Genomic DNA, 220,847 nt, shown 5'->3' with positions numbered 1-220,847 from the left:
TTACGCTTCTTGGTCTGGTACTCGGCTTCGGAGAAGGTGATCTGATCCATGGTGGCAACGAATCCTGTGCAGTTGACGATGACCGTATTATCGCTGATTTTGAGACTTATTCAGAGCCTCCTTAATTCTTTTGTTATGAAAAAACCTCGGGTACAAGCGTCACTCCACGGATAAAAAGCCCTTTAACGACATCTGCCACTGCGGCTTTTGAACCACTTGCCAGCGCGCCTTTGGCCTCTTCTAAAACAGTTTGGTAAGGCGAATCCTGCACGGTTGGGGGTGCATACCCCAGCAAGGTTAGGCCTTTGAGGGTTAGACGCATTGAAAGCTTGCTGCTTTTTTCGGCTTTATTGCTGACTTCGATGAAGCCCTCTGTTTGTAGCCAGCTCACTGAGTTCTTGCTCAACTCCAATAGCTCCCACGCTTCATCAAAGGACTCGTCATCTTTCATGCTGATAGCTTCAAAACCCAATGCTCGGGCGTCTACTTGCTCATAGTTGGGAAAACACTCGAATAGCCTCACAAGCAGATGAAGGGTGATCTGATTGAAAATCTCGAAATTCGTTTTATCCATGAATGCATCCCTTCATTTCATAACGACAGCGCCCAACGGCGCTCTTGTAATTAATGCACCTTATTTGTGATTTCGCCTGACCTTACTGATTATGTTTCTCACGATCTCGACGCTGGTGCTCACCGTGCTCAATATCGAACTCTAAATCATCGACTTTTCTATCAACCGCCGCCGCCAATTTATAGACCAAAGCCTCTATCCTTTTGCGTTGCACCACGGAGTTGATTTCAACAACAATCAATACAGCCGCTAGCACAACTGTGAGAGTCCATGAGATGTCAACGACTCCGACAAGCTTCAAAAGAACAAGCGCGACTATGCTAATTTCGATAATCATAGGTATCTCGAGTAAAAGTCATAACGCTGAGCTTAGCGGCGCCCTTGTAATGGAGGCGAAGCCGCAATGTAAAGGGCGTCCGGCGGCCATCGGCCGCGTACTACAGCGACTGGTTAAATGCCGGTTACCCGGTGTTTTATCTTGGCACCCAATGCTGAATGCCGACTCCACGACAGCTTGTACCAGCCTGACCCATTGCGCCAGGAACCAGAACACCGAGTGGGCGGAAACCATCAGATGGTTACGCCGGATTGCCCCGCGACCTGAACTCCAAATTACCCGCCGAAACCGTTGCCAGACGGAGGGCTGTTTTCTGCCTACTGGCAACCACCAAATTTGCGGCCACACACCCAACCAAAGAACACCGGAGCAAGGCCTTTAACGCCAAGCGAAGCGGCGGCTGAAAGCCGTCCGCCTTACGCGCCTTGTTACGAGAGCGGCTTCCACTCGTGCTCACGCAGCCGTACTTTGCTCTCGGAAAGTTCTTGCTCAAGAGCCTCCGCTTTACTCACCAGTTGCTCCAGTTCCTCGAATTCAATCACTTCATCTTCTTTCTTTTCTGAGGCAATCGCCTCAATGAACTCTTCCTGTTCGTCAAAGAGGCAAAGGACAAGCGGGTTATGAGCTACAGCATTACGCCTCTTTGCAAGCGCTTTGGCTTTCTTCAGGTTTTTTACGAATGCTTCGATCTTATCCTCGGGTGAATCTTGCTCTCTTGCCAGATCAATGACCAAATCAACCCTTTGAGCAAACCCCATGTTCATGACGTGCTTGTATACGGGAGACTTGAGCCATTCTTTGAGGCAGTGCAACGTTAGCCCCTCCATAGCCGCAAAAGCTATCAATAGTCGACCGACCAACGTAGCCCACTTATGGTCGAGATCTACGATCCGTGCCATGGTGCTCCCTTACTCGTAACAGTGAATTCTACGAACGAATTCGTATATCTCGCGTTCGTATAACTCCAATCCAAACGCTCCCAAAAAATCTAGTTTATACATTCAAAAACAAATAGATAACTGCGACTCACCACGGCTACCGCCGGAGTTATACGCCCTGTTTCAAGCCACCCCCTGCTCACGCCGAGGGGCGTATAACTCCGCCCCACCCTTGCCCTCTTTCCAACCTTATCAGAAGGTTACCAATATTCCTCATGCATTTTTCGGACTTTTGCGAACGCGTTCGTATAACTCCGGTCCGCCGGGTAGCCGGGCAAGGTCGTGGGCGATGGCCGCTAAACTGCCTTGGTTTATGGGTTGCCTTTAGGGCTGATCACATTTCACCCCGGCAACCCGATATTGTACCCGGGACGGCTGGCTGCAATAATCCACAGTCTGTTTGCGCCAAATCACTGGCAATGTTCGCTGTAAACATGTTTTGTGAACAACACCGCCCGCATGGCGAAGAACTCCACTGCTAGAACACACGGTCACGATCGCTATGCTGCTGATGATTGATAACTACGATTCCTTTACCTACAACATCGTTCAGTACCTCGCGGAGCTGGGTACCGATGTGCAGGTGTACCGGAACGATGAAATCACCCTTGAGGAAATTGAGGCTCTGAAGCCGGAGCGGCTGGTGGTCTCCCCTGGCCCATGCACGCCCAATGAGGCGGGCATTTCCGTAGAGGCCATCCGGTATTTCGCTGGCAAGCTGCCCATTCTCGGCATTTGCCTTGGCCACCAGGCTATCGGGCAAGTCTTCGGTGGCGACATCATTCGTGCCGGCCGGGTGATGCATGGCAAGGTTTCCCCGGTTTATCACAAAGACACAGGTGTGTTCCGGGGGTTGAACAATCCGCTGCAGGCCACCCGTTACCACAGCCTGGTGATCGATCAGAAAACGCTGCCTGACTGCTTGGAAGTCACCGCCTGGACCCGAAATGAAGACGGCTCCATTGAAGAAATCATGGGCGTTCGGCACAAAACCCTGCCTATCGAAGGCGTTCAGTTCCACCCCGAGTCCATCATGACCGAGCAGGGTCACGAGCTGCTGCGCAACTTCCTGAGATCATAACAAGAGGCCATTCCGCCATGGACATGAAACAAGCACTCAGCCGCATTGCGGGCAACCTGGATTTGTCCCGCGAGGAAATGAAGGATGTGATGCGCATCGTCATGAATGGCGAGGCCACCGATGCGCAGATTGGCGCGTTTCTGATGGGGCTTCGCCTGAAAAGTGAAACCATTGACGAAATCACCGGTGCCACGGAAGTCATGCGGGAGCTGGCTACCAAAGTCAGCATCAATGCGGAGCCGCTGGTCGACATCGTGGGCACCGGTGGCGACGGCGCCAACCTCTTTAATGTGTCGTCTGCGGCCTCGTTTGTGGTGGCGGCTGCGGGCGGTTTTGTGGCCAAGCATGGTAACCGCGGTGTGTCGTCCAAAAGTGGCAGCGCAGACCTGATCGAGAAAGCCGGTGTGAACCTCAACATGTCACCGGAACAGGTTGCCCGCTGCGTAGAGCAGATTGGCGTCGGTTTCATGTTCGCCCCGGCCCACCACGGTGCCATGAAGCACGCCATCGGCCCGCGCAGGGAGCTGGGCTGCCGCACCATTTTCAATATCCTGGGGCCCATGACCAACCCGGCAGGCGTTAAACGCCAGTTGATCGGCGTGTTCACCAAAACGCTGTGCCGGCCCATGGCCGAAGTGATGCAGCGACTGGGAGCCGAACACATCATGGTGGTGTGTTCCAAAGACGGGCTGGATGAAATCAGCCTGGCCACGGTGACGCACGTCGCCGAGCTGAAGGACGGCGAGATTACCGAATACGATATTACGCCGGAAGATCTGGGGGTAAAAAGCGAATCTCTGGTCGGCCTGACGGTCGACTCTTCCGAGGAATCTCTGAAGCTGATCCGGGCCGCGTTCGGCCGTCAGCACGATGAGACTACGGAAAAGGCCCGAGACATGATTGCCCTGAACGCCGGCGCTGCCATTTACATTGCGGGCCTTGCTGCGAACCCTAAAGCCGGGGTGGAAATGGCGCTGGATGCCATGGGCTCCGGCCTGGCGGCCGGAAAAATGTCCGAACTCGCTGATTTCTCCCACTGTTTCTGAGGCCGCAGATGACTGACAGGCATAACGACCGCACGCCCACCATTCTGCGCAAGATTGTCGCCCGCAAGTGGCAGGAAATCGAAGAACGTCAACCGGTAAGATCGCTTGCCGATCTCAAAGCCATGGCCGGTGACCAGCCCCCTGCCCGGGGCTTCGCCGATGCACTCAGGGCGCGCATTGAAAAGCGCACCCCTGCGGTGATTGCCGAGATCAAAAAGGCATCGCCCAGCAAGGGCATCCTGCGGGACCCGTTCGAGCCTGAAGTGATCGCGGAAAGCTACGAGAAAGGTGGCGCGGCGTGCCTGTCGGTACTCACCGACAAGGACTTCTTCCACGGCCACGAAGATTACCTGAAAGCCGCCAGAGCGGCCTGCAGCCTGCCGGTAATCCGCAAGGACTTCATGGTCGCGCCTTACCAGGTGTATGAAAGCCGGGCTATCGGGGCCGACTGTATCTTGCTGATTGCCGCCTGCCTGACCAAAGACCAGATGCAGGAACTCGAGGGCATTGCCCATGAGGTCGGGCTGGATGTCCTGGTGGAAGTGCACGACGGTGAGGAGATGGACGACGCCCTGACCCTGAGCACCCCGCTGGTGGGCATCAACAACCGTAACCTGCACAACTTTGAGGTCTCCCTGGAGACCACATTTAACCTGCATCAACGCATCGGCGCCGACCGGCTCACCATCACCGAAAGCGGGATCATGACCCGCGCCGATGTGGAGGCCATGACCAGCCGTGGCATTTACGGTTTCCTGGTGGGCGAGTCGTTCATGCGGGCGCCGGAGCCTGGAGAAAAGCTACAGGAGCTGTTCTTCTAGTCGGCCAACGCCTCCTGCAACAGCGCCAGCAAATGCGGAGGCAGGTCCCCGGCCAGTTTCAGCGCCGCCTCGTGCCCACGGGGCGTCATCTTGCCCCAGGTGCGGCGTACAATGTGCAACCATTTCTCTTTGTCGTAATCGGGGTTGTCGTCAAAGAACTGCGCAAGGTAACGCTCGAGGAACACCATGCAGGCCACGTCTTCCAACAGCTGGGTGTCGGGGTCCTGTCTCAGCTCCCGCTTGGTCAGAATGGTCTCCACCCGGTCACATTCATCCTGTGGGTAACCGCTCTCGGCCATGATCTCCGCAGCCCGGCGACCATGCATGCGGCCACAAGCCTGGCGCCACTGGTAATAGTTCTGTTTGCCTTCACCAAACTCACTGCGAGGCATGGTCCAGCGCTCAATGTGCTGGGCCCTGCAGGCAATCTGCATACGCTCGGAAGGTTCTGGCTCCAGCTCAAACAACCAGCGTGTCATGTGCAAACTATAGGCATACTCCCGAGGTAGCGCCTCGCCGTTCACATCCTCCCTGTTCGGGTCGGCCTGGTTGGCCTGATCCACAGCCTCAAGGGCCTGCGCCAGTCTTGCCTTTTCCGTCATACCTGAATCCATTTTAACCCCTGTACCCTTCCGACCCTACAAAGAGGTAATCCAATTACCCTATAGAAGCCCGATGGACAATTGTTGATAATTGCAATAAATCAAAAGCACACCCTTGCTGGGAGCCCACCCATGACTGCAGCCCGGAGCCGTATTCCGGAGAAGTGGCAGCTCGCCTTCGAAGCCTATCAGGAGCGAATGGAATCCGGCCTGGTCTTCGGGGGTGCCTGGCTGTTGTTGGTCACCGTCTCCCTGTACCACGTCTCACACACCCACTTTCATATTCACAGAAGCGATCTCAGCCAGGCCGAGCTGATACTACGACTACCCCTTATCGCCTCAATTCTATTGGCCCTGCTCTTCCACTGGACCGGCTTACCCCGCTGGCCTGCCCGATATTTTCTCAGGCTGATGGGGCTGAGCCTCAGCGGCCTGGCACTTTCATTACTGTTCCTTTTCACCAAGCACGAACCCATTATGGTGAACCAGGTGTCAGACGCCATGACCATCGCCTTTTTCGGTTCGACGGTACTCTCCCTCCGCAGCTTCAGGGAATGGCTGTTGATCGTGGCGCTGCCCGTGGCCGTTTTTGGCATCGCGGCCGGTATTGCCGGCCTGCCAAAGCTGACGCTGTTCGCCGTTTTTATCGGGCCGGCATTGATCATGTTTGTCACCTGCATTCTGATGGCCTTTGCTCGCACAGTGGCCCGTGAAGGCTTCATCGCCCGCGAAAGCCTGAGCGAAATGGCCACAACAGACCCGCTGACAACTCTGCTTAACCGCAGAGCCTTCATGCCCTTGGTGCAGCAAGAGCGGGCGCGTGCTCAACGCTCCCAGGTGCCTTTCAGCGTTATACTGGCCGACCTGGATAAATTCAAGCGAGTCAACGACACCTGGGGCCACGAAGCTGGCGACACCGTACTTCAGAAAACGGCCGAATTACTCAATGACTGCCTTCGTCGGCAGGATGCTCTGTGCCGATGGGGCGGCGAGGAATTTTTAATCCTGCTTCCGGAAACCGATGCCGAGGGGGCGATGAAGGTAGCGGAGAAGTGTCGGTTTCACATGCAGGAGCTTCCAATACCACTGAGCAACACCTCCATTACCCAGACCATCAGTCTGGGTGTGGCCACGTCTGATGGTTCGGAAGATATTGATCGTCTGGTCAGCCGGGCCGACTCAGCCCTGTATCTTGCCAAGGAGTATGGCCGGAACCGGGCCGAGCTGGCCGGTCCCGGCCAATAGATCAGGCCTGGGCCGAGGGCCGGGCCTTGATACGGTCATACCAGGCCTGCAGATTGGCGTGCTCCGGCTTGATACGAATGTTCACCACCCGGGCAAACGCCACTGTGGTGAAGGCATTGATATCCGCTGCGGTGAACTTGTCGCAGCAGATGTAGTCCCTATCTTCCAGCTGCTTATTCAGGAAGTGCATGAACTTCTCAACGCCCTGCCCACACTCCTCGCCCCATTCCTTGATCGGGTTCATGCGGTCTTTGAAATAACCCGTAGTGTGCTGGAAACACATGCCGGTCGGCATGAAGAAGTAAAATTCGATCCAGCGCAGCCACTGCTCAACCTGGGCTTTTTCAAGGGCATTGTCACCCAGCAACTTCGGGGTATCCGGATAGCTTTCTTCGAAGAACCGGCAAATCGCCATGGTTTCAGCGATACAAGTGCCGTCATCCAACTCCATCACCGGCACTTTTTTCATCGGGTTAAGGGCGACAAATTCCGGAGTCAGGTTTTCACCCTTTTCAATATCAACCTGCACAAATTCGGCTTTGTCGGTCAGGCCCTTCTCGGCCAGAAACATGCGCACACGACGCGGATTGGGGGCACTTTTCGTTTCGAAGATTTTCATATTGTTGTTGGCTCCGCAGGAAATGGGTTTAAGCAGGCCTGAGAGTGACCGCAAAAAACGGTTGCGTCAAGCAACTGTTAACGGCCAGGCAACCAGTCTTTAAGCTGGCGAATCAACCACTCCGGATCATCCAACGGCAGGTCATGGCCGGCATCCGGGTGCAGCTTGAGGGTCCAGCACCAACGCCGTTCAAACTCTGCGCTGCAGCGCCAGTTCACAATTCGGTCAGCCTTGCTCGCCAGTATCAGAGCATCCGGCATGGGCCGCTTTGGCTTTGGTTTGTAACGGGCGGCAGCCAACAGCTGGGCCGCGGCATTGCTCGGTGAAACGGGCCGCTGGCGCTGAATGCTGTACCAGGCTTTACACACACTCAGGGGTACTTCGCGGTTGGAGGTGAGCGCCAGGATGTCCCGCTCGCGGTGAAACAGCTCGCGGCGGGCCAGCAGGCGAAGAATGCGGGGCCAGGCGCCAGGCTTCATTCGGTGCCAGGACGGGCTGAAACCAGAGCTGCTGTTAATCAGCACCAGGCTCTGCAATTCGCCCGGAGCGGCGTGCTGTGCCCAGTCGAGAGCCACCATTCCACCCATGGAGAGCGCCAGGATGCTGAACGGTCGGGGAATATGGCGCACCTGTTCACACACTTTCTGGCGGATGTCGGCAACAGTCCGGGGACTGGGTTCCAGAAAATGCACACCGGTTCCGGGCAGGTCGACAGTATGGAATTGGTGATCCGGAAACTCGGCGCGCAACCGTTCGGGAAAATCACCCCAGTGGGCGTGTTCCCGGGTCAGACCCCTGAGCAGAATCCAGTGCATGTCATCGGGTATCCCTGTACCAGTGCATGATGGCGGCTTCTCTGAGCATGGACTCCTCATCCTGCGAAGGCAACCAGTTCCGGTGGCTGGCCGCCGCGTTGAGCAGGAAGTCCATCCAGGTCAGATGGCTGCGTAGTACCCGCTGATGCCGGTGAGGCACCAGAGGGTTAAAAAAACCATCCAGCCGAAGCAGCTGACGGGGGCGTTTGCGTATCCAGCGCCAGGAACCCATTTCCAGGGTCAGTGGCAGGAACACGCCCTGGTTTTCCCGGTTAACCTGTTTGTAGAAGTAGTCCCACAGATCGCCGTGGGTCAGGTAATGCGCGGATTGCGGTTCAAAATGGTAACTGTGGTTCGGGTAGGCTTTCTCCCAGATCAGTTTCAGTGCCATCACGGAACCGATGCGACGCATCGGGCGGCGGCGATAGGCGTAGGGAAACCAGATCTGGTCCTGCCAGCCAAAACCGGAATGGCAATCCAGCGCTACGCTGAAAGGACGCCCTGGCAACAGCTCCTGGATAACGGACTCCAGAACGAGGTTTTCCGCCTCCATGCCCTGCTCTGGATCACCGGTGTACCAGGGCAAGCGAGCCGAAAAGCGCTGCCCCCCAAGCAGAAATGCACTGCGGTCCTGGGCGGTGATGGGGGCGTTACGCATCAAGTCCACGCCGTTGGGGTTGCTGCGCTGATTCAGGTACATGCCGCCCGGGTTCAGGATGGGCAACACGGTGATGTGCACTTTTTGCAGTAACGCCGCCAGGTGGCCATCCCAACCCAGCCTTGCCAGCAAAGACTCCAGCCAGGCGGTCACCACCTGACTGCCAATACGTTCCAGGCCATGAACACCGCCAACCATCAACAGCACCGGAACATCCGGACGAGCGGAGCCAAGATCCACCCGGTAGATAGGCAGATCCATGTCCTGCACCGAGGCGCGGCCGGCCACGGTGGTCTGAACAAATTCCGGCGCTTCAGCCAGTTGCCTCTCAAGCTGGACCAGTTCGGGCAAAAAAGTGCGAAGCAGGCGCTTCTGGCGGCGATCCCGGCCAGACTGCTCAGCCGGGATCGAACTGTGCGGAGTGAGTGCCCGTAGCTCTGTCATGGAGAGTTCCCTGAAAACACCAAAGGCGAACTCTAGCAGCCGAATGCTGCAGAAAATTGACAGTGCGCAGGGCCCTCAGAAAACCCTTGGTATCGCCTGAGGGCCATTTCGCGTCAGGGGTTTTCGGTATCGGATTTGAAGGCCTTGATGGTGTCGCCGGATGGCGTTTGCAGCAACAACTCGCCATGGCGACCAATCCGGCCGGAGACCACTTCAGACATCAGCTTCAGGAACCTCTGCTCCTGATTCATCAGCGATTCGTGGCAGGCCATCATGGTCGTTCCCAGCGCATCGAAGGAAAGCCCTTCGCCGGTCAATTTATAACCACCCATAAAACGGTTGCAGGAGGCACGGCCAGCCACCCGGTTATCGCCGAAAAAGCGAATGGTCATCAGCGAGCGATCAATAATGCCCTTGCCGGCCAGGTCCTCGACCACCCACTGTGCGCCCTGAAGCAGGCGCTGACGGTCGCCACCGCAGCCGTCAAAGGTGTTGCCATCAATCGTCAGGCGAACCTGCGCCGGGTACTGGGCTCCGGCCATGGCATCCTCACACAGCTGGTGGGCAACCGTTACTTCGAACACCTGCTCGTCTACTTTAGCCTCATAGGCGCGGCCATGACGGTTAGCAACGGTTTCCCGCAGCCAGATGCCTTCCGTAACCGATTGATCATACGGGCGGGTCACGGTCATGCGGTTATTATCAATGTGAGCAGACCAGTCGGGCTCTGTACCAAGCGCCCGGAAAGACGACTCAATCGCACCGGGCTCCAGGCATTCCGGCAGGATGTCGCCTTTAAGGGTCAGCGTGGCTCGCTCCCCTTTGGCCCAGAACCGGGTGCTGGTATCGCCCGGCGCCACATACAACTCACCGGAATCGGTAGCGGAGGGTTTTAACAAAGCACGACGGTTCAGATACTCGATGCCCAGCAAGCCACTATCCTGCAGCCCGGTTACCGTGAGATCGAGCTGCCCACAGCGGTAAACGCCGTATTCCGACAAGCTGTTACTCTTTGGATTGGAAGCACAGGCGGACACCATCAGGCCGGCAACCACCACGACGGAAAACGAAAGCACTCGTCGCAAATACATGAACACGTCCTCTGTTGTTCGAGACTACAGAACGCTAGTTTAGTGATTCCCGCTCCGATTAACCATGATTCCCGCCACAGGAATAGAACTGCGTCTACGATCTTCGAGCAAGGACGAACTCAGTCGTCGACCCGGGAGCGCGAACTTGGGAATTGACTGATTTACAGGTTAATCTTGTGCGAAACCCTGTCCGGAAGGCTGTTCATGACCGTCAAACTCTATCAGTTCTGCATTTCTCATTATGCCGAGAAAGTCCGCTGGGCCCTGGATTACAAGGGCATCAACTACCAACCCGTCAACCTGCTGCCGGGCCAGCACGTCAAGTCCATTCGAGCGCTGACCAAAGCAGAATCCTCGGTGCCGGTCCTGGACCACGACGGCCAGATCATCCAGGGCTCGGCGCAGATTCTGGATTACCTGGATCAGGCCTTTCCCGAGCGGCCACTGGCGCCGGAGTCACCGGACGCCCGCGAACAGGTCCTGGCCTGGGAGAAGAAACTGGATGACCTGGCCGGCCCGGCGATCCGAACCTGGATCTATCACTATTTTTTGCAGCGCCCAAAAGTGGTGATCCCGCTGCTGGCCGCCGGCACTCCATTTTACAACCGGATCATTCTCAGCCTGGCCTTCAGCCGGGTGGATGAAATCATGCGCAAGTGGATGAAGATCAACCAGGCGACGGCCGATACGGCTCAGCAAGCCCTGGAAACATTGCTTGCGGAACTGGCTGAAGCCTACCGCCAGCAACCCTACCTGGTGGGCGACCAGTTTTCCCGTGCGGATCTCACTGCTGGCGCTCTAATGGCTCCGCTGTTTCAGCCCCCCCAGTATCCGGTGCCCTGGCCCAAACCGGTAAAGATACCCAAACCGGTACAAGCCATGCTGGCACAGTGGCAGGACGATATCGCTCCAATCGCCGAGATCTACCGCAACAACCGCTAACCGGAACGTTTGTCGTAAAGCGCCAGTCCCGTTGGCGGAATAGGACATCGACGAATACGCGTGTTGTGCCATGATAAAACCCGAACAATAACCACAACGGGTTTTATTATGGCGCTGATCGACATGATGCAGGCTGTGCTCGAGAACAGCGGCCTGCTGGCTCTCTGGGAGTCGCTTGCCCCCTGGCTGGCGCTGGACGAAAGACAGTTGATTTTCATGGTGGCCACTCCGATATTCGTCGCCGTGACGGTGTGGGAATATCTGAAGATTCGCCACAATCCAAAGCTGATGGATACCCGGGAAGCCATCCGCAACTTCGCCCTGGGTGCGGGCTACCAGGTCACCGAGCTGTTGTTTGCCGGCCTGATCGCGTTTCCGGTTTATGCCCTGTGTTACCACTACCGCTTGTTCGATATCGAGTTGAACGCGCTCACCGCGGCCCTCACCTTCCTCGGGGTCGATTTCTGTTTCTACTGGATGCACCGGGCCAGCCATCGCATGCGCTGGTTCTGGGCGGCCCACGTAGTTCACCATTCGTCCGAACGCATGAATTTCTCCACCGCCATGCGTCAGAATGCCACCAACATATTCAACGGCATGTGGATTTTTTATCTGCCCATGGCATTGCTGGGGTTCAATCCGGTATGGATTGGCGTGGCCTACGCCTTTTCACTGGTGTACCAGTTTTTCATCCACACCACGCTGATTGGCCGGCTGCCGGGCTGGATCGAGCAGGTGTTCAACACGCCAAGCCACCATCGGGCTCACCACGGGCGCAACCCACAATACATCGACCGCAACTATGGCGGCACGCTGATCATCTGGGATCGCCTGTTCGGCACCTTCGTACCGGAAAGTGATGAGAATCCGCCGGAGTACGGCATTACCCGCCAGGTCTACTCCACCAATCTGATTGTGCTCTGGACACACGAATATGTGGACATGTTCCGTGACATGAGCCGGCCGGGCAGACTAATCTCCCGACTCAAGCATTTATGGAAACCGCCGGAGTGGCAACGCCCGGTCACCAAGGAGCCGGCCAGACACCGTGAACCAGCACACCCTGAACCTGACCACCGATGACGGCCACCGCATTACCGGCACCCTGTTTCGGCCCGCCATTCCGGTAGCCTGCCTGGTCATCAGCCATGGCATGGCCGAGCACGGCGACCGCTACGCCGCCCTGGCGCGCTGGTTGACCGATCGCAACGTAGCCGTGATCACCTACCACCACAGGGGCCACGGCCCCGATTGCGCCCGAGGAGATCTCGGCCATTACGCGGATAACGGTGGCTGGGCAAAGGTGGTGGCGGATCTGGGCCTGGTGGTGGCTCACGCCCGCCAAACGTTCCCCGGCATGCCGGTCAGTCTGCTGGGCCACAGCATGGGCTCGTTCATTGCCCAGTGTTACGCACAACAGCATGGCAACACCCTGGACACCTTGATCCTGAGCGCCACCAACCGTGTTCACCGCCCGGAGCTCACAGCCTCCCGGCTGCTCATCGGCTTGATACGCCTGATTCGCGGCAAGCGCCACCGGAGCAAACTGATTGCCAACCTCACCTTCCGCAAATTCAACCGGCAGTTTCAACCCAATCGAACCGACTGCGACTGGCTGAGCCGGGACGAGCAACAAGTGGATCGCTATATTGCCGATCCAGCCTGCGGATTCGAATGCTCGGCCGGGCTGTGGCATGATTTCGTCAAGGGCATGCTTTCAATCAATCCCGCTGTTTGGCGCAAAGAACTACCGGTGCATCTGTTTGCGGGTACCGAAGACGCCGTCGGAGAGATGGGCAAAGGCATACGCCAGCATTTCCAGACCATTCGTGAATCGGGCATCCACAAAGTCACTCTCCGGCTTTTTGAGCGTGGGCGACACGAAATGCTGAACGAACTGAACGCCGAGGATGTATGGCAACACCTGCTGCAGTGTATTCCCGTGCACGAACCCGCCTGCGCCGAGCCGTTACCGGCCTGATCACCGCCGGTCTGGTACTGGGCATCAGCCCGGTACGGGCCGAAATCACCACCCTGGCGGTCGCGGCCAATTTCACTGGCACCATGGCCAGGCTCGTGCCGGCCTTCGAGCAACAAACCGGGCATCAGGTTCGCGTCAGTTACGGCTCTACCGGAAAGCTCTATGCGCAGATTCACCAGGGCGCACCCTTTGATGCCTTCATGGCCGCCGACGATGAACGCCCTCAGCTTCTTGAACAGCATGGGCTGGCTGTGACCGGCACACGGCTCCCCTACGCCGAAGGCCGGCTGGTGCTCTGGAGCCGCAACAGCCATCTGTTTATCGACGGCATAAGCTACCTGCAGAGCACACCTCAGCGCCTGGCCATCGGCAACCCGAAAACAGCACCCTACGGCATTGCCGCCATGGAGGTGTTGGAAAACCTCGGGCTGGCTGAAACGCTCAAGCCGATACTGGTCAGTGGCGACTCCATCGCCCAGACCTTCCAGTTTATTGCAACCGGCAATGCCGAGGCGGGCTTTGTCGCGTTGGCACAAGTACACGCCTGGAAGGGTGCGAAGGGTTCACTCTGGCAGGTGCCCGCAACGCTGCACCAACCGATCAGTCAGCACGCCATTCTGCTCAAGCGGGGCGAGGAAAACCCGGCCACCCGGGCATGGCTCAATTTCCTGATAACAAGCAAAGCACAGGCGATCATTCGAGAAGACGGGTACGATATCCCGCATCAGCCCAACCACTGAACTGGCGGAGACCCCATGAGCCCGGAATGGCAGACCATCTGGCTGACGCTGAAACTGGCAGGCGCCACCACAGTGCTGCTGTTGCTTGTCGGTACGCCCATTGCCTGGTGGCTGGCCCGCACCCAACACTGGTTACGCCAGCCTATTGCCGCGATTGTTGCCTTGCCGCTGGTTCTTCCGCCCACGGTATTGGGCTTTTACCTGCTGATCTTGATGGGGCCGGATGGCATGGTGGGCCAACTGACCCAAAACCTCGGCCTGGGCCTGCTGCCTTTTACCTTTGAAGGGCTGGTGGTGGCCTCGGTTATCTATTCCCTGCCATTTACCGTGCAGCCGTTGCAGAACGCCTTCCTGACCATCAACGAAAACCTGCTGGAAGCCGCCGCTACACTGCGGGCCTCGCCCCGGGATCGATTCTTTTCGATCGTCATCCCCCTGGCACGTCCGGGCTTTCTGACCGCCTCGGTGCTGAGCTTTGCTCACACCGTGGGCGAGTTTGGTGTGGTGCTGATGATTGGCGGCAATATTCCCGGCGAAACCAAGGTGCTGTCGGTGGCGATTTTCGATCATGTGGAAGCGCTGGAGTACAGCCAGGCGCACTGGCTATCTGCCGCGATGCTCGCCTTTTCCTTTGTGGTACTGGTCAGCCTGTACACACTGAACGGCCGATTTCAGCCGGGGGTGGTCAAATGAGCACACCCGCCGGTATTCAGGCAAGCTTCGTTTGCCGTTTCGAGGCATTCACGCTGGACGTGGATCTGGACCTGCCCGCGTCGGGCATTACCGGAATTTTCGGCCACTCCGGCTGTGGCAAAACCACCCTGTTGCGCTGCATTGCCGGGCTTCAGGCCGCGCATGGCCAGCTGACAGTGCTGGGCGAGCACTGGCAAACCGACGGCGATAGCCGTCCCGTGCATCAGCGGTCACTGGCCTATGTGTTTCAGGATACCTGCCTGTTCCCCCACCTCTCGGTACGCAAGAACCTGCTGTACGGCTACCGGCGGGTACCTGCGAATCAGCGACGAATACACCCGGATCAGGTTCATGACTGGCTCGGGCTATGGCCGCTACTGGACCGGATGCCAGCTCGGCTATCCGGGGGTGAGCGCCAGCGTGTCGCCATTGGCCGGGCACTGCTGACCAGCCCCAGCCTGCTTCTGATGGATGAACCGCTCTCAGCCCTGGACCAGCAAAGCAAACAGGAGATTCTGCCCTACCTGGAGCGTTTGCGAGACAACCTGGCGATGCCCGTACTCTATGTGTCCCACTCCACCAGCGAAATCGGCCGGCTGGCCGATCATATCGTGATGATGGCACACGGCCGGGTAGTGGCTCAGGGCCCCTTGCAGGAAACCCTCGCCCGCACCGACCACCCTTTCGGTCTCGAAGAACACGCCGGCGTGATCCTGAAAGGCACCGTTGCCGAGCTGGATACCCAGTGGCGCCTGTGTCGAATCGAATTTGATGGCGGCGAACTCTGGTTACGCCAGCATGATCACCTGACCGTTGGCATGGCGGTTCGGGTGCAGGTGCTCGCCCGGGACATCAGCATTGCACTCGATGAAAACCGTGACCAGAGTATTCAGAACCTACTGCCTGCGACTGTTGATCAAATCGCAAGCGAAGTTACCCCCGGCACCAGCCTGGTCCGATTGCTGGCCGGAGCCACACCTTTTTTGGCCCGATTGACCGCTCGTTCGGTTGAGCAGCTCCGGCTCAGCCCCGGACAGCGGGTGTGGCTGCAGATCAAATCCGTGGCCCTGGCAGATTGACCCTGGCGGCGGCACCGGCGCCTCTTTTTGGCCACAGGCCCCATCCCCCGCACTGGTTAACCTTGGCGGACTCAACACCCAAAGGTTGCGATGAACGTGAGTACAAAACAGGAATACCGGGTCACCAGTGGCGGCCTGACACTGCACGCTATTGCCCAGGGCAATCCGGAGGCTACCCCTCTGGTTCTGGTGCACGGCTATCCGGATAACCACACCGTATGGGACAAGGTGGCCGAAAAGCTGGAGCAGGACTATCGGATAATCCGCTACGACGTTCGCGGTGCCGGCCGGTCCGACAAGCCGGCCAGAACCCGCGACTACCGAATGGCCCTGCTGGCGCAGGATCTCGAGGCAGTGGTGAATGCCCTGATTCCCGGCCGCCCGTTTCACCTGGTTGCCCACGATTGGGGCGCCATTCAGAGCTGGGAAACCGTCACCACCGGAGCACTTGATGGCCGCATCCGCTCCTACACGTCCATATCCGGGCCCTGCCTGGATCATGTGGGCTATTGGCTTCGGGAGCGAATTGCCCAACCTCGCTCTGGTGGCACCACCAAGGTTCTGCGACAGGTTGCCAGTTCCTGGTACGTTATGATGTTTCAGATCCCTTTACTCCCGGAAGCCCTCTGGAGCGCGGGGCTCGACCGGCTGTGGCCGGGCTTTCTCAGAAAGTATGAACAAATTGATGATGCAGCCTTCAGCCCACTTCAGAAGGCGGATGGCCGTCATGGGGTAAAGCTGTACCGAGCCAATTTTCTTCCCAAACTGTTGCGCCCGGAGCCCCGCAAGGCCGCTTGCCCGGTGCAGGTTATTCTGCCCACCCGGGACAGCTATGTTGGCCCTCAACTGGCTGAAAACCTGTCGCGCTGGACCGGCAAGCTGACTCTGCAAGAAGTCGATGCACCCCACTGGGCGCCCTTGAGCAACCCCGGCGTCATCAGCCAGTCCGTGCGGGAGTTTGTGCAAGCTCACGCCTGAGTTTGCCAGGCTTATAACGAGAAAAGCCGCTGGCAGTCAGCGGCTTTTCTCTTCAAGGGTATCGCTTAGCACTATGGCTGAAAACCGCCGGAGTCAGCGGGTACCATAAACCACCATTGTTTTGCCTTTGACCCGCACCAGACCCTGATCTTCAAGGGTTTTCAGCACCCGGCCCACCATTTCCCGGGAGCAGCCGACGATACGGCCGATTTCCTGACGGGTAATCTTGATCTGCATGCCATCCGGGTGCGTCATGGCATCCGGTTCTTTGCACAGATCCAGCAGCGTGCGCGCCACCCGGCCGGTGACGTCGAGGAACGCCAGGTCACCCACTTTACGGGTCGTTTGACGCAAGCGCGACGCCATTTGTTCGCCAATAAAATACAACACCCGTGGGTCCTGCTGGGCAATTTCCCGGAACTTGGTGTAGCTGATCTCGGCCACTTCGCACTCGGTTTTGGCTTTTACCCAGGCGCTGCGCGAATCCATGTTGTCGAACAGCCCCATCTCGCCGAAGAAATCGCCGGCATTCAGGTAGGCCATGATCATCTCGCGGCCGTCATCGTCTTCAATAATGACGGTTACCGATCCCTTTACGATGTAGAACAGGGAGTCGCTTTTATCACCCGCATAGATAATGGTGCTCTTGGCCGGATACCGCCGGCGGTGGCATTGGGAAAGAAAGTAATCCAGATGTTTGGTCTTCTGCTCAACCGGCTTGACGATGGTAGCCATAATGCGAGACATGCCTCCTCAGAGTATTGCGAATCCTGATCTTTTTATATCCCCGCTTTTCCCTGCAGGTTAGGGATTTTACTGATATGCCACGCAACTTATAACAAGAAGGCCACATTTGGGCAACTCGAATGCAGAGGCAGGCCTTTCGGACAGTCTGTGCTAGCATCCGCTTTCACGACTGATTGACAGAGGAATAACCCGATGAAAGCAACCGTAGACTGGACCGGCAACGCCAGCTTTAAAGCCACCAGCGGCAGCGGCCACAGCGTTCAGCTGGACGGCCCACCGGACCACGGTGGTGAAAACCTGGGCCCCCGCCCCATGGAACTGTTGCTGATGGGTGTAGGCGGCTGTTCCTCTTTTGATGTGATGAGCATTCTGAAAAAAAGCCGGCAAGATGTCACCGCCTGCCATGCCGAACTGGAAGCCGAGCGTGCGGATGAAGTCCCGGCCGTATTCACCCGCATTCACCTGCACTTTGTGGTCACCGGCCGCAACCTGAAAGAAAAACAGGTGGAGCGGGCCGTAAGCCTGTCGGCGGATAAATATTGTTCCGCCTCAATCATGCTGGGCAAAGCGGGCGTCGCGATCACCCACAGCTTTGAGATCCGGGAATCCGAGTAATCGCCAGACCTTACAGCCACTGGTTGCCAGCCTGAAGATAGCCATGCCCAAAAATGTGGTTATTGACACTATTCAATGCCACATGCGGTATGCATAATACGCAACTTTCTCTGCTGGTCTGCGCAAAAGGTGAACAATTATTATGGAAACCAAACTTCAGCTGCACGGTTTCAACAACCTGACCAAATCTCTGAGCTTCAATATCTACGACATCTGTTACGCGCAGACTGAAGAACAACGTGAAGCCTATATCGACTACATCGACGAGATGTACAACGCCGAACGTCTGACACAAATTCTGACAGACGTTGTGAAGATCATCGGCGCCAACATTCTCAACATCGCCCGCCAGGACTACGAGCCCCATGGTGCATCGGTCACCATGCTGATTGCCGAGCACGACGTCACCGACGGCGAAGCCGATAACGAAGAGTCTCCGGGCCCGCTGCCAGACACCATCGTAGCGCATCTGGACAAGAGCCACGTGACGGTTCACACCTACCCGGAAAGCCACCCCCACGACGGCGTGAGCACCTTCCGTGCCGATATCGACGTGTCCACCTGCGGCCTGATCTCGCCATTGAAGGTACTGAACTACCTGATCCACAGCTTTGATTCCGATGTCGTGACCGTCGACTACCGTGTGCGCGGTTTCACCCGCGACGTTGATGGCACCAAGCACTACATTGATCACGACATCAACTCGATTCAGAACTACCTGACCGAAGACACCCAGAACGCCTATCAGATGATCGACGTCAACGTGTATCAGGAGAACCTGTTCCACACCAAGATGATGCTGAAGGATTTCAATCTGGACAATTATGTATTCGGCGTGAACGCTAACGAGCTGGATCCGGTCGAAGCCCAGTCCATTGAAGATCGGCTGCGCCGGGAGATGCTGGAAATCTTCTATTCCCGCAACGTGGAATAAGCCTTTCGGGCGGCTGCCAGCAAAGGTTGCCGCCCGTTCTTCAGTTTTTTTGATCCCTCCCCCCAGAATTCTGCGTTTTCATCCTCAGGGCCACCCCGGTTTAATAGAGTCAATTGAAACCGAGAGGACGACCCATGACACTTCGCACCCTGAAACAGACCATTCCCGCGCTGGCCACCTCTGACGGTGCCGGTGTCAAAATCAAACGCTCACTGGGCCAGCGCCAATCCATTCGCATGGACCCATTCCTGATGCTCGACGAGTTCGGCTCTGACCAGGCGCAGGATTACATTGCCGGCTTCCCCAGCCATCCGCACCGGGGCTTCGAGACGGTCACCTACATGATCGAAGGCCACATGCTGCACGAAGACCACCTGGGCAATCGTGGCAACCTGCGCAACGGCGGCGTGCAGTGGATGACCGCAGGCCGCGGCATTGTGCACTCCGAAATGCCCCAGCAGGAATCCGGGCTGATGCGCGGGTTTCAGTTGTGGCTGAACCTGCCGGCAGCCGAAAAGATGAAGCCGGCCGGTTATCAGGACATCCAGCCAGAAGACATTCCGGTGCTCAGCCAGGCGGGTGCGATGATCAAACTGATTGCCGGGGAAATGACCGTTAACGGTGCCGGGGTGACGGGAGCCATCAACGGCGGCACCACGCAGCCCCTGTATGCCGATGTTCACCTGGAGGCCGGAGCACAAGTTGCCCTGCCGGTACCGGAACAGCTCAACGCCATGCTGTATCTATATGAGGGTACCGCCAGCCTGCTCACCGGCGATGACCAAACAGCGCTGCAGCCTTCGGCCGCCAGCGTGCTGAATCAGGGCGATGAAGTCATGCTGAGCGCTGGCGATCAGGGTGCCCGGCTGCTGTTGATCGCGGGCAAACCAATTGGCGAGCCCATCGTCCAGTACGGCCCGTTTGTGATGAACACCCGGGAAGAGATCGAGCAGACCCTGCGGGACTACCAGACCGGCCAACTCACCGCCTGAGGCTCAGGCGAAGGCCTTACCTGCCATCAGCCTCTGCACCATGGGCCGCACGATCAGGTCCATGGCCAGGGGCATTTTGGTGCCGGGGATCACCAGCGTGTCGTGGCGTGACAGACTGCTCTGGGGGATCACCTGCAGCAGCCAGGCAAAATCCACCTCGGCCGCTTCACGAAAGTGAATCACCACCAGGCTTTCATCTTCGCTCGGCACATCCCTCGCGATAAACGGGTTGGAGGTATCCACCAGAGGAATGCGCTGAAAGTTGATGTGGGTGTGGGAGAACTGGGGCACGATATCGTGCACATAGTCGTCCATCCGATTGATGATGGTCTGCACGACCGCATCAGGGCTGTACCCGCGCTGATTGGTGTCCCGGTGGATTTTCTGAATCCATTCCAGATTGACGATGGGCACCACGCCGATCAACAAGTCTACGTAGTGCGCGATGTTGTAGTTGTCGCTGACCACCCCGCCATGCAGTCCTTCGTAAAACAGCAGGTCGGTATCCGGTGGCAGGGAGCTCCAGGGTGTGAAGGTGCCGGGTTTGTGGCCTGCAGCCACCAGCTCCCGGTCTTCATCGTGAACATACTGCCGGTACCGGCCATTGCCGGTGTGGCTGTAGTCGTAAAGCAGCGCTTCCAGGCGGTCAATGTGATTGGCCGCCAGCGCAAAATGGTTGCGTTCGCCGAACTGGCCTTTCGCCGCCAGCCTGGCCATTTGCTCACGGGTATAGCGGTGAAAACTGTCACCGCTGATCATGGCGGCGGTGATGCCCTCGCTGGCAAACAGGCGGCCGAAAATCTGGCCAGTGGTGCTGGTACCGGCTCCCGATGACCCGGTAACGGCAATAATTGGATGGCGCTTGGACATAAAACCAGAATCCCCGGGGTCAGATCAAACTGTTCAGCAGCTTGGGTTTTTCAACCACAAAGCCCTGGGCATAATCCACACCCAGCTGCCTCAGCATATCCAGAACCTCGCGGGATTCAACCTGAGAAGCAATCACTTCCCGGCTCATGTAGTGCGCCATGTCGACCATCGACTTCACCATCGCCTGATCGGTCGGGCTGGACACCAACTGGCTGGTGAAAGCACTGTCGATCTTGATCAGGTCAACCGGTAACGAACGCATGAACTGGTAGGAGTTCGGACCACTGCCGAAATTGCCCAGGCAGAACCGGCAGCCAAGCTCTTTCATCTCCCGCATAAAATCTGCCACGGCCTGAACATCGTGAATGGCCGACGCCTCTGTCAGCTCAAACCACAGCCGCTCTATGGGAGCGTCTTTTTCGCTGAGTTTCTCATAGATAAACTCCAGCAGTGATTGGTCATTCAGCGAATAACCAGACAGATTGATGCACACGCCCCCCACATGCCTCGGGTCTGGCGCTTTATCACGCAACCAGTCCAGCATGTGCCCGACAACCCAACGGTCGACGGCCTGCATGCGGTCATAACGCTCTGCCATGCGGACAAAATCACGCCCGGTGATCAGGGTGCCGTTGTCATCGTACATGCTGATCAGCACTTCGTACTGGGTCGCCATCCGGGCTTCACCATGCAGCGGAATCATTTTCTGGCACCGCAGCAACATGCGCTCTTCTGCCGGATCACTCAAGCTGGCCACCCGGGAGGCGATCTGCTCCTGCCTGGCCTGATCATCGGCATCCAGGCTGTACTCGGCGATTTTTCCGGGGCCTTTACGCCGGGCCGCAGAAAGCGCCTGTTCAGACCCTCGCAGCCAACGTTCCGCGTTCGCCAGTGCCGGCAACTCCGGTGCAATACCGACATTAGCGGACAACTCATAGGCTTTCCCGCCGAAGGCATAGCCCCCGCTTTCAACGGCGCCCACCAAGGCCCCGGCGACTTCCTCAGCCTTCTCGGCCGCCACCAGCATGGCAAACTCCGTACCTTCAAGCCGGGACACCGGCATGCCTTCACCAACATGCCGGCACAGCATATCAGCCACCTGCTTCAACACCTCATCCGCGGCCTGCTGGCCTGCGGTGTCGCTCAGTAACCGGAAGCCCCGCAAGTCCAGTTGCAGCAGGGCTCGGCGATCCTCCTGCCTGGCCAGTTGTTGCTCCAGCATGCGCTCAAATTCCCGGCGGTTGAGCAGGTGCGTCAGGTCGTCGTGGGTCGACACCCACGACAGCTGGTCGTAAACGTTTCGAACCATGCGGTCGATACTTTCATCCACCAGAGGCTTTTCATATTGGCTGTCGGGGATGATCACACCTTCACGCATCTTTCGGGCCAGGGCTTCGAGTTCAAGCTCGACCACCCGCATGCCCTGATGGTTCACAAACACAAACCGGGAAAAACCACGGGCAATCCACACCAACCGGATATATTGGGGTTCAGACGGCCGGCTTTGATCTTTCAGCCAGTCTCCGGTACGCAATTGCTGAGCTCGATTAATCCAGCGCTGCAAGCTCCGTTGCTCGCGCTCGTCAGCGACCTGCTGGCTCGGCTTTGCCGGGGTGCGCTTCGGCATTTCTACCATCTCGGAAGCCGCCTCCGGGCGGCGAACCAGGAACTGCTTCAGTTCGTCTCGTATCTGGGATGATGGCATGTGATTGCTGGAGATGGAGGCCAGCCCGTCCTGAATCAGCCGTAACAGTTCAGGCAGGTTAATACTGCTGTCCGGGTCATCTGAAAAGGCCAGCAGTGAATCAAGCACCGCCAGATAATCCTGCCAGAGCTGACTGTCTGACCCCTGCCGGATCCAGGTGAGTGATAACAGATCTCGCCAACCGCCATCCAGCAAGCTCACCAAGGCTTTTGGCACTTTTCGCCCGGCCAGCTTGCTGTCCAGAGCCTCCGCAACCGCAGCCTTGGACTCAGACACCTTCTGAGCGCCCTCCGCAGCCGCCGTTACCCGCTCCACATTGCGCCGATACACCAGGTTCTGACGCTCGATCAACGTATCCAGTTCGCCCACCGTCTGTTCGAACACCCCGGTATCCTGCTCAAACTCGGTGGCAATGCGCTGTACCAGTTCATCAACCCGACGCTGAACCACCGGGTTCAGCCGACCGCCTTTGACCCCAAGCTGAGCGAGCCGGTTCATCACGCCGCGAACCGGGCTTGCCTGGTCTTCAAAAAATGCCGGATCACGCATCACCACTTTCAGCACTGGCACTTCCAGCTGGCGCATGCGCTCCTGGGCGTAGCCACTGAGCTTCGGGCTTTCAATAACGCTTCGGAAGAACCGGTCAACAACATCCAGAGCACCCTGCTGTTCATCGTTCAAGCGGGTTTGGCCGGAGCTTTCTTTTACTTTCGCGACCACCCGCTCCTTGAGCGGTACGGCGGGTTCATCCGGGCCTGCGGCACGCAGCTGAAGTTCCTGAAGCTCCCGCTGCAGTTCACCGGCGGACAACGGCCGCGCGTCAGCTGCAAAGGGTTCGGGTTCCGCTGCACCACCTTCTCTTGCGCGCCGGTTCACCTGTAAGGTAGCCAGCAGGTTGCGTACGGTCGTAAAAGCCGTTTGGGCATCTCTGGCATAGCCCCGGAACTCACCGGAGATTCTCGATCGCAGTGAGCGCTCGGCCGACTCCGCCGGCTTGCCCTCCGTCGAAGTGGCGGAGGGTTCAGCTGCAGAAGCAACCGGCTTGGGCCCCACAGGAGGCTTGCGAGTGTCGGTAACCGGCACTCTGGGCTTTTCCGCCGGTTGCTCGCTCAAGTACTTCGACAAATCCAGATCCGGCAACACACCATGACGAACCAGGATATTGTTCAGCTCCCGGTACAGTGGCGCCAACTGACGGATGACGGTCTGCTCGAACGTTTTGAGGCAAACCTTCTCTACGTCACGACTGGCTTTCAGCTGAGCCAGGGCATGGTGAAAAGCCTCACAAACCAATGAGGGTCCCAGTGGATTGTGATGGCCGGTTCGATTGGAAATACCCAGCTTATCGAGGCGCAGCTTCAGCTGCAGCAGTTCACCGCGGTACATAGTGTCGGCTCGTGTCACCATCACCCTGACCGCCAGCCAGTCTTCAAACTCGTTTTTATCGACCACCGACAGCATGGAGCCCGGCGCGCCTTTGGGTTCCGGCTTTAGCGGTGACTCCAGGCTTCGCGCCATATGGTGCCAAAGCACCCGCTGGCGTCCCTGAATCTGGCCGGAGGTATCCATATATTCATTCGCCAGTTGATCGCTGGAGGCCTTCTGAGCCGCCTTGCGAAGCTCCTCAGCGGTCTGTACGAAACAGGCATCCATCAGGGGCTCGATGAACCGGGTGACGGTTTTTGCGCACTGGTGCAGCACAAACTGCACTCGTTCGCTGGGCGCACGCAGAGTTGAGCGCTCCTGGTCACCACCGCCACACATGTGCAAGAGTGCGCTGACGGCCTCTGGATTGGGACGGGTAAAACTGACCCCCATAGCACGCTCAATACGTCGGGATGGGCTGACATAAAGCTCGTAGCGCAAGCTGTTTTCAAGCCCACGAAAGCGCACGATCAGTTCTTTGGGCGTGGCGTTCTTGAAGGCCCGGTCAAGCTTGGCGGAGGTTTCACCGGAATAGCGGATATAAAGACCCTCGGCACAGAAATCGGCAATCTGGCAAGGCCACGACTCACCGTTGCCGGCATCAATCTGTGCAGCGAGTTTAATGGGCTGTCTGGGGCTGCTGCGACGCTCTCTCGGATCCATGAAATATTTTGACCAGTTACAAAGCCGGCTCTGTTGCCGGGTGACAAATGCCCGGCGAACGTCCCTGATTAGGTGGGGCGCACCACCTGCTATGATATGAGTTCCGGTGGCCGACGGGAAACCCCCCCGGCATCCACCCGGTCTGTATATTTTTCAGTGACCGGGCTCACACTTCATCATAACTTTCTGATTCATGAAACAGCTTAGTCAGATCTATCTTGTTTTGCTACTGTTTACGGGCCTTCAGGGCTGTTCGACATTTGGCTACTATAGCCAGGCGATTGGCGGTCATGCCTCATTGATGATGCGCAGCCAGCCCGTTGAAGAGGTTATCCGCCAGCCCGGCACTCCGCCCGAGTTACAGCATAAGCTCACGACAGCCCTGGCGGCGGCCGCCTTTGCCCGCAATACGCTTCAGCTTCCGGTAGGGGGTGCCTTTTCTGACTTTGTAGCGCTTGAACACCCCTGGGTTGTCGTTAACCTGGTGGCCGTGCCCGAGTTTTCATTGCAACCGCACCAGTGGTGTTACCCGGTGATAGGGTGCCAGGCCTACCGGGGTTATTTTGATCTGAAACCGGCCCAAACAGAGCAGGCTCGGTTCCAGGCAGCAGGCTTTGATACCTTTATTGGTGGGGTAACGGCTTACTCCACTCTGGGCTGGTTTGATGACCCGTTGCATTCCGGGTTCACCGCCCTGCCGGAAGCCCGGATGGTGGCGCTGATATTTCACGAACTCGCGCACCGAGTGGTGTATCTGAACGGCGATACCGCCTTCAATGAAAGTTTTGCGACGGCCGTAGAGTTGGAAGGCCTGAGATTATGGCTGGAGCAGCAACAATCGCCTGAACAGTTCGACCTGGCACTGAAACGGTTGGAACACCGGAACCGCACGTTTGAGTTGGTTCAGGCCACCAGCGAAAAGCTCCGTGGCCTCTACCAGCGACACGACCAGATAGGCCCTGGGCCGCTGCGCCAGCGCAAACGCGACCTGCTGACCGAACTGGCCGGGCAATACGAACGACTGTCGCAAAACTATCCGGAGCCTGGCCCTTTCGGCACACCGCCCGTCCAACTGAACAACGCCAACCTGGCGCTGTTTCAGCAATACAACCAGTATGTGCCCGGGTTCCGGCAACTGCTGAGGGAATCCGGCGACGATTTCAGCCGGTTCTACAACGCGGTTACCGATCTGGCCGCCGAGCCGGCTGGTGAGCGCCAACAAACCCTGGAAAGCCTGTCACAGCGGTTTAACGAACACCTTTGAGTTTCGCTGAGGGTTGTAGGAGGCCAGTTTCGGCCCCGGTAAATCCTGCACGGCGGTGGGCTGGAAGCCCCGCTCCCGGAACCAGTGCTCGGTCTGGGTCGTCAGCACAAACAGTTTACGAATGCCCTGGGCCCGAGCCTGTTTTTCAACCATCACAAGAATATCGTCGCCGCGCCCGGCTCGGCGATAGGAAGGATCTACCGCAAAGCAGGACAGTTCGCCTGCCCCCTCTTCCGGATAGTGGTAAAGAGCAGCACACCCAACGATGGTGCCATCGCGCTCTGCGACCACAAAGCGGTCGATTTCGGTTTCCAGCATTTCCCGGGAGCGACGCACCAGTACGCCCTGCTCCTCCAGGGGTTGGATCAGCTCCAGAATGCCGCCGATGTCTTCCACCCGGGCCTGGCGAATCTGTTCATAATGATCGCCGCTTACCAGGGTACCCGAACCGTCCCGGGTGAACAGCTCTTCCAGCAGGGCGCCATCTTCAACATAGCTGATGATATGGGCACGCCTCACGCCTTTCACACAGGCATCACAGGCGGCCTTGAGCAACGAGGCATCGTGGCCGGTCACCGTGTTGTCATTCAGCCGTTCAGACGCCTGACGGGCCGAGAGTTCCCGTATCAGGGAGCCGTCTTCATCCAGCAAGCCTTCGTCATCAATGAACACAATCAGTTTTTCGGCCTGCAATGCCGCGGCCACCTGACTGCCGACGTCTTCGTAGGAAAGATTAAAGGCGTCGCCGGTGGGTGAGTAGCCCATGGGCGGAAGCAGCACAATATGGCCCAGTTCGAGCAACTGCTCGACCCCCTTGGTATCAACCCGGCGCACTCGCCCCGTGTAGCCAAAATCCGTGCCATCAAGCACCCCGACCGGTTTGGCAGTCACGTAGTTACCGCTGCTCACTCGAATGCGGGCGTTGTGCATCGGCGAATTGACCAGGCCCATGGACAGCTGGCTTTCCAGGTAAGCCCTTAAGCCACCAATGGCTTCCATGACCAGCGGCAGATGGTTATCCGGGGTGATGCGCAAACCGCGGGCAAAGGACGACTCCAGGCCCGCATCGTCCAGGCGCGACTGGATTTGAGGCCGGCCACCGAAGGCCACAACGAGCCGCACACCCAAGCTGCTGAGCAGGGCAATGTCGTGGATGATGTTGATGAAGTTCCGGTGTTCAATGGCATCCCCCGGCATGGTCAACACCACCGTGCGCCCACGGTGAGCGTTGATGTAGGGCGATGAGTGGCGGAACCCATGCAGCCATTCGTTCGATTTCAATCCGGTCTCCCTTTAGATTCTGTAGCGATTGCCTTAATCCGCAATCGATTCATCAAAGACAAAACTGTTTGATCAATCCCCTCAGAATGTCCACGGTCGGCTGTAACTGGGACAACTCCAGGAATTCGTCGGGTTGGTGTGCCTGGTCGATAGACCCTGGGCCCATGACAAGGGTTTCCAGGCCCAGCTTCTGCAACCAGGGGGCTTCCGTCGCGAACGCCACGGCATGGGCGGTGTGGCCAGTGAGCTGTTCGCAGGCTTTGACCAGTGCCGCGTCGGCCTGGGTTTCAAACGGCGGTACGCCATCGAACAGGGGTTCAAAGGTCAGCTTCAGCTGCCGCCGTTCAGCCAGCGGCTGCACCCGGCTGAGGATGGCCTGGCGCAACGTGTCCATGTTCATACCGGGCAACGGGCGCAGGTCGAAATGCAGCTCGCATTGAGCACAGATACGGTTCGGGTTATCGCCACCATGGATGCAGCCCAGGTTCAGGGTCGGCACCTGCACCTTGAAATTGGGGTTGCGGTATTTGCCCTGCCACTCCGCGCGCAAGGCCAGCAATTCGGTCATCGCCTCGTGCATGCCCTCAAGGGCGTTGCGGCCAAGATCCGGGTTAGAGGAGTGGCCAGACTGACCATCAAACCGGAGCCGCTCCATCATGATGCCTTTGTGCATTCGCACCGGCTTCAGATTGGTGGGTTCGCCGATAACAGCGTAACGCGCCTTGGGCTTTCCGGCTTCGGCCAGCGCGCGGGCGCCGTTCATCGAACTCTCTTCGTCAGCAGTGGCCAGAATGATCAACGGTTGCTGCAATGGCTGACCCACGAACGCTTTCGCGGCCTCGATGGCCAGTGGAAAAAAGCCCTTCATGTCGCAGGTACCCAGCCCGTACCAGCGGTTGTCCTTTTCGGTCAGGGTAAAGGGGTCCGTCTGCCAGCGCTGGTCATCAAAGGGTACCGTATCCGTATGGCCAGACAACACCAGCCCGCCGGGGCCACTGCCCAGGGTTGCAATCAGGTTGAACTTCCCGGGCATGCCCGGTACATCCAGAATTTCTATCGAAAATCCGAGCGCTTCCAGCCACTCCGCCAGTGTTCTCACTACGGCTTCATTGCTGTGATCCCAATCCGGCGACGCGCTGCTGATGGACGGCAGGGAAATCAGCCGCGCCAACATCTCCCGAACGTCAGGAACCCGGGCGTTCGTACCTGTACCTTGCTCCATGGGGCCTCCTCGCCGCTGGATCAGTCTGCCCGGCCTCGCCGCCAGATTTCGAGCCGGGTGATTGCACGAATCAGTATCGGGTAGGCAACCTCACCACCCGCCACCGTCCGGGAGACTTCGAGCTCCCGTTCACCAACGCTGACCAGCTTACCCTCTACCTGATTGTCGTTAGAGAGTGTTACCCGTACCTTTTGGCCCAGCCATAGATTGGCATTCTCAACAGGCTCAACGTACCACTGTACGACCTCCGGATCTTCCGGGGCAACCACGGGCTCAAGGGCCTCCGGGGCCACGTCGGGCGGTATCGGCACGGCCTTGAGCAGGTAGACATCGGGCACCTGATCACCGTTGTAATTCACCTGCCAGGAGGCATTATCCTGAGCACCGGACCTCAGCGGAATGCCCAGAGTGCCTGAGCCGAGGTCTCCGGTAAACGTAAGCTCACCACCCTCGGTCAACCACTGTCGGTACAGTGCCAGTAGCTGGTCGCTGCCCTGGTAGCCTCGGGCCTCAAGGCCGTTCTGCAGAGCACCGGCTGCGGCCACAGCCCACTCATTCAGGGTGAGACCGGTTTCCCGGGCACAGTAGGCTGACAGACGGCGCATCAACCCGGCATCGCGAAGTGTCATGCTCGCGTTTGCCGAGCCGTGATCCAGGCTCAGGCCTGAACTGTCAAGACGGATGCGGGCACCCGGCCAATGGATTTCCAGGCTGCCGGTCTCGGCCGTGTTCAGTTCGGCCCGCAGACCCTCCCGGGTTTGCCTGAGCAACACATCGCCGCCAATGGCGTCGATACCTATCCGCTTCAGATCACCACTGCCCAATTGCTGCCGAGGGTCTGGCGCGCAGGCAAGCGCCACCAGCGGCGCACTGGTGGTTTGGTCATCCGCACCTTCTGTTACCCAATTGCGAAACATGGTGGGCTCCAGCGCCATGCGGGCCTGTTCAATGGTCAGGCTCCAGGTCGCCGGCAAGGGCTGCGGGTTGGCCAACGCCGTCAGTAGCGTCAGAGGAGAGCCGGCATCCAGCTCCGCCAGGCCCAGCTCCAGGGGCTGTGTCAGCCTGAAATCCTGCCAACTGGACTGCTTCAACAGTACTCGCCCGTCCAGCGACGAACCAATCGTACCCCGCTCCAGCACACCAAACTCGGAAAGGCCGGTGCGGGCCTCCGCCAGACGCTGATCGGCCAGCCACCAGACACCGGCCTTGTAGCTGGCAAAGCCCATCAGGGTCAACAGGATCAGAAAGGACAGCAGGCGTTTCATCCGGTTGCTCCCGGTCAGGCGTATCAGTTGCGGGAAATCAGGGTACCGACACCTTCATCGGTGAAAATTTCCAGCAAACAGGCGTGGGCCACTCGGCCATCGATAATGTGTGACGTACGAACACCATTCTCCACCGCGCTCAAGGCGCAACGGATTTTCGGGAGCATCCCGCCGTAAATGGTGCCGTCTTCAATCAGATCGTTGACCTGCTGGGCGGTCAGGCCCGTTAGGACCTTGTCTTCCTTGCTCTTGAGGCCCGACACGTTGGTCAGCAGCATCAGCTTTTCAGCTTTCATCGCTTCCGCGACCTTGCCGGCCACCAAATCTGCGTTGATGTTGTAGGACGCGCCATCCGGGCCCACACCAATAGGCGCAATCACCGGAATCACGTTACTGCGGGTAAGCATGTCGATGACATCCACATTCACGCTGGCGACCTCACCGACATGGCCGATATCAATGATTTCCGGCCGCTCCAGCTCCGGAGAACGGTCAACCACTTCGAGTTTCCGGGCACGGATCAGATTGGCGTCTTTGCCGGTCAGGCCAATGGCTGTGCCGCCCTGAGCGTTGATCAGTGAGACAATTTCCTTGTTCACCTGGCCGCCAAGAACCATTTCCACCACATCCATGGTTTCGGAATCGGTCACACGCATGCCGTTCACAAAACGGGACTGGATGTTGAGTCGCTCAAGCAACTCACCGATCTGCGGGCCGCCGCCGTGAACCACGATCGGATTGATGCCGACCAGTTTCATCAGCACCACATCGCGGGCGAAGCTGCTCTTCAGCTCCTCGTTCTCCATGGCGTTGCCGCCGTATTTGATCACGACGGTCTTGCCAGTAAACCGTTGAATATAAGGCAGGCCCCGGCTCAGTACCGAAGCCACCTGCATTGCTGTTTCACGATCCAGCGCCATGGCGATGTATTAATCCTTACTGTCAGAAAATGGGTGTTGTCAGAAATCGGCGACCAGATCCGGCGCCGCTTTCTGTAATTGTTCCCGGAACACAGATTTGATCCGCTCCAGGGCGTCTTCGGTTTCGGCCTCAAACCTCAATACCAGCATAGGCGTGGTATTGGAGGCCCGGCAAAGGCCCCAACCATCGGAATAATCTACCCGGATTCCGTCAATATTGCTGATATTGCCGTCACCGAATTCTCCCTGCTGGCCAAGGCGCTCTATAATTGCGAACTTGTCGCTTTCCGTCACCTCGACATTCAGCTCAGGGGTACTGATATCCTCCGGGAAATCCTCAAACACATCATCGCTGTGCCGATCTTCAATGCCCAGAATCTCCAGCAACCGCGCTGCCGAATAGAGGCCATCGTCAAAACCGTACCAGCGTTCACCAAAGAATACATGGCCACTCAGCTCACCCGCCAACAGGGCGCCGGTTTCTTTCATTTTCGCCTTCATCAGTGAATGGCCGCTCTTCCACATTACCGGCCGGCCACCAGCTTCGGATATAACCCCGGCCAGTCGGCGGCTGCATTTGACGTCATACAGCACATCCGCGCCAGGATTCCGGGAAACCACATCACGGGCAAACAGCATCAACAGGCGATCGGGCCAGATAATCTTGCCGCTGTTGGTGACAACGCCCAGGCGATCACCGTCGCCATCAAAAGCCAGGCCGATATCGGCGCCGGTTTCCTGAACCTTCGCGATAAGATCCTGCAGGTTTTCAGGTTTGCCCGGGTCCGGATGATGGTTCGGGAAATCACCGTCCACATCGCAGTAGAGCGGCGTGACTTCGCAGCCAAGCTCCTCAACCAGCAAGGGCGCCAGTTCACCGGCAATGCCATTGCCGGCATCCACCACCACCTTGAGTGGAGCAGCTACAGCGATATCACCAACAATGCGATCCAGGTATGGTCTGCGGACATCTTCACTGGACTGGGAGCCCTGGCCGGAGCTGAAATCACCGGTCTGGATACGCTGGTACAACTTCTGAATAGCCTCACCCGACAGGGTTTCACCATCCAGCATGATTTTCAGGCCGTTGTAGTTGGCCGGGTTGTGACTTCCGGTCACCATCACCCCGGAACCGGTTTCCAGGTGATGGGTCGCGAAGTAAAGCACCGGAGTAGGCACCGCGCCCACATGGATGACGTTGCAGCCTGCAGACATAACGCCCCGGGCCAGGGCATCGGCCAACTCCGGGCTGGAATGCCGGCCGTCATAGCCGATGCAAAGCGATGCTACCCCGCGGTGACCCGCTTCAGAACCTATGGCACGGCCAATCACCTCGACGACACTGGCCGACAGGGTTTCGCCCACAATGCCCCGGATATCGTAAGCACGGAAAATTTCTGCAGCGACATCCACTTCCGGCAGCAGGCTTTCCTCAACGTCGGGAATGTCTTCATCAAACAAGGGGGTATCGGAACTGCCAAAGCCCAACACATCTTCATCACCGTCCAACATGTCGATGTCTGGCATGTCTTTGTCTTTGAACAGCGGCTCATCTTCAGAAGCAGGCTTTTTGCTGCCCGCGGGAGGCGCTTTCGGCTTGGCGGACTCCCCCGCCTTGGCGACCCGTTTCTCGACCACCTGGGACAGCCGGTACAGCACTTCTCCCGTGGCTGAGACCATATCCCACTGGAAAGCTGGCAATTTGATGCGCTCGCCGCCAAAGACCTTGTGGGCCCACTGAATCATCGCGGTGACGTCCTGACGGATGCCTCGCTGGGCACCACCGAGCAGACTCCAGACTACAATGGCCGCCAGCAGCGCAGGAATCGCCACCAGGGCCACCAACATGGCTGTACTCACCGCAGCCGCAGGGGCTGGCTCGGCCTGATATACGACGGCCCAGTCCGGATTCAACAGCGTACGGGACACCTCAGGGCCGCTGCCGCTGCCACTGCTGATCACCGTGCGGGTGCTGCCTGAAACGGTTTGAACCAATGACAGGCGACCGCCCAGTTGGGCATTACTGACACTCAGCAGCGGTGCCACATGGTCTGCCTCAAATACTGCGAGCACGCTGCCAATTACAGCGCTGCTGGCCGGGCTGCGAACCGCTGCCGCCAGTTGCAGGTACCACTGATTGTCTCGGGGGAAGGCATCCGGCAACAGCGGCTGGCCGTTTTCGGCACGCCGCGCCAGTTCCAGCCCGGCAAACCCGAGCAGGCTGTCACCGTTGCCTGTCCTGGGAATTTCCCGGTGCGGGAAAACAAAAACTGCACTGGCACCGCTTACCGCAGACTGGAGTTGTTCGGAAAGAGCTCTGAGATCAGGCTGGCTGGTGAGTGCGTCGGCCAGAAACTTCTGATTAGCCACCGCCTGAAGCTGCTTCTGCATGGCCGACAAATAATGGTTAAGGCGCTGTTGCGCGCTGTTTGCCTCTACCGTTATCGCCCGGTCATAAGCACTTTGAGTGGCCGGCACGGCAACCAGAAAATGCAACAGCACAGCCGTGACAACGCCAGCCAGAACCACAACCACGGCCTGTTTTACCGCGACAGAACTGAGCTTTTTCAGGCCTGCACTGCCGGAACTATGCGAACCCTCAGGCTTTTTCTCTTTCTTAACGGATTTTTTTTCCGGCTTGTCTTCCACGGTAGGATCTTTGGCCTTGTTCTTACCGAATTTCATAGCGCATCCCGCAGTTATTTTTTGTTCCGGACAAACACTTATCCGCAAAGTATAGACGCCAGCTATTCAAAGTGCCGCCAGCCCGGCAGCACTTTCTTCAGTGGCTTCCCGTGGAACCAAAACCGCCCTCGCCGCGGCTGCTGGCATCAAACTCGGACACCACCTCAAAGTCCGCCTGAACCACAGGCACCAGCACCATCTGCGCAATCCGCTCGCCAATTTCCACGGTGAAGTCAGCCTGGCCCCGGTTCCAGCAGGAGACCATCAGTTCGCCCTGGTAATCCGAGTCAATCAAGCCAACCAGATTGCCCAGCACAATTCCGTGTTTATGGCCAAGGCCACTGCGGGGCAGAATCATCGCCGCCAGCGACGGGTCTGCAATGTGGACCGACAGGCCGGTGGGAATCAGATGCGTTTCACCCGGGGCCACCGTAAGCGGCTGCTTCAGACAAGCCCGAAGATCCAGGCCCGCAGACCCCAGCGTGGCGTATTCGGGAAAAGCAATCTCCGTTCCGATTCGATCATCCAGAATTCTGACCTGCAATTTTGTTCGACTCATTATGTTCTGGCCTTGTTGCTATGTTCTGCGATTAACGTCACCAGCCGATCGGCGATGGCCTGCTTGCTGTCAGGCCCGATGGACTCCTGCCCTTCAGGCCAGAAAACGGTGACGGCATTCTGGTCACTGTTAAATCCCAGCCCGGGAGCAGACACATCATTGGCGACAATCATGTTGAGCTTTTTACGTTGCATTTTATCCATGGCATAACGGGCGACATCTGTCGTTTCCGCCGCAAAACCCACGGTGAACGGCGCATCAGACCTGGCAGCGATGCTCGCCAGGGTGTCCGGATTACGCACCAGCGCAAGGCTCATGGCCTCACTGTTTTTCTTGATCTTGTCTCCGGCACAGGTTTCAGGCCGGTAATCGGCGACGGCCGCTGTCGCGACAAAAATATCACAGCCCTCACTCACTGCGCCTTCGGATTGCCGCAGCATATCGGCTGCGGTGACAGCGTGTCGCACCTCAACACCTTCCGGCGCTGCCAGGCTCACCGGCCCGCTGATCAAAACCACCGAGGCACCCGCAGCCGCAGCCGCACGGGCGATGGCGTAGCCCATCTTGCCCGAGCTGTGGTTGGAGATATAACGCACCGGGTCGATGGGCTCCCGGGTTGGCCCGGCGGTAATCACCAAACGCTTACCGGCCAGGGGCCCAGCCGCAACCGGCGACTGTTCGGTCTGAATCAACGTCGCCAGGGCGCCAGGCTCCAGCATTCTGCCTGGCCCGGTATCACCACAAGCCTGCTCGCCCTGATCCGGGCCCCAGACGATTATTTGAGGGTCTTCCGACAGCAGCCTCAGATTCCTTTGTGTCCGATGATTCTTCCACATGGCCTGATTCATTGCCGGCGCAACCGCAATCGGCGCTTCCGTGGCGCAGCACACGGTGGTCAGCAGATCGTCGGCCATGCCCTGGGCAAGTCGGGCCAGAAAGTCCGCGGATGCCGGTGCCACCACTACCTGATCAGCCCATTTGGCAAGTTCGATATGCCCCATTCCGGCCTCGGCCTCTGGATCCAGCAGCGACGTGCGCACCGGTTCACCGCTGAGAGCCTGAAACGTCAGGGGCGTCACAAAAGCTTCGGCACCGCGGGTCATCACCACACGCACTTCAAGCCCGGCTTTTTTCAGCAACCGCACCAACTCAGCACTTTTATAGGCGGCAATGCCACCGGTGATTCCCAGCAGTATTCGTCTGGCGGCCATGAGGGCTCCGTAATCCCGTAAAAAGAAAGGCTTATAAGATAGCACGCCCGACGGCGTGCAGGCAGCCTGCCCGCACATCCGTTCGTTTACCAAATGTTACTTTTTCGAGTACCCTTTGTAATTCTGAGAACTCGATGCAGGACGCATTCGACCCACAATAATCTCGCAAGGAAGCCCCCCATGAATGATGCCCGTTGGCCCACTGACGAACGGCCCCGCGAGCGACTGCTTGCCCATGGCGCAGAGTCCCTGTCTGACGCCGAACTTCTGGCCATTTTTTTACGGACCGGAACCACCGGCATGCCGGTCATGGACATGGCCCGACACCTGGTGGACGAGTTCTCCGGACTGCGGGGGCTGATGACGGCCTCCCGGCGCCAGTTCTGCCAGGTTAAAGGTCTTGGCACCGCAAAATACGCCCAGGTACAGGCCGCCATGGAAATGGCCAGGCGAGTTATGGATGAGCCGCTCCGCCAGGGCGACCCGCTGCGGTCCCCCGAGGACACCCGGCGATTTCTCACGAGCCGACTCGCAACTTACCCGCATGAAGTCTTCGCAGGCCTGTTCCTCGACAATCGGCACAGGGTCATTCAGTACCGCGAGTTATTTCGGGGCACCATTGACGGTGCCGCCGTCTACCCTCGCGAAGTGGTTCGACAGGCTTTGGAAGACAATGCAGCAGCCGTCATTTTCGCCCACAATCACCCGTCCGGGGTGGCGGAGCCCAGTCAGGCCGACATCTCATTGACCCGACGGTTGAAAGAAGCATTGGGGCTGGTGGATATCAGGGTTCTTGACCATATGGTTATCGGCCACGGTGAGGTAATATCGCTGGCTGAAAGAGGCTTGATGTAGTCGCCACTGAGATGCCACCGGAAAACTGGCCAAATTCCCAACAATTTTTTGCGTTGGCAGGCCAGTTCTGGTATAAAAGCGTCCCTTTCTGGCGGCATCTGGCGTGCTGCGCCCAGTTTAAAGGCGCAAACCGGTGGCAGAGTTAGCTCCGGAGCAACCAGAGACGCATTAAATAACGAATTCGCATTGATAGACCAGTGCTCAGGTCGGAGGCATGTATGTCCAGAGTTTGTCAGGTTACCGGAAAGCGTCCGGTTACCGGTAACAACGTATCCCACGCGATGAATCACACTCGTCGTCGTTTTCTGCCGAATCTGCAGAACCACCGTTTCTGGGTTGAAACCGAGAAGCGTTTCGTGAAGCTGCGCGTATCCACCAAGGGCATGCGCATCATCGACAAAAAAGGTATTGACGCTGTACTGGCCGATCTTCGTGCCCGCGGCGAGAAATTTTAAGGAGCTGCATCATGCGCGAAAAAATCAAGCTGGTTTCATCAGCAGGCACTGGTCACTTCTACACGACCAACAAGAACAAGCGTAACACCCCGGAAAAAATCGAGATCAAAAAGTACGATCCGGTTGTCCGCAAGCACGTTGCGTACAAGGAAGCCAAGATCAAGTAATTGATCCTGCCTCCACAAAAAACCCGGCCATTGCGCCGGGTTTTTTATTGCCTGAAACAGCACAGAAATTCAGAAAGTCTCCAGATACCCCTTCGGAAGCGCAATATCCATCGCAATCGGCAGGTGATCGGAAACCGGATAGCTGACCACCTCGGAACGGCGAATTTCCAGGCTCGGGCTCACCATAATATGGTCCAGCGCTTTCTCCGGGCGCCAACTGGGGAAGCTGTGCGCGGTGTCCGGCAAGGGGATCAGGTTGGTTTCTTTCAGCGGAGTCTGGGTCAGCAACTGTTCCGCATGGGCATTCATATCGCCCATCAACACCACGTGCTGGTAGTCGGCGATCAGGTCCCTGATATAGCCCAACTGCCGCTGCTGGGCTGACTTGCTGAGCGACAGATGCATCTGCACCAGCACCAGGGGGTCGTCTTCTGCACCGTAGCGCGCAATGATCGCGCCCCGGCCCGGAATCAGGCCCGGCAATCGGTGTTCGGTGACGTCCAGCGGCCGATAGCGACTCAACAGCCCGTTACTGTGCTGGGCGATCGGCCCCATATTACGGTTCAGCTGTTGATGCCAATAGGGTATCCCGGCCGCTTCCGCCAGATACTGCACCTGGTTGATATAACCACTGCGCAGACTGCCACCGTCACACTCCTGCAACGCCACCACGTCGTACTGGCTCAGCAGTGTGGCAATGCGATCCAGGTTTTCAATGCGATGACGATGCGGGAGAAAGTGTTGCCAACTACGGGTTACATAGTGGCGATACGAAGAGGTGTTAATACCCACCTGAATATTGAACGTCAGCAGTCGGATATGGCGATGGGGCTCGAAGTCGGGCACGTGCTCGCTGCCCGAGCACGTGCCTCGCGGAGCACCCTGATTTTTCAGAATGCCATTAATCTGACTACGAATCCGTTTATACATATTCCAGGATTCCAAGGCTAACCCTTAAAGCCATCAGCACTCGAGCAGTAGCACCTCACTCAGACGCTGCGCGCTCCTTTTCCACCAGATGCTCGACAACCTTCAGCACATTTTCGTGGCCATTTGCCATGCTGGCACTCACCACATACTTACCATTTACCAGCATAGTTGGCGTACCGGTAATTTGCGCACCCATAATCCGGGCCTGGGCCTGCCTGACACGGGACTGAACGGTAAAGCTGTTATAAGCATCGATAAACGCTTCGGAATCCACACCATGGTCAGCCACGAAATCCGCCAGAGCCTCGCCTGAATTCAAAGGGCGACGTTCACCCGCCAGCGCATCGAACAGAGCATCGTGTGCTTTATCCAGGTCACCGAGCGCCTCAAGAGCATAATAGGCAATCGCATGGGGTGCCCAGCTTTCACCAAGAACCGCCGGCAGCCTGACATAGTTAACATACTCAGGAGCGCTTTCTTCCCAAGCCTCCGCCAGCGGTTTGAAGTTGTAACAGTGAGGGCACCCGTACCAGAACACTTCCGCCACTTCGACACCCTCCTGTGACGAGGTGCTTACCGGGTTACTGAGGGTGCGGTAGTGCACGCCGTTTTCCCAGGGCTGCGCATTCGCCATTCCACTGAGCACCAGCGAAGCAACCATCGTCGCTACCAGGCTAAAAGTTCTGAACATGGGATTTCTCCGAACATTGATTGATTGTTGGCGTTCTGCAAAAGAGCGTTGATTATGACCCGGCACAGCTTGAAAGTTCCACTGCCCGCACAGGGAAATCATTACCGAAGGTTAAGAAGATTTTGATTTAAAAACAAAAACCCCGCCGAAGCGGGGTTTTTGTATCGGCATCTACGAGACCGGATCAGTTCAAACCGGAGACGTAATTGGCAACCGCTTCGATTTCAGCGTCTGTCAACTTGGAGGCTACGTCAGCCATAATGCCAGCGTTGGCCGTAGTGGCGCGCTCGCCCGCACGGTAAGCCTGAAGCTGCTTGGTAATGTACTCAGCATTCTGACCGCCCAATGCAGGGTAACCCGCAGGCTCATTACCGATACCTTTCGGGTTATGACAGCCGGCACAAGCAGGCACACCCGTCGCCATGTTACCACCGCGATACAGGGCTGCGCCCTGTTCGACCAGATCCGGGTTAGCCTGGCCAACGACCATATCCTGGCTGTTGTAGTAAGCGGCCAGATCACGCATATCCTGCTCGGACATGGCGCTCAGCAGGCCGGTCATTTCCGGCACTGAACGATCTCCGGATTTGATGTCGACCAACTGGTTAAACAGGTATTTTTCACCCAGACCCGTCAGTTTAGGATAAACCGCCATAACCGGCTTACCACCACCCTGCCCATGACAACCGGCACATACTGCCGCGTTCTGTTCACCCGCTGCTGGATCTCCTGCCCCGTGAGCCATTGCTGTAAGGCCAACTCCGAGAACAACTCCTGCGATCAGTCTTTTCATGCTCGCTCCGCTTCTCTCATCTTAGAATCTTGAAAGTATTCTGGTTGTACAGCCGGACGGCCCTGAAGGTTCAGGCTCTAAACCGGGACTGACAGCGGAACGCGCAGCGCCCCGCCGGAAATTGGTGTAGCATTATACATTAATCGTCGATAACTGAAATCCAAAGGAACAGCAACCGTCGTGGACCCTGATCTGACTCAAAAAAGCCTCTCTTTCAACAGCGCCCGATTTCTGATCAGCGCCTCACGTCTGGACGAGTGCCCCCCCGATTTCGGTGCCGAGGTTGCCTTCGCAGGCCGCTCTAACGCCGGCAAATCCAGTGCTCTCAACGCCATTACCGTCAACGGCAAACTGGCCCGCACCAGTAAAACGCCCGGGCGCACCCGGCTGATCAATTTTTTCAGCCTGAACAAAGAAAACCGGCGGCTGGTGGATCTTCCCGGGTACGGTTATGCCAAAGTTTCCCGGGACATGAAAGATGACTGGCAAAAACACCTGGGCCACTACCTGAACGACCGCCGCTGCCTGCGCGGCCTGGTTCTGGTGATGGACATTCGCCACCCGCTCACAGACTTTGACCAGATGATGGTTGATTGGTGCGAACATAACAAGTTGCCACTGATGATCCTTGCCACGAAAGCCGACAAACTCAAATTCGGCCAGGCCAAAACCGCCATGCTCGGCATTGCCGGCAAGCTGAAGAAATACGAGTGCGTGGAACACCTGATCATGTTTTCAGCCACATCAAAGCTGGGCCTGGACGAGTGCCGGAATACACTGACCGACTGGTTGGAAGACTCGGAGTTTGCTGAAGACTGAGCGCAAAAAAACCGGCCTGCCAGAGACAGGCCGGTGAAACGTCAGGGTTTGCGACGTGCTATGGCCTCCGAAATAAAGAGGCCAACCTGAGAACTCACTCAGGAGACGCGGGATGTCCGGTTTCCAGCGTCATTAACTTTGACCGCACATTTCCAGAAAGTTCATTTTTTGTTCAAAACCAGATCGAGCACCCACTAAACGGCCTCTCCCTGAGCATCCGGCAAGGTTGGTCGGTACTTTTCCCTCAGCACCAGCACCCGTTCGCGATACTCCGCCGTCAGATAGGGAAGCTCAAGCGTCAGCACCTGATAGATTCCCTGCTTGAGTTCGGTCAGGCTCAGGCTCCCAGGCCCTTCACTGGCGTGAGCCGTTTTCAGAAATGCCATCCAGTTGGTGATCACCAACCAGACGTTCAGCGACATTGCCGAGCGCAGCTCTTCCAGTTGCGACTGAATAATCCCTGCCTCGGCGAGCTTGCCAAAGATCCGGCTGATGGCCGCCAGACACCGGTTGGTAAAGTCCCGGTAGTCACGCCGCAACCGCGGATCGCTGTCCAGCAAGTACTCGAGATCCCGATGAAAAAACCGGTAGCTCCACAACCCGTCGAACACGGATTCCAGATAGAAGGTCATGTCCTCCAGTGTGATTGGGCGGTCTTCCGGAATGTCCAGGTAATAGTCCACCAGCTTTTCATATTCCTGGAAGATTTCATAAATGATGTCCGACTTGTTCCGGAAGTGGTAATACAGATTGCCCGGCGATATGGCCAGGTGCGCGGCAATATGATTGGTTGTGATATTGCGCTCACCCCGCTCATTAAAAAGCTCAAGGCTCGATAACAGAATTTTGTCTCTGGTTTTCATGCTCACGCCGCGGTTTGTTGTTATCAGCTTGATGGATGGCCTGATGGGCCATCCGGCATTCCTTGACTGCCTAGAGTATATACTCTAATAATACCCCCAAGCGCAAATCGTCCAGAATTTCGCCACTAACAATGACCGACTGCCGACGACCCACCCGAGCAGCCGAGGGAGAACGAAACATGGTAGCAACTGTCGTCCAGCTCACCGAGAGCAAAAAGCAGATTCAACACACTCATCGGGTGTTTGAGGATCAGAAAAAGGCCTTCCGAAACAACCCGATGCCTTCACTGACTGAGCGTAAAGAGAATCTGAAACGCCTGAAGCGCGCCCTGCTGACGCACCAGGACCGACTGCTGGAAGCCATCGACCGGGACTTCAGCTGCCGCTCAAAAGACGAATCACTGATCGCCGAAGTGATGCCTTCTATCCAGGGCATCAATTACACAATGAAAAGCCTGAGTGACTGGATGAAGCCATCCAGGCGCCATGTATCGGTGCTGTTCCAGCCCGCCAGCAACAAGGTGCACTATCAGCCCAAGGGTGTGGTGGGTGTGATCGTGCCCTGGAACTATCCGCTGTACCTTGCGGTAGGCCCATTGGTCGCATCGCTGGCGGCCGGCAACCGCACCATGATCAAAATGTCGGAGTTCACGCCCCACACATCGGCTCTGTTCAAGGAAATCATCGAATCGATGTTCCCGGAGGATCTGGTTTCGGTGATCACCGGTGAAGCCGATGTTGCAGCTGATTTTTCTCAGCGGCCCTTCGATCACCTGCTGTTCACCGGCTCGACATCCGTGGGCAAACTGGTGATGCGGGCAGCGGCCGAGAACCTGACGCCGGTTACCCTGGAGCTGGGCGGAAAATCCCCGGCCATCGTGTCACCGGATGTCCCGATGGAAGACGCAGCCCAGCGCATTGCCTTCGGCAAGGCCTTTAACGCAGGGCAGACCTGCGTGGCGCCCGACTACGTGCTCTGCCCCGCTGACAGGGTTCAGGCTTTTGTCGACGAATTCCGGGCCCGATTTGCCGAGATGTACCCTAGCCTGCGGGACAATGATGATTACACTGCCATCATCAATGAGCGCCAGTATGACCGGCTGCAAAGTTACCTTGAAGACGCCCGGGCCAAAGGTGCGGAAGTGGTTGAGATCAATCCTGCCAATGAAAACATGAAAGACGGCACCCGCAAGATTCCGCTCACTCTGGTGCTGAAGACCACGCCGGACATGAAGGTGATGCAGGACGAAATTTTCGGTCCGATCCTTCCGATTGTCAGCTACGCCAGCCTCGACGATGCCATTCACTACATCAATGAGCGGCCACGCCCGCTGGCCCTCTACTTCTTCGGCTATGACAAGGGCCAGCAACAACATGTTGTGGATCAGACCCACTCCGGCGGCATGTGCATTAATGACGCGTTGATGCACGTGGCGCAGGATGACTTGCCATTCGGCGGCATCGGCGATTCGGGTATGGGCCATTACCATGGCAAGGAAGGTTTCCTGACCTTCTCCCATCACCGGGCGATCTTTACCAAGCAGAAGTTCAACAGCGGCAAGTTCGTGTATGCGCCTCACGGTACAGCGGCTCACCGTATGGTCTATAAGTTGTTTATTCGCTAAGGCCTGCAGATTGGGTGCAAGGCCAGGGTACGGCACGTCTTTCCAGGACACGCCGTGAACACGTCCATGTGGGCTTGAGCAAAACATCCCTGTTTTGCACAGTCCTGGAAAGACGTGCCGCACCCTGGCCCCATGCATTGCGCTATTCGCCATTAAAACTACAAGAAACTGCCATGAAAACACCTCAGTCTCACGAACACCCCAAAGGCCAGCTCGCTGACACCAGCCGGCGCAGCTTCCTGAAAACCAGCCTCGGCGGCGCCCTGTTTCTGAGCACCGTGAGCGTGACCGCCGGTCTGTCCGGTTGTGCCACCGCCCCGGCCGGCCGTATCAGCGCGGTTGGTTCCCGGATGAACGCCAGCTACCAGTTCCAGTTCCTGAGCAAGGACGACATTGCACTGTTCGAGGCCCTGCTGCCAGCGATGTTTGCCGGCGCCTTGCCGGAAGAACCGAATCAGCGCCAGTTTGCCATTGCCGCCACCATTGAGCGGATTGATCAGGGCATTGCAAAGTTTGGCCCGCCAAATCAAAAAGAATTGCGCAAGCTGTTCGATCTGCTGAACTTTGCACCTACCCGCGTGACGCTGGCCCGGGTGTGGTCAGACTGGCCATCCGTCAGTACCCGGGAGGCCGATGCCTTTCTGAATCGCTGGCGCAGCAGTCGCATTGGCTTGCTGAACAACGGCTACATTGCGCTGAGCAAGATCAGTAACGTGGCCTTCTATGGTTACGAAAACCACTGGCACCTGTCCGGTTACCCCGGGCCACCCGCCTGGATGGTTGATTCCCTGCCGCAATTCCACAACGTTTGACGACACCCGGATAACGGAGAGCAGTATGTCCATGAATGATCCTATCGCCCGGGGCCTGGCTTCCGGCTGGAATGTCACCGATGCCAGCAAACTGGTCGCAAACAAGACCGTAGAAGCCGATGTGGTGGTGATTGGCACCGGTGCCGGTGGTGGAACTACCGCAGAGATTCTGGCCAGGCAGGGCCTGTCAGTTATTCTGGTAGAAGAAGGCCGGCTGTATTATCAGAAAGATTTCAAGATGGACGAGCTGACGTCTTACGCCAATCTCTATCAGGAAGGCATGAGCCGAACCACAGCGGACGGCGCGATTGCCATTCTGCAAGGCCGCTGCGTAGGCGGTTCCACGACAGTCAACTGGACCAGCAGCTTCCGCACACCCGACGAAACCCTGACTTACTGGAGTCAGACATTCGGGTTAGACGGCCTGCAACCCGACGCCATGGCCCCCTGGTTTCAGGGCCGGGAGGAACGCCACACCATGGCGCCCTGGCAAACCGATCCGAACCTGAATAACGACATCCTGCGCCAAGGCTGCGATGCCCTGGGTTACTCCTGGCAGGTGATCCCGAGAAACGTCAAAGGCTGCTGGAACTCCGGCTACTGCGGCGTCAGTTGCCCCACCAACGCCAAACAGGGAGCCCTGCTGACCACCATCCCCGGCGCGCTGGACCACAAGGCACAAATGTTCCACGGCCTGCGGGCCGACCGGCTGGTGATGAACCAGGACCGCATTGACCACCTGCTAGCCAGTGCCATGGGCCCGGATGGCGTTACGCCCTCCGGTGTTACCGTCACCCTGAAAGCCAGCCACTTCGTGGTCGCCGCCAGTGCCATCGGCTCACCCGGCCTGTTGCTGCGCTCAGACCTGCCAGACCCTTATCAGCGAGTGGGCAAGCGCTCCTTCATTCACCCGGTCAACGCCACCGTGGCCCGCATGCCCGCGAAAGTCGATCCATTCTACGGTGCACCGCAATCCATCTATTCCGACGAATTCAACTTCAAATACGGCACCGACGGCCAGGTTGGCTACAAACTCGAAGTGCCACCGTTGCACCCAGCCATGGCGGCCGGGGTGGTACCCGGCCACGGCCAGCAACAAAGAGACAACCTGGGCCAGCTGCCCTGGATGCAGTCCGTCATCGCCCTGCTCCGGGACGGTTTCCACCCTGAAAGCCCCGGCGGCACAGTCAGCCTGAGGGATGACGGCAGCCCGGTGCTCGATTACCCGATGACCGACTATCTCTGGAACGGCATTCGCGAAGCCTACCTCAACATGGCCGAAATCCAGTTCGCCGCCGGCGCCGAAGCGGTCCAGGCCGTGCACCTGGACTCCGACTGGTACACCAGCTGGAACCAGGCCAAAGCCGCCATCAATGAGCTCCCCATGAAACCCCACCGCGCCCGCCTGTTCACCGCCCACCAGATGGGTGGCTGCAGCATGGGCAGCAACCCGGAAGACTCCGTGGTCAATGGCTTCGGTGAACACCACCACATCGCCAACCTGAGCATCCACGACGCCTCTATCTTCCCCACCAGCATCGGCGCGAATCCGCAGTTGTCGGTGTACGCATTGGCGGCGAGGAACAGCACCAGACTGGCGCAGAAATTAACGCAGCTGGGCTGAGCTTTGTCGTGACACTCGCAGGATGTGACCGAGAGAGGGCCAGAGAGATACAGTCGGGGAGGTATGCAGATAACACGAGAGCGCGGGCCGGGGGTTGGCTTTCGGGAGTCTTGAGGGCCATGGACGGCCCGAACGAAGCGCACAGGGAAGTGCTCGTAGCGTCTCCCGAAAGCCAACCCCCGGCCCGTGCGACTAACTCCTGATAAAAGTAGCCGTTACCAAAGTCCCCGGACTACAGCACAAAAAACAATACTGCTATGCTACCGGCCACTAACAAAAGGAGCTGCGCATGCCAAAAGTCATCTACCCGGGCACCTTCGATCCCATCACCAACGGCCACACCGATCTGATCGAACGGGCCTGCCGGATGTTTGATGAGGTTGTGGTTGCTGTCGCCTACAACTCGAAAAAGCAGCCCCTGCTCAATCTGGAAGAACGCTGCGAACTGGTTCGCCAGGCAACCGCGCACATCCCCAACGTCAGTGTCACCGGCTTCAGCAACCTGCTGGCAGACTTCGTTCGGGAACAAAATGCCTCCGTCATCCTCCGGGGCCTGCGCGCGGTGTCCGATTTTGAATACGAATTCCAGCTCGCCGACATGAACCGCCGCCTGGCACCGGAAATAGAAAGCGTTTTCCTGACACCGGCCAACCACCTCTCCTACATCTCATCGACCCTGATCCGCGAAATCGCATCCCTGGGTGGAGACGTCAGCGAGTTTGTCGACCCGGCCGTCGCCGAAGCCCTGCAAAAGAAATTCAGCCAGGCCTGACGAAAAGGCCAGAAGGGAAAAAGCACCACCAGGCCTCTGGTGGTGCTCTGTGAAGACTACAACAGAGGCGGCAAAGGAATCTGGACGCCATTAACATCCAGAACCAGATCTTCCATCCGGCCATTCATCACCAACTGGTCACCCTCGCGCACCAACAGCCCCTGCTTGATCAACGGTGACACCTGCATCTGCACCACCGGATAGGTTTCCGCCAGTGCCAGCGGCATGCTGAAATCCAGCGTGCCGGTCAGCTGCTGCATGACCATCAGCATATTCTCCCGCTCCTCCTCAGAGAGTTCAGGATGGGAAATATCCAGACTGCCCCGAACCTTACCTTCCGTTGTTTCAAGGCTCAGCTCACGAATACCAACCGAAAAACCCGCCGCCGCCAGGCCACGGATGGAGTCGTTGAAACGCTGCATTACTGCCATCTGCTGCTCGAACGCAGCCCGGGGATCTGCGCCGCCAGTCACTGCCATCATCTGCATGTCGGTCATTGCCGAGCTAAAGTCGTTCCAGCCCGCCACATCAACACCCTCTATTGCCACTTCAAGTCGATGCGGTCCGTAGGCCTTGTCCCCGAACTGCACTGACTCAAGCTCAAGCACAACGTTCGAGTCGAGCTTCTCTTCACCGTCCGTCGCTTCGCTACCACTGTTCAGAGCAACGCCCTCAACCAGAACCGCCGGCACCGCTGCGCCTTCAAGTGCAATGGAGTCCAGAGTCATGGCACCCGAGCCGGTCCATATACCCCCCACCAGCCAGGACATGCTCTGCTCAAGGTGAAAACCTTCGACTTTTACATTCATTCGGGGGCCGGACAGCACCAGTTCAGGCCACACCATCAAAATGTCTGCCTGTTCCCCCATGCTACCAATATCGATTCTCGCAAGCCCGCCGCTGGTTCTCACTGACTCCGCGCCGTCCGGATGCTCAAGTGCCATCGGTGGTGCCTGAAACTCGACGGTAGCCGAGCCCCAAAGACGGGTTTCAAGTGTCAGGCTCGGCTCGGCGTCCTGAAACCAGTCAGCCCCCTCCGGTTGCCAGCCCTGGCTGGGACGAAAATCCAGCAAACTGCCGGTCACGCCGTGCGACACGGTAAACTGAAAATCAATACGGTGACTGTCCCCCGTTTTGGGATCCACAATTGTGAGGCTTCCCGAAGCCTCGGACCCCATAACACCACGCTGGTACTGATCGGTTTCCATCCGCACGAAAGGCTGCGTACTGTTTACCTCTTCCGTGGCCTGCAGCCATTGTTGCTCGGTAACGTAGCCCACACCCCATGGCGCCACCCCGGCAAACACCAGAATCGCCGCACCCGCAATCATCCATTTGTTCAGTTTCAAGGTTCCAGTCCTGTCAGCAAATTTCGTGTACTTTGTTGTGTAGGCACCCGGCCCATCAACTTGATTTAACCGTTAGCCGTTCCAGTAAAACCAGCTGAGACGCCAGGCGCTCCTCGCCTTCCGCGGGCTGATTCTGGATGTAACTGCCATCAGGCTGCAACACCCAGGATTGGCAGTTGTCTGCCAGGTAGGTATCCAGATCTTCTCTGAGGCGGGCAATCAGTGCCGGCTCTTCGATTGGAAACGCTGTCTCTATCCGGTTGAGCAGATTCCGTTCCATGCCATCGGCACTGGAACAATACACCTCGGGGCGCCCATCGTTGCCAAAATAGTAAACCCGGGTGTGCTCCAGAAAACGGCCGATAATCGAACGCACCCGAATGTTATCAGACAGGCCCGGTACTTCCGGGCGCAGGCAGCAGATACCGCGGATGATCAGGTCAATCTTCACCCCGGCCTGAGACGCCCGGTACAGCGCTTTGATCATTTGCGCCTCGGTCAGCGCGTTGAACTTGAAGATGATGCGGCCCTTGTCACCGAAGCTGGCCTCCCGCTCAATCAGGCTGATCAGGCGGTTGTGCAGGGTGAAAGGCGCATGGAACAGCTTCTTGATTTTCAGAGCCTTGCCCATGCCCGTCAGCTGCTGGAACAGTTTGTTGACATCATCGCCAATGGATTCGTCGCAGGTCAGGAAGCTGTAATCGGTGTAGAGCCGGGCGTTGCCGGCGTGGTAGTTACCGGTGCCCAGATGCACATAACGGCGTAACTTACCTTCTTCCCGACGGACAATAAGGATCATCTTGGCGTGGGTTTTGTACCCCACCACGCCATAAACCACGATGACACCGGCTTCCTGAAGCCGACTTGCCAGCTCAAGGTTTTCCGCCTCGCTGAACCTCGCCCGCAGTTCAATAACCACCGTCACTTCCTTGCCACGACGGGCGGCATCGGCCAGGGCTTCGACGATTTCGGAGTCCGCTCCGGCACGATACAAGGTCTGCCGGATGGCCAGCACGTGAGGGTCTTTCGCGGCCTGGCGCAGCAAATCCACCACCGGGCTGAAGTTCTCGAACGGATGCAGCAACAGAATCGGGCGCTTGCGTATGGCATCAAACATCGATTCCTTGCTGCGAATCTGGCGCGGAATGGTCGGTGAAAAGCTGGTGTAGGTCAGGTCCGGGCGGTCCACCAGACCACCGACAGCCAACAGTCGGGTCAGGTTAACCGGGCCATGCACCTGGTACAGGTCCCGTTCCGTCAGACCGAATTCTCTCAGCAGGAACTGCACCAGTTCTTCGGGGCAGTTGTCCGCCACTTCCAGGCGTACGCCATCGCCAAAGCGACGGCTCAGCAACTCCCCCCGCAGCGCCGACGCCAGATCTTCCAGATCATCTTCAAGCTCAAGGTCAGCGTTTCGCGTCAGGCGGAACTGGTAACACCCTTTTACTTCCATGCCCGGGAACAACTCATCGGCATGGGCGTGAATCATTGAAGACAGGAACACCAGGTTTTCGCCGCCACTGCAGACTTCGTCCGGCAAACGTACCAGACGCGGCAGGGAACGCGGCGCAGGCACAATCGCCATACCGGTTTCCCGGCCGAACGCATCTTTGCCATCAAGCTCGACGATGAAGTTCAAGCTCTTGTTGACCAATCGGGGAAACGGATGTGATGGGTCCAGCCCAATCGGGCTGACCACCGGCAGAATTTCTTCCTCGAAGTAATTTCTCACCCACTCCGCCTGAGCCGGTGTCCACTCCCGGCGCCGGATAAAGTGAATATTCTCCTGTTCCAGTTCCGGAATCAGCACGTTGTTCAGTATGTCGTACTGCTCATGAATATATTCATGGGCAACCCGGCTGATCTCCGCCAGCACCTGCTCCGCCTGCATGCCGTCCACGCCAACCGTGTCCCGACCATATTTCATCTGCTGGCGCAGACCGGCCACCCGAATCTCAAAGAACTCATCCAGGTTGCTGCTGAAAATACAGCAGAAGATCAGCCGGTTGATCAACGGGTGCGTGGTGTCGAGGGCCTGCTTCAGAACCCGGTAGTTGAACTGGAGCTGGCTCAATTCCCGGTTAAACCAGTTTTCACTGGCATCCAGATTGATTTCCTCTCCCACCGGCGGCAACTCTACCGGTGCGGGCACACTCTGATCACTGCTTACGATCTTCTTTGCTGTTTCAGTTGTCATCACTATCCGTATCCATTTCAGGCACAGGCTATCGCCCGTTTCAGCCCCGCTGGCGATCCCTCATCAGTCTCGCTGCGCGCACTGCAAAATAAGTAAGAATGCCATCAGCGCCTGCTCTGCGCATGGCCATCAGGCTTTCCATCATGACGGCATCGCCATCGAGCCAGCCGTTCTGGGCGGCCGCCATATGCATGGCGTACTCACCGCTGACCTGGTACACGAATGTCGGCACCTGCAATTCAGTTTTCACCCGGTGCACGATATCGAGATACGGCATACCCGGCTTGATCATCACCATATCCGCGCCTTCGGCCAGATCCATCGCCACTTCGTGGAGGGCTTCGTCGCTGTTCGCCGGATCCATCTGATAGGTCGACTTGTTGCTTTTGCCAAGGTTGCCAGCCGAACCAACCGCATCCCGGAACGGGCCGTAATAACTGGATGCGTATTTTGCAGAATAGGCCAGAATCCGGGTGTTCACGTAACCGGCGGATTCCAACGCTTCGCGAATTGCCCCGACACGGCCATCCATCATATCGGAGGGCGCAACGACATCCGCACCCGCATCGGCATGGGACAGAGCTTGGTTGACCAAGGCCTCTACCGTCACATCGTTCAGTACATAGCCATCGTTGTCGATAATGCCGTCCTGACCATGGGTGGTAAACGGGTCCAGCGCCACATCGGTAATCACACCCAGCTCAGGATAGGCTTTCTTGAGCGCACGAACCGCTCGCTGCGCCAGACCATCGGAGTCCCAGGCGCCCGAGCCAGACAAGTTTTTATGCTCTGCAGGTACCACCGGAAACAACGCCACCGCAGGAATGCCCAGCTCCACCAACTCTGCGGCCTGCTCCACGAGAAGATCGATGCTCAGCCGCTCTACACCCGGCATGGAGGGAACCGCCTCCCGCTGGTTATTGCCTTCCAGCACAAAGACCGGATAGATCAAATTGTCCGGTGTGAGCTGATTCTCCCGAACCAGACGGCGGGAAAAATCACTGGCCCGATTGCGACGCAGACGGGTAAAGGGATAGCTTCGGCTGGAAAGCGGCAGGCGCGGCTTCGACACAGGTAACCTCCTGAACATGGATGGCCTTGGAAAGTGTTAACATCATACACTCCAGAGGCCGCCTGTTGCAGGCCTGAGCCGAGTCTGCCATTGATCGGTGACAACAAGATGACAAAATGCAGGCGGCCTGGCAGCAACCGCCCGCACTCGAAAGGAATCACATGGAACGGTTATTGAAACCTACTTCCACCTTACGCGGCGTATCGGAACGGAATGTGGTGTCCACTTCCTCGATTTTGCCACCGCATTGCAGGAAAGCTTCCATATCCGCCTGCAACTGGGCCCGAACCCGTGCACGGCTGGCGATGGAATGGTTATCGTCGCCATCACTGGCCCAACTACCGGTTTGCTCCAGATTGCCTTCGTCGAATTCACTCATGCCTTTTTCTCCATCAACGAAAACAGTACACCAGGTGCCTCGCAAGCCTTTGGCAGCTACACCTTGCCTCGAGCGATGGCCGCCTTTGGCCACGTCTTGGCGTCTTTATAATCCGGTTTTGTTGAGAGCGCTATTTCCTGACAACCTGTTTTTTGTAATTTTTTGTATCCAACTTTAAGTCTTTGATTTTATAAGCACATAATCAAAGCCACGACACCACCTGATGATTGACACAAAGAATGAATAGTGATTCACTACTTGCAAGGAGCCAGCATGGCCTATCGCGAAACTGAAAAGATGCGCCAGCGCAAAGCCGAAGCGCGCAAAAACATCATCGAGTGCACCTGGCAATGCGTGGCCGAGGGCGGCTTCCGAAGTGCCAGAATCAGCCGAATCGCCGGCCTGGCAGGCGTGGCAACCGGCACTATTTATCGCCATTTTGAATCCCGTGAAGATCTTTTTGCCGAAATCTTCCGGCTGGCGACCCAACGCGAAGTCGACAAGGTAGCAGAGGCACTGTCTGTGCCAGGAACCGCCGTCACCCGGCTCGAAAGCGCCCTGAGGACATTTGCCCAGCGAGCACTGAAAGGCCCGATGAAAGCCTGGGCACTGATTGCCGAGCCCGTTGACCCACAAGTTGAAGAAGAGCGGCTGATCTACCGGAAAGCCTACGCCAACCTGTTTGAACAGGCGATTCAGGACGGCATCGCCGAAGGATGCATACCCGAACAGAACGCCAGGCTAAGCAGCACCTGCCTGGTGGGCGCAATTTCAGAATCTTTAGTAGGACCGCTGTCACCAACACAAAATGCGTCGTCACCGGTTACTAATAACGACCAGGACGCACTGATCAACGCCATCGTCAGCTTTTGCATGAGGGGGTTGACCGGCACAAGGAGCTAGACATGAACAACCCACAGCGCAACACCACCGATCACACCGGAGCACCACTCCAACGAGACCGGTATCTGTCCGCCACCCACGAGGTCATCAACCAGCCCAAAGCGCTGGAGAATTACAACCTCTACGAACAGGACACTGCGCTGCGGGAAGCCGTAATCCGGGAAGGCGCCAGCCATGCCCACCACGACCTGAGCCAGTTCGGCGCCTGGGCCGGGAAAGCCGAAACCATCGAACTCGGCAACCTGGCTAACGCCAACAAACCCAGCTTCCGCACCCACGACCGCTACGGCCACCGGATCGATGAAGTCAGCTTCCATCCCGCCTACCATGAACTCATGGGCGTCGCTCTGGAAAACGGCCTGCACAGCTCCCCCTGGACCAACCCCGGCCCGGGCGCCCATGTGGCCCGGGCGGCCAAATACTACCTGCACTCCCAGGTAGAGGCTGCCCACTGCTGCCCGATCACCATGACCTTCGCCGCCGTCCCATCCATTCGCAACCAGCCGGAGTTGGCGACGATCTGGGAACAGAAAATTCTGACCAACGAATACGATGCCCGTAACGTCCCGGACAGCGAAAAACGCGCCGTCACCATCGGCATGGCCATGACCGAAAAACAGGGTGGCAGCGACGTACGCGCCAACACCACCCGCGCCTACGCGGTCGGACAGGAAGGCCCGGGCCAGGCTTACGAACTGGTCGGCCACAAATGGTTCGTCTCCGCCCCCATGTGCGACGCCTTCCTGGTACTGGCCCAGACCGCCAACGGGCTGTCGTGCTTTCTGATGCCCCGCTGGCGCCCGGACGGCACCAAGAACCCCTGGCAGGTGCAGCAGCTCAAAAACAAAATGGGCAACGTCGCCAACGCCTCCAGCGAAGTCGAAATCCGCGGCGCCCTGGCCTGGATGGTGGGCGAAGAAGGCCGCGGCGTACCCACTATCATCGAAATGGTCGCCATGACCCGCTTCGACTGCATGATCGGCAGCGCCGCCGGCATGCGCCAGGCCGTCGCCCAGGCTACGCACCACTGCCACAACCGCAGCGCCTTCGGCGCAACCCTCAGCGATCAGCCACTGATGCAAAACGTCCTGGCCGACCTGATCATCGAAAACGAAGCCGCCCTCGCCTACACCCTGCGCGTAGCCCGGGCCATGGACAACCAGGACAACAAACACGAACGCCTGCTGGCCCGCCTGGCCACACCGGTGGGCAAATACTGGATCTGCAAACGCACCCCCAACCACGCCTACGAAGCCATGGAATGCATCGGCGGCAGCGGCGTGATGGAAGACTGCATCATGCCCCGCCTGTTCCGGGAATCCCCCGTCAACGCCATCTGGGAAGGCAGCGGCAACGTCCAGTGCCTCGACACCCTCCGCGCCATCCAGAAAGAACCCGAAACCCTCGACGCCTTCTTCAAAGAAGCCGCCGAAGCCAAAGGCACCGACCGCCGCTTCGACCAGTTCCTGGCCCAACTCCAGCACGACTTCGCCGACATCAGCGACTTCCAGTACCGCGCCCGCAACCTGGTCGACCGCATGGCCCTGACCATGCAGGGTTCACTGCTGCTGCGCTTTGGCGACAAAGACGTCGCCGACGCCTTCTGCGCCTCCCGCCTGCAAAACAACGGCGGCATGAACTACGGCAACCTGCCCTCCGGCACCAACCCGACAGCGATTATCAAACGGGCAACGCCTGTAGTAGGCTAGGGAAAACCCAGACAGCCCGTCCCGATAGCCAGGGCAACCGGCTGAAGCGACTCCCCGTATACCGTTCGGGAAGCGGTGAGGGTGGGCTGTTCAAAACCTTGCGGAGCCATGGATGGCGGAGCAGAGCGTACAAGGACGTATCCACAGCGTGTTTTGAACAGCCCACCCTCACCGCTTCCTGCACCAAACGAGCCAGACCAAACATGTCAGAAGCCCTGAGAAAACTGCTGAAAGAAGGTAAAGCCCCACAACAGCACCAGGATATCACCCCCCACGTAGGCATCCTCACCCTGCACTTCCAGCTCTACGCCTGCGAAGACCTCAAGGCCAAACGCAAAGCCTTCACCGCCATGAAAGCCATCTGGGGCAAAGAACCCGACCTCGCCGTCAGCGAAACCGCCGACCACGACGCCCTCGACTGCGCCACCTGGACCATCGCCGCCCTCGGAGCCAGCGCCCAGCAAATCACCCAGCGCCTCGACCAGGTCGAAAAAGACATCCAGGACCGCATCGACGCCGCCATCCTCGACGTTCACCGCGAAATCCTTTGACCTCCACAGAAGCCAAAAACCCGGTAGCCTTCGAGGCATAGCGTCAATCCGCCTCAAGCCTTATACTACCGCCCCTCAGGGAATACATGACCTGCCAACAGGCAGGACAGCACGACAAATGCCCGGCTCCGCCTGGCCCCGTCCGCAGGGTTTCCGGAACCAACCCCTCGGATAACCACTGAATTGTGTGTGGCTCTATGACCGGAAAGAAAAAATCCGCCCAGGCCTCGATTGAGGCAATGTATCGCGTCTTCACGGTGCCCGAAGCACCGGAATCGACCCTGAGCCGCATCGACCAGAACATCTCCCGCAACCTGGCTGGATTTCTCCAGGAACACATCGTAGCCGTTGAGCGAGACCTGTCTGACGTCGAGAAGAATTTTGCCGATTCCGTCATCCCCGAAAAACCGGTGTTCGTCTCGGAACAGGCCCAGTTCCTGCTCGACAAACTGGTCGCCAATTCCGTACACACCGCCTCGCCGGCGTTTATCGGCCACATGACCTCAGCGCTGCCCTACTTCATGCTGCCGCTGTCCAAAATCATGATTGCCCTGAACCAGAACCTGGTCAAAACCGAAACCTCCAAGGCCTTCACACCCATGGAGCGCCAGGTTCTGGGCATGATTCACCGCCTGGTCTACCAGCAGGACGGCTCCTTCTACCGCAAATGGATGCACGACCCCCGGCACGCCCTGGGCGCCATGTGCTCCGGCGGCACCGTTGCCAATCTGACCGCCCTCTGGGTCGCCCGCAACCGTGCCTTCCCGGCCGAAGGCAGCTTCCGGGGCCTGCATGAGGAAGGCCTGTTCCGGGCGCTGAAATATTACGGCTACGAAGGCGCTGCCATCGTTGTCTCCAAACGCGGCCACTACTCCCTGCGCAAAGCCGCCGATGTCCTCGGCCTGGGCCGGGATGCCCTGGTGCCAGTCGATACCGACGACGACAACCGCATCCAGACCGATGCCCTGCGTGATAAATGCCTGGAACTGCAGAAACAGAAAATCAAAGTCATGGCCATCTGCGGCGTGGCTGGCACCACCGAAACCGGCAACGTTGACCCACTGGAAGCCATGGCCGATATCGCCAAAGAATTCGGCGCCCACTTCCACGTAGATGCCGCCTGGGGAGGCCCAACCCTGTTCTCCCGTACCTACCGGCACTTGTTGCGAGGCATCGAAAACGCAGACTCCGTGACCTTCGACGCCCACAAACAACTGTACGTGCCCATGGGGGTCGGCCTGGTCGTCTTCAAAGACCCCAGCCTGGCCAGCGCGGTCGAACACCACGCCCAGTACATCATCCGTAAGGGCTCCAGAGACCTCGGCAGCACCACCCTCGAGGGCTCCCGCCCGGGCATGTCCATGCTGATCCATTCCGGCCTGAAAATCCTCGCCCGGGAAGGCTACGAAATCCTGATTGATCAAGGCATCGAAAAGGCCAAAACCTTCGCTCAGATGATCGACGAACAGCCAGACTTCGAACTGGTCACCCGACCAGAACTGAACATACTGACCTACCGGTATTGCCCGGAAGTCGCCCGGCAAGCTCTTGCCGTGGCCGACGAACTCCAGGCAGAAAAAATGAACACCTGCCTGAACCGCATCACCAAGTTCATCCAGAAAACCCAGCGGGAGCACGGCAAAGCGTTTGTCTCCCGAACCCGCCTTGAGCCAGCGAAGTATTACCACTTCCCCTGCATCGTATTCCGCGTGGTGTTGGCCAACCCGTTAACAACGCCGGCTATTCTGGAAGATATTCTCAAGGAGCAGAGGGAACTGTCGAAGGAAGATGGGATTGCCGATGAGATCGCCATCCTGCACCAGATGGCGGAAGCGGTGTTAAAACAGAATAGAAAACAAGTCAGACAGGCTTAAGTCAGCTTGAGAGGCTCTGTCGCCACAAGAACCTAGAGCATTTGCGGGCCCAGCAAGAAGCCGAAGGCGGGGCTTGCGGGGCCCCTTTCCGAAACCTTGCGGAGCCATGGATGGCGGAGCAGAGCGTACAAGGACGTATTCACAGCGTGTTTCGGAAAGGGGCCCCGCAAGCCCCAACCTACTCCTGAATACTCCAAAGCCAGACTCAGTAAAGCGCCTCTTCGTCATCCAGCACCTCGTGCAGGATCTCCAGAAACATCTTGTCCGCGTCACTCCAGTTTTCCGGAATACGAATCGTGGTGTTGGCACTGATCTCGCGCGCGATCAAGGCATCCGCTTTTGGTTCGCTCTTGTACTTGCGGGCAATATCCATGGACTTGACGGCGATGGTCGGGTCGCTCAGAACTTTCTTGATGAAAACCCGCAGCTCTCCGATCATCTTGGCCTGATGACTCTCAACAGATGAACTCATTCCCTACTCCCGAAATTGGATAGCTTCAGGGCCAAAGCGCCCCGCGCAACATCATGCCTATAGTATGGCCAAACTGCGGGGCACTAACCAGCCCCGCCCGCGACTAAACCATCAAACCCCGAAGCGCAAAGAACAAGAACGCAGCCATCAAGGCCGAAGCAGGAACTGTAATAATCCAGGCTGCGGCGATGCGGAACAGGTGGGAACGCTTGACCATCTCTTCCTTGTAGATCTTCTTCAGACGCTTACGCTCGGATTTGGACAACGGCACCTGCTGCTTCTTCTTTTTCGCCTGCTTCAGCAGGTACTCCATCTCTTCCACAGAAGCATTGCGGAAATCATCCAGGAACGGCTTCAGACGCTCCTGTTCAGCCGGATCATGGTGTTCAATGATCTTGTGCAGCTGAGTCGCATAGTTAGATTTCAGGTACTCCCGCAAGAAGCCAACACCAAACACACCACCGATTGCGATGTGCGTAGAGCTGACCGGCAGGCCCAACTGAGAGGCGACAATGACAGTTAACGCGGCAGACAAAGCGATACAGAAAGCCCGGGTCTTGTCGAGCTCGGTGATTTCACTGCCGACGGTTTTGATCAGGCGCGGTCCGAACAGCATCAAGCCAACAGCCAGCCCGATGGCACCGACCAGCATCACCCACAAAGGAATCCTGGCTGAGGTCACCACCCCACCACCGGCCTGAATGGCGTCATTAATTGCAGCCAGGGGGCCAATGGCGTTTGCTACATCGTTGGCGCCGTGGGCAAAGCTCAACAGCGCCGCAGCAAAGATCAGTGGCCAGGTGAACAGGGAGTTCACCCCTGCAGCACTGTTTTCCATGGTCGCGGCGCGACGACTTACCACTGTGCGCATGACGAAAAACACCACTGCAGCAACGGCGAAACCAATCCCGGTGGCCTCAATCATGTCCACTTTGACAATCTTTTTTACGCCCTTGACCATCAGGTAGGTGGCGAATGCCCAGGCCATAATGGCCACCAGCCAGGGCACAAACGTGCGGGCAGAGGAAACCAGATCCTGGCGGTAGAGAACGGTTCTCTTGATGGCATACAGAAACAAAGCCGCCAGAACGCCGCCAAGCACCGGTGAAATCACCCAGCTTGCCACAATCTTACCCATGACGTTCCAGTCTGCGATGGCCCAGCCACCGGCTGCGATACCGGCGCCCAGCACGCCGCCAACGATGGAGTGCGTGGTCGAAACCGGCGCGCCCATCCAGGTGGCCAGATTAAGCCACAGCGCACCCGCCAGCAGTGCGGCTGTCATCAACCACACGAACGCCCTGGGATCTTCAAGGGTGGTCGGATCAATAATGCCTCCCTTGATCGTGGAAACGACATCGCCGCCCGCAATGAGCGCGCCTGACGCCTCAAAAATAGCAGCCAGTACCACCGCAGCACCGAGGGAAAGCGCACCGGAACCTACCGCCGGGCCCACGTTATTGGCGACATCATTAGCACCAATGTTGATGGCCATATAACCACCAATGACAGCCGCGGCCATCAGAAGCATGCTGTTGGGCAACCCCTGGCTGAAGGATCCGACGGTCAGCCAGACACCCAGCAGGAATAACACACTTAAACCAACCCTGTACCTTTCCGTGGAGGGGCTGCTGAGAAGAGTATCCAGGAAGCTGGTGGAACGGGCCATAAGCGCTATGTTCTCTTGTAAACAGAATGGGGTCGACAGGTCGTTGGGCGCAAACTATAAATTTTTTGCCATCAAATTGAAACAAACTGCAGTATAGGCCGTGCTTCACATTGTCGTCAGTTTAGGCTCCAATCCTGAGTATTTTTGGCGCATACTTAGAGGAAATATGTCAAAAAGTGCAACACTAAATGACCGAACACGCCCAGCCAACTCCAGCCATGTCCAGCGAGCACGAAGCGCGGCAGGTCTCCCGTCTGCTCACGGGCCTGTCGGCTATGGCGCTGGTGTGCCTGACCGGCATTGGCATCAAAGCCTGGTATTCCGAGCATTACTTTCATGCGTGGATACTGTGGCTGTTCAATGTGCCGGTTCTGGCAAACATGGCCTGGTTTGCGTGGACCAGGAACCGGGAGATTCAAAAAACGGGACTGCTCACCGTGGTCGCTTTGCTGTTCACCTATCTGATCGCTTCGGGAGGAGAAAGCAGCACCGGGCCACTCTGGTTTTACGTGCTACCACCCCTGCTGTTCTTCCTGACCAGCCTCAAAGGCGGCGTGGCCATTCTGCTTTTCTGTTACCTGCTGGCGATCGTTGTTTTCCAGTTTCCAGATCTGCCTGGCGTTTCCGCTCAGTACAGCACCGACTTCAAAATACGCTTTTTCGTCACCCTCACGTTTGAAGCCATTTTCTGCTTCGTACTGGAGGCAGGCAGACTGAAAGCCCGCACCAAACTGGAAGCCTTTGCGCGGGCCCACGAGCATGCGGCCCGAACCGACGAGTTAACCGGGCTCGCCAACCGCAGGGAAATGCAGAATCGCCTGAATGCGGAGTACTTGCGTTTCCAGAGATCGGGGCATCATTTCTCAGTCGCTCTGATTGACCTGGACCTGTTCAAACAAATTAACGACAACTATGGCCATGACGCTGGCGATATCGTGCTTCAACGCTTCGCCGACCTGACCCGGGGCATCATCCGCCAGACCGATGTCGCCGCCCGCTGGGGCGGAGAGGAATTTCTGCTCCTGCTGCCCGACACCACATTACTGCAGGCACTCGCGCTGGCAGAGCGTCTTAGATCAGAAGTCGCCCGCACGGAGTTCCGTCACCAGGACGCGCTCATGCCGGTCACCATCAGTGCCGGTGTCTGCTCGATCTCGAAGGCGGGCTCCGTTGACGAACTGCTGAAACTCGCCGACATCCAGCTTTACAGCGCCAAACAAGATGGCCGGAACCGGATCGCCCCCCGGGTTCGCAGCCAGGACGCCGACACAACACCCTCCGCTTGAGCCCGGCATGGCCCGCCGCTATCATCACTCGCCTTGAAACACGCTCATCACCTCTGGCACAGGCAGTAACATGGCATCTATTCGCATATTGACCGGAAGCGTCTACGGCGGCGCCCTGCTGACCGCACGCAAAATCAAACAGGAAATGGAGCAGGAGGGGCACCAGGTAACGGTGCTGGAGAATCCTGTCCTTGAAGACATCACCGGCAACAACGATGCACTCCTGATATGCACCTCCACGACGGGTCAGGGAGAAGTGCCGCCCAACCTGCTGCCTTTCTACATGGCGCTCAGAGATCAGTTGCCCCAGCAACCAGGGCGCCCTTTTGGCGTGATCGTTCTGGGCGACAGCTCTTACGGTGATACCTTTTGCGGCGCTGGTGATCTGATGGAAGAAGCACTCTACGAAACCTCTGCCCGAAAGGTAGGAGACACCCTCCGGATCGATGCGCTGGAAACCCTGGAGCCCGAAATCGAAGCACTGCAATGGGCAAGACAATGGATTAACGGGATTTGACCAATACTTACACAAGTTACCAAAACTCTTTGCATTGCCGCTTGAGCCGCCTCCGGCGACAGGCCATACTCAAGTCAGAATGATAATAACGGTAACGCGTGACTCTAATGAAACCAGCCCGACTCCTGGCAGTTTTGTTACTGCTGCTGGCAATATCAACTTCGGCACTTGCCGCGAGATCCTCCTATATTCCGCCCATGGAGTATCTCCGGGTCGCTTCGGATTCAGCGCTGACACCCGATCAGGCCCTGGCATCGACGCAATGGCAGAGGCTCCCCGAACAAACCCCTAACTTTGGCTACATTCGTGACCACATCTGGTTGCGCTTTGAAGTGACCGATCCCGGGCTGGTCAATCTTCTGGAAATCCGTTATCCAGCCTTGGATTACATCGATATCTATCTGCTTGAGAGTGGCCAGATCGTGCAGCACGAGAGCGCCGGTGACCGCTTGTTTTTCCGTGAACGCCCCGTGCAACACCCTCACTTTCTGTTTCCACTCAACCTGACGCCTGACGGGCAGTTCCAAGTACTGATACGAGTGCAGACCGAAGGTGCCATGCAGGTTCCGTTGAAGCTTTGGAGCAACCTGAGTTTTTTTGAAAAGGCCTCCATCGAAACGCACCTTCACGCCGGTTACTACGGCATTCTGCTGACCGTCATCTGTTTCAATCTGTTTGTGTTTCTGGCGCTGCGCGAATCGGTCTATCTGCTTTATGTGCTTTCAACCTTTGGCTATCTATTGCTGGTTGGTAGCCTTAATGGCAGCACCTATCAGTTCCTGTGGCCGGGCCTTCCAGCCATTCAGAATATGGCCATGTTACTTATCGTGCCCCTGGCCGTGACCTTCTCGCTGCTGTTTTCACGGGCCTTCTTGCGGTTAAAAGAAACCAGCCCGGTAATGAACCGATTACTGCTTGTCACCATCGCACTGAATGTACTGCTGGTGCTGGCCTCCTTCTTTACTGACTACAGCACGGCGAGTCGCCTTACCGTCGCCATGGCCATTCCCAGCTGCCTGTTACTGACCTTTGTCGGCCCTTTGCAGTGGCTCAAAGGCAACCCTCAGGCGGCCTATTACACACTGGCCTGGGGCGCGCTGACGCTCGGCAGCGCGGTGACCGCAGCCAACAAATACGGGCTGGTTCCCAACAGTTTTGTGACCGCCTACGGCATGCAGATCGGCTCGGTGCTGGAAGCCATTCTGCTCAGCCTGGCCCTCGCCATCCGGATCTATCACGAACGCCAGGACAAACTGATGTCTCGCGAGGCCGAACTCAAAGCCCTGGAAGCCCGCCGCGCGGCAGAACTTCGGTTAATGGACCAGGCTCTGCACCACCCGCTGACCGGCCTTCCCAATCGCAGCAGCTTTGAGATGCGCCTGAAAGAACTGATACACAGCAGCACTGCCGGGCGCTATGGCGTGGTGATTATCCACCTCAACAACCTTTACCCGGTCACCAAAACCCTCGGGCACCGCAACACCGACCGAATTCTTGAGTTAGCCTCCAAACACTACAACGCGGTGATTCGAGATGTGCCTGGCGCGTTGCCGCTGGAGCAGACCGATCAGCATGATTTCTATGTTGCGAGCCTGGACCCCCAGACCTTTGCTTTCGTGGTCGATGCCGACCTGGCCGAGGCCGTTCCCCGGCGAGTGCTCAGAAGCATTGAGGAAGTCAGGTACCCGATCGACTTTCTTGGCATGCAGGTGCCCTTGCAACCACAACTCGGGGTTGCCATCTACCCGGACCATGGCACAGACGCCAACATACTGATTCGTCGGGCCGTCATTGCGGAAGGCTCCGATCGCGCGCGGGAGCGGGGCATTTCTTACTACAAACCGTCCAGAGACTCTTTCAGTGCCGACCGGCTCACCCTGGTTTCAGAACTGCGCCGGGCCATCGACAACAAAGGGCTGACGCTGTTCCTGCAACCGAAACTGAACCTTAAAACCTGGGAAATAGCGGGGTTTGAAGCTCTTATCCGCTGGCCAGGCCGTGAACAGCCGATCCGGGCGGATGAAATAATTGCGCTTGCAGAACAAACCGGGCTGATCAAACCTCTCACCCGCTGGGTACTGCAAGAAGCCCTGGAGCTGAGAAGCCGGCTTATGGAGCTCGGCCATTTTGCGGGCATTGCGGTGAACATCTCCCCCAACAATCTGCGAGAGCCGGATTTTGCGGTATTCGTTCAACGCCTGATGAAGAGCTACCACTCCCACATCGGCGCCATCACCTTCGAAGTAACGGAAACCTCCATGATGCAGGATCCGGTCAACTCACTGAAAGCACTGAATTCGCTGAACGATGCGGGCATCCCTCTGTCGATTGACGATTTTGGCTCAGGCTACTCGTCGCTGTCCTACATCAAGCAGTTGCCCGCCAGCGAGATCAAGATCGATCGATCCCTGGTCACCGAACTTCCTGAGCGTGAGCAGGACAGAGTGATTGTGCAAACCACCATCGATATGTGCCACAGCCTGGGTTATACCGTTGTTGCCGAAGGGGTAGAGAACGAGGAAACCCTCAACCTGCTCGCCAAAATGGGCTGCGACCAGATCCAGGGATACTTTCTGGCCCGGCCGATGCCATTTGACGAAATGATTGAATGGCTGGCCGGTCAGCCTTGCCGCTCGCGAATCAACGCTTCCTGAGTGGTTGAAGCCACCAGCACACCATCCCGCGTGAAGAAGTTGCCCCGATTGAAGCCTCGCCCACTGGAGGCACTCGGGCTGTCCTTGTCATACAGAAGCCAGTCATCCATACGAAAATCCCGATGGAACCAGATGGCATGATCCAGACTGGCCACCTGCATATTCTTGCTCATGAACGTACGGCCATGGGGGTTCAGCGAGGTACCCAGAAAACTGAAGTCTGAAGCGTAGGTGAGAAGGCACCGGTGCAGAACGGGATCATCCGGCAACGGCCCTGCCGCCCGGAACCAGTTCTGGCGATGCGGCGGACGCTTTTCCGGCTTGAAGGGGTTCACCGGGTCAACCGGCCGGATCTCGATAGGACGATCCCGCGTGAGCATGTCGCGCATCTTTTCCGGCACTTTGTCAGCAATCAGGTTGCCCCAGTCCTGCTCAGATCGCAGGGTATCCGGATCTGGCGCAGCAGGCATGTCCAGCTGGTGGCTCATGCCTTCTTCGGCAATCTGAAACGACATGGAGCCGGTCAGAATCTCCTTGCCATCCTGGCGCGCAATTACCCTGCGAACCGAAAACGTGCCACCATCCCGAACCCGCTGCACCTCATAATCAATGGGCATACTGTGATTGCCCGGGCGCAGGAAATAGGCGTGCAAAGAGTGACACAACCGGTCTTCAACGGTTCGGCTGGCCGCCATTAAGGCCTGGCCAAGCACCTGGCCACCAAAGACGTGGGGGAAACCCAGATCTTCACTGTCACCCTGGAAGTGGTCATCTCCAATCGGTGACAAATCCAGTAATTCCACCAGTTTTCGGGTTACCTCTAGCATGCCAGCTCCTGTTGCGTTATCCGGGAGCCTGTGAACAGCTCCTTAGCTTACGAATGGTTTTACCCCAGGCGAGAAAATTTCGCAACGCTGAACAGAAAAGAAAGGAGCCGCCAGAACAGCAGGCCTGGCGGCGCTTACTCAATCCTGGTGGATAGGCGGGACTTCTTTCGCTAGAGCCTGTTTTTCAACAGCAAACCGGCCAGTTACGGCAAAACCGAGCACTTCACCGGAGGGCGAGTTGAACAACGCCTTCACGTCAGAGCCTTCCTGCTCAACCACCCATTCACCTTCTACTCCGGCAGGCGGTGGGCAAACGGCCGTAGGGCAACAAGGGGTTTTAATCATCACCGGCATAGTGCCGTATCGGACGTCGGTTCGTTCTCCGGTCAGGGTTTTCGCCAGAGCCCGGGCACACGCCATCAGCGGCAGCACATACAGCAACACCTGACCATCCACTTCGGCACAGTCACCGAGTGCAAACACATCCGGCGCCGACGTTTCCAGTGCCCGATTCACCTGAATGCCCCGGCCAACCTCGATACCGGCGGCCCTGGCAAGCTCAACACGCGGACGCAAGCCCACCGCTGAAACCACCAGGTCAGCATCAAGCGTTTCACCATTACCAAGGGTAAGCCTGACACCACGCTCGCAACGATCGACTCGTTCAACCACGGTACCCAGGTGAAATCTTACTCCCAGCTCCGCCAGCTCATGCTGCACGGCATTGGCCGCCGCCCCGGGAAGCAGGCTCGGCATAACCGCGGTGTCCGGAGCAATCACATCCACCTCATAACCGCCGATACGCAAGTCATTGGCAAATTCACAGCCGATGAGACCGGCACCCATGATAGCGACCCGCTGACCACCCTCAAGCGCTGTGCGGAACGCCCGATAATCCATCAGGTCGTTGATCGAGTGAACATGATCCTGACCATCACCCGCCAACCCCAGCCGAATAACATCCGCACCCCAGGCAAGCACCAGCTTGCTATAGCCGAGCCGTTGATCGCCTAGCACCAGCTCATGAGCCTCGGTATCAATACCGGTCACCGTGCTGAACGTGCGAACCTCTACACCAAGCTGCGCGGCCATCGCCTCGGTCTCGGCCTGAGCCAGCCCTTGTGCATCTTTTCCCTTGGTAAAACCCGTCGACAACATCGGCTTGGAGTAACTCACGCCATCGTCGGCCGTTACCATAACCACCGGTGTTTCTTTATCGAGCTTGCGCAGCTCTCGCACCAGCGAGTAGCCGGACAATCCGGTGCCAACAATCACAATGGGTGCCTGGTTCGCCATGGTCCTGCTCCGCCTGTCAGCTGATCTCGATCATTTCGAAGTCTTCTTTGCCCACGCCGCAGTCAGGGCAAACCCAGTCATCCGGCACATCGTCCCAAACGGTGCCAGGCTCAATGCCATCTTCCGGCCAGCCCTCGGCTTCATCGTAGATCAAACCACACACTACACACTGCCACTTCTTCATAGTACTTCCTCGCTAACAATCGACAGGCCGCATAATATTGTCGGACAATATGACAATCAAGTGAAAATTGCCAGAACTATGCAACACCGGCCCATATAAATTTCAGACAGCCGCCATAATACCCGCCATACCCGGGTTGACCAATGCCAGAACGGACACCGCAAGCACGGGTTTTGTGCCAATAGACGTAATTACAGATGCCACTACCGGCAACTGCCCCTCCCTTCAAGCCTCCCGGTTCGGTATAATCGCCGGCTTTTACGACAGGACCGACCGTTATGACCGATACCGTCGCCGAAATGAACCAGGTCATGGCTGAAGCCGACTGCCTGGTCAATGAACAGCAGGTAGATATCGCCATCGACACTATGGCGAAAGAGATTACCGACAGCCTGAAAGACAGCAACCCACTGCTGTTCTGCGTCATGAACGGCGGTCTCATCCTGACTGGCCAGCTGCTGACACGGCTGAAATTCCCGGTACAGGCCGAGTACCTGCACGCCACTCGCTACCGGCAGGAAACCACCGGCGGCATTCTGGAGTGGAAACTGCGACCAGAAGCCGACATGAAAGGCCGCACCGTGCTGATTGTTGACGACATCCTGGATGAAGGCACAACCCTGTGCGCCATCGGGGACTACTGCCTCGCGCACGGTGCCAGCAAAGTGCTGACGGCGGTGCTCGTCGACAAAGCCCACGATCGCAAATCAAAACCGGGCCTGAAAGCCGATTTTACCGGCCTCTATGTTGAAGACCGCTTTTTGTTCGGCTACGGCATGGACTACAAAGGTTACTGGCGCAACGCCCCCGGTATTTATGCTCTCAAAGGACTTTGACACGCAATCAGGGCTAACCGTTCCCCCCACCGATTGGTATCGCTCACTGGCGGCTGCCGGGCTCCGTAACCCTGCCGTTCACGGCCCGGCCCGGCCATGGCTACAAGTCGAAGGCTCGTTCACCAAAGCCTTGCAGCGACAATGCCACGCCGGCTTTCACGTAGAGGTGGTCAAGGAAACGTTCACTACCCCTTCCAACGAAGAAGCCCGCCGCTTGTCCCTTCCGCCCAGGCAACTGGCCTGGATAAGGGAGGTTCGATTGTGTGGCGATGGTCGCCCCTGGGTCCTGGCACGCACCGTCATACCCCTGAGCTGCCTCGAAGGCCGAGGCCGACGGCTTCTCAATCTGGGCAACAAACCCCTTGGCGCCTACCTGTTCAGCAACCCGGAGTGGGCCCGCGGCCCACTCGAAACGGGCCTTTGCCAGCCTCGGGGGGCGACTCAACCACAACTTGCCCGCCGCTCATTGTTTCACCGCGGCCAGAGTGCCCTCATGGTGTGCGAATTTCTGTTACCTGCACTGTACCGGCCTGACACCCGGGTTTAATCACCTGCGACCGGTGGCTATAATCTGGCCTTCACCCCGGCCCCAGACCAACGGATGATAACCACCATGTTGCAGAACGCTCTGCCCGAGCATGTTCAGACTCGCCTGATCAACTACGCAAAGCTACTGCGCATAGATCGGCCAATCGGTACTTTGTTGCTACTCTGGCCGACCTACTGGGCACTGTGGCTGGCCGGCAATGGCAGTCCGTCGATAGCCAACATCATCATCTTCACCCTCGGCGTTTTCTTTATGCGAGCAGCCGGCTGCGCCATTAACGATTTTGCAGACCGGGACTGGGATCGCCACGTAGAACGCACCCAGCATCGCCCTCTCACCGCCGGACACATTCAGGCCTGGGAAGCCGTCGCGTTGTTTGCGGGGCTGTGCCTGGTTTCTTTCCTGATGGTCGTGCTGTTTACCAACACCCTGACCTTGTATCTGTCTTTTGGCGGTGCCCTGCTGGCGTTCATTTACCCGTTCATGAAGCGCTACACCCACCTGCCCCAGTTGTTCCTGGGTGCGGCTTTTTCCTGGGCTATCCCCATGGCCTGGGCGGCCGAAGCCGACGAGCTCAGCCAGCTGACCTGGCTGCTGTTCACCGCAAACGTGCTGTGGACCGTGGCCTACGACACGTTCTACGCAATGGTCGACCGGGACGACGATGTCAAAGTAGGCATCAAATCAACCGCCGTCCTGTTTGGCGAAGCAGACCGGGCCATCATTGCCATACTGCAGGCTCTGGTTATCCTGATCCTGGCACTTGCTGGCCGCCAGGCCGAACTTGGCAGCGTCTATTACCTGGGCCTTGTGGCCATGGCCACCCTGTTTGTTTACCAGCAATTCCTGGCCAGAGAACGCTCCAGAGCTGGCTGTTTCAAGGCATTCCTGAACAACAACTGGGCCGGACTCGCAGTATTTTCCGGCCTGATCCTCGACCTTATGCTGTAACCGGCAATCCATGTCATATACTTGTAACAAAGACACGTTGTAATGGGTCAGCAACAATATCAGGGAGCCACCAATGAGCTCCCGGGGTCTGACACAGGTTAAAGCTCATGACTGGAAAAACTGTCCTGATCGTCGATGACGAAGCACCCATCCGCGAAATGATTGCGGTAGCGCTCGAAATGGCTGATTACGACTATATGGAGGCAGCGGATGCCCGCGAAGCCCATGCCCTGATTGTCGACAAACAGCCAGACCTGATTCTGCTGGACTGGATGCTGCCAGGCACCAGCGGTGTGGAACTGGCCCGGCGCCTCAAGAAGGAAGAGTCTACTGCAGACATTCCGATTATTATGCTGACCGCCAAGGTTGAAGAAGACAACAAGATCCAGGGCCTTGAAGTCGGCGCGGATGACTACATCACCAAACCGTTCAGCCCCAGGGAACTGGTCGCGCGGCTCAAAGCCGTGCTGCGCCGTGCAACACCCGCGGGTGTAGACACCCCTATTGAGATCGACGGCCTGACGCTGGACCCGATCGGCCACCGGGTGACAACCTCCGACGGTGCCATTAGCATGGGACCTACCGAGTACCGGCTGCTGCAATTCTTCATGACACACCAGGAGCGGGTCTACACCCGCTCACAACTGCTCGACCAGGTGTGGGGCGGTAATGTGTATGTGGAGGAGCGCACCGTGGATGTTCATATCCGGCGCCTGCGCAAAGCCCTGGGTGAAAGCTACGACCATTTGATTCAGACCGTGAGGGGAACAGGCTACAGGTTCTCCACAAAAGTCGCCTGAGACCTCCGGTTCATAACAAGGCCGTCATTGATGCACCATAACTGGTCCAGATACCTGCGCCTGATTCTCACTGCCATCGGCGGCACAACCCTGGCCGGGCTCTACTTTGGTCAGCCGTTATACGGCCTGCTTGTCGGTCTTGTTGCCTACCTTTGGTGGACCCTGATCCAGGCGCGCAGGCTCTACCAGTGGCTCGGCAACCCCAGCGCGACGGACGAGCCCCCCCAGAGCATCGGGCTTTGGGGTGACATCTTCGACAACCTGCACAAACTGCATCAGAACCACCTGCTGACACAGGATCGGCTGCGAGCCCGCATCAATCGCGTGCAGGAGTCTACCAACGCCATGCGCGACGGCGTGATCATGACCGACGCCAAGGGCGCCATGGAGTGGTGGAACGGGTCAGCCGAACATTTGCTGGGTTTCCGGCGCAGCACCGATCAGGGCCAGTACATCCACAACCTGATCCGCTCGCCCGTCTTCAAGGCCTATTTTGATGCCCGGGATTACCGGGAACCACTGGAGCTGAATTCCCCGGCCAAACCTCACATACACCTGCAGATTCAGATCAGCTTGTTCGGTGACGATGACCGGTTAATTGTGGCTAAAGACGTCACCCGCCTGTTTCAACTGGAACAGATGCGCCGTGACTTCGTCGGTAACGTATCCCACGAAATGAGAACACCGCTGACGGTGATCAGCGGCTACCTTGAAACCCTGATGGATCACGGTGACGAGCTACCGCCCAAGTGGCGAAGAGCGATCAACACAATGGCAGCCCAGTCTTCCCGCATGGAGGCACTGATTACCGACCTGATCCTGCTGTCAAAAATTGAAACCGGCGAACACACCGCAGACGAAACCCTGACCGATGTTGAAGCACTGCTGGGACAGATCTGCCATGATGCCAAGGCGTTAAGTGGCGACAAAAACCATCAGATCGATGTCAGCATCAATGACCACCGGCTGCTCAGGGGTGACGACAGCCAATTAAGAAGCGCGTTTTCCAACCTTGTCTTCAACGCTGTGAAATACACGCCAGCAGGTGGTCGTGTGACCGTCTCATGGACCACCAACCGCGACGGCGCTCATCTATCGGTGAAAGATACGGGCATCGGCATAGACCCTGTCCATATCCCGAGGCTGACCGAGCGCTTTTACCGCGCAGACCCGAGCCGGCATAAAGACACCGGGGGCACAGGTCTGGGCCTTGCCATTGTCAAACACGTGCTGATTAACCACGATGGCAACCTGGAAATCCGCAGCAAAATCGGAGAAGGCAGCGAGTTCATTTGCCACTTCCCGAGGCAACGTCTGGTAGAGCGCGTACCTGAAAGCACGGCCGTTTAACGGCCACCTGCACGGAAGCGAGCGATAAACCGGGAGAGGTCCTCGAGTTTTTTCGGATCCTCATCTACAAAGCGGATGGTCACGCTGACAAAGTCGGTATCCTGCCGTTTATCCACCGCCTGCAACTGATGAACATAGCCGTTCAGGCGTGCCACCTGACCCTCCGCCACCTCCATATCCACCACAGCCTGATCCAGAATGCCCGGAAACGCCTGATCACGCTTGGCGATCACCCGGACTTCCGTGAGATTGATATCCTTGACCACCGACTTGAGCGTACTGTCGGAAAACCTTACAGAAGCAACACTCATCGCACCCCTTGGCCCGGCCCTGCCTGAGTCGGGCGCAGCGTTTCCGCCCGTGAGAAGCGGATTGTTCTTGCCAGCTGTAGCAGCCACCGGCTCTTTTTTGGTCTCCGGCAGCTCCCGCTTCTGCGTGAGCAACGCAGCAGACTCCTTGAACGCATCCGCAGGGCCATCGAGGGACTTGCCACTGCTGTCCATCGCCTCTTTCAGTCGGCGCCCCATCACCTTGATGATTTTTTTGCTGAGCCCCTCCGGGCTGAACGGCTTGCCGAGATACTCCGACACCCCCTCCTTGACCGCCTCAACAACGTGATCCTTATCACCACGACTGGTGATCATTATGAACGGCACATCCTGATATTGGGGCTGCTGACGCATCCACTGCAATAGCTCCAGGCCAGACATCTCCGGCATCTCCCAATCGCACAGCACCAGATCAAAATTCGCTCTCGACATCAGCGACTGTGCCCGGCGCCCGTTCTGGGCATCGGTTGTTTCGATCACCGGGAAGCGCTGGCGCACCGTGCGCTTGATCAGATCCCTTACAAAGCTGGCGTCATCCACCACCAGTGCTTTCAGTGTTGCCATAACTACATCCACTCCGGACTTACCTGCATCCGACAACTATAGAACATCCCTGCCCTATCGTGACCCACCCACAACAAAAAGACGACAAACACGACACATGCCACCAGGTATTAAAGAATTGTCACTCTGCGGGCATAAATGCAGTGTTTTCCCATGGTTGAAACAGGCTACCATGGCGTCAAACGAAGCTATTCAATGTCTCGCGAGGTTTTCTGTGGCTCATCTGACGACACGGTTCATTATCCGACGCATCCTGGCGGCGGTATCACTGACAACCCTGGCACTGAGTGCCCAGGCCCAGAGTGTGCCGACCATGACGGACGCCGAATTCAATGAGTGCAAACAAACCCTTGAAGCCAAGGCCATTGCCGCTGGCGTGAGTGAAAGCACCGCACAATCCGTGATGGCAGACGTCAGTTATCTGGAACGGGTAATAGAACTGGATCGCCGGCAACCGGAATTCACCACGACCTTTGCCGATTATTTCAACCGTCGAGTGAATGAGGCCCGCATCAGCAAAGGCCGTGAATTGCTCGCAACCCACCGCGAATTGTTGAGCCGGGTCACCCGGGAAACCGGCATTCCGGCCGCTTACCTGGTCTCTTTCTGGGGGCTGGAAACCAATTTCGGCAGTTACTTCGGCAAAATGTCCGTACCCAGCTCTCTCGCGACGCTGGCCTGCGATCGGCGCCGCAGCACGTTCTTTACGGAACAATTCATTGCGGCACTGCAGATTATCGACGAAGGCGCTATCCCCGCCGAGCAGATGGAGGGCTCCTGGGCCGGTGCCATGGGCCACGTCCAGTTCATGCCGACCGTGTTCCTGAAGCACGCGGTTGATGCCGACGGCGATGGCCGGAGAGATCTATGGAACAGCCTGCCAGATGCCATGATGTCTGCTGGCAAGTTCCTGGCATCCATGGGCTGGAATGGTGACTATCGCTGGGGGCGCGAAGTTCTGATCCCCCGAAACTTCGATTTCAACCTGGCCGATGGCCGGCGCCTGCCGCTGAAAGCATGGCGCGACATGGGCATTACCGACGCCTTCGGCAATGCCCTTGCTGACGAGCCCATTGACGCAGCTCTGGTCGTACCCAGCGGCCATCAGGGGCCAGCATTCCTGGCCTATGATAACTTCCGGGTCATCATGGGTTGGAACCGCTCAGAGTTCTACGCCATCGCCGTGGGTCATCTTGCCGATCGTATTGCCGGTGCCGGCGGCTTAAAAAACCCACCTCCGGAAGATCAACCGGCGCTGTCACGGGACCAGGTTCTGAAACTACAGGAAACCCTGAACAATAAGGGCTTTTCCAGCGGCGAGCCAGACGGCATTCTGGGCTCCAACACCCGTAAAGCCATCCGGGCTTTTCAGAAAGCTGAAGGCATGATCCCGGACGGTTTTCCCTCTGCGCAACTTTTGCAGAAGTTAGGCATCATTCTTGAAGGCTGACGGAGCAATCTGTCAGCTTTGTTTACACAAAAGAATAGCAAGTTCCATAACCAACTGATAAAAAAGATTTAAAATTTCTGGCACACAATTCGCTTTACCTTGCAAAACAAACCGAACCCCGGCTCGGACGCACCAATAATTCTGTACACAGCAAGGTGAATCACATGATGAAATGGACGAAAGGCATACTTGCCAGTGTGGCAATGGGATTTGCGACGACCGCAGCAGCATTCCCTGTTGACCTGGTTTCAGTCGACGGTCAGTGGGGCACACCTACAAATGGCGATAACATTCAGGGTGTAGGCAGCGACACGCTGCGCTGGGGCGTTGGCGAGGAGAGCTGCACAGGAATCTTGTGGTGGAAGACCTGCACCAATGGGCCTCAAAGCGGATATGGGTTCCAAGGCCCAGCCAGTCTTCCAGAGACCATTGTATCCGACTCCCCCTTCGTACTCGGCACTTTCACCCACTTTAATAACCGCATAACGGGCGACAGCATCACCGGTGTTGACCTGGATGTCTACGCAACCTTTGCGACCAACCCAGGTGATGCCAATGTTACCGGCCCTTACACGTTCGAGTTTTCTCATAACGAAACTCCTAACGTCTACTGCGGCCCACTATCATTCTTCTTTGGCTGTTCCAGCAAAGACGTCGACGACATCGTTCGCCTGGACAACATGATTGAAAGCTCCGAGTTCCAGTTCGGGTCCAATATCTATTCCCTGTCTCTGCTGGGATTCCAAGGTGGTGCTGACGAAGTTTACACAGAAGAAGGCAAAGCCACTTCTGTCGACCTTCTCGCGAAGCTGAATGTTCGCTCAGTGCCAGAACCCGGCACCCTGGCCCTGCTCGGCCTGGGCCTTGCAGGCCTTGGCATGGCTCGTCGCAGAAAAGCCTGATCCTTCTGCCCGACTCACTGGCGGCACACACCGCCGCCAGTGTTTCTTTTCCCTCCTCGTGATCTGATGGCCGATTCCGCGCATAATATCTCTGACACCCTTTAACGATATTATCCGGGACTCCATGGACTCAATCACTCAAGCTGCACTCGGCGCATCCATTGCTGGCGCTGTTGCTGGCAAAGCACTGGGCCGATCGGTTCTGATTACCGGCGCTCTTATTGGCACCCTGCCCGACCTGGACGTCATCATCGACTACGGCACTGCCGTCGCCAATTTCACCCAACATCGTGGATTCAGTCACTCCCTGTTCGTTCTGGTACCACTGTCGCTTCTCCTGGCGTGGGGGCTTTGGCGCTGGAAACCCGTGATTTCCTATCAACGCTGGCTGGCATTGGTCGGGCTAATACTGGTCACCCACCCTTTGCTGGATGCCTTTACCACCTATGGAACCCAGCTGTTCTGGCCACTGGGAAGACCCGTTGCGCTGACCAGCATATTCATCATTGACCCGTTGTACACCTTGCCCTTGCTGGCCGGTTGTCTGGCGTTTTTGATTCGCCCGCCAGCCGTGAAAGCCATCGCGGCAGGGCTTATGCTCTCGAGCCTGTATCTGGGCTGGACCCTGGCGGCCCAGCAAATGATAACGGAAAAAGTGCGCCCGGCATTGGCCGATGCGGGCATGGCGGGCGCTTCGCTCATGGTTCAGCCCATGCCCTTTAACACCGTATTATGGCGGGCCACTGCAATCACAGAGGAATCCCGAGTCGAAATCGTCACCGGCTTTCTGGATGGCAAGAACCCACTGAGCCTGGAACGCTTCCCCCGCCATCCCGATCTTGCTCAGTCAGTCGCCACACTGCCGGAGGTTCGCCGCCTTGAGTGGTTCACCCGGGGGTTCCTGCAATATGAGCAGGTTGGCGGTCAGATCACGGCTACCGACATCCGCCTGGGCATTCCCGGGGCGCACCCGTTCACTTTCATCATCGCCGAAACCAACGATACCGGCATATCCGAACTGGCCAGCCGCCAGAGACCCAGGCCCGCCATTAACCGTGATGCCCTACCCCTGCTATGGTCACGGCTCACCGGAGAAGCGCCGGTACTTTGCCTGGCCACCCTCTCGATTCCTGAACACGGGAAAACCTGCTGATGCGACTGGATCAATACATTGCCAACAGCTCGGAGCTTTCCCGCAAGGATGCAAGGCGAGTCATCATGGGTGGCCGGGTATCGGTGAATGGTGCGCGCTGTAAAAGCGCCAGAGCCCACGTCGGCGAGCGCGACGAGATCATGCTGGACGATCGCTTGCTGACTTTGCCCGGCGACCTTTATTTGATGATGAACAAACCCGTTGGCGTCATCAGCGCAACCACGGACAGCAGTCAGCCCACCGCGCTGGACTTACTCCCGGCCGACCTGTCCAGGCACGTTCATATCGCGGGTCGACTGGACAAAGACACTACCGGCCTGCTGTTGCTGACCAGCGATGGCCAATGGTCTCATCTGGTCACGTCACCCCGGCGGGATTGCCCGAAAACCTATCGGGTACAGCTCGCCGAGCCATTGGCGCCCGAGGCTCGCGGTCAACTGGAACATGGGATTCTCCTGAAAGACGCCAGCAAGCCTACACTGCCGGCCAAAGTGACGATGCGCTCGCAAAAGGAGATCGATCTAACGATTTCGGAAGGCCGCTATCACCAGGTAAAACGCATGCTGGCAGCGGTTGGCAATCACGTAGAGGGCCTGCACCGACTGCAAATAGGGGCGATAGCGCTGGACCCGGCACTGGCACCGGGCCAGTACCGTAGGCTCACTGAAGAGGAAATCAACTCGGTGACCGACCCGGCTTAACTGGCTTCGGCTGTGCGCTCAAATTTCTGTGCTTCCAGGTTCTTCCGCACAGCACCGGCCTCAAACACTTCACCATTCATTGCAATATAAACTCCGGCTGGCAATAGCTGCACGGCGGCCCAGGCAAACCCGATATTGAAGATGGCATCGGTACGCCGCATCCGGGCTGGCTGCATGGCACCGGTCAGCACAATGGTCTTCCCCGGCACCCGTTTCAGGGCCTGAGCCGTCAACGCCATGGTATCGGTTCCATGAGTGATCAGAATCCGCGGGCTGTCGGTTTTGGTGACGGCGTCCAGAATCGCACCGCGGTCTTCGTCCGTCAGCTCCAGGCTGTCTTTATGCATCAGCTCACGGAGGCTGTAACCGTCGTGAATATTGGACTCTGCGAGTAGCTCGGGGAGCAAACTGGCGCCAATTTCAAACTTGCTGTTGGCATCGAAATAGACTTTGTCGATGGTACCGCCAGTGGTCAGTATCTGGATCATGAATGCGAAACCTGTTTATTGTTGAGTGCGGGCTGTCTGGCTCTGCTCCGGGCGGGCCAGTTCAGCGTTCCTTTCCTGTTCGTAGCGCTTTGCAGCAGCAGCGACAGTGCCGGGCTGGCCCGTTGCCAGCCACCGCTTGATGCGACCGGCATCCCCCATCGGGGAACGAGTGCCCAGGGAGTCCAGTAGAACCGTAATCACCGGCTGCCCCTCCATCTTTGACACCATCACCAGGCAGCGCCCGGCCTCCGAAAGATAGCCGGTCTTGCTCAGGCCAACTCCCCAGCTTTCCCGATGCACCAAAGCATTGGTGTTACCGAAAGACAGACTGTACCTGGGGCTTTTGAACTGTGCCCGATAATACCCGGTTGTGGAAAACTCTCCGATCACCGGATGACCCATGGCGGCATTGGCCAGGCGAACGAGATCCGAGGCACTGGATACGTTTTCACTGGACAGCCCGGTGGGATCAACAAACCGGGTATTCTCCATTCCCAACGACCTCGCCTTGGCATTCATGGCTTCAATAAAGCCGTCAAAGCCTCCGGGGAAATTCCTTGCCAGCGTGTAGGCGGCAAAATTTTCGGACGACATCAGGGCAATTCGAAGAACGTCGCCACGCTTGAGCTGGGAACCCACCCGGATTCGGGTCCAGGCGTTAGCCGCAGCGGGCAAGTGGCGCTCTTCAAAGGTCAGCCACTCCGCCAGGTCCAGGCCAGATTCAACCACCACCAAGGCAGTCATCAGCTTGGTGATCGACGCTATGGGTACCGGCCTGTCAGCGTTCTTACCGAACAACAACTCGTCTTCCCCGGCAATCGCCGCCGCTGCATTCACCGAGGCCAGCGCTGGTCGTTCTGCCACTGCGCCATGGGCGCCGGTCGCCAAAAGGAATAACACGGCAACTGCCGTCAACAACCGTAGTGAGGTAAACAATCGCTTGATCAACAACATACTGCTTTTGCTCTCCCGAACCGAACGCGAAACACCGTCTGCGGTCGCTACTATACCAGCGTGCACAAACAGGTGGGCAGGTCTCATTTTAAGCACCCGTTTAAAACAGGAAATGCAAAATAATTAAAAATAGATTAAAATCTTTTAAATTTCATAATGTTACATTTAGAAACCAAATGTAAATTATCGTAAATTCTCGCCTTGATTAATGTCAGGATGTTCACCGAATGGATTCCGAGCCCGCAAACCAAACCGGCACCATCTCGCCAATTAAGCCACCCTCCATTTGCGGGCTGAATCGCTGGATTCCCTTTATCGTTCTGCTCATTGCCAGCTCTTATGGCCTGACGGCTGCCCTGCTGACGTCAGCACCGGCCAACAACCCAGGGCAAATCACAACAACCGTTGTCGCCGAATTGCCTGAGCTAACGCTGCATGACGAAACCCGCTATTTGCTGGCGCCACTCAGCGATATCCTCGCGCCACAGCCCCCTCAGGCAGAAGCCTGGCGGCCGCTGTCGAACGGCAACTCCGGCATTGGATATCCGCACCAACCGGCCACCTTTCACTTTCAGTTGACCAACTCAGGCAACGATCCCGTGGCCAGCCGGATCGTTGTTGCTGCCCCCTACCTGGATCACCTCGAACCCGCCCTGATTCATCCGGACGGGACGGTCCAGCGATTACCGGTGATGGGGGATCTTTACCCGTTTGATCACCGTCAGATCGCCCTGCCCCAATGGGTCTGGCCGATCACTCTGCAGCCGGGACAATCGACCCTGCTGATGGAAGTGCGTAACAACGGGCCGGTGATGTTACCTCTGTCGTTGGCCGGTGGAAACGAGGTGGTCAGCGAGGGCACCTTTACCATTGCCTGGAAGTCGTTTCTGACCGGTTTATTGGTGTTTGCACTGCTGCTTAATCTGAGCATAGTCGCGAAATTGAAACGCCCGGGACTGGCCTGGCTTAGCGTTTTGATGATCGGTGTTATCTATAGCCAGTTGGTGATGGACGGCCTGGGGCACTGGCTGCTTTGGCCCAATACGCCAGAGTTCAACGCACTGCTATCGGTAAGCCTGCCGTTGTGCCTGATCGCCTTATGCGAGTTCACCCCCCACTTTATGGTCGTCAGCAAACCGGTCGCCCTTATTTTGCGAGCATTCAGCTTAGCTGCCGGCTTGCACCTGCTGGCGGCACCGCTGGCTGTACCCGTACTTGGCCAGGACGTATTTCTGGTGGTCAGTGCCGCGGGTGGTCTCTTTATTTTTACTCTGGTCTCCAGCCAGCTCCGGAGCCAGCCCTATGCCCGGTATTTCGCACTGTCCGTTCTGGCCATGGTGATCGGCGCTATCACCACTTCCCTCAGAACCATCGGCTGGCTGCCGATCAACCCGCTTACCGACTCCGCCTTCTTTCTGGGCGCAGCCGTCGGCTCGCTGGTCCTGACCAGTGGTGTGGGTCGTTTGTTACTGGAAGAGCGTAAACGCCGCCTAAGCTCAGACATACGGGTTGAAGAAGAGCAAAGGCTGCGAGCCCGCATCGAACTGGACTACGACCGGGTACTGAAAACCCACCGGGTAACCGGCAAACCCAACCGCCCCATGCTTGAGGAAACTCTGGCCACCATCGACAGTCAGCAGACACCTTACCTGCTTTGCCTGGTCAGGCTGGCCCGCTTTAACGAACTGGAGCAGGCTTTGGGTTACCGGGCAGCGGAGGATCTGCTGAAACAATATCTACGGCAACTCAATCGCTATCTGAAGCGCACCCTGGATGACCGGCTAATCATGATCAACGGCTACGGCATCGCAACCCTGGACACGGTCAACCATGCCTTCGCCATAATGCGCAGCGATAAAGCCAGGGATTGCGAACTGCTGGAGACCGTCAGCCAGTGGCTGTCAGAAAACTTCCGGGAAGGTCGGTTCTCGTTCTCCTGGGCGGCATCCGTAGGGGTGGCTTACGCGCCGGAGCATGGTAGCGACGCCGCCAGTGTTATCTCAGCTGCCGGGTTTGCCTCACTGGATGAAACCCGTACCCTGGCGATCTATGACCCGTCGATTGCCGACTGGCAATATCAACAACAGATTCTGATGCTGGACGTTGAAGGCGCCTTGCGTTCCGGGGAGATGTGGCTGGAGTACCAGCCCAAAGTCAACATCCGGGATGGCGCAGTTCGCTCAGTCGAGGCACTGATTCGCTGGCAACACCCCCAGTTCGGCAGAATCCCTCCCGATCACTGGATTCCGCTGGCGGAGCAGGTTGGCATCATTCACTCGGTCACTCTTTGGCTACTGGATCGGGCCTGTCAGGATTTCGCCGCACTTAAGGCTCAGCACGGAGACAGCATCGGAGTGGCCGTCAACATATCCGCCAAGGACATAGCCCACCCGGTGTTCCACGAAGAAGCCGCCGCCATCATCCGGCGGCATGGTATCCGCCCGGATTGCGTCATTCTGGAGATCACCGAAACCGCCGCCATGGCCGATCCGGACGTCGCCAGAAACACCATTCGGACACTGAGCGACACTGGCTTCAGAATTGCGCTGGATGATTTCGGCTCAGGCCATTCGTCGCTTGGCAATCTGGCCAGTTTTCCGCTGGACGAGCTGAAGATCGACCGCAGCTTTCTGACGGATGTACTGCTCCATCCGGTCCGGCAGAAAATCCTGAGGGCCGCTCTGGAGCTGGGCGAAGCACTGGATCTTGATGTGGTGGTAGAGGGCGTTGAAGATGAGGCTATCGCGTTCTGGCTACAGCAGTTCCCTGGCCTGCATGGCCAGGGTTATTACTGGGGACGGCCGGAAAGAGCAACCGCCACTCCAATCATCCGCCAATAATGACCGATCCACTGCCAATGGTGACACCACCACAGGACACCGCGCTGCCGGTAATCGCAGCGGGCTTGCCATTAATCATGACCGTGGCCGAGCCTGCAGCTATAGAGCGGGGATGAGGCGGATGCTTAGGTTTGGCGTGGGGTGCGAGCGGATCGCCAAGACGGGCCACCGGTTTGCCGTCAACAAGAACATCGGGTGAGCCAGCAAGAACCGGGGTAGGCGGAAAACCCTCGTGATCCATACCAAGATCGCCCAGAAGCACTATGGCTTTACTCATTGTCTGATTCCTTTCAAAACTGAGTTTAACCGCGCCATCCTATAACGAATTTCGTTTTAACCCAAGCCTGACCTGCATCAAGGGCCCTGGCGTCGTCCGACATTAAAATCCTTCGACAATCACTGGCGCCATGGAGGCCGATTATGTCTTCGCCGATTAACCAAGCCGATGCACTGAATACGGCAGCCAACGACTCTGTGTTCGAATGCTGGCGGCAGGGCTATGGCGTAATCCGGCATTCCGATGACACCGCAGCCAACGTGCAGGCTCTGGCAGCCAATCTGGTCGCTGGTGGTTTCCAACCCGATGCCGACACCGCCTACCGCAAGCTGATTGCGCTGGATCGACTGACCAGCGCAGGACTGTGGCTGGTGGTACACATGACCTACTGCAACCGGGTGGACCCTTCCGGGGCCAGCCTTAAGCCGCAGGACTTCAAGCCCTCACCCGAAGGTCATACCGGGGGGGCGCTCAATATGGTGCCGGCCTATGGGGCCTACCTCGCCCTCAACAACCTGACCGGCACCACCCGAAGCTGGTTGATGGGCCAGGGGCACTGCGTTGCCGCGATTGACGCGTTGAACGTGCTGACGGGCAACCTGTACCCGGAGCAACGCACCCGCTATCAGGCACCCGATGGCCTGTCCCTGCTGGCATCTGACTTTTACAGTTACCGACAGAAGCAAGATGGCACCATGGCCTCGCCTCTGGGCAGCCACGTCAATCCCCACACCGCCGGCGGCATTCTTGAGGGCGGCTATCTGGGCTTTGCCGAATTGCAATACGCCCATATGCCGCTGCCAGGGGAATCCCTGGTGGCCTTTCTTTCGGATGGCGCAGCCGAAGAGCAGCGCGGCAGTGACTGGATTCCACGCTGGTGGCGGGCTGAGGATTGCGGGCTGGCACTACCGGTGATGATTGCCAATGGCCGGCGAATTGAACAACGCACAGAGCTGGGCACCCGCGAAGGCATCGAGCGCTTTGAAGAGCACCTTAAGGCTCAGGGCTTTGAGCCTGTTCGCTTTGACGGCAAAGACCCTGCTGCCTTCGTCTGCGCCCTGTTCAACATGGAGCAGGCCCTGAAAGCCCGAAGCGATGCGGCGCTGGAAGGCCGTTGTCACTACCCGGCCAAGATCCCCTACGGGATTGCCCAGACGGTTAAAGGTTTCGGGTTCTACGGCGCGGGTGTCAATGCCGCCCACAACTTGCCATTGCCCGGCAATCCCCGCCTGGACACGCGGGCCCGGGAGCTGTTTAACGACCACATCACACCACTATGGGTTGAGCCATCCCAACTCCAGCAAGCGGTTATCGAACTCAACCAGCACGACCTGCAAAGGCGGGTGCCTGAGAGAGATCATCCGCTGGCCACCAGAAACCCTGCCGATCCCAGGCTGCCTGTTTTGCCCTGGGCACAACACAGCGCATCGCCCATGACGGCGGTGGACGAATTCTTCCGGGCACTGGTGGCGGCCAACCCGAACCTCCGGCCTCGGGTTGGCAATCCGGACGAACTGGCCAGCAACCGGCTTACCGGCGTGCTGAAAGACCTGAAACACCGGGTGAACGATCCGGAAAGTGCCGAAGAGTCGGTACACGGCAAAATCATAACCGCCCTGAACGAGGAGGCCGTGGTGTCTGCCTGCCTGGCCAACAAGGCCGGGCTGAATCTGGTCGCAAGCTATGAAGCCTTCTGCGTCAAAATGCTGGGAGCCATTCGCCAGGAACTGATTTTCGCCCGGCATCAAAAGGAAGTTGGCCGACCCGCGCGCTGGCTCGGGCTGCCGATCATAGGCACATCCCATACCTGGGAGAACGGAAAAAACGAACAATCACACCAGGACACCACCTTCTGTGAGGCCATGCTGGCCGAAATGAGTGATGGCTCGCGGGTATTGTTCCCGGCGGATTACAACAGCACCCTGGCCGTGCTGCCCTCAGTGTTCAACAAACGGGGCACCATCAGCTGCATGGTCATTCCAAAACGGGAGCGGCCCTGCGTATTCAACGCCATCGAAGCGCAAAGCCTGGCCAGCCACGGCGCACTGGTGGTCGACGAAGACACCTCAGCCGGCGAAGAACCGCTGCTTCTGATTGCCTGTGGCGCTTATCAGCTATCCGAGGCCATTCGCGCCTGTGAGCGACTCAGAGAAACCGGCACCCCTTTCCGGCTGGTGTACCTGCAGGAGCCCGGTCGGTTCCGGGAGCCCCGAGACCCGATGGAAGCCGAGGCCTGCCTGACCGAATTCGAGCGCGAGCGCCTGTTCCCTCATCGCATGCACCGACGGGTAGCCCTGACGCACATGCGTCCGGAAATTTTCCGGGGACACTTGCACACACTGTTTCCTCATCCCGGTCACTCCCGCGTGCTGGGCTACATCAACCGGGGCGGCACCCTGAATGAAAGTGGTATGTTGTTCGCCAACCGGTGTTCCTGGGGCCACGCTCTGGCCGCCTGCGCTGCCGTTCTGGACAGGCCACCCGGCGAGTGGCTGTCCAGTGCCGAGCTGGCTGCGGTGGAAGGCCGGGGCGACCCGTCGGTGATTACCCGCGGGCTGCCCTGAGCAGCCGCCGGATAACCGTTTCCAACTCCAGAATTACCAGCACCGCGACACCCGCCAATACGGCAAATGCCAACGCCTCCCAGGACAGTGGAGCGCTGATAAAGGTTGCCTGAAACCAGGGGAGGTAGGTAAACAGGGATTGCAGAGCAATCACCGCCACCACCGCAATCAACACCACCGGCGTGCCCAGAACGCCCCGCAAGGTGATCGACGCTGTGTCCAGATAACGCACCGCAAACAGATAGAATACTTCCATAGCCACCAGGGTATTAACCGCCAGCGTGCTGGCAATCACGGTGTCGTCATACCGATGCATGGCCCAGAACCAGGCGCCAAAAATACCTGCCAGGAACAACAGCGACACAAACGCCACCCGCCAGACCACAAACCCCTGCAACAGAGACTCATCCCGGGGCCGTGGAGGCTGATTCATCACGCCTGGTTCTGTCGGCTCAAACGCCAGGGTCATGGCCAACACTACCGAACTGACCATGTTCACCCAGAGAATCTGCAGCGCCGAAATGGGCAGCGCCAACCCCAGCAACAGCGCAGTGATCAGGCTGATGGATTCGCCACCGTTGATCGGCAGCATAAAGGCGATGCCTTTGCGCAGGTTGCTGTAGACCGTTCGCCCCTCCCGGACCGCCGCGACAATGCTGGCAAAGTTGTCGTCGAGCAGCACCACGGAAGACGCCTCCCGGGCCGCTTCAGAGCCCTTTACGCCCATGGCAATACCCACATCCGCCCGCTTCAGGGCCGGCGCATCGTTGACACCGTCGCCTGTCATGGCCACCACCCCGTGCAACGCCTGCAGGGCCTCGACCAGGCGCAACTTGTGCTCTGGACTGGTTCGGGCGAAAACATCTACTTCGCCGGCCGCCTGTTGCAGCTGCTTGTCATCCAGGTGATCGAGCTCTTTACCCGTGAGCACTTTGTCGGTATTACGCAGCCCCAATTTGCGGGCGATAGCACCGGCAGTCAGCGCATGATCGCCCGTGATCATCTTCACTCGAATGCCGGCACTGTGGCATTCCTCGATGGCCCGGATGGCCTCTTGCCGGGGCGGGTCCAGCAAACCCACCAGCCCTAGCAGTTCTGCGCCTTGCTCCAGCTCTTCAACCATCAACTGTTGCTGGCGACTACCGGGCGTGGGTTTGCGGGCAAGGGCAAGAACCCGGAGGCCCTCCGAGGCCATCTCGGAAATTCGGGACTCCCAGGTTTTGTGTTCCAGAGGCATCCGCTCGCCGGTTGCTGCCACCTCGTGTGTGCACATGCCCAGAATGCGCTCAGGGGCACCCTTGAGGTAGGCCACCTGGTGGCCGTGGTGATCGTGATGCAACGTTGCCATGTAGCGGGTAGTGGTATCAAAAGGCACCTCGTCCACCCGGGGCCAGTCCCGGGCGCTGGCCTCCACATCAAACTCCGCCTTGCGGGCAAATACCTTCAGGGCGGCTTCCATTGGGTCGCCATGTATCGCCGGCTGACCGTTACGATGGCTGATGCTGGCGTCGTTGCACAAGGCCGCCGCCCGGGCAAGCTCTTCCAGTACCGGGTTGCCGGTGGCTGGCTGCCCATTCTGTCGGATAACCCCGTCAAATCCGTAGCCCTCGCCCGACACCTCATAGCGTTGGCCAGCGGTCATCGCCGTCGTTACCATCATTTCGTTGCGGGTGAGCGTCCCTGTTTTGTCGGAACAGATCACCGAGACCGCGCCGATGGTTTCAATCACCGGCATCCGTCGCACCACCGCTTTACGCCGCGCCATCTGACGTACCCCGATGGCCAGGGTAATCGTCAGAATGGCCGGCAGACCTTCCGGTATGGCCGCAACCGTCAGCCCCACCACGGCCATGAACAGTTCCCGGAACTCAAGCCCACTGAACGCCAGGCCGCCGAAGAAGATAGCAATGCCAGTAACAATCACGATGACCGACAGCACCTTGGCAAACCGGTCCATCTGCTCCAGCAGAGGGGTTTTCAGTGAAGTCGTACTGGCCAGCAGGCCCGAGATACGGCCAATTTCGGTGTCGGCACCGGTACGAACGACCACCCCACGGCCGGTGCCGGTGGCCACCATGGTGCCGGAGAAGGCCATGCCGGCCTGATCACCCAAGGCTGCACCCGCATCCACCGGCTCCGGGGACTTATCCACGGCCTCGGATTCGCCGGTGAGGATAGCCTCCTCAATTTTCAGATTATGGCATTTCTCCAGGCGGACATCCGCCGGCACCCGATCACCCGGCTCCAGCAGCACCGTATCCCCGGGCACCAGTTCGGCAGCATCCAGTTGATGCTGACCATCTTCCCGCACTACACGGGCCTTGGGGGCCAGCATGTGCCGAATAGCCGACAATGCCTGCTCAGCCTTTCCTTCCTGCAGAAACCCAACCAGCGTCTGGATGACGACCACCGCCAGAATGACACCGGCATCTACCCAGTGGCCGAGCGCACCGGTGATCACTACGGCTGTCAGCAACACATAAATCAGGAAATTTTTGAGCTGGCGTCCCAGGCGCGCCAGAGGCCCCGCCCGACTGGTTTCGGGTAACTGATTCGGGCCATAGCTGGCGAGGCGTGCTGTCACCTCGGCGGAGTTCAGGGGGCCGGGTGCCCCGAGTTGCTCGCGGGTACCCGAAGCTTCAACCGAGTGCCATGTCGCCACAGCCGGAACGGGGGGCTTAGCAGCTCCATGGGAAATCGCGGATGATGGTCTGGGCATGGCCTGCTCCCTGCAAACAAGTGATGTCCTACTACAAAGCAGTGTAAGCGAAATGCCAATGCGCCAGATCAATCGACCAACAAACAATCTGACAGCCACACCCGGCACAATGCACCGGGCAGCACTCTTAACGGCATCCAGGAAGTGCCAGTCTGCGCGAGCCTCATCCGGGGTGAACGTTAAGAAAGCGTTGCCGGATTACGACAGGGCTGTGGCAAATTCCGACAACCGGGCACAAACAGAAGATTGAGGCAAAAAAAAGCGGAGGCTGATGATGCCTCCGCTTTTTTCCTGAACTGTCATCAGCGACTATCCGCTGATAAAAACCGGTCCGACGCCGAGGTTCCAGATAATCACCGAGCCCACCCGGGTGGAAACGAGAATCACCAGCGCAACTGTCAGCAACGCACCGCTGTACATGACCGCCCGCTCCTTCTCGATGCCCATGACGATCGGCAGACCATCGTACATCAGCCAGGCGCCGTAACAAGCAGCTACCAGAAATACGATGGCATTAAACCAGGGCACGGGATAGAGCAATGCGAAGCCCGCGAGAAACAAAGGTGTGCAGGAATAGGCTGCAAGGGCAATACCGTTGGACGGTGTGTGTTCTTCCTGAGCCCCGTAGGTTTTTGCCATCCAGTTAATGGCGTATCCCAGCGCAAAAACGCCCACCAGCATCGCTATGTAGGTCAGTACACTGAGCTGTATGGCGCTGATCTCGGTCAGCTTGATCAATCGTTCGTTGCCAACCGACCAGCCAAAATGGGCTGTCGAAATGTACGCACATATCGGCGCTATCGCGGCCAGCAAAACCACATACGCCACGTAAAGCGTGGTGGGGTTTTCGTGTTCTTTCCGTATCGACGCCCACTCCTGATCGGGGTGGGTAAAGAGACCAAACGCATGAGACAGGAGCATAGACTACCCCGCATTATTACTGTTGTTGGTATGGGTAGATACGGCGCCTGAACCAATTCAGACTTACAACCGTTCTTAGACTTAACTATAGTCAAGAATGCGCGGTGTAAAAGGACACTTTGATTCCATTTTGTTCATAGCCCGGCGTTGTCATACTCTTTAGTTCTTGAGCAGTGGTTCATCGGCCAACGCTGAATCGTCGTATTGCAAGGAACACCTGTACTTAACAAGGAGCGAGATTACCCATGATGAACCTTCTGAAAAGGCGCACGGCTGCGGCCCTTACGCTCGCAGCTGCCAGCATCACAGCACAAGCAGAACTGCGAACAGAAACCATCGAATACACACTGGACGGCCAGACCTTCAGCGGATACATGGCCTGGGACGACGAAGCGGATGGCAAACGGCCCGGGGTGCTCGTTGTGCATGAGTGGTGGGGCCACAATGACTTTGCCCGGGAGCAGGCCGAAAAGCTGGCGGCGGCCGGCTACACCGCGTTTGCATTGGACATGTACGGTGAGGGTAAGCTTGCCGAACACCCAGACACCGCTCAGGCATTCATGAAAGAAGCCACCAAAAACCCCGAGCAGGTTAAAGCCCGGTTCATGAAAGCGAAAGAGCTTCTACAGAACCATGACTCCGTGGATGCCAGCAAGATTGCCGCCCAAGGCTACTGTTTTGGTGGAGCGGTCGTGCTGAACATGGCTCGGATGGGCGTTGATCTTGACGGTGTGGTGAGCTATCACGGCGCACTGGCCAGCCCGGTCCAGGCCGAAGCCGGTAAGGTACGCGCGCAGGTTCAGGTTTACACTGGCGGTGCAGACCCCATGGTGCCGGCAGAGCAGGTGGCGGGCCTGGTGCAGGAGATGCAGAACGCTGAAGTGGATCTGACTCTGGTGAGCTTTCCCGGCGTGAAGCACTCGTTCACCAATCCCGGCGCAGATGCGTTTGCCGAGAAGTTTGGCATGCCAGTGGGCTATGACGAAGATGCCGCCAGCCGCTCGTGGAGTGGCACTCTGCAGTTTTATGAGCGGATTTTTGCCGACTGATCAAACGCGGGAACCCGATACGAAAAAAGGCAGCCGTAGCTGCCTTTTTTGATGTTCCTGAATCTTTACAGATTACAGCGGAACAACGTTCTCCGCCTGAGGACCTTTCTGGCCCTGAGTTACGGTGAACTCAACTTGCTGGCCTTCGGCCAGGGTCTTGAAACCAGAGCCCTGAATGGCGCTGTAGTGAACAAATACGTCCGGGCCGCCTTCACGAGTGATAAAACCAAAGCCTTTCGCTTCGTTGAAGAACTTAACAGTACCGGTAACAGTAGACATACGTAAACTTCCTGAAATCAATCATTTTTCTGCTGCCACACACCGTTTGGCGCTGGTCAGCGTGTTACGGAAAAACTGGACTCGCGGGATCAAAAACATGACGGCACTACTAACTGCGGAGGTACGTCTTATTCATGAACTGCTGCACTAATCTTTCCTTCAAGAAACACTCTACTCTGGAATTTCCGGCTTGCCAAGGGTATTTAAAATAAATTCAGCCCCTGATCAGGGAGAAGGTCCAGAACCCCAAAGCGGTCATCACAATCGAGCCGACCACATGGGCCAGAATCCCGGTGAGGGCCATCGCCCACTTCCCTTCCTGAAGTGCACCGAACATTTCCAGAGAGAAGGTGGAAAACGTAGTAAGCGCGCCGCAAAGGCCAGTAATGGCAAACAGCCGCCACTCCGGTGCCAGCGTACTGCCGTGGGTAAAGAATCCAATCAGCAACCCCACCAGCCAGCCACCACTCAGATTGGCAGCCAGGGTGCCCCAGGGAATCGCATGATAGGAAGAGTTCAACCACAGCCCCAGCGCCCAACGAAGGTTGGCGCCGATAACGGCGCCAACACTTACGGCAAGGGCGGACAACCACATAACGGCGGCTGCCTCAGGCCGGATTGTGATCGATAAGCGTCGCTTTGTTGCGAGCAAACTCATCAAACGGGAAGTCGTCCACCGTCAGCATTTCCAGCACAAGAGCTTCATACTGGCGCATGAATTCTGCTTCCTCCTGAGTGAAAACATCTGCCTCAAGAGCCGCTTCAAAACGCTCCTCCGGGTGCAGCGCGGTCATCGGCAGCTCGCCTTTGGCATAAGCCTTGTTGGCCTTTCTGTACAGTTGCTCAGCCTTGTCGTAATCCTTGAGAAGGCTGTTGTACTGCGCTACCGGATTGGCCACGTCGCCTTCGCCGTCGGTGGTCCAGGCACTGGCCATCAGCTTGCTGCGCACTGGCGTATCGGTCGAAATTGCCCGAGCCAGTTTACGGGTGAGTTCATCACCAGGCTCAGCCCAACACCGGCCAATCGGCAGGGTGATCGCCCGCAAGGCGAAAGCGACCGGACGGTTTGGCAGGTTCTTCAGGAACTCGTCCAGCGCTTTTTCAGTGCGGTTCAGCAACAGAACCATGCTGTACTGCATCAGCTCTTTCTCGCCTTCAACCGGTTGGGTTTCGTGCCAGTTCTTCAACACCATGGAACCCAGGTACAGATTGGCCAGCATGTCCCCCAGCCGAGCCGAGATCAGCTCTCGCATCTTCAGCTCACCACCTAATGTGGTCATAGCCGCATCGGCGCACAGACCAAAGGCCGAGCTGAAACGGGCCAACGCCTGAGCGTACTTGCGGGAGGCACTGTCGAACGGCACGTCAGCCTTGCCAACACCCAGAGCCTGGGTAAAGGCCCGGGCAGCGTTACCGAAAATCAGCCCGGCGTGGCCGAAGAAGGCTTCATCGAATGCCTCGATATCGTCGTTATCCTTGGCTGCCAGCTCTTTCAGTACGTAAGGGTGGCAACGGATGGCACCCTGACCGAAGATCATCAGGCTGCGGGTCATGATGTTGGCACCTTCCACGGTGATCGACACCGCCGCGCCGCTAAAACCGATACCCAGATAGTTACGGGGGCCCAACGTCACCGTCTTGCCACCGTGCACATCCATCGCATCGGTGAGAATGTCACGCTGAAACTCAGTCAGATGGTATTTGAGAATGGCGGACGGTACCGCGGGCTTTTCACCCTTGTCGATCATGTTTGCTGTGTGATTGACCGCCGCCTGGGCAATGTAGGTTTTACCGGCAATTCTCGCCAGCGGCGCCTGCACACCTTCCATTTCTGCCACCGGTGTATTGAACTGGCGACGAACCCGGGTAAAGCCACCCGCCGTGCCTACCGAGTATGCAGCAGCCCCTGCTGCTCCGGAGGGCAACGTGATGCAGCGACCTACCGACAGACACTCAACCAGCATCCGCCACCCCTGGCCGGCCATTTCCTGGCCACCGATGATGTAGTCCAGGGGAATAAACACGTCCTTGCCCTTGATCGGGCCGTTCATAAACGGCGTGCCGATCGGGCAGTGACGACGGCCGATTTCCATGCCGTCGGTATTCCGGGGAATCAGGGCACACGTGATGCCGTGATCTTTGGTCTCGCCCAACAAGCCATCAGGGTCAAACATGCGAAAGGCCAGGCCCACCACAGTGGCCACCGGCGCCAGGGTAATCCAGCGCTTCTCAAAGTTAAGGCGAATACCCAGAACTTCCTTACCGTCCACTTGCTGCTTGCAGACAATACCGGTGTCCGGCAACGAGGTAGCATCAGAACCAGCACGCGGGCCAGTCAGGCCAAAACAGGGAATTTCACGACCATCTGCCAGGCGCGGCAGATAATGCTTTTTCTGTTCTTCTGTGCCGTATTTAACCAGCAGCTCACCTGGCCCCAGGGAGTTGGGAACACCCACGGTCACCATCAGCATTTCATTAGCGGCAAGTTTCTGCAGTACCGCTGTCTGGGCTTTGGCGGAGAAACCCAGGCCGCCATATTCCTTGGGAATGATCATGCCGAAAAACTTTTCTTTCTTCAGCAGTTCCCAGAGTTCTGCCGGCAGATCGGCCCGTTCAACCGCCAGATCCCAGGCGTTACACATGGCAATCGCCTGGGTGCACTGATTATCCACAAAGGACTGTTCTTCTTCACTCAGACCGGTGTGGCGATTGATCAGCAGGTTGTGCCAATCCGGACGGCCGGTGAACAACTCACCATCCCAGCCAACCGTGCCCGCTTCGAGCGCGACTTTTTCGGTGTCTGATACCTTCGGAGCCACTTTTTTGAACATGGCGAAGACCCGCGGAGTCAGCCAGTTCCTGCGGAACTGGGGCAAACCGGCAGCGGCTGTGGCTGCGGCGCCTACAAATAACAGCAGAGTCAGCCAGCCAGACCCATTAAACAGGGACAGCACGCCCACCACCAGCATCACACCGATCGCGGGCTTGGCGCCGGACTCACGGCGCAGTACATACAGCAGGCCCGCAAGTGCTACCAGAAACAGAATCAAAGTCATCGCAAGTTCTCTCTGTCTTCCATGGATTAGAGTCTTTGGTGCATGACCAAAGGCATTTCACTAACAATTCGTTACGTTAAACTTACCCTAACAGATGCTTGCGCACCAGATAACGCCTCGCTTGTTGCCCCCCTGGCGCCATCACGGGCGTTAGTCAGGACGTCACGATCACCCGAATACCCTCAAGCGCCAGGCTGGCATGACGAACCGCCTCCCGGGCAGCATCCAGCTGGTGGCGCAGAAAATCGATTTCTTCATCGCGAATGGCAGGGTTCACTTTTTGCAAAGCCTCAAGCCGGCGAATTTCGGGTTCGAACCCGGCTTCAACCTGCTCCAGCGCTTGCGCTTTCAAGGGTGCGAGGCTGGGCTCTGCGAGCCGCTCAACATGATCGACCATAGTTTCCACCTCGGCCCGGATCTTCGGCACGATGGCCTGGGCCGTGCGCCGGCGGATGTTGGAACACAACTCGTTCAAGCGATCATGAGGCAGCGCCTTGGACAGGTTTCGACCGTTCACATCCACGACCAGCCGCAGGGGTGATACCGGCAGGTAGCGGGTCAGTTGCAGCGTTTCCGGCGCCGGGCAATGCACCGCGAACACCGCTTCGAGCAACAGGGTGCCGGCCGGCAGGGCCTTCACCGACAGGCTGGCCAACGCCGCCTTACCCAGCCCGGAGCTGGTGACCGAATCCATCACACCGGTCACCATCGGGTGCTCCCAGCTCATGAAGGCCATGTCTTCCCGTTGCAGGGCCTGCTCCCGTTCCCAGGTCACGGTCAGGCCGTCTTCCGGCAATTCAGCCACATGACCAGCCTGGTACTGCTCGCCTGGCTTGAGGATATCGGCATGCTCGCTGTGATCTTCGATGTCGACACCCAGAATGTCGAAAGCCTGCACCATGTAATCCCGGACCTGCGCCGAGCCTTCTTCCTGCTCGATCTCTCCGATCAGGGCGTTCGCCTCGTCCCGGCGGCAGGAATTCAGCTCGATCAACGCATCCCTGCCATTATGCAGCAGGGTTTTCAGGCGTTTGGTTTCCGCGGCACTGGCCGCCAGCAAAGGCTCCAGCAGTGTGTCGTCGCCATCAAGCGCCTTTTGCCAGTCGTCGCTCACCTGTTCATGGACGGCCACGCCGACGGCGCAGCTTTCCGCAAAAGCATTCAGGCCTTCCTGGAACCAGCGGTACTGGACTTCCTGGCTGGTGCCCTGCAGATAAGGAATGTGAATGCGGATGGCTTGATTCTGGCCGATTCGGTCAAGCCGGCCGATGCGCTGTTCCAGCAAGTCAGCATTAGCGGGTAGATCAAACAGCACCAGATGATGGGCAAACTGGAAGTTACGGCCTTCGCTGCCGATTTCCGAGCAGATCAGGGCCTGGGCACCCTGCTCGCTGTCCGCAAAATAAGCCGCGGCACGGTCCCGCTCGATCAGGCTCAGGTGCTCGTGAAAGGCCGCGCTACGGATGCCCGCCCGCAACTGCAGGTAATGTTCAAGGGCCATGGCTGTATCGGCACGGGCACAGATCACCACTGCTTTCGCCGGGCGCAGGCTGGCCAGCTTCTTCTCCAACCAGGCCACCCGGGGATCTTCCGCCAGCCACTGCTCTTCTGGTACCGACTGCTCCGGCGCCAGGCCGGCTTCACCGTGGCGAAACTCGTCATAAAGCGCGGGGCAGGCCAACGGCTCCGGTAACGGCTGCCGCTCGGGAAAACCCTGAATGGCGGCCCGGGTATTGCGGAACAACACACGGCCGGTGCCATGGCGGTCGAGCAGCGCATCGATCACTGCCTGATGGGCGTTGTCTTCTGCCAGCAGCTCATCCAGTTCTTCGCCGAGCCAGCTGGCAAGTGCCGCATGGTCGTCCGGGCTAATGCTGTCCGGTGTTTCAAGCAACCGACGCACCACTTTATTGATGGCCTCGTACTGCTGTTCTTCCTGCCGGAACGCCTCCAGATCGTGAAACCGGGCCGGGTCGAGCAGGCGCAGACGGGCAAAGTGACTGGCCACGCCGACCTGTTCTGGCGTGGCGGTCAACAGCAGCAAACCTTTGCTGGCAGCAGACAGACTTTCAACCACTTCGTATTCCGGACTCGCCTGTTCCGGCGACCAGGCCAGATGGTGCGCTTCGTCAACCACCATCAGGTCCCAGCCGGCAGCCAACGCATGATCCCGCGCCTTCTGACTGCGCACCAGAAAATCGAGGCTGCACAACACCAGCTGATCGGCTTCGAACGGGTTGACGCTGTCCTCATCACCGAAGATATGGCTCATCAGGGCGTCGACATCGCTTTCCTGGGCCTTGAGGTCGTCGTAGCGACTCTGGTCGACGATGGAGAAGCGCAGATTGAATCGGCGCAGCATTTCCACCAGCCATTGATGAATCAGCGAATCCGGCACCACAATCAGGGCACGGCGGGCGCGGCCGGTGTGCAGCTGGTAATGCAGAATCAAGCCGGCCTCAATGGTTTTACCCAGGCCGACTTCGTCGGCCAACAGCACCCGGGGCGCATGACGGCGGGCGACTTCGTGGGCAATGTACAACTGGTGCGGCAAGTGTTGGGTACGGGCACCAATCAGGCCCTGAGCAGGAGACGCCCGCAGGCGGTCCTGATGCTCCAGGGTCGACACCCGCAAGCGGAACGCACCGTTACGGTCAAACTGCCCCGCAAACAGGCGCTGATGAGGCGCCGAAAAATTCACAGAGCCGGCCAGCTTGACTTCGGAGATCGGGTGAATGTTTTCACCATCATCACCGTGGTACACCAGAACGCCGTGGGCCTCCTCAACGGCACGCACAAGGTACTTCGCGCCATCAAAGGTTTCGATTTCCTCGCCCTGCTGATACACAATCCGCGACAGGGGCGCATTATCGATGGCGTAGGTGCGCTCCTCATCGGCCGAGGGAAAGCCCAGCGTAACTCTGCGCCCCGATACGTCGGTCACAATCCCCAACCCCAGTGCCGTATCACTGTGGCTGACCCAACGCTGACCAATGACAAATTCCGATGTTTCCAAGAAACCTCCGCTGACAAATTACTGACGTGTTGAATCGTTTTCGCGAACCCAGAAAGCGGTAGCTCCGCACACTGCCGCCGGCACCACAATCAGGTTCAGTATCGGTACCATGGCGGCCAGGGCTACCGGCAGGCCAAAGCCGAGCGCCGACAACCGGCTGGCCGCCAGATCCCGGCGCAGTCTCGGGAAGCTGACCTTATGGTTGTCTGCCGGATAGTCCACATACTGCAGTGCCATCATCCAGCTGTTGAACAGAAACCAGAGTACCGCGGCCACCAGATTGACTACCGGAATCAGGCCAATGATGAACAGACCCAAAGCCCGGGGCAGGTAATAGGCAATTTTCTGCACCTCCCGCCAGAGCGCGCGGGGAATGTCCTTGATAATAGCCGCCCAGCTGCCATCGGTACTCACTTCCTGGCCGGTCAGGTGTTTTTCGGTCAGGTCCGCGAGATAGCCATAAAACGGCGAACCGATCAGGTTGGCAATGATGACAAAGCCGTAGGCCAGCATCAGCAGGATCACAACGCCGTAAAGAATCCAGAACAGCCAGTCCAGCGCCTGCAACCAGGCCCAGTCGGGCAGCCAGGCCATGGCACCGGCTATCAACAGGGAAAACAGCTCGCCGAGGAAATAGAACAGCAGGCCAAACAGAAAAATATTGATCACAAGAGGAATGATCACGAACAGCCGAAGTCCGGGCTGGCGAATCAGCCTGAACCCCTCCCCCAGGTAGCCCAGTCCTCGAAAAAAATTGCCTTTGAGCATTGCTGGTGGCCCTCCGCTGCCATGACAATAACGGGGCGCAAAGCATATCATGTCAGGCTCATTCCCACAGCCTGCAACGACTTTCGGATTCCTCTATGCTCCGCCTCCGGCACACTTTTTATACCATTTTGCGCATGCGTCGACTCTGGCAGGCCGCATTATTCCTGTCTGTCGCAGCCATTCTGTATCTGGCCACCACCAACAGCAGCTACCCGATTCCCGCCTCTGCCAATGACAAGATCAACCACCTGATCGCGTTTATAGAGTTGACCATCGTTACCCGCCTGGCCTGGCCGCGACTGAGCGCACTCTGGTTCGCACCGGCTTTGCTGGCGTTCGGTTTTACTCTTGAGTTAGTGCAATCGACCCTTCCATACCGGGATTTTTCGCTTGTCGATGTGCTGGCAGACGCCCTTGGCATTGCCATTGGCATGCTGCCCTGGCCAGGCATTCGCCAGGCTGGACAAATCCAGGTAGGAGATACGCCCGGCTCCTTGTGAGATATCTCCTACAGGCTTGTAAGATCTTGTAGCCAGATTACGTGCGCAGCCAGAGGCATTCACCCAACGACTAGCAACATATTACTGTTTTTTAAGGGATTACTCTTGAGGAGAAAGCAGGCCGTTCAACTTTTCGTGCACAGTTCACACGCTTGTAAAGGTGGCATTGGTATAGTGATCAACGTCAGGGATGGCAGGGAAAAGGACGACGCATAGGATGCACCCCCGCAAGGACAGTGGGGAGAGGCAAGGACACAGGGACGCCTCGCTTAAGGGATACCGAATTGGATAGCCGGCTCGGAGGCTGGCACCAGGGAAAGGCTCAAGGATCTGGCAACAAGGCTGTTGCCCAAAGCGCACGGAGGCGCCAACCTGTACCGACTATGAACTACCAGGATGGCGGTTCAGTACCTGTGAAGGGCGGCTTTCGAGTCGCCCTTTATTTTTTATAGGCAGAATGACCCTGCTTTCCCCGCGCCATATAGATGCGCACCTTATTGAACTCCTCAAACTCGTTCAGGTCCGGCCAGGTTCTGGCCTCCATCGTTGCCAGCAGCTCATAGGCGTTGTCGCCCAGGTCTTTTACCCGGGAATCGGCCAGCAGCACTCGCTTGCCAGCGCATCGAAATGCGTCCAGCAGTGGCCTGTTTTCGGGGTCATAAAGCACGTCAGCAGCGGTGATCAGGTCAAGGTTATCCGGGCGCCTGGCCCAGTCGTCACAAAGCTCTACTTCAACACCGTTGAGCCCGGCGTTGGCGGCGGCCGCATCCAGGGCAGCCGGATCAATATCACAGGCAATTGAACGGGCCGCGCCCGCCAGGGCCGAAGCAACCGCCACGACACCGGAGCCGGAACCAAAGTCGAGCACCGTTTTACCGGCCACCGATTCCGGATGGCCCAGAACCCACCGGGCCAACACCTGCCCGCTGGCCCAACAGAACGACCAATAGGCCGGCTCAGCCACAACAGCCTGAGCCTCATCATGGCTAAGCGGCCCTTCCAGCACCGACGGATCAAAGAGGTACAGTGGCAAGTCTGGGCATCCGGCCGGCGCCGACCTGGCCACACGGCCGCGGCTGAGTGTTTTGCGAAGGTGCTGGTTGAGGTGTTCCGGCGTCATGAGCGATCCTGTCAACATGGTACGAGGCCGCCATTGTACCCTCACCCGGGATGCCCGGATATTGACAGTCCGGTATACTGCCGCCTCACCCAGAACAACAGTGATCCGAGGACATGGCTAGCAGACCCGATACCGATGACTACCTGAATCTGTTCCTGAACGAGGTGCCGCTGATGGATGTGCGGGCGCCCGTGGAGTTTGCCAAGGGCAGCTTTCCGGGCAGCATCAATGCGCCCTTGATGAACGATGAAGAACGGCATCGCATCGGCATATGCTACAAGGAAAAAGGTCAGGACAAAGCCATTGAACTGGGTCACCAGTTGGTTTCGGGGGACATAAAAGCCCAGAGAATTGAAGCCTGGACGCGATTCGTCGCCAAACATCCTGACGGCTACCTTTTCTGCTTCCGGGGCGGGCTTCGCTCAAGACTGACGCAACAGTGGATCAAAGACTCCGGCATCGATTTCCCGTTGATCAAGGGCGGGTATAAAGCCCTGCGCCGCTTCCTCATCGACAGCCTTGACCAGCTCATTGAGCGCGAGGAATTCCGGATTCTCAGCGGGCGCACCGGCACCGGCAAAACCCGGGTGCTGATGGATCTGCCCAATCCGCTGGATCTCGAAGGCCTGGCCAACCACCGGGGTTCCAGCTTTGGTCGCCAGGTCAGCCCCCAGCCCTCCCAGATCGACTTTGAGAACCGGCTGGCGGTGGCCATGCTGAAGGCCCACCATCGGGTGGGAGGGCCAGTCTATCTGGAAGACGAAAGCCGGTTGATCGGCCGCTGCGCCATGCCCGAACGCCTGCGAGCCCGGATGAGCGAGTCTGGGCTGTTGGTTCTGGAGCAGCCGCTGGAGGAGCGCATTTCAATCATTCGTGCTGATTATGTTGAGGGCATGCTGGCCGACTATATTGCCCGGGACGGCGAAGAAGCCGGTTGGCTTAACTACCGGGATTACCTGCTCAGCGCACTCGACCGAATCCGTAAGCGCCTGGGCGGAGAGCGCCACCTGCATTTGCGTACCTTGATGGAGGATGCCCTGGCGCAGCAGACCAAAGGGTCTGCCGACGGGCATAACGCCTGGATAGAAGGCCTGCTCAGGGACTACTACGACCCGATGTACGATTACCAGCTCAGCCAGAAACAAGGCCGGATCCTTGTTCGAGGCGGCCCTGATGTGATCACGGAGTACGCCCGCACACATCACTCCAAAAACCACTAGTTCCGGACATTTATCGGCCTGAAACACTTATTGTTCAAATACCTGTTCTATACTGGGTGCTGAAAAATTTCAGAATGCCCTGATTTACTCTTAAGCAAGACAAAATACTAACGACCAAGGAGTTTCAAAATGGAAGAGCTTTTCAGCGCCAACGGGCAAGCGTCCGAATGGATAGATCAGGCCATCACCCTGATCATGGCCTACGCCCCCAAGGTGGTTCTCGCCATCATCACCCTGATCATCGGTCTCTGGTTGATCAATCGGTTTGTGGGCGTTCTGGATGCCAAGCTCGGCAAAAAAGATCCCACCCTGAATAAATTTCTGTGCGGTCTGCTTGGCGCCATCCTCAAGATTCTGCTGCTGATTTCTGTCGCCTCCATGGTTGGCATTGCCACCACCTCCTTCGTTGCGATTATCGGTGCCGCCGGTTTGGCCGTTGGTCTGGCACTGCAAGGCAGCCTTGGCAACTTCGCCGGTGGCGTACTGATCCTGATCTTCAAACCCTTCAAGGTTGGTGATGCCATTGAAGCACAGGGGTTCCTCGGCTCCGTGCGTGAAATCAGCATTCTGTATACCATCGTCGACACCTTCGATAATCGCCGGGTAGTGATCCCTAACGGTCAGTTGTCTAACTCCAGCCTGATCAACATGAGCGTTTACGAAACCCGTCGCTGCGACATGACCTTCGGCATCGGTTACAGCGACGATATCGATAAGGCCAAAGACATCTGCAAACGGCTGATCGAAGAAGACGAGCGCGCGCTGAAAGACCCTGCCCCAATGGTTGTAGTTGGCGCTTTGGGCGAAAGCTCCGTTGACCTCACCGTGCGCGCCTGGACCAAGGCCGGCGATCTGTGGCCCTTCTACTGGGACATGCAGGAGCGCGTGAAAAAGGCGTTCGATGCGGAAGGCATTTCTATTCCGTTTCCCCAACGCGACGTACATATGATCAAAGCGGACTAACCGGAACCCGGTCACACGGGCACAACCGGTTATTCGCAAACCGCAGATCCTGGGCTAAGCTGACGGTAAGGCAGGTGGGCAACCCCTGCCTGCCACCGGAGCCCGGCCCGGGATTAGGCGGAAGGCTCTACAACACTGTCCATGCTGTCAGGAGGTTGTATTTATGCCGGTACAGCAACTCAAAGAATATCTGGACAAGGCTGGCGCGGAGTACCTGTGCCAGGCCCACCCCCCTGCCTTTACAGCACAGCAACTTGCCCATCATGTTCAGATAGCCGGTGACCGCGTGGTCAAGACCGTCATCATCGAGCTGGATGGCAAAATGGCCATGCTGGTGATGCCCGCCACCTGGCGAGTTCGCTGGGACCGGTTGTCCCACGTGCTGGATACTGACTTTGTAGATCTTGCAGACGAGCAGGAATTCCAGGATCGCTTCCCCGACTGCGAAGTGGGAGCCATGCCCCCCTTTGGCAACCTCTTCGGCATGACCGTGTACTGCGCCGAAGTGCTGACAGAGCAGCCGGAACTGGCCTTTGCTGCCGGCAGCCATACCGAATCCATCCACATGAAGACCGTGGACTTCCTCAACCTGACTCAACCCATCGTCATCAATCAGGGATTTGTTCGCCCCGGCGCCCAGAAACCCGCATGGCTGCAAAAAAGCCGTCGAAAGCCGGAGCCCCGGGAGGAATCCGTCCTCGCAGGTTACTGAAACAGCCCGGATTGACTCCGGTCGCTTGTCTGCAATGCGGCATCGCGTAAACTGATGCCAACAGACAGGAACCGGATATGACCCAAGCATTTGACATCATCATCGTTGGCGCCGGCATGGTCGGCGCAGCACTTGCTACCGGCCTTGGTCAACAGGGCGTTAAAGTTGCCCTGATTGACCGGGCTACCCCTGCAGACTTCGACGAGCATGCCAGCCCGGACATCAGGGTATCTGCGCTCAGCGCCGGCAGTGAGCGCTACCTGCAAAGCCTGGGGGCCTGGCCTGGCATTCTGGCCATGCGGGCCACCCCGTATCGACGGCTTGCCGTCTGGGACGAAACGCCACACCCACTCAGCAAGCTGTTGCCGGGCACATTGACACAAGTCGAGTTCAACGCCGCCAACCTGGGCGCCTCGCACCTGGGCCACATCGTTGAAAACAGCATTACCCAACGTGCCCTCTGGCAAACCGCCGAACGGGAACCCGATGTCAGCTTGTTTACCGGTCAGGCCATCACCGCCTTACATCAGACGGCTGAGTCCGCCACTGTCAGTCTGGAAGATGGCAACCAACTGAGCGCCCAACTGGTTATCGGTGCCGACGGTGCCCTGTCGCAGGTACGAGACATGTCGGGCATCGGCGTCACCCGGGACCAGTACCAGCAACAGGCCATGGTGATTTCTGTCCGGTATCAGGGTGAAGTCGAAGATATTACCTGGCAGGGTTTCTTCCCGAGCGGTCCCAGAGCCTTCCTGCCACTGCACAGTGCTGGCAGCAACAACCCGGGCGAAAGCTGGGGCTCTCTGGTGTGGTATGACAGTCCCGACCGCCTGGCCGAACTCAAAGCCATGGATGACCAGCAACTGATGGCCGCCATCACCAAAGCGTTCCCGAAGCGGCTACCGACGCTGACGCACATCGACGCCAGTGCCAGCTTCCCCATTGCCCGCCAGCACGCCAAGCACTATTTCAGCCATCGCGTGGTGCTGGCCGGCGATGCCGCCCACACCATCAACCCGCTGGCCGGCCAGGGTGTGAACCTGGGATTCCAGGATGCGCAGTGCCTGCAGGGCCTGCTGAAAGAAGCTCGCCGCAACGGTGACGACCTGGCCAGCAGCCACTGGCTGAAGCTGTACGAGCAGCAGCGCCGCCCCGCCAACCGGCGCATGATGCTGGCAATGGACCTGTTCTACCACCTGTTCAGCAATGCCATTCCACCGGTTCACCTGGCCCGCAACATTGGCCTGGGTGCCGCCCGCGCCCTGCCCTTTGCCCGCAATCGCGTAGCCCGTTATGCCATGGGCCTGGACGACCAGCCACCCGCGCTGATCAGGGAGCTGGCAAACCGCTTACCGATTCCGAACTGGCTGTAAACCACAACGCTGGGACCTGACATAACAACCAAGGAGCGAACATGTCTGAAACCATTTTCACCAAAATCATCAACCGGGAAATCCCGGCGGACATCGTCTATGAAGACGACCTCAGCCTGGCCTTTCGGGACATTAACCCCCAGGCGCCGGTGCACCTGCTGATCATCCCCAAAAAGGCCATCGCCACCATCAATGACATCGAAGAAGGTGATCGGGAAATCGTGGGTCACCTGTACTGGGTGGCGGGAAAACTGGCCAAAGACATGGGCTTTGCCGAAGACGGTTACCGGGTGGTGATGAACTGCGGGGAAAATGCCGGGCAAACGGTGTTTCACATCCACTTGCACCTGCTCGCGGGTAAGCCCTTGGGCTGGCCGCCCTACACCGACAAGATGAAGCAGGGCTGATTCCCGCAGTATCAGCCGCTGAAGGTGCGGGGCCTCAAAGGCCCCGTCCTCAACTCAAAACCCCGAATTAATTTGCGGAGCGCCGGAGCCTGCGACTCCAACGCTGTTTGGCATAGCGGCGCAGATTAGAGACGTTATCCGTTTCATCCATGATCTCGGTGCCCAGCAAAGTCTCCAGAATATCCTCGAGAGTGACCACGCCCAGCCAGGTACCCAGTTCGTCATAAACCACCGCAATATGCTGGCGCTCCCGCAGCATTTCCGAAAACAGGAATTCAATGTTGGTTGACGCTCGAACCCGCTTCACCTCCCGAAGGTAGTCCGTGAGGTTGGCCGTGTCCTCCATTGTAATGAGGTCCGAACGGTGGACATAGCCCAGGGTTTCGCCCTCTTCATCAAGCATCGGATATCGGGAAAAAGGCGCTTTTGACACTTTCTGCCGGAATTCCGAAACGGTCGTCTCCGGGCCGATGAATTTGCAGACAGTTCTGGGCGTCATGACCGCGCTGACTTTGATTTCGTGAAACCGCAGTACGTTCTGGATCATCCGGCGTTCGTCTTCATCCAGCGACTGCTGGTCCCGCCCGATTTCTGCCAGGGCACTGATTTCAGCCCGTATGTCTGTCTCACCTTCACCTTTGGCAATACGGCGGGTCACCTGTTTGGACAGCCAGACAAACGGCAACAAGGCCTTCACCAGAAACCCGAGCGCCGCAGGCAACGCCGGCGCGATACCGCGCCAGTATTTGGCGCCAATGGTCTTGGGAATAATTTCAGAAATAATCAGAATCGCCAGGGTCATGATCGCCGAGGCAGCGCCCAGCCAGGCCTCCCCGAACAACACAGCGACCTGGGCACCAACACCTGTGGCACCGGCGGTATGGGCAATGGTGTTCAGCGTGAGTATGGCGGACAGAGGATCATCGATGTCGTCCTTGAGTTTGCGTAACCGGAGAAAGAGGTCCGGCCGGTCTTTCTTCAAGGACGCAATGTAGCTGGGCGTTATCGATAATAACGCGGCCTCCAGAATGGAGCAGAGAAAAGAAAAGCCAATTGAAATAATCGCGAAGGCGATAAGAAGAGTCATATATCCCCAGAGTTAATCATGACTCCGACAGAATATAGGAAATCCCGGGACGAACAAATACTGGCGGGGTACGCAAATGCACACCCCGCACCAGCACGGTCTCAGCGCCCCACCACCCGCTCGGCTTCTTCCATCGGCGAATGGCGAACATCCTCACCCTTGGCCATGAAAATCACGTGTTCTGCGATATTGCAGGCGTGATCACCGATGCGCTCCAGGGCCCGAAGTACCCACATCACCATCATGCAACGGGTGATGTTGCGGGTGTCTTCCATCATAAACGTCAACAACGTTCTTGCCGCTGCCTGGTACTCTTCGTCGACCTGCTTGTCTTCCTTCATGATGCGCAGGGCCTGCTCGGAATCCAACCGGGCAAAGGCATCCAGGGCATCGTGCAGCATGGCCAGCACGTGATTGCCAATGTGGCGAATTTCGACATAACCGCGGGGAGCCTGGCCCTCTTCGGCGAGCTTTATGGCCATTTTTGCGATCTTTTTGGCTTCATCCCCCACCCGCTCAAGATCCGCCACCATTTTGATCACTGAAATGACAAGACGAAGGTCCCGGGCCGTTGGCTGGCGACGAGCAATCACCAGAATGGCCTCTTCATCCAGATCCATTTCCATCTTGTCGACTTTCTTGTCGCCGAGGCGTACCTGTTCCGCGAGCTGGCTGTCACTGTCAACCAAGGCCTGCAACGCCTGCTCTACCTGGCTTTCGACCATACCGCCCATGTTCAGGAACTGGGTTTTCAATTCGGTCAGTTCATCATTGAACTTCGCGGAAATGTGATCCCCGTATACATCGTCTTTTCTATTCGGCATAGCTTATATCTCCACTTTTTGCTTGGCCTGCTCAGCCGAAACGACCTGTGATGTAAGACTCGGTCAACTCATGTTCCGGGGAGGTAAATACTTTATCGGTCTCGTTCACTTCCACCAGATGCCCCAGATGAAAATAGGCCGTGCGATGGGATACCCGCGCGGCCTGCTGCATCGAGTGAGTGACGATCACAATGGTGTAGCTCTCCGACATTTCAGCGATCAGCTCTTCTACTTTCGCGGTTGCGATCGGGTCCAGTGCTGAGCAAGGCTCATCCATCAGAATCACTTCCGGGCTGACCGCAATCGCACGGGCAATACACAGACGCTGCTGCTGCCCGCCCGACATGCCCGTTGCGGTCGCGTCCAGACGGTCTTTTACTTCATTCCACAGGCCCGCCTTGCGCAAGCTGTTTTCTACAATCTCGTCAAGATCCGATTTCCGGTTTGCCAGGCCGTGAATGCGCGGGCCGTAGGCCACGTTGTCGTAGATCGACTTGGGGAACGGGTTTGGTTTCTGGAACACCATGCCCACACGGGCACGCAGCTCTACCACGTCTTTCTTCGAATGGTAGATATCCTCGTCATCCAGCATCAACTGGCCTTTGACCTTGCAGATATCAATGCTGTCGTTCATCCGGTTCAGGCAACGCAGAAAGGTAGACTTACCGCAGCCCGAAGGCCCGATAAACGCAATGACCTCGTTGCGACCGATGTCCAGGCTGATGTTCTTGATAGCCGGGCTGTCGCCGTAAAACACTTCTACATTACGCAGCTTGAACTTCGGGTCGTCCGCGAAAGGTTTACCGACCGTCACGCCCTCTTCCAGCACCGTATCTTCTGGCCTTTCTTCGGTTACCGGCATGACCTTTTCCTCTGGCACCTGGGCTTCACTGGCTATTGTCGAATTCATGGTGTTCATCACTAATCTCCTTACCACCGGCGCTCGAGACGTTTACGCATCCAGATGGCCAATGCATTCATGGTAATCATAAAAGCCAGCAGAATCATGATGCCGGCCGAGGCCAGTTCAACGAAGCCTTGCTCGGAACTGCTTGCCCACAGGTATATCTGGACCGGCAGCACTGTGGCAGAACTGAAAAATCCATCGGGTATGTCGACAATGAACGCCACCATACCGATCAACAGCAACGGAGCCGTTTCGCCCAGGGCCTGAGCCATACCGATGATGGAGCCTGTCAGCATCCCGGGCATAGCCAGTGGTACCACATGATGCAGTACCACCTGCATCTTGGACGCCCCGATACCCTCGGCGGCTTCCCGAATAGACGGTGGTACGCTCTTGATCGCGGCCCGACTGGAAATGATGATGGTGGGCAGTGTCATCAATGCCAGTACCAGACCGCCTAGCACCGGCACCGAACGGGGCAGCCCGAACACCCCGATAAACACCGCCAGGCCCAGCAGACCGAAGATGATGGAGGGTACTGCCGCCAGGTTGTTGATGTTCACCTCAATGAAGTCCGTCAGCTTGTTCTGGGGCGCAAACTCCTCAAGGTACACCGCCGCCGCCACCCCGACCGGGAAGGCAATTACCAGGGTCACAACCATGGTCAGCATGGAACCGACAATGGCCCCGAGAATACCGGCGTTGGACGGCTCACGGGAATCACCCCGACTGAAGAACACATCATTGAAGCCGGTATCAACCACACCTTTTTCCACCAGTTCATCCACCCAGCGCTGCTGCTGCTCCGACAGGCGAATACTGTAGGCCGGATTGTCGGCGTGTTTCACATAAACCGACACCGTGTCGTGCACCAGAAATTCCATGCTCTGGGTGGTGCCCAACAGTTCTGGCTGCCGAACCAACAGGTCGCGGATCTGGTTGCTGGCGTAGCTACCCGCCAGACGGCTCAGCTCCCGTACATCCTTGCGCTCCTCAACCTCGGGGAAGTACGTCTTCAGTGCTGCAATGATGGGCGCCTGAAAATCCGCCATGGACAACTGATCCTTGTCGGTCGGGTCGTCCAGATACATCTGTTCGCCATCCAGCACCACTTCCAGCGTCATGGTGGTTTTGATAAACCCGGTATAGCCCTTGCCGATGATGTCGGTAAACAGCACCACCAGGGACAGCAGGGCGATGGCAATGGCAGTCATACCATAGAGCCGGAACCGGAGTTCCTTGCGATACCGCCGCTTGAGCGACTGGCGGACAATCTCCGCCTGTGAACGTTGATCAGTCATACTGTTCCCTATACTTGCGGACAATCTTCAGGGCAATCACGTTGAGTGCCAGGGTGACGATGAACAGCATCATGCCCAGAGCAAACGCGGCCAGAGTCTTGGCGCTGTCAAACTCCTGGTCACCGGTCAGCAGGGTAACAATCTGCACCGTGACCGTCGTGACGGAGTCCAGCGGGTTGGCAGTGAGGTTGGCCGCGAGGCCCGCCGCCATGACCACGATCATGGTTTCACCGATCGCCCGGGAGGCCGCCAGGAGAATGCCGCCCATGATGCCCGGCAAAGCGGCCGGGAAGATCACATTTTTCATGGTTTCGGACTGGGTGGCGCCCAGCGCCAGGGAGCCATCCCGCAGCGTTTGGGGCACGGCGTTGATCACGTCGTCAGACAACGACGAAACAAACGGAATGATCATGATGCCCATCACCAGACCGGCCGCCAGTGCGCTCTGGGACGACGCCTCAAGGCCAATGCTTTCAGCCAGGTCGCGGATAAACGGCGCCACCGTCAAGGCAGCAAAAAAGCCGTAGACCACGGTAGGTACGCCCGCCAGCATTTCCAGCAAGGGTTTGATGATCGAGCGGGCCGGCTTGGAGGCGTACTCCGACAGATACACCGCTGACAGCAAGCCAACCGGCACCGCCACCAGCAGCGCGATGGCGGAAATCAGCAGAGTACCGGTAAACAACGGAATTATGCCGAACGCGCCGTCGGAACCCACCTGATCAGCGCGAAGCGCGGTTTGCGGACTCCAGGAGGTACCGAACAGAAACTCGGTGAGCGGAACCCGCCCGAAGAACCGGACGGTTTCGAAAATCACGGAAAACACAATGCCCACCGTGGTCAGCACGGCAACCGCCGCACAGACAAAGAATATCCAGCGTAACGCACGCTCGACGTTCTCCCGGGCATTGATATGCGGCTGAACCCGAGACCAGGCGTAAGCCGCGCCCAGCACCGCCAACAAAAGTACCAGTGTGGTTTTGAAGTTACTGCTTTGCTGCTTGAGTGAATGCAGCAAGTCCGCAGCGCCGACCACTTCCACCGGAACGAACTGTGGATCCAGCTTGCCAGCCGCCACATTGGTGATCTGCGACAGAATCAGGCTGGCCTGACCTTCAGATTCCGGAGCCAGCTCCGCTGGCAAAGACGCTACAACAAGGTTCTGGATCACCTTGCCTTCAAAGCCTGCCCAGGCACCCAGCACCAGTAAGGCAGGAATTGCACACCACAACGCTGCGCGTGCTGCGTAGTAGAAAGGCAAAGCCTTGAGGTTCCGGATACCGCCAAGTGGCTGGGCGACAGCCCGTGACCGCATATAGGCCAGACCATAGGCAATGACGGCAATCACCAGTATCAGGGGCAACAGATTGGCCGTTTGCATAACGTTCTCTGTGTCGTGTGAATGTTGAGTTAAAGCCAGATCAACGTTTTTATTATTGTGCCAGTTTAGCGGCTTTTTAATTCATCTGTTTGTAACAAAAGAACGCGAACCTCCCCGGCCCGCGTTCTTTGTCGTCGTCCCTGACTACCCGGAGCTGCTTACAGCTCGTTGCCGGTCATCGGCTTCAGGTTGCGCACGTTCTTGGCCACTTCCATGCGAGTGTTGCGCGGATTCGGAATCAGGCCTACGTCGACCAGGTAACCGTTGTCGCCCCAGGCGCCTTCAGTAGTGAATTCCTCGGCATATTCCTTGATGCCCGGAACCACGCCTACGTGGGCGTTCTTGATGTAGAAGAACAGGGAGCGGGCAACCGGGTAATCTTCATCAGCGATAGTTTCCGGAGTCGGCTCAACGCCACCGATGGTCGCGGCCTGGATCTGGCTGCTGTTTTCCATCAGGAAGCTGTAACCGAAGATACCCAGGGTGTCCTTGTCCTGCGCCAGGCGCTGAACGATCAGGTTGTCGTTTTCGCCAGCCTCAACAAACGGGCCGTCTTCACGCATGCTGTGGCAAACGCTCTTCATTTCTTTCTTCGGCATGGCCTTGATGAAATCGAAGGTCTTGCAGCCACCTTCCATTGCGATTTCAACGAAAGCATCACGGGTACCGGAAGTCGGAGGCGGGCCCATCACGCTGATTTCCAGGTTCGGCAGGCTGGAGTCGATCTCGCTCCACTTCTGGTAAGGGTTAGCGACCAGCTTGTCGCCGCCCTTGGGATCCGGAACTTCCTTGGCCAGGGCCAGGAACACCTGCTTCAGGCTCAGGTCCAGCTTGCCAGCATCTTTGGAGTTGGCGATAACGATACCGTCAGCACCGATTTTCACTTCGGTGATTTCCTTCACGCCATTGCTCTGGCACAGCTCGAACTCGCTCTTCTTCATGCGACGGGAAGCGTTAGTGATGTCCGGGTGCTGGGTACCGATACCGGCACAGAACAGTTTCAGACCACCGCCGGAACCGGTAGATTCCAGTTTCGGAGTCGGGAAGTTGGTGTTACGGCCAAAACGCTCGGCAACCACGGTGGCGAACGGGTAAACAGTGGAAGAACCGACGACATTGACGGTATCACGGGCCATGGCCGGGGCGGACACGGCGGCAATGCTGCCCGCCAGGGCAACAGAAGCGATTGCAGTTTTCAATTTCATCACGTTATGTCTCCAGTATCGGTGGACGTTATGTTGGTATCTGCTTTACCGATGAGTGCATCCTAAGGAGCGTCTATGACAACTTTGTTACAGCTTCTGAAATATTTGGCAGTTTTCCATACAGCATTGTTCAAATTTTCTTGCAGACCGCCGCCAGCCCGTTACCATGCGAGGAAAACAATCCATAAGTAGCAACAGGCGACATCCATGACGGCGTACGATGATGACAAGCCCAAACCCCGCGGAGATCTTGCCCTGCAAGTTATCCCCCTGCCCTCCGATACCAACGCCAATGGCGATGTGTTTGCCGGCTGGCTGGTAAAACAGATGGATATTGCCGCCGCCACCGTGGCGGGGCGCATCTCCCGTGGCCGCAACGCGACCGTCGCCATGGACCGGATGGAGTTCCTGTCGCCGTTGCGTGTGGGCTCACAGGTGGGCTGTTACTGCGAGCTGGTGGATATTGGTCGCAGCTCTATGAAGATCAATGTTGAAGTGTGGACCCTCGACCGCGCTGCCAAAAACCCCCGCAAGGTGACAGAGGGGTTATTTGTGTACGTGGCGATCGATGAACATGGCCGTATTCGGGAAGTGCCTGAGCAATCGCTCTGACCAGGCTGGCTCAGCGCCAGCCTTGCAGTAAACGTGCGTAGTTCAGCCGTTCCCAGGTGCCGGCATCCGGGACATTCTCCAATGACAGAGCGCCGCGGGCTTCGGCCAGAGAAGCATATCCGATGCCTGTCAGCCTGTGCGTCATTTCACCGGTTATTCTCGCCATCGCTGCTGGCCCCTCGGCCAGGACTGCCGAAACCACCTGCACCACTGTGGCGCCTGACAGGATGGCCTTGGTGGCATCATCACCGGTGTGAACACCCCCGGAGGCGGCCATTTCCAGGCGGGTGCGATTGAACAGCATGGCCATCGCATGCAACCGCAGCGGCAGTTCCGCGCTGGTGGACAGCACAATCTCGCGGCTCAGCGCCAGCTCATCCAGATCCATGTCCGGCTGATAGAACCGGTTGAACAGCACCAATCCCCGGGCACCCGTGGCCTCCACACCCGCAACAAACGAGGGTAACGCAGAATAGAAGGGCGACAGCTTGACGCTGACGGGAATGCTGACCTGCTGCACCACCGAACGCACGACTTTCAGCTGGCGTTGCTCCAGGGTAATGGCTGTTTCAGACGGCTCCGTGGCCAGGTCGTACAGGTTCAATTCAATCGCCGACGCACCGGCCTCTTCCAGCTCCCGGGCGTGCTGGACCCAGCCTCCGGGCGAGATACCGTTGAGCGAGGCAATCACCGGCACATCCAGCGAGCCTTGCAGCTGCGCCAGGCGCTTGAGATAACTGCTGGAGCCCATTTCAAAGACTTCGGATTCCGGAAAAAACGAGCGCGCCTCGGCGTCCGTGTTGATGCGGGAATCAATAAAGCGATGCGCCGCCATCTGTTCCGCCACCAACTGCTCCTCAAACAGCGAGTGCATCACCACCGCCCCGGCCCCTGCATCCACGCAGGCTTTGAGTGCGTCCAGATCATCGGTGAGCGGGCTGGCACCCACCACCAGGGGCGAATGCAAGTCGAGCCCGAGCCAGCGAGTCGTCAGATCAGTCATGAAGGTCTGCTCCCTTGTCCTTTTGTTCTGGCGGCTCGTGGGGCTCAAAGTGAATGCCGGCCAGTTGCATGTACAGCTCGCGCTGCTCCCTGGCGGCGTCACTGGCCGCAGCCGCCAGCTGTTCATAGCGCTGGGGATCTCTCAGTTCCAGCATGCGGAAGCGGGCCTCCTCCTGCATGTAGGTTTTCATGGGCACTTTCTGGCGCACGGAATCCAGCTGCAGGGGCGGCAGCCCCTCGTCGATCCGACGCGGATCAAACCGGTACAAGGGCCAGGCCCAGCTGTCCACCGCCCGCTTCTGTTGCGCCGGGGAATGCACCAGATCGTAGCCGTGGGCAATGCAGGGGCTGTGGGCGATAATCAGCGCCGGGCCGTCAAAGCTTTCTGCCTCCTGCAGAGCCTTGGTTGTGTGGTTGCTGTGGGATTGCATGGCGATCTGAGCCACGTAAATATGGCCGTAACTCATGGCCAGCAGGCCCAGGTCTTTCTTGCGGGTTTCCTTGCCGGCGGCGGAAAACTTGGCAATCGCGCCCATGGGTGTGGCTTTGGATTGCTGGCCGCCGGTGTTGGAATACACCTCGGTATCCAGCACCAGCAGCTTGAGGTTCTGCCCCGAAGCCAGGGCATGATCCAGGCCGCCATAGCCGATGTCGTAAGCCCAGCCGTCGCCACCGATCACCCACACGCTCTTCGGGCACAGCTCATCCGCCAGACCGTTCAATTCCTGCGCCTCCGGGCCCTGCTGAGCCACCAGCCACTCACGCAGCCGGGAGACGGCCTCACGTCGCGCTGCGATGGCGGTCTCGTCGAGGCTGGCACAGGGGCCGGTCAAGTCACGGTACAAAGCCGAAGGCAGGTTGCCTTTCATATCCTCAAGCAACTGCCGGGCCCGGCCCACCAGCTTGTTCAAACCCATGCGCATACCCAGGCCCAGTTCCGCAGCGTCTTCAAACAGCGAGTTGTTCCAGGTTGGTCCTCGGCCATCGGCGTTCACCGTATAGGGTGTGGTGGGCAGGTTGCCGCCGTAAATGGAGGAACATCCGGTGGCGTTGGCAATCAGCAGCCGGTCGCCCAGCAACTGGGTCAGCAAACGAATGTAGGGCGTCTCGCCACAGCCGGCGCAGGCACCGGAATATTCGAACAGGGGGATCAGCAGTGGCAACGACTTGAAGTCCCGGGGAATACGATCCCGGGGCACGTCCGGCAGGCTGCGCAAAAACGCCAGGTTGCTTGCCTCGGCCTCCCGGTGCGCCTCCATCGGCCTCATGTTGATCGCCTTGCGCTTGGGCTGGGTGCGGTCCTTGGCCGGGCAGACTTCCACGCACAAGCCGCAACCGGTGCAATCCTCGGGGGCCACCTGTATCCGGTAATCCAGGCCCTCCAGTTCCGGAGTGTGGGTTTCCGGCACTGCTTCGAACGTCTCTGGCGCACCTTTGGCGACCTCCGGCTCGAACACCTTGCTGGTGATCGCCGTGTGGGGGCAGATCATTGCGCAGAAATTGCACTGCACACAGAGGTCCGACTCCCAGATCGGGATTTCCTGGGCAATGCTGCGCTTTTCGTACTGGCTGGTGCCGGTCGGCCAGGTGCCGTCGACCGGAAAGGCACTGACCGGCAGCTTGTCGCCCTGGCCGTCCATCAACAGACGGGTGACTTTCTGGACAAAGTCCGGCGCATTTTCCGGCACTCTCGGTGGCCGGCTGCGGGTCGCGGTCACCTCACCCGGCACAGGCACTTCGTGCAGATTCGCCAGCGCCGAATCCACCGCCTCAACGTTGCGACGCACCACCTCCGGCCCCCTTCGGCCCCAGGTCCGGCGAATGGACTCCTTGATATGAGCGATGGCTTCATCCCGGGGCAGAATGTCGGCAAGAGCAAAGAAGCACACCTGCATGACGGTATTGATCCGTCGTTCCAGGCCGGCTTTTTCCGCCACTTCGGCAGCATCAATCACAAACAGATGCACCTTGCGCTCGACCAGTACCCGCTGGGCTTCCACCGACAACCGATCCCAGACCTGCTCCGGCGCCCAGGGCACGTTGAGCAGCACCGTGGCGCCCGGCGCCGCATGCTCCAGCACATCAAACCGATCCAGAAACTGCGGGGCATGCACCGCCACAAACTGGGCCTGGCGGATCTGATAGCTGGAGCGGATCGGCAGCGGGCCGAAGCGCAGGTGCGAAACGGTGGTGGCGCCGGATTTCTTAGAGTCGTAGACAAAATGGCCCTGGGCAAACAGATCGGTGCCCTCGCCCAGGATTTTGATACTGGCCTTGTTACTGCTGACGGTTCCGTCCGCGCCGAGGCCAAAGAACAGCGCCCGGCGGGTTTTCGGTGACTCAATGTCCAGGTCGCTGTCCACGCCCAGCGACAGATTGGTCACATCGTCGCGAACCCCCACGGTAAAGCGAGTTTTGGGAGAAGCCTCTTTCAGCTGATCAAAGACCGCACAGACCATGGCCGGGGTAAATTCCCGGGACGACAAGCCGTAACGCCCGCCGATCACCCGGGGCAGAACCTCCCGATCGCCCCGGCTGTAGGCGTCCATCAGCGCGCCGCTGATCTCCAGCAACAGCGGTTCACCCTGGGCACCCGGCTCCTTGGTCCGGTCCAGTACCGCCAGGTGTTTTACGGTATCGGGCAGCGCTTGCAGGAAACGGTCCGTGGCGAAGGGTCGGAACAGGCGCACCTTGAGCACGCCCACCTTTTCGCCTTGCTCCATCAGCCAGTCCACGGTTTCATGGGCACACTCGGCCCCGGAGCCCATCAAGATCACCACCCGTTCAGCCTCCGGGTGGCCCACGTAATCAAACAACCGGTACTGGCGGCCGGTGATCCCGGCAAATCGCCCCATCACCGCTTCCAGATGTTCCGGAAACGCCTGATAGAAAGGGTTGGCGGCTTCCCGGGACTGGAAGAAGGCATCGGGATTCTGGGAGGTTCCGCGCAATACCGGGCGGTCCGGGGTCATCCGGCGATTGCGATGGGCAGCTATGCCCTCATGGGGCACCAGCGCGGTCAGCTCCTCATCGCTGAGGGCGACAATCTTGGCAATTTCATGGGAGGTGCGAAAGCCGTCGAAAAAGTGCATCACTGGCACCCGGCTTTCCAGGGTCACCGCGTGGCCGATGGCAGCCAGGTCCTGGGCCTCCTGCACCGAACCCGAGGCCAGTAGCGCAAAACCGGTGCCCCGGGCGCTCATCACATCGGAGTGGTCACAGAAAATCGACAAGGCATGGGTGGCCAGGCTGCGGGCGGCCACGTGCATGCAAAACGGCGTGAGCTCACCGGCAATCTTGTACAGATTGGGCAGCATCAGCAGCAGCCCCTGGGAAGCGGTAAACGTGGTGACCAGCGAGCCCGCCTGCAGCGCGCCGTGCATAGCACCGGCCGCGCCGGCTTCGGACTGCATTTCCACCACCCCGGGCACCTGGCCCCAGAGATTGGGCTTGCCCAGTGCGGACCAATCATCTGCATGCTCGCCCATCACCGAAGCCGGAGTGATAGGGTAAATGGCGATGGTTTCGCTCAATCGATAGGCCACCGAGGCCACGGCTTCATTGCCATCCAGGGTTTTGAACGCCATCACCACCACTCCTTGTCAGGACCGTCAGACTGCTTTGAGTCTAGGCGGGGCTCATGACTGCCGCAAGCGGTAGCGTTCGCTCGTGGTTTTAGTGACCTCTCTTCCTGCAGATGAGCTCGTCAAACACACTCCGGTACTGTCCAACTAAAGCAGAGGCTCTCCAGAGTTCAGGCTGACATTGCAATGGCGGGCTTTGGGTCATCCGTTCCAGACAACTCACCGCGGCTTCAGCTTCTGCATCGGAATCTTGTTCATGGCTCTGATAACGATAGCAGTCGGGCACGTACTCGCGGTAGGCCAGCCTGTCAGGCGCCAAAGGCAGGCACCCGGATGCCATGGCTTCCAGCATGGACAGGCCCTGAAAGTCATGGAGTGCGGTCGAAAGTACGATGTCAGCCCTACTCAGCAACCCGTCATAGTCCGCCCTGTTGTCCAGAAATCCCCAGCGTTCGATGCGGCCCGCGCATTGTGAGTGGATCCGGTCAAACACCTTCGGATAGTTGCGAAAGCCTTCTCCGACCACGCTCAGCCGGTAGGGTCGCTGACGGCTCTCCAGAGTTTCCAGAAATTTCAGCAACCGGTCGGGGCCCTTGTCGTATTCCCAGCGGTGATTCCAGAGCAGGTGGGGGCAATCCAGATTTATAGCGCGACCGGATTCTGCAAACAGGTGGTCCTCGATGGGTACCGGTATGACGTCCGATTTGTCGCGCAGGCTCTCAATCAGCCCTTTTGGCACGGCGTCTGGCATTTTATCCAGAAAGCGGCCAGCACCCTCCAGAAAGCTGTCCCGATTCCAGGCGCTGTTGAATACCACGGCGTCGGCTGCCAGCGCGCTATACAGGTTGACCATCTGCGGCTCAACCCGGCCCTGCTGTTGATCGCTCACCGGGAACGCAAACTGGTTTTCGTGCATGTAGAGCAGGCAGGGAACCTCTGCCAATGATGGATTTAGGCCCCGAAGGGTGGCCAGATCTACCATGGAGGTGGCAATAACAAGATCCCAGGGTTGCTGCAGGCAGGGTTCGTCAAACCAGCTCACCGGGTTACCTCGAATGCGCCACTGGAAAAACCGGGGGGCCAGCGTAAGCGTTTGCCAGTGATACTCCGGAACCATGGACTCCAGCTGTTGACGCCAGCGCCGGTGGCTGGCCGCATCGTAGGCAGACAGTAGAAGAACGCGAGGGGTCATGGTGGTCCGTCACTGGGGCAAAGACAGGAAAAGCAGAACCGGGCCATTGTATCAGACGACCGCATTACCGCGCTTCAGGGACCACAAGCCGAACACTGGCCCCGGTAATAGCAGCAACGCCACCCAGACTCCCCATGCACTCCAGAGCCCGCTGGTCAGCCAGATAGCGGGCAGAGTCAGGCCAAAGCCGACCGCGTTCATGACCGCCAGAGACGAACCCACGGTTTCTTTCGGAGCCGTGGCCGCAGCCAACGCCGAGAACTGGGGTGAATCCGCCACCACGGCAATGCCCCAAACCAGCAACAAAGCGATCAATAATTCCGGGGGCAGACTGTTCAACCACGGGTACACAAGACATAGAGCTCCAGATACCATCAGTGCCCGCCGAGCGACCCACTCGCTGCCCAAAGTCCGACTGATCCGGCCGCCGCCAATACACCCAGCCGCACCCATACCGATCACCGCAAACGACAGCCAGGGTATCAAAGCCTCACCCTGCCCCAGCCGTTGCAGTTCTCGCCCGATCAACAGCGGCACCAGGGTCCAGAAGGCATACAGCTCCCACATGTGGCCAAAATAACCGCCGGCCACGGCCCGGAACCGGGGGATGCGCAAAGCCGCCAGTCCCTGACTGAGCGGGAGCCGGCCGCTGGCCTTAGGTAGGTGCGGCCCGTCACCAAGAAGAGCAACCAACAGGCCGCCCAGCAGCGCCAGGCATGAAGAGACAAGCAGTGGCCACTCCCACGGCATACCCAGCGTCGCGCCCCGCATCAGATGGGGCAGCGCGGTGCCCAACGTCAGCATGCCCACCAGCCAGGCCAGGGCCGCGCCGGCGTGTTTGGGCGTCCAGGCAATCACCAGTTTCATACCCAGAGGATAGATGCCGGCCAGGCACAGGCCCGTGGCGAACCGCAGCAGGCTGTCCAGCGGAAATACTCCGGCCACCGTCACGAAAGCCGCATTCGCAAGGGCACCCAGCAGGCTCGATACCAGGAAGATACGGCTGGCGCCGAAACGGTCTGCCAACCCGGTCACCGCCAGGGCAAGCGTACCCGCAATAAAGCCGGCCTGAACTGAGAGCGTCAACCGGCCCAGATCCGATTCCGCCAGCCCCAGCTCGGCGGACAGGGATAACCAGGCTCCGTTGATGCTGAACCAGAGTGAGGTGCCGAACAGTTGTGCCAGCACAATGACTGGCAAGGGGTAACGCCGAAGTAACCCGATCATTTTGTTGTCTTTGTTACAAGTGATTGGCTGGAGCCTGGCGAATTACCAGGGCAGTTCCTCGCCATTGCTGTGCCAGAATGAACCGGTATTCTCCAGGTTCAGGTTGGCGATGCGCTCGGCCAGGCCCCGGGCGGACTCTTCCGGGGTGATCAAGCCACCGAAGTTCACCATGCGGGTCTGCACGTAGCCGGGATGAAGCTGTGCCACGGCAATGCCCTTGGGCTTGAGATCCACCGCCAGTGATTTGCCAAACGCGTTAATCGCTGCCTTGGAGGCACGGTAGCCATAGCGACCACCGGAGTCGTTATCGGCAATGGAACCCATGCGGCTGGTGATGTTGGCAATCTTGCTGCCCTGCCCCATAAAAGGCACGAGGGCTTCCGCCACGCGCAGCGGAGCGTAGGCGTTGATTTCCATCTGGGTACGGATGGAGTCAAAGTCAATGCTACCGAGCTGCTCATCCTGCAGCAGGCCGGCGTTGTTGATCAGCAGGCTGATACGCTTGCCCGCCAGCCCGGCTGTGAGCTTCCCGATGCCTTCACTTGTAGTGACATCCACGCCGTCAATGACCTGTGCAGCGACTTCCGCCAGCTCATCGGAGGACTGCCGGCACACGCCAATCACTTCCTGCCTCTCACGGGCATAAAAGCGTGCAAGCTCGAGACCAATACCGCGATTGGCACCGGTGATCACCACAACTCTGGACTCAGACATAACAAACTCCTCTGTACTGATCAGGCTTATCTTCAAGGGGTCCTTACCGACTCTTGGCAAGGTCACCCGGATCTGTAATGGTTACACCATAACGTTCAATCTGGCCAGAACGCGACAACAGAGAACCCAAACCCATGACCTTCAGGAAACTATCCGCACTGGCATTAGGCCTCACCCTGGCCTCCAAACCGGTGGCAGCCGATGTCGGCCTCACGCCTTTTGCGGGGTTCCGCATGGGTGGCTCTGTGGATATTGAATCTGCTGGCGCCAACACGAAGGATCAGATCCGGTTTGACGACACCGCCAGCCACGGGCTGGTTCTGAACTTCGATCTGCCGGAGGCCGGCAAGCAGGGTGAGTTGTATTTCGGCCGACAGGAGACCACTGCCAAGCTCGATAACGGCCTGTTTGCCCCGGGCACACAGGCCATCGACGTGACAATTTACCAGCTGCAGTTCGGCGGTCTCTATTTTCCCGGGGGCACTACCTACGGTGGCTTTGTTTCCGGCGTGCTGGGCGTCACCCGCCTGGAACCCGACAACTCAGCGTTCGATACTCACCACCGCGCCGCCCTGTCGCTGGGCGGTGGCTATCAGTTCTTCATCACGGAGCAGTTGCGTTTGAGACTGGATTTGCGCGGCCTCTACACCGCCCTCGACTCCGGTGGCTCGGTGTTCTGCTCCGGTGGCTGCGAACTCAAATATCGCAGCAGTGGCTACCTTCAGGTGGAAGCGGGCGCCGGACTGGTATTGCGATTCTGAAGCGAATCAGGCCAGAGCCGGACGTCGTTCCGGAAGCATGACCGACAAAGCCGCCGCCGTGGCCACCAGTGCCGCCGAAATCCACAAACACGCTTCCAGGCCCCAGACCTGATACACCCAGCCGGAAAGCACCGTACCCAGTAACCTGCCCGCCGCATTGGACATGTAATAGAACCCCACATCCAGCGACACGCCATCACCCCGGGCATAGCTGACAATCAGGTAGCTGTGCAGGGAGGAGTTGATGGCAAACAGCACCCCGAACAGCAGCAAACCGCCGATCACCACCGCCTGTGCCGACCAGCCGGCCATCAGGGCCCCGGCAATGGCCGCCGGAACCACCGCCAGCAAGGCCGCCCAGAACACCGCACCGGATTTACCGTTGGAGTGTCCGGTGATTTTGGGTGCAATGGTCTGGATAAAGCCATAGCCGATAATCCAGCTGGCCATAAAACCGCCCACCTTCCAGTGGTCCCAGCCGAACACCGTGGCCATGTAGACCGGCAGGGCCACCACGAACCACACATCCCGGGCACCGAACAGGAACATCCGGGCGGCCGACAGCACGTTAATGGCCCGGCTCTTGGACAGGATCTCGCTGAACTTCGGCTTGGCCTTACTCTTGCCCAGATCCTGCCCCAGCAGGAACAGGCTGGCCAGCCACACCAGCCCCAGCGCCACTGCCATGAGGATCACCGCGCCGGTAAAGCCGGCTGCCATCAGCAGTACGCCGCCCAGAAAGAAGCCCACCCCTTTCAGGGTGTTTTTGGAGCCGGTGAGGATCGCCACCCACTTGTACAGGGTGCCCTGCTGTTCGTCCGGCACCAGCAACTTGATGCCGCTCTTGGCGGACATCTTGTTCAGGTCCTTGGCAATGCCGGACAGAGCCTGTGCGGCCATTACCCAGGGCACCGTGAGCATCGCCGCCGGTACCGCCAGCATGGCCAGCGCCACAATCTGCAGAAACAGCCCGATATTCATGGTGCGATTCAGGCCCATGCGGGCGCCGAGATAGCCGCCCACCAGGTTGGTCACCACCCCGAAGAACTCGTAAAAGATGAACAACAGGGCGATTTCCAGCGGCGAGTAGCCCAGCTGGTGGAAGTGCAGCACCACCAGCATCCGCAGGGCGCCATCGGTCAGGGTGAAGGCCCAGTAGTTACCGGTGATCACCAGGTACTGGCGGATGGCCGCACTCATATCAGGCCAGCCCTACCTTGCGGGCCAGTTCCGCGGTGCGGTTGGCGTAGCCCCATTCGTTGTCGTACCAGGCATAGATTTTCACATGGGTTCCGTTTACCACTAGGGTGGACAGGGCATCGACAATGGAAGAACGGGGGTCGGTTTTGTAGTCGATGGATACGAGTGGGCGCTCTTCGTAGCCCAGGATGTCCTTCAACTCGCCTTCGGCGGCCTCTTTCAACAGCTGGTTGACCGTATCCCGGTCGGTCGGCGTCTCCACTTCAAACACACAGTCGGTCAGCGACGCGTTGATCAGCGGGATCCGCACCGCGTGGCCATCCAGTCTGCCTTTCAGTTCCGGGAAAATCTCGATAATCGCGGTAGCGGAACCGGTGCTGGTGGGAATCAGCGAACTGCCACAGGCCCGGGCCCTGCGCAGGTCCTTGTGGGGCGCATCGATGATGGTCTGGGTGTTGGTCAGGCTGTGGATGGTGGTCAGGGAACCGTGTTTGATGCCCAGTTTCTCGTGGATGACCTTCACTACCGGCGCCAGGCAGTTGGTGGTGCAGGAGGCTGCCGTGATGATTCGGTCATTGGCCGGGTCGAAGATGTGTTCGTTCACGCCCAGCACGATGTTCTTCGCGCCCGGCTCTTTCACCGGGGCGGTCACCACCACCCGCTTCACACCCTGATCCAGGTAGCCCTGCAGCACGGCAACTTTCTTGTTCACGCCACTGGCCTCGATGACCAGGTCGCAACCAGACCAGTCAGTATCGGCAATGGCTTTGTTGTGGGTCACGCGGATGCGCTGGCCGTCAATCACCATCTCATCGCCATCGGCGGTGGCTTCGTGGTTCCAGCGGCCATGCACGCTGTCAAAGTTCAGCAGGTGCGCCAGCGTGTTGGTGTCAGCCCCCGGGTCGTTGATGGCCACAAATTCCAGCTCCGGCCAACCCCAGGCGGCCCGCAGAGCCAAACGGCCAATACGACCAAATCCGTTAATACCTACCTTGATCTTGCTCATGGTGTTCTCCTTGCGAGTTTCGCAATCCGTTTAAATTCGTGATCAGGGGCACTGCACCGCCGGGCGGTCTGCCATGGCCTGCAATCTGACCAGGGGCTGCCCGATCAGTGCCGTATTGTTCCGGGCGGTTTCCTCCAGAACCCGCACCACCCAGCCTGGCAGATGCGGATGAAGGTAATAATAGACCCATTGGCCCCGGCGCTCTGTTTCCAGCAGGCCGGCATCCCGAAGTGTGGCCAGATGGCGGCTGACTTTTGGCTGAGAGACTTCAAACGCCTCCGTCAGCTCGCACACGCACAGCTTGCCTTGATCCTTGATCAGCAGCAGGGCCGCCAGGCGCAGGTCGTCGGCCATGGCCTTGAACACAGTCACCGGGTTGTAGTCCGCCGGTTTCAGGCTAGTCTCTTTCTGATGAACCAGGGTGAACAGGCCGATACGCTCCCTGATCTCTTTCAGCGTCAAGGCAAAGGTGGCGTGCCGGTTGGCCTCGGCCGGGTCCGGAAAGTCCCAGGCAATCTGCTGGGCACCAGAAGATACCCGCGCGCATTCCCGGGCGGCCTTTTCACACAGGGTAATCACGTAATCCCAGTACTGGCCCTGCAACTCAGACAGCGACTTGCTGTAAAGCCCGTCAACCGGAACGCCGGCTTCCTGCAGCACCTGCAACGCGAGCGGGTGCGGTTCACCAGGTTCAGTACCCGCACTGGCTACCTCGAACCGGTCTCCAGCCATGTGCCGGAGCAAGGCTTCTGCCATTAGTGACCGGGCACTGTTGGCGGTGCAGACAAACAGGACTCTTCTTTTCATGCGGAATTCCGTATATTCGAATTGCCATATATTCAGTTTTTGCGATAATAGCCGGCAACTGTGACAGAGTAAAGATGGCAAACTGGCTCCATGATGAACTTCGACGACCTACCGAACATTGACACTAACCTGATTCAAACACCCACCAACACGGACCTGTGAGGCGCAACACATTCAAGCCACCGCCCGCGGATTCTGCTGCTGTACGGCTCCCTGCGCGAGCGCTCTTTCAGCCGCCTGGCGGTGGAAGAAGCCGCCCGCCTGCTGGAAGCGATGGGTGCGGAAACCCGCGTCTTTAATCCGAGGGGACTGCCCCTGGCCGATGCCGAAGATGCCAGCCACCCCAAGGTTCAGGAACTGCGGGAACTGGCAGAATGGTCCGAAGGCATGGTGTGGTGCTCGCCGGAGCGTCATGGGGCCATGACCGGCATCATGAAAACCCAGATCGACTGGATTCCCCTGTCCATGGGCGCCGTTCGGCCGACCCAGGGCAAAACCCTGGCGGTGATGCAGGTATGTGGCGGCTCCCAGTCGTTCAACGCAGTCAACCAGCTGCGGGTGCTGGGGCGGTGGATGCGCATGGTGACCATCCCGAACCAGTCGTCCGTACCCAAGGCGTTCATGGAATTTGACGACAACGACCGGATGAAGCCTTCCGCGTACTACGACCGTATCGTGGATGTCATGGAGGAGCTGGTAAAGTTCACCCTGCTGGTACGGGACCGCAGTGATTACCTCACCGACCGCTACTCCGAACGCAAGGAAAGCGCCGAAGAACTGTCGAAGCGTGTGAACCAACGCTCCATCTGAGAGGCGACCCATGAGCAGTAACAGCGATGTGAACCCGGCTGAAACTACCGAAGGCGGAATGGACCTGTTCGGGCGCTACCTGTCCGTGTGGGTGGCGCTGGCCATTGTGGCAGGCGTAGCACTGGGCCAGCTGGCGCCGTCTGTGCCGGAAACCCTGTCGCGCTTTGAATACGCCCAGGTGTCCATCCCCATCGCCATCCTGATCTGGGCGATGATTTTCCCGATGATGGCGCAGATTGATTTCAACTCCATCGTCGACGTGCGCAAAGAACCCAAGGGCCTGGCCATCACCACCATTGTGAACTGGCTGATCAAACCCTTCACCATGTTCGCCATTGCCTGGTTCTTCCTGATGGTGGTGTTTGAGCCCTGGATCGCCCCGCAACTGGCCAGCGAATACCTGGCCGGCGCCATTCTGCTGGGCGCCGCCCCCTGCACGGCGATGGTGTTTGTCTGGAGCTATCTGACCAAAGGCGATGCCGCCTACACGCTGGTGCAGGTGTCCCTGAACGACATCATCATGTTGTTTGCCTTCGCACCCATTGTGGTGTTCCTGCTGGGTATTTCCGATATTCAGGTGCCCTGGGATACCGTCATCCTGTCGGTAGTCCTATACATCGTCATTCCCCTCACTGCGGGCTACCTCACCCGCCGTACCCTGATCGCCCGCCGTGGCGAGCAATGGTACAACGAGGTGTTTATGAAGCGGCTGGGGCCAGTGACGCCGGCTGCCCTGATTGTCACTCTGGTATTGCTGTTTGCCTTTCAGGGTGAGGTGATTCTGGAAAACCCGCTGCACATTGCGCTGATTGCGGTACCCCTGATCATCCAGACCGTACTGATCTTCTTCATCGCCTACGGCTGGGCCCGGTTGTGGAAGGTGCGCCACTGCATTGCAGCGCCGGGAGCCATGATTGGCGCCAGCAACTTCTTCGAGCTGGCCGTGGCGGCCGCCATTGCGCTGTTTGGCCTGCAATCCGGTGCGGCGCTGGCCACCGTGGTTGGCGTGCTGGTGGAAGTGCCGCTGATGTTGATGCTGGTGCGCATTGCCAACAACACCCGGGACAGATTCCCCGCCTGATGCCTCGCATAGCCCCGGGCTGCCATCCCGGGGTCGGCAATCTGTTCAGCCAGTCGCCACCCTGCTAATATCCCGCCCGACTTGTCATCGCTTTAGATCGTAATCTCCTGACCCGAACGGAACCGACAGCATGGATTTTTACCAGGCCCTTTTCCTTGGCCTTCTCCAGGGACTGACTGAATTTCTGCCCATTTCGAGCTCTGCTCACCTGATCCTGACTCCGGCGTTTTTCGGCTGGGACGACCAGGGTGTCGGTTTTGACCTGTCGGTCCATCTGGGCACGCTGCTGGCGGTGGTGCTGTATTTCCGGCGGGATGTGTTCGGCGTCGCGCGCGATGGCGTGATCTCAATCGGCCAACGCAGGATCGTCGGCCAAGGCGCGTTGGCGTGGTATCTGGTGATCGGCACCATCCCGGCGGGCCTCGCGGGCCTGGCCTTGCTGGACATGATCGACAACGAATTGCGGGCGGTGGAAGTGATCTTCTTCACCACGCTGTTTTTCGGCTTGCTGCTGGGCGTTGCAGACTGGCTGCCAAAACATCAACGTACACTGGACAGACTTAACTGGAAAGACGCGGTGCTGGTCGGTATTGCTCAGGCCATGGCGCTGGTGCCCGGCACCTCTCGCTCCGGTGTGACCATCACCGCAGGCCTGTTCCTGGGCATGACCCGGGAAACCGCGTCCCGGTTTTCGTTCCTGCTGGCCATTCCCATTATCGTGCTGGCCTCTGCCGTCAAGCTGCTGGAAGTAGCTACCTCGGATGTCATCGTAGACTGGAGCGGCTTTCTGATCGGCGGGGTAACCTCGTTCCTGATGGCCATTACCGCGATCCACTTCTTCCTGAAGTGGCTCAATAAAGTCGGCATGTGGCCTTACGTGATTTACCGGGTCATTCTGGCGGCCGTGATCTACGCGGTGCTGATGTGATCTGATGTGATCCGCTCTGACCGGGCTCAGATGAACAGGAGTTTGAGTCCGATCAGCACAATCACCACGCCACCGACAAACTCCGCCTTGCCCTCGAGGAAGGTGCCACTCCGACTACCAATGTAGACCCCGGCAACACTGAACACGAAGGTGATCACACCAATGATCAGGCAAGCCAGCAAGGGCGCAACATCCAGAAGAGTCAGGGCAAATCCCGCGGCCATGGCATCAATGCTGGTGGCAATGGCAAGCATCAACATAACGCGCTGGGTAATGATGGCGATGTCTTCCTCCACCCCTTCTGCGAACGCCTCATAAATCATCTTGCCACCGATGAGCGTCAACAGGAGGAAGGCAATCCAGGGTGCATAGGCTTCCACCCAGCCCAGCACGCCTTTACCGCCCAGGTAGCCAATCAGTGGCATCAGGCCCTGAAACACCCCGAAATACAGCCCCGCCATAAGGGCCAGCGACGACGTTTTTCTCGTGTGCTTGGAACCCAGTCCAATCGACACCGCGAAGGCATCCATGCTCAGCGCCACCGCCAAAACCAACACCTCAATCATGCTTTTGAATCTCTGATTACAAAATCGGCCGGCATTCTATCAGCAGGCTTCCAACGGCGCATAGGCCAGCACCAGCCACTTAGCCCCTTCATCGAAGTTCACCTGAATGCGGGTGTGGTGTCCGGTGCCCTCGGAATTCATCACAATGCCTTCGCCAAACTTGGGATGGCGTACGCGCTGGCCAAGGCTGAAGCCGGACTGCTGGGCAGAATCCTGACTGAACATGCTCTCATTGGGACGCCCCACCATGGCGGGGCGGGTAACGGTGTTGCGTAACCGGACTTCCTGCAGGCAATCCGCGGGAATCTCCCGCACAAAGCGCGACAGCGCGTGGAACTTTTCCTGGCCGTACAGACGGCGGGATTCGGCGTAAGTAAGCACCAGCTTTTTCATCGCCCGGGTAATGCCGACATAGGCCAGGCGGCGCTCCTCTTCCATCCGCCCCGGCTCTTCCAGCGACATGCTGTGGGGGAACAAACCTTCCTCTACGCCGGCCAGAAAAACCAGCGGGAACTCCAGGCCCTTGGCCGAGTGCAGGGTCATCAATTGCACGCTGTCTTCGTGGTCGCCGGCCTGGGATTCACCGGCGTCCAGCGCTGCCTGGGCGATAAACTCAGACAACGCATCGACGCCGTCTTCCACCTCGAAATCCGACAGCGCGTTGACCAGCTCTTCCAGGTTTTCGACCCGGGCCTGGCCCTTCTCGCCTTTTTCGCTGGCGTGGTAATCCTTCAGGCCGCTGTTTTCGATGGCCTGCTTCATCAGGCCTTGCAGTGAGGCATCACCCACCATGGCTGACAACTCGTTGATGATCTCCATAAACGACTGCAGCCCGGTTTTGGCCCGCCCTTTGACTTGCCCGGCCGCCAGCATGCGCTCGGCGGACTCCCACAGGGAAATACCCTGTTCGGTCGCGTACGCCCGTAGCTCTGCCAGGCTCTTGGCCCCAATGCCCCGGGTAGGAATGTTCACCACCCGCTCGAAAGCGGCGTCGTCCCGGTGGTATTGCACCAATCGCAAGTAGGCCAGCGCGTTGCGGATTTCCTGGCGATCGTAAAAGCGCAGGCCGCCATACACCCGGTACGGAATGCCCTGGCGCATCAGGGATTCTTCCAGCACCCGGGACTGGGCATTGGATCGGTAAAGGATCGCCGACTCGCTGCGCAGGTTGCCGTCGTTAACCCAGGCGGTGATGGAGTCCGCGATGTAGTTGGCTTCGTCCTGCTCATTGAATGCCGCGTACAGGCTGATGGGTTCGCCATCCGGGCCGTCGGTCCACAACTCCTTGCCCAAACGGCCCTGGTTGTTGGCGATCACCGAGTTGGCGGCTTTCAGGATCATCTGGGTGGAGCGGTAGTTCTGTTCCAATCTGACCAACCGGGCATTGGGAAAGTCCCGCTGGTACTGCTGAATGTTTTCGATCTTGGCACCACGCCAGCCGTAGATGGACTGGTCGTCATCCCCCACCACTGTCAACGGTACGCGATTGCTGGCCAGTACCTGCAGCCAGGCGTATTGAATGGTGTTGGTGTCCTGGAACTCGTCCACCAGAATGTGCTGGAAGCGCTGCTGATAGTGCTTCAGCAACTCTGGCCTGTGCAGCCAGAGTTCGTGGGAGCGCAGCAGCAACTCACCGAAATCCACCAGACCACCCTGCTGACAGAGCTTTTCGTACTGGCGGTAGATTTTGATCATGGTACTGGTGAAATGGTCGCCCGGGTTCTCCTGGATATGGTCCGCCCGCAGGCCTTCGTCTTTCTGGCTGTTGATAAACCACTGGGCCTGCTTGGGCGGCCACTGGCTTTCATCAATCTGGAACTCCCGCATCACCCGTTTGACCATGCGCAGCTGATCGTCGCTGTCTAGCACCTGGAAATTTTCCGGCAGGCCGGCATCTTTCCAGTGTGAGCGAAGCAGGCGATGAGCAATACCATGAAAGGTGCCAAACCACAGCCCTCGGGAGGGAATATTCATCATCTCTTCGATGCGGTAACGCATCTCCTTGGCGGCCTTGTTGGTAAAGGTCACCGCCAGGATACCGGTGGGCGGCACCCGGTCTACCGTCATTAGCCAGGCAATCCGGTGCACCAGCACCCGGGTTTTGCCACTGCCCGCGCCAGCCAGCACTAACAGGTGGTCGTTCTGAGCGGTGACAGCCTCGCGCTGGGCATCGTTCAGGGGGTCAATAATGTGGGAAACGTCCATAGCACCTGGCTTTTACTGGTTAAATAAACAGGCCTGAGAGTATAACAGGAGAAAAGCAGGTTTGTCGGGCAGGGATAACCGTCGATCTTTTGAGTTAACGCACAGGAACGGGGACTTCTTCCCAGGGCAAGCTATGCTCAGCTTGAAAAGCCCTCACCCGCAGTCAGAAAGAGCGCGGGGGAGGTGCCCCTTCAGGACTGTCTGTGGCCATGGATGGCCACAGTCAAGCCCACATGGATGTGCTCGTAGCGTGTCCTGAAGGGGCACCTCCCCCGTGCGACACCTCAAAAGATGAGGGCTTATGTCTTAGAAGCCACGCGGTACGGTTTGAGCTTCCACAAACTCGAACAACCCTTCCAGACCACCCTCGCGACCAATACCAGAGGCCTTCATACCGCCAAACGGTGCTTCCGGTGTCGGGCCGGTGCCGGTATTCCAGCCAACGTGGCCAAATCTCAGGCCTGCAGCGACCCGTTGGGCACGCTCTGCATTGGCAGTGAATACGTAAGACGCCAAGCCAAACTCCGTGTCGTTACCCGCCTCAATCACTTCCTCTTCGGTGCGGAATAATGCCATGGGCACCAATGGGCCAAAGGTTTCTTCCTGGTAGCAGGCCATCTCACGATCCACGCCCATCACAACGGTTGGCGGGAAAAACAGCCCATCGCCCAGGTCAGCCGGTGTTTTACCGGCCACCAGGCTGGCACCCTTGCCCAGTGCGTCTTCGAGGTGGCGTTTGACCTTGTCAAAGCCCGCCTGATTGACCAGTGGGCCGATATCGACACCGTCTTTCATACCGTCGCCAACGGTCATGCGACTCACCCGCTCAGCCAGCTTCTGGCCGAAGGCTTCCGCCACCTTTTCATGGATGAACACGCGGTTGGCGCACACGCAGGTCTGACCGCCACCGCGGAATTTGTTGGCAATCAGGTTATCCGCCGCGGCATCCAGGTCGGCATCGTCAAACACAATAAACGGTGCGTTGCCACCCAGCTCCAACGCCAGTTTTTTCACCTGTTCTGCGGTATCCAGAATCAGCCGGCGACCCACTTCGGTGGAGCCGGTAAAACTGAGCATGGGCACATCTTTGTGCTCACACAGCACCTTGCCGATCACACTGGCCTTCCCCATCACCAGATTGACCATGCCGTCCGGCAGGTCCAGTTTGTCCATCAGGGCAAACAGCGCCACCATAGTGAGCGGGGTTTCACTGGCTGGCTTGATCACCGACGGGCAACCGGCGGCCAGCGCAGCAGACAGCTTTTTGGCAATCATCCCAATCGGGAAGTTCCAGGGCACAATTAGGCCTACCACGCCAACCGGCCGATAATGAACGGTCCAGGTGCAGTCTTTTGGTTTTTCCGGGATCGTGTGGGCATCCAGAGCATTGATGTGCTTGGCGCAGTAATCAAAGAAGCCGGCCGCATACTCAACTTCCCCCTGGGCTTCTTTCAGCGGCTTGCCGTGCTCCATGCACAAAATCCGGCCAATCTCGTCTTTGTGCTCTTTCAGCCCATCACGAATATCTTCCAGCCATTTGCGGCGAGTTTCGATGGGCCAGGGGCTGGTCAGGCGAAGGGCCGACTTGCCCGCTTCTACGGCGGCCAAAATGTCGTCTTCCGGCATGGATGGCACTTTGGCAATCAGCTCCCGGGTAGCCGGGTTAAACACGTCAAAGGTGTTGCCTCCGGAATTGTCGGTCCAGCGCCCGCCAATGTAGCCTGACAGGTTTTGCAGCAGTGGTGACTCGATCATCTCGTCTCCTCTTCAATAACGGGTGCTGCCCCGGTGCGGGACAGATCAACAAATTCATTGGTGCCTTTCATAGTGGTAGCTCAGCGGCAGCCTGTAAAGTATCGGGCGATTTTTTGACCCTGTAGTGTCACTGCCTATACTCGAAGAAGCTAACCAAGGAGGCCGGACATGAAAGCGTTTTTCCATCCCTCACAGGATCTGCACATACCGAAGACATACTTTACCCGGGGCCAGATGCGCCAACCCCAGGAGGTGCCTGATCGCACCGAGCAGATGCTGGAAGGCCTCAAGGCACTGGGCATTCCAGTGTTGCAGCCAGCAGACCAGGGGGCCGCACCGATTTCGAAAGTGCATGACCTCGGCTACCTTCGCTTTCTCGAATCCGCTCATCGGCGCTGGAAGGAAATGGATGACTGGGGCGATGAAGTGATGTCCAACATCTTCGTGCGCTCTCCCAATGCCCTGCGCGGCATTCTGGCGGAAGCCGCCCGTTACCTGGCGGATGGCAGCTGTCCCATTGGCGAGAACACCTGGAAGGCCGCCTACTGGTCTGCCCAGACGGCGCTTGGCGCAGCCGATGCACTGATCGCAGGTGAGCGCTCAGCCTATGCGGTATGCCGTCCGCCGGGCCACCACGCCCGGAAAGACGCTGCAGGCGGCTTTTGCTACCTGAACAACGCTGCCATTGCCGCAGAGCATTTGAAAAGCCGCTTTCCCCGCACGGTGATTCTGGATACCGACATGCATCACGGCCAGGGCATTCAGGAGATTTTCTACGACCGTAGCGATGTGCTCTACATCTCCATCCACGGGGACCCCACCAACTTTTACCCGGTGGTCAGCGGTTTCGAGGATGAGCGGGGTGAAGGCGAAGGCGAAGGCTACAACATCAACCTGCCCATGCCCCACGGCTCCAGTGAAGATGATTTCTTCGCCAAACTGGACGAAGCGCTGGCAGCGGTGCGCCTGTACCAACCGGACGTGCTGATTCTGACCCTGGGCTTCGACATCTACAAAGACGACCCCCAGGCCAAAGTATCGGTATCGTCAGAAGGTTTCCAAAAACTCAGCACCCATATTCGTCAGCTGGGTCTGCCGACACTGGTGGTGCAGGAAGGGGGGTATGATCTGGACACCCTCAGTGAGAATGTCCAGCAATTCGTCCGGGGGCTGGAAGGTTAGAACGCGGGCGCGTATACCTTCACATTACCGTGGCCGTCGGCCTTCAGGTGGCCGGCGTGCATACGGCTCATGGTGCCCCGATCGCAGTAGAGCAGGTATTGCCGGTTTGCTGGCAGGCCGGCTATCTGCTGACTGATTTCGTAGAACGGAATTTTCAGCACTTCGTTGTTGGTCAGCGCAAGGGGTGAGCGCTCCTCCTCCGACGGGTGGCGCACATCGATAATCACATCATCCACGGCGGGTGTCTGAACCAGCTCTACTTCTTCGGGCGTGACGATGCTGTCCAGCAGCTGGTTAACCATCACATCGGTGCGATCAAGAACCGCCTGAGCCAGAACACTCGAATCCATCTTTGTTTCTTCTTCCTCGACCCGGTGCAGTTTGGCTCGGGTGACCGGCTTGCTGGAAATCACACCACAGTATTCCGGCATGTTGCGGGCAAAGGGCTCGGTGCCGATCTCCCGGGCAATGCGGATGATCTCCTGTTTATCCATGGCGATCAGCGGGCGCAGCACCACTTCGTCGCTGGCCCGGTCCACCACGTTCAGGTTGGTGAGGGTCTGGCTCGACACCTGGGCGACCGCATCCCCCATCACCAGGCCTGTGGCGTTGTAATAACGGCCTATTTCAGCGGCGGCCTTCAGCATCTGGCGTTTTAGCACTACGCCCCAATGACGGTGATTCACCGACCTCATGATTTCGGCCACGACGCCTTCGAACGGCACCGAAATAAACTTCACATTATGGGATGACCCGTAACGCTCCCACAGGTAGTGCACCACCTGACGAACACCCACCTCATGGGCGTCGCCGCCCAGATTGAAAAACAGAAAGTGACTGCGAATACCCCGGCGCATCATCAAATAGGCGGCTACCGAGGAATCATAGCCGCCGGAAATCAGCGTCATCACAGTCTCAACCGTACCGATAGGATAACCGCCGGCGCCCTCGTGGCGACGATGGGCAATGTGATACTGGTCGTCTTTGACCTCAATGCGTACTTCCATCTCGGGATTCTTCAAATCCACGCCCCGGGCGTCAGAGGCCTGCAGCAGAGCCCCGCCCACCGCTCGTTCAAGATCGATAGAACGGAAGTCGTGGTCGCCGAGGCGGCGCGCCCGGACCACAAAAGTTTTGCCTTTCAGGCGATCGGCATAGGCATCGATCGCCTTGGCACTCACGTCAGCAATATCGACAAACGGAAAGACACCGATTTCCTGAATGGTGGAGATGCCCGGAATACGCGTCAGCTCATCAATCACCGGGGATGCCAGGCCTCGACCTTCGGGCACCTCGATGTCTACCCTGTCCCAGCTGCCATCCACCCGGATTTCCGGGTCCAGCCGAACCAGAATCTTGCGAATGTTTTGTCGCAACTGGCGCATTTGCTGCTGGCGAACGGGTTTACTTTTGATGGCCACTTCAGCGGCGGGGCGAATCAGCAATTTCATAAAATAGGGACTTTGGTCGGAATAACGTCGGGTAGCGTAAAGCGCGGAAACGACTTAGTGTACCCTGTAGACAGATATGAACAAAATCCGTCATTGCCGAAACACTCAGGAGCTCCACAACCGATGACCGAATCCACCATGAATGCCCTGGTTTCTCCGGAGGGCAGCCTCGAGATTCTTTCCAACCACGAGGTCAACCGTCTCAAGGACAAGAGCGAGGGTGGTCTTTACCGCTTGTTCCGCCAGTGTGCCCTGGCCGTGCTCAATACCGGCGTAGAAACCGATGACTGTAAAGAACTGATGGAGGCCCATTCGGATTTCGACGTGCGCCTTGTACCCCAGCCCAGGGGACTGAAACTGGAGCTGATCAATGCGCCGGGCCACGCCTTTGTCGATGGCGAAATGCTGCGGGCGATCCGCGAGCACCTGTTCTCGGTGTTGCGGGATATTGTTTACAGCCATTCCATTCCCAACTACGTGGCGGGTTTCCGAAAAGACAGCCCGGAAGACCTCACCAATCTGGTGTTCCACATTCTCAGAAATGCCCGGGTGCTTGAGCCCGGCCGGCAACCGGATATTGTGGTGTGCTGGGGTGGCCACTCCATCGGCCACGACGAATACCAGTACAGCAAAGACGTAGGCCACCAGCTGGGCTTGCGGGCGCTGAGCATCTGCACCGGTTGCGGGCCCGGTGCCATGAAAGGTCCGATGAAAGGCGCCACCATTGGCCATGCCAAGCAACGGGTCAAGAATGGCCGCTACATTGGCATTACCGAGCCCGGCATTATCGGTGCTGAAGCTCCGAACCCGATCGTCAATGAGCTGGTGATCATGCCGGACATCGAAAAGCGTCTGGAAGCGTTTGTGCGCTGCGGCCACGGTGTCATCGTGTTCCCTGGCGGAGTGGGCACAGCGGAAGAGATTCTGTACCTTCTGGGCATCTTGCTGCACCCCGACAACGCCGATCTGCCCTTCCCGGTGGTGTTTACCGGGCGCAAGGAGAACGCCGACTATTTCGAGATGATCGATCAGTTCATCCGCAACGCTCTGGGTGATGATGCCGCCAGTAAATACGAAATCATCATTGATGACCCTGAACGTGTGGCGCAGACCATGAAGCAGGGCATGAAAGATGTCGAAACCTTCCGCCGTGCCATGCAGGATGCCTACTACTTTAACTGGATGCTGAAAATTGACCCGGTGTTCCAGTTACCGTTCGAGCCCAGCCACAGCAACATGCGGGCCCTGGAACTGCACCGTGACCAGCCACCCCATTTGATTGCCGCCAATCTGCGCAAGGCATTCAGCGGTATTGTTGCCGGTAACGTGAAGGAAAGCGGGATTCGACAGATTCAGGAAAAGGGGCCGTTTGAGATCGCCGGAGACCCGACACTGATCAAGCCACTGGAAGCGATGCTGGAGCAGTTTGTCGAACAGAACAGAATGAAGCTACCCGGTTCATCGGCCTATCGGCCTTGCTACCGGATTGTCAGTGGTGCGGCCTGAGCCGCACCACTGCAATACACTGGCTAACGGGCAGCCAGGTACCTCTTACTTACCGCCGGCTGGCAGGCTGGCGTAGTAAGCGGCCAGGTTGGCGATGTCGTCATCGCTCAGACCGGTCGCCTGGCCCTGCATGACAGGCGCCTGGCCACCTTTGCGCTGGCCGGCTTTGTAGGCCTTCAGAGAAGCAACCAGGTACTGTTCTTTCTGGCCTGCCAGGTTCGGGTATACCGGCACCTGGGAAATACCGTTCTGGCCGTGGCAAGCAGCGCATACGCCAGCTTTGGCCTTACCTGCTTCAACGTCTGCTGCCATGGAGGCGGCTGGAGCCGCGGCGCCCAGTGCGAACAAACCAGCAACTGCAAAGTGTTTCAGATTCATGGAGTTAACCCTCTCATCATTTTACGTTTTATAGTCGGCTTCAAACCGAACCAAATCCAGACTTCACTTATAGCACAGCATATCCAGAGCTCAAATGTGATAGATCAAGGACATTCGTGCGACCATGGTCCCGTTTTACTCTTGAACAGACTGTAAGACATTACGCACAAACCACCAATACACACAAAGTGATAGATTCGCCGGAGACATCGTCCATGCCAGTAGAGGTCCAGGAACTCGCCTGCCGGGAAGGCCACATCGGCCTGCTGACACTAAATTCGCCCAAAACGCTCAACGCGCTGACCGAAGACATGGTGAATCAGGCCCAGCACGCGCTCGACCAGTGGACCGACGACAGCCGGATTTGTCTGGTGGTGCTGCGCGGCAGTGGCGATCGGGCGTTCTGCGCCGGGGGTAACATCAAGGCACTATACGATGGCTTGACGGGCAAGGGGGATACCGAGGCACCCGGGCGTTTCTTTACCGCTGAGTACCGGCTGAACTACAGCCTGCACCGTTTCCCCAAACCGGTTGTCGGCGTCGCCCGAGGCATTGTGATGGGCGGCGGACTGGGGTTGTTATCGGCCTGTCGCTATCGGCTGGTCACGCCGGACGTCACCCTGGCGATGCCGGAAATCAGTATTGGCCTGTTCCCGGATGTTGGCGCCAGCTGGTTCCTGAACCGCCTGCCCGGGCGTCTTGGTTTGTTTATGGGGCTGACCGGCGCGCGGCTGAACGTGGCCGACTCCCTGCGAGTAGGCCTGGCCGACATGGTGATTGAACCCGGTCAGATCGACATCCTGCTGGCAAAACTTCAGGACGAGCGCTGGCGAGGCGAGCCGGCGGCGGACGACAACCGATTGTTTCGTCTTCTACACCAGATGGAAGCTCTGGACTACCGAGCCCTGGCGCCGGGCCATCTGGAGCAGCACGAGCAAACCATTGCCAAGCTGACGTCAGGCACCGAACTGCCCGCGATTGTCGGGCAGCTGCTGGCAGCTGAAAGTGATGACCCCTGGTGGCAAAACTGCACGCAGACATTGCGCCAAGGCTGCCCGGTGACCGCCTGGCTGATCTGGAACCAGTTAAGGAAAGGGCAGCAAATGTCCTTGAAAGACGTTTTCCGAATGGAATTGGCAATGGCCCTGGAATGCACCCGCCGGCCTGATCTTGCCGAAGGCATACGGGCCTTGCTGGTTGATAAAGACCAGTCACCCGACTGGTCTTACCCCACCGTTGCCGACGTGCCCGAGGCGATGGTGGAACAACATTTTCAGCCGGAGTGGGATGACCTGACCGACCCCATGGGGCTCGACTAAGCCCCGAACCGGCTACCGCCCGGATTTACCGGGCGGCGCCCGCCTGAACCAGCAGCATTTCAAGGTCCTGATTGTTGCTGGACCGGGCAAGATCCAGGGCGGTACGGCCATCCGCACCCCGATAGTGAACATCGGCACCCGCCGCCAGCAGCATCTCGGCAGTGAGAAGATCGCCGCTGCCCACCACCTTCATCAACAACGATTCACCGCCCTGACTTACATTCACATTGGCCCCGGCCGCCAGTAACGCCCGGACCACCGACAGGTGGCCGCTCTCAGCAGCGTGGATCACCGGCGTGTAGCCCTCCGAATCCTGGCGATTCACCTCAGCACCCGCCGCCAGCAAAAGCCGCACAATGCGACGATTGCCATTGGCCGCTGCCACCATCAGCGCCGTTTTACCAGCGGCCGTCTGTTGATCCGGTGGCGTGCCCTGGGTCAACAGATCAAGCACGGCTCGGTCCTCATCCGCCTCAACCGCCGACATCAGTGCCGCACTATTCTGGGCGTCCGTCTGCTCCGGAGCGTCGCTCGTTGTGCTGCAGGCAGTCAGCAACAACATCGCAAAAAAGCCCGCCAGATATCCAAATCTGCTCACATCCCTGACCATAGTCCTGAGTCTCTTATTAATGTTTGGCTATTCTGGGCAGCAAATCGCCCGATTTAAATCGAACTGGTCACAACTCCGGCCCGTTTTGCACAAGTTGACACACCAGTCTGCGCAGCCGTAATTCGCCGTCCCTCTGCCCGGAGCACAGCCCCGCCGCCTGAATTCGCTGCCATGGCCAGCCCTGGCTGACCGCCCGACACCACAACGGATAATCCGACTGCTCCGGCAGCCACGCCATCACACCGGAGCACCCCTCCAGTTCCCGCAACAAGGGTAAAGTTAGCTCAAAGCCACGGTAACCTTCGGAAAAACCTGCAAGGTCACGCTTATCATCGGTATCCAGAACACCCCGGGCGGGCAAATCAGCACCAACAGCGCCCGTTAAATCCGGGGCCAGACCAGGCCATTGACGGGGCAACAAAACCGGCCAGTACCGGGCAAACCGATGGCGCAACCGTTGCACCAGATCCGCCCCCCGCACTGACGCCCCGCACAGCATCTGCACCGGATATTCCCCGGTACTGGCTTCTTGCCGCAACCCCAACCGAACCACACACAAACCACAGGCTCGCCAGAACGCCAGTAACCCCGAGTCGCCGCCAAAGCTGGTCCCCAAAGCATCCAGACCCTGGCGCTCACAGGTGGCCAACGCGGCAGCCACCAGGCGCTGACCAATCCCCATGTCACGGACCGGTTCCGAAACAGCCACCCGCACCACTCTGAGCAGCTTCTGAACAGCCGCCTCCGGAAAGCCGGCGTGGCTAGCCAGAGATTGCGCCAACATATGCCCGCGGGGTCTACGCAGGCCCTTTGCCACGTGATCCGCCAGCTCCGGATTCATACCGCCTTCAACCGACGCCCAAAGCACCCCCACGGTCACCCCATCACACATCGCCCGCCAACTTTGCGCGCCCGGATCATCCAGCCACTGGCGCAAATCCGCAGGCGTCGTTCGATAGTGGGCATCCACCAGCAAGCCAAACGCCTCGGAAAGCTCCTTTTCGCTGGCGCTGGCCGGGTGCCAGGGCTCAATGACCACATCCTCAGGCGAAGGCTTTGCGCCGTCTGGGCTTTCTGCCGACAGCAAAAACAGATCCGACACCAGCCGCTCCAGCGGATCGCCCCCCGCCCAGCGCACAGGCTGACGTAAACTGACCGACTGCCAGTGCGGTGTTTCCCGATCCAGCACCTGCCGAAAACGAATCGAAAAGCCACGCCCCGTGCCTTCATAGCCGTGCACTGTGCTGGCAAACGCCACCCTCGGCCAGCCCAGTAAAATATCCCGCAACCAATGGGCCGGAATGCCGGCGGCTTCATCCACCATCACCACCTCGGCTTCCGGTTTGTGCAGCAGCAAATCCTGCACCGGCAAAAACCGGATCGACCGCCCGTCAGCCAACACCAACGCCGTGCCAGACTGGCTTGCCAACCGATCGCCAAGACGCTCTGCGGCATGACGGAAAAAGCTCTGCAAATTTTCTGCAGAAGGCGCCGTCACCAAAATCTGCTCACGCCCTGCCATCAACAACTCCGCCGCTGCCATCCCCAAGGCCGCCGACTTACCCCGCCCCCGATCCGCCGTCACCACCAAGGGCCGACGACGACGCCCCAGCCCGAAGCGCACCAATCGGGTAACCAACTGCGACTGCTCATCCGTGGTGATGGGCTCAAACGGCGCCGCCTCAGCCCCCGTTACCGGCAGAGCCGGCAACGCCTCCGCCCCGGGCCGAATCCGGATCACCTCCGCATCAGCCGCAAGAACCCGCGCCAACCGCGCCGCAAACGGATGCTCCGAAGCCCGCTCCAGCCCGGTCCTTGAATAATCCGCATCCACAAAACCCGACCAGTCCTCAAGCGGCGGCATCAGCCAGAACAACAAACCACCGGCCTTCAACGTACCCGCCAACGCCGCCAACCCATCCGGCGGATTACCCTGCCAGCCATCCCACACCAACACACCGGTTTCCTGCCCCAGCCAGCGCTTGTACTCCTTCGACGCAATACCACGAACACCGGCCCGACTGGCATCATCCGCATCACCGACCCAGAGCACCTCAGCGGCCTCAAACGCCGCCAGTCGGGCAGCCACCCAGGCACGCCCCCACTCTGGCTCACCTTCCACCAGTACCAGGCGGCGGTGGCCAAGATGGGCAAGGCGCTGCACGAAAAGCGTCCAGTTGTTTCCAGAGGGCAATGACATAAGCGAACATGGACTCCGAAGGAGTGTTCAGCCGGGTAAGGCCTGCCAAAAGTCTGCGGAGCCAGGGATGGCGGAGCCGAAGCGCCACAGGGATGTGCCGAAGGAGCGTTTTTTGGCAGGCCTTACCCGGGTGAACACGGGCGACAAACGCTGTGTAAGATCAAGGTCGAGATTATGGGACAACACTACTCCCACTGCCAGTTGCCAAGTACAATACCCGCCATGCCAATCAATCCCCAAGCACCCGATACCCGATACCTCCCGGACTACCTCACCGAAGAACAGCGGACCATCATCACCGCCGGCTATGAACACTCGGTGATTACCGCGGTCGCAGGCAGCGGCAAAACCTCCACCCTCGCCTGGCGCATCCGCTACCTCCTGGAACAGGGCCACGACCCGAACCGGATGCTGGTCCTGATGTTCAACCGCAGTGCCCGAATCGACTTTGAACGTAAACTACAGCTCGTATGCAACCAGTCCGGCCTGGCAACGCCGGAAATCCGCACTTACCACGCCATGGGCTTCCGCCTCTACAAACGCTTTGTGCGCGAAGGCTACCTGCCCGGATTTTCAGACAAAATCCTCACCGAACAGGAAATTGGCTACCAGGCCTGGATGCTTACCCGACGCCTGGCACCGGAAGACCTCGCTGACGAAATTCGCCGCAATAAAAAGGAATTCGTCGAAACCGCCACCGGCTTTATTGACCTGGTGAAAACCTGCCTGTCCCCGGCCGAGGTTGTCTTCGAAGAACTGGGCTACTCGGAAAAACACACCTACCTGATCGACCTGTTCCACAGCTTCGAACAATGGCGCAAAAGCCAAAGCCGGATCAGCTACGCTGACATGATTTACGAACCGGTGATGGCCATCCACCAGAACCCGCCACTGCAACGCCTGGTAGGCAACAAAATGGACCTCATTCTGGTGGACGAATATCAGGACACCAATGAAATCCAGCACCTGTTGCTGCGCTACGTGGCCGGCGATCGGGCCAGAGTCACCGTGGTGGGCGACCCGGACCAGACCATCTACGAATTCCGTGGCGCCAAACCGGAGTTCATCCTGCGCCGGTTCAGCGACGAGTTTGAAAGTCCCCTGGAGCAAACCCTGAGTTACACCTTCCGCTATGGCCATCAGGTCGCCCTGCTCGCCAACCACCTGATCTGCCACAACACAGGCCGGAAGGACGTCATGTGCCACTCCCATCCCTCCACACCCGCCACCCGGGCAGAATTGCACCGGGCGGAAAACGACGGCGACCAGGTGCTCAACATTCTTCAGCAACAGAGCCCGGAGCAAAACAGCCAGACCGCCATCCTGGTCCGGGTGTGGAGCCAGAGTGTTCCGATTGAACTGAAGCTGCTGGCCCGGCAGATTCCCTACCGGATAGACGCCGGCAAAGGTGCGCTGTTCAGCAGAGAGGTTCAGGCCATCATCTCACTGCTGATGGTGGTCAGCGGCCGGGCCAGCCAGCTCCCGGATGCCGACCGGCTCGACACCGCCCGGCAATTGCTTCGATTCCCCCATGCCGGGCTGAAAGAGCCCGAGCTGGACAACCTGGCGCAGTTTCTCGCGCAATTTACCGAAGACTGGCATGAACGCCTGCTGGCCATGGATTTTGACGCTCTGCAGCCCATGGCCGCCCGCAAACTGCGAAAACTCGGAGAGGTGCTGGCACAACTGCAACAGTACAAAGGACCGGTGGCCGGACTGATCAGCGTGTATGCCGAATACACCGATCTGTACGACGGTATTCGCAGCCTGGCACTGACCCACGACAGCGCCGAGGAACGCATTGACACCATTCAGGGTTTCAGAGACTACCTGAAGAGCCTGGACACGGATGCCGAAGGTGCGCTGGATCACCTCAAGGCACTGAAACAGCAGGCCGGCACAAAGACAGAGCAGGGCGTGTTGCTGTCCAGCATCCACCGCACCAAGGGGCTTGAATGGCCGGTGGTGATCATTCCCGGCTTGCAAGAAAAATACCTGCCCTACAGCCCCCGGCCCCAGGACGATGCCCGGGCTTTGCTGGAGAGCGAGCGCCGGTTACTTTATGTCGGCATGACCCGAGCCCGCAACGCACTGCACCTGATTACCCGGCCAGTGAGCGCCCAACCGCACCTGGACGGCGATCAAGGGCCCAGCCGGTTTGTATCGGAGCTCTGTTACCCACTTTCAAGCGAGCTGGGCGCCAGACTGGATGCCGACCACCCGACGGAGCAACAGCCTTGGACGCTGGACCAGCCGGTAACAGCCATCAGCCGTCGTTACGCCGCCCGTGCCGGTCTAACGCTTGAGGGCGCCGCCGAGGAGGAGCCGAAGGCTATGGAACCCATCTGGCACTGCCGGCGTGTGGTACACACAGTCTTTGGCGCAGGTGAAGTAACCGGTGAAGACGAGAGCTCATTTGAAGTGCGCTTTGACAACGCCGACACCCTGAACTTCAGCAAAAAAAGTGCGCACTTGTACTTCACAGTAACCCGATAGCCCGCGCGTCCGTATAAAACCTGAGGTGTTAACACTGTCTTTTGTTTGTTTTTTTTGGCCTACTGGCCTAAATTTCGAGTAATACGATGTTTTTTCGGAATTTATCCGTAGTTCCTGAACCCGTTACAGGAAATAACAATCACACAGGAGGTTCTGCATGAAGCTCATGCGCCCGGTGGCCTTGGCCGCCCTTGCTACATCCCTTGCCACACCCGCTATCGCGGAAAGCCAGCAAACCATTTACCTGAACCCGTTCGCCGGTTTCCAGCTGTTTGACGACAAGCGGGACCTGAGCGAAACCGGCACCTACGGTGTTGGCATTGAATACCGTTTTCGCCCCCACTGGTCGGTAGAAGCCATTTACTCCCGGGCGGACGCAGACCGCAAGTACGTGGATGGCAAATCCGAATTTGAAGAGCTCCGACTGGACGGCACCTATTACTTTGCCGGCCCGGACGAAGCCTGGAACCCATACGTTTCCATGGGTGCCGGCCATGCTGAATTCGGCATGGGCGACACTATTTCCTACAACACCGCTGGCACCGCTCACGACGAAACCCGCGTAAACCTGGGTGCAGGCTTCCGCTACAACGTCAGCGACATGATCTCCATCCGGGGTGATCTGCGCGAATTCCACGGTATCGACGAAAGCACCTTCGACACCATGGTATCTCTGGGCTTGAGCTGGGCTTTCCACCGCACGGTTTCTGATCCTGCGCCCAAGGCGCCGGCCGATGCCGACAACGATGGCGTGCCCGATTCCCGTGACCAGTGTGCTGGCACTCCGGCTGGCGCCCAGGTAGACAGTCGCGGTTGTGAGCTGGATGCCGATAACGACGGCGTTGCCGACAGTAAGGACCAGTGCCCGAACACCCCGGCCGGAGCAGCCGTAAACAGCCGTGGCTGTGAACTGGACAGCGATAACGACGGTGTAGTGAACAGCAAGGACCAGTGTCCGGACACCACTGCGGGCGCAACCGTCGATGCAACGGGCTGTGAAGGCGTGACCGAAACCATCGAAACCATCGAACTGCGTGTTCAGTTCCCCACTAACAGCTCTGTGATTGACGCAACCTACGACACCGAAATCCGTAAAGTTGCCGACTTCATGAATGAGTACCCGGAAACCAGCGTAGAGATTGCTGGCCATTCCGATGACCGTGGTGAAGCCGACTACAACCGCTTCCTGTCTCAGCGCCGTGCTGAAGCCGTGGCCAACCGCCTGACTTCCGTACTCGGTGTTGATCCGGACCGGGTAACGGCTGTTGGCTACGGTGAAGCCGAGCCAATTGCCAGCAACGACACCGCGGCTGGCCGCACCCAGAACCGTCGTGTGGAAGCCCGCATCCAGGTTCGTCGCTAAGACAAACCGGTTCGGCATTGACCAAACAGGGCGCCCTCGGGCGCCCTGTTTGTTTATCTGGCGATTAACAGGCCCTGACCGCATCCAACAGTAGGTTACGCGGCGTCAGCGATCTCTCGCAGAAGGCACCCAGCCGAACCTGGTAGCCCTGCTCTTCCAGAAAAACCGCGTAATCCAGCACCATCCACAGCTCCAATGGCCTTCTGAACAGGTGCCGGAGTAATTCATGGCGCCGAACCTGCCTTGACCGGTGCTCAGAAACCCCCTCCCAGAACTGCCAGTCAATACCCTCCGGCAACACCAGCTGCTTTTTATCTGCGGCCCAGCGACAGAATGTTTCAAAACTGCCGTTGTTCAAACGAGGCGGATGGGATGGCACCGACAGGTAACGATCCAGGCCCGACAAAGATCGCTGCAAAGCATCGAAACCCAGGCGCCAGGCACTGACACGAGCGGTTTGCTCCCGTACCCGGGCTGGCGCGGTCACGGTTTCCTGCACCGCCAGCCGGAGACCATTCCGATCGATATTCAGCGCTTGGGCATAATTCTGGGCCTGTTCTGACAACAGTTGATACACCTCGTTTTCAGTCAGGTGATAGCAACAGGGCGACAGGCTCAGGCGAGGCGCGCCGGCACCACTGCCACGCCGAAGCAATTGGCGGTGCAGGTCGCCGCAGGCGTGCAGCGCCACCCCATGAGCAGCCTCCGGCCAGGCCAGGTCGCCGGCCATCACATCCTGCTGCTGCAGCGTCACCGGGTCACCGTAATGGGCTGCGAGCCGGTTCCCGTCTTGCACCAGATCCGGATTCCACTCAAAACCCAGCACCTTTTCAGCGCCCTGCCCGGCAAACGTTCGGGCCAGATGACCTTTGCCGCTACACCAGTCCAGCACCGCACCTTGCACCGGAACCAGCGAAGCCGCGAAAGCCCCGGCCTGAAGGCGTTTCCTACCCGGCATATCAACCGCACTGACTTCCGGCAAGGCCGCTGCCTGCCCTGTCTCCGGGGTAATCAGTGCGGGCACAGCGATCAGTTTCCGGTAACCGGACAGCTCCGGCACAAACCGTGCGGCCTCAACGGCGAAGTCTGCCAGATGCTCTTCATGACGCTCGCAGTCAGCATCCGACAAACCTTCCAGCCAGCGTGCCAGCTCCGGGTATCGACGACACCAGGGTGGCTCTGGCTCCATAAACGGCACCGGGCGCCACAGAGACTCATGGCAAGCCAGCCAGCCATTCACCGCCTGCCAGCGAGTGTAAAAAGATGGCGCAAGCTCGTGTACACTCGCCGCCGGAGGTAACGTCATGAAACTGGCCTTTGTATTGGTTGAACCAAAAGTTCCGGAAAACGTCGGCGCCGCGGCCCGGGCCTTATGCACCATGGGTTTCACAGAGCTGTGGCTGGTCAATTCAGATTTGCACACAGACCCGAAAGCTCACTGGCTGGCGCACGGCAGCGATCACATTCTGGATAACGCCCGCATTTTCCCTGATCTGACGGCGGTTAGGAACTCCGCGGATTTGCTGATGGGCACCTCCGCCAAGCCCCGCCACAACCGGCAGGACTGGCATCAGCCGGCACAGCTGCGCTCGGTACTGGCCAACAAGGGCGCCGCAGTGACTACCGCGGCCCTGGTGTTCGGGCGGGAAGACCGGGGCCTGTCCAACGACGAACTGACCTTGTGCGACCTGCTCACAGGCTTTCCCATGGCGGTCAGTTACCCGTCCCTGAATCTGGCACAGGCGGTGATGCTTTATGCCTGGGAATTGTCAGGGCTCGCACAACCGACGGTTACTGAAGAACCGGCCGCCACGCCGGGCCTGGGTGCCCTGCGCTCCAGACTGGAAACACTGCTGCCGCAGGTGGATGCACCGGCCGATGAGAAGCTGTCCCAGTGGGTATTCGAGCGGCTGCCGCTGCTGACCGAGCGCGACATCGGCTTTGCTCACACTCTGTGCGGCAATATTCAGCGCAAGCTCTGACGTTACTCGGCGAACCGGCCCGGCCTGAACGCATCCAGCGGCACCACCGGTTCTTCGCCCTCGATCACCTGGGCAATCACCGCAGCGCTGCCCGCCGATAACGTCCAACCGAAGGTACCGTGGCCGGTGTTCAGGAACAGATTATCCCGGGGACCACGACCAATGATGGCCGGGCCGTCCGGAGTCATGGGACGAAAGCCGGTCCAGGTCTCGGCCGCATCCAGGTCGGCGCAGCCGGGAAAACGGGATTGCACTGACTTCCGGATGGTGGCAATGCGGGCGTCCGGAATATCCCGGTTAAAATCCACCAGCTCGACAAACCCGGTCGCTCGTAAACGATTGCCCAGACGGGTGGACACCACCTTGAAATTGTCATCGTGAACGGTGCTGACCGGCGCTTTTTCCAGATCTCTCAGCGGCACGGTAATGCTGTAACCCTTGACTGGATAGATTGGCAGGTTCAGTCCCAGTGGCCGAACCAGCCCGGGCGACCAGCACCCTGCTGACACCACAAAGGCATCGGCTTCCAGAATGTCCGAACGGCCATCAGGATTGCGGAGCTGCACCGCGTTCACCCTCTGCGGGTCCGCCAGCAAGGCCTCAACCTCCACGCCGTAGCGGAAGCGGGCACCCAGCTGTTCGCAGACGCCGGCCAGGGCCTGGGAGAACAGGTGACAATCGCCGGTGCCGTCGGTGTCGTAGCGGATAGCACCATACAGCGGGCCGTCGCCCGTCATACCGGGCTCAGCCTCTCGCACCTGCTGCTGCGTGAGCAGGCTGGCAGCAATACCCATCTCATTCAGCAACCGGTAAAGTTGCCGGTAATCATCCATCGCTTGTGGCGAACTGGCCAGGTGCAGGAGCCCTTTGTGCTCGCCATCAAACGCCAGGCCATGCTCTTGCTCAATTGCCAGAAACCACTCCCGGCTGAACACGCCGAGCCGCAACATGGCCCGTTTGTTGAGGCCAAACAACCCGGGCGACCAGGCATAGCGGAGGGTCGAAAACATAAACCGGAGGGCCGCCACAGACGGTGGCAAACCCAGCTTAAGGGGGCCGTCCTGACGCAACAGCCACGGCAACGCCTTGAACACCATCGACGGATCAGCCCAGGGGTACACGACGCCATAGGAGCGCTGGGCAGCGTTGCCCTTGCTGGTCTCATTCCCTGCGACCGGGTGCCGTTCCAGCACCGTTACCTGATGGCCCCTGCGGATCAATTCCCGTGCCGTGGTGACACCCACCACGCCACCGCCTACTACGACAATGTGCATCGGTTGCCTCCGCTCACTTACTTCACACCATTTTTTGCCAGCAACGCCCGATACTCCGCTAATACGTCCGGATGTTCGGCCGGGTAGTCCGGTGCCAGCTGCTTCAGCACCTCCGCCACCAACGCCGCAATGATCGCCCGAGCCTCTGGCTTGCGATCCCCGGGCACTACAAACCAGGGCGCGTCCTCGGTATGGGTGGCGGCCAGCGCCTCTTCGGCGTATGCCTGATAGGTCGCCCGCTGCTTCCAGCCTTCAATATCCGACCGGTCAAACTTCCAGCGCTTGCGGGGTTTATCCAGGCGTTTCAAAAGCCTGCGCTTATGCTCGTCTTCCGACAGATTAAGCCAGACCTTTACCACGCAGGTGCCCTCACTGACCAGGTGGCGCTCAAAATCGCAAATGGCCTGATACCGCGCCGGCCAGTTATAGGTCTCCGCCGCCCGCACCGGCCAAACTCGCTCGCCAATCACCGCTTCGTGGTGGCTGCGATTAAAAGCCACCATCTGGCCATAGCCCGGTAGCAACGGTGTTACCCGCCATAGGAAGTCGTGTAACGCTTCCATCTCGGTTGGCCGGCTGAACGACCAGGCATGAAATCCCGCCGGGTCCGCATAGGTTGCCAGGGTACGGATCAAGCTGTCCTTGCCGCTGGTATCCGGGCCGTGAACAATTAACAGCAGGGCCTTCTTGCGGTTTGCCCAAAGTCGGCGCTGGTATTCACCGATATCTTCCAGGCTGGCCTCCAGCGAAGGGATGTCCCGGCTATCGTCCAGCTCTGTCGGGTAACCGTTGAATTCGGACTTTTCCGGGTTTAGAAACCAGGAACGGGCGAACGCCGTATACTTCATCCAAGAAACTCCCTATGACCGTTATACAGACGAAAAAACAGCCAAGCTGGTAAACTCGTCCAAGACAGCCTTCAGCATAGCATTCACTCACCGACCAAGACGGAGTCTGGTAACCGGACATGAGCAAAAAACGTCGTGAGATCCCCGTATTCGATCATCCGATCATTGAGACCCACTGCCACCTGGACTACCTGAAAGACCAGCCTCTGGAAGATATCCTTGAGCAAAGCCGGCAGGTGAATATCGAGAAGATCATCACCATTGCCGTGTCGCCGGAGAACCTGGCAACGGTGCGCGCACTCAGCCAGTCAGCTGACTGGATTTTCGGCACCCAGGGCATTCATCCCCACGATGCCGAGAGCTACTCGGATGACGTTGAAGCCGAGATTCGCCAGCACGCCGGGGATGAGAAAATCGTTGCCATCGGTGAGATCGGACTGGACTACTACTACGATAACGCCGACCGGGAGGTACAGCGACAGGTGTTCCGGCGGCAGCTGCAAATCGCTTGTGACCACCATCTTCCCGTGGTCATTCACAGCCGCGATGCCGATGACGACACCATTGCCATCCTCAAGGAGTTCGAAAACACCCTTGAACGCCGAGGTGTGATTCACAGCTTCACCTCCGGCCCGGGGCTCGCACAATACGCAATCGACCAGGGCTGGTGCCTGGGCTTCAATGGCATTACCACCTTTAACAAGGCGGAAAATGTGCGGGACATTGTGCGCATGGTGCCCATCGAACAGATCCTGCTGGAAACCGATGCCCCGTTCCTGACGCCAGTGCCATACCGGGGCCGTGAAAATGCGCCGTTTTACCTGCCCTTCGTGGCGGAGAAAATTGCCGAAGTGAAGGAGATACCACTGGACCACGTGGTCAGCCAGACATACCAGAACAGCCTAAGGACGTTCTTCCCACAACCATGATCAAACGCATCCCCATCGAGGCGTTGAAGGTCGGCATGTACATCACCGACCTGAACAACGACTGGATTCCTCACAACACCCAGCGCAAAAAAGGCGTGATCAAGCGTGAGGAAACCATCGAGAAAATTCGTCAGATGGGGGTACAGCACGTCTACATTGATGCCCAAAAAGGGCTCGACTGCCAGGACTCGGAGCCGGCGACCGAAATAGATCAACGCAACGAAGCCGCACTGCAAAAAGCCGGCGAACTCAGCCCCGGTTTGAAGCCCCGTGTCGCCATGGCCGAAGAGATGGTGATCGCCCAGCGCATTCACAGCCAGGCCCAGGGCATGGTAGGCAGCTTCATGAACCATGTGAAGATGGGTTCAGCCGTCGATATTGCCCCCATTCACCAGCTGGCCAACGAACTGCAACACTCCGTTTTGCGCAACGCCAATGCCCTGAGTTGCCTGGGCCGAATCCGGGAGAAAGACAACTACCTGCTGGAACACTCGGTCAACCTGAGCGTGTTGATGACCCTGTTCGGAAATTATCGCGGCCTGTCGGCCGACGCCCTGCACCAGACCGTGGTTGGTGCCCTGCTGCACGATCTTGGCAAAATTCTTACGCCCGACGAAATCCTGCACAAACCCGGCCGGCTGACACCGGAAGAATTTGAGGTAATGAAGCTACACGCCCGCAGCTCCCGGGACATTCTCGCCAGCACCGAGGGCATAGGAGAGATCAGCGTGATCACCGCAGCCCAACACCACGAAAAAATGGATGGCAGCGGCTATCCCGAAGGGCTGAAAGGCGCCGAAATCTCCGAATACGGCCGCATGGTGGCCATTACCGACGTATACGACGCCATCACCTCTGACCGCGTTTACCACAAGGGCATGACACCCACACAGGGGCTCAAAAAACTGCTCGAATGGAGTGGTCGGCACCTGGACCCGGATCTGGTGAAGTCGTTTATTCGCTGCCTGGGCCTCTACCCCGTCGGCTCACTGGTGTTGCTGGAGAGCGGACGGCTGGGCGTGGTGATTGAAGCCAACGAGCATGACCAGCGCCTGCCTGTGGTCCGAGTGATGTACCACACACGATTCCGGCTACCGATCACCGTGGAAAGCGTTGACCTGTCGCGCCCGGGCACTCAGGACCGGATTGTAAAAGCGGTCGACCCCGAAGACTACAAACTGGATGTTCGGAAATTCCTGAACTAGCACCCCAGCCCGCCGCGGCCATCTGCTAAGCTTGGAGCAGAACCATCCTGAACGAGTGATCCCACAACCATGATGTCTTCCCTGTTTCAGATTCTGGGTGGCCTGGCTTTGTTTATGCTGGCCATGGAAATGATGACCAACGGCCTGAAAAACGCCGCTGGCCACCATCTGCGCCATATGCTCGGAAACTGGACCAAAACCCCCTTACGGGGCCTGATGGCGGGCTTTGTTATTACCGGTATTGTTCAACACTCAGGGGCGGTGACTGTAGCCACCATCGGTTTTGTGAACGCCGGGCTGCTCACGCTGGCGCAGTCGCTGGGCGTTATTTTCGGTGCCAATATCGGCACCACCATGACCGGCTGGCTGGTCAGCCTGGTGGGGTTCGGATTCAACATTGAAGCCATCGCCCTGCCATTGCTGGCCGCGGGTGTGGGGGTCAAACTGATCAGCCGGAACCCCCGCAACCAGTTTCTCGGTGAGGCCCTGGCGGGCTTTGCGCTGTTTTTTCTCGGGCTATCCATTCTCAAAACCGCCCTTGAATCGGTCGCCGGCGGCTTTACCAGCGGCGGCATTGTTGCGCCAGATTACGGCTTACCTGCCTATATGGCCATTGGCCTGCTGGCAACCGTGCTCACACAATCCTCCAGTGCCGCGCTGGCCATTGTACTTACGGCCGCAGCCGGTGGCCTGATTACCCTCGACAACGCCGCAGCGGCGGTGATCGGCGCCAACCTCGGCTCCACCTCAACAGCCGCTCTGTCTGCGCTGAAGGCAACCGCCAACGCCCGCCGGCTGGCCATTGGCCACATTCTTTTCAACACCCTGACCGGCGCCATTGCCCTGCTGATTCTGCCAATCATGCTTTGGACCGTAGCATCCCTCACCGATCTGCTTGAGCTTGAAGCCAACCCGGCCATCTCGCTCGCGCTGTTTCACACCCTGTTCAACGTGCTGGGCGCCTTCCTCATGCTGCCCTTCATCAAACCGTTTGCCAAGCTTCTGGGGCGCATGTTCCGCAGCAAGGAAGAAGACAACGCAGAACCCCGCTACCTGGACGATACCCTGGTGTCGACACCAGAACTCGCCATTGGCGCAGTGGACCAGGAAATGAAGCGATTGATTGGCCACAGCCGGGGTTTACTGAGAGTGTGCCTCGACAGGGAAAGCCTGACCGAAGCCGACATTCGACCGAAAGCCGAAGCAATACGTAATCTGAACAATGCCATCACCGATTACATCGGCCGTCTGCGGGCCGAAAAAATGCAATTGAGCGTGGTGGATGCGCTGACCATCAGCATTCGAACCTGCCGGTATCTGACCGAAGCCACGGAACTGGCCAGTCGCCTGCTGACGCTACGAGCACTCAGCCGACGCACTGACTTTACCGGTGTCATGGAGGTCATGGATCGTTACCTGAGCACCATCCGGGCGCTGGTGGCGGCTGAAGAACCCGCCCCGGAATTGCTGATGGAAGCCGAGCGGACCTACCATCAACTGAAAAACGCCACGCTGCAGATGATGGTTACCCGGCAGTTCAGCACGGAGCTGGGTGACCAGACTCTGGACACCCTGAGCTCTGTGCGACGGTTGAACGACCAATGGGGTAAATCCTTGAACTGGCGGCCCGCCACGGAGATTCTCAATGGTGGCAGCAATCAGCTGACGGCATCGGAAAACTTGCAGTAACGGTTCTTTCCCGCTCTTTTCGCCCGGTACATGGCCTGATCGGCCTGGCGCAACAGCTGGTCACCATCGAGCTCAGAGGCTTGGGGGTAGAGCGTATAACCTATACTCGCGCTTACCTCCACACTGTGGTCCGCTACCCAGGCCGGCTCGGCAATGGCTTCAAGCAGCCGGAACAAAAGCTGTTGCAGAGCCGCCTCACCGGCTATGTTCACCACGATCGCGGAAAACTCATCACCCCCCAGGCGGGCCAGCGTGTCTTCTTCTCGCAGCGTGGCCCTCATACGCCGGGAAACCTCCACCAGGAGGGCGTCTCCAGCGCCATGCCCGAAGGCATCATTCACCGGTTTAAACTGATCAAGGTCGATGTAGAGAACCGCCAGGCTATAATTCTGTCGGCGAGCCTGGGCCATGGATTGTTGCAGACGATCTGAAAACAACACCCGGTTCGGCAGCCCGGTGAGGGCATCATAATGCGCCATGGTCCGCAGCTTTCTCTCGGTGTCTTTAAGCCGGGTGATGTCACTGAACACACCGACAAAATGGCTGAGGGCGCCAGACTCATCAAACACACTGCTCAATGTCAGGTTCAGCACTACGGCCTCACCACTCTGGCGCCCGCTGGCAAACTCGCCGCTCCAGACGCCATGTTCCCGGGCGACCACAAGAATCGAACTGCCCTCATCCAGAGGCATCGGAGGCATGCTGCCCACCGCTTGATCTCTCTCAAAGCCGGTTATATTTGTGTAGGCATCGTTGATATCGATAATCGCGCCGTGGGCATCGGTTATAAAAATAGCCTCCCGGGCGTTTTCAAAAACACGGAGTGCCAGGCGCTGCCGCTCTTCGGCGTTTTTCCTGCGACTGATATCGTACCAGGCACACAGAACCGACGGCGCTCCCGAGCCGGGTTCCTGCACCGGCGCCAGAGTCATGTCTACCCAGACTTCAGAGCCGTCAGAGCGCACAAACAGCCACTCGGACTGAACCACCTCTCCGCGCATCACTTTCGCCAACAGGGACTCCGCTTTTTGCATTGACGGCGTTCCGCCAGGTTGGACGAAGGGAGAGAATGCCGTCAGGCTCTTGCCCAGTAACGACGATTCAGAGCTGTAACGAACCAGATCGACTGCGGCCCGGTTACAGTCGATCAGCACACCCTCGCGGAGCATCAGCATGGGTTGCGGCCAGCTGGCAATGAGTGTTCTTTGCCGCCGCTCTTCAACCACCAGCTGACGCTTCTTTCGACCCAGCCAGAGGCTCGTCATTGCTAACAAGATAACCAGAACGGCCACCGCCGCCACCCAATAGCGGTACTGATTCAGCACATCGAGCCAGGTCACCCTGGGCACCTGATCATAGGGTGCCACTCTCAGCCTGCGGGCCAGTTCTTCAACCGATTGATAGTCTGCCGGCGGCGAAAACCCTGAAAGCTCGGCGGCACGGGCGGCCGGATGTTCCGGCTCCAGGGCAAACAGCGCAGAGGCAATCCGGCGTACAACCCGGCTGTCCACATGGGGCAGAGACACCAACGGCCATTCGGGGTAAAGGCGAGTTGAAAGCACAAAGGGATACCCTCTGAGCTCTTGTCGGTTGATCACTTTCAGTTCACCCGCAAGCCCCGGGCTTTCACGAAACAGATCCTCATAGATACCAGTGCGAACAAACCCGACGTCGGCATCACCGGCCAACACAGCCTTTACCACACGATCATGGTTGCCCAGGCGAACGATGCGATTGCCTCGCTGAATATCGAGCCCGGCGTCCAACAGCTCCAACGCCTGCGTTTGATACCCCCCCAGATAATGCACCCCCGGAGTGGCGATGCTCTTATTGCGAAGGTCTTTCAGGGTATTGATGTCATCACGCTCCTGGCGGGCAAGAATGACCCCCCCAATACTGCCGGTAGACTGCCCGTTCCAGCTTCTTATAACAGTCGCCAATACGCCGGTCAGGCTTCTTTCACTCCGAATCAACAGAAAATGGCTGGGGTTGGTGAGAAAGAAATCCACCCGGTTGGCGGCCAATGAGCGGGTCAGCTCTTCCTGTGTCAGCACCTCCAGGCGAACCTGAACACCACTCTCCTGTGACAGGTAGTCCGCCAACGGGGCGTAACGCTCACGAATGACCGGCTCCGGTCGGTAGGCGAAGACGCCAAGGGTCACCTCGTCCCTGACCTGGGCCGCGACAGGCAGGACACTCTGCCAGACCCCCATCAGCAAGAGAATCGCCAGGAGTCCATGACGCAGACGAAGCGGGGTCATCGCAGGCTCCGGGGCAAAAACGACGGATCACACAGGCGGTCATATTCCGGTGCACTACTAATCAGACCCTCACGCACCAGTATTTCGGCTAGTCGCCTGGCAACGGCTTCCAGCTGGCCGCGACGCGCCAGGTAACGCTGGTTAGCTGCCAACTCAGGCAACATGATTGTCGCCAGCGCGCGGCGGACGAGATCCGGGTGAATAGCCTGGCGGGTGGCAATACGATATACGGCATCGTGCATGCTGCGAACCACATGCCGCAGGCCGCGAAAATGCGCCTGCACAAGGTCGCGCACGGCTGCGGCCCGATTGCGGGCGGCCGCTTCCGTAACCACCAGCACATCGAAAATCGTCTCCGGCAGATCACTGCTGTCAAAAAGGCGGGTGCCACCAACCTTTGCCAGGCTGGACGCGACCGGCTCGTAACAAATCGACGCATCAATTTCGCCACGCTGCCAGGCGTCCAGGTGGCGATTGACCGGCAGGTCCACCAACGTAACCTCATGACTTTCCAGGCCTGCGTGCTCGAGTATCGAGAACAGCAGCACGCCGGACACACCCGCCAGCTCGACACCAATGGAGCGGCCGCGCAAACCGGAAAGGCTGGTTATGCCAGGCTTGACCATCATCATATCCGCACCCACTGATACATCCGTCACCGCAACCACGCGTAACGGTACGCCCTCAGCATAGACCCTGATCACCTCATCCAGAGTCAGCGCCGCCGCATCCAGCTCACCGGTCAACAGACCGTCCATGGAATCGGTTGCCGCCTGACCTTTGACCAGCTTCACCGAATCCGCTAACCAGCCAAACTCTTCAGCCAGAAACAGCGGCTCGTAGCCGATCCAGGGGTGCACCCCCACCCGCAAGGACTCCGACCGGCCACAGCCAATCATCGCCAGCGCTGCAGCTGCGGATACCGACAATCGCAGGAAGTGGCGGCGGTTCATTGGTTGGCTCCGAAGAGGGACGAGTTTCCGATGGTAATACGTAGCCAATATAGCCGTAAATCTGACGAAAGCATTGTACCCGGTCAATTTTGATCGACCGAAATGTCAGATCAACCCAAAGACAGGAAGACACCCATCAAAACCGGGGAAAGAAACGACAGCAAAAACCCGGAGGCAATGGCCACCGGCACACACGTCAGACCACCGCTGCTTCGAATAACCGGCAAGGTGAAATCCATGGCCGTTGCGCCGCCATAGCCAATGGCCATGGCAGGCCGTGCCGTGATCACCACGGGGATCAACGCCAGGGCAATGATTTCCCGCAGCACATCATTCAGGAAGGCCACCCCACCCCAGGCCGGGCCCATCGCATCGCCGATCACAATGCCAGACAACGAATACCAGCCAAATCCCGAGGCCATCGCCAGCGACTGGTGCCAGGGCAGGCCCAGCCACGGAATCAGTGCCAGCCCGGCAACCAGGGAGCTGACAGTCAATGCCAGGGCAATGCCCAGCCCCTGGCGATTCATCAGCAACTTACGCAGTGACAGTCCGGCGTTGCGCAGCTGCAAGCCAATCAGGAACAGCAGCAGCATCAGTGCCCAGGTGGCCACCTCATCCACCATGGGCAGTTCGGAAAACAGAAAATACCCGAGCAAGACACCTGCGATGACCGCCACCAGCGGCTTAAGCCCTGCCAGAAACAGTCGTCGGTAGCCTGGCTTAAGCTCACCATCACGGGGCCCGAGATCCAGTGGCTGCCAACGGTGGAATAACCACAACCCGGCCATGTTGGCCACCAGCAGCACCAGCACCAGCCCTGCAACCTGGAAGGCCATGGTGCTGAGTTGCGCCAGCAAACCCTCCATTTGCCCCAGGCCAAGGCCCAGCAAAGCCAGAATGAAGTACACCAGGCCTTCTACGGTGTAGTGGATCACCGTCATCAGGCGGCGGTTAGCCAGCGCAATCGCAAAACCCAGAAACAGCGGAGCCAGAATCAGCAGTGCGCCTGTCAGCATAATGTCCTCAAGGGAAAACGGCCTAACGTGGCAGGAAAGTCGCGAGTAGTGGCAAACGGAAAAGCCGGGTCAGTGCAGCTTCTTGTCGGAGCGGTCCTGCACGAGCACCCAGGGCGCTACCACAACCGCCCAAAGCTCGGCATTCCGGTCATACCAGCTGCGGGCAAGGTCGGGCGACACATCACCGATGGCACCGCTGTTCATCCACTGCTCAAACCGTGCTTTGTTGTCGGCCGTCAGTTGAGCCGCCACATCCAGAAGATCCAGCTCGGGGCCCACACGTACCACTTGCCCTCGGGCATAGTAGGTTTGCAGTTCGTGCCAGTGAATGCGGGAGGTTTCCAGGTTGAGCCGCGCTTTGATTTCATTTGGGGATTCAGGAGAAGACATGACACCTCAATTCAGCAGCGACAAATTCAAGCACGCCAGCCTAACGCAAATCAGCCAATCGCGCACCTTTCCGGCGCCAGTCAGTCCCGTGGCCCTTTCGTACTTTCCTTAACTAATCGACGAATATCATCAGCCAGCATCATCGGATCGAAAGGCTTGGGAATAACACCGATAGCTCCCAACGCCAAGTATTCGTCAATTTCAGCACTTTGAATCCTGGCGGTCATAAAAATCACTGGGATCAAGCGCGTCGCCTCCATCGCCCTTAACCTCCGCATCGTTTCGGGGCCGTCCATTCCGGGCATCATTACGTCTAAAAGAATCAGATCGGGCCTGAACTCCGGGGCCACCTCCAGAGCTTGTTGTCCGGAGCTGCAGAGCGCTGCGTTAAGCCCACCCACATCCTGCAATGCCAGCTCGGCAATGGCCCGGATATCCGGGTCGTCTTCCACGTACAGCACTTTCTTCAGTATTACCTCAGTAACTGATGCCATGCTCACTACCCTCATTAGGTGGTTCAAGCTCAAGACCAAGACGCCGCAAAAGTCGCTGACAGTCATCGCTGTCAGACTTATCCCCGGCAATCAACGCAGCAGCCCGCATCACAAGACGATCCTCACTGATGCTGTCTTTCGGCAAAACATGCACGGCACCAATCATATCTCTCAGACCGAGAGGCAGCTTCCACTGTACTTTCAGGCGATTGCCGTAATCCTGAGACCACTCACAAAGACACTGCTCCACTTCTGAGGGACTCAGTGAGCCTCGTTCTGAACTGAACTGGTTCAGCACTTTCAGAACCGCCATCTCGCCCAAACGGCTCAAAAGGCCCGCCTGTTGGAACAGCGACGGATTCTTACCCAGCCGAATCGTGAGCTTTTGGGCTTCCCGTGCCACCTGAAGTGCCATGTTATGGAACGCGTTGGCCTGAGCTTTCAGGTCCGGATTTTCTATCTTGCCCGCCACATCGAGTGCCAGAGCCAAGGCCTGATTCAATGCCATGGCCACGCCTATATTGCTGATTGCATCTCTAAGAGTTTCCACGGGCTTACCCGTGCGGCGAAATGAACTGCTATTGGCCACATCCAGCAAACGAGCGGTCAGCGCCACCTCCTCACGCCAGCGCTCCGCCAACTGAGCGGGCGATAGTTCTTGCTGCCTTACGATCAGGCCCAGAACATCAGCCGGGTCGATATCTGTGGGCAACTGAATCACCGAATTTAACGACGCCTTCAAATACTCGCTGGCGGATCTCCTTTCAGGGGCTTCAGCAGGAACCAGCTTGGTAAGACGTTCATGTAACAACTGCACATCCAGCGGCTTGGTAATGTATCCGCTGATACCATGATGGGCGGCTTTTAGAACGGATTCCCGGTCAGACCGGCCGGAAACCATCACAATAGGCACTTCGCGATTGCAAGCACGCACCTGCTTTACCAGCTCAAGCCCGGAACCGTCTGGCAGTTGCCAGTCAACAAGGTACAACTGATAGTCACTACTCCCGTCGATTAGTCGCTGCGCCTCACTCAGAGATCGTGCAAGACTGACGGCAATCCCTTGATAACTACCTGCCACGACCGTCTCAAGAAGCTCTCCCACAAGCTCATCATCTTCCAGTATCAAGGCTTTCAACAGGGGTACCTCAAGTTTCTGTTTCACCACGAGCCAGGTCATAAAAGGTCACGCCATTACGCCCCCCCCGTTTTCGCTGATAGAGTGCCTGGTCAGCCGCCTCAATTGCCTGATCGGAAACAGGAAAATCGTTGATCAAGGCAACCCCTGCGCTCAGGGTCACCTGAAAGCTGTCATCTCCGACCCAGAACACGAGTTCGGCAAAACTTTTACCAATAGCTTCTAAGAGTTTTACCGCCACCGTTGGTTCGCAATCGGGCAATATCACCAGAAATTCCTCGCCACCATACCGCCCGATTACATCAGACTCGCGCAATCGATTGCGCAACAGGTTCGCCAGAGTACGAATGACGATATCGCCCTGACCGTGCCCCCAGGTATCGTTCACTCGCTTGAAGTGATCCATATCCAGCATAGCCACACACGAATAGTGACCGGCGCGGCGACAGCGAGCCAGCTCTCTATCAACCTCCTGCTTAATCAACGAATGTTTGAGCAGCCCGGTAAGGCTGTCTCGGTTCATCAGGTCCGACAATTGGCGGGCACGATAACAGCGAATGCGCACCGATCGAACAAGGTAATCATCGGTGACCGGTTTTACCAGAAACTCATCTGCCCCCTTGGAAAGGGCGTCCAGCTGGTTTTGGGGATCATCTTCCGATGACAAATAGACAATCGGCAAACCCAGCCACCGAGGCTCGTAACGTATCAATCTGGCCAGAGTAACACCGGAATAATCCCTCAACTGAACATCCATCAGGACTAGATCCGGTTCGAAAGCTGACAGTTCCGACATCAATTCAGACGGGTCAGACACGAGTCGAGAAATGATACCAGCCTGCGCCAGCACCAGACAGTAATGCTCACCCAGCTCCGCATCATCATCAACAATCAACACCCGGCCTTGGGGGCTGGAACTTCGCTCAAGCGCCAGTGTTTCGATACGCTCTGCCAGCTCTGGCATGTCCAGCGGCTCCCAGAAATATGCGGCTGCGCCCTGTTCTGCGACCCGATACATAATATCGAAAGAATTATCGTCGCCGATGCAAACAACCGGGAACCGACGATGCTCGGATTCCGGAATATATTGCTCACGAAAGCTCAGAACGTCCTGGAGCTCTGAATCCAAGCTGAGCAAGACCGCTGCATTAGTGCGCTCTCTGAGCCGCATCGCAATCACATCGGATTGATCAAGAGAGCCGGTATCACCAATAAATCCGAAGGCCGCTAAAGATTTCACCAGACCTGACAAATATTCCGGATCGTGCGCCAACGCCATGACATGAACATGCATGCCTTGGGCCCCTTTATAAGAACCGGCGGTGGCTCTGGCCGTTGCAACGGAAGTGGCTCTGGCTTCAGGGGCTTTCGCAAGCCACGTTGCAAGTTTGCGGAGCTCATGGGCAAGGTCAGCTGATACCGCAATCAACCCATCCGGGGCCGCCGCGATGTCGCCTGACGACTCAAGGTGCGCTTTCATCTGCTTTTCGATCGCCCTGGCCGCCAGGCCCAGTTCAGGTAAGCCAAACGTTCCCGCCGAGCCGGCCATCCGATGCAAAAGTTGGTAGCACCTATCTAACTCCGATTTCGGCAGCTGTTGCTGTTCGATCAGGTAAGCAAATCCGGACAGCGTTTCAATTTCGCCGCGGGCTCGCTCAAAAAACCGCTCCTGAAGCAGCCTAAGGCGCTCCTGAAGTTGCTCATGGGCTATGCTGGTCAAAAGCCACTCCTTACTATTTCATTCACAGCTTAGGTTGCACTATATTCTCATCAAAACACGTTTCATCCGTCACAGCCATTCGTATAAGGGTCTTTCTTGCGAACTTTAAGCCTCAACGCCCGTATTGTGCTGATTGCCAGCTCGAGCATTGTCATCAGCGTAGCACTGATTCTTTTCATCGCTTACGAAAGACTGATTCGAGATTTTGAACAGGTGCTTACAGAACGACAGACGCTGCAAACATTGGCATTGGCCGCCCGCGTCAATGAAGAGCTGAGCATCCGGCTGAACGCACTCGAAGCATTTGCGAGTGTGCTGACGGATGGCGAAAGCCTGCTGCCCCTGCCCAGGCTGAATATGCTGCTGGGACGGCAGCCAAATCTGGAAGGATTGTTTGGTGGCGGACTGCTGATATTTGATGATCAGAGCATCGCGATCGCCGAAAATCGTTTTGTGCCCAACAGGCTGGGCACTTCGTATGCGGATCGCCCTCACTTCAAACGAGCTGTGCAATCCCGCTCAGCTGTTGTCAGTCGGCCGATTATCGGACGTACGACGGGCCTGCCGCTGCTGTCTTTTCTGGCCCCGATTCAAAGTGACCATGGCGACTTAATTGGTCTGGCTGCAGGCACGATCAACCTGGCCGAAGCAGGAATTCTTCCTGAAGAGCTCAAGGCTGTAGAGGGCACCATTCTAAAGGTGCTCGATACCAGCAATTTTATCCAGGTGGATGCACTGCAAAAGGCGCAAGCGGCACCCGAACTTCCCGACCCAGGTGAAGATTCACTGATCGACACTGCCTTGTCTGGCGTACCCTTTGGCGTTGTCACGGATAACTCAGGACAACGTTGGGTGTACAGCACTCGACATTTGGAGCGACTCGGTTGGCTATTCCTGAGTGCAGCTCCTTACGAGCAGGCTATTCAGCCCGCTCAAGCCTCGTTCCGTAACTTTCTGTGGCTCAGTTTAATGAGCATACTCCCGCTACTACTTATAACTTACATTGTCGCCGGCGCTGCCACACGGCAACTCAGAGCTATGTCCCGAAAGATCAACCTGATGACAGCCGACAGCTCTTCCACGCAACGTCTGAGCACTACAGGACCAACAGAAACCCGAAATCTGGCTACTGCCTTTAACACCTTGATGGAGGAGCGGGAAGCGCTGGATGTGTTGAAAAATCAGTTTGTGTCAAACGTCAGCCATGAGTTGCGCACACCCCTGACATCTATCAACGGCTCTCTGAAGTTGCTGCAATCCGGCGCTGCTGGCGAGTTACCACCGAAAGCTTCGGCCATGGTTGAACTGGCCTTGCGCAATGGCCAGCAACTTCAGACAATGATTACCGACCTTCTGGATTTCGAAAAAGCAGTAGCCGGCAAATTGAGTATCCAGGTGAGTGACGTCAATCTAATTGATGCGATTGAAGCGGCCTGTGCCGGAAACCGGCCGATGGCCGCTCATTACGCCGTAAAACTTGCCACAAAGGCCGATAGCAAGCTCAGAGTTTTTGCAGATCCGGCCAGACTACGTCAAGTTCTTGATAACTTTATAAGCAATGCCATTAAATATTCCCCCAACGGTGGCCATATTACCGTTAGAGCAAATCCTACAGCCGCCGGCGTGGTACGCATCACGGTTTCAGATCAGGGTGACGGGGTTCCCGAACACTTCTTACCTCACTTGTTCCAACGCTTTGCCCAGGCCGAGGCTGGCTCCAATCGAGCCAAGGCCGGAACCGGGTTGGGGCTTGCCATCTGCAGGGAACTGGCGCTCCTGATGTCCGGGAAAGTAGGCTACCATTACTCAAACGGCGCCCACTTCTGGCTGGAGTTACCTGACGCAGACTCCTTGGGTGAGGACCATCATGAAAACGCCTGACCAGCCCAAAAACGAAGCCCAGCGGCTGTCTGCTCTGGAAGCCACTGAACTTTTGGATACACAGCCAGAAGAACGGTTTGACCGAGTCACCAGGCTCGCGGCCCGAACCTTTAATGTACCCATTTGCCTGGTATCTCTGGTTGATAAGGATCGCCAGTGGTTCAAATCCTGCTTCGGACTGGGTGTTCGAGAGACCGCCCGCGACATTTCATTCTGTGGCCACGCGATTCTTGATGCCAATACCTTTGTCGTGGAAAACGCTCTGCAGGACGAACGCTTTGCAGACAACCCTTTGGTCACCGGCGAGCCTGGCATCCGTTTCTATGCCGGTGCGCCACTGGAGGACCGGAATGGTTTTCGCTTGGGCACCTTATGCCTGATCGACAAAGAGCCAAGAGTCTTCTCCCCCGATGACCAAAAAATACTCCGCGACTTCGCTGACTTGGTCGAAAGGGAATTTCGGCACCAGGAACTCGGGGTTTACTACATCGAACGAACTCAGGCGCTGAATATCCTGAATGACATTTCCCTGGACTCCCGTGGCAGCGTGTCTGAGAGAATCGAAAGCGCCCTCGCAACCGCCAGCGAGTTCCTCAGGATGGAAACCGCCATCGTCAGCAACATTACCGGCGGCGTTTACACGATCCTTTGGCATCACGAGCGCCACCAGACGTCTCTGGAAGATGGCATAACCTTTCCGCTAGAGCATACTTACTGCTCACTTCTGGCGGCCCAAGGCAGCGTTCTTGCCATTGACCACATGGCGCGCTCCCGTTTCTGTGATCATCCCTGTTACCAGCAATTCAAGCTGGAAAGCTACCTGGCAGCGCCGGTATGGATTGACGACGAGCTGTTCGGCACGCTGAACTTTTCCTCAGCACTCCCCCGCCGTCCCGGATTTACGGAAACGGAAAAAACATTCGTCAACCTTCTTGGACGCTGGATTGCCGACATCATTCAGCAGCAAAAGCACACAGAAGTACTCGACAAACTGGTCGCCAACGCGCCGGGAATGCTCTATCAATACCGCCTGTGGCCCGACGGCCATAGCACCTTTCCCTACACCAGTGGCGGGATTCAGGCCATTTACCGGGTCACTGCAGAACAGGCTGCCAAGGATGCCTCGCCGGCTTTTGAACGTATTCACCCGGATGACCTGGCGGTTGTCGCCGATTCGATACAGTCATCTGCGCAGAATTTGACACCATGGATCCAGAAATACCGTATTCGCTGGCAAGACGGCAGCTGGCACTGGGTAGAGGGCAAGGCGCGACCTGAGCGACTGCCCGATGGCAGTGTGTTATGGCACGGATACATCGTAGACATCGATGAGCGCCACAAGATCGAGGAAATGAAGAGCCAGTTTATTTCCACGGTCAGTCATGAGCTGCGCACACCGTTGACCTCGATCGCCGGCTCACTGGGGCTTATCAACAGCGGCTCTCTGGGCCACTTGCCCGAGAAAGCTCAGCGAATGGTGTCTATTGCCCTAAGAAATACCGAACAACTCAAACACCTGATCAATGATTTGCTCGACATTGAAAAACTGGTGTCTGGTCGCCTGCCCATGCACCCAACCAGACAAACTGTCGCGCCGGTTATCGAGGAATCGATCGAACGCCTGGCGCCTTATCTGGAACGCCGGCAAATACAGGTTGTCCACCAACAGGCTCATCCGGATGTCACCGCCTGGTTCGATCCGCAGCGGCTCAGTCAGGCACTGACCAACCTGCTCTCGAACGCTGCCAAGTTTTCAGACGAGGGTGCCAGCGTAGAGGTCTCTACCAAACTCTGTCCTGATCACCTCACAATTTCGGTCACAGACCACGGCACGGGCATTCCCGACGGCTTTCGATCTCGCATCTTCCAAAAATTTGCCCAGGCCGACAGTTCAAGCACAAGAGGCAAGCAGGGTACCGGGCTGGGTCTGGCGATTACGTGTGAGATCATGACGCAAATGGGTGGCAGCGTTGATTTCGAGTCAGAAGAAGGCAAAGGCGCGACCTTCTGGCTTGAACTGCCCCTAGAGCAACCGGCTGAGCCTGTAAAATGAGGAACGCTGACGATCGGCGATTCCGATGGCTCATCTGGATGGCCCGCTGGATGGTTCTGATACTAATGGTGTCTGTTGCCATCACAGTGGACAGGGTGAGCACAGAACGCTTCAGAGCCGAAGTGCGCCAGGAATGGCAAGTAAATATCGATGACCTGGCTCTCAAGCTTCAAGGCAGGATATTGCAAAACATAACAACGGTATGGGGCCTGGCAGCCAATGTCGCTGTAGAGCCAGAACTGGGCGAAGCTCGTTTTCAGGAACTGGCCGCCGTTATTTTCCGGCTTGCGACTGAATTAAGAAACATCGGCCTGGCGCCTGATTTTGTCATTAACAACATCTACCCCCTGGAGGGCAATGAGGCTGCAATTGGACTGGACCTTAGGACACAGAGCCTCTCGGCTGAACAGGTCCATATGCTGATGGAAACCGAACGTGCGGTGTTCAGCGGCCCCATTGATCTGGTTCAAGGGGGCCAGGGCCTGGCAGTTCGAATTCCCATTTTCATCTCTGGTTCCCGTGAGTTCTGGGGGGTGGTATCCGTTATCCTGGATCTGCAAAGCCTTTATGAGTCAGTCAATCTCGACCGCATCATGCAGGAAGCGCAGCTAGTACTGTCCACCTCACCTGACCCGGCCACCTCGGATAGCATATTCTTCGGAGCACCGGATGTTATCTGGCAACAACCGGTGCACAATGCTCTCGAAATGCACGGCACCAGCTGGCACCTAATCGCTCAGCCCAAGGAGGGCTGGCCCGACCAACCACCTCATCCCTTAGCGTTACGGGGCCTTCTCGCGCTGCTGGTGTTAACGGTAACCGCCGCAACCTTCTGGCTGACCCAGTTGCTGCTTAAAGATCGACAGATGCAACAATGGTTTTCGGGGCTCTTCGAACTCGCCCCGGTCGGGATCGCATTATTCGATGCAGAAACCAACAAACTGGTACAAGGCAACCTGAGCCTGAAAAGCATCCTTGGCGACCATCCGCGCTCCTTGGTTTTTTTCAACAAAACCTTCGACGAGCATGGAAACCTCATCACTGAGGGTGAAGATGTTTCAGAGGCTCTGGCCCGATCAAAGAAACTTTCCGGCCGGCAACTCTTTATCAAGGACCGTGTTGGCTTACTCAAGCCAATCATGCTTCACGGCCTGAAACTTACCACCACCGATGGAAAACCGGTTGTCTGGCTCATTGTTGAGGATATTTCAGAGCAGAAGAAAGCAGAGCGACTGAAGAATCAGTTTATTTCCACAGTAAGCCATGAACTGCGCACGCCTCTGACCTCCATCTCAGGGGCCCTTGGGCTGTTGATCAATCAGGCTGTGGCTCCACTCCCGGAAGGAGCGCTCAGGCTTACTCAGATCGCGCACAGAAACAGTGAGCAGCTCACCTACCTGGTCAACGACCTACTCGACATTGAAAAATTAATCGCCGGTAAAATGACATTCGAGATGAAGACAGTACAAGTCTCCGACGTCATACGCGAGTGCGTTGAGAACATCGGAAACTATGCCTCGGAACATAAGGTGCAGATTGAAATCAGACAACTGGCAGATGCTGAGGTGTTGGCCGATAAGCAGAGACTGATGCAGGCGCTGAATAACGTGCTATCCAATGCCATAAAGTTTTCACCGGAAAACTCAGCTGTGCACATCTATACCGAGCGGGAAGGCAGCAAGGTCCGCATCCTGACGCAAGATTTTGGCAATGGAATACCGTCTGAGTTTGAGTCTCGGGTGTTCGAGAAATTCTCTCAGGCCAGCACCGATATACGATGCTCGAAAGCTGGAACAGGGCTCGGTCTGGCCATTACCCGTGAGTTGATGCTCAATATGCAGGGAGGGGTTAGCTTCACATCCCAGCCCGGAAAAGGTGCATTATTCTGGCTGGAGCTTACCGAAAAGAGGCCTCCATCGGGCGCTTAAGCAGAACTCGAAGGGCACGGTAAACATTGACAACAGGAGGTCCGTTGCAGAGCCCCGGCCTCCATGTTGTCACCAATGCCTTAAGCGCTTTTCAGCATCTCCCGCACCACATAGTGCAAAATCCCGCCGTGCTGGAAGTACACGGCTTCGTTAGCGGTATCGATCCGAGATTTCAGATCGCAGGTTTCGCTGGTGCCGTCCTTGCGGGTAACCGTCATCTTGAGGGTCTGGCCCGGCTTGATCTCGCCAGAAAGCCCTTCAATACTGACGGTTTCATCGCCCGTCAGCTTCAGGCTCTTGCGATCCCTACCTTCCGGGAATTGCAGGGGCATCACCCCCATACCGATCAGGTTGGAGCGGTGGATCCGCTCGTAGGATTCCGCCACCACGGCCCTTACGCCCAACAGGCGGGTGCCCTTGGCCGCCCAGTCCCGGCTGGAGCCGGTGCCGTATTCCTTGCCGGCGATGACCACCAGTGCTGTGCCCTGCTCCTGGTACTTCATGGCGGCATCGTAGATGGCCATCTGCTCGCCCGTGGGCACGAACCTGGTGTACCCGCCTTCGACGCCATCGAGCATCTCGTTACGGATACGCACGTTGGCGAACGTACCGCGCATCATCACTTCGTGGTTGCCGCGGCGTGAACCATAGGAGTTGAAATCTTTCGGTTCCACACCGTGGTCCTGCAGGTATTTTCCGGCAGGGGTATCGGCCTTGAAGGAGCCCGCCGGAGAGATATGGTCAGTGGTGACCGAGTCTCCCAGCAGCGCCAGGATGTTGGCATCCCGGATGTCATCGATGGGCTCCGGCTGCTCACCCATGCCTTCGAAGAACGGCGGATGCTGTATGTAGGTGGACTTGTCGCTCCACTCGTACACTTTGCTTTCCGGCACCTTGATGGACTTCCAGGTGTCGTCGCCTTCAAACACCTCGCCGTATTCCTTACGGAACATATCAGTCTTCACCTTCTCCACCGCCTCGGCAATTTCTGCCTGGCTGGGCCAGAGGTCGTTCAGGTACACCGGGTTGCCGTCTTTATCGGTGCCTAATGGCTCTTTGGTGAGGTCCAGCCGCACGTTACCGGCCAGTGCGTACGCCACCACCAACGGTGGCGACGCCAGCCAGTTGGTTCTCACCAGCGGATGCACCCGGCCTTCAAAGTTACGGTTACCGGAGAGCACAGAAGCCACCGTGAGATCGCCTTCCGTGATGGCTTTTTCTACGGCCTCTGGTAGCGGCCCGGAGTTACCGATGCAGGTGGTACACCCATAGCCCACCAGATTGAAACCGAGGGCGTTCAGGTCGTCCTGCAGACCGGCCACTGCCAGGTATTCCGTCACCACTTTCGAGCCCGGCGCCAATGAGGTCTTTACCCAGGGTTTGGTTTTCAGGCCCTTGGCTACGGCTTTTCTGGCAATCAGGCCCGCAGCCATCATGACACTGGGGTTGGAGGTGTTGGTACAGGAGGTAATCGCCGCGATGACCACGGCGCCCGGGTCCAGCCTGGATTGCTCACCGTTCATGTGCAACGTCTGACTGGCCGGGTGCTCGAAATAAGCTTCATCAACGCCAACCGCGGTACCGCCACCTTCGGACTCCATCTTGGCTTCCCGGGTTTCTGCCGGGCCCTCAGCGGTTTCCATGACCAGCTCAAAGGCAGACTTCATGTTCTTCAGTGCGACGCGATCCTGGGGGCGCTTGGGGCCGGCCAGGCTGGCTTCCACCTCGCCCATGTCCAGCTCCAGACTGTCGGTGTAGATGGGCTCATGGCCCGGCTCGCGCCACAGCCCCTGGGCCTTGGCATAGGCCTCCACCAGTTCCAGCTGCTGTTCATCACGGCCGGTCAGGCGCATATAGGTGAGGGTTTGCTCATCCACCGGGAAAAAGCCACAGGTCGCCCCGTATTCCGGCGCCATATTGGCGATGGTGGCGCGGTCAGCAACCGGCATGTCTTTCAGGCCGTCGCCGTAGAATTCCACGAACTTGCCCACCACGCCTTTTTTGCGCAGCATTTCCACCACGGTCAGCACCAGGTCGGTGGCGGTAATGCCTTCACGCAGCTTGCCGGTCATCTTGAAACCGATCACTTCAGGAATCAGCATGGACACCGGCTGGCCCAGCATGGCCGCCTCGGCTTCGATACCGCCCACACCCCAGCCGAGAATACCCAGGCCGTTGATCATGGTGGTGTGGGAATCCGTACCTACGAGCGTGTCCGGATAGGCGATGGTTTTACCGTCTACCTCTTTCTGCCAAACCGTCTTGCCCAGGTATTCCAGGTTTACCTGGTGGCAGATACCGGTGCCCGGCGGCACCACCCGGAAGTTATCGAAAGCCTGCTGGCCCCAGCGCAGGAACTCGTAACGTTCCTGGTTGCGCTCCATCTCGATGGCGACATTGCCCTTGAAGGCATCCGCAGTACCAAACTCGTCCACCATCACTGAGTGGTCAATCACCAGATCCACCGGCGACAGCGGGTTGATCAGAGCCGGGTCTTTGCCGGCCCGTTTCACCGCCTCTCGCATGGCCGCCAGATCCACCACACCGGGCACGCCGGTAAAGTCCTGCATCAGCACCCGGGCAGGGCGAAACTGTATTTCGGTATCCGATGCGCGATCTTTCAACCACTGCACCATGGCATCTATATGGGAGCGGTCTACCGTGGTGTCGTCTTCGTTGCGCAGCAGGTTCTCCATCAGCACTTTCAGGGAGAACGGCAGACGGTTCAGATCGCCCAGAGTGTCGGCGGCTTTGGGCAGACTGTAGTAGTGAAACGTTTTGCCGCCGGCATCCAGGGTGGAGAGCGTGTTCAGGCTGTCTTTGCTTGATGATGTGTTCGACATACGGTGCCTCCTCTATTGCGTTCGCTCATCGGGAGCCTCTGATTAACTATTGCACCGAATGATCAGACTTCAACCGCAGGTTGGCGAATGTTCAGTATTTCACCGGTGAATATACCGTCAGATATGGCCGATACAGGCGCCTTCTCGTTGACATCCTCCCTTGTGTGAACAATGCTAAACCAACATTTCTGGGCACTACCCTCCAAGAACACAGGAACCACCCTTGAAACCGGATCACCCCCACAGTTTGCCTGGCCTGTCTGGCGACGATTCGCTGTTGTTGTTACGCACGACAGCAGAGCTGTCTTTCAACTCCATTGTGATCACCGACAGCCTGTACAGGATTGTGTATGCCAACCCGGCATTCTGTAACATGACCGGTTACACCCTGGAAGAGCTTCACGGCCAGAACCCTCGCATTCTTCAGGGGCCGCTGACCGAATCCGCCGTCATCGACAAACTCCGTCGAGGCCTGAAAGAGCGCGAATTCTTCGCGGGCTCGACCATCAATTATCGCAAAAACGGCCGGCCCTACCTGGTGGAGTGGACCATCACTCCGGTCAACGATAACACCGGAGAACCGCGATTCTATGTCTCCGTGCAGAAAGACATCACCCAGCTGCACGCAGAGCAATCCACCGGCAACCTGTTCGCCAAAGCCATCGATGCGGCCTACGACGGCATTTTTATCACCAATGCTGAGGGAATCATCGAGTTTGCCAATCAAGGCTTTGAAATCATCACCGGGTACACGCCCACAGAAGTCATCGGTAAAAAACCCTCAATACTGAAGTCCGGCAAGCATGACACCACCTTCTACAAAGGCCTGTGGCGCCACCTGAATGAGGGCCTGCCTTTCCGGGCCATGGTGACAAACCGCCACAAGGGCGGGCACGAGATCCACTGCCAGCAAACCATTACACCGGTGAAAAGTTCAGACGGCAAGATCACCCACTTTGTCAGTATCATCAAAGATATGACTGACCGGGTTTTTGAGGAGTTGAAGCTCCGGGAGCAGGCCTCGCACGATTCCATGACCGGACTGCTGAATCGCCGCGCCGGCGAGATTGAACTGGAAGTGTCACTGATTCAGGCTCAGGAGGCTGACTCGCCGTTTTGTGTGCTGATGACCGACATCGATAATTTCAAGGCGGTGAACGACAGCTACGGTCACGCTTCCGGAGACGAGATCATCAAAGCCGTCGCCGAAAGCCTTATGGAGCAAACCCGTAAAACCGACAAGTGTGTACGCTGGGGCGGAGAAGAATTTATCGTGCTACTGCCCTTCTGCGATCTCGACAAAGCCACCGAGATTGCGGAAAAAATCCGCATCGACATAGCAGAAAGCCTTTTTGATGACGTTGGGCAGGTCACCCTGTCCCTGGGCGTTACCGAGTCCAGCCTTGACGACACGCCCGCTGAAATTCTCGAACGGGTAGACACGTTACTCTACCAGGCCAAAAATGACGGCAAAAATCGGGTTGCGAGTAGCAGGCAAGCCGTCGACTAACAGATGGTATTACTGGCAACTACTGACTTCACGGATCATCTCGTCCAGCAGTTCTAATACCTCAGAAGAAGCCGCCTTCAGCGTATCCACCAACTCCCGGGACTGTTCTGCATACCGGTTAGCGTCTACCCGGTGGTTGTGGAAGTCGGTCGCCAGTTTATAAAGCGCCTTGCCAGAGCTGTGGACCTGAGGGTGAACCTGCTTAACCAGATGATCTGCAGCTCTTAACTGATGCAAGGGCCGGGCTTCCTCGCTGGCCAGAAATTTACCGAGCCTGCACTGAGTGTGGTCTTTTACTTCGTCTTCGGTGATGGCCCTCTCATTGAACACCGCAAACCGAATCAGCTTATCAACCCATACGACGTGGTCCCGCTTGGCGCTGGCCAGAACCATGCAGGGTGATTTCGCAGTCAGTTGACTGAAAATATGGTCTGTATCGGCCCGCAGCGGGCTTATTGATGCCATCAACTCGTTGAAGATCGTTGCCAGCCCATCGGAATCTTCAGAATTCGAGCTCACCTGACGGGCCATGTCCGCAGCCACCTGACTCTGCTCCTCCGCCGCTGCAGCGATCGATGTCGCCTGATCGAAATTGAGGGCTGACGACTCACGGGACCGATTCATCACCTCGGCCACCCGCTCCCGGCTTTCGCCGGAGGCCTGCACCGCCCGGACAGAATTTCCGAGCCGCGACTGCACGGTTTCGGAGCCGGCGATAATCCCCGTCACAATACCGTTAATCTCTTGTGCAGCCCCGGCACTTCGAGCTGCCAACTGGCGAACTTCATCAGCCACGACAGCAAAACCGCGACCGGCTTCACCTGCTCGCGCTGCTTCTATCGCAGCATTCAGCGCCAATAAGTTGGTCTGATCGGAGATCTCGTTCACCGTATTGGTGAGTGACTCAATGCGACGGGTTTGTTCGGCCAGGGAGCGCATTTCCTCATTGGCCTGAGTGAGCGCAATATCAACCTCCGCCAGCCGGGCTTCCATATCCTCCAAAGCCGTTATCGATTCACGGGTGTAATCATTCACTGTGCTGGCCTGCTCAAGCACATCCTGCCCCAGGCTGCCGACCTCCGACGCACTTGCCGACATTTCTTCGATGGCAGCCGACAGGGTCTGAATGTTGGCGACCAGGTTATGAATACGACTGTCGAATTCCAGCATCCCCTGGCCAAGATCGGATATGTGCCGAGCCACGTCAACGGCACTGTTGGCCACGGACAACTCTTCAGAGCCCACGGCCTGCAGATGCTGAGCAAGTGGTGCTATCCACTTCGGGTAAGATTGAGGGACACCCTTTTCAAGCATCGTCTGAATAAGTGCTTGAGCCTTCTTTTCCGAGATATACATTCCACTACTCTTCTTACCGCGCTATGCGCAGACCAGGTTCGACAGCAAATTATATTTTGATAACTGTCAATTATAACGTCAGGTGACGGATAAACTTGACGATTCAAATCACTTTAATTGCCATACACCCATGGGTACTACTTCGGCAGACGGTAACGATTAACCAGCATATCAACCTGCCCCACGGCCTCACCCAATTCCCGGGCCTTAGCCATCACCCGGTCGGCCTCTTCAGCCACCTGGCCATTACGGGAGGCTACGGCATGAATGTTTTCGTTGATCTGCATGGACGTTGCCGACTGCTGTTCACAGGCTGCTGCAATCTGGTCATTCATGCTGCTGACGGCACCAATCGCCTGTTCGATACGGCTGATGGCTTCCGCCGCGGCCTGGATAGCCCGGGTGGATTCTCCAGACCGAGTCTGGCCCATTTCCATCGCAGCGCGAGTGGCTTCAGACAGACTTTTCAGCTCATCAACCGTGCTGCGAATTTCCTCGGTAAAGGCCTGAGTGCGACGAGACAGTGAGCGCACTTCATCCGCCACCACGGCAAATCCACGGCCGTGTTCACCGGCCCGGGCAGCTTCAATCGCCGCATTCAGTGCCAGCAGATTGGTCTGGTCCGAGATGTCGTTGATCGACCCGGTCACCCGGGCAATGGATTCCACTTTTTCCGTCAGTTGCTGAACCATACGGCTGCTGTCGCCCAGGGCCTGGTTGGTCGCTTCGGTCATGGTACTGGCGCTGGCCATGGCCTCGCTGCCGGCACTGGAGGCTTTGGAGGCATCAGTAGCCGCTTCGGACGCCAGCTGTGCGTTCTGGGCCACCTCCTGCACGCTGGCCGCCATCTGATTACTGGCAGCCGCCACCTGATCCGACTGTTGTTGCTGCTCTTCAAGGTACTGACTGGTGGCTTTACTGGCATTGGCCAGCTGATCCGCATTCTGGCGCAGCACCTCTGAAAAATCCCGGAGCTCGGTGATCAGGGCACAGGACTGCTCCATCATCTGGTTGAAGGACAATGCACTGACGCTCTGATCCTGATCCGGCAGCCGGCCCCGCAGATCGTTCTCCGCATCAAACGCCCGCACAATTTCGATCATCCGGTAGGTCTGCTCCCGCTCAGCCCCCATTCTGATGGCAAAGAACACCAGGATACCGGCTTCAAACACCACAAAGGCGGCGTGCAGAAAAGCAATGCCCCAACTGCAACCGTAGTTGAAGATCATCAACGGCATATTGCCTATTTGTGCATCTGCCAGCTGCAGCCCTGTGAGCAGCAGGTGGTGCACAGCGATCACGCCAGCGGCAACCAGCACAGGCAGCCAGTCCCGGTAGATGATGACCAGCGCCAGGGCGGAGAATATGTGAAAGTGCATTTCTATACGGCCCATCTGAGCCTGAATCATCACCGCCGAGAACAACATGAGGCAGGCTGCAAACAGGGCGGAACAGGCGCGGGTACCACGTAACATGACGTATGCGACCAGCGCCAGCCCACCCACCAGCAGGGAGGCTACAATGGCAAATGCGTAGGTGCCGTAACCCCAGGGCACCAGCAGCCCCACCACGGGCACATGGGCCAGCAGTATGATCAACATTTGCCGGTCGGTGGTGAGTACCTGCTGGCGGGCGTAATCAGTGCGTTGACGCGTATTTGTCACGGTCCGTTCCTTCTTATGATCCGGCCAGAAGCCGTTCGATATCTGCTTCTACCCGATCCAGATCCAGCTCGGGAGATGTGTACAGTAATTGCCGACGGTTGTCTGGCGTCACTGCGTAAATTCGGGCGCTGTGATTGAAGTCATAGCCTTCTCCAGCCTTGATTTTTGCCGCGTATTCGGAGAACCCAATGGCCAGTTCCTGTGCCTTGGCCTGAGATGCCGGCCGAACCGCTCTGAAGCCCGGCCCCATGGCCTGCATAACGCGGTCCAGCTCCTGCTGGCTGTCCCGCTCCGGGTCGAGGGTGACAAACACGAAGGTTACCGGCTGCAGTTCCAGGCGCTGGTGCAGGGCCTTCAGGTTCATCAGCTGCAGCGGGCACACCGTGCCGCAGTGCTGATAGCCGAAAAACACCAGTCGCAACTGTTCCGGGCCTGGCGCATACCCGGGCAACGGAGGTACCCGGAGGTCAGTTTTGAAACCGTAGTAATCGCTGTTTTTAGTAATATGGCCCAGCAGCGGCAACGACGCCAGCAAGCCAATGGCCAGCACGAACAGGGCAACAGCTCTGGGTGACTTTTGCATTAATTACTATCCCGACACATTCTCTAAAATGTTAACTGCCGCTTGAGGTAGAACTTGATAGGGGCTTTCCGAAAAAACAGCTGATATGAACGTTACGTCTGGTTTGGCAGGCAGATCACCGATTCCAGACCCTGTGGGTAAACCCACTTACTGAAAGCCCCGGCCTGATATGTGAACAGATGTGATGCGGGTTTTGGGTACTTCTGTCATCATTGCCGACTGTTTTCTGACGGATCAGGACCCTCGCTTTGAAACACGATTGTCATTACCACCCGGGTGACCCCGCCAAATGGCACTGCGGTGAGTGTCAGGTGCATTATTGCAGCCGCTGCATGCCGGACGCCGACACCCGCCAGCGCAAGGCGTTGTGCCCGAAATGCAGTAAGGCCATGCGTTACCTGGGCGCGGCCACCGAGGTGGTGCCTTTCTGGCAGCGGATTGGCGCCTTCTTCCGGTATCCGTTCCATACCGACCCGCTGATCGTTATTGCCATCTGCACCCTGGTGCCCATCATCGCCCCGGCCAATGCCATCGGCCTGATCATCTGGCTGGTGCTGGCGCTGGCGCTGTTCAAATACACCTACGCGGTCATCAACCGGACCGCCGAAGGACACCTGAAGCCGCCCCCGGTGGCAGAGGCGTTTACCGGCAGTGGTTTCAGTATCGTAATTCTGCAGCTTCTGGTGTTCGTGCTGATGGGCGGGCTGATCGGCGCAGCGGCGATGATTGGCGGACCGTTTCTGGCGATGCTGGCACTGGCGTTCGTAGTGCTGGCGCTGCCGGCCAGCATCATGGTGCTGGCCATGGAGCGCTCTGTCGGGGCGGCGGTAAACCCGATGAACCTGGCGGTGCTGATTTCGAGAATCGGCACACCTTATTTTCTGCTGTATGGTTACCTGATTTTGCTGACCCTGGCGTCAGGTGCGGCCCAGGATTTTGCAGTCAGTCACTTTCCGCTATGGGTAGCTCAGCCGCTGGCGGGTTTCCTGAACAGTACCTTCACCTTGATTCTGTTCCACATGCTGGGCTATCTGCTGTTTCAGTATCAGGAAGAGCTGGGCTTCGCCTCGGATATCCAGGATGCCGAAAGCCTGGCCGACAATCACCAGCGCGACCGCTCCAGCCGGTTTGACGCGGACCTGGACATGAACCTGAAGGACGGAAATTACGACCGTGTTCAGAGCATGCTAAAAGACGCCCTGAAGAAAGACCGGGACGACCCACGCAGGCTGGGCCAGCTTTACCATTTGCTGGCCGCCAGAAATGACACCACGGAACTCTACCGGTATCACCCCCGGCTAATGGCCTGGCTGGCCCAGCGCAATGATGGCGATGGCCTGAACGGTTTGATTGAAGCGCTGCAGAGCGTCGAGCCCAACTTCCAGCTGGACGACCCTGACCTGGCTGTTGAGTGTGCCACCTCGCTGTATCATCGGGGCCACTTCAAACCTGCGCTCCGGTTATTGCAGGACTTTCACAAGCGCTTCCCCAATAGCGAACAGCTGGCACCGGCCTATCTTCTGGCCGCTCAGGTACTGGCCAACGGTTTGCAGCAATGGGAAAAAGCCAGCGCGTTTTTAGCGTTTATTCAGAAGCGCTGCCAAACACACCCTCTGCACGGACAGATTGACGCCTGGCTGGAACAAGCTCGCAACCGGGAACCCCTGAAGGGCCCGAAAGCCAGCTTTCAGATTTCGGATTAACAGTACCCGGCTCGCAAGGCCGGGTATCAGCTCATGCCCTGCAGCAGCTGCCGGTAATGCCTTGCCTTGGGTTCCATTTGCAGTTTTTCGAACTCCGCAATCAGCAGTCGGCAGGCTTCATGCGCCATGTCTGGCTCGGCTTTAAGCCGCATACGTTCGAATGCCTTTTCGGCGGCTTTCAGATCATGGTGCTTGAGGCTGGCGAAGAGCACCCGGTTATGGTCTTCCGCCGCCAGTGGGTGGTGTGACTCGCCTTTGCTCAGATATTCCTGCCACACGGAAACCAGCTGTTCCGGTTGCCGACGGGCCAGAGCATCCGACATCAGCTCGGAGGCCAGTTCACGGTAGGCTGGCAGGTCTGGCCTTAGCTTGGCGAGCTGGTACAGGTGTTCCAGCAGTATCGGGCGTTCCGGGTATCTTTCCCGCAAGGCTTCAAACTGGCGGCGAGCCAGATCAAACTCCAGTCGCCCCAGGCTGGCCATGGCCTGGGCATAACCGGAGGTAAAGCGGGCGTCCTGCTCGTCGGGTTCCGGCTCATAGAATTCTTCTTTTACCTGCAACCAGCTCTTCCCCAACAGCCACACCAGCCCCGCACCCGCCAACAGCCCGCCGGCGTGGGCCATGTAGGCAATGCCGGTCGCTCCGGCGAACCAGTAATCGTAGATTTCTTTGCCCAGCCATACCGGCAGCATGGCAATGGCCGGTGCCCGGAAGTAATTGAAGTAGACCCCCAGAAAATAGAAGAACCGGATCTTTTGCAGGCCGTAGATGGCCACATACATGCCCATCAAACCGGAAATGGAGCCAGAGGCCCCCACCAGGGGAATCTGACTGCCCATAGAGAATGCGGTAAATACCAGACCGGACAGCGCGCCACACACCAGATAGGCCACCAGGTAACGGCCGGGCCCCATCGCCCGCTCAACAGTGAAACCGAGCAGGAACAGAAACACCAGGTTACCGATGAGGTGGCCCCAGCCGCCGTGCAGGAACTGATAAGTAATGAGGGTGTACAGCGAGAGCTCCGCCGGCACCAGCCCCAGCTGGAACGAGCTCAGACGGCTGATCCACTGTTGCTCTATGGCGCCCCGCTGTTCCTGCCAGTGACTGCGCTGTGCCGGGGCCCAGATGATGTCCTGATTGGCTTGCAGGTATTGATAGTACTCTCGGTCCAGCAGCAGGGTAACGGCCTGCCAGAGATCGTTATCCTGCTCCCGGAGTTGTTGAAACTCCTGCAGTTCGAGTACCCGTTGCTGGTCGCCCTGAAAGCGGATTTCCCGTTGCAGATAGTCTTCATAGGCAGGCGCTTCCAGCGCCAGCAAACCGTTGTCGAGGTACTGTTCGAGCGCCGACTCCAGCTTCTGGTCATCGCCACCCTGATAAAAAAGAAATACCAGTAGGCAGGCCATCACAAGGCCCAGTGTTACCCAGGGCGGGCGCTTCCAGTTAATGGCGTTCTCGGCAGGAATAATCAGCATAAGCGGTCACTATTCATCATAATCTGTCCCTGAAAAGCTGCTTTTTACCACAGCAAGGCCTTCTTTTCGCGGTGTAATGTCATCAGGCAGTCATACAAATGCCATTCAATCGGTAGCCAACCCCGCAGGCATGCGTATCGACCATTCGCCAATTGCTGTTATTGCTCTATAACTAAATAGTGAAAGGGCAATAACAAGAAGAACCTGACTCTGGATTCAAGGATACTGCAGATGACCGTACTCGTATTGGACAACCCTGAAATGCTGGCCAGGGCCGCTTTGGCATTCGGCTTTATCCCGGGTCAGCAGTGCCAGGAAGCAAACCGGCCTCACCGTTCTCGTTTTCACTACGGCTTCAACAAACACACCCTGGACGACGCTGACACGGCCATTATCCGCCAGCACGCCGCCTATCTTAAAGATCATCCCGGCATGCGGGTTCGGGTTCATGGCCATTCAGACAATTTTGGCGCCGAGGGCTACAACCGGTTCGTGGCCCGGCAGAGGGCCAATACCGTGGCCCGGCTGTTGATCCAGGAGGGCGTTTCCCCGTCAGCCGTTCTGGTGGCTGCCTGGGGTGCCGATCGGCCCCTGGCCCGGCCCGAAGACCACGCTGCCAACCGCCGGATAGAACTGGAATACCTGTCGCTGGACATGGCCCAGGCACTTTAATTCCAACCGCCCGACGACAACGCAAACGGGGCCTCGCAGGCCCCGTTCATCAACGCTCGGTACTAACCGTATACCTGTCCGACATTCCACAACAGCAACACTGCCGCTACCAGGATCGCCAACCAGGTCAGCACTATGCCGATCATCCGGGCCTTGTGCGGGCCACCCCTGCCGTTGATCATGCCAAAGGCGTGCAATATACGCCCCACCACCAGCGCCATACCGGTCCAGTATATAAGGGTTGAGGAAACACCGTTCAGCTCAGCGATACCGAGCATGATCAACCCGATCGGGGCATACTCCACCAGGTTGGCGTGAGCACGCACGGCAGACTCGAAATCACGGTCGTCGTTAACGCCGAGGCCCATGCGGTATTTCAACCGAAATTTCACCACCTGGGCAGACAGCACCAGCAACAATAAACCGATAACAGCAGCAAACACGGCAGTAACAGGTACGATCATGTCAGCCCTTCTTGATCTTGTTGACGATGGCCAGCAACAAAACCGCGCCAACGGTCGCGGTTACCAGGCGCCCCACAGCACCTTGCGCCGATAGCTGTAGCAAACCAAACAGAAAACCACCGATAAACGAGCCAACTATCCCGATACCAATGTTGGCAAGTACACCAAAACCCCTGCCCTTCATAATGAGACCTGCCAGCCAGCCGGCAAGGCCTCCGATAATCAGAAACCAGATCAGATTCATGGAGCCGTTCTCCTGCTATTCATCGATCAATGCTGGCAAAAGACTGCCCTGTTTTCTCCGGCCGTTCAAGCAGTTCCTGGAGGTTCCGCAAGGGCAGCAATGGCTTCCGCCATTTGCTCATGGCAGGTCTTCATCAAGGCCGGGAGATCCTCAATGGTCAGGCCTGCGGTTTCCACCGGCGGCAAAATTCGAACCGGTACCGCATCTCTGCTGCCACACCAGCCGTGAGTGGTGCCGTGATAGTCAGCAACGCACACCATGGTTATCGGCGCGCCGGCAGCAATCGCCATGTGGAAGGCGCCTTTTTTGAATTTTCCCAGTCCACGGCCACGGCTGCGAGTGCCTTCGGGGAAAACCCAGATGCTTTTGCGGTCTTTGTTGATGGCATCGCTGGTCGCTCGCATGGTTGCCACCGCTTTTTGGGAGCGGCCCCGGTTGAGAATGATGTTGTCACCCAACCAGAACACCTGGCCGAAAAAGGGAACCCAGAGCAGATCAGATTTGCCCACAGCTACTGTGCGCGGGGGTAACAGGTCGCCCACAATCAACAAGTCATCATTCTGCTGGTGATTGGCGATAATCACCGTCGGGCGGTCTTGAGGCATGTTTTCCGCGCCAGATAACGGGCGCTTCATGCCTAGAATCCACCGACAAAACCGGGCGATGGTCCGGGCCAGCAGGCGATTGTTGTCCGGGTTGAACGGCCGGGCCACGTACAGCACCAGCGCCAACAAACAAATAACGGCAACACTCAGCCAGGCAATTACTTTTCGTATTACTCCCATACTGCGCTTCCGATCCTCACAATTTTGGCGAACAAGTGTACGCCAAATTACAGGGTCGCGACAGTATTGCCAGGGTCTTCCGGGTAGATGGGGCGGGCCTCCACCACGTACCGCATGGGCCCTCGGGCATTCATTGAATCGAAGGGGTAGCACGTCACCAGCAATACAGAGTCGGCGTGCAAACGATTGGTGTCTATGGATTCGTTTCGGCTGTCGACAATTCTCGTTTCCGTCACCCGGTACTGGCGCCATTGCCGGCCCTGGCTCTGCACCCGCAGACGGTAACCGGTCTCAAGGTTCTGCAGATGGCGGAAGTGGGTATCGCGGTGTCCCGCCAGAATCAGCGGACCACCCTCCCCCCCGAACACCCGGCCAGGGCCAAAGGCCAGGCTTTCGCCATGGCCTCCCTCCAGCACGATCATAGAAACACCCAGCTCTGGCATCTCCAGCCTGGCAACCGGCCAGGTATCCGCCCAGGGCCAGGGCCGCGTTTCGGTTTGCCTGGCCTGACTTTCAGCCCAGGCCATTGCCAGTAACTCCTGCGCGACCAGCGCTTTGAAAGGAATCCAAAGACCAAACATCAGCAGCACAGCGGAGGAACCCGCCAGAAGAATCAGCAGCCGTCTCATAGTGCCGGCCTCCTGCTCAACAATGCGATGGCCAGCGCGAACATCAAACCCACCAAACCCAGAGCGCTGAGCAAGGGCCAGAATGTTGCCGTTTGAGGATAGCGAAGCATTCCGGCCTGACTGCCTGCAGGCAACAGCGTGGGTAATTGCTCACTTTCAAGCAGCTCGGTTTCCGGCCGCGCTTGCTTCTCTTCAACCGCAACGAAACTGGTGAACGGTGACATCACTTCATGACGCACCGAAAGGTCGATAATGCCCTGTTCATCCGGCGATTCGCCACTCAGACTGGCGGCATCCATCAGCTCATCGATGCGACCTCTGGCCCACTGCCTGTTCAAACCGGTTGCGGTCGCTGCATTGCCAAGGTTCAGTCGGGTATTCCAGCGTCGGCCGCCTGGAAGCTGGCCGGACACTTCCAGCTCTCCACCAGCCGGAAGACCTCGAACGACCTGAACCAGCGGGCTGCCCCGAAACAGGTCGCCCGGTTTTCCCGGCACCGGCGCCAGGTTTTGACCCTGGGACGGCCAGTTCACAGCCAGGCCCGTCAGTACCGGTGCTTCCATCGCCGAAAACAAACCCTCCAGGGCCCGGTTTACCTCGCCGCTGTTGTGGATCGCGGTGTACTCGCCCCGCCCCCAACGGGCAGCTTCCCGCAAAAAGTGCATGTTTGGCGCGCTGCCGATGCCGACAGTGAACAGTCGGCGCTCATTCAGGCTCTGGCGAATCTGGCCAAACAGCGCAGATTCATTGCCAACCGCTCCGTCGGTGATAAACACCACCTGCTGCACCAGACCCTCGGCCGGGGCCTGATCCATGGTCATGGCCAGCGACAGCGCGCCCGCCATTTCTGTACCGCCATTGGCCTGCAGGCCCTGAACATAATGGCGGGCGCGGGCCAGATAGTGCCCTTCCGCCGGTACCGGCCGCTCAAACAGGCTCCGGGCCTGGCTATTGAACTCAATCACATTGAAATAGTCCCCCGGGCGCAGGGTATCCAACCCTCGCAGCAGAGCAGACCGAGCCTGAATGATGGATTCCCCGGCCATGGATCCGGAGGTATCAATCACAAACATCAACTCACGGCGCAGCACCGGGCCAACGGTTTCCGGAGGCAGAACCATCGCCATCAGAAAGTCTTCACCCTGCCACTGCTGGTAAAACACTGCGGCGGCTGGCTCCCGGCCGGTCACCGGGCGCCAGCGGACAATCACATCCCGGTCCATCAGTACCTCATCACCTTCGGGTTGCACCCGAACGCGGCTGCCATCGATTTCGGTCTGCAGGCTGTGGCTCGGGCTGGTGACTTCCGCCAACGGGAAACCGCTTTCAATATCCAGATGAATCCGGGCCCGGTGGCTCTGGCCATCCACATCTTCGGGGCGCACGGTGAACGGGCTGATCTCGTGGGCATCCGGCACCTGGCTGGTGGGCAAGGCCCAGCCTGATTGCCACTGTTTGGGCGTTTCGGCCACCACCTCACCCGGTATATACCGTGGCGTTAGTGTCGTCGGCAACCGCAGCTCGAATTCACCGTGGCGGTAGCTCACAGCCTGTTGATAATCGACTTCTACCCGAACGGTTTCTCCGGGCGGAATATTGGCAACGCGACTGGTGAACAGGTTCGGGCGCTGCTGCTCAACGGTGGCGGCATGCTGACCGGCGGATTTGGCCGTTTCGTATATCTGGCGGGCTTTTGCCTTTGGTTCGATCCGTCCCACCACCCGGCGTTCGCCCACGGTCATGGTCAGCCCGTATACTGTGGCCTTTTCCGGCAAAGGGAACACAAAGACACCTTCTTGCCAGCGGTCGCTTGTGTTACGAAATTCCCTGGTCAGCTTAGTCTGTGCCAGCAGACCGGATACCTGAACCTTGAAATCGCTTTTGAGGATCAACGCAGGTTGTCGCCAGCTGTTCTGGCCATCCATCAAGTAGAGCTGACCAGGTTGTTCCATCTCCATCTGGCTGGCGTCGGCATACAATGGGTGCACAAACAACATCAACAGCATGGCCAGCCACAGGCTGACGCCTTCGGCCAGACGCAACCGTTTATGCTTTGTCGCCAGCCGTTTGGCGGGGCGAGACGGGATCGAATTCAGGTCGGCTCTTACGGCCGGGTTAGCAAGCAGCGATAGCAACATCATCACGACATCCTTTTTGTGGAAGTGAGTGATGCCATTGCAACAGCCAGAACGGGCTTCAACGTGGCAAAAGCGGGCAGGCCAGCGATAGAAAATGATGAATTGTGGCAATACCAAAGCCCCAGCTTGTACAGGGGCTTGAGCATGGTTTAATGACAGGATCTATTACTGAACGACACACGCATGAAAAAACACATTGTTCTGATTGAAGACGAAGCGGGCATTCGCGATAACTACCGGGCCGCTTTTGAGCGCCGGGGCTACCGGGTCTCAGCCTATGGTGACCGGCCGGCAGCCTGGCAGGTGCTGCGACAGAGCCTGCCCGATCTCGCCATTATCGATGTCGGCCTGGGTGACGAGCCGGAAGGTGGCTTTACCCTGTGTCAGGATCTTCGAGCACAGTCTGCCACCTTGCCAATCATTTTCCTGACCGCACGGGACAGTGACATCGATTCTGTGCACGGCCTTCGGCTGGGCGCCGACGATTACGTCACCAAAGACATGAGCCTGGATCACCTGCTCGCGCGTATCACCGCCTTGTTACGGCGGGCTGATGCGTGGGCAGAAGCGCTGCAAAAACCGGATGAAGTGGTGCAGCGGGGACGAATGACCATGAATGTCGACCGAATGACCGTCGCCTGGAACGAGCATCCTCTCGATCTCACCGTTACCGAGTTCTGGATGCTGCATGCCCTGGTGCAACACCCCGGCCATGTCCGAACCCGAGACCAGCTGATGGAAGCCGCCAGCACAGTGCTGGATGACAACACCGTGACCTCCCACATCAAGCGTATCCGTCGGAAGTTTGCTCAGCTGGACGAACGTTTTGACGGCATCCAGACCGCTTACGGCATGGGTTACCGGTGGAATGCCCGTGAGGTCTGAACCTTGAACCTGAAACGCCAGCTGTTTCTCGCCAGCCTGCTGATGCTGCTGATTCCCTGGGCCGGGCTGAAATTTGTGCTGGAGCTGGACAACGCCCTCAGGGCACAGGCACTGCAACAACTGCAGGAGAAAGGTGATCGTTTGGCGGAGTTGGCGGGTGACGCACTGTTGGGTGACCCGGTGACTGAAGGCGCCGAGGCAATCTACGCCATTGCCACCGACCAGTCACCCAAAGTGGACGGCTTCACCACGACCTGGCCCGGCTTTAACGAAAACGAAGAACAGCTACCCTGGCAGTTCACACCGGGACAAACCGACCTGAGGTGGCTGGCGGTCAGCAATAATCGAAACCTCTACCTGTTGGTACAAAAACGGGATCAGGGGCTGCGCCCGTTCAATCCCAACAACCCCGAACAACGCCATGATCGTTTCGAAATGGTGCTTGCCGCCCCCGCCAATGACCTGGAGCAGTCCGGCCAGCCACAAACATGGCTGATCAGAACAACCGCTCCGGGAGCCAACGTACCGGCCCTGATCGAAGGCGATGTCAACAAACCCGATCGCCAGCTGGAAGTGGCCTGGGAAGACCTGGCCTCCCGCTGGCAACTGGAACTGCGCATGCCGAAACCGGCGCCGGGCAGTCGTCTGGGGTTCCAGGCGGTGCAAACGGCGGAACCACCCCAGGCCTGGGGCACGTCGATCTCGCCGCCGCCCCTGCTGGTTCAGCGCAATACCGACCTTGAACGGGCGCTCACCAGCCAGCTGAGTGAAGGCCAGCAAGTCACCGTGATGGAACCGGCCGGCTGGATCGTCGCCCACACTCAGCACCCCTTTACCGGCAGAGCACCGGATTTCGACGATTTCTCTGCGGCACAAATTCTCGAGCAGATCACCCTGAACGCCTTGCGAAGCCTTGTTCGATTGTATCAGCCGGACCCGCAACCACTGGCCGAAACGAACCACCAGCTGCATACCGGCGGCCTGCCGGAACACCATCTGGTCGAGCAGAATGGAACCGTATGGCTGGCCACAGAGCACACGTTTTTTGGTGGCCGGTCGCTTGTGCTCAAACAATCGCTGGATCAATTGCTCAGTGTCTCTGGCTCGGCCCTGGGCAGCGTGCTGGCAAGAAGCCTGCTGATCATTCTGGCGTTAACTCTGGTGTTGCTGGGCTACGCCAGCTGGCTATCCTGGCGTATCGCCCGCCTGCAGCGCCTGGTCAGCGCCAGTGTCGACGACGATGGCCGGATACTGGGCGGCATTCCGCCTGCCAGCGCACGAGACGAACTGGGCCAGCTGCAGCAACACTTCGGCCAGATGGTGTCGCGCCTGCAGAGCTACAATCAGTATCTGGAGAGTTTTTCCCGCCGGTTGTCCCATGAATTGAAAACGCCGGTGGCGGTGGTGCGCTCCTCCCTGGAAAACCTGGCTCACAGCGATTCAGACCAGGAACGCCAACAGTATCTGGCAAGGGCTTCGGCAGCGACCGAACGCTTACGCCGCATTCTCAACAGCATGAGCGAAGCGGCCCGACTGGAACAAAGCTTTGACCAGGCCGACAAAGAATCTTTTGATCTGGCCGACGTTGTTCGCCAGGCGACCGCTGCCTATCAGCAGCTGGATTGCCAACACCGGTTTCACTGTCAGATGCCGGAAAGTGCCTGCCCACTGATGGGGTCGCCGGAAATGCTCGTTCAGATGCTCGACAAGCTGGTCGACAATGCCCGGGATTTCACCCCCGAGGGCGGAACGATTGCTCTGTGCCTGGAACAGCACAGCGACCATTACCAGCTGGAGGTATTCAACGAAGGTTCCAGCTTGCCGGCCCATACCGGCGTGGATATTTTCGGTGCCTTTGTGTCCCAGCGCGAAGGCAAGACCGAAGGTCACCTGGGACAGGGTCTGCTGATCGTGCGGCTGATTGCGGACTATCACAATGGCCGGGTGGAAGCCCGGAATCACCACCAAAACGGCGTTGACGGCGTGTGCTTCCGCGTTATCATCCCAGCCACAGACAACGAATCAAGGACTGCCCCGTGACTGCCCAGCCTATCGTTCTGGACTTTCATCCCCTGCGCACCGACCTTTACCAGGAGCTGCATTCGCGCCCGTTCCAGGTGCTTCCACCCCGTGCCAGGGTGACACACATCGCAGTAATGACGACCCCCGAGCAGCGCAAAAACCAGTTCACACACCTGCAAAGCCTGCATCGGATGCTGGGAGAACCCTGGCCCGAGCAAGAAGTCCCGTGCTACGAACAGGATTTCGAGCAGCTGCGTATCCGCCGGGAAGTCCACATGGAGTTCACGGCCTATACCTTTACCAACCTCGCACCTTCAGGCGCCGACCCGTTTACCGAAACCGGAATCAGCGCCCTGCCCGCCGGCTGGCTGGAACAACTGGAAGGCACGGTAGTCGGAGCTTTTCATATTGAGGTTTGCCCGTCTTCCGATAACGCCCGCAATGAGCCCGCGTTCATGCGCAAGCATTTTGAAGGCATGCGCCTGGTAGGCAGCAGTCCTCAGGAAGGCGCCGCCCGGGTGCTAGGCACCTTCCAGCTGCACAGCGACCATTTCGGACGCTTCATGGTGCTCAATTACAGCATGTCAGACAGCCAGCTGGGGCGACTGGTCCAGCGCCTGATGGAAATTGAAACCTACCGGTTAATGTCTCTGCTGGCGCTTCCCGTAGCCCGGGAAATCACTCCGGCTCTGAACGACATGGACCAGCACCTGGCGACCATCACCCAGGCGCTGGCTGACAACGAAACCCTGGACGAGCAAAGCCTTCTGGCGGAGCTGACCAACATTGCCGCCCGAATCGAGGCCTTTCGTGCACACTCCACCTTCCGGTTTTCAGCCACCCAGGCCTATCACCGGCTGGTACTGACCCGACTGGAAGAGCTGCGGGAAGATGAAGTGTCCGGTCACCTGACCATCACCGAATTTATGACCCGGCGACTGACCCCGGCGGTCAAAACCTGTGAGGCCGTGAGTGTGCGGTTGGAAGATCTTTCCCGCCGGGTAGACCGGGCGTCGGACATGATGCGTACCCGGGTGGAACTGGCCATCCAGAGCCAAAACCAGGAACTGCTCAGCTCTATGGACCGACGCTCCCGGATTCAGTTGATGATGCAACACACCGTGGAAGGCTTCTCCGTGGTGGCCATTTCCTACTATTTGATTGGCCTGTTGACTCTCGGCCTGGACGCCCTGCAGGAATCGGGATTTCTGTTCAACAAATCGATCGTTTCAGGCATTGCCATTCCGGTGGTGTTGGTGCTGGTTTTTGTTGGCATCCGAATGATTCATCACCGGTTTATCCGCATGGCCGACCGCCAGTAGCCCAACCTCAGCTAAATCGCTGATCACCGGCGAACTGGCGGAAAAACTGCTGGGCTGTCCGGCCGTTACGAACACCCTTACTGGTGGCGAAGCGCACGGCTTCGAGGTGCAGCTGTTCGCGGTCGGTTGCCTGAGGAAAGAGCGCATCCACGGCCTGCAGGTAGACATTCTGGTCGAAGGGATAAAACGACAGTTGCAACCCGAACCGGTCTGCCAGGGAGACCTGCTCTTCAATGGCTTCGGCCGGGTGCAACTCACCGCCCCGCATTTCGCTGTTCAGATTGTCATTCATGTACTCCGGCATCAGGTGGCGGCGGTTTGATGTGGCATACACGCGCACATTCTCGGGCGGCAGCTCCAGAGAACCTTCCAGCACACTTTTCAAAGCCTTGTAGCCGTACTCCCCCACATCGAAAGACAGGTCATCACAGAAGATAACGAACCGGTATGGCAGGTCGCAAATGTCATCCACGATCTCCGGCAGGTTAACCAGATCGTCTTTATCCACCTCGATCATTCGCAATCCCTGCTCTGCGTAACGGTTCAGCAGAGCCTTGATCAGGGAAGATTTTCCGGTACCGCGGGAGCCCCAGAGCAGTGCATTGTTGGACGGTTCTTTGGCAAGAAAGCGCTCGGTGTTACGGGCCAACGCCTCTTTCTGGCGATCAATGCCCTTCAAATCATGCCAGTTTACCGGGTCCAGTCGGCGGATGGATCTCAAGCCCGACCGATGCCTGCGCCAAACCGCTGCCGGCGTTTTCTGCCATTCAAACTGAGTCTCTGCCATTCGCTGCTCCCCGGGAGTTTCTGCCATTACACCGTCGCCATTGAATTGGTGCTAATTTAGCCAACGATCATTGTAGGTCGTGATGTTTTACAACTAGAATCAACAAGAATCCACACGGAAGGCCCGCCTTGCTTCGTTACCTGTCCCGACCGCGCACACTCTTTTGCCTCGCTGACGGTATTGTCAGAGTGTTTCGGGCAGCCATCACCATGGTGTTGCTGACCCTCATCGCCAGCACGGTCCTGGCAACCGAAAACACCACCAGGCCACAGGTCGTGACCATCGGCGTGGTCGCTGACAACAAACCCTACACCTTCTTCGAAGGCCGCACGCCCTCCGGTTTTTCCATCGATGTACTCAAAGAGGTCGGCCGGAACAGTCATATCACATTCGACTTCCGGGCCGGTAGTTGGCCCGATATCTACGCGGCTTTCCTGCGCGGCGACCTCGATGCGATTGACGGTATATCCTGGCGGCCCGACCGTGCCGAAAACATCCTGTTTACCGAGCCCTACCATGTGCGGGAAGTCTATCTGATGCACGACACCGCCAAAACCACGCCAGAGATTAAATCTCTGGAAGACCTGGTGGGGCTAAGGGTCGGCGTGGTTACCGATATTTTCTACAGCAGCCGCTTTCAGGATGCTGGCATCACCCTCAACACCTATGACTCGCTGCCCAGCCTGGTACGCGCCCTCGCCTTCGGCTGGATCGATGTGGCGGTGGGCCCCGCGCTGACCCTCGAGTACCTCGCCAATCAGGCCGGCTTCCGGTTTCTTGCGCTGCTCGGCCCCGCACCGCTCGACAGCCTGTCCTCCGAGTATTTCCGGATCGGCGTCCACATCGACAATCCGGCGTTATTTTCTCGTATTCGGGACGGCCTGAACGAGATACCCGAAGCTCACCTGAACGACCTGCTGGAGCGCTGGCAGGAATACGGTGGCATCACCGCCGAGAGTGTCAGAGAAGTGCCGCTCAGCTCTGCTCAGGCTCAGTATCTCGCCAATCTTGGGCCAGTCAGGGTCGGCTTCATGAATGACTATGCGCCGTTCAGTTTCAATGAAAGCGGCCGGGTTCTGGGCATGAGTGTTGACATCATGACTCGCCTGGCAGACCTCACCAGGCTGCAGGTGATCCCGGTGCGGGGGCAATGGAATGAGCTGATCACTATGCTCCAGAACGGTGACATCGATGTGATGGCGGATATGTCGCATCGCCCGGAACGGGAACCTTTCGCCCGCTTTACCGAGCCGTATCACATCATTCCAAACGTCATCTTTACCCGACACGACAACCTGAATTATGAGTCCCTGAGTGATCTTAAGGACTACAGGGTCGCAATCGGTTCAGGTATTTACTACGAAGATGCCGTCCGCCAAACACTCCCCGGCAACAACGTCATCAGCTTCAGCTCCCAGGAGTCCATGTTCACCGCCTTTGCCCAGGACGATGTGGATGCGGTAATTGGCTCGCTGCATACTGGCAACTACTGGATTCGTAATCTGGGCATCAGCGGCGTTCGGGTAGCCGGTGAGCTGAACGTACCCGGCTTTACCGGTGAAGACCTGCGTTTCGGTGTTCGGCCCGCAATGGCGCCATTGGCCGACATTCTGAATCAGGGCATGTCGTCCATTACACCGACAGAACAACAGATCATCGAAAACCGCTGGCTGGGCGCCACCGTTCAACGCAGCTCGGCCCCGGAACTCAGCCTGCAATGGAATGACAGCGAAGCAGCCTGGCTAAACCAACACAGCAACACCATCAAAATCTGCGCAGACCCGGACTGGATGCCGCTGGAAGGGATTCGCAACGGGCAACACGCCGGGCTCGCCGCCGACCTGCTTGCTCTTCTCAGCTCGCGAGCCGACCTTAACTTTGAGCTGGTGGAAACACGCAGCTGGGCCGATGCCGTCGCTGCCGCAAAGGCCCGCCATTGTGATATGTATCCGATGGCCATGCAGACTCCGGAACGCCTGACCTACATGGACTTCACCACACCCTACCTCGAAGTGCCCAATGTGGTGATCGGGCGAATAGAACAGCCCTTCATCGAACGGATCAACGACCTTGGCAGCGAGCCGGTGGGCGTTGTGGCTGGCTACGCCTTTTCAGAACTGTTGCGGGTGCGCAACCCTGCGCTCAATCTGGTCACCGTTGATTCCGAGCAGGACGGTCTTCGCCGGCTACAGAATGGTGAACTGGCCGGCTATATCACAACCCTGGCCACTGCGAGCTATTACATGCAATCCCTTGGCCTGGCAGACCTGAAGGTGATTGGCCGGGTTCCGGCAGACTGGTCACTATCGGTGGCCACCCGTAGCGACCAACCGGCACTTCACAGCATCATGCAGAAACTGATCACCAGCCTGACCCCGGAGGAACGGGAACAGTTCACCAGCAGCTGGCGAGATATCAAGATTGAAGAGCGAATAGACTACACTCTGTTATGGCAAATCGTGGCCGCAGGGCTGATCGCGACCCTGATTCTGGTCTATTGGAATCGCAAACTCGGACGACTCAACCGCGAACTCGCCGATGCCAACGCCGCGCTTTCCCACCTCAGTGTTACGGACAGCCTGACTCAACTTGGGAATCGGGCCTATTTCGATCGGGAACTGGCCAGCCGCTTTCAATGGTGCCAGCGCCACAAGGTCGGCTTTGCGGTCGCCATGTTAGACGCGGACCACTTCAAGAAGATCAACGATACCTGGGGGCACGAATCCGGAGATCAGTGTCTGCAGGCACTGGCTGGCGTCATGCGGGAACATTTTCGCCGGGAAACCGACCGGCTGGCCCGGTTCGGCGGCGAAGAATTTGTCATTTTTGCCAGCTATCAGGACGCTTCCGATATCATCAAGCGTCTTGATCACTTCCGGAGCGCCGTCGCCAGGCAACGCTGCACAACCTGCCAGAACCTTGATATAGATTTAACGGTCAGCGTTGGCCTGGCACTGGGCATACCCTCCAGCGAGACAACAGCGGCCGAGTATTTGCGACAGGCTGACCAGGCACTCTACGCCGCCAAACAAAATGGCCGCAATCGTCTCGAAGTGAAATACTGCGGGCAGGATGTCGACCACTAACCGGACAAGGAGCACACATGGCACGTATTTTCGAAGATAATTCACTGTCGATTGGCAACACCCCTCTGGTGAAGCTCAACCGCGTCAACGACGGCGCCACCATCTGGGCAAAAATTGAAGGCCGTAACCCGGCGTATTCGGTTAAGTGCCGCATTGGCGCTGCAATGATCTGGGATGCTGAAAAGCGAGGCCTGCTCAAACCTGGCATGACCATTGTTGAACCGACCAGCGGCAACACCGGCATTGCTCTGGCCTTTGTCGCCGCCGCCCGGGGCTACAAACTGGTGCTGACCATGCCGGCGTCCATGAGCCTGGAGCGACGCAAGGTATTGAAAGCTCTTGGCGCCGACCTGGTGCTGACGGAGCCCGCCAAGGGCATGCCCGGCGCCATAGCCAAAGCCGAGGAACTGGTCGCTGCCGACCCGGACAACCACTTTCTGCCCCAGCAGTTCGAGAACCCAGCCAACCCCCGGATTCACGAAGACACCACCGGGCCGGAAATCTGGAACGACACCGACGGCGAAGTGGACATCTTTGTCGCTGGCGTTGGCACCGGCGGCACCCTGACCGGGGTTTCCCGCTACCTCAAGCAGACCAGAGGCAAGGCCATCACCACGGTCGCCGTGGAGCCAACCGATTCTCCGATCATTACCCAGATACGCAGCGGTCAGGACCCGAAACCGGCACCCCATAAAATACAGGGTATTGGTGCAGGTTTTATTCCGGGCAATCTGGATATGGACCTGGTGGATCAGGTGGAGCTCGTGTCGAACGAGGACGCCATGGCCATGGCGCACCGTCTGATGCAGGAAGAGGGCATTCTGTGCGGCATTTCCTGTGGTGCTGCGGTCGCTGCCGCCGTTCGGGTAGGCCAGCAGCCGGAGCACAAAGGCAAGAACATTGTGGTTATTCTGCCGGATTCTGCCGAGCGCTACCTGTCCTCTGCTCTGTTTGCCGATACCTTCAGTGAGCAGGAAAACGTGCAGTAATAAAGCAAAAAGCGCAGCCCGAGCAGACTGCGCTTTTAGTTTACCGGGGCGGTGGCAACCCGGGACCTCAAACTACCCGCCAAATCAGCGACCGCGCGCCCTGCCAACGACACACTGGTATAACTCACGTGTGAAACGCTGTGGTGACAGGCCCGGACAAGGCGGCTGCCTGACCGGGTGACGGGAATGGTTTCCAGCACCCGGAAGCTCTCATCAGCAATCGACAGATGTACGCGTTTCAGTTTCACCGCGCCATGCTGAAGGCCATGACCCAACAGGTCCGCTACGCCCAGCCACCAATGCATATGATTATCCGGCCCTTTCATACCAGCCACTCCTGCAGTTGCCCGCACACCATGGGGTGGTGTGCCAGTCGAATATGGTCAACACCCGGGAAATTGGCGATACCGCTCAGTTCCCAGCCTTCCCGGCGTGCACCTCGGGCACTGGACTCATGCACCAGTGCATCCCCGAACATAACATTAACCCTGTGGTTCTCCGTTTTGGCCAACAAGCCACTGATCACATAATGCCGGGCTTCCGGGATCAGCGGCTGCTCAACCGTCCCCGGCTCAAATACGTCGCCCCGTGAAAGATTCTGGATACCCTCGCTGCGCAAATCGATCACCTCGCCCACCACCTTGAGATAATCCCGGGGCACCTTGTTCAAGGTTTCAGCCACCTTGTGGGCGCCGATGGCCAGCCAGGAGCCATCATGGGGAGAACCGATATACACACACTCCAGCTGTTTGCTCACCCAACTGTGCGCCTGCACCGAACCGAAGTGGCAGGCGCTGCGGATCATCAGCCCACCCATGCTGTGACCCAACAGAATGATGCGCTCTACTGGTACCGGCCAACGAGCCACCAGCTGTTCCAGAAGACTGGCCAGATCCTGACCGTTACGATAGATAGGTCGACCCGAATTGAAGCGCAGTTTCAGTGCCGTCGTGTCGCCCAGCGCTCCCGCCAACCGGGTTCCGTAATGCTCGCCGGCCTGGCCGGGAAAATCCCAGACCGACTCCAGCTCCATCAACCCGTGGATGGAGACGCAGAGCGTACCACCGGGCGCATCCAGTTTCGGATTCCGGACATCCAGCCGCTTGCCGTCAACAAACAGCGTCATCGGAACGGCGAGCCCATTGCCGCGGTTTTCCAGCCAATCGCCCAGAAAGCCACTGGCAATGGCCGATATGTGTTGCTGTATTTTCCCAGCCGACAAAGCAAGCACCATTGAGAATCTCCTCGTTATCCTTTCAGTGTACTCTCTTCCCGGGCTTCCGATATGGCCAGTTTTTAGCCAGAATGTGGCGACAGGGCGAATAGTCGTTGGCTGACCGCCCTCCGGCATCAACTATTGTTAACCCAACGGCAACGACGTTATCGGGCCGATTCTGATAGCTTTGGCAAACGTATCACTCACCCGAAAACACACTCACATTGCAGATTCAGGATTACTTAGATGCGCTCTGTTGTTTTGACCGCCGCCCTGACCACCCTGGTTTTGACCTCCACCACTCTTTCAGCCGAGGAGCCCAGCGCATCTGCGCGTGAGCCAGAGGTGTTGGGCTTTGTCGAATGGGTGGTGATGGAAAGCACAGAAGTGCGGCTGAAAGCCAGGCTGGATACCGGTGCGAAAACCTCTTCATTGCACGCAGTGAACGTGGAGCCGTTCGAGAAAAATAACGAGGACTGGGTGCGTTTTCAGCTACCCCTGGGCGACCATGAAGATCAGCCCAGTGAAGGCGAGCTGGCCCACGAAGACGTCATTCTGGAATTCGAACGCCCGGTGCATCGCACGGTGCTGATCAAACGCAAAGGTGCGCCTTCGCAACGGCGTTACGTGGTGAACATGGAGTTCTGCATATCCGGCAACCTGCACGAAACCCAGTTTTCGCTGGCCGACAGGGGCAACTTCTCCTACCCGGTTTTGCTGGGCCGCCGATTCATGCGGGACGACAACATTCTGACTGATTCCGCCCGCAGCTTTATTGCTGAAAAAGAATGCAAATTCAGCACCCTGGAGGAACTGGCACAAAGCCCCAAGGCGCTGTTACCCTGACCCTTCCGGGTTCTTTGTCCCCGACGCGTTTACGCGGTCACATACTTCAGCAGTTCAACCACCTGCTCCGGCGTTTGTGCCCAGGCCATAGCCGCAGCATCCACTTCTTTCAGTGGGTGCACAATGTCGTCATCGTGCAGGGTGATGTAGGGCGTGCCCATGGCAGCGCAGTAACCCGCATCGAAGGCCGCGTTCCACTGCTTGTACTTGTCTCCGAAACGAATGACCGCCAGATCACACTGCTCGAGCAGCGTCTTGGTGCGGATGGCATTCACCTTCGAGGACTGATGATCACGCCAGAAGCTGCTTTCCGGCTTGCCCAGAAAATCCCCGGCGGCATCGCTGGACTCGTGGTCGGTATTCGCCGAGGTAAACTCAACGGGCAGGCCAGCCGCTTCGGCGCCGGCGGCAATCTGTTCGCGCCAGTCTGTATGGATTTCACCGGATAAATAAACAGTCCAGATCATGGTGGGCTCCTGTGGGACTCATTAAAAGTTAAGGTGGAGATCATACGCCAAAGAACGCTCAGGTTCACGGCAGGTCAGCGCGCCTCGCATGCACTGACCTACCGTAGCTCAGCTTACCGACCGCTGTTCCGGTTCATGCAGTTTGCGTAGTAGGTTGTGGTGGCCGGCCAATCGGAGAAGATCCCGATGACACCTACCTCACGGGCCAACACATCAATAACGTTGAACACATCACCGTCGTTATTGATGGCGTCTGTGACGGTCTGATAATACCAACCGCCGCCGGAAGCCAATGGACCGCTCCGTTCAACCGTCCAGGCAATCATATCGAGGCCAGCCGTGCGGGCATTCTCCGCATACTCGGAAGGTACGATGTCACCGTGGCCATCCAGTGTCAGCATTTTCCAGATCGCCGGCGCCAGGATATTCACACCGCGGGCTTTCAGGTTTTCCATGAATGCCAGGGATGAGGTGTCTGGCGTAATCGGTTCCTGATCCAGGAACACCGCCTGCTTGCCGAAGCGGGGCGTTTCATTCACCCAGTAAAGTACATCGTCCAGATTGAAGGATTGAGGCCAGACATCTCTCGGATGCACACCCGCATCGATGTAGTCCTGAATCATCTGGCGGGCGTAATCCTGCTGGCTGTAATCACCCTCGAACGGCATCTCCACCACCGGGAATTTCAGCTCCGGTGTGAACTTGACACCCAAAGACTTGAGCAGATCAATACTTTCTCGATGGCTGAGCAGCGTGCCCCGGGCCGTATAGAGGTCCGTCCGCCAGTCCGCTGTACCGCCAACGTATTCCTCCGGCGTGGTGGCCTTCGGGTTGTAGGCGTCCATCTTGCCCTTCAGAGTTTTGAATTCCGCCAGCGTGATATCACTGGTACGGCATTCCGCCTGAGCGGGTGTGCCTGAGGCCGGATCTGCAGGGACAAAGGGCTGGGTGCACTTGGCATTCAGTTCCGGAATGGTGACGATGTTGGTGGTGGTGTGCAGATCGTTCTGGGCATGGCGGCAAACCAGTTCCCGGTCCTTGGTGAAGGCGACGTCGCACTCGACAATACCCGCACCCATTTTGGCCGCAGCAATGTAGGATTCCCGCGTGTGCTCCGGGAACTGGAGCGGCGCGCCTCGGTGGCCGATGGAGAAGTCCGAGGGTTTAAACGGACGGGCACTGCAGGACTGAAGCCGCTCTTTCAACGGGCCCTCGTCCATGTCCTCTACCAGCCAGAACGGGCGCGGCCCAAGCTGCACCGATTCCTGACCCTTGAACTTCCCGTGGTGGTGCTTACCCCAATCCGATGAATCCTGCCACTTGGCAAGGCCGGGCGGCACCCAGTTGCGGGCGTCGTGTTGCTGCGGCCCCGCGTGGGCGGTCGTCATCAGCAGCGAGCACAATGCCATGCCCGCCAGTATGCGTAACTTCATAACCAGCTCCTTGTTAAATGAATGATACTGCTGAGCCAGTGTTCACAAACAGGGTTACCGATGCGTGAAGCTTTTTTGACCAGCGCTGATGATTTTCAGGAGTTGCAGACATGTCTCACACCACCAATCTGAACCGTCCTACACATTATTGCTGCAGTTAGGGTAACTTCAGCCGCCCCAAAAAACTTCAGGAGTGTTGAATGGAATCCCAGGCCCCCTCAAGGACGGACACGTTGCTGAACTCGCTACTGGCCAACCTGAAAAAATACATTATGGCCATCGCCAGCATAGCGCTCGTCGTATTTCTCGCCATGTCGTCGTTCTTTACGACCCAGTTGGGCTACACCTATGTCGTTCAAGATACGTTGTTCGGCAGCATCCGCGTGTTTAGCGAACCCGGCGTGCACTTCAAGATGCCGATGTTCTCAAACGTTTACACCTACAATCAGGCAATGACGCTGAGCTTTGGCAACCAGGAAAGCGGTGAAAAAATTCAATCTTCGCGCCAGCTGACTGAAGTTGAAGTTCAGTTCGCAGATACCTACACCGCCCGCATCCCTGCAACCTTCCGTTTCCGACTGTCCGCCGATCCCGAAAAAATCATCGCCATGCACCGGGAATTTCGCAGTTATGACAACCTGATCGACTCTCTGCTGATCAAAAACGCCAAGAACGTTACCGTAGTTACGGCAACCCAATATACCGGTGAGGAATTCTTTCAGGGCGGCCTGAACAAGTTCAAAGTGCAGCTCGAAGACCAGTTGCAAAACGGCCTGTACGAAACCGAAAGGCGGCAAGTGGAAGTGGAGCAAACCGACCTCGCGGCAGTCTCTTCCACCAACGACGACGGCGACCGGCTTGAGCGAAAAGTTCAGCTGGTGTGGAAAAACATCATCCTTCAGGACAGTGCCGGACAGGCCAAACGCATTGCCAACCCACTGGACTCCTATGGCATCCAGGTTCGCCAGGTCACCATCGGCCGACCACTTCCGGAAAAGCGCCTGGACGAACTTCTGATCAAGAAGAAAGACCTGGTCGCGAAGCGCATTACGGCCATCCAGGCGCAGGAAACCGCCCGGGCCGAGGCCAAGACTGCACAGCTGGAAAAGGAGATAGAAAAAGCACGGGCTATTCAGGATGCCCAGCGCACCAAAGAGCTGGCGATCATTTCGAAACAGAAAGAAGTGGAAATGGAGCGCCAGCAGGCTCAGCTGGAAACCGTGCGGAAAGAGAAAGAAAAAGCCGTGGCGGTGCTGGAAAAACAGAAGCAGCTCGAAATTTCGGTAGCCGAGCGTGACATACAGAAGGCCAATGCAGAAGCCGCCACTTACGCCGCCAAAGCCATCCGGGAACAGGGCTTGGCAGAAGCCGAAGTAGCCAAGGCTCACCTGCTCGCAAAACAGGCCGCACGGGACATCTACATGGCTGAAATCCAGCGGGATATTGCCCAGGTTATGTACCCGGCACTGAAGGACGTGACCATCGACATGCCCGACTACTACGTAGGTGGTGAGGCTGGTGGCAGCCCGGTAAGCAGCCTTGAGGTTTTCACCAGCCTGGGAGCGATGGAGCAACTGCGTAGAGCAGGGAACCCGGCTGCAGCCCAGTAACCCTTACCCTGGCACTTATCAATAACCGGCACCTCAAGCGGTGTCGGTTATTCTTTCAACTGAACTGGATCGACTCCGCAAGCTCGCTTTCAAGCCGTTCCCGAACACGCCGGATTTCAGCACCGTCCTGACGGGAAAGCACCGCATCGAACTGGTTCAGCCAGTGCATGACTGCCTCACGTTCCTGACCCAGAGTCTGGGCATAAGCACTTTCCAGCCTGGCCCGCAGCGTACGGTTGGGCATCTCGTCCCGCGGATGAATTTTCACGGCGCTCAGCCGCTCTCGCGAGGCCTGCTTTTGGCTTTCGGTCAGCCCATTCGGACTGCGATCAATCAGCCGCTCAATTTTCTCGCCGGTACTCTGCACGGTCACGTCCACTTCCAGCAGGCCATCCACGTTATAACTGAAACGCACAGCAATGCACTCTTCACCGGCCGGAGCCGGCGGAACAGGCACCGTAATGTCACCAATAAAAACGTTGTCCCGTACCCTCGGGCGTTCGCCCTGGAAGACCAGCACATTCACCGATGTCTGATCGTCTCTTGTCGTGGAATAGTATTGCTCGCGGGACGCCGGTATCGTCGTATTTCGCTCGATGATCGGTGACATCAAACCGCTCATGCGCTCACCGTTGACTTCACTGGAGATGGCTATGCCCAAGGTGTATGGGCACACATCCGTCATGATGATTTCCTGAACGGCCTCATCCCGAAGGCGGCAAGCAGCCTGAACCGCCGCGCCCTGGGCCACAACGGTGTCCGGGTCCAGGTGACGCAAGGGCATTTTTCCAAACAGCTGGCTCACCAGTTGCTGCGCCTCCCACAGGCGCGTGCTGCCACCGACCATAACTACGTTATCCAGCGCGCGTGGGTTTATTTTCGAATCCCTCAAGGCACGTTCAACCGGTTGCCTCAGCCGGTCGAGCAAAGGCTGCCATGTCCGGGCAATGGCCTCAGGCATGGACCATTCAAACTCCTTGTCCTGCCAGGTCCAGCAAAGCTTGCCGCGCTGATGGACAGGCCCACATTTCAGTTGCTCCGCTTTTGCGAGCAAAAGCGCTCTGGAGGCAGGATCAATATCACTTTCTTTCAGGCCCCAGTGCTCGAGGCATTCATTTGCAATCGCCTTGGTAAAGTCTTCGCCCCCCAGAAAGTTATCGCCCGCAGAAGAGCGCACTTCGATAACCGGACCCACGTACTCCAGCAGAGTGACATCAAAGGTTCCGCCACCGAGGTCAAACACCAGGGACAACCGGTCTGAGTTCTCATGCAGACCATAAGCCAGCGCTGCGGCGGTCGGTTCGTTGATCAACCTGACGGCGTTCAAACCAGCCAATTCCGCCGCAAAGGCCGTATGCTTGCGTTGTTCATCGTTGAAATAGGCGGGGACGGAGATCACCACATCGTTTATTTCCTGGCCCAGAAAGCTCTCTGCATCCTGTTTCAGGCTTGCCAAAACAAACGACGATAACTCCGTCGGTGTGTAACTGTGACCATCACCCAGTTCGAACCGGTGCTCCGATCCCATGAAGCGCTTGAAAGCGACGGCTGTGCGCTGCGGGTGTGTCACACGTCGTGCTGCGGCTGCCGCTCCAATGAGCAGCGAACCGTCTTCATCAAGGCTGACTGCAGAAGGGGTCATTAGCTGGCCAAGGCTGTTTGGAATCAGCTTTGACTTACCATCCTGCCAAACCGCTATCAGGCTATTCGTGGTACCAAGATCGATACCTATGGCAAGTGATTTCATTGCACTGTCCTTATGCTTTACGGTTTCCGACCGGCTTCGCCGTAGCCCGACATGGCCGACAACAAGCCATTGGCTTCGTCCGCCTGTTCGGAACGGCCGTGAACCGAGGGTTTGAACATCAATACAGTGGCTATCACCAGGCCGATGACCGGCATGGCGATGCTCACAACTGTGGCTAAAACCATCCTTACCTTACCCAGACCGGCATCTCTCATCCGGCGCACAAGACTGCTCAACACCGCTGCCGTCATGACCACAACAAAGAGTAAAAACACAGCGAATGGCGGCGTGGCCGGATAGTACAGCCAGGCCAAAGCCGCGGCAAAGTAGCAAAGCATATGCAGAGCAAAACCGCGCCGGCTCAGAAGACCACCAAACCAGAATGGATACAGGGTAGTGTCTTTGGGTGGTTTAGCTTGCTCACGCGTATCAGTGAGCCGCTTTCGTAGACTGCCCAGAATCAGTCCGCACAGCAGCCTGCCGGCGATCTCCTGATGCTCACTGTCCCCGGCATAGGTCTCATACACCCGTCGAACCAGGTCTTGTGAAGGCTGCTCATGGGGTTGGTGCCGATTCAGGACTGCCAGTATGTCGACCGCCCCTTCAACATAATCCGGGAATCCATCGCCCCAGTGATTGACCTTGATACGGTCACCCGGTGCCATGGAGATGGCCTCGGCAAACCTGACACCGGCTGGTATTTTGAGACGTTGTAATGCGGGTGCCTTTCGCGCTGCCAGCCGGTCATTGAAGGTTTCCCCGAGATCCCGGTCAACGATAAGGAGCGCGTAAAACAACATGTTATCGACGAAGCTGGTCTGACACGCACCCAACACCGCAGCCAGAACCGGCACCCAGCTGGCATCAGGAAACAGCTCTCTTTCAAACCCATTCTGCAGAAGGATGCTACTCATCCGGGGGGAGCACAGCAGCCGTGCGAACGTGGGGCTAAAACCGGAGCAATCCATAAGATTCACGTTGGCCCGGCAGAACTCTTTAACGTCCTCGATACCCTTCGAGCCATCGCTCAGGCCTAACAGCAGGCCTGACAAGCGCCGGAACAGTGTGTTCTCCTGCTGATGAGAAACACGCTCCAGCAGATCCCTCCAGGGAGCCTCCCAAAGGCAGCCCGGATGACAATCCAGGAGAAATCCAAAACGGATACAGTCGCTGATGTCATCATCGCTTAGCGGAAAATCAGCACAATCGACCCAATGCTCTCCTGCAAGGTTCAGGCGCAGCTCCGCCCACTCAACAGCTGTCCTTGGTATCAAGGTCTGGTTCGCGCTATCCACGTCCATGCCTGCAGCATCGGCAAGCCTCTGCAGGGCCTCGATGGACATGTCTGGCTGGCGACTGATTGCACTCAACAAGGTAGAACGTGATGCGGCGGGCAAGGTGCCTTTCTCCGCGGCTTCGATCAGCTCATCAAACTCGTAACTCAGGATCTTTTGACGAGAGCTGTGTGCTTCCACGAGGTCTAACGCAATCTGGAATGACACTTCAAAATTTGCCGGGCCACAATGCTGTTTGCAGCGGTGCGCGAACTCATTCTGCAAGAACGACGACGCGCCTTGTAATTGCCTCACCCATCCATAGAGTGACGCGAGCGCATCGCCATCGCCATCGCCATCGCCAATGGGAACCATGTCAGCAATGACGGCGGAAGCCGAAGGTAAAAGTCTGGCATCAATAAACCGCCGCACCTGCTTGCTCAAGGGGCTGTCGACACCGGCCAAGGCGTGCTTCGACATAACCAGGATCATACAATCCGCGGCATTCGGCATGTCCCGCAAATCCGGATTCAGCAATACCGTCCACAGAGGGACCCACTCCTGACCACAACGGCGATGCAGTTCAATCACAAAACTCTTTACCGCAGGAGCCGCATCTACCGAAATCATCGGCCGAATAGCGGTCATGGCGGCTGCATGATCCTGCCTGTGGAAATGCAGGTGTGCAAAAAGCCAGGCCGCGTCATCCGGCCGCTGGCTGGCAAGCGCCGGCAGTATCCGCTCAGCGCAGCTCAACCAGACATCAGGAACAGGTTTTTCTATCGCGACATGGCAACGCAGCACCAGTAACGCCAATTCCCGGCATGCCGGAATCACGGTGACCCCATGCTCGTTCAGCAACCGGTCGATCTCACGCAGATTGCCGCGCCCAAATGCCGATACCAAGGCAGAAAAATAACTCAGTGCAGCACTCTGGGCATGGGTCGGAAATGATGCGAGCGTGGACAGGTCGAATACATCCGCTGCATCCAGCCCGTCGAGAAACCCCTCAAGCTGGACAACCTGCTCCGACGAATACCGGAGCAACAGGCTTCGCCAATCCAGGCAATCCCTTAACCTGGCTAACACCTGATTTGGCAGCCAGCCGTTATCGAGAGCCCAGTTGAAGGTTGGCTGGGCCAGTAAATAACGGACCTGCAGTGAACAGCCCGTCAGCTCCTGGAGAATCGTTTCATACGATGCTTCCAGAAAGCGTTGTTCTGGATCATTCGTTATAGCGATCAGCTGATCCATCCATCGCTGCGCGTCGATCAGCTCTGGATCTTCAATCGTTGCCTGCGGCTCAACATCCCCATCCAAAAGATCGTTCTGCCGGGCACTTTCGAGAGCGAACTCATAGGCCTCCCGCAGTGCCCTGAAACCCTCCGGGTCTTCCTCCGGATGCACTCCGGGCAGGAGCGACAGGTAGGCCTTTCGGATCACCCGTTCATCCGCTGTCGGTGTCACCCCCAGAACGTCCCAACACGCCTCGTTCATAACCCCTCCTCACCGAGAGAGTCCGGACGTTCGATCTGGTCAAGATCCATTGCCCAGGGCAAATAAGTGGCCGGGTTTTCGGGATCGGTCAAAACGTCATTAAAAATGCGGCTCAACCAGGACGGGGCTTCATCGAACAAAAATGCCTTTAATTCATCCGGGGACTCGATTTCCAGTGCCATCCAGAGCATCCGACCACTGAAGTAACCGCACAGGTATTGATCCCAGGATCGATACCAGTAAAGCGCGCGATATCCCAGTTGCAGATGAAGATACTGGCATTCCTGCTCACTGATGTACCCGAGGTACAATCCGTTGCGCAGAAGATAGCTCATGCGCCCCAGATCCCAGGCACGAATGCCTCCAGTGCCTGTAAGCATGGCCGTTCTATCCAGAAAGAGATCCCGCAGGCGATTCAATTCAGGCATCTCTGCGCGGGCACTTTCCCGGTCGCTGGGCAAAACCTGATGCCAGGCCCAGTAGTTTGCCCCGATCGAAACCGCGTGGCCGCGGTCCGCCATACGCGAGACGGTCTCGAGCAGGCTTTCACGATCTTCAATACCCCAGGCGGAGCTGAGCATGTCGCCTTGTTCAGTGCCTGCATCTGCAGCCCAGAACGAAGGGACATCGTATCTAGCCCCCGCTTTGCGGTTCAGGGCGACCAGGGGGCCGCTCAACGCCAAAAGCCAAAGCTGTTGATCACCAGGTGGCATGTCTTTCATCCTTGAAGCTTTCATTCCTGCTCAGTTCCAGGTCAGACGTCAGATGTTCTCGACCAGCCTGCCTGTAAACCATCAAAACTTACCGACTACTGGGTCAGCAAGCGCTCCTGCAACTCCCGAATTACCCTCAGCACCCGACTCATCTCACTCTGGGTTTTCAAGTCCAGATCCAGCTTGCCATCCATGGTTTTCACCAGCGGCACGATGGACTCTTCAAAGATCCGCGCAAACGCCATCAACGCCTCGCCTACCTGTGGCGGGCTGTCGAGGTTCACGGTCACCGCGGGGTTTAACTGCACAGACTGCAGGCCTTCGGTCAGGCCGGTTTCCAGAGAGCGGGACAATTGCCCCAGGGCTTTATCGAGATCGGGCTCCGAATCTTTCCGGTTGGCCATGCCCGCGACCAGTTGCTGCCCCAACTGCTGCATCTGCTCGGCGATCACGCCAAGCTGACGTACCACTTTCACGCCGGTTTCTTCATCGCCCCCGGCCTGTTGACGCCGGCGATATTCTTCGCAGATCGCCTGCCAGCGGGCCGCTTCGGCTTCCGTCAGGGTGCCTCGCATCTGCTTGAGCTTGAGCAGGTTTTCTTCCGCACCCTGAGTCAGGAGTTGGGATTCGCCCTGGTAGTGGTCATCGATCAGGGCTTCCAGCTCTTTGTCACTCATTACCGGCGACAGTTTCTCCGCCAGCTTGTTCATGTTCCGGTAGCTGCCCTGCAGCTTGAAGGTGGGCTCGGTGCGGTAGGCTTCCGCCTGGGCGCTGGAGGCAATGTAAGCCTGGTTCACCCGCAACACGGTTTCCCGCACACGAATCATTTTCTTCAGCAGGGAAACGATTTCGTCCCGTTCGGCGGCGCTGTAATCGTGTTCAAAGTCCGAATCCGCCACAGCCTTGCCTTCGGCCAGGTCGGCAAACCGGTAGAAGTCGGCCATGCCACGGGTGGCCAGCGGTGCCAGCACCCGGTTGGCACTGAGACTGTTCTCGATGTAGGACAGCGCGAAGGCGTGCTCCATTCCAGACAGCACGTCACCCAGGTTGTAGATATCAGCCCGGTTAGCCAGCATGTCCGGTACTTTGAACACTTCACCACTCTCGGTGTAGGGGTTACCGGCCATCACCACGCAGAAACGTTTGCCGCGCATGTCGTAGGTGCTGGTGCGGCCACGCCACACGCCTTCAATGCGCCGGGTACCGTCGCAAAGAGAAATGAACTTCTGCAGGAACTCCGGATGAGTGTGCTGGATGTCATCCAGATACAGCATCACGTTGTTGCCCATTTCCAGTGCGAGGTTGAGCTTGATCAACTCCGCCTCAGCGGTGGAATGGGGCGCCTTCTCCGGATCCAGCGAGGTAACATCGTGGCCCAAGCTCGGGCAATTGATCTTCATGAAGATCAGGCCCAATCGGTTCGCGACGTATTCCATCAGCGTGGTCTTACCGTAGCCGGGCGGCGAGATCATCATCAGCAGGCCGGACTGGTCGGTGCGCCGGTCTTCGCCGGCGGTGCCCATCTGCTTGGCCAGGTTGTCGCCGATGATTGGCAGGTAGCTCTCGCTGATCAGCTTGTTGCGTACAAACGAGGACAGCGGCCGGGGCCGGAACTCCTCCAGGCGCAGCTGATCGCGCCACTTTTCCAGTACTTTGTGGCGAACCTCTTGCAACTGCTGCCAACCGGGAATGATTTCCTGTTGGTGATAGCGCAAGCGTTCATCAAATTCATCCAGCTGCAGGCTCAGGGTGCGCTCGTTGATGCAGGCATGCTGGCCCAGCAAGCCCTCCACCTGAAACGCCAACTCCACGCTGCGCACGCTGGTGGTGAGTGCCGAACCCACGTTGAGCACGGCGACCACTTCCGGCAGGTAATGCAGCAGATGCTGGTGATCGGTCTTGTTCATCCAGGCTTTCAGCCAATGACCCGTGATACTCCAGCGAGCAGCCGGCTGGTCGGCGACCACATCAAGGGCATTCTGATACTGGGCAAACTGGTTATCCCGCTTCAGGGCTTCAGTAAAGCCCTCGGCCAGTTCACCGGCGTAGCGGGTAATATCGAAAGCGTCCGCTTCTTCCGCCAGCTGCAGGACCAGGTACTCGGCAGCCGACTTCAGCATGGTTCGTTCTGCACTGCCCTTTTCCGTCAGCGTGAGGCCGTGGGTGTCAACAAACTCTGACAGCCTGGGGCCCAACTCCTGTTCCAGAGCGTCCAGCAGGTCGTTCGACTGCATCATGCGGCTCAGAATACCGGCGGACAGGCAGCGGGATCGCAACTGCTGCGCCAACACCTTTTGCTGACTCAGCTCTGCCCAGAACAGCATGGCGAGCGCCCGGGCCTTCGGGCTGAAGCGCAGTAACCCGGCATTCTGAATAGCGGGCCACAGAGTGCTGACAATCAGCGCGGCATCGTGGTCGTGAATACCCTTTTCATAGCCTTCACGGTAACGGGGGGAGGCAAAGGTACGAATATAGCCGGTCAGCTCGTCGGTATCGGCGACGTTCACCGGCAGATCAGGCGTCTTCCGGAATTCTTCAATCACCAGCGCAGCCAGGTACTCAGCGCGGTATACCTTGTCGGATTCCGACGGCTGACTCATGTTCCAGTATCCGCGCAGGCGATCCAGTTCCGGTTCGTCCAAACGTTCGTAATACTGGGTGCCGGTCAGGTGCAACAGTACGTGGTCGTCTCGCGGAATGAGGGTGAGGTCCAGCTCCTGCTGGTTCACACTGAATTTGTGCTTGCCAAGGCGGATCACTGCGCCGCCGTCTTCGAAGATGTCGGCTTTGTCTCGCACCGTGCGCAGCGCCGTATCCTGGGCGGCCTTCAACTGGCCAAGGCAATCATCCGCCTCCATGGCTGCGCCCAGTTCGCGAAGCTCCCCGGCCATACTGCGCAAGCGCGCCACCATGGCATCCGAGGCGAAGAACGCGTGCAGCTCTTCCGGGCTGGTAAAGCGCTCGGTGCGGCGGTTCACGTTTTTCAGGATGCGCGCCGCGGCGTCCGTCAGGGTGGTCACGCGGCGTTGCTGCTGGTCCTGAAGCTGCTGGCGCCGGGCCTCGATACTCTCGTGGGCATTTTCCCGTTGTTCCAGTACCGCTGCCAGAAACTCATCGTACTCGCCAAACTGGCTTTCCAGTTCCTGCAACTGATCGAGCATGCGGGTCATCAGGCCATCGCATTCCCGCACATCCGAAAGCGCACTGACGCCGTTGGCCAGGCTCTGCTCGAACAGCCGGATGCGCGCAGCAAACTGGGCACGGGCTTCGGCACTGCCCTGCTCTTTCAGGCGAATTTCAGCTTCCGAGCGCTGCTGATTGATGGTGGCGTAGATACCGGAAATGTTATCGGTAATCGCAGTTTCCAACGCCGCATCATCGCCGGCCATGGAGGCCAGCATGCCTTGAATCATGTCCAGGCCCGTGGTCAGTTCCCGGTAGCGTTCAACGATCTTTTTCAGAGCGTCACGGCTCTCGGCTTCTGCCAGGCTGGCCTGCAGTTCGGTAAGCGTCTTGCGATAACCTTCCAGGGCTTCCGGCGTCGCCAGAAAGCGGAAGGTGCGTTCTGTCAGGCGCTCTTCGGCTTCTGCCAGCTCCTGCTCAAGGGTATCTATGCGGGCTTTGTCGGCGTAACGGCGGTCATTGAGGGTACGAACCCGACCCCGATGTTCCCGAAGCCGGGCCAGAAAGCCTACGAACTGATCCGGTGCTTTCCAGCTGTCCGGCTTCAGATCCCGCATCAGGGTACTCTGGGCTTCCGCCACTTCGCTGACGGCGTTTTCCGTCTGGGCACGAATGCTCTGAACTTTTTCGTACTCATCCAGCACCAGTTCGGCGGTGCTGCGAATGGTGCTCAGCTGCTGGTGAAGCCCGGCAAACAGGGCTTCTTCCTGCCGGCCCGTGAGCCAGAAAAACTGGTCGAGAACGCGGTCGACCGTTCGAATCAGGGCCGTGAAGTGACGTTCGCTGGCACTGGCAGATTCCACCAGGGTGATCACGGTGTTCAGTTCGGCAATGCCGCGTACCAGTTCCGGATTGCCGATGCGCGCCAGTTCGGAATCGTTAGCAACATTGGCCTGGGCATGAAAGCTCTCGGACGTGAACGGCGTCGCCCAAACCTGCAGAGGATGAACCAGTGTCGGCTCGTTGTCGGCGTTGAAAACCACCAGATGGCCATTCTCAAACAACGCAAAACCATGGCCGACAAGAGGCACATCTGCCTGCTTGCGAATCAGGTTGTAACGGAACAGGATCACCTGGCCGGTGAGCTGCTCGTAAAATACATACAGCACATCCTCACCATTGGGGGCGCGCAGCGAACGCTTGAGGCGGAAATCCCCTTCCGGAATCTGGAAGGTTTTCAGTTCGCCGGTGGTGAGGTAATAGCCGGAGGGGAAGATCAGGCCGTGATTGTCTGGTAACGACGCAACGGATCCTGCCATGGTATCGACCCGCTCAATTTTCCGCTGAGTGCGGTTGAACAGGTAGTAGCGCCACTGTTTTTCGTTGAAAGGCAGAATCCGAACCAGAAGAATCTCGCCCAGATCGGCGTAGTCGAAAGTGGCATCATCCAGAGACTGGGAATCGGAATCGACCGGGTCTGAATAGATGCCTTCGCCACTGGCGGTGTTATTCTCGACCTTGAAGGTGATGTCGCCCCGAAGGTTATCCACAAACAGGGTGTCGGCAATGTTCAGGTGTGGCGAACGCCCCTGCACCTGACTGTCGCGGCCAACGCTTTTCCAGGGAAAACTGAAGCGGTCCGGGAAGGTCAGATCCCGCTCGCCTCGGTTGTCGATATAACGGGCCACCTCGCCCGCCGGGGTCAGTTCCCAGCGGAATATTCGCAGGTCATCCAGCTTGTCGCCGATGCGGAACGCCATCAGCAACATACCGTTCAGGATCACCAGCTGCGACAGGGTGGCGGTGTTGTAGTACTGCTGCAGTTCCCGGAAATCGGTGGCAAACCGTTCGTCTTTGAGGAACGAACCTTCAATGGCCGCTTCCGTCATCTCAAAGCCACTGTCGCCATCGTTCAGGTGATACAGCCGGAACACATCCTCAAGCGCCAGGGTTTTGCGCAACCCCAGCTGCAGGTTAAAACCGAACAGCAGTTTATCGCCAAGGCGAACCACGTCCCGGGCAATGGCGTTATTCTCGGTTCTCACCCGCGCCCGCCCGAGCACATTCATGCCGGCGCTGCCAAAAATCTCTTCCCGCGCCTGGTTGAGCCCGGAAACCTGATCCCGCAGCTGCCCGCCCTGCTCTTTCAGGCGGCGCTGAATGGTTTCAAAAGCAGAACCTTCCTGAACAATGCTCTCAAGGCCGGTGCGATCCGTCGACATACCAAATCATCCTGAACTGAGGGAAATCTGAACGAAGATAGAGGCCACCAATGCCGGCTCAGGCGCTGGTGACCTCCAGAGTTTTAGGCAGTTTCAGAGGTGCGGTTTGGCTTTTCGCCAGCCACCCGCCCGGCGATGCCCGCCAGAGCTGCCTGCAGTGACGGAGACTTGTCCAGCACGCCCTGTACGCTCTTACCGTAGCCGATGCCCTGGGCAAACTTCTCGAAGATGCCACCGTCGCCGCCGATCATCTCGAACTTGGCGTCTTTCAGTGCCGCCGCCATCACGCGGCCATTTTCGAGCATGCCGGTCTTCTGGGCTTCGATCTGGGCCATCACTTCCTTCTCATGAACTTCCAGGTTCATGCGGAACTCTTCAAAGTGACGAGACTCTTCAGACATGTTGTCGTAAGCTTTGAGTTTCTCTACCAGGCCAGAAGCCTCGGCCTTGGCCATGGCTTCGCGGGCATCGGCCTTGGCGTGGCCCATACGCTGCTCGCCTTCGGCCTCTGCCAGCACCATCGCCTTGCGGGCGTCTGCTTTGGCCAGACCCAGTTTTTCTTCACCCATGGCTTCCGTTTCAAGGCGCTGTTCCAGAACCCGAACCTCGGCCATGCCGGCTTCTTCATCCGCCTTGGCGGTAGCCGATTTAACGTCGGCTCTTGCCAGGCCATCCGCCCGAATAGCGGTTGCCTGAGCTTCCTTGACCTGCGCCTCAGCCAGACCATCCGATGCCGCCATCGCCTGACGACCACGGGCCAGCTTCTCATCCGCAATGGATTTCTTCTCGGCCGCGTCGAGATCGGCCTGGGCTTTCACGCGTACCTGCTCAGCTTCAAACTTGGAGCGTTCGAACGCCGCTTCCGCAGCCTTCACGTCCATCAGCTTCAGTTCTTCAGCTTCTGCTTCCGCAGCCACCACTTTCTTGACCTTCAGGCGCTCGGCTTCAGAACGGTTGCGAACATCCTTGATGTTCTCTTCCTCTTCCGCCACGTTGCGCTCAACCGCAATGCGCTGGCTGGTGATGTCAGCAATTTCCTTACGCTCGCCTTCAAGCGCTTTTTCCATGCCTATGCGCTCGATTTCGACCGCACGTTCACGGTTGACGTCTTCCAGCTCACGAGCCTGACGGATGCGCACTTCCTCAATCTGCACCGCACGTTCGCGGGCCTTCATCGCCATTTCGATCTGGCGCTGCTTGTTTTCTTCGGCAATCGCCAGTTCTTCATCGGTCTTGATGCGGGCGGCTTCTGCGCGAGCACGCTCCTGCTCACGTACCTGTTCAGTCTCGGAGGTTTCGCGAGCCTGCAGGGTTTCAATCTCGCGCCGCTGACGGGCTTCTGCATCGGCCTGGCTGCGTTCCAGCTCCAGCGACGCTTCGCGGGCGGAAACGTTCTTGCGCTGAATCTCCAGCTCCTGGTCGCGCTCCAGACGGTTGGTTTCCACGTTGTGCATCGCGGTGATTTCGGTAATCCGCTTGATGCCTTCGGAGTCCAGGATGTTGTTGGGATCCAGAGACGTTTTCGGCGTCTGCTCCAGGTAATCGATGGCCACGTCTTCCAGCACGTAGCCGTTCAGATCCTCACCAATAGTCTCAATGATCGAATCGCGGAAGTGCTGGCGCTCTTCGAACAGCTGCATGAACTCCAGCTTCTTACCGACGGTCTTCAACGCTTCACTGAACTTGGCGTTGAATAATTCGTTCACCGCATCACGGTCAGACGCACGACCTACCCCAACCGACTTCGCCACCCGCAGAACGTCTTCCGCGGTTTCGTTAACCCGCAGATAGAAGGCAACGGTGATGTCGGCGCGCAGATTGTCTTTACAAATCAACCCTTCTTTGCCGGTGCGGTTCAGCTCCAGAGTAATGACCGAGATTTTCATGGTCTCGGAGCGATGCACAACCGGCAGCACCATGGCACCGGTAAAGTACACCTTCGGAGTAGGCGACAAGTCATTCACGATCAGTGCCTGGCCCTGGTCCACCTTGCGATAAAACGCCTTGAACAGGGTGAGCACGCCCAATATCAGCAAAACCAGAACACCGACCGTCATCAGTGCCGGCATGATCCACGATAAATCCATTTAGTCATTCTCCTGAGCTGGTTGAAAGGGAATAAGCGCGGGGTTATCCGGCAGAATCGCCGGAATAGAATTCGGATTCCGGAACCACCCACCAGGCATTCTTTTCCGGAATATGTTCAATAATGACCGCCCGTTCCCGATGGGACAGCGGCGAGTGACTGCGTATCTGAAGCACAAGATGGGCGCCATCCAGATGCGCCTCACCGCGGCCCGATGTTTCGGTCACGGTTGATGAGATCACCACACAGGGGGTGCCAATAATCCGCTTTTGCAGCGGTGGCAAATAGGCACGGCGAAACAGCGGCCGCAACGGGCGTACCACAATGGACGTTATCAAAACTCCGGCCACCAGTGCCGCAAAGATAACGGCAGCACCGAACAGCCAGCGCAGTAAGCCGGCCGGGATAAGGGCACCAAAAACTAGATCCATAAAGTAACTGGCCAGCCAGCCAGTCAGGAAGAGCAGTGTGAGCACCAGCGGCAGAGGCACGCCCTGAAGCCCAAGGGTAACCATCAGGCCGCTGAAATCGCCACCGGCATCGATATCACCATCGGTTTCCACATCTCCCATGCCAAGCAGGGATATCAGCCAATAAATAATGGCGACGCACAGCAGTACGGAGAAAACCACCGTCGGGAAGGAGAACGCTACAACGAAGAATGTTTCCATACGCGACCAGACATCCGTTCCGGTAAATCCAATAATTGACAGTTTGTGTCAAACGGGAAACTGTTATAACGCAATTAAACTATTTCTTGCAAATGTTTAATTGCGAGGTATAGACTCGGCTTATTGACATAAAATGTCAAGCCACAGGACACGGTTCGTCCGGATCGGCCGAACCGATTCAATGCCACAGGAAGGAGCTATTCGTGGATATTCAAACTCTCACCCTGGCCCTGGGTGACTCTACCCATACCGGCCGAACCTTCGATGTCATGCCCATTTCCGGTGACGAACCGGTGCTTCAGGTGACGGTCTCCGGAGCCGAAGAAACGCCGGTGTACCTTACCGTAACCGACACTCAGATTCTGTGCCTTGTGTACCTTTTTGACGAACAGGAACTGAACCCGGATCGCCTGAACGAACTGCACGAGAACATGCTGAGAATCAGCGTGCCGATGCCCCTGAGCGCACTGGGAAAAACCGGTGACCACTATGTGGTGTACGGTGCTCTGAGCCCAACCTCCGGCACAGCCGAAATCATGCAGGAACTGGTCACTCTGGCCGAGAATGCCATCGACCTGTTACAGACATTTGAAGACTACCTGGCTTAAGTGAGGGCTGAGACATGAGAACCGTACTGAAGAAAATTCTGACCGCTATGCGTGGTGGCGTTAACGAACTGGGTGAAGCTGTAGTCGATGGCCAGGGCAACCGGATTCTGGAACAGGAACTGCGGGATTCCGAGCATGAACTGAAACAGGCCAAACAGGAACTGGCGGCTTTGATGGCGGAATCCGCCTCTCTCGCCCGACAGATCCGCTCCGAACAGGACAGTGCCAGCAAACGCGAACAGGATGCCCGCAAGGCCATCGCCGCCGGCCAGGAAGATCTGGCCAGAGAAGTGGCTGAACGCATTGTCGGCCACGAACGTCGCGGCGCAGAGCTGACCCAGACCCGGGAACTGCTGCAACAACGCATTGCCGGACTGAAAGACCGAGTGCAACGGGCCGAGAAACAACTGGCCGATTACCGCCGGGAACTGCAAGTGGTGAAGACCAACGAGCGGGTACTGCGCACGACTGCCCAGATTGATACCAACATCAACAGCCAGCAGTCTTCCCTGAGCACCGCCAAAGACACCCTTGAGCGTATCCGTGAGCGCCAGGCCCGGGAAGAAGACCGGCAGACCGCCAGCGCCGCGCTCGAGAAGGAGCTGACCGGTGCTGACCTGGATGAAAAACTGAAAGCTGCTGGCATCGACGGCGAACAAGATGCAGTGAACAACGTACTGGCACGGCTCAAAGACAGCCCGGCACAGTAAACCTGACGCCCCCGGAACCCCGGGGGCGCAACCCCCAGGCAAAACCCATGGCAAGAACACCGGATTGGTCAAAAGAAGAGCAGGCTGTTCAGGCCGTTCAAATGGCCTTCGATCTCTCCAACGACATTCAGCGAGCCTTCCGCGTGTCGGCGGCGTTGCAGGACATGACCACCTCGGACATGGTTCGAAAGGTACTCCAGCTGCCCTACCGAAAAGGCAGAGCCCGTCCCCGGCTGACCATTACGCTGAAAGACGAAGACTTCGAATTGCTGGCCCGAAAGTATGATCTTGACCCACAAGATCGAGCCACTATTCGGCAGCGGGTTTCGGAGGAGCTGCAAGGGTTTGCCCACAACTACCTGACGCCGCCCAAGCAGTAACCCATAGCCCTGCTTAACCGGTCACCTAACGCAATCGATGTTGAACCAGGAAAAGGACGTCATGCCCAGAACACGCACTCAACGTTGCCCCTCATGCAGCACCGACAGCCTTAAGGCTACCAGCAACCCCTCCATACTGGATTGCCGGCACTGTCACGGCTTATGGTTTGAAGACGGCGCATTGAATCGGGCGATTGCGAGCCAGCACGACCATATTGATGACTATGATCACGAGCTTCATCTGGGTGCAGCCTTGCGAACAAGCGATAGACAGTGCCGACGCTGCAAGATACCCATGGTTCACTACCAGCTACTCGAGCACTACACTGCGGAAATCGACTGCTGCCCAGGCTGCGACGGTGTTTGGCTGGACAAACACGAAGTGAACCAGGTGATGCACTCGCCAACCTTGAAGCAGGCGCTGACCGACCTGAACCAGAAAGTGACCTGGAAGTCCTGGCTGTTCCAGTTTTTTACCTCCATGCCAGTGGAATACAACATCCGGCCCCATCGCACACCCTGGGTAACCCGGGCGCTGATTCTTCTTTGCAGCCTGGTGTTTGTTGCCGGCATGGCCGCACCCGATACCAACGACTGGATTTTCGTGAACCTGGGTTTGAATTCCGACACCCAGAGCCCGGCGCAGTTCGTTTTCCAGTTGCTTAGCTACCAGTTTGTTCACGGGGGACTGATGCACCTGGTGGGCAACATGTATTTCCTGTGGATCATCGGCGACAACCTGGAAGACGCCCTCGGCCACGGCGCTTTCCTGGCACTTTACCTGTTCACGGGTGTCATGGCCGCGTTGGCGGAAATTCTGCTGTTCGACAGCTCCCAGGGTCCGTTACTGCTGGTGGGGGCCAGCGGCTCCATCGCCGCTCTGTTCGGCCTCTACCTGATGTGGTTCCGCCATGCCAGCCTGACCTTCATGATCATCGTTTACCAGAAGAAGCTCGCTCCCCATTGGTACTTCCTGATCTGGAGTCTGATCAACCTGTTCGGCATGTTAACTGCCCAGGGCGGCGTGGCCTGGGCTGCTCACCTCGGCGGGTTCGGCCTGGGATTATTGCTGGGGTATCTGTTGCGGGATTACGTATTCCGGAAGAATCCGCTGATTGCGATGTTGAATCAGCCAGAGGCCAGCATCAGCAGGTGAGAGCCAGCCCATACTTGCTGATTTATCCTGCTATCGCGATCAGCAGAATGACGAAAACAAAGAACACCAGGCAGATCCCGAGGACATTCCCGACGCCATCGGGATCTTTCTGTTCATGCCCGGCACTTTTTACCTGGGCTTCCCGATGCTCCTGACCAAGGTAAAACTCCAAGTCAGCAATAAGCTGCGTGGTGGATGTGCGAAAACCGGTGTACCAGTCCTCCGGGAACTCGATGGCCGCAACCGGCACCACAATAAACGAACACATGGCACCAAAAGGCACAGCACCGTTGACCAACAAGGCATCCCGTCCCGCTAGCCCACGAGGTAGATCAGAAGCAGGAATCGTACACCGCTCCAACACCTCACAAACGTATCCTTCAGGCACCTCACCGTGCACCAACACGGGAACCTGTTCTGTGCCACACGGCATAGCGGCCAGCACAGGAAATCGATGATCGGCCTTATCCGGCACAAAGAGCCTATTCAGGTTATCAGGACAGAACGGCTTCACGCCCTCAAATTGCCCGGGCACAAGGTGTGCACGCTTGCCTATCTCTTGCCCTTTCCAGAACAACACCCAGGCAATCGCCCGTATGAGTTTCAACCTCAGGTGTTCTGGCATCTCATGAACTCCGGCATCCCTGGGCAACCAGACTTCATCAGAATAATCACTCATCGCGAGCCCACCGCCGCCCAACGATAAAGACCACTCCGGATGATCTGCAAAGCGGATACCAAACCGACGCCCCTTTACCCTCGCAAGCTCATCGCCACTCAGATCATCGACCTCCGGAAACACATCGGCCTCAACGACCTCCAGCCTTAGTCGAGTTGAGTCCGGCATAATCTGATTATTAACAGCCCGTTCCAGATCGTAAAAAGATGTCAGCCAGGACTCATCAGGGATGGAAGGAACAGGCACATAGGTGCCCTCCCGCTCATCACCCGCGCCGTCTGCATCCGGTTTTTGCAGTGCCGCAAAATCGTAAACAGGCCGCCCCCACCAATCAAACAACTCCTGCTCATCAGCCGATAACTGGCTACGTTTTCTGGCATTTCGAACCCGCTCAACATCTGACCCAAGTATCACAAAATCCCGGTCATCGAATATCACATGCTCACTGATGACTTCTGTAACACCGTTTTCAGAAACGCGGCTGACCCTCCAGGTTTGAGCTTTTATCGGTACAACATCCCCATCGGAACCCTGAATTTCATGGACTATCGCCTGATATAAACGCTCTTGCCCAAAACCCTCATAGGCCAGTGTTTTCATTCCAAGCAAGTGCATCAGTGAACTGTTCATGACGAGTTTGGGCCCGACCCAACAGAGCCACGCACCTAAAAGATAGGCATTCCTGGCCAGCTCACCCAAGGCTACAGGCTTGATAAAAACATCCAGGTCTTCTTCATAGCTGTAATCTGCCATGGCCGCCCGAACAGCGTCGGGGTCCGGGCTGGCCACAAAGCACTGATTCCCGTCGAACGGGAGCAACATTGGCAGCTCCAGACCCTGGCGCTTCTTTACAAACAGGGCATGAAAAATCACGTCTTGCCAGTCCCGAATCAGGCTGAGATTGTCGGCACGGGCGATGAGGTTGGTGAAAGCAGTTTCGGTCGGTACAAATGAATCTTCCATGATTCGAACGCTCTATTCCTTATGTTGTTGAGCCACACTCTATCGAGCGCAGAGCAGACAGGAGCTGTTCAGGCTCCGGAAATCTTGCGGTCTATCTCCTGCAGCCGACGGCGCATCGCCTCGTCAACTTCACCAGGCTTTATTCTTGAAATGATGTTGCGCAACACCCGGATTTCGTTTTCATCAATCACACCATCGCGCTCGGCGATTCGCACAATCGAACCGAGCTCTTCGGCGTCCAGCCGTCCATCATCGGTAAAGCACCTGATCGACATGAACGACATTTCAAGGTGATCGCGGCTTCCTGACATGGTTTTCTCCTTGTGATAACACTGCGTTGATGGTTATTGATAACGAGTGCAGCCAGCATTACCCCTGATTGCATGCTTTCTGAACTTTGGCCCGAAACCGACCACGTATCTGCTGGTTCTCTTCCTCCGAGACAAACACCCGCTCCCCGCGTTCGTTGAGGTCGTAGAAGGTGGAGATACTCTCCATGTGCTTCATCCTCGCCCTCAGCTTCTGACAGGCCTCCTCGGCCCTTTCGGCCTGCTTTCGGGCGCTGGCCTCTTGGGCCTGACGCGCTTCTCGTTCCTGCTGTTGCTGGTTCAGGAACTCAGTCATTTTATGGTGGCGCTGACGCGCGGTTGAATCGTTTTGAACCGGGGCGGTATTGACCGGGACTTCTCTGGAATCGGCCTGAGCTGGCGGGCGGTCACCAAAATGGACCTGGCCGCTGGCATCCGTCCATTGGTAGACAGCGGCGTGAGCGAGGTGGGTTGCTGATAGCAAAACGAATAAAAGAATACGCCTGCAAGTCAAAACTGAAATCCTTTTCATCCGATGCTTTTGACCATTTACGATTGCGATAGTCTACCTGACCAAGCGTTTGGGTGCCCTGCTCTGGGCTTAAAATGCGCCAAATCTTGCTCAATGTTGAGAGCGATTCCACAAAACAAACTGACCGCTATCTCAGGCCTCGCGGCTGATAAGGCAGTGGTAAACCTCGCCCCTGAATGCGGGCATCCAGAATGCAATCTTGGCAGTGGTGCTTGCTGAAGTCAGCATCCTGCATTCGTTGCTCGTAATCACCTTCATTATCCGCATGCCATTGATCATTGGTCATGTTTCGCCAGAAAAACGAATCTCGACCACTTTTCCGGTCGGCAGCCTGGGTGACCGGGTCACGGTGGCGGAAAGGCTCGAAAATGGGCACGTCCGGCAAAGGCCCAGATACATCCATGAACTGCTGAATCATGCTCCAATATGCGTTGATGTCCTTGGGATTCATGGCATCGGTCACCAGCCCCTTCATCCACAACTGGGTGTTGCTGTACCGGTGCTGCAACATCAGGTTGTAGTAGCGACCCCCACGACCAGATGCGGTATGCATACGATAGGCATCAAACTCGATGAACGGCGCTTCGAACACATCGCTCTTCCGTTTAACTCGTACCAAACCCTCCCGGCGGTAAAGACCGGCTGGGTCGGAGCGAAGGCGTTTTTCATTGATAAGGGCCAGGAGATATCGACCGTATTTACCTCCAAAAAGACAACTGAAAAGCACAACGTAGAGCCACTTTATTCCGTCGAGATAATTGACAAAGCCACCCACCGTGGGGTTGTCCGACAACATGGACATTACGACAATTAACTCTCCAAAAAGCGATATAGACAAGCCGAGAGCAGCCATAATGTAGAGCATATACAGTGCACTCTGTAACCTAACAAAGAAGCCTCGACTTATTGTAAAAACTGATTCTCCCCACGGAAAGCCGTCCTCGGTGTCGTTTTCATTTTTGAACAACCGAGCATAAGCTAACTGAGCTTTCATGGTACTGGGTACAACCGGACTCTGGTAATGTCCCCAAGGCAAACGTTGGAAAGCCCGATCCATTTTGGCGTGCCCCCCCGGTGGCAGAGTGGGTATCCGATCTGCGCGATAGGCATTGTCACTGTATGCATCTGTCATATCGAGACCGGTCGCATCGGAACGGTAGGCAAACTGGCCATAGTAACTATCCGTCATGGAAGCTGCAGATCCGTTGTTCATCAGTCCCTGTATTCCTGAATCTTTCAGCCCGCTGATCATCCTGAGCAAACCGGATGGGTAACACCTACAAGCCGCTAGCTAAAAGGCGGCGGTCGTCTTTCGCCCATTGCCACGCTTGCGTTGTGATTTTGCCATTCGGCCCTTCTGCCACTCAGACAGCGGCCCCATTCGGCTAAATTTCAGGCCCAGCTGGTAGGCTTGGGTCAATTGCTCATTGAGGGCCTTGAGCGTTTCTGAGGGTTTGGCCCACTGCGATTCCGGCAGCGGTTCAGACCAGGCCTTAAGTTCCTCTGGCAAACTCCGTAGCGCTAAGGTTCTGATCCGGCGCTCAGTGATGACGTGGGCCAGGTAACGCTGGAAGAACCAGTCCCCCACTTTCTTCCAGGGCCAAGGCAGCAAAAACCGTTAACACACTCAGACTCAAGAACATCAACGCAAACTCTGCACCGAGCAACCAGTTGCCACCTTGAAGATCTAACCAACCGTTTGTTTTCCGGCGAATCCAGTTGGTAGCGTCTACTGCGCGCTCGCCAGTGGCAACCGGGGCTGGACTCAAAGCCAACAATTGGCCGTCCTGGGAGGCTCGCTGGCCTCCTGGCTCCCAACGGTAACGCACAACAGCACTATCTTCATCGAACAACATTCGATCACGTACCATTTTCACCATCCGTTGGGCTTATTGATCAGTAGGTGATGAGCAAGCCCGCTATGCCAGTCGATCGAGCAACCGACTGCCGTGAAAACGCCGGAGATAATTCATCAAAGGAAGATTCAGCAAACTTAAAGGGGCCATCATCAACAAGCCCGGTAAGATGAAAAGAAGCGACAACCGGCTGACGCCTTTGCAAGGGGTATTACGGCCTCTCACCCCGAACATCAACAAACCAACAACCAGCAGCAACAAGCCAATTACCAGAACACCCACCATCACCATGGTTTGGGGCGCAGCTCTTTCCGCTATGATGAAGCCAAGCACAGCGAGGAACCCAGTGGTACACAACAGGCCAGTTGCAGCTTCTTCGTCTTGTCGAAGTTCAAGTTTGCCCGAGAGGACGGACAGTGCCATCGCTAACGTGTCCGGATCAGAATGTTGAGGCGCGATAGTGGCTTCTTTCATGCTCAATATCATGAATGCCTTCTTCCGATCATCGCTTTTCAGCCGCAATGCCGCGACCTTTCCACTGCGCCAGTCAGCGGGTCTACCGCGTTGATTTACCGGCGTAACGGTAGAGTTGGGAAGCGCCCGCTGGAGGTCCTCGGCGAGGCTCTGGAGGTCTTGAACAGAAATGCTCTGAAATCTGATTTCAGGGGCCAGTATCATCGGATTATCCTTTTCCAGTATTACACTGCGTCCGGCAGTGATTTCAAACGAGACAACTATACACGGTGCCCTGAGATCGATCTATTCACTTCAAACCGAGGCAACGGCGCATAGCTGACCTCTGCGACCCCTCTCACGAAATGAACCGCCTACTTTCCCATGCTGCCATCAAATCTCACCCTCAGTCCTGATCATAGGTATGTTTCTAAATACAGGCGCTTTTGGGTCAATTATTGTATTACTCGCCATAGCTTCCTTGATTACCTCGGCTCCCCTTTCGCTACTTTTTCATGAGGCGTAGTGCAACTTCTCTGCCATCAAATTTCGTCGCTTGGTAGTGTCGATGATGGTAACTTCGGTGAACATCCTGTCAACTTTCTTCTTGAAGGTTTCATCGTCCATATCCCGCCAGTAACGCGAAGGGCGGCCTGTTTTCCGGTCGTGCTCTGCGGTCGTCGGGTCCAGCGGACGGTATCGCTCCAGCATAGGAAGTTCCGGCAGCGGCTTGGTGATATCCATGTAGTTCTGGATAAAATCCCAGTAGGCGTAGCACATAGTGGCACTGCCGTGGGCGCCGAGAATATCGCCAACGGTTACGTCCAGCTTGCTGTACCGGTGAGACAGCACCAGATCGAACAAGGTGCCGAACCGGTCGACCCGGGCGCAGCACCAGGCATCAAACTCGTAATAGGGTTTTTCGATCACTACCGGGGGCTTTCTGGGCATGAACGGGAGTTTTCGGGAGTATTGCCAAGCTTTGATCATGCCGGTGCGACGGTTGAATTCCCACTCGGGGCCTCGACCGTTTCTGAAAAGCCATTTCGGGAAGAGGCGGAAGGCTAGACCACCGATAAGTATCAGAAACCAGCCACCCACTAAAAGGGTAACTTCCAGGGGAATCAAACTGTGCAAGAATTCAGGCCAGGTTTCATCTCGCATGCCAAACAGAGGGGACACCAAGATCAAAACGATCAATACTATAGGAGACACAATATAAGCCCAGACTTTTCCCAGAACAGAAATCATGTCGAAAAAACGCGCCTGAAATGCCAACGGTGCATGCCGGAAGCATTCGTGGCTGTTCTCGACGTAAAGCCCGAGCTTGTCAGCCAAATCTTCCTTTTTCTCCAACCTTCGCAGTTTTTTTGGTGGATCATCGGACATGAAGGTCGGGGGCACCACCTCACGGGTATTTCCCCATGGCAAACAAAGACTGGCGGATCGATCCAGCCCTGTCTGGTTCAATTCTTGCGGCTGATTACTTTGGTCAGGAATGGCATCAGAGCGATAAGCGTAAGAACCGTAATAACTCGGCCAAGCGGAATCCGCTAGTTTGATACTGCCATTGAATCCGGCTTCAGAAACAATAACCCCATCCGGGAGTGAGTTTAGGGCCATGTCCGTATGATTCTCGTTGCTCATGATGTTGCTCAGGCTCAGAAACGGCCTCCTGGGTGGTTCCCAAGAGCAATCGAACGCCCGCCGATCGCCCGAGCTTCGTGTGTTATAAATCTTGGTGCTGATCGACCTGGTCAGGAGTCGACTGCGGACGATAGGCTGCAGATCCATAATAGTGATCCGAATCGTTTGTTGAATCCGTTCCGCAAGTCAAAATATCAAGCCTGCTTGTTTACCAAGACTGAACACGTTTTTATGGACGGATCTACCTGATCAAGTGGCCCAACACGATTTGATGACCACAGAAAAAACTGCCCACCCTCTCTCGCCACACAAAGTTGCTCAAAAATCTCGTTGTAGTCGCCCTCATAGTTGTAAAGGTTCGTGGCAATAATTCCTCCATCCCTGAGCTGTTTCGATATGAACCTGCCAGGCTTCGGGAGACGGTACCTGTGTCCGTCCTTCAAATAGATAATCAGTAGCGCAGATCGCCCTCCCTGGGAATTGGAACGTTTTTCCAGTTTAAGTTGAGCAATATCCCGCCAGGCGATTTCCTTTAATGGGCAGTCATCAACTCGCAAGAATTCAGGAGTCACTTCAACCATGTGATTAATGTTTCCGAAATCCAGCCGCAGATACCCCCAAAAAACAGAGCTCGTGAAGATAATAAAGATGATTGCCGGTACTACTGATGAGGTATCCAGGTAAAACCAGTAGGCGAGCCCGCAGATCGTAGCGAACAGCAGTCCAGCCGTTTGGTACATTAATGCCCGGTCTTTCCGGTACACTTGATGCTTAACAATGGGGAGGTTGGTATACGTCGAATGCATGTTGGTCAATCCATTAACCAGGTACGTGTTGGACAGTTTCAATCAGCGCGCTGAAAGTAGCATATTCGTATTCAAATCACCCTGATATTGCCTGAAAGAGCCCCAATTCAGTCAGGTTGCATACCTCAACTTCTCTGCCATCAAATTCCGCCGCTTGGTAGTGTCGATAATGGTGACTTCGGTGAACATCCGGTCAACTTTCTTCTTGAAGGTTTCATCGTCCATATCCCGCCAGTAACGCGAAGGGCGGCCTGTTTTCCGGTCGTGCTCTGCGGTCGTCGGGTCCAGCGGACGGTATCGCTCCAGCATAGGAAGTTCCGGCAGCGGCTTGGTGATATCCATGTAGTTCTGGATAAAATCCCAGTAGGCGTAGCACATAGTGGCACTGCCGTGGGCGCCGAGAATATCGCCAACGGTTACGTCCAGCTTGCTGTACCGGTGAGACAGCACCAGATCGAACAAGGTGCCGAACCGGTCGACCCGGGCGCAGCACCAGGCATCAAACTCGTAAAAGGGTTTTTCGATCACTACCGGGGGCTTTCTGGGCACGAACGGGAGTTTTCGGGAGTATTGCCAAGCTTTGATCATGCCGGTGCGACGGTTGAATTCCCATTCGGGGCCCCGGCCGTTTTGGTGAAGCCATTTCGGGAAGAGGCGGAAGGCTATGTCGGAGAAGATTATGAGAGTCAATCCGCCCATGAGGATAGATAAGCCAGGAAGTCCCAAACCTTCAATATATTCAAACCAGCCCCCCTCAAAACGCCCAAAGAGTGGCGACCTCAAAATTAGAATAATTAGATACATCGGAGAAACGAGGTAGAACCACACCTTCCCAAGAACATATATCATGTCAAAAAAACGCGCCTGAAACGCTAGGGGCGCGTGCCGAAAGCATACGTGACTGTTCTCAACGTAAAGCTCAAGTTTATCGGCCTGGTCTTCCTTTTTTTCCAGCCTTCGCAGCTTCCTGGGTGGGTTTCCGGACATGAATGTCGGCGGCAGAACATCGCGGGCATTCCCCCAAGGCAAACGCAAACTGGCGGAACGATCCAGGCCTTTCCGGTTCAATTCTTGCGGCTGATTTTTCTGGGGAGGAATGGCGTTGGAGCGGTAGGCATACTGCCCGTAGAAATCACCTGAGCTCGCCCCGTTGGGAGACTTATTCAACATTTTCCTGGACTCTTTGACTGTACCAGAAGGGCTGACCAGTCTGCCTGAAGTTGGGTTCACTATGCAGATTATTGTCCTGATTAAAGGCCAACGGATCTTCCGGGGCAGGTGCCGGGAAAACCATCAACAAGCTATCTGGTGATTTCTGCGCCTGTATTTGCACTTTTGCCTGCCACCGATAAGTTTTGGTTTCCCATATATCACCTTCCCAGAACCAGCTATCGAGCTTTCGTCGCTCATTGGCAGGAGCCTCAAGGTAAATTTGCGCCCCAGATTCAGACTGCTCGGTAAACAGGCAATACTGTTTTATATCTTCCCCAGCGATCTTATTGACCCGCACGTTGCCCCATCCCCTCGTCACCGCGACCGTTTCAAGCATTTGAAGTTTGACGACTACCTTGGCAAACAACCCAGAACTGAACAAACCCGGAATGGCACTTTCAATTACCAAGCGTTCACCAGCATTCGATAAGGCTTCAATTCTCTCGGCACTCGAGCCTTCTAACAATCCATCACGCGCTGCCGGGCGCAAGGGATTATATTCAAGCCTGACGGAAACCCCCATCAACAAACTGATCAAACGGTAATATGCTTCACCCGAGTCTTTCAAGAAGGGTTTTTCATTTAAGGGCCCGAACGGGCCATGCCTCATCCATATATCCAGTGGCTCGTCACTGAAGGCGAAAACCGTTGCCAAGCCAGCCACTGCCAGGATCACACCGGCGACCAACCAGCCTTTTGGACCAAGTACTAGCATGAGACCCGCCTTACCCACCAGACTGGCAAAACCGAACGCTATGCCACTACCTGCAAGAAGACCATAGCCTACAGCCGCCCCAATATTGCCCATCCGATATTCGTAGTAGGCATCGAATCCCGCATCCAGTGCCATTAAAAACCCGGCTGCTGCACCCAAGCCACTCCTTACCGTTAATGATGTTCCGAAAAGGCGAACGTATATTTGCCCAGCCCTTCCTGGCAACTCGAAGGCAAGGACTTTGGATGGCCCCATCATCCAGCGTTCACTGATTGCGGTACTCGCTGCTGCCAAATCAAGGCCTGCACTTAGCTGACGAATTGTAGCTCGGTATTCACCTTTAACCCTTGTGTCATATTTGTCGGCAGCCCAAACACTCGAAATATTATGAATTTCCATTAGGCCAACAAACACCGGAAAAATCGGCTTATTCAATACACGATACAAGCGACTGGATCTTTTACTGTCAATCTCGGCTTGATCAACTTGATTGGCGGCATCGTTGGCTGCTTCAAGATCACTTATATATTGCTCTCTGCGATGAACCTGTTCGATCTCCCGTTCAAAAGCCTTCAGCTCTCTCTCCGATATCTCCAATTCCAGTTTCGCGGCATCAAGTTTCCGGGCCGCTATCGCCGCAGCTGCAGCGGGGGTGTTAGGGGCATTATCGATCAAGCCCTCAAGCTCTTCCAGCTTATGTACGGCGTCTCGAAACCGGGATTCAGCAGCAGAGATGTCCTGCATCATCAGGGCAATGGCCTCGGTTCTGGGGATGACCAGCACATAAGCGTCTTCCGCCACATCCGAAGCAATACCCGCAGCCCTACTCCGTTTCTTGTTAGTCGATGCCTGAAGATTCTCATCAGTAGCTTGCAGGATTAAATCGCCAAATAAAGCTGTGCCCCGCGTTTTGCCGAATTGCGCTAGCCTCTCCTTGCTAATTTCAAAGACCAGGTAATCTTTCTGCAATGCTTTGGAGAAGCGTTTGAGTTCAATTTTTCCCAATAAGCCCGGTAACGATCGACGTAACTGCTCCAACGATCCCGAATAGAGCTTCATCCGGCCAAGAACCGCTGTTCTCGCAAGCGCTTGTTTCTGGAGCACCAGCCCCTGGTATCGAGTCTCCATCTGGCTCAGTCGGTTTCGAATATCTGCGAGCTCTACCTCCTTCCCTCTGAGGTTGTTGATTCGCCGTTCCGTCGCCCAGCGCTGGTTTTCAAGCTCGGTTTTTCGTATCCGAAGAGCCTCCAGCTCTCTCCTTATATTTGCAAGTTCGCTATTTCGAGCGTCAATAGCTTGGCTTGCGTGATGGATGGCGGCCCACATATTGCCATGGACACTCATCAAAACCTGGCTGCCAAGTCGAAGATTGGCGGTTAACAACGTTGCGTATGAACCCGCCGCAGCTTCAACCGCAAGTTCCAGGCCATCTAAGGTCTTCAGCTCCTCAATTTCTGGCAAATCCATATCAGCCATGGCCGCCAGTTCGGTTTCCCGGAACCGTCCATTGCCGCGATTGGGTTGAGGCGCTGTGGGGGGCTCATAGGGCCTTTTAAGGTCTTCTGATTGAAAACGAGGAAATAGCAATGAGTACAGCACCCGGCTATGACTGCCTCCACACAACCCTTCAAGCCAGCGCTTCCCCTGGCCATCCACGGCACCTTCAGCTTCGATTTTGAGAGCATCGCATTCGGCGGGTTCTGTCACTAGATTCATGACCAGCGAAGTAACAAAGTTGAATGCACCCGCATAGTCATAACTGTAATGGGTAAATAAATCCGTCAGCACATGATGAGTACGTTCATCCGACAGCCTTTCCAACAACTCCGTATGCACTTCATCCAGATAACGCCTGGCCATTGCTCGCTCAGACACCGCAAGAGAGCGTTCCAGCTCGGCCTTTCCTTTGCCGGTCACCTCCGACATGTGTTTATGGAGCGGATTTTGCTCCGACGCAATAGTTTCAGGTTTTATTACAGAGTAGACCAACAATGCGGAATCGAAATAGGGCCTGAATTTTGTCCGACGAACCGCTGCATTCATGAACCAAGCCGCAACCTGGCGGCGACGCTGCACATATCGCAGCTGATAAACCGGGTCGTCCAGCCTGATCACACCAATACCTCGCAATTTCGCTTGCGAAGTACAGTCCGCCACGCAGGACTCCTCACCACCCCATGCAAAAGGCTCAGGTTCTTCCGGCCTGCATTCCTGCAATCGCTCAGCCTCTGCGAGGTTCAGCTCTTGTAGCGTGTTGTGCAGGCAGTTTGACAACGCTGTCATCTCAGGCCGTTCGTCTTCCGCAATCGGGTCTTCCGGGTCTGGATCCTCATGCCGCTGATGCATCGACACCGCGTCTCGCATTGCCCTGGCAGGATAATCTCCATTGAGATCAAACAAATACTGCTCAGGTCTATCAAACTGCCATTCAAAAGCTGGTTTTCTTGGTCTTTGTGGCTCCAAGTATTGAGCCATAAACGCAGTGGTATTTCCGTTCGAAACGCGAAGGCTTGCGACATCCTCCCGTTTATCAGGATCGAACTGCATACTAATCAGATTACATCGATGCTTACGGTCGTCAACTGACAACTCAAGGTGGTTGATTCGCTCTCCCGACCACTGCGATTCGCTGTATGCTGCCTGAAGATTCAGCCATCCCCCATCGACTCTGGCTGGAAGCCAAATTTCCGCTAGTCCACTTCCTGTAACTTCACGGTAGCCTGCCTTTAGTTGCCCATTGCGCAGACGATAATCGACAAGCCCTACGTCGCAATACCGAGTGATACCATTTTCATCGATCTGAATCTCCAGCTCCCGCCAAAGCTTTCCTTTGTGAAACAGATAAAGAAATCCTGCCCTCGCAAGCACATGGTCAACCGGGTTTTTTCCATACAATTCAACACCCGAGATCAGCGTGGCGGGAACAACCGGAAAAATGACATGGCGTTGCCGCTCATCCTCCCGAACAACCTCAACGGCGCCTTCCAAAAATGGCACTCTGATCGGACTTCCATCCGCTGCAATCTCAATCCAGACATTACGCGGTGGCTGCCCTTGCCATGGCCAAACATGAAGAGTGGAATCTTCCAGCCGCTCAATCTGAACCTGACGTTCCAGCCATTCCTGCTGCTCATAGTTGGTTTCGTCAAAGATTCTAAAACTATGCCCTTCCGGATGTTCCCTTCCCATCACTTCAATTATCAGTGATTTGCCCTCACAAGCAGGGCCACAGCTTCCGGTAACCTGGTTCGAGTTATTCTCAGACATCCCTGTCATTCCTTGCTTTGCATAGAGTGAATTCGTACTCAGACGGCAACCGTATTCAATGCCTGCCATTGGGCATCGCTCAATGTGGGCACAGGAAACATGGTGAACGGACTGGGTCTTTCACTGATTTGCCAGCACGCCTCTCCAGAGCCGCCATACCAGTAGATAACGCGCTCGATCACATCAGCTTCCTTTTGGGTCACTGGAGCCAGGCCGTGCCATATCCTGGGGTCGTAAAAGCGCAACAGGCCTTGCCGGTGCCCATCGAATTGCACCTTCAGGCGTGCCCTTAGCCATTTCGTTACGGGTTCAAGCCCTTCAGATGATTCCAGGATCACGCCAGTTAACTGCCCTTCCTTTAATCCTTTCAACGCCCACTGGTATTCGACACTTTTCTGACTGGCCACCAAAACAATTGGGCTCTCCGTCAGGTAGTGCTGCCAGTCCGTTTCGGCGAATAAATAAACCCACGTCGGGTTGTCGGTTTGCTCATACAATGACCGCACCACGGGCGGATTTTGGCTGGCTTCCAAGACCAGATAGCGCACCCTATCAGTAGAAGATTTTGCGAATGCCACGGCTCCCTCCTCTAGCTGTCAGGCGGATTGATTCTTGCCACATGGGCAGTTCCCAAGTGGACAAGTGCCATCTGGCTGTTGTTGGCACTGCTCGACAATAGCGGTTCTTTGCATACGGGCCTGCTTCAGGCGGTGAGTGACGATAGCTTTCGGCTGGGCATCCACCCTCTGACCAACTTCTGCCAGTTGCTCTGGCGCCACAACCCCACCTGCAGCGGTCACCAACCCAGGCCTCTCCGGCACCTGCACCTTCTGCCCACTCCCCTTTCCGGCAGCGCCGCCCGCATTCAATTTGATGCTCGGCCCACCCATTGCCACACCACTCGGGTCAATCTTCACAAAGCTGCCACCGGCTTTCAGGGTGATTTCGGCGCCGGCTTCGATCACGGCTTTCTGGCCCGCTTTAATATGCAGCTCGGTACCCGAATCACTGAGCCACGCGGTGCCGGCTTTGAGATGAAGGGTGCCGGTTACGTTGAAGCTGTGGTCTTTACCGGTTTGTTCGCGCTTTTCGCCGTCTACGGTGTGATGGCTGTTGCCTTTGGTGTGGCTGAAGCGGTTGTTCTCTACCGTCAGGTGGCTGTCATTCTTGATGACTTCGGTGCGGTTATTTTCGGTGAGCAGGTCCAGGTCTTTCTGGGCGTGGATGTAAATCTGCTCTTCACCGGCTTCGTCTTCAAACCGCAGTTCGTTGCTGCCTTCGCCCTTGTGGGTTTTTGTTTTCAGGGTGGTTCTTGTTTTATGTTCCGGCAGCGCGTACGGCGGTGTGTTGGTGGCGTGGTAGGTGCGGCCGGTGATGATGGGCTGGTCGGGGTCGCCGTCCAGGAAGGAAACGATGACTTCGTTGCCGATTCTCGGCAGGGCCATGAAGCCGTATTGGCCGCCGGCCCAGCCCTGGGCCACTCTTAGCCAGGCGCTGCTGTGTTCGTCGTTCTTCGAGTAACGATCCCAGGGGAACCTGACTTTAACTCGACCGTACTGGTCGCAGTGAATTTCTTCACCCTCGGGGCCGGTGACGATGGCCATTTGCGGGCCGTCCATGGTCGGCTTGTGGTCACACATCGGGCGCCAGGTTCTGTCGGCCGGGATGGCGGTGAACTCGTTGTGGTAGCTGGTGGGTTCGCTGCCCCCTTCTTCCTGCAAGGCCGTAGGCTGTTTGCCGGTATGGGTAATGGCGGTGAGCAGCCATTCCCGGTTCAGGGCCTGGCTATCGTGGTCCTGCAGCGTTACTTTGGCGCCGGCGGTAAAGTCGGCCCGGTTGCTTTTGCCTTTGCCAAGGGCCGCGTCGTTTC

Annotated in this window: 186 protein-coding genes and 2 pseudogenes; 80 read left to right on the top strand and 108 right to left on the bottom strand. The window is 57.6% G+C overall.

Annotation, left to right across the window (positions count from 1 at the left end):
* Positions 1–133: 133 nt before the first annotated feature.
* The 3 genes from QPL95_RS14550 to QPL95_RS14540 all read right to left on the bottom strand — a co-directional run bounded on the left by QPL95_RS14550 (position 134) and on the right by QPL95_RS14540 (position 1,810).
* Positions 134–574: a hypothetical protein gene (locus QPL95_RS14550; protein ID WP_303291718.1), complete on the bottom strand. Its 441-nt coding sequence runs from the start codon at positions 572–574 to the stop codon at positions 134–136.
* Positions 575–656: 82 nt separating this feature from the next.
* Complete coding sequence (locus QPL95_RS14545; RefSeq protein ID WP_303291717.1) at positions 657–911, bottom strand: hypothetical protein; 255 nt, start codon at positions 909–911, stop codon at positions 657–659.
* 428 nt (positions 912–1,339) lie between these two features.
* The gene (locus tag QPL95_RS14540) at positions 1,340–1,810 is read right to left on the bottom strand and encodes a hypothetical protein (protein WP_303291716.1); all 471 of its coding nucleotides are present in this window, start codon (positions 1,808–1,810) and stop codon (positions 1,340–1,342) included.
* Positions 1,811–2,351: 541 nt separating this feature from the next.
* Between QPL95_RS14540 and QPL95_RS14535 the strand changes: the two genes are divergently transcribed.
* Genes QPL95_RS14535 through trpC form a run of 3 tightly spaced genes read left to right on the top strand, consistent with a single transcriptional unit; the run spans position 2,352 to position 4,797 of the window.
* Complete coding sequence (locus QPL95_RS14535; protein WP_303291715.1) at positions 2,352–2,930, top strand: aminodeoxychorismate/anthranilate synthase component II; 579 nt, start codon at positions 2,352–2,354, stop codon at positions 2,928–2,930.
* Between the two features lie 17 nt (positions 2,931–2,947).
* Complete coding sequence (gene trpD, locus QPL95_RS14530) at positions 2,948–3,976, top strand: anthranilate phosphoribosyltransferase (RefSeq protein ID WP_303291714.1); 1,029 nt, start codon at positions 2,948–2,950, stop codon at positions 3,974–3,976.
* A gap of 8 nt (positions 3,977–3,984) precedes the next feature.
* Positions 3,985–4,797, top strand: a complete 813-nt coding sequence (gene trpC / locus QPL95_RS14525) for an indole-3-glycerol phosphate synthase TrpC (protein ID WP_303291713.1) — start codon at positions 3,985–3,987, stop codon at positions 4,795–4,797.
* Here trpC and QPL95_RS14520 read toward each other — a convergent pair.
* Complete coding sequence (locus QPL95_RS14520) at positions 4,794–5,411, bottom strand: DUF4202 domain-containing protein (RefSeq protein WP_303291712.1); 618 nt, start codon at positions 5,409–5,411, stop codon at positions 4,794–4,796. The two genes, trpC and QPL95_RS14520, sit on opposite strands and share 4 nt — an antisense overlap.
* Positions 5,412–5,531: 120 nt before the next feature.
* On the opposite strand from QPL95_RS14520, the gene QPL95_RS14515 reads away from it, so the two are divergent.
* A complete protein-coding gene (locus QPL95_RS14515; protein ID WP_303291711.1) occupies positions 5,532–6,644 on the top strand; it encodes a GGDEF domain-containing protein in 1,113 nt (370 codons plus the stop codon).
* Position 6,645: 1 nt separating this feature from the next.
* Here the strand turns inward: QPL95_RS14515 and QPL95_RS14510 are convergent, their stop codons facing one another.
* From QPL95_RS14510 to QPL95_RS14495, 4 genes are all read right to left on the bottom strand, one after another.
* The gene (locus QPL95_RS14510) at positions 6,646–7,263 is read right to left on the bottom strand and encodes a glutathione S-transferase family protein (protein ID WP_303291710.1); all 618 of its coding nucleotides are present in this window, start codon (positions 7,261–7,263) and stop codon (positions 6,646–6,648) included.
* A gap of 77 nt (positions 7,264–7,340) precedes the next feature.
* The gene (locus QPL95_RS14505) at positions 7,341–8,078 is read right to left on the bottom strand and encodes an alpha/beta fold hydrolase (RefSeq protein ID WP_303291709.1); all 738 of its coding nucleotides are present in this window, start codon (positions 8,076–8,078) and stop codon (positions 7,341–7,343) included.
* A 1-nt stretch (position 8,079) separates the two neighbouring features.
* Entirely contained in the window at positions 8,080–9,180 is a 1,101-nt protein-coding gene (locus QPL95_RS14500) for a M14 family zinc carboxypeptidase (protein ID WP_303291708.1), read from the bottom strand.
* 113 nt (positions 9,181–9,293) lie between these two features.
* On the bottom strand, positions 9,294–10,271 hold the full coding sequence (locus QPL95_RS14495; protein WP_303291707.1) for an META domain-containing protein: 978 nt from the start codon (positions 10,269–10,271) through the stop codon (positions 9,294–9,296).
* 204 nt (positions 10,272–10,475) lie between these two features.
* On the opposite strand from QPL95_RS14495, the gene QPL95_RS14490 reads away from it, so the two are divergent.
* The 7 genes from QPL95_RS14490 (at position 10,476) to QPL95_RS14460 (ending at position 16,684) form a co-directional block, all read left to right on the top strand.
* Entirely contained in the window at positions 10,476–11,213 is a 738-nt protein-coding gene (locus QPL95_RS14490) for a glutathione S-transferase family protein (RefSeq protein ID WP_303291706.1), read from the top strand.
* A 108-nt stretch (positions 11,214–11,321) separates the two neighbouring features.
* Positions 11,322–12,296 carry a sterol desaturase family protein gene (locus tag QPL95_RS14485; protein WP_303291705.1) on the top strand — a complete coding sequence of 325 codons (975 nt, stop codon included), beginning with the start codon at positions 11,322–11,324 and terminating at the stop codon, positions 12,294–12,296.
* The gene (locus QPL95_RS14480) at positions 12,262–13,194 is read left to right on the top strand and encodes an alpha/beta fold hydrolase (RefSeq protein WP_303291704.1); all 933 of its coding nucleotides are present in this window, start codon (positions 12,262–12,264) and stop codon (positions 13,192–13,194) included. Before QPL95_RS14485 ends, QPL95_RS14480 begins: the two co-directional genes overlap by 35 nt.
* The gene (gene modA, locus QPL95_RS14475; protein ID WP_303291703.1) at positions 13,128–13,934 is read left to right on the top strand and encodes a molybdate ABC transporter substrate-binding protein; all 807 of its coding nucleotides are present in this window, start codon (positions 13,128–13,130) and stop codon (positions 13,932–13,934) included. Before QPL95_RS14480 ends, modA begins: the two co-directional genes overlap by 67 nt.
* Before the next feature lie 15 nt (positions 13,935–13,949).
* Entirely contained in the window at positions 13,950–14,627 is a 678-nt protein-coding gene (modB, locus tag QPL95_RS14470) for a molybdate ABC transporter permease subunit (protein ID WP_303291702.1), read from the top strand.
* On the top strand, positions 14,624–15,706 hold the full coding sequence (modC, locus tag QPL95_RS14465) for a molybdenum ABC transporter ATP-binding protein (RefSeq protein ID WP_303291701.1): 1,083 nt from the start codon (positions 14,624–14,626) through the stop codon (positions 15,704–15,706). The genes modB and modC overlap by 4 nt, the downstream gene beginning before the upstream one ends.
* Positions 15,707–15,802: 96 nt before the next feature.
* Positions 15,803–16,684 carry an alpha/beta fold hydrolase gene (locus QPL95_RS14460; protein ID WP_303291700.1) on the top strand — a complete coding sequence of 294 codons (882 nt, stop codon included), beginning with the start codon at positions 15,803–15,805 and terminating at the stop codon, positions 16,682–16,684.
* A gap of 93 nt (positions 16,685–16,777) precedes the next feature.
* On the opposite strand, the gene crp is transcribed toward QPL95_RS14460, so the two are convergent.
* Positions 16,778–17,419 (bottom strand): cAMP-activated global transcriptional regulator CRP, encoded by a 642-nt coding sequence (gene crp / locus QPL95_RS14455; RefSeq protein ID WP_007153756.1) that lies wholly within the window; start codon positions 17,417–17,419, stop codon positions 16,778–16,780.
* 204 nt (positions 17,420–17,623) lie between these two features.
* Between crp and QPL95_RS14450 the strand changes: the two genes are divergently transcribed.
* The 3 genes from QPL95_RS14450 (at position 17,624) to QPL95_RS14440 (ending at position 19,972) form a co-directional block, all read left to right on the top strand.
* Entirely contained in the window at positions 17,624–18,046 is a 423-nt protein-coding gene (locus QPL95_RS14450; RefSeq protein ID WP_303291699.1) for an OsmC family protein, read from the top strand.
* 142 nt (positions 18,047–18,188) lie between these two features.
* Positions 18,189–18,980 carry an adenosylmethionine decarboxylase gene (speD, locus tag QPL95_RS14445; protein ID WP_303291698.1) on the top strand — a complete coding sequence of 264 codons (792 nt, stop codon included), beginning with the start codon at positions 18,189–18,191 and terminating at the stop codon, positions 18,978–18,980.
* A 134-nt stretch (positions 18,981–19,114) separates the two neighbouring features.
* On the top strand, positions 19,115–19,972 hold the full coding sequence (locus tag QPL95_RS14440) for a pirin family protein (protein ID WP_303291697.1): 858 nt from the start codon (positions 19,115–19,117) through the stop codon (positions 19,970–19,972).
* Positions 19,973–19,975: 3 nt separating this feature from the next.
* On the opposite strand, the gene QPL95_RS14435 is transcribed toward QPL95_RS14440, so the two are convergent.
* Entirely contained in the window at positions 19,976–20,842 is an 867-nt protein-coding gene (locus QPL95_RS14435) for a phosphoribulokinase (RefSeq protein WP_303291696.1), read from the bottom strand.
* Between the two features lie 19 nt (positions 20,843–20,861).
* Positions 20,862–24,635, bottom strand: a complete 3,774-nt coding sequence (locus QPL95_RS14430; protein ID WP_303291695.1) for a DUF1631 family protein — start codon at positions 24,633–24,635, stop codon at positions 20,862–20,864.
* A gap of 193 nt (positions 24,636–24,828) precedes the next feature.
* Between QPL95_RS14430 and QPL95_RS14425 the strand changes: the two genes are divergently transcribed.
* Complete coding sequence (locus QPL95_RS14425; protein ID WP_303291694.1) at positions 24,829–25,899, top strand: aminopeptidase; 1,071 nt, start codon at positions 24,829–24,831, stop codon at positions 25,897–25,899.
* Here the strand turns inward: QPL95_RS14425 and argA are convergent.
* The 7 genes from argA to coaBC form a co-directional block, all read right to left on the bottom strand.
* Complete coding sequence (gene argA / locus QPL95_RS14420) at positions 25,873–27,180, bottom strand: amino-acid N-acetyltransferase (protein ID WP_303291693.1); 1,308 nt, start codon at positions 27,178–27,180, stop codon at positions 25,873–25,875. The genes QPL95_RS14425 and argA overlap by 27 nt on opposite strands.
* A gap of 52 nt (positions 27,181–27,232) precedes the next feature.
* Positions 27,233–28,402, bottom strand: a complete 1,170-nt coding sequence (gene argE / locus QPL95_RS14415) for an acetylornithine deacetylase (RefSeq protein ID WP_303291692.1) — start codon at positions 28,400–28,402, stop codon at positions 27,233–27,235.
* 20 nt (positions 28,403–28,422) lie between these two features.
* On the bottom strand, positions 28,423–29,667 hold the full coding sequence (locus tag QPL95_RS14410) for an acetylornithine deacetylase (protein ID WP_303291691.1): 1,245 nt from the start codon (positions 29,665–29,667) through the stop codon (positions 28,423–28,425).
* A gap of 23 nt (positions 29,668–29,690) precedes the next feature.
* The gene (gene argB, locus QPL95_RS14405; RefSeq protein ID WP_303291690.1) at positions 29,691–30,587 is read right to left on the bottom strand and encodes an acetylglutamate kinase; all 897 of its coding nucleotides are present in this window, start codon (positions 30,585–30,587) and stop codon (positions 29,691–29,693) included.
* 39 nt (positions 30,588–30,626) lie between these two features.
* On the bottom strand, positions 30,627–33,272 hold the full coding sequence (locus QPL95_RS14400) for a phosphomannomutase/phosphoglucomutase (RefSeq protein WP_303291689.1): 2,646 nt from the start codon (positions 33,270–33,272) through the stop codon (positions 30,627–30,629).
* A 97-nt stretch (positions 33,273–33,369) separates the two neighbouring features.
* Positions 33,370–33,831 carry a dUTP diphosphatase gene (dut, locus tag QPL95_RS14395; RefSeq protein WP_303291688.1) on the bottom strand — a complete coding sequence of 154 codons (462 nt, stop codon included), beginning with the start codon at positions 33,829–33,831 and terminating at the stop codon, positions 33,370–33,372.
* The gene (coaBC, locus tag QPL95_RS14390; protein ID WP_303291687.1) at positions 33,831–35,042 is read right to left on the bottom strand and encodes a bifunctional phosphopantothenoylcysteine decarboxylase/phosphopantothenate--cysteine ligase CoaBC; all 1,212 of its coding nucleotides are present in this window, start codon (positions 35,040–35,042) and stop codon (positions 33,831–33,833) included. Before coaBC ends, dut begins: the two co-directional genes overlap by 1 nt.
* 180 nt (positions 35,043–35,222) lie before the next feature.
* On the opposite strand from coaBC, the gene radC reads away from it, so the two are divergent.
* The 3 genes from radC (at position 35,223) to rpmG (ending at position 36,519) form a co-directional block, all read left to right on the top strand.
* Positions 35,223–35,897, top strand: a complete 675-nt coding sequence (radC, locus tag QPL95_RS14385) for a DNA repair protein RadC (RefSeq protein WP_303291686.1) — start codon at positions 35,223–35,225, stop codon at positions 35,895–35,897.
* Positions 35,898–36,115: 218 nt separating this feature from the next.
* Positions 36,116–36,352: a 50S ribosomal protein L28 gene (gene rpmB / locus QPL95_RS14380; protein ID WP_303291685.1), complete on the top strand. Its 237-nt coding sequence runs from the start codon at positions 36,116–36,118 to the stop codon at positions 36,350–36,352.
* Positions 36,353–36,363: 11 nt separating this feature from the next.
* On the top strand, positions 36,364–36,519 hold the full coding sequence (gene rpmG, locus QPL95_RS14375; protein ID WP_007153739.1) for a 50S ribosomal protein L33: 156 nt from the start codon (positions 36,364–36,366) through the stop codon (positions 36,517–36,519).
* A gap of 69 nt (positions 36,520–36,588) precedes the next feature.
* Here rpmG and QPL95_RS14370 read toward each other — a convergent pair whose 3' ends face one another.
* The 3 genes from QPL95_RS14370 to QPL95_RS14360 all read right to left on the bottom strand — a co-directional run bounded on the left by QPL95_RS14370 (position 36,589) and on the right by QPL95_RS14360 (position 38,933).
* The gene (locus QPL95_RS14370) at positions 36,589–37,449 is read right to left on the bottom strand and encodes an endonuclease/exonuclease/phosphatase family protein (protein ID WP_303291684.1); all 861 of its coding nucleotides are present in this window, start codon (positions 37,447–37,449) and stop codon (positions 36,589–36,591) included.
* Between the two features lie 55 nt (positions 37,450–37,504).
* On the bottom strand, positions 37,505–38,140 hold the full coding sequence (locus QPL95_RS14365) for a thiol:disulfide interchange protein DsbA/DsbL (protein WP_303291683.1): 636 nt from the start codon (positions 38,138–38,140) through the stop codon (positions 37,505–37,507).
* Between the two features lie 184 nt (positions 38,141–38,324).
* Entirely contained in the window at positions 38,325–38,933 is a 609-nt protein-coding gene (locus QPL95_RS14360; RefSeq protein ID WP_303291682.1) for a cytochrome c, read from the bottom strand.
* A gap of 180 nt (positions 38,934–39,113) precedes the next feature.
* Between QPL95_RS14360 and yihA the strand changes: the two genes are divergently transcribed.
* Positions 39,114–39,752, top strand: coding sequence for a ribosome biogenesis GTP-binding protein YihA/YsxC (gene yihA, locus QPL95_RS14355; RefSeq protein WP_303291681.1), 639 nt, complete (start codon positions 39,114–39,116; stop codon positions 39,750–39,752).
* Between the two features lie 194 nt (positions 39,753–39,946).
* On the opposite strand, the gene QPL95_RS14350 is transcribed toward yihA, so the two are convergent.
* Positions 39,947–40,615, bottom strand: coding sequence for a TetR/AcrR family transcriptional regulator (locus QPL95_RS14350; protein ID WP_303291680.1), 669 nt, complete (start codon positions 40,613–40,615; stop codon positions 39,947–39,949).
* Between the two features lie 179 nt (positions 40,616–40,794).
* On the opposite strand from QPL95_RS14350, the gene QPL95_RS14345 reads away from it, so the two are divergent.
* The 4 genes from QPL95_RS14345 (at position 40,795) to coaD (ending at position 45,448) form a co-directional block, all read left to right on the top strand.
* Positions 40,795–42,240 carry a coniferyl aldehyde dehydrogenase gene (locus QPL95_RS14345; protein ID WP_303291679.1) on the top strand — a complete coding sequence of 482 codons (1,446 nt, stop codon included), beginning with the start codon at positions 40,795–40,797 and terminating at the stop codon, positions 42,238–42,240.
* A gap of 173 nt (positions 42,241–42,413) precedes the next feature.
* Positions 42,414–43,052, top strand: coding sequence for a hypothetical protein (locus QPL95_RS14340; protein ID WP_303291678.1), 639 nt, complete (start codon positions 42,414–42,416; stop codon positions 43,050–43,052).
* A 25-nt stretch (positions 43,053–43,077) separates the two neighbouring features.
* The gene (locus QPL95_RS14335) at positions 43,078–44,676 is read left to right on the top strand and encodes a GMC family oxidoreductase (RefSeq protein WP_303291677.1); all 1,599 of its coding nucleotides are present in this window, start codon (positions 43,078–43,080) and stop codon (positions 44,674–44,676) included.
* Positions 44,677–44,965: 289 nt separating this feature from the next.
* Entirely contained in the window at positions 44,966–45,448 is a 483-nt protein-coding gene (gene coaD, locus QPL95_RS14330; RefSeq protein WP_303291676.1) for a pantetheine-phosphate adenylyltransferase, read from the top strand.
* Between the two features lie 56 nt (positions 45,449–45,504).
* On the opposite strand, the gene QPL95_RS14325 is transcribed toward coaD, so the two are convergent.
* The 4 genes from QPL95_RS14325 to QPL95_RS14310 form a co-directional block, all read right to left on the bottom strand.
* On the bottom strand, positions 45,505–46,797 hold the full coding sequence (locus QPL95_RS14325) for a DUF945 family protein (protein ID WP_303291675.1): 1,293 nt from the start codon (positions 46,795–46,797) through the stop codon (positions 45,505–45,507).
* A gap of 55 nt (positions 46,798–46,852) precedes the next feature.
* Positions 46,853–48,994, bottom strand: coding sequence for a polyphosphate kinase 1 (gene ppk1 / locus QPL95_RS14320; protein ID WP_303291674.1), 2,142 nt, complete (start codon positions 48,992–48,994; stop codon positions 46,853–46,855).
* Between the two features lie 40 nt (positions 48,995–49,034).
* Complete coding sequence (hemB, locus tag QPL95_RS14315; protein WP_303291673.1) at positions 49,035–50,066, bottom strand: porphobilinogen synthase; 1,032 nt, start codon at positions 50,064–50,066, stop codon at positions 49,035–49,037.
* A 157-nt stretch (positions 50,067–50,223) separates the two neighbouring features.
* Positions 50,224–50,445, bottom strand: a complete 222-nt coding sequence (locus QPL95_RS14310; RefSeq protein ID WP_303291672.1) for a hypothetical protein — start codon at positions 50,443–50,445, stop codon at positions 50,224–50,226.
* A gap of 273 nt (positions 50,446–50,718) precedes the next feature.
* On the opposite strand from QPL95_RS14310, the gene QPL95_RS14305 reads away from it, so the two are divergent.
* The 4 genes from QPL95_RS14305 to panP all read left to right on the top strand — a co-directional run bounded on the left by QPL95_RS14305 (position 50,719) and on the right by panP (position 55,482).
* A complete protein-coding gene (locus QPL95_RS14305; protein ID WP_303291671.1) occupies positions 50,719–51,348 on the top strand; it encodes a TetR/AcrR family transcriptional regulator in 630 nt (209 codons plus the stop codon).
* Positions 51,349–51,350: 2 nt separating this feature from the next.
* Entirely contained in the window at positions 51,351–53,057 is a 1,707-nt protein-coding gene (locus QPL95_RS14300) for an isovaleryl-CoA dehydrogenase (protein ID WP_303291670.1), read from the top strand.
* A 203-nt stretch (positions 53,058–53,260) separates the two neighbouring features.
* On the top strand, positions 53,261–53,608 hold the full coding sequence (locus QPL95_RS14295) for a DUF503 domain-containing protein (protein WP_303291669.1): 348 nt from the start codon (positions 53,261–53,263) through the stop codon (positions 53,606–53,608).
* Positions 53,609–53,805: 197 nt separating this feature from the next.
* On the top strand, positions 53,806–55,482 hold the full coding sequence (panP, locus tag QPL95_RS14290; protein WP_303291668.1) for a pyridoxal-dependent aspartate 1-decarboxylase PanP: 1,677 nt from the start codon (positions 53,806–53,808) through the stop codon (positions 55,480–55,482).
* 205 nt (positions 55,483–55,687) lie between these two features.
* On the opposite strand, the gene QPL95_RS14285 is transcribed toward panP, so the two are convergent.
* Positions 55,688–55,954 (bottom strand): hypothetical protein, encoded by a 267-nt coding sequence (locus QPL95_RS14285; RefSeq protein ID WP_303291667.1) that lies wholly within the window; start codon positions 55,952–55,954, stop codon positions 55,688–55,690.
* A 103-nt stretch (positions 55,955–56,057) separates the two neighbouring features.
* Positions 56,058–57,623, bottom strand: a complete 1,566-nt coding sequence (locus QPL95_RS14280; protein WP_303291666.1) for an inorganic phosphate transporter — start codon at positions 57,621–57,623, stop codon at positions 56,058–56,060.
* Positions 57,624–57,811: 188 nt separating this feature from the next.
* Here QPL95_RS14280 and QPL95_RS14275 point away from each other — a divergent pair, with 188 nt between their 5' ends.
* From QPL95_RS14275 to QPL95_RS14265, 3 genes are all read left to right on the top strand, one after another.
* Positions 57,812–58,909, top strand: a complete 1,098-nt coding sequence (locus QPL95_RS14275; protein ID WP_303291665.1) for a GGDEF domain-containing protein — start codon at positions 57,812–57,814, stop codon at positions 58,907–58,909.
* A 70-nt stretch (positions 58,910–58,979) separates the two neighbouring features.
* Positions 58,980–59,426 carry a flavodoxin gene (locus QPL95_RS14270; protein ID WP_303291664.1) on the top strand — a complete coding sequence of 149 codons (447 nt, stop codon included), beginning with the start codon at positions 58,980–58,982 and terminating at the stop codon, positions 59,424–59,426.
* Between the two features lie 107 nt (positions 59,427–59,533).
* Positions 59,534–62,080: an EAL domain-containing protein gene (locus QPL95_RS14265; protein WP_303291663.1), complete on the top strand. Its 2,547-nt coding sequence runs from the start codon at positions 59,534–59,536 to the stop codon at positions 62,078–62,080.
* On the opposite strand, the gene tesB is transcribed toward QPL95_RS14265, so the two are convergent.
* The 3 genes from tesB to QPL95_RS14250 form a co-directional block, all read right to left on the bottom strand.
* Positions 62,047–62,907: an acyl-CoA thioesterase II gene (gene tesB / locus QPL95_RS14260; protein WP_303291662.1), complete on the bottom strand. Its 861-nt coding sequence runs from the start codon at positions 62,905–62,907 to the stop codon at positions 62,047–62,049. The genes QPL95_RS14265 and tesB overlap by 34 nt on opposite strands.
* A 138-nt stretch (positions 62,908–63,045) precedes the next feature.
* Positions 63,046–64,203 carry an NAD(P)/FAD-dependent oxidoreductase gene (locus tag QPL95_RS14255; RefSeq protein WP_303291661.1) on the bottom strand — a complete coding sequence of 386 codons (1,158 nt, stop codon included), beginning with the start codon at positions 64,201–64,203 and terminating at the stop codon, positions 63,046–63,048.
* Positions 64,204–64,219: 16 nt separating this feature from the next.
* On the bottom strand, positions 64,220–64,387 hold the full coding sequence (locus QPL95_RS14250) for a rubredoxin (protein WP_291830136.1): 168 nt from the start codon (positions 64,385–64,387) through the stop codon (positions 64,220–64,222).
* Between the two features lie 278 nt (positions 64,388–64,665).
* Here QPL95_RS14250 and QPL95_RS14245 point away from each other — a divergent pair, with 278 nt between their 5' ends.
* The 5 genes from QPL95_RS14245 to phoR all read left to right on the top strand — a co-directional run bounded on the left by QPL95_RS14245 (position 64,666) and on the right by phoR (position 68,871).
* On the top strand, positions 64,666–65,223 hold the full coding sequence (locus QPL95_RS14245) for a hypoxanthine-guanine phosphoribosyltransferase (RefSeq protein ID WP_303291660.1): 558 nt from the start codon (positions 64,666–64,668) through the stop codon (positions 65,221–65,223).
* Positions 65,204–65,770: a chorismate lyase gene (locus tag QPL95_RS14240; RefSeq protein WP_303291659.1), complete on the top strand. Its 567-nt coding sequence runs from the start codon at positions 65,204–65,206 to the stop codon at positions 65,768–65,770. Before QPL95_RS14245 ends, QPL95_RS14240 begins: the two co-directional genes overlap by 20 nt.
* 54 nt (positions 65,771–65,824) lie before the next feature.
* A complete protein-coding gene (gene ubiA, locus QPL95_RS14235) occupies positions 65,825–66,721 on the top strand; it encodes a 4-hydroxybenzoate octaprenyltransferase (RefSeq protein ID WP_303291658.1) in 897 nt (298 codons plus the stop codon).
* Between the two features lie 107 nt (positions 66,722–66,828).
* Positions 66,829–67,521, top strand: a complete 693-nt coding sequence (gene phoB / locus QPL95_RS14230) for a phosphate regulon transcriptional regulator PhoB (RefSeq protein ID WP_303291657.1) — start codon at positions 66,829–66,831, stop codon at positions 67,519–67,521.
* Positions 67,522–67,551: 30 nt separating this feature from the next.
* Positions 67,552–68,871 carry a phosphate regulon sensor histidine kinase PhoR gene (phoR, locus tag QPL95_RS14225; protein WP_303291656.1) on the top strand — a complete coding sequence of 440 codons (1,320 nt, stop codon included), beginning with the start codon at positions 67,552–67,554 and terminating at the stop codon, positions 68,869–68,871.
* On the opposite strand, the gene QPL95_RS14220 is transcribed toward phoR, so the two are convergent.
* Complete coding sequence (locus QPL95_RS14220; protein ID WP_303291655.1) at positions 68,868–69,764, bottom strand: response regulator; 897 nt, start codon at positions 69,762–69,764, stop codon at positions 68,868–68,870. The genes phoR and QPL95_RS14220 overlap by 4 nt on opposite strands.
* A gap of 214 nt (positions 69,765–69,978) precedes the next feature.
* Between QPL95_RS14220 and QPL95_RS14215 the strand changes: the two genes are divergently transcribed.
* From QPL95_RS14215 to QPL95_RS14200, 4 genes are all read left to right on the top strand, one after another.
* Positions 69,979–71,214, top strand: coding sequence for a lytic murein transglycosylase (locus QPL95_RS14215; RefSeq protein ID WP_303291654.1), 1,236 nt, complete (start codon positions 69,979–69,981; stop codon positions 71,212–71,214).
* A 164-nt stretch (positions 71,215–71,378) separates the two neighbouring features.
* Positions 71,379–72,116, top strand: coding sequence for a THxN family PEP-CTERM protein (locus tag QPL95_RS14210; RefSeq protein ID WP_303291653.1), 738 nt, complete (start codon positions 71,379–71,381; stop codon positions 72,114–72,116).
* 124 nt (positions 72,117–72,240) lie between these two features.
* The gene (locus tag QPL95_RS14205) at positions 72,241–73,269 is read left to right on the top strand and encodes a metal-dependent hydrolase (RefSeq protein ID WP_303291652.1); all 1,029 of its coding nucleotides are present in this window, start codon (positions 72,241–72,243) and stop codon (positions 73,267–73,269) included.
* Entirely contained in the window at positions 73,269–73,970 is a 702-nt protein-coding gene (locus tag QPL95_RS14200; RefSeq protein ID WP_303291651.1) for a pseudouridine synthase, read from the top strand. Before QPL95_RS14205 ends, QPL95_RS14200 begins: the two co-directional genes overlap by 1 nt.
* On the opposite strand, the gene QPL95_RS14195 is transcribed toward QPL95_RS14200, so the two are convergent.
* Together QPL95_RS14195 and pbpG are read right to left on the bottom strand one after the other, a co-directional pair.
* Positions 73,967–74,458, bottom strand: a complete 492-nt coding sequence (locus QPL95_RS14195; protein WP_303291650.1) for an asparaginase domain-containing protein — start codon at positions 74,456–74,458, stop codon at positions 73,967–73,969. The genes QPL95_RS14200 and QPL95_RS14195 overlap by 4 nt on opposite strands.
* A 15-nt stretch (positions 74,459–74,473) precedes the next feature.
* Complete coding sequence (pbpG, locus tag QPL95_RS14190) at positions 74,474–75,499, bottom strand: D-alanyl-D-alanine endopeptidase (RefSeq protein ID WP_303291649.1); 1,026 nt, start codon at positions 75,497–75,499, stop codon at positions 74,474–74,476.
* Positions 75,500–75,639: 140 nt separating this feature from the next.
* Between pbpG and QPL95_RS14185 the strand changes: the two genes are divergently transcribed.
* Positions 75,640–78,252, top strand: a complete 2,613-nt coding sequence (locus QPL95_RS14185) for an EAL domain-containing protein (protein WP_303291648.1) — start codon at positions 75,640–75,642, stop codon at positions 78,250–78,252.
* On the opposite strand, the gene QPL95_RS14180 is transcribed toward QPL95_RS14185, so the two are convergent.
* On the bottom strand, positions 78,239–78,529 hold the full coding sequence (locus tag QPL95_RS14180) for a type VI secretion system PAAR protein (protein ID WP_303291647.1): 291 nt from the start codon (positions 78,527–78,529) through the stop codon (positions 78,239–78,241). The genes QPL95_RS14185 and QPL95_RS14180 overlap by 14 nt on opposite strands.
* A gap of 143 nt (positions 78,530–78,672) precedes the next feature.
* Here QPL95_RS14180 and QPL95_RS14175 point away from each other — a divergent pair, with 143 nt between their 5' ends.
* Complete coding sequence (locus QPL95_RS14175) at positions 78,673–81,093, top strand: xylulose 5-phosphate 3-epimerase (RefSeq protein ID WP_303291646.1); 2,421 nt, start codon at positions 78,673–78,675, stop codon at positions 81,091–81,093.
* Here QPL95_RS14175 and QPL95_RS14170 read toward each other — a convergent pair.
* Both QPL95_RS14170 and QPL95_RS14165 read right to left on the bottom strand, forming a co-directional pair.
* Positions 81,074–83,812, bottom strand: a complete 2,739-nt coding sequence (locus QPL95_RS14170) for an HAD-IC family P-type ATPase (protein WP_303291645.1) — start codon at positions 83,810–83,812, stop codon at positions 81,074–81,076. The genes QPL95_RS14175 and QPL95_RS14170 overlap by 20 nt on opposite strands.
* A gap of 309 nt (positions 83,813–84,121) precedes the next feature.
* Complete coding sequence (locus QPL95_RS14165) at positions 84,122–84,733, bottom strand: Yip1 family protein (RefSeq protein WP_303291644.1); 612 nt, start codon at positions 84,731–84,733, stop codon at positions 84,122–84,124.
* A gap of 245 nt (positions 84,734–84,978) precedes the next feature.
* On the opposite strand from QPL95_RS14165, the gene QPL95_RS14160 reads away from it, so the two are divergent.
* Positions 84,979–85,782 (top strand): dienelactone hydrolase family protein, encoded by an 804-nt coding sequence (locus QPL95_RS14160; RefSeq protein ID WP_303291643.1) that lies wholly within the window; start codon positions 84,979–84,981, stop codon positions 85,780–85,782.
* A 72-nt stretch (positions 85,783–85,854) separates the two neighbouring features.
* Here the strand turns inward: QPL95_RS14160 and QPL95_RS14155 are convergent, their stop codons facing one another.
* The 5 genes from QPL95_RS14155 to cysZ form a co-directional block, all read right to left on the bottom strand.
* Positions 85,855–86,061, bottom strand: coding sequence for a cold-shock protein (locus QPL95_RS14155; protein ID WP_058341996.1), 207 nt, complete (start codon positions 86,059–86,061; stop codon positions 85,855–85,857).
* Positions 86,062–86,275: 214 nt separating this feature from the next.
* Positions 86,276–86,656: a fluoride efflux transporter CrcB gene (gene crcB / locus QPL95_RS14150; RefSeq protein ID WP_303291642.1), complete on the bottom strand. Its 381-nt coding sequence runs from the start codon at positions 86,654–86,656 to the stop codon at positions 86,276–86,278.
* A gap of 13 nt (positions 86,657–86,669) precedes the next feature.
* Entirely contained in the window at positions 86,670–89,117 is a 2,448-nt protein-coding gene (locus QPL95_RS14145) for an acyl-CoA dehydrogenase (RefSeq protein WP_303291641.1), read from the bottom strand.
* Between the two features lie 154 nt (positions 89,118–89,271).
* Positions 89,272–92,133 (bottom strand): RNA polymerase-associated protein RapA, encoded by a 2,862-nt coding sequence (rapA, locus tag QPL95_RS14140; RefSeq protein ID WP_303291640.1) that lies wholly within the window; start codon positions 92,131–92,133, stop codon positions 89,272–89,274.
* An 18-nt stretch (positions 92,134–92,151) separates the two neighbouring features.
* Positions 92,152–92,901 (bottom strand): sulfate transporter CysZ, encoded by a 750-nt coding sequence (cysZ, locus tag QPL95_RS14135; protein WP_303291639.1) that lies wholly within the window; start codon positions 92,899–92,901, stop codon positions 92,152–92,154.
* Positions 92,902–92,996: 95 nt separating this feature from the next.
* On the opposite strand from cysZ, the gene QPL95_RS14130 reads away from it, so the two are divergent.
* Complete coding sequence (locus QPL95_RS14130) at positions 92,997–93,401, top strand: VanZ family protein (protein ID WP_303291638.1); 405 nt, start codon at positions 92,997–92,999, stop codon at positions 93,399–93,401.
* Positions 93,402–93,840: 439 nt separating this feature from the next.
* Here QPL95_RS14130 and QPL95_RS14125 read toward each other — a convergent pair whose 3' ends face one another.
* Positions 93,841–94,521: a methyltransferase gene (locus QPL95_RS14125; protein ID WP_303291637.1), complete on the bottom strand. Its 681-nt coding sequence runs from the start codon at positions 94,519–94,521 to the stop codon at positions 93,841–93,843.
* Between the two features lie 113 nt (positions 94,522–94,634).
* On the opposite strand from QPL95_RS14125, the gene mnmH reads away from it, so the two are divergent.
* The 5 genes from mnmH (at position 94,635) to QPL95_RS14100 (ending at position 99,196) form a co-directional block, all read left to right on the top strand.
* Positions 94,635–95,741, top strand: a complete 1,107-nt coding sequence (mnmH, locus tag QPL95_RS14120; RefSeq protein WP_303291635.1) for a tRNA 2-selenouridine(34) synthase MnmH — start codon at positions 94,635–94,637, stop codon at positions 95,739–95,741.
* 129 nt (positions 95,742–95,870) lie between these two features.
* Positions 95,871–96,704 carry a mechanosensitive ion channel family protein gene (locus QPL95_RS14115; RefSeq protein WP_303291634.1) on the top strand — a complete coding sequence of 278 codons (834 nt, stop codon included), beginning with the start codon at positions 95,871–95,873 and terminating at the stop codon, positions 96,702–96,704.
* 163 nt (positions 96,705–96,867) lie between these two features.
* On the top strand, positions 96,868–97,416 hold the full coding sequence (locus QPL95_RS14110) for an aminoacyl-tRNA deacylase (protein ID WP_303291633.1): 549 nt from the start codon (positions 96,868–96,870) through the stop codon (positions 97,414–97,416).
* Between the two features lie 77 nt (positions 97,417–97,493).
* Positions 97,494–98,789, top strand: coding sequence for an FAD-dependent monooxygenase (locus QPL95_RS14105; protein WP_303291632.1), 1,296 nt, complete (start codon positions 97,494–97,496; stop codon positions 98,787–98,789).
* 41 nt (positions 98,790–98,830) lie between these two features.
* Entirely contained in the window at positions 98,831–99,196 is a 366-nt protein-coding gene (locus QPL95_RS14100; protein WP_303291631.1) for a histidine triad nucleotide-binding protein, read from the top strand.
* 67 nt (positions 99,197–99,263) lie between these two features.
* On the opposite strand, the gene QPL95_RS14095 is transcribed toward QPL95_RS14100, so the two are convergent.
* The 6 genes from QPL95_RS14095 to QPL95_RS14070 all read right to left on the bottom strand — a co-directional run bounded on the left by QPL95_RS14095 (position 99,264) and on the right by QPL95_RS14070 (position 105,904).
* A complete protein-coding gene (locus QPL95_RS14095) occupies positions 99,264–100,283 on the bottom strand; it encodes a CNNM domain-containing protein (protein ID WP_303291630.1) in 1,020 nt (339 codons plus the stop codon).
* 101 nt (positions 100,284–100,384) lie between these two features.
* Entirely contained in the window at positions 100,385–101,107 is a 723-nt protein-coding gene (phoU, locus tag QPL95_RS14090; RefSeq protein WP_303291629.1) for a phosphate signaling complex protein PhoU, read from the bottom strand.
* A 31-nt stretch (positions 101,108–101,138) separates the two neighbouring features.
* Complete coding sequence (pstB, locus tag QPL95_RS14085) at positions 101,139–102,026, bottom strand: phosphate ABC transporter ATP-binding protein PstB (RefSeq protein ID WP_303291628.1); 888 nt, start codon at positions 102,024–102,026, stop codon at positions 101,139–101,141.
* A gap of 11 nt (positions 102,027–102,037) precedes the next feature.
* Positions 102,038–103,315 (bottom strand): phosphate ABC transporter permease PstA, encoded by a 1,278-nt coding sequence (pstA, locus tag QPL95_RS14080; RefSeq protein WP_303291627.1) that lies wholly within the window; start codon positions 103,313–103,315, stop codon positions 102,038–102,040.
* The gene (gene pstC, locus QPL95_RS14075; RefSeq protein ID WP_303291626.1) at positions 103,308–104,696 is read right to left on the bottom strand and encodes a phosphate ABC transporter permease subunit PstC; all 1,389 of its coding nucleotides are present in this window, start codon (positions 104,694–104,696) and stop codon (positions 103,308–103,310) included. The genes pstA and pstC overlap by 8 nt, the downstream gene beginning before the upstream one ends.
* 158 nt (positions 104,697–104,854) lie before the next feature.
* Complete coding sequence (locus QPL95_RS14070; protein ID WP_303291625.1) at positions 104,855–105,904, bottom strand: substrate-binding domain-containing protein; 1,050 nt, start codon at positions 105,902–105,904, stop codon at positions 104,855–104,857.
* Positions 105,905–106,108: 204 nt separating this feature from the next.
* On the opposite strand from QPL95_RS14070, the gene QPL95_RS14065 reads away from it, so the two are divergent.
* The gene (locus QPL95_RS14065) at positions 106,109–106,513 is read left to right on the top strand and encodes an acyl-CoA thioesterase (protein WP_303291624.1); all 405 of its coding nucleotides are present in this window, start codon (positions 106,109–106,111) and stop codon (positions 106,511–106,513) included.
* A 10-nt stretch (positions 106,514–106,523) separates the two neighbouring features.
* Here the strand turns inward: QPL95_RS14065 and QPL95_RS14060 are convergent, their stop codons facing one another.
* From QPL95_RS14060 to QPL95_RS14040, 5 genes are all read right to left on the bottom strand, one after another.
* On the bottom strand, positions 106,524–107,516 hold the full coding sequence (locus QPL95_RS14060) for a dihydroorotate dehydrogenase-like protein (RefSeq protein ID WP_303291623.1): 993 nt from the start codon (positions 107,514–107,516) through the stop codon (positions 106,524–106,526).
* Entirely contained in the window at positions 107,509–111,102 is a 3,594-nt protein-coding gene (gene nifJ, locus QPL95_RS14055) for a pyruvate:ferredoxin (flavodoxin) oxidoreductase (protein WP_303291622.1), read from the bottom strand. Before nifJ ends, QPL95_RS14060 begins: the two co-directional genes overlap by 8 nt.
* 88 nt (positions 111,103–111,190) lie before the next feature.
* Positions 111,191–112,291: a DUF3524 domain-containing protein gene (locus QPL95_RS14050; protein WP_303291621.1), complete on the bottom strand. Its 1,101-nt coding sequence runs from the start codon at positions 112,289–112,291 to the stop codon at positions 111,191–111,193.
* A 51-nt stretch (positions 112,292–112,342) separates the two neighbouring features.
* The gene (locus QPL95_RS14045; RefSeq protein WP_303291620.1) at positions 112,343–113,518 is read right to left on the bottom strand and encodes an MFS transporter; all 1,176 of its coding nucleotides are present in this window, start codon (positions 113,516–113,518) and stop codon (positions 112,343–112,345) included.
* A 42-nt stretch (positions 113,519–113,560) separates the two neighbouring features.
* Positions 113,561–114,232 (bottom strand): SDR family oxidoreductase, encoded by a 672-nt coding sequence (locus tag QPL95_RS14040; protein ID WP_303291619.1) that lies wholly within the window; start codon positions 114,230–114,232, stop codon positions 113,561–113,563.
* Positions 114,233–114,366: 134 nt separating this feature from the next.
* Between QPL95_RS14040 and QPL95_RS14035 the strand changes: the two genes are divergently transcribed.
* Complete coding sequence (locus QPL95_RS14035) at positions 114,367–114,993, top strand: hypothetical protein (protein ID WP_303291618.1); 627 nt, start codon at positions 114,367–114,369, stop codon at positions 114,991–114,993.
* A 6-nt stretch (positions 114,994–114,999) separates the two neighbouring features.
* On the opposite strand, the gene arsJ is transcribed toward QPL95_RS14035, so the two are convergent.
* Genes arsJ through QPL95_RS14020 form a run of 3 tightly spaced genes read right to left on the bottom strand, consistent with a single transcriptional unit; the run spans position 115,000 to position 118,006 of the window.
* On the bottom strand, positions 115,000–116,193 hold the full coding sequence (arsJ, locus tag QPL95_RS14030; protein ID WP_303291617.1) for an organoarsenical effux MFS transporter ArsJ: 1,194 nt from the start codon (positions 116,191–116,193) through the stop codon (positions 115,000–115,002).
* A 1-nt stretch (position 116,194) separates the two neighbouring features.
* On the bottom strand, positions 116,195–117,199 hold the full coding sequence (locus QPL95_RS14025) for an ArsJ-associated glyceraldehyde-3-phosphate dehydrogenase (RefSeq protein WP_303291616.1): 1,005 nt from the start codon (positions 117,197–117,199) through the stop codon (positions 116,195–116,197).
* A 42-nt stretch (positions 117,200–117,241) separates the two neighbouring features.
* Positions 117,242–118,006, bottom strand: a complete 765-nt coding sequence (locus tag QPL95_RS14020) for a metalloregulator ArsR/SmtB family transcription factor (RefSeq protein WP_303291615.1) — start codon at positions 118,004–118,006, stop codon at positions 117,242–117,244.
* Positions 118,007–118,099: 93 nt separating this feature from the next.
* Here QPL95_RS14020 and arsH point away from each other — a divergent pair.
* The 3 genes and pseudogenes from arsH to QPL95_RS14005 all read left to right on the top strand — a co-directional run bounded on the left by arsH (position 118,100) and on the right by QPL95_RS14005 (position 120,825).
* Positions 118,100–118,816: pseudogene (gene arsH / locus QPL95_RS14015) on the top strand (arsenical resistance protein ArsH).
* Positions 118,817–118,826: 10 nt separating this feature from the next.
* Entirely contained in the window at positions 118,827–119,897 is a 1,071-nt protein-coding gene (gene arsB / locus QPL95_RS14010) for an ACR3 family arsenite efflux transporter (RefSeq protein WP_303291614.1), read from the top strand.
* Between the two features lie 130 nt (positions 119,898–120,027).
* Complete coding sequence (locus tag QPL95_RS14005) at positions 120,028–120,825, top strand: undecaprenyl-diphosphate phosphatase (protein ID WP_303291613.1); 798 nt, start codon at positions 120,028–120,030, stop codon at positions 120,823–120,825.
* Positions 120,826–120,851: 26 nt separating this feature from the next.
* On the opposite strand, the gene QPL95_RS14000 is transcribed toward QPL95_RS14005, so the two are convergent.
* The 3 genes from QPL95_RS14000 to QPL95_RS13990 all read right to left on the bottom strand — a co-directional run bounded on the left by QPL95_RS14000 (position 120,852) and on the right by QPL95_RS13990 (position 125,351).
* Positions 120,852–121,391, bottom strand: a complete 540-nt coding sequence (locus QPL95_RS14000) for a manganese efflux pump MntP family protein (protein ID WP_303291612.1) — start codon at positions 121,389–121,391, stop codon at positions 120,852–120,854.
* Between the two features lie 39 nt (positions 121,392–121,430).
* Positions 121,431–123,596, bottom strand: a complete 2,166-nt coding sequence (uvrD, locus tag QPL95_RS13995) for a DNA helicase II (protein ID WP_303291611.1) — start codon at positions 123,594–123,596, stop codon at positions 121,431–121,433.
* A 306-nt stretch (positions 123,597–123,902) separates the two neighbouring features.
* Positions 123,903–125,351 carry an NAD-dependent succinate-semialdehyde dehydrogenase gene (locus QPL95_RS13990; RefSeq protein ID WP_303291610.1) on the bottom strand — a complete coding sequence of 483 codons (1,449 nt, stop codon included), beginning with the start codon at positions 125,349–125,351 and terminating at the stop codon, positions 123,903–123,905.
* 168 nt (positions 125,352–125,519) lie between these two features.
* Between QPL95_RS13990 and QPL95_RS13985 the strand changes: the two genes are divergently transcribed.
* Positions 125,520–126,533: a histone deacetylase family protein gene (locus QPL95_RS13985; RefSeq protein ID WP_303291608.1), complete on the top strand. Its 1,014-nt coding sequence runs from the start codon at positions 125,520–125,522 to the stop codon at positions 126,531–126,533.
* Here QPL95_RS13985 and thiI read toward each other — a convergent pair.
* On the bottom strand, positions 126,530–127,984 hold the full coding sequence (gene thiI, locus QPL95_RS13980; RefSeq protein ID WP_303291607.1) for a tRNA uracil 4-sulfurtransferase ThiI: 1,455 nt from the start codon (positions 127,982–127,984) through the stop codon (positions 126,530–126,532). The two genes, QPL95_RS13985 and thiI, sit on opposite strands and share 4 nt — an antisense overlap.
* 123 nt (positions 127,985–128,107) lie before the next feature.
* Between thiI and ppnN the strand changes: the two genes are divergently transcribed.
* Entirely contained in the window at positions 128,108–129,490 is a 1,383-nt protein-coding gene (ppnN, locus tag QPL95_RS13975) for a nucleotide 5'-monophosphate nucleosidase PpnN (RefSeq protein WP_303291606.1), read from the top strand.
* A 45-nt stretch (positions 129,491–129,535) separates the two neighbouring features.
* Here ppnN and QPL95_RS13970 read toward each other — a convergent pair whose 3' ends face one another.
* Positions 129,536–129,868 (bottom strand): cytochrome c, encoded by a 333-nt coding sequence (locus QPL95_RS13970; RefSeq protein WP_303291605.1) that lies wholly within the window; start codon positions 129,866–129,868, stop codon positions 129,536–129,538.
* Positions 129,869–130,083: 215 nt separating this feature from the next.
* Here QPL95_RS13970 and QPL95_RS13965 point away from each other — a divergent pair, with 215 nt between their 5' ends.
* Positions 130,084–131,187 carry an enoyl-CoA hydratase/isomerase family protein gene (locus tag QPL95_RS13965; protein ID WP_303291604.1) on the top strand — a complete coding sequence of 368 codons (1,104 nt, stop codon included), beginning with the start codon at positions 130,084–130,086 and terminating at the stop codon, positions 131,185–131,187.
* 25 nt (positions 131,188–131,212) lie between these two features.
* Here QPL95_RS13965 and QPL95_RS13960 read toward each other — a convergent pair whose 3' ends face one another.
* Both QPL95_RS13960 and QPL95_RS13955 read right to left on the bottom strand, forming a co-directional pair.
* The gene (locus QPL95_RS13960) at positions 131,213–131,785 is read right to left on the bottom strand and encodes an ankyrin repeat domain-containing protein (protein ID WP_303291603.1); all 573 of its coding nucleotides are present in this window, start codon (positions 131,783–131,785) and stop codon (positions 131,213–131,215) included.
* A gap of 79 nt (positions 131,786–131,864) precedes the next feature.
* Entirely contained in the window at positions 131,865–133,997 is a 2,133-nt protein-coding gene (locus tag QPL95_RS13955; RefSeq protein ID WP_303291602.1) for a tRNA(Met) cytidine acetyltransferase TmcA, read from the bottom strand.
* Between the two features lie 222 nt (positions 133,998–134,219).
* Here QPL95_RS13955 and QPL95_RS13950 point away from each other — a divergent pair, with 222 nt between their 5' ends.
* Positions 134,220–136,493: an ATP-dependent helicase gene (locus QPL95_RS13950; RefSeq protein ID WP_303291601.1), complete on the top strand. Its 2,274-nt coding sequence runs from the start codon at positions 134,220–134,222 to the stop codon at positions 136,491–136,493.
* A 157-nt stretch (positions 136,494–136,650) separates the two neighbouring features.
* Complete coding sequence (locus tag QPL95_RS13945; protein ID WP_303291600.1) at positions 136,651–137,856, top strand: OmpA family protein; 1,206 nt, start codon at positions 136,651–136,653, stop codon at positions 137,854–137,856.
* A gap of 64 nt (positions 137,857–137,920) precedes the next feature.
* On the opposite strand, the gene QPL95_RS13940 is transcribed toward QPL95_RS13945, so the two are convergent.
* Entirely contained in the window at positions 137,921–139,162 is a 1,242-nt protein-coding gene (locus QPL95_RS13940; RefSeq protein WP_303291599.1) for a methyltransferase, read from the bottom strand.
* On the opposite strand from QPL95_RS13940, the gene QPL95_RS13935 reads away from it, so the two are divergent.
* A complete protein-coding gene (locus QPL95_RS13935; RefSeq protein ID WP_303291598.1) occupies positions 139,161–139,838 on the top strand; it encodes a tRNA/rRNA methyltransferase in 678 nt (225 codons plus the stop codon). The genes QPL95_RS13940 and QPL95_RS13935 overlap by 2 nt on opposite strands.
* A 2-nt stretch (positions 139,839–139,840) precedes the next feature.
* Here the strand turns inward: QPL95_RS13935 and QPL95_RS13930 are convergent, their stop codons facing one another.
* Positions 139,841–141,175, bottom strand: coding sequence for a D-amino acid dehydrogenase (locus QPL95_RS13930; protein ID WP_368389756.1), 1,335 nt, complete (start codon positions 141,173–141,175; stop codon positions 139,841–139,843).
* Positions 141,130–141,960 carry a polyphosphate kinase 2 family protein gene (locus tag QPL95_RS13925; protein WP_303291596.1) on the bottom strand — a complete coding sequence of 277 codons (831 nt, stop codon included), beginning with the start codon at positions 141,958–141,960 and terminating at the stop codon, positions 141,130–141,132. Before QPL95_RS13925 ends, QPL95_RS13930 begins: the two co-directional genes overlap by 46 nt.
* 119 nt (positions 141,961–142,079) lie before the next feature.
* On the opposite strand from QPL95_RS13925, the gene QPL95_RS13920 reads away from it, so the two are divergent.
* The 3 genes from QPL95_RS13920 to QPL95_RS13910 all read left to right on the top strand — a co-directional run bounded on the left by QPL95_RS13920 (position 142,080) and on the right by QPL95_RS13910 (position 145,783).
* A complete protein-coding gene (locus QPL95_RS13920; RefSeq protein ID WP_303291595.1) occupies positions 142,080–142,889 on the top strand; it encodes a TatD family hydrolase in 810 nt (269 codons plus the stop codon).
* Positions 142,886–144,094 (top strand): HD-GYP domain-containing protein, encoded by a 1,209-nt coding sequence (locus QPL95_RS13915; protein WP_303291594.1) that lies wholly within the window; start codon positions 142,886–142,888, stop codon positions 144,092–144,094. Before QPL95_RS13920 ends, QPL95_RS13915 begins: the two co-directional genes overlap by 4 nt.
* 69 nt (positions 144,095–144,163) lie before the next feature.
* Positions 144,164–145,783, top strand: coding sequence for a Na/Pi cotransporter family protein (locus tag QPL95_RS13910; RefSeq protein WP_303291593.1), 1,620 nt, complete (start codon positions 144,164–144,166; stop codon positions 145,781–145,783).
* Here the strand turns inward: QPL95_RS13910 and QPL95_RS13905 are convergent.
* From QPL95_RS13905 to QPL95_RS13875, 7 genes are all read right to left on the bottom strand, one after another.
* Positions 145,753–148,044: a diguanylate cyclase gene (locus tag QPL95_RS13905; RefSeq protein WP_303291592.1), complete on the bottom strand. Its 2,292-nt coding sequence runs from the start codon at positions 148,042–148,044 to the stop codon at positions 145,753–145,755. The two genes, QPL95_RS13910 and QPL95_RS13905, sit on opposite strands and share 31 nt — an antisense overlap.
* A complete protein-coding gene (locus tag QPL95_RS13900) occupies positions 148,041–148,997 on the bottom strand; it encodes an ABC transporter substrate-binding protein (RefSeq protein ID WP_303291591.1) in 957 nt (318 codons plus the stop codon). The genes QPL95_RS13905 and QPL95_RS13900 overlap by 4 nt, the downstream gene beginning before the upstream one ends.
* A gap of 110 nt (positions 148,998–149,107) precedes the next feature.
* On the bottom strand, positions 149,108–150,016 hold the full coding sequence (locus tag QPL95_RS13895) for a lysine exporter LysO family protein (protein WP_303291590.1): 909 nt from the start codon (positions 150,014–150,016) through the stop codon (positions 149,108–149,110).
* A gap of 69 nt (positions 150,017–150,085) precedes the next feature.
* The gene (locus QPL95_RS13890; RefSeq protein WP_303291589.1) at positions 150,086–150,406 is read right to left on the bottom strand and encodes a DUF2288 domain-containing protein; all 321 of its coding nucleotides are present in this window, start codon (positions 150,404–150,406) and stop codon (positions 150,086–150,088) included.
* Between the two features lie 80 nt (positions 150,407–150,486).
* Positions 150,487–150,900, bottom strand: coding sequence for a response regulator (locus QPL95_RS13885; protein WP_303291588.1), 414 nt, complete (start codon positions 150,898–150,900; stop codon positions 150,487–150,489).
* A complete protein-coding gene (locus tag QPL95_RS13880) occupies positions 150,884–152,080 on the bottom strand; it encodes an HDOD domain-containing protein (protein WP_303291587.1) in 1,197 nt (398 codons plus the stop codon). Before QPL95_RS13880 ends, QPL95_RS13885 begins: the two co-directional genes overlap by 17 nt.
* Positions 152,049–153,758 (bottom strand): diguanylate cyclase, encoded by a 1,710-nt coding sequence (locus tag QPL95_RS13875; protein WP_303291586.1) that lies wholly within the window; start codon positions 153,756–153,758, stop codon positions 152,049–152,051. The genes QPL95_RS13880 and QPL95_RS13875 overlap by 32 nt, the downstream gene beginning before the upstream one ends.
* Positions 153,759–153,854: 96 nt before the next feature.
* Here QPL95_RS13875 and QPL95_RS13870 point away from each other — a divergent pair, with 96 nt between their 5' ends.
* The 3 genes from QPL95_RS13870 (at position 153,855) to QPL95_RS13860 (ending at position 159,620) form a co-directional block, all read left to right on the top strand.
* Positions 153,855–155,639 carry a sensor histidine kinase gene (locus QPL95_RS13870; protein WP_303291585.1) on the top strand — a complete coding sequence of 595 codons (1,785 nt, stop codon included), beginning with the start codon at positions 153,855–153,857 and terminating at the stop codon, positions 155,637–155,639.
* Positions 155,626–157,692 carry a GAF domain-containing protein gene (locus tag QPL95_RS13865; protein ID WP_303291584.1) on the top strand — a complete coding sequence of 689 codons (2,067 nt, stop codon included), beginning with the start codon at positions 155,626–155,628 and terminating at the stop codon, positions 157,690–157,692. The genes QPL95_RS13870 and QPL95_RS13865 overlap by 14 nt, the downstream gene beginning before the upstream one ends.
* Positions 157,693–157,814: 122 nt before the next feature.
* Positions 157,815–159,620 (top strand): ATP-binding protein, encoded by a 1,806-nt coding sequence (locus tag QPL95_RS13860; protein ID WP_303291583.1) that lies wholly within the window; start codon positions 157,815–157,817, stop codon positions 159,618–159,620.
* A gap of 80 nt (positions 159,621–159,700) precedes the next feature.
* Here QPL95_RS13860 and acnA read toward each other — a convergent pair whose 3' ends face one another.
* A complete protein-coding gene (gene acnA, locus QPL95_RS13855) occupies positions 159,701–162,463 on the bottom strand; it encodes an aconitate hydratase AcnA (protein ID WP_303291582.1) in 2,763 nt (920 codons plus the stop codon).
* Between the two features lie 223 nt (positions 162,464–162,686).
* Here acnA and QPL95_RS13850 point away from each other — a divergent pair, with 223 nt between their 5' ends.
* Entirely contained in the window at positions 162,687–163,973 is a 1,287-nt protein-coding gene (locus QPL95_RS13850; RefSeq protein WP_303291581.1) for a diguanylate cyclase, read from the top strand.
* A gap of 9 nt (positions 163,974–163,982) precedes the next feature.
* On the opposite strand, the gene QPL95_RS13845 is transcribed toward QPL95_RS13850, so the two are convergent.
* The 3 genes from QPL95_RS13845 to QPL95_RS13835 all read right to left on the bottom strand — a co-directional run bounded on the left by QPL95_RS13845 (position 163,983) and on the right by QPL95_RS13835 (position 167,576).
* On the bottom strand, positions 163,983–165,329 hold the full coding sequence (locus QPL95_RS13845) for a methyl-accepting chemotaxis protein (protein WP_303291580.1): 1,347 nt from the start codon (positions 165,327–165,329) through the stop codon (positions 163,983–163,985).
* Between the two features lie 137 nt (positions 165,330–165,466).
* A complete protein-coding gene (locus QPL95_RS13840; RefSeq protein ID WP_303291579.1) occupies positions 165,467–166,993 on the bottom strand; it encodes a methyl-accepting chemotaxis protein in 1,527 nt (508 codons plus the stop codon).
* A 13-nt stretch (positions 166,994–167,006) separates the two neighbouring features.
* Positions 167,007–167,576, bottom strand: coding sequence for an SCO family protein (locus QPL95_RS13835; protein ID WP_303291578.1), 570 nt, complete (start codon positions 167,574–167,576; stop codon positions 167,007–167,009).
* 248 nt (positions 167,577–167,824) lie between these two features.
* Here QPL95_RS13835 and QPL95_RS13830 point away from each other — a divergent pair, with 248 nt between their 5' ends.
* The gene (locus QPL95_RS13830) at positions 167,825–169,279 is read left to right on the top strand and encodes a hypothetical protein (protein ID WP_303291577.1); all 1,455 of its coding nucleotides are present in this window, start codon (positions 167,825–167,827) and stop codon (positions 169,277–169,279) included.
* Positions 169,280–169,305: 26 nt separating this feature from the next.
* Here the strand turns inward: QPL95_RS13830 and QPL95_RS13825 are convergent, their stop codons facing one another.
* The gene (locus QPL95_RS13825; RefSeq protein WP_303291576.1) at positions 169,306–170,757 is read right to left on the bottom strand and encodes a rhomboid family intramembrane serine protease; all 1,452 of its coding nucleotides are present in this window, start codon (positions 170,755–170,757) and stop codon (positions 169,306–169,308) included.
* A gap of 231 nt (positions 170,758–170,988) precedes the next feature.
* On the opposite strand from QPL95_RS13825, the gene QPL95_RS13820 reads away from it, so the two are divergent.
* The gene (locus QPL95_RS13820) at positions 170,989–171,429 is read left to right on the top strand and encodes an OmpA family protein (protein ID WP_303291575.1); all 441 of its coding nucleotides are present in this window, start codon (positions 170,989–170,991) and stop codon (positions 171,427–171,429) included.
* A 62-nt stretch (positions 171,430–171,491) separates the two neighbouring features.
* Here QPL95_RS13820 and QPL95_RS13815 read toward each other — a convergent pair whose 3' ends face one another.
* The 5 genes from QPL95_RS13815 to QPL95_RS13795 all read right to left on the bottom strand — a co-directional run bounded on the left by QPL95_RS13815 (position 171,492) and on the right by QPL95_RS13795 (position 175,800).
* Entirely contained in the window at positions 171,492–171,893 is a 402-nt protein-coding gene (locus QPL95_RS13815; RefSeq protein ID WP_303291574.1) for an MAPEG family protein, read from the bottom strand.
* Between the two features lies 1 nt (position 171,894).
* On the bottom strand, positions 171,895–172,137 hold the full coding sequence (locus QPL95_RS13810; protein ID WP_303291573.1) for a GlsB/YeaQ/YmgE family stress response membrane protein: 243 nt from the start codon (positions 172,135–172,137) through the stop codon (positions 171,895–171,897).
* Positions 172,138–172,202: 65 nt separating this feature from the next.
* A complete protein-coding gene (locus QPL95_RS13805) occupies positions 172,203–172,922 on the bottom strand; it encodes a 1-acyl-sn-glycerol-3-phosphate acyltransferase (RefSeq protein ID WP_303291572.1) in 720 nt (239 codons plus the stop codon).
* Positions 172,923–172,969: 47 nt separating this feature from the next.
* A complete protein-coding gene (locus QPL95_RS13800) occupies positions 172,970–173,551 on the bottom strand; it encodes a class GN sortase (RefSeq protein WP_303291571.1) in 582 nt (193 codons plus the stop codon).
* On the bottom strand, positions 173,548–175,800 hold the full coding sequence (locus QPL95_RS13795) for a marine proteobacterial sortase target protein (RefSeq protein ID WP_303291570.1): 2,253 nt from the start codon (positions 175,798–175,800) through the stop codon (positions 173,548–173,550). Before QPL95_RS13795 ends, QPL95_RS13800 begins: the two co-directional genes overlap by 4 nt.
* A gap of 72 nt (positions 175,801–175,872) precedes the next feature.
* Between QPL95_RS13795 and pdsR the strand changes: the two genes are divergently transcribed.
* The 3 genes from pdsR to QPL95_RS13780 are packed head-to-tail and all read left to right on the top strand — an operon-like array spanning position 175,873 to position 179,918.
* Entirely contained in the window at positions 175,873–176,574 is a 702-nt protein-coding gene (gene pdsR / locus QPL95_RS13790) for a proteobacterial dedicated sortase system response regulator (protein WP_303291569.1), read from the top strand.
* 3 nt (positions 176,575–176,577) lie between these two features.
* Positions 176,578–178,614: an ATP-binding protein gene (locus QPL95_RS13785; RefSeq protein ID WP_303291568.1), complete on the top strand. Its 2,037-nt coding sequence runs from the start codon at positions 176,578–176,580 to the stop codon at positions 178,612–178,614.
* Entirely contained in the window at positions 178,611–179,918 is a 1,308-nt protein-coding gene (locus QPL95_RS13780) for a DUF3422 family protein (RefSeq protein ID WP_303291567.1), read from the top strand. The genes QPL95_RS13785 and QPL95_RS13780 overlap by 4 nt, the downstream gene beginning before the upstream one ends.
* A gap of 7 nt (positions 179,919–179,925) precedes the next feature.
* Here QPL95_RS13780 and QPL95_RS13775 read toward each other — a convergent pair whose 3' ends face one another.
* On the bottom strand, positions 179,926–180,705 hold the full coding sequence (locus tag QPL95_RS13775; protein ID WP_303291566.1) for an ATP-binding protein: 780 nt from the start codon (positions 180,703–180,705) through the stop codon (positions 179,926–179,928).
* 128 nt (positions 180,706–180,833) lie between these two features.
* Between QPL95_RS13775 and QPL95_RS13770 the strand changes: the two genes are divergently transcribed.
* Complete coding sequence (locus QPL95_RS13770; RefSeq protein WP_303291565.1) at positions 180,834–183,791, top strand: transporter substrate-binding domain-containing protein; 2,958 nt, start codon at positions 180,834–180,836, stop codon at positions 183,789–183,791.
* Positions 183,792–183,808: 17 nt separating this feature from the next.
* Complete coding sequence (cysK, locus tag QPL95_RS13765) at positions 183,809–184,780, top strand: cysteine synthase A (RefSeq protein ID WP_303291564.1); 972 nt, start codon at positions 183,809–183,811, stop codon at positions 184,778–184,780.
* A gap of 35 nt (positions 184,781–184,815) precedes the next feature.
* Here the strand turns inward: cysK and QPL95_RS13760 are convergent, their stop codons facing one another.
* Together QPL95_RS13760 and QPL95_RS13755 are read right to left on the bottom strand one after the other, a co-directional pair.
* Positions 184,816–185,106 (bottom strand): hypothetical protein, encoded by a 291-nt coding sequence (locus QPL95_RS13760; RefSeq protein WP_303291562.1) that lies wholly within the window; start codon positions 185,104–185,106, stop codon positions 184,816–184,818.
* Positions 185,103–186,014, bottom strand: coding sequence for a triacylglycerol lipase (locus QPL95_RS13755; protein ID WP_303291561.1), 912 nt, complete (start codon positions 186,012–186,014; stop codon positions 185,103–185,105). The genes QPL95_RS13760 and QPL95_RS13755 overlap by 4 nt, the downstream gene beginning before the upstream one ends.
* A gap of 228 nt (positions 186,015–186,242) precedes the next feature.
* Between QPL95_RS13755 and QPL95_RS13750 the strand changes: the two genes are divergently transcribed.
* Positions 186,243–186,842 carry an ATP-dependent zinc protease gene (locus QPL95_RS13750; RefSeq protein WP_303291560.1) on the top strand — a complete coding sequence of 200 codons (600 nt, stop codon included), beginning with the start codon at positions 186,243–186,245 and terminating at the stop codon, positions 186,840–186,842.
* Between the two features lie 29 nt (positions 186,843–186,871).
* On the opposite strand, the gene QPL95_RS13745 is transcribed toward QPL95_RS13750, so the two are convergent.
* Positions 186,872–187,309, bottom strand: coding sequence for a YtoQ family protein (locus tag QPL95_RS13745; protein ID WP_303291559.1), 438 nt, complete (start codon positions 187,307–187,309; stop codon positions 186,872–186,874).
* Between the two features lie 113 nt (positions 187,310–187,422).
* Positions 187,423–188,742, bottom strand: a complete 1,320-nt coding sequence (locus QPL95_RS13740) for a glycerophosphodiester phosphodiesterase family protein (protein ID WP_303291558.1) — start codon at positions 188,740–188,742, stop codon at positions 187,423–187,425.
* A gap of 200 nt (positions 188,743–188,942) precedes the next feature.
* On the opposite strand from QPL95_RS13740, the gene QPL95_RS13735 reads away from it, so the two are divergent.
* Positions 188,943–190,352 (top strand): SPFH domain-containing protein, encoded by a 1,410-nt coding sequence (locus QPL95_RS13735; protein ID WP_303291557.1) that lies wholly within the window; start codon positions 188,943–188,945, stop codon positions 190,350–190,352.
* A 55-nt stretch (positions 190,353–190,407) separates the two neighbouring features.
* Here the strand turns inward: QPL95_RS13735 and QPL95_RS13730 are convergent, their stop codons facing one another.
* From QPL95_RS13730 to QPL95_RS13705, 6 genes are all read right to left on the bottom strand, one after another.
* Positions 190,408–192,099 carry an Hsp70 family protein gene (locus QPL95_RS13730; protein ID WP_303291556.1) on the bottom strand — a complete coding sequence of 564 codons (1,692 nt, stop codon included), beginning with the start codon at positions 192,097–192,099 and terminating at the stop codon, positions 190,408–190,410.
* A 17-nt stretch (positions 192,100–192,116) separates the two neighbouring features.
* On the bottom strand, positions 192,117–194,870 hold the full coding sequence (locus QPL95_RS13725; RefSeq protein WP_303291555.1) for a hypothetical protein: 2,754 nt from the start codon (positions 194,868–194,870) through the stop codon (positions 192,117–192,119).
* Positions 194,867–195,583, bottom strand: coding sequence for a DUF1266 domain-containing protein (locus QPL95_RS13720; protein ID WP_303291554.1), 717 nt, complete (start codon positions 195,581–195,583; stop codon positions 194,867–194,869). Before QPL95_RS13720 ends, QPL95_RS13725 begins: the two co-directional genes overlap by 4 nt.
* 95 nt (positions 195,584–195,678) lie before the next feature.
* A complete protein-coding gene (locus tag QPL95_RS13715) occupies positions 195,679–200,928 on the bottom strand; it encodes a DNA repair ATPase (protein ID WP_303291553.1) in 5,250 nt (1,749 codons plus the stop codon).
* Positions 200,929–201,011: 83 nt separating this feature from the next.
* On the bottom strand, positions 201,012–203,015 hold the full coding sequence (locus QPL95_RS13710) for a flotillin family protein (RefSeq protein ID WP_303291552.1): 2,004 nt from the start codon (positions 203,013–203,015) through the stop codon (positions 201,012–201,014).
* Between the two features lie 43 nt (positions 203,016–203,058).
* Entirely contained in the window at positions 203,059–203,685 is a 627-nt protein-coding gene (locus tag QPL95_RS13705; protein WP_303291551.1) for a hypothetical protein, read from the bottom strand.
* Positions 203,686–203,888: 203 nt separating this feature from the next.
* On the opposite strand from QPL95_RS13705, the gene QPL95_RS13700 reads away from it, so the two are divergent.
* From QPL95_RS13700 to QPL95_RS13685, 4 genes are all read left to right on the top strand, one after another.
* Positions 203,889–204,293: a YjfI family protein gene (locus tag QPL95_RS13700; protein ID WP_303291550.1), complete on the top strand. Its 405-nt coding sequence runs from the start codon at positions 203,889–203,891 to the stop codon at positions 204,291–204,293.
* A 14-nt stretch (positions 204,294–204,307) separates the two neighbouring features.
* Positions 204,308–205,003 (top strand): PspA/IM30 family protein, encoded by a 696-nt coding sequence (locus QPL95_RS13695; RefSeq protein WP_303291549.1) that lies wholly within the window; start codon positions 204,308–204,310, stop codon positions 205,001–205,003.
* A 47-nt stretch (positions 205,004–205,050) separates the two neighbouring features.
* Positions 205,051–205,383: a hypothetical protein gene (locus QPL95_RS13690; protein WP_303291548.1), complete on the top strand. Its 333-nt coding sequence runs from the start codon at positions 205,051–205,053 to the stop codon at positions 205,381–205,383.
* Positions 205,384–205,444: 61 nt separating this feature from the next.
* Positions 205,445–206,539, top strand: coding sequence for a rhomboid family intramembrane serine protease (locus tag QPL95_RS13685; protein WP_303291547.1), 1,095 nt, complete (start codon positions 205,445–205,447; stop codon positions 206,537–206,539).
* A 22-nt stretch (positions 206,540–206,561) separates the two neighbouring features.
* On the opposite strand, the gene QPL95_RS13680 is transcribed toward QPL95_RS13685, so the two are convergent.
* From QPL95_RS13680 to QPL95_RS13645, 8 genes and pseudogenes are all read right to left on the bottom strand, one after another.
* Complete coding sequence (locus QPL95_RS13680; RefSeq protein WP_303291546.1) at positions 206,562–208,181, bottom strand: hypothetical protein; 1,620 nt, start codon at positions 208,179–208,181, stop codon at positions 206,562–206,564.
* A 68-nt stretch (positions 208,182–208,249) separates the two neighbouring features.
* Positions 208,250–208,492, bottom strand: coding sequence for a hypothetical protein (locus QPL95_RS13675; RefSeq protein ID WP_303291545.1), 243 nt, complete (start codon positions 208,490–208,492; stop codon positions 208,250–208,252).
* Positions 208,493–208,550: 58 nt separating this feature from the next.
* Positions 208,551–208,805, bottom strand: coding sequence for a hypothetical protein (locus QPL95_RS13670; RefSeq protein ID WP_303291719.1), 255 nt, complete (start codon positions 208,803–208,805; stop codon positions 208,551–208,553).
* Positions 208,806–208,829: 24 nt separating this feature from the next.
* A pseudogene (locus QPL95_RS13665) lies at positions 208,830–209,021 on the bottom strand (DUF4124 domain-containing protein); the annotation flags it as partial.
* A gap of 127 nt (positions 209,022–209,148) precedes the next feature.
* Positions 209,149–210,234, bottom strand: coding sequence for a hypothetical protein (locus QPL95_RS13660; RefSeq protein ID WP_303291544.1), 1,086 nt, complete (start codon positions 210,232–210,234; stop codon positions 209,149–209,151).
* Positions 210,235–210,312: 78 nt separating this feature from the next.
* Complete coding sequence (locus QPL95_RS13655; RefSeq protein WP_303291543.1) at positions 210,313–210,609, bottom strand: hypothetical protein; 297 nt, start codon at positions 210,607–210,609, stop codon at positions 210,313–210,315.
* A gap of 331 nt (positions 210,610–210,940) precedes the next feature.
* Positions 210,941–211,555 carry a hypothetical protein gene (locus tag QPL95_RS13650; RefSeq protein ID WP_303291542.1) on the bottom strand — a complete coding sequence of 205 codons (615 nt, stop codon included), beginning with the start codon at positions 211,553–211,555 and terminating at the stop codon, positions 210,941–210,943.
* 288 nt (positions 211,556–211,843) lie between these two features.
* Positions 211,844–212,668 carry a hypothetical protein gene (locus QPL95_RS13645; protein ID WP_303291541.1) on the bottom strand — a complete coding sequence of 275 codons (825 nt, stop codon included), beginning with the start codon at positions 212,666–212,668 and terminating at the stop codon, positions 211,844–211,846.
* A gap of 86 nt (positions 212,669–212,754) precedes the next feature.
* Between QPL95_RS13645 and QPL95_RS13640 the strand changes: the two genes are divergently transcribed.
* The gene (locus QPL95_RS13640) at positions 212,755–212,892 is read left to right on the top strand and encodes a hypothetical protein (protein ID WP_303291540.1); all 138 of its coding nucleotides are present in this window, start codon (positions 212,755–212,757) and stop codon (positions 212,890–212,892) included.
* A 279-nt stretch (positions 212,893–213,171) separates the two neighbouring features.
* On the opposite strand, the gene QPL95_RS13635 is transcribed toward QPL95_RS13640, so the two are convergent.
* The 5 genes from QPL95_RS13635 to QPL95_RS13615 all read right to left on the bottom strand — a co-directional run.
* Positions 213,172–213,783, bottom strand: coding sequence for a hypothetical protein (locus tag QPL95_RS13635; protein WP_303291539.1), 612 nt, complete (start codon positions 213,781–213,783; stop codon positions 213,172–213,174).
* A 111-nt stretch (positions 213,784–213,894) separates the two neighbouring features.
* On the bottom strand, positions 213,895–214,332 hold the full coding sequence (locus QPL95_RS13630; RefSeq protein WP_303291538.1) for a hypothetical protein: 438 nt from the start codon (positions 214,330–214,332) through the stop codon (positions 213,895–213,897).
* A 610-nt stretch (positions 214,333–214,942) separates the two neighbouring features.
* Positions 214,943–218,977 (bottom strand): hypothetical protein, encoded by a 4,035-nt coding sequence (locus tag QPL95_RS13625; protein ID WP_303291537.1) that lies wholly within the window; start codon positions 218,975–218,977, stop codon positions 214,943–214,945.
* 38 nt (positions 218,978–219,015) lie between these two features.
* Positions 219,016–219,555, bottom strand: coding sequence for a DUF4123 domain-containing protein (locus QPL95_RS13620; protein ID WP_303291536.1), 540 nt, complete (start codon positions 219,553–219,555; stop codon positions 219,016–219,018).
* Positions 219,556–219,573: 18 nt separating this feature from the next.
* A partial coding sequence (locus tag QPL95_RS13615) for a type VI secretion system Vgr family protein (protein WP_303291535.1) occupies positions 219,574–220,847 on the bottom strand: 1,274 nt, incomplete at its 5' end.

The organism is Marinobacter sp. SS5-14b, from assembly GCF_030541005.1.
Taxonomy (GTDB): domain Bacteria; phylum Pseudomonadota; class Gammaproteobacteria; order Pseudomonadales; family Oleiphilaceae; genus Marinobacter.
The sequence above is the reverse complement of the archived record's forward strand: the minus strand, read 5'-3'. Positions and strand labels throughout refer to the sequence as shown.

Coding starts and splice junctions, on each gene's coding strand:
- pdsR (WP_303291569.1), top strand. CDS start 175,873: ATGAAAAAACACATTGTTCTGATTGAAGACGAAGCGGGCATTCGCGAT.
- crcB (WP_303291642.1), bottom strand. CDS start 86,656: ATGTGGTTGTCCGCCCTTGCCGTAAGTGTTGGCGCCGTTATCGGCGCC.
- QPL95_RS13935 (WP_303291598.1), top strand. CDS start 139,161: ATGAAACTGGCCTTTGTATTGGTTGAACCAAAAGTTCCGGAAAACGTC.
- QPL95_RS13635 (WP_303291539.1), bottom strand. CDS start 213,783: ATGCATTCGACGTATACCAACCTCCCCATTGTTAAGCATCAAGTGTAC.
- trpD (WP_303291714.1), top strand. CDS start 2,948: ATGGACATGAAACAAGCACTCAGCCGCATTGCGGGCAACCTGGATTTG.
- QPL95_RS13835 (WP_303291578.1), bottom strand. CDS start 167,576: ATGCAAAAGTCACCCAGAGCTGTTGCCCTGTTCGTGCTGGCCATTGGC.
- radC (WP_303291686.1), top strand. CDS start 35,223: ATGAATGATGCCCGTTGGCCCACTGACGAACGGCCCCGCGAGCGACTG.
- panP (WP_303291668.1), top strand. CDS start 53,806: ATGACCGGAAAGAAAAAATCCGCCCAGGCCTCGATTGAGGCAATGTAT.
- QPL95_RS14345 (WP_303291679.1), top strand. CDS start 40,795: ATGGTAGCAACTGTCGTCCAGCTCACCGAGAGCAAAAAGCAGATTCAA.
- QPL95_RS13715 (WP_303291553.1), bottom strand. CDS start 200,928: ATGTCGACGGATCGCACCGGCCTTGAGAGCATTGTTCAGGAAGGTTCT.
- QPL95_RS13705 (WP_303291551.1), bottom strand. CDS start 203,685: ATGGAAACATTCTTCGTTGTAGCGTTCTCCTTCCCGACGGTGGTTTTC.
- QPL95_RS14440 (WP_303291697.1), top strand. CDS start 19,115: ATGACACTTCGCACCCTGAAACAGACCATTCCCGCGCTGGCCACCTCT.
- QPL95_RS14270 (WP_303291664.1), top strand. CDS start 58,980: ATGGCATCTATTCGCATATTGACCGGAAGCGTCTACGGCGGCGCCCTG.
- QPL95_RS14510 (WP_303291710.1), bottom strand. CDS start 7,263: ATGAAAATCTTCGAAACGAAAAGTGCCCCCAATCCGCGTCGTGTGCGC.
- QPL95_RS13905 (WP_303291592.1), bottom strand. CDS start 148,044: ATGACCCCGCTTCGTCTGCGTCATGGACTCCTGGCGATTCTCTTGCTG.
- QPL95_RS14305 (WP_303291671.1), top strand. CDS start 50,719: ATGGCCTATCGCGAAACTGAAAAGATGCGCCAGCGCAAAGCCGAAGCG.
- QPL95_RS13940 (WP_303291599.1), bottom strand. CDS start 139,162: ATGACGTTACCTCCGGCGGCGAGTGTACACGAGCTTGCGCCATCTTTT.
- QPL95_RS13910 (WP_303291593.1), top strand. CDS start 144,164: ATGATGTCTTCCCTGTTTCAGATTCTGGGTGGCCTGGCTTTGTTTATG.
- QPL95_RS14175 (WP_303291646.1), top strand. CDS start 78,673: ATGTCTTCGCCGATTAACCAAGCCGATGCACTGAATACGGCAGCCAAC.
- phoB (WP_303291657.1), top strand. CDS start 66,829: ATGACTGGAAAAACTGTCCTGATCGTCGATGACGAAGCACCCATCCGC.
- QPL95_RS13680 (WP_303291546.1), bottom strand. CDS start 208,181: ATGGAAGATTCATTTGTACCGACCGAAACTGCTTTCACCAACCTCATC.
- QPL95_RS13800 (WP_303291571.1), bottom strand. CDS start 173,551: ATGAGACGGCTGCTGATTCTTCTGGCGGGTTCCTCCGCTGTGCTGCTG.
- QPL95_RS14220 (WP_303291655.1), bottom strand. CDS start 69,764: ATGGCAACACTGAAAGCACTGGTGGTGGATGACGCCAGCTTTGTAAGG.
- QPL95_RS13710 (WP_303291552.1), bottom strand. CDS start 203,015: ATGGATTTATCGTGGATCATGCCGGCACTGATGACGGTCGGTGTTCTG.
- rpmB (WP_303291685.1), top strand. CDS start 36,116: ATGTCCAGAGTTTGTCAGGTTACCGGAAAGCGTCCGGTTACCGGTAAC.
- tesB (WP_303291662.1), bottom strand. CDS start 62,907: ATGCTAGAGGTAACCCGAAAACTGGTGGAATTACTGGATTTGTCACCG.
- crp (WP_007153756.1), bottom strand. CDS start 17,419: ATGGCTACCATCGTCAAGCCGGTTGAGCAGAAGACCAAACATCTGGAT.
- QPL95_RS13675 (WP_303291545.1), bottom strand. CDS start 208,492: ATGTCAGGAAGCCGCGATCACCTTGAAATGTCGTTCATGTCGATCAGG.
- QPL95_RS14130 (WP_303291638.1), top strand. CDS start 92,997: ATGCTCCGCCTCCGGCACACTTTTTATACCATTTTGCGCATGCGTCGA.
- QPL95_RS13775 (WP_303291566.1), bottom strand. CDS start 180,705: ATGGCAGAGACTCAGTTTGAATGGCAGAAAACGCCGGCAGCGGTTTGG.
- QPL95_RS13920 (WP_303291595.1), top strand. CDS start 142,080: ATGAGCAAAAAACGTCGTGAGATCCCCGTATTCGATCATCCGATCATT.
- QPL95_RS13685 (WP_303291547.1), top strand. CDS start 205,445: ATGCCCAGAACACGCACTCAACGTTGCCCCTCATGCAGCACCGACAGC.
- QPL95_RS13990 (WP_303291610.1), bottom strand. CDS start 125,351: ATGATCGAGTCACCACTGCTGCAAAACCTGTCAGGCTACATTGGCGGG.
- QPL95_RS13805 (WP_303291572.1), bottom strand. CDS start 172,922: ATGGGAGTAATACGAAAAGTAATTGCCTGGCTGAGTGTTGCCGTTATT.
- QPL95_RS14485 (WP_303291705.1), top strand. CDS start 11,322: ATGGCGCTGATCGACATGATGCAGGCTGTGCTCGAGAACAGCGGCCTG.
- QPL95_RS13625 (WP_303291537.1), bottom strand. CDS start 218,977: ATGTCTGAGAATAACTCGAACCAGGTTACCGGAAGCTGTGGCCCTGCT.
- QPL95_RS14160 (WP_303291643.1), top strand. CDS start 84,979: ATGATGAACCTTCTGAAAAGGCGCACGGCTGCGGCCCTTACGCTCGCA.
- QPL95_RS14020 (WP_303291615.1), bottom strand. CDS start 118,006: ATGAAAAGAAGAGTCCTGTTTGTCTGCACCGCCAACAGTGCCCGGTCA.
- trpC (WP_303291713.1), top strand. CDS start 3,985: ATGACTGACAGGCATAACGACCGCACGCCCACCATTCTGCGCAAGATT.
- QPL95_RS14255 (WP_303291661.1), bottom strand. CDS start 64,203: ATGGCGAACCAGGCACCCATTGTGATTGTTGGCACCGGATTGTCCGGC.
- QPL95_RS14450 (WP_303291699.1), top strand. CDS start 17,624: ATGAAAGCAACCGTAGACTGGACCGGCAACGCCAGCTTTAAAGCCACC.
- argB (WP_303291690.1), bottom strand. CDS start 30,587: ATGGCGCTGGATCGTGAAACAGCAATGCAGGTGGCTTCGGTACTGAGC.
- QPL95_RS13915 (WP_303291594.1), top strand. CDS start 142,886: ATGATCAAACGCATCCCCATCGAGGCGTTGAAGGTCGGCATGTACATC.
- QPL95_RS14060 (WP_303291623.1), bottom strand. CDS start 107,516: ATGACTGATCTGACGACTCGCTGGCTCGGGCTCGACTTGCATTCGCCC.
- QPL95_RS13880 (WP_303291587.1), bottom strand. CDS start 152,080: ATGACCTGGCTCGTGGTGAAACAGAAACTTGAGGTACCCCTGTTGAAA.
- QPL95_RS14185 (WP_303291648.1), top strand. CDS start 75,640: ATGGATTCCGAGCCCGCAAACCAAACCGGCACCATCTCGCCAATTAAG.
- mnmH (WP_303291635.1), top strand. CDS start 94,635: ATGGCTAGCAGACCCGATACCGATGACTACCTGAATCTGTTCCTGAAC.
- QPL95_RS14025 (WP_303291616.1), bottom strand. CDS start 117,199: ATGAGCAAGATCAAGGTAGGTATTAACGGATTTGGTCGTATTGGCCGT.
- QPL95_RS14115 (WP_303291634.1), top strand. CDS start 95,871: ATGGAAGAGCTTTTCAGCGCCAACGGGCAAGCGTCCGAATGGATAGAT.
- modB (WP_303291702.1), top strand. CDS start 13,950: ATGAGCCCGGAATGGCAGACCATCTGGCTGACGCTGAAACTGGCAGGC.
- cysZ (WP_303291639.1), bottom strand. CDS start 92,901: ATGCTCAAAGGCAATTTTTTTCGAGGACTGGGCTACCTGGGGGAGGGG.
- QPL95_RS13845 (WP_303291580.1), bottom strand. CDS start 165,329: ATGTATATCTCGGAAAAGAAGGCTCAAGCACTTATTCAGACGATGCTT.
- rpmG (WP_007153739.1), top strand. CDS start 36,364: ATGCGCGAAAAAATCAAGCTGGTTTCATCAGCAGGCACTGGTCACTTC.
- QPL95_RS14180 (WP_303291647.1), bottom strand. CDS start 78,529: ATGAGTAAAGCCATAGTGCTTCTGGGCGATCTTGGTATGGATCACGAG.
- phoR (WP_303291656.1), top strand. CDS start 67,552: ATGCACCATAACTGGTCCAGATACCTGCGCCTGATTCTCACTGCCATC.
- QPL95_RS14285 (WP_303291667.1), bottom strand. CDS start 55,954: ATGAGTTCATCTGTTGAGAGTCATCAGGCCAAGATGATCGGAGAGCTG.
- QPL95_RS13760 (WP_303291562.1), bottom strand. CDS start 185,106: ATGAAAGGGCCGGATAATCATATGCATTGGTGGCTGGGCGTAGCGGAC.
- nifJ (WP_303291622.1), bottom strand. CDS start 111,102: ATGGCGTTCAAAACCCTGGATGGCAATGAAGCCGTGGCCTCGGTGGCC.
- QPL95_RS13650 (WP_303291542.1), bottom strand. CDS start 211,555: ATGATACTGGCCCCTGAAATCAGATTTCAGAGCATTTCTGTTCAAGAC.
- QPL95_RS13755 (WP_303291561.1), bottom strand. CDS start 186,014: ATGGTGCTTGCTTTGTCGGCTGGGAAAATACAGCAACACATATCGGCC.
- modC (WP_303291701.1), top strand. CDS start 14,624: ATGAGCACACCCGCCGGTATTCAGGCAAGCTTCGTTTGCCGTTTCGAG.
- QPL95_RS14250 (WP_291830136.1), bottom strand. CDS start 64,387: ATGAAGAAGTGGCAGTGTGTAGTGTGTGGTTTGATCTACGATGAAGCC.
- cysK (WP_303291564.1), top strand. CDS start 183,809: ATGGCACGTATTTTCGAAGATAATTCACTGTCGATTGGCAACACCCCT.
- QPL95_RS14540 (WP_303291716.1), bottom strand. CDS start 1,810: ATGGCACGGATCGTAGATCTCGACCATAAGTGGGCTACGTTGGTCGGT.
- QPL95_RS13730 (WP_303291556.1), bottom strand. CDS start 192,099: ATGAAATCACTTGCCATAGGTATCGATCTTGGTACCACGAATAGCCTG.
- QPL95_RS13640 (WP_303291540.1), top strand. CDS start 212,755: ATGGCAAACAAAGACTGGCGGATCGATCCAGCCCTGTCTGGTTCAATT.
- QPL95_RS13690 (WP_303291548.1), top strand. CDS start 205,051: ATGGCAAGAACACCGGATTGGTCAAAAGAAGAGCAGGCTGTTCAGGCC.
- QPL95_RS14520 (WP_303291712.1), bottom strand. CDS start 5,411: ATGGATTCAGGTATGACGGAAAAGGCAAGACTGGCGCAGGCCCTTGAG.
- QPL95_RS14000 (WP_303291612.1), bottom strand. CDS start 121,391: ATGATTGAGGTGTTGGTTTTGGCGGTGGCGCTGAGCATGGATGCCTTC.
- QPL95_RS13890 (WP_303291589.1), bottom strand. CDS start 150,406: ATGTCTTCTCCTGAATCCCCAAATGAAATCAAAGCGCGGCTCAACCTG.
- QPL95_RS13720 (WP_303291554.1), bottom strand. CDS start 195,583: ATGCCACCTGGTGATCAACAGCTTTGGCTTTTGGCGTTGAGCGGCCCC.
- QPL95_RS13735 (WP_303291557.1), top strand. CDS start 188,943: ATGGAATCCCAGGCCCCCTCAAGGACGGACACGTTGCTGAACTCGCTA.
- uvrD (WP_303291611.1), bottom strand. CDS start 123,596: ATGGACGTTTCCCACATTATTGACCCCCTGAACGATGCCCAGCGCGAG.
- QPL95_RS14535 (WP_303291715.1), top strand. CDS start 2,352: ATGCTGCTGATGATTGATAACTACGATTCCTTTACCTACAACATCGTT.
- QPL95_RS13965 (WP_303291604.1), top strand. CDS start 130,084: ATGCCAGTAGAGGTCCAGGAACTCGCCTGCCGGGAAGGCCACATCGGC.
- QPL95_RS14105 (WP_303291632.1), top strand. CDS start 97,494: ATGACCCAAGCATTTGACATCATCATCGTTGGCGCCGGCATGGTCGGC.
- arsB (WP_303291614.1), top strand. CDS start 118,827: ATGAGCAGTAACAGCGATGTGAACCCGGCTGAAACTACCGAAGGCGGA.
- QPL95_RS14145 (WP_303291641.1), bottom strand. CDS start 89,117: ATGACTTTGATTCTGTTTCTGGTAGCACTTGCGGGCCTGCTGTATGTA.
- ppnN (WP_303291606.1), top strand. CDS start 128,108: ATGACCGAATCCACCATGAATGCCCTGGTTTCTCCGGAGGGCAGCCTC.
- QPL95_RS14280 (WP_303291666.1), bottom strand. CDS start 57,623: ATGGCCCGTTCCACCAGCTTCCTGGATACTCTTCTCAGCAGCCCCTCC.
- pbpG (WP_303291649.1), bottom strand. CDS start 75,499: ATGAGACCTGCCCACCTGTTTGTGCACGCTGGTATAGTAGCGACCGCA.
- QPL95_RS14335 (WP_303291677.1), top strand. CDS start 43,078: ATGTCCATGAATGATCCTATCGCCCGGGGCCTGGCTTCCGGCTGGAAT.
- QPL95_RS13970 (WP_303291605.1), bottom strand. CDS start 129,868: ATGAATCTGAAACACTTTGCAGTTGCTGGTTTGTTCGCACTGGGCGCC.
- QPL95_RS14005 (WP_303291613.1), top strand. CDS start 120,028: ATGGATTTTTACCAGGCCCTTTTCCTTGGCCTTCTCCAGGGACTGACT.
- QPL95_RS14430 (WP_303291695.1), bottom strand. CDS start 24,635: ATGGATCCGAGAGAGCGTCGCAGCAGCCCCAGACAGCCCATTAAACTC.
- QPL95_RS13895 (WP_303291590.1), bottom strand. CDS start 150,016: ATGCTGACAGGCGCACTGCTGATTCTGGCTCCGCTGTTTCTGGGTTTT.
- acnA (WP_303291582.1), bottom strand. CDS start 162,463: ATGTCGAACACATCATCAAGCAAAGACAGCCTGAACACGCTCTCCACC.
- QPL95_RS13900 (WP_303291591.1), bottom strand. CDS start 148,997: ATGAACCGCCGCCACTTCCTGCGATTGTCGGTATCCGCAGCTGCAGCG.
- QPL95_RS14170 (WP_303291645.1), bottom strand. CDS start 83,812: ATGCCCAGACCATCATCCGCGATTTCCCATGGAGCTGCTAAGCCCCCC.
- QPL95_RS13825 (WP_303291576.1), bottom strand. CDS start 170,757: ATGCTGATTATTCCTGCCGAGAACGCCATTAACTGGAAGCGCCCGCCC.
- QPL95_RS14360 (WP_303291682.1), bottom strand. CDS start 38,933: ATGAAAAGACTGATCGCAGGAGTTGTTCTCGGAGTTGGCCTTACAGCA.
- QPL95_RS14410 (WP_303291691.1), bottom strand. CDS start 29,667: ATGAAACGCCTGCTGTCCTTTCTGATCCTGTTGACCCTGATGGGCTTT.
- QPL95_RS14100 (WP_303291631.1), top strand. CDS start 98,831: ATGTCTGAAACCATTTTCACCAAAATCATCAACCGGGAAATCCCGGCG.
- QPL95_RS14340 (WP_303291678.1), top strand. CDS start 42,414: ATGAAAACACCTCAGTCTCACGAACACCCCAAAGGCCAGCTCGCTGAC.
- QPL95_RS14515 (WP_303291711.1), top strand. CDS start 5,532: ATGACTGCAGCCCGGAGCCGTATTCCGGAGAAGTGGCAGCTCGCCTTC.
- pstA (WP_303291627.1), bottom strand. CDS start 103,315: ATGACTGATCAACGTTCACAGGCGGAGATTGTCCGCCAGTCGCTCAAG.
- QPL95_RS14110 (WP_303291633.1), top strand. CDS start 96,868: ATGCCGGTACAGCAACTCAAAGAATATCTGGACAAGGCTGGCGCGGAG.
- coaBC (WP_303291687.1), bottom strand. CDS start 35,042: ATGGCCGCCAGACGAATACTGCTGGGAATCACCGGTGGCATTGCCGCC.
- QPL95_RS14245 (WP_303291660.1), top strand. CDS start 64,666: ATGACCGATACCGTCGCCGAAATGAACCAGGTCATGGCTGAAGCCGAC.
- thiI (WP_303291607.1), bottom strand. CDS start 127,984: ATGAAATTGCTGATTCGCCCCGCCGCTGAAGTGGCCATCAAAAGTAAA.
- QPL95_RS14065 (WP_303291624.1), top strand. CDS start 106,109: ATGACGGCGTACGATGATGACAAGCCCAAACCCCGCGGAGATCTTGCC.
- argE (WP_303291692.1), bottom strand. CDS start 28,402: ATGGAGCAAGGTACAGGTACGAACGCCCGGGTTCCTGACGTTCGGGAG.
- QPL95_RS13865 (WP_303291584.1), top strand. CDS start 155,626: ATGAAAACGCCTGACCAGCCCAAAAACGAAGCCCAGCGGCTGTCTGCT.
- dut (WP_303291688.1), bottom strand. CDS start 33,831: ATGAGTCGAACAAAATTGCAGGTCAGAATTCTGGATGATCGAATCGGA.
- QPL95_RS13695 (WP_303291549.1), top strand. CDS start 204,308: ATGAGAACCGTACTGAAGAAAATTCTGACCGCTATGCGTGGTGGCGTT.
- QPL95_RS13815 (WP_303291574.1), bottom strand. CDS start 171,893: ATGATCGTACCTGTTACTGCCGTGTTTGCTGCTGTTATCGGTTTATTG.
- QPL95_RS14435 (WP_303291696.1), bottom strand. CDS start 20,842: ATGTCCAAGCGCCATCCAATTATTGCCGTTACCGGGTCATCGGGAGCC.
- QPL95_RS14545 (WP_303291717.1), bottom strand. CDS start 911: ATGATTATCGAAATTAGCATAGTCGCGCTTGTTCTTTTGAAGCTTGTC.
- coaD (WP_303291676.1), top strand. CDS start 44,966: ATGCCAAAAGTCATCTACCCGGGCACCTTCGATCCCATCACCAACGGC.
- QPL95_RS14200 (WP_303291651.1), top strand. CDS start 73,269: ATGCGACTGGATCAATACATTGCCAACAGCTCGGAGCTTTCCCGCAAG.
- QPL95_RS13955 (WP_303291602.1), bottom strand. CDS start 133,997: ATGTCATTGCCCTCTGGAAACAACTGGACGCTTTTCGTGCAGCGCCTT.
- pstB (WP_303291628.1), bottom strand. CDS start 102,026: ATGAACACCATGAATTCGACAATAGCCAGTGAAGCCCAGGTGCCAGAG.
- QPL95_RS14035 (WP_303291618.1), top strand. CDS start 114,367: ATGACCTTCAGGAAACTATCCGCACTGGCATTAGGCCTCACCCTGGCC.
- QPL95_RS14210 (WP_303291653.1), top strand. CDS start 71,379: ATGATGAAATGGACGAAAGGCATACTTGCCAGTGTGGCAATGGGATTT.
- QPL95_RS14350 (WP_303291680.1), bottom strand. CDS start 40,615: ATGAAAACCAGAGACAAAATTCTGTTATCGAGCCTTGAGCTTTTTAAT.
- QPL95_RS14265 (WP_303291663.1), top strand. CDS start 59,534: ATGAAACCAGCCCGACTCCTGGCAGTTTTGTTACTGCTGCTGGCAATA.
- phoU (WP_303291629.1), bottom strand. CDS start 101,107: ATGCCGAATAGAAAAGACGATGTATACGGGGATCACATTTCCGCGAAG.
- QPL95_RS14045 (WP_303291620.1), bottom strand. CDS start 113,518: ATGATCGGGTTACTTCGGCGTTACCCCTTGCCAGTCATTGTGCTGGCA.
- QPL95_RS14195 (WP_303291650.1), bottom strand. CDS start 74,458: ATGATCCAGATACTGACCACTGGCGGTACCATCGACAAAGTCTATTTC.
- QPL95_RS14370 (WP_303291684.1), bottom strand. CDS start 37,449: ATGTATAAACGGATTCGTAGTCAGATTAATGGCATTCTGAAAAATCAG.
- QPL95_RS14275 (WP_303291665.1), top strand. CDS start 57,812: ATGACCGAACACGCCCAGCCAACTCCAGCCATGTCCAGCGAGCACGAA.
- ubiA (WP_303291658.1), top strand. CDS start 65,825: ATGATAACCACCATGTTGCAGAACGCTCTGCCCGAGCATGTTCAGACT.
- QPL95_RS13820 (WP_303291575.1), top strand. CDS start 170,989: ATGACCGTACTCGTATTGGACAACCCTGAAATGCTGGCCAGGGCCGCT.
- QPL95_RS14490 (WP_303291706.1), top strand. CDS start 10,476: ATGACCGTCAAACTCTATCAGTTCTGCATTTCTCATTATGCCGAGAAA.
- ppk1 (WP_303291674.1), bottom strand. CDS start 48,994: ATGACAACTGAAACAGCAAAGAAGATCGTAAGCAGTGATCAGAGTGTG.
- QPL95_RS13950 (WP_303291601.1), top strand. CDS start 134,220: ATGCCAATCAATCCCCAAGCACCCGATACCCGATACCTCCCGGACTAC.
- QPL95_RS13725 (WP_303291555.1), bottom strand. CDS start 194,870: ATGAACGAGGCGTGTTGGGACGTTCTGGGGGTGACACCGACAGCGGAT.
- QPL95_RS13810 (WP_303291573.1), bottom strand. CDS start 172,137: ATGAATCTGATCTGGTTTCTGATTATCGGAGGCCTTGCCGGCTGGCTG.
- QPL95_RS13985 (WP_303291608.1), top strand. CDS start 125,520: ATGAAAGCGTTTTTCCATCCCTCACAGGATCTGCACATACCGAAGACA.
- pstC (WP_303291626.1), bottom strand. CDS start 104,696: ATGCAAACGGCCAATCTGTTGCCCCTGATACTGGTGATTGCCGTCATT.
- QPL95_RS13945 (WP_303291600.1), top strand. CDS start 136,651: ATGAAGCTCATGCGCCCGGTGGCCTTGGCCGCCCTTGCTACATCCCTT.
- QPL95_RS13750 (WP_303291560.1), top strand. CDS start 186,243: ATGCGCTCTGTTGTTTTGACCGCCGCCCTGACCACCCTGGTTTTGACC.
- QPL95_RS13660 (WP_303291544.1), bottom strand. CDS start 210,234: ATGAACAACGGATCTGCAGCTTCCATGACGGATAGTTACTATGGCCAG.
- QPL95_RS14125 (WP_303291637.1), bottom strand. CDS start 94,521: ATGACGCCGGAACACCTCAACCAGCACCTTCGCAAAACACTCAGCCGC.
- modA (WP_303291703.1), top strand. CDS start 13,128: ATGGCAACACCTGCTGCAGTGTATTCCCGTGCACGAACCCGCCTGCGC.
- arsJ (WP_303291617.1), bottom strand. CDS start 116,193: ATGAGTGCGGCCATCCGCCAGTACCTGGTGATCACCGGTAACTACTGG.
- QPL95_RS14425 (WP_303291694.1), top strand. CDS start 24,829: ATGAAACAGCTTAGTCAGATCTATCTTGTTTTGCTACTGTTTACGGGC.
- QPL95_RS14155 (WP_058341996.1), bottom strand. CDS start 86,061: ATGTCTACTGTTACCGGTACTGTTAAGTTCTTCAACGAAGCGAAAGGC.
- QPL95_RS14050 (WP_303291621.1), bottom strand. CDS start 112,291: ATGACCCCTCGCGTTCTTCTACTGTCTGCCTACGATGCGGCCAGCCAC.
- QPL95_RS14040 (WP_303291619.1), bottom strand. CDS start 114,232: ATGTCTGAGTCCAGAGTTGTGGTGATCACCGGTGCCAATCGCGGTATT.
- QPL95_RS14300 (WP_303291670.1), top strand. CDS start 51,351: ATGAACAACCCACAGCGCAACACCACCGATCACACCGGAGCACCACTC.
- QPL95_RS14400 (WP_303291689.1), bottom strand. CDS start 33,272: ATGAAATTCGGTAAGAACAAGGCCAAAGATCCTACCGTGGAAGACAAG.
- QPL95_RS14205 (WP_303291652.1), top strand. CDS start 72,241: ATGGACTCAATCACTCAAGCTGCACTCGGCGCATCCATTGCTGGCGCT.
- QPL95_RS14550 (WP_303291718.1), bottom strand. CDS start 574: ATGGATAAAACGAATTTCGAGATTTTCAATCAGATCACCCTTCATCTG.
- QPL95_RS13740 (WP_303291558.1), bottom strand. CDS start 188,742: ATGAAGTTACGCATACTGGCGGGCATGGCATTGTGCTCGCTGCTGATG.
- QPL95_RS14500 (WP_303291708.1), bottom strand. CDS start 9,180: ATGACAGAGCTACGGGCACTCACTCCGCACAGTTCGATCCCGGCTGAG.
- QPL95_RS13885 (WP_303291588.1), bottom strand. CDS start 150,900: ATGGCATCAGTTACTGAGGTAATACTGAAGAAAGTGCTGTACGTGGAA.
- speD (WP_303291698.1), top strand. CDS start 18,189: ATGGAAACCAAACTTCAGCTGCACGGTTTCAACAACCTGACCAAATCT.
- QPL95_RS13745 (WP_303291559.1), bottom strand. CDS start 187,309: ATGATCTGGACTGTTTATTTATCCGGTGAAATCCATACAGACTGGCGC.
- QPL95_RS14310 (WP_303291672.1), bottom strand. CDS start 50,445: ATGAGTGAATTCGACGAAGGCAATCTGGAGCAAACCGGTAGTTGGGCC.
- QPL95_RS14240 (WP_303291659.1), top strand. CDS start 65,204: ATGCTCTCAAAGGACTTTGACACGCAATCAGGGCTAACCGTTCCCCCC.
- QPL95_RS14295 (WP_303291669.1), top strand. CDS start 53,261: ATGTCAGAAGCCCTGAGAAAACTGCTGAAAGAAGGTAAAGCCCCACAA.
- QPL95_RS13670 (WP_303291719.1), bottom strand. CDS start 208,805: ATGACTGAGTTCCTGAACCAGCAACAGCAGGAACGAGAAGCGCGTCAG.
- QPL95_RS14505 (WP_303291709.1), bottom strand. CDS start 8,078: ATGCACTGGATTCTGCTCAGGGGTCTGACCCGGGAACACGCCCACTGG.
- QPL95_RS14165 (WP_303291644.1), bottom strand. CDS start 84,733: ATGCTCCTGTCTCATGCGTTTGGTCTCTTTACCCACCCCGATCAGGAG.
- QPL95_RS14095 (WP_303291630.1), bottom strand. CDS start 100,283: ATGACTCTTCTTATCGCCTTCGCGATTATTTCAATTGGCTTTTCTTTT.
- QPL95_RS13925 (WP_303291596.1), bottom strand. CDS start 141,960: ATGAAGTATACGGCGTTCGCCCGTTCCTGGTTTCTAAACCCGGAAAAG.
- QPL95_RS14365 (WP_303291683.1), bottom strand. CDS start 38,140: ATGTTCAGAACTTTTAGCCTGGTAGCGACGATGGTTGCTTCGCTGGTG.
- QPL95_RS14495 (WP_303291707.1), bottom strand. CDS start 10,271: ATGTATTTGCGACGAGTGCTTTCGTTTTCCGTCGTGGTGGTTGCCGGC.